Source organism: Bradyrhizobium sp. CCBAU 53338 (genome assembly GCF_015291665.1).
Taxonomy (GTDB): domain Bacteria; phylum Pseudomonadota; class Alphaproteobacteria; order Rhizobiales; family Xanthobacteraceae; genus Bradyrhizobium.
In genome coordinates, this window is sequence record NZ_CP030048.1 from 2,893,912 (window position 1) to 3,114,843 (window position 220,932).

Sequence of the window (220,932 nt, forward strand, 5' to 3'; positions counted from 1 at the left end):
CAGCCAATCTCAGCTAGCGAGGCTCCGATGGACAAGAACTACGTCGACATTACCAAAAGCATCTCAGCCAACCTGAGGAAGCTGCGCAACGACATTCCTGACACGATGAAGGGATTTTCCGCACTTGCTCAGGCCGCCACGCGCGACGGTGCGCTCGACAAGAAGACCAAGGAACTGATTGCGCTCGCGCTCGGCGTCGCCGCGCATTGCGACGGCTGTATCGGCTTTCACGCCGAAGCGCTCGTCAAGCTCGCTGCGACGCGCGAAGAGGTCGAGGAAGCTCTTGGCATGGCGGTCTACATGGGTGGCGGCCCATCGCTGATGTATGCGGCAGATGCGATCGCGGCCTACGAGCAGTTCCAGCAGAACATGGTCGCCGCCTGACGCCGCGCAGTCGTGATCGATGCGAAATCGGATCGTGGTGCGGCGCGATGCTTCGCTAGATCGGCTCGTAGGCTTCGGAGCCGCAGATGTCGTCAGCTTCCGCGCGTCGCCGGTCGGTGATCTTTCCACTGTCGATCGTCACGATGTAGGTCTGGGTGCCCAGCGCCGAGCCGGTGGCGGAGGTGAGCTGGGCGCGGACGCAAGCCGTCCAGCCAGATCCGCGGACCTCGTGATGGGGCAAGGCCACTTGCACCTCGCGCGGATAGGAGGTGTTGAGGAAGACCACATCGATCTGCTCGCGGACCACGCGCTTGACGTCGGGCGGCGGTTCAGGAGGTTGTTGCTCTCCCTCCTTGATGCGCATGAAGTCGGGCACCGGTGCACGGCTGTCGGCAAAGCCGCACGCGCCGAGCGCGAGCGTGCATGCAAGCAGCGCCACCTGAGCAACAATCCGCAACATTCGTGAAGGTCCCCCGCAGGCCGACAGATATGCGCGAATTCGGCGGGACGAAGCCCTGCCCGATCAACAATTGCTGAAGCGGTGGAACCGCTGCATTTGCCAGTACGGGATGGCAGGCTGGTTTGGACCCAAGTGAAGGGATGGCGGACAACAAGCCCAAGACGAGAGAGCCTACGAGGCTGCGCTCGAGCGCATTCCGGACCCAACCCCTGGAGCGGCGCGCGTCCCACGGAGCCGGCTATGGGAAACCGAAATAGAGCGAGGCAGATGGTGATGGACCGGCTCCAATATCCGGTCGGCTTCCTGCTGCTGGTCGTGCGGCCCTGCAGCGTCTGAGAGACCCGCGGCGGCGATCCCATCGTATCACGCGATCATAGTCATGTTGTGGATGCGATGCGAATGGACATTCACATCACGCGCGCTAGTGCACGAAAGCCAGGCCGATGCGCCTTTCGCTGCGCCAAACTGCGCGGCAATTCCGCACGAAATTGTCGCACGCGATCGAAAGTGTGAACGATTGCGGCAATGTGACCAATGTGTCGAGGTCTATCGCCGCGCCGCTTTCCGACATGTTTCGTACGGTGCACGCGATTCCGCTATTTTCAAAGGTGATCGTGCCGCCCTTGAAAACCCGATGACGCTGCGCCGTTCGCTTCTCGATCATCCGCGTTAATCCACAATGATGATTGTGAAATAGTGCATAGAAATTGCGTTGATCTAAACTCAATACTGGCGCTCCTTGCACAGCGCTTCATACTTCGTTTACGACGTTGAGGCGGCAAGTCACTGCGCCGAGTTTTACCCCAAGCCTTTCCTTTGTGGCGTTACGCGCCGATGGAGATTCCGATGAAGACCACGCTCTCGATCCTGTTCGCCGCAGCGTTCTCGCTGTCGTCGATGCCCGCCCACGCCGTCAAGTGGGACCTCTCGACCATGTCCTGCAAGCAGTTCCTCGATAGCGGCGAGGACAACATCGCGGTCGTGCTGACCTGGATGGACGGCTGGTACAAGGGCGACGAGGACAACGCGATCATCGACACCGAAGTGTTCATCGAGAACGCCAAGAAGTTCGGTGCTTATTGCGGAAAGAATCCGACCGTCAGCGTCGTCACCGCGGCCGACGAAATTCTCGGCAAGTAGTCTTTTCGACAAGTCATCTCGAAGCGGCCGGATGAAGCGCGATTGCAGCCGCGCTTCGTTCGATGCGAACGTGATCGAGAGCCGCGGTGCGCTTTGCGCTCCCGCGGCTCTCCTCGTTTCGGATCATGTTCAGCCCGGCAGCATGGCGAACGCGCTCGACACCATCGCAATCTGCTTGTTGTCGGCGGCCGAGAGCAGGGTGACGCGGCCAAAACTCATGGTGCGTCCGAGCCGCACCACGCGTGCATCCGCCAGCACGTCCGACGCGGAGACCGCGCGCATGAAATGCGTGGTCTGGTCCACCGTCGTCATCGGACGATAGCCTCTGTTGGCGGCGAGATTCGCGATCACCATTGCGGTGTCGGCCAGCGCCATCAGCGCCTGACCGCAGACCACGCCGCCGTTGCGGCACAGCCGCTCCGAGAACGGCATGCGGAGCAGCGCGCCCGGCTGCCAGTCCGGCGTCTCGGGAGGAGGGATGTGCTCGATGCGCTCGACGGAGAGGTTGAGATCCTCGATCCAGGGCGCGAAGACCTCGCCGAGTATCCGTCTGGCCTCAGTGATTCCGAACTCGGCGTCTGGCTGCGATGGCATTGCCGTCGTTTCCTCCTCTTGTTGCCGGATGTTTCGCTCATTCTGCCCGCTTGGGCGCGGCAAAGTCACGGGGGCCGTTGGCTTGAAAATGCCCGACTTCGCCCGATATGATGCCGGGCCTGGGGGCGGGTGGACGATGTTGCGTCGATGTGTCCTGTTATTTTGCCTGGCCGCGCTCGGTCTGGCGCTGAACGGCTGCACCAAGTGCGGGCCGATCTGGGACGACTGGCTCCATGGGCCGAAATCGTGCAGATCGGATCGGCTCTAGCGGATTGAGGCGCCTCGCGCTGAAAAGGACCAACAGGGCGCGGTGTCCGCCCTCTCTATTGATGCTCAAGGAGTGAAGTAATGAAGGTTTTCCGTATGGCGGCGGTGCTGGTGCTGGTGGCTGGACCAGCCTTCGCGCAGGATTCGCCCCATATCAATCTGATGGCGGATGGTCCGGCGAAGACCGAAGACGAAAAGGCCGCCGACGCCGCACGTGACAAGGCCTACAAGGAGACGCTGAAGAAGATTCCGGACGCCAAGGCGTCCAGCGATCCCTGGGGAGGCATGCGCGCCGAGCCGCCGAAGCAGCCGGCGCCGAAGGCCGCTGCTGCCACCAGCACGCACAAGAAGCCCAAGGCCGGCACGGCCTCCAATTGACCGCGCTCCCGGCAGGCGAATGAGGCTTCGGCGGGACTCCCCTTCGCCGGGACCCGATCCTACATTCCTTCATGGTGTTGCGTTGTGGAGGGCAGGACATGGCGGATCGCCCGCGGGACCTCGCCGAGCGGATGGCGCGCCGGCGCAAGCGGGCCGTCGCGGCGGACAGCAAGGCCAGTGATGGCTATCTGCGCGAGAGCTTCACCCTGCCGCGCGCCGCGGCACGGGCACGAGCGCAGGCTTTCTTCGCGCGCTATCCCAAGGCCGGCTATATGAGCGAAGTCGAGACCTGGCGCGAGCTGCCGGGCGGCGACATCGAATTCACAATGCGCCGGCTGCCCAGCGCCGACTAGCCCGCTCGCTAGGCCCTGATCGCTCAGGCCGTCCTGCGACCGATGGCCTTCAGCTCCCGATCGATGCGCAGCTGCACGCGACGGATCGCCAGCAGGTCGATCTTCGTCTCGGTCTTGCCTGTCTTGGTCTTGTCGCCGATCCGGAACTGCCACTGCCAGACACCCGGGATCGCCGTCTTTGCAACCGTGAACTCCACGCCCCTGTGATTCATGGTCACCTCCACGATTCACCTTGCCATGTCGGGTAACATGGGCATCGTAATATTCCGACGACAAGGAAAAATTGCCGTTAAGTCGAGGATAATTCATCGGAATTGAGCAAGCGCGCGCAGTTCGAAACAAGCGAAATCGGATTCCGAAAGATGGGGCCGATGGATGGGTCTTTCGCGTGAATGGAACCTGTGAGGCGGTGGCTGGCGATTAGGTCAGGAACTCTGTTCTTGGCCGGAGAACCACGGAGTTCCCTGCCGACACCAACGGCGATTCCATCGCGATTGCTGTCGCGGGCTTCATGATTGTGCGGAACCATCGTCGTGAGAGATGTCGACCGCGCGACCATTCGCAGCAAATGAGCACGTGCATTGCTTTTCCACTTTTGCGTGCGCCTCGACTGTGATCTGGTGAGGGGTGACGAAGGCGGGGTTGGTCATCGCGCAAGAGGACCAAGAGGACGACGTGAACTGGCTCAGACATCTCGCGCAGCGATGGAGCACACGACGTTTCCCGCTGGTCTGTCCGCAATGCGGGCGGCCAGCGTCTTCTCTTCTCTACAGGCGCGGACGCTTCATGCTGGGTGACGAGAAGCTCGTCTGCGAGCAGTGCGGCACGACCAGCGTCGTCACCTTCTGGCGCTTCGAAGGCCTGGCGTGTCACGGCGAGCGCGGCGATTCCGGCAAGCCCGAGCGCTTGGCGGATTCACGGCACTGACGCCTGCGATCCACGCGTTCTCGCGCCGCCTGGCGGCAATGCCGTCGCAAGAAAAAAGCCCCGCCAGGGGAGAGCCGGGCGGGGCAGAAGGTTATTGGAGGCTGAGGTGCTGGGCTGCAACACCATAGCTCCATGACCGTAGCCCGCTCAGCTTACGAGAGCCTGACAGAGCGGATCGGAGGTGGATCCGCCCCCCGCATCGATTCCGGGAGTCGGCAGCAACAAGCCGATCTGGCCGCCGGGAACAGAAGACCCCGCTCGGGGTCGAGCGAGGTCGACTGGGTATGGAGACCCGGTGTTGGTCCACCGGGCAAGCCGAGGCTAGAGCATTCGGCTGACGGGCGCCTTACGCAGGCTCATGCGTGGCTCGCGGACGCGTTGAGGGCCGCTGTGACGTCCCAATTCAGACATCCGGCTGCACAACTTCAGACACATCCGTTGGCGACACTTTGCGGGCACGGCGAAGCCATGGGGGATACGTGGCGCGCCGACAGCGGGGTGGCATCATGGACAAGGTAGAGCGGTCATTCGCCGCCGCGACGGCGGCTGGCTTCGTGGTGTTGGTGATCGGCATCGTGCTGCTGGCGCTGATGTAGCGAGGCTCAGGCGGCCCGCGCCGCCAAAGCCGACGAAAACAACCCCATGCACAGTAGCCGGCAGCCTGTTTCGGCTGGCGTTTCCCCTGGCGCACCTTGATCTCGTCCGGCGGCAGGCGGAGATCGGCGGCGCGCTCGGCGCGGTCCCTCTTGCGGAACTCGCTTTCCCTGCGCTCGAACTTCACCGTCTCCTCGAGCGCCGCCTCGATCAGGAACTGCGCCTGACGGCATCGTGCAGCGTGTCTTCCGTCATGATCCGATTCCCCATTGCGGCGCCCCCGTTCCCCCAGGGAATTAGGACGCTCTGCATTGAGCTAGATCAGTGGCGCTTCATCGATCGCGCGATAGTTTTCCAAGCCCGGGGCTGGTTATGCGATTTCAGTATTGCTTATTGCAACCCGGGAGGGCCTCGGCCGTCTCATCGCGGCCGGGGCCTTTCGCCGCCAACTGCGGCGGCCCTACCATCCGAATGAATAGCGGATGTGGCGCAGCATCCCAAAGGCTGCGTCGGTGTAGGCGCCATATGCATAGTGCCGGTCCGCCGCGACGAGGCTGCCGAGTGCAATCACGATGGCGAAAAAGACCTTAGGCACAATGCCGAAGAGCATCCGACCGTTTGGTTGCGAAATTCTAAATAGGACACTCCGAATTTCTTCTTAGGACACCAAGGGTGGAATACGGACGGTACCCAAATTCTGGTGCTCTCCCACAGTTTCAAGTTAGGACACTGGAACGAATGCTCGCCTTGCGAGTTTGCTGCCGGTGGTCTCCCTCATCGGGGTCACATGAACCAGCGCAAGGCCCCAATCTCGCCAGCCCCGGATTGGGGCCTTTTGGTTACAGAAAGCAAAAACGCCGCCCGCTTAAAACCAGCGCAGGCGGCGGCCTTTCCAGCCCCGGGAGGGAGATTGTAAAATCCCGATCCTGTGTGTCTGTGCAGGGCGCCCAAAGGTTCAACGCGACACCCGCAGAGGCGGATTAGGACGCTCCAAAAGTCACACAAAAAGCCCGCCTAGGGGCGGGCTTCATTCCGAGGTGGCCTTATCTGAGTACGAGCGCCCCAAGGAACATTCCGGTCCACACTCCGCCACCGCAGATGCCTGCTACCAGCGGCCGACAAAGCGTTGTGATTAGCTGGGTGGGAGAGAAGGGCGTGAGCGAATCTTCGATTGCGATAAAGGATGATCGTCTAGAGCTAGCTGCGCTCCTGTACGATCAAGCTGGCGTGCAAAAGGTGATTGATCGCCTAGCGGCAATGAAGTCGCTTCTCCCGGAGAAAGCGCCAGAGCCTAAAAAGGAAGAGGCCGCCAACTGAGGCGGCCCTAGTGCATGAAGATAGCAATGGCAGACAGGATCACCGGCACAGAACCGGCCGTGATCACAAACGCCTTGTACCAAAGATCATTGCCCATAAGGACAGTATCTTCCGGTAGCGGGCTGCCGTCTATGCAACTTGTGCCAGTTTATGGGCCCCAACTGAGGCGCCCTTACCGGATCATGAGCATGGCGGTGCTGGCAATAAGAGTGCCGAGGCCCACTACCGTGATCGCGAGGGCCAACATACCCAATCTGTCCAATTTGTTTGCCGCCACCCTCAGTTACCTTTCGCATGTGGAGACGGCTTAAGTATCAAAGTGAACACTTGTTCCTAATTGGCGAACTAGGACCTGCAAAATTCAACTTAGGACACTTGGGGTCAAATACGGACAGCACCCGCCTACCGCAAAGAACATATTGCGAACAAAGAACAGATGGTGTACATTGGTTTTATCGACGAGCCGCCCGCCCAACCGTTTGTCCCACACGCGAATCCTCGCCATAAGGAGCACGACCCAATGTCCGCCACTGCCCTGCGTATCGTCGAAGGATCTTCCATGGACAAGAGTAAAGCTCTGGCTGCCGCGCTCTCCCAGATCGAGCGCCAGTTCGGCAAGGGCTCGGTGATGAAGCTCGGCAAGAACGACCGTTCGATGGACATCGAGGCGGTCTCGTCGGGCTCGCTGGGGCTGGACATCGCGCTCGGCATCGGCGGCCTGCCCAAGGGGCGTATCGTCGAGATCTACGGGCCGGAATCGTCGGGCAAGACCACCCTGGCGCTGCATACCGTGGCGGAAGCCCAGAAGAAGGGCGGCATTTGCGCCTTCATCGACGCCGAGCACGCGCTCGACCCGGTCTATGCCCGCAAGCTCGGGGTCAACATCGACGAGCTCCTGATCTCGCAACCCGACACCGGCGAGCAGGCGCTGGAAATCTGCGACACGCTGGTGCGCTCGGGTGCGGTGGATGTGCTGGTGGTCGATTCGGTCGCGGCGCTGGTGCCGAAGGCCGAGCTCGAAGGCGAGATGGGCGATGCACTGCCGGGTCTTCAAGCGCGGTTGATGAGCCAGGCGCTGCGCAAGCTGACCGCCTCGATCAACAAGTCCAACACCATGGTGATCTTCATCAACCAGATCCGCATGAAGATCGGTGTGATGTACGGATCGCCCGAAACCACGACCGGCGGCAACGCGCTGAAGTTCTATGCCTCCGTCCGCCTCGACATCCGCCGTATCGGCGCGATCAAGGAGCGCGACGAAGTGGTCGGCAACACGACGCGTGTGAAGGTGGTGAAGAACAAGCTGGCACCGCCCTTCAAGCAGGTCGAGTTCGACATCATGTACGGCGAGGGCGTCTCCAAGATGGGCGAGATCCTCGATCTCGGCGTCAAGGCCGGCATCGTCGAGAAATCAGGCGCCTGGTTCTCCTATGACAGCCAGCGCCTCGGCCAGGGCCGCGAGAACTCGAAAGCGTTTTTGAAGTCCAACCCCGACATTACCGCCAAGATCGAGACCGCGATCCGCCAGAACTCCGGCCTGATCTCCGAGCAGATTTTGGCCGGCACGCCCGAGAGCGACGCCGACGGCGACGAGCCCGCGGACGAGTAAGCCTCGAGTACAAGTTTTCGCGAGGAGCGGGCGCTGAGGACGTTGAGTTGCCGACGTCGTCAGTGCCCGTTTCTTTTGTGTTGGAGTGATCGGGGGGTGATGAAGCGTCTGATCTTGACCGGTGTGGCCGGCGCCGATCTCGCCAAATCGAAACTGGCCGAGATCGTCGTTCTCTTCTTTTTCCGGTTCATGTGGGCCGTTGCCTTCGCCGGAGTATTTCGCAGCCTATTTCGGGGCGCAGGGGACGCTCAAGCCGGGCGATCACTGGTCGGATTGGGGTCCAAAATGGCCCTCCAAGTTCAAGGAACTTAGGAAGTTACCGTTCGCCGATTTTTGCGAGCGCCATGACGAGATTGAGCTTTGGTTCGACCCGAGTCCAGACGATCAACTGCAGCTGATCTGGCTGCTCGACCATCTCGCCTGTTACCCTGAGCTGCTTAAAAAACTCGGACTGCGCTTGGTCGCATTCGATCTGTTCGATGTGCGAGAGAAAGTCTCCGAAGCGTCCGCATCGCACATTCGTATGGTGGATGTTCAGGCCCGAGAACTCCAGACCGCTGGAATGGCTTGGCAAGCGTATCGCGCGCCGACGCCTGAAGCCTGTGCGAATGTACTTCACAGCGATCTAAGCGCCCTGTTGATGCTGCGATCGGCATGGCAACGGCTGTTGGGAGAGCTACCGTCGCCCCTGAGCGGTCTTGGTGCGAGCGAGATGCGATTTCTGGAGATGCTTGCCCGAGGGTACGCGAACACGAACGCCCTGTTTCATCTGCGTTCACTGCGGGGCACGTACGTGTTTGGCGAATTCGAACTGGGGTCGCTGCTGGAGGGGCTCGCACTCGGCCCCAAGCCGGCAGTGGCCGGTCTGGGCGACGAACTGCGTACGATCGACCCCGAGGATTTGGGAGCTCGGCACGACGATGCGATCCGTCACGCACGGTACAAGCAATCCCGCATGTCGCTCACTGATCTCGGGAAGGCGGTGCTGGCGGGAGACCAGGATTTCCTCCAGCACAACCCGATCCACCGCTGGAGGGGCGGCACGCTTCTGACCAATGAACGGCTCTGGAGGTGGGATCGCGAGAGCCGATTGTTGGTCGCGCCCTAGAGGCGCAGTCGGTGCCGTAGCTATAGAGAGGGCAAAGGCGCGCGAGCGCCGTGCCCACGATCTTTCACGTCATCCGGAGGTGGTGGGCGCGCGTCGCTATGCCCACCCTACGAGACCTCCGTCGTGGCTTACTCCGCGGCTTCCGCGTAATTGCTCACCGGCGGGCAGGAGCACACCAGGTTGCGATCGCCATAGACGTTGTCGACGCGCCCGACCGGGCACCAGTATTTGTCGGTGCGAGAGACGCCATCGGGGAAGTAGCCCTCGCTGCGGGCGTAGGCGCGCTTCCAATCGTCGTCCGCAATGTCGTGCACGGTGTGCGGGGCGTGGCGCAGCGGCGAGGCTTCGATCTTGAAGCGGCCGGCCTCGACCTCGGCGATCTCTTTCCGGATCGCGATCATGGCATCGCAGAAGCGATCCAGCTCCGCCTTGGATTCCGACTCGGTCGGTTCGATCATCAGCGTGCCGGGCACCGGGAAGCTCATGGTCGGGGCATGGAAGCCGTAATCGATCAGGCGTTTCGCGATGTCGTCGACGGTGACGCCAGATGTCGTCTTCAGCGGGCGGGGATCGACGATGCATTCATGCGCGACGCGGCCCTTCCCGTTCTTGTAGAGCACCGGAAAGTGCGGATCGAGCCTTGCCGCGATGTAATTGGCGTTGAGGATCGCGATCTCGGTGGCGCGCTTCAGGCCTTCTCCGCCCATCATCAGGATGTAGATGTAGGAGATCGTCAGGATCGAGGCCGAACCGAACGGCGCGGCCGAGACCGGGCCGACCCGCGCGTCGCCGTTGGTCGCGGGATGACCGGGGAGGAACGGCGCGAGATGCGCCTTGACGCCGATCGGGCCCATGCCGGGGCCGCCGCCGCCATGCGGGATGCAGAAGGTCTTGTGCAGGTTGAGATGGCTGACATCGGCGCCGTAATCGCCGGGCCTGCTGAGGCCGACCTGCGCGTTGAGATTGGCGCCGTCGAGATAGACCTGGCCACCATGGCCATGGACGATATCGCAGATCTCGCGGATGTGCTCCTCGAACACGCCGTGGGTCGAGGGATAGGTGATCATCACAGCGGCGAGATCGTTCGAATGCTTTTCCGCCTTGGCGCGGAGATCGTTGACGTCGACGTCGCCGTTCTTCTCGCAAGACACAACCACCACGTCCATGCCGACCATGGCGGCCGAGGCCGGGTTGGTGCCGTGGGCCGAGGAGGGGATCAGGCAGATCTTGCGGTGGCTTTCTCCACGCGCGGCGTGATAGCCGCGGATCGCGAGCAGGCCGGCATATTCGCCTTGCGCGCCCGAGTTCGGCTGCAGCGAGATCGCGTCATAGCCGGTGATGTCGCACAGCCATTTTTCCAGCCGCGCGAACAGCGCGTGATAGCCGGCGGCCTGCTCGCGCGGGGCGAACGGATGCAGGGAGCCGAATTCCGGCCAGGTCAGCGGCATCATCTCTGTCGTCGCGTTCAGCTTCATGGTGCAGGAGCCGAGCGGGATCATTGCACGGTCGAGCGCGAGGTCGCGGTCGCTGAGCTTGCGCATGTAGCGCAGCATCTCGGTTTCCGAGCGATGCGCGTGGAATACGGGATGGGTGAGGTACGCGGTGGTGCGCTTCAGCGCCTCCGGCAGCGCCTCGCGCGTGGTCGCGTCGATCTCGGCGTAGGAGAGCTGGCCGCCGAACGCACGCCAGACGGCTTCGACCGTTGCAGGTGTCGTGGTCTCGTCGAACGCGATGCGCAAGCTCGCTTCGCCGACACCGAGATTGATCTTCTCGGCGGCAGCGCGCGCGACGATCTCGGCGCGCTTGGCGCCGGCATCGACGCTGATCGTGTCGAAGAAAGTCTCCGACTGCGGCGCGAAGCCGAGCTTGCGCAGGCCCGCGGCGAGCACGGCGGTGCGGCGATGCACGGTGCGCGCGATCTGCGCCAGCCCCTCGGGGCCATGATAGGTCGCATACATCGCGGCGATCACGGCAAGCAGTACCTGCGCGGTGCAGATGTTGGAAGTCGCCTTCTCGCGGCGGATGTGCTGCTCGCGGGTCTGCAGCGCGAGGCGATAGGCCGGGGCGCCGCGCGAGTCGACGCTGAGGCCGACGATGCGGCCGGGCAGCGAGCGCTTCAGCGCATCGCGCACCGCCATATAGGCGGCGTGCGGTCCGCCATAGCCCATCGGCACGCCGAAGCGCTGCGCCGATCCGATCGCGATGTCGGCACCGAGCTCGCCGGGCGAGGCGAGCACGGTCAGCGCCAGCAGATCGGCAGCGACGATCGCGAGTGCGCCCTTGGCCTTCAGCGCCGCGATTGCAGGCCGGAGGTCGCGCACCGCGCCTGAAGAGCCGGGATATTGCAGCAACGCGCCGAGCACGTCCGTCTTGTCGAGATCGGTGAGGGGATCGCCGACGACCAGAGTCCAGCCGAGCGGCTCGGCGCGGGTGCGCATCACAGCCAGCGTCTGTGGATGCACGTCCTTGTCGACGAAGAAGGCTTGCGCCTTCACCTGCGAGTGCCGTTCGGCGAGCGCCATGGCTTCGGCCGCGGCGGTCGCCTCATCGAGCAGCGAGGCGTTGGCCACGTCGAGCCCGGTGAGATCGCAGATCATGGTCTGGAAGTTGAACAGCGCTTCCAGCCGGCCCTGGCTGATCTCGGGCTGATAGGGCGTATAGGCCGTGTACCAGGCCGGGTTCTCCAGGATGTTGCGCTGGATCACCGCCGGCAGGATCGTGCCGGAATAGCCTTGGCCGATCAGCGAGGTGAAGACCTGGTTCTGCCGCGCGAGCTCGGCCATGTGCGCGATCGCCTCGGTCTCGCTCAGCGGCTTGCCGAGATCGAGCGGTGCTGCCTGCCGGATCGAGGCGGGCAGGGTTTCCGCCATCAATGCGTCGACGCTCTTGGCGCCGACAGTCTCCAGCATGGCGGTGACATCGCGCGCCGAGGGGCCAATGTGGCGGCGAACGAAGGCGGTGGTGTCGCCATTGGATTTGCGGTGCGCGGTCATCATGGGTCCTCGCTTTAGGAGTTGCTGTCATGCCCCGCGAAGGCGGGGCATCCAGTACACGCAGCCGCTTCGGCTAGGGCCGATGGGCCGCGGCGTACTGGATCGCCCGCCTTCGCGGGCGATGACAGTGAGTATGTTGAGACGGTGCGGCTCATATCTTCATGCCGTGTGCGCCTTGTAGGCGGCTTCATCCATCAGGCCGCCAAGCTCGCTCTTGTCGGCAATCCTGATCTTGAAGAACCAGGCCGCGGCTTGCGCGTCCGAGTTCACCAGCGCGGGCTCGGCGGCGAGCGCATCGTTGGTCTCGAGCACTTCGCCCGAGATCGGTGCGTAGACGTCGGAGGCGGCCTTGACCGATTCCACGACGGCGGCAGCTTCGGCCTTCTTCAGGGTGCGGCCGACCTTGGGCAGCTCGACGAACACGACGTCGCCGAGCTGCGACTGCGCGTAATCGGTGATCCCGACGGTGGCGACTTCGCCGTCGATCGCCAGCCATTCGTGGTCGGAAGTGTACAGCGTCGTGGTCATTGTCGATCCTCAGCGTTTGTAGGTGTTTTTCACGAAGGGCATGGCGGCGACGGCGAGCGGCAGACGTTGGCCGCGCACCTCCGCAAAGAGTTTTGTGTCGAGTGCGCTCAGGCTCGTCGGCACGTAGCCCATCGCCACAGGCGCGTTCAGGCTCGGGCCGAAGCCGCCGGAGGTGACCTTTCCGATCGGCTCGCCGCCTGCGCCATCTGCAAACAGCACCGCGCCCTCGCGCACCGGGGCGCGGCCCTGGGCGAGCAGGCCGACGCGGCGGCGGGACGCGCCGTTGTCGAAATGGGCAAGGATTTTTTCGGCGCCGGGAAAGCCGCCGGCGCGGGCGCCACCGGTGCGGCGGCTCTTCTGCACCGACCATTCCAGCGCAGCCTCGACCGGCGTGGTCTCAGCGTCGATGTCGTGGCCGTAGAGGCAGAGCCCGGCTTCCAGTCGCAGGCTGTCACGGGCCCCAAGGCCGATCGGCATCACATCGGGGTTTTCCAGCAGCGTCTTGGCGAGACGCTCGGCGTCGCTGGCTGGCACCGAAATCTCGAATCCATCCTCGCCGGTGTAGCCCGAGCGCGAGACGAAACAGGCGAGGCCGGCAACATTGTGCGGGCCGGCATCCATGAACTTCATGGACGGTGCCTCTGCACACAATTTCGCCAACGCGGCTTCCGCCTTCGGGCCCTGCAACGCGATCAGCGCGCGGTCCGCGAGCGAATCGATGATGCAGGCATCGGAGAGATTGGCGCGCAGATGCGCCTCGTCCGTAGCCTTGCAGGCGGCGTTGACCACCAGGAACAGATGATCGCCGAAATTGGCGACCATGAGATCGTCGAGAATGCCGCCATCGGCGTTGGTGAACTGGGCGTAGCGCTGCCGTCCCGGCGCGATCGCCACGATGTCCTGCGGGACCAGTCGCTCCAGTGCGCGGGCGGCGTCCTCGACCTTGCCGGATTTCGGCCGGAGCGCGATCTGGCCCATATGGGAGACGTCGAACAGGCCGGCGGAGCTGCGGGTTTGGAGGTGCTCTTTGAGGACCCCGGCGGGGTACTGCACGGGCATGTCATAGCCGGCGAACGGCACCATCTTGCCGCCGAGCGACAAATGAAGGTCGTGAAGGGGGGTACGTTTCAGGGAGTCTTCGTCGTCGCGCGCAAGCATTACGGGGCCCTCGGCGGTTCCCCAGGGACGATTCCCCGGAGGCAACCAGTCGAAGCCCCATCTGTCGCTGTGCCTGAGAGTATTATCCCGTCGGCGGACGCTGGTCCGGGCCAACCCTTCTCAAAAGGTCTTTGCCCGTCGGCGCCTCTTTCCAGATGTCGTCAAAGCCACGCGGTCCTTTTGCCTGAGAGTTTCCGGGGCGGTTGCTCCTTCGGCGCCGGCAATGAAGCCGGTCTCTCCCGTCGTGGCCGTACGATACAGATGGGTACAGACCACAGCCCGGCCAAGCCTGTCAACGCGCGGATTGCGGCTTTCCAAAGGGATTGCGACGGGATTACGCTGATGCGGCAACCCTCTGATCTGCTTGCACAGTTTCTGGACAGCGAAGCTGGCCTTGTCTAAAAGCGCTTTGGCCCGCAGATATCAGCCCAAATCACCGGTTTGGATGGCGGATGAGCGGGTCCAAGCACACCCGATTGGATGAACATGAGCGGCGTCAACGAGATCAGGTCGACCTTTTTGAACTTCTTTGCCGAGAACGGCCACGAGATCGTGTCGTCCTCGCCATTGGTGCCGCGCAACGATCCGACGTTGATGTTCACCAATGCCGGCATGGTGCAGTTCAAGAACGTCTTCACCGGCGTCGAGAAGCGGCCCTACCAGCGCGCCACGACGTCGCAGAAATGCGTGCGTGCCGGCGGCAAGCACAACGACCTCGACAATGTCGGCTACACCGCGCGCCATCTCACCTTCTTCGAGATGCTCGGCAACTTCTCGTTCGGCGACTATTTCAAGGAGCGCGCGATCGAGCTGGCCTGGAAGCTCATCACCAAGGATTTCGGGCTGAAGAAGGACAAGCTGCTCGTCACCGTCTACCATACCGACGACGAGGCGCACGGGCTCTGGAAGAAGATCGCCGGCTTCACCGACGACCGCATCATCCGCATCCCGACGTCGGACAATTTCTGGGCGATGGGTGACACCGGCCCGTGCGGCCCGTGCTCGGAGATCTTCATCGACCGCGGCGACCATATCTGGGGCGGCCCTCCCGGCTCGCCGGAAGAGGACGGCGACCGCTTCCTCGAATTCTGGAATCTCGTGTTCATGCAATATGAGCAGGTGACGAAGGAGGAACGCGTCGACCTGCCGCGTCCCTCGATCGACACCGGCATGGGCCTCGAGCGCATGGCCTGCATCATGCAGGGCGTCGACAGCGTGTTCGAGACCGACCTGTTCCGTCATCTGATCGACGCGACGTCGTCCGCGCTCGGCAGCGGGCCGAACGAGCAGACTGTGGCCTCTTTCCGCGTCATCGCCGATCATCTGCGCTCCTCCGCCTTCCTCGTTGCGGACGGCGTGCTGCCCTCGAACGAGGGCCGCGGCTATGTGCTGCGCCGGATCATGCGCCGCGCGATGCGCCATGCGCAGCTGCTGGGCGCCAAGGAGCCGCTGATGCACCGGCTGGTCTGGGCGCTGGTCCGCGAGATGGGCCAGGCCTATCCCGACTTGATGCGCGCGGAGAATTTGATCGAGGAAACGCTGCGGCTGGAAGAGACCCGCTTCCGCAAGACTCTGTCGCGCGGCTTGGCGATCCTGGATGAGAAGAGCGCTTCCTTGAAGAAGGGCGACATGTTCGACGGCGACGTCGCCTTCACGCTGTACGACACGTATGGTTTTCCGCTGGACCTGACGCAGGACGCGCTGAAGTCGCGCGGCATCGGTGTCGACCAGGCTGCGTTCACCGACGCGATGGAGCGGCAGAAGGCCAAGGCGCGCGAGTCCTGGAAGGGCTCGGGCGAGGCGGCTTCCGAGGCGATCTGGTTCCCGCTGCGCGAGAAGCTCGGGGCCACCGAATTTCTGGGCTACGAGACCGAGAGCGCCGAAGGCGTGGTCTCGGCGCTGGTGAAGGATGGCGCGGAAGTGGCCGGCCTCAAGGCCGGCGATACCGGCGCGCTTCTGCTGAACCAGACGCCGTTCTATGCGGAATCAGGCGGCCAGGTCGGTGACACCGGCGTGTTGACGGGCGAGGGCGGCATCAGGTTCCGCGTCACCGACACGCAGAAGAAGCTCGGCGATTTCTTCGTGCATGTCGGCACCGTCGAGAGCGGCGAGCTGAAGGTCGGAACTGCACTGCAGCTCGAGGTCGATCATTCCAGGCGCTCGTCGATCCGCGCGCATCACTCCGCGACGCATCTCATTCACGAGGCGCTGCGCCAGGTGCTCGGCGACCACATCGCCCAGCGCGGCTCGATGGTGGCGCCGGACCGGCTGCGCTTCGACTTCGTGCATCCGAAGCCGATCACGGCGGAGGAACTCGCCCGCGTCGAGGACATCGCCAACGACGTGGTGCTGGAGAACGACGAGGTCATGACCCGCGTCATGGGCGTGGACGAGGCCCGCGAGGCCGGGGCGCGCGCGCTGTTCGGCGAGAAATACGGCGATGAGGTTCGCGTCGTCTCGATGGGCAAGACCGCGCGCGAGCGCGGCGTCAATGCGCTCGGCTGGTCGGTCGAGCTCTGTGGCGGCACCCATGTGCGGCGCACCGGCGATATCGGCCTGATCACGCTGACCGGCGAGAGCGCGGTCGCCTCCGGCGTCCGCCGCATCGAGGCGCTCACTGGAAATTACGCGCGCAAGCACGCCAACGACACCATGGCGCTGGCGAAAACCGCGGCGAGCGAGCTTCGCACCTCGCTGGACGACGTCCCGGCGCGCATCACGGCGCTGATGGAGGAGCGCAAGAAGCTCGAGCGCGAGCTCTCCGACGCCCGCAAGAAGCTCGCGATGGGCGGCGGTGCGTCCGCCGGGAACAACGCAGCCTCCGGCGTGCGCGAGGTCGGCGGCGTCAAGCTGATGGCGCGCGCGGTCCAGGGCATCGAGATGAAGGATCTCAAGAGCCTCGCCGACGAGGCCAAGAAGCAGATCGGCTCCGGCGTGGTCGCGATCGTCGGCGTCACCGAAGACGGCAAGGCCGGAATCGTGGTCGGCGTCACCGCCGATCTCACCGCGCGCTTCAACGCCGTGAATTTGGTGCGCGTCGCATCCGAAGCGCTCGGCGGCAAGGGCGGCGGTGGTCGGCCCGACATGGCGCAGGCCGGCGGCCCCGACGGCGCCAAGGCGACCGACGCGCTGGCGGCGATCGAAAAAGCCATCCTCGAACAAAAAGCGGCAGGCGCGTAAATCGCCATGCGCCTCGTTCCGCGAGGAATTGGGCTTCGCGATCCCGACTTGAGGGATCGCCTCTACGAATTGCTGGAGCACGATCCGCTGGCCTACTCGGTCGGATCGCGCTTCATTCGGATCATCATTGGCGTCATCGTGCTCGACGTTGCCGCGATGATCCTCGCGTCGGTGCCGCAACTCGATGCGCAATTCGACGCGCTGTTCTCCGGCATCACCATCCTCTGCGTCATCGTGTTCGCGCTGGAATATGCCGCGCGGCTCTGGACCGTGGCGGGCCACACGCCGCGCAACGGCTCGCCGCTCGCCGACCGGCTCGGCTATGCGTTCTCGGCGCTCGGCATCATCGACCTCATGGCGTTCCTGCCCGCCGCGATCGTCCTGATGATGGGCCGGCACGCGACGCTGGCCGCGCTCGGCGTGCTGCCGTTCTTCAAGCTGATCCGCTACTCGCCGGCGATGCGCTCGCTGCTCGCCGCCGTGCACGCCGAGCGGAGGGCGCTGATCGGCTGCGTCGTCATCCTGATCGGCGCGGTGCTCACCTTCGCCTCGCTGCTCTACGCCATCGAGCGCGACGTGCAGCCGGACAAGCTCGGCACCATCCCGCAGGCGATGTGGTGGGCGATCGTGACGCTCGGCACCGTCGGCTATGGCGACGTCGTGCCGGTGACGCCGCTCGGCAAGTTCGTCTCGGTGTTCGCGATCATCAGCGGTTTCGCCATGATCGCGCTGCCGGTGGCGATCATCTCGAGCGCCTTTGCCGAAGAGGTGAGGCGGCGGGATTTCGTCGTCACCTGGGGCATGCTGGCGCGGGTGCCGCTGTTCTCGCATCTGTCGGCGGGCGAAATCGCCGACATCATGCGGCTGCTGCGCGCGCGCACGATCGAGCAGGGCGAGATCCTCGTGCGCCGGGGCGATGCGGCCTCGTCGATGTATTTCATCACCGCCGGCGAGGTCGAGATCGCGCTGCCGAGCCAGCATGTGCGGCTCGGTGACGGTACCTTCTTCGGCGAGATCGCACTGCTGCACAAGACCAAGCGCAGCGGCACGGTGACCGCGACGCGCAAGACGCGGCTGCTGCTGCTCGACGCCCAGGACTTTCACGCCCTGATCGCGCGCATGCCGATGCTCGCCGCGCACGTTCAGGAGACGGCGCGCGCACGGCTGGAAGAGACCGGCGATCTCGCGGCGGCAGAGCTGGCGCAGGCCGAGCGCGAGGGCACCGACCGCTGAGCGCTCAGCCTTTCTTCAGGACGACATACTCGGCCGAGTAGGGCGCGCTCTTGAACTCGCCCGCCTGCTTCAGCCAGGGGATGTCGGCAGCCGTTGCGCCCGGTGCACGACATGGTCGCATCTGTCCGCAACGGCTCTCAAAAGCAACGGGCCGCGCTTCGGCGCGGCCCGTGATGATGTCTGGCCCAGTCGGGCGAAAATGCAGATGGCAGCTTAAGCTGCCATCGCCTTCACGAGGTTGTCAGCGACCTTGTCGAGGAAGCCGGTGGTCGACAGCCAGCGCTGGTCGGCGCCGACCAGGAGCGCGAGGTCCTTGGTCATGTAGCCTTCCTCGACCGTGTCGACGCAGACCTTCTCCAGCGTCGAGGCGAACTTCGCCAGCTCGGCGTTGTTGTCGAGCTTGGCGCGGTGGGCGAGGCCACGGGTCCAGGCGAAGATCGACGCGATCGAGTTGGTCGAGGTCTCCTTGCCCTTCTGGTGCTCGCGGTAGTGACGGGTCACCGTGCCGTGGGCAGCTTCCGCTTCGACGGTCTTGCCGTCGGGCGTGAGCAGGACCGAGGTCATCAGGCCGAGCGAGCCGTAGCCCTGCGCGACCGTGTCCGACTGCACGTCTCCATCGTAGTTCTTGCAGGCCCAGACATAGCCGCCCGACCATTTCAGCGCCGAGGCGACCATGTCGTCGATCAGACGGTGCTCGTAGGTCAGGCCCTTGGCGTCGAACTCCTTCTTGAACTCGGCGTCGAAGATCTCCTGGAAGATGTCCTTGAAGCGGCCGTCATAGACCTTGAGGATCGTGTTCTTGGTCGAGAGATAGACCGGATAGTTGCGCAGCAGGCCGTAGTTGAAGGAAGCGCGGGCGAAGTCGATGATGGAATCGTCGAGATTGTACATCTCCATGGCGACGCCGGCGCCCGGAGCCTTGAACACTTCCTTCTCGATGACGGTGCCGTCCTCGCCGACGAACTTCAGCGAGAGGGTGCCCTTGCCCGGGAACTTGATGTCGGTGGCGCGGTACTGGTCGCCATAGGCGTGGCGGCCGATGATGATCGGCTTGGTCCAGCCGGGAACCAGGCGCGGCACGTTCTTGCAGATGATCGGCTCGCGGAAGATGCAGCCGCCGAGAATGTTGCGGATGGTGCCGTTCGGCGACTTCCACATCTGCTTGAGGTTGAACTCCTTCACCCGGGCCTCGTCCGGGGTGATGGTGGCGCACTTGACGCCGACGCCGACCTTCTTGATCGCCTCGGCGGCGTCGACGGTCACCTGATCGTTGGTGTGGTCGCGGTACTCCATGCCCAGGTCGAAATACTGCAGCTCGACATCCAGGAACGGGTTGATCAGCTTGTCCTTGATGTACTGCCAGATGATCCGGGTCATCTCGTCGCCATCGAGCTCGACGACGGGATTGGATACCTTGATTTTTGCCATGATCGGTGCAGCCCTCTTGGGATCGGCGCTAGAGGCGCCAAAGTGAATATCCGCCGCCTCTTAGCACCGGACCGTGGCGGGCGAAAGCCAAGTGATTATGCACTTTTAGCTCACCCAGCTTCCACAGATGGGGGGCGCTGCCGGCCACCGTGGCAGGGACCGGGTTCAGGTATCGGGCGAGATTCAAAAGCTGAATCCAAGTCGTTATTTCCCTTGAGAATTTCGTCAGGACAGGCAAACGACTGGCGGACACGGCAGCCCGGTCGGCGGCCGGCCTTGAATCAATTCCTGAAGAGTGCCCCGCCAAGGCCTTGGACGACCAGAGTGAAAGCGAAACGAGATGTCGGGGACTGACAAGAGCAAGGCAGGCCTGTCGCTGGACGGTCCCATCGTGATCCTGGTCGAGCCGCAGCTCGGGGAAAACATCGGCATGGCCGCGCGCGCCATGGGCAATTTTGCGCTTGGCGCCCTGCGCATCGTCAATCCGCGCGACGGCTGGCCGAACATTGCCGCCCAGCGGGCGGCGGCCGGCGCCGACCACATTCTGGAAAAGGTCGAGCTGTTCGACACGGTGGCGCAGGCGGTCGCCGACCTCGACCTGCTGTTCGCCACCACCGCGCGGCCCCACGACCAGGCCAAGCCCGTGGTCGGGCCGGAGGCGGCAGCAGCCGAGATCTCGGGGCACGTTGCGACCGGCGGCAAGGCCGGCATCCTGTTCGGCCGCGAGCGCTGGGGCCTGACCAACGAGGAGGTCGGGCTTTCCAACCGTATCATCACCTTCCCGGTCAATCCGGGCTTTGCCTCGCTCAACCTCGCCCAGGCGGTGCTGCTGGTCGGCTACGAATGGTTCAAGCATGCAACCTCGGGCGAGCTGCCGCACGGCATGCCTGAGCGATCCGAGCGGGCCTCGCAGCACCAGATGCAGGCCTTCTTCGACAATCTCGTGCGCGAGCTCGACCGGGTCGAATTCCTGCGCCCGGCGGAGAAGCGCGACACCATGCTGGTGAACCTGCGCAACATCTTCAGCCGGATGGAGCCGACCAAGCAGGACATGCACACGCTCCACGGCGTGGTGATGGCGATCGCGGAAGGGCGCAAGGGACCGGCCAAAGGCGGTGTGCTCGACGGCGAGCAGGCCACGCGCCTGCGCGCGCTCTTGGCCGAGCATGGGCAGGCCGGCGGCGCGCCGGACAGCGGCTCGACCGTGCGCGGCCTCGCGCGCCTGCTCCGCCGCAATCCGACCGATGCCGAACGCCTGCTCTGGCAGGCGCTGACCCGCGACCGTCGCTTCGCAGGTGGGTTCAAGCGTCAGACCCCGGTCGGCCGCCACATCCCCGATTTCGTCTCGTTCCCACACCGGATCGCGATCGAGCTGGTCAATCCGGGCGAAGGCGACACCATCGCCGCTGATCGCGCGTCGCGGCGAGCGTGGCTCGAGGCGCGCGACTATCGCGTGCTGGAGATCCGTGCGGCGGATGTGGAGCGGGATCTGGAGGCGGAGCTGGTGCGCCTGCAGGAGATGGTGGAGCGGGGCGCGTAGGTCGTCTCGCACGAAGCCGTAGCCTCATTTATTGGCACGTTTCGTGCCTCCCAAAGCGGCAGGCCCGTCACATGCCTGACCGAGGGAGACCCTGACATGAAACGCGAAGACCTCACCGAAAAGCTGCTCGACATCAAGCGCGAGAAGGGCTGGAGCTGGAAACACGTCTGCGAAAAAATCGGCGGCTATTCCGAGGTGCTGATCGTCGGGGCGATCCTCGGCCAGATGAAGCTGACGAAGCCGCAAGCGGCCAACGCCGCTGAGCTGTTCGGCCTTTCGAAGGCCGAGACCACGATGCTGAACGAGACGCCGATGCGCGGCATGCCGATGCCGCCGACCGATCCTTTGATCTACCGGTTCTACGAACTGGTGATGGTCAATGGTCCGGCCTGGAAGGCGCTGATCGAGGAAGAGTACGGCGACGGTATCATGTCGGCGATCGATTTCGACATGGTGATGGAGCGCCTGCCGAATCCGAAGGGCGACCGCGTCAAGATCACGATGTCAGGCAAATTCCTGCCGTACAAATATTACGGCGCCAGCGGCAACGTCCCGGACTACGGCTTCAAGGAAGAGTGAGGCGAACGGCGAATTGCGAGTAGCGGATGGGAAAGTTTGCATTCGCTACTCGCTACCCACCGTTGACCAGCTAGAGAATGGCGCCCGGCGTGTACTTGGCCGCTTCAGGCTTTGCCTTCGCCAGCGCGTCGACCTGCTCGGCGAAGTAATCGACCTGCGCGCCGGCATCGCCGGAATTGGCGCGGCCGTGCTCGAGCACTTGGTTCAGCTCGGCTTCGCTGAGACCGAGACGCTGATCGGCGGCGAGACGCTTCAGTAGGTCGTTCTGCACGATCTTGCCGGTGCGGAGGTCCCTGATGGCAGCGACCGCATGCTCCTTGATCGCCTCATGCGCGCCTTCGCGGCCCGCGCCCTTCTTCACCGCCTCCATCATCACCGTGGTGGTGAGCAGGAAGGGCAAATAGCGGTTGAGTTCGGTTGCGACGACGGCGTCGAAGATTTCCATCTGGTCGAGCACGGACAGCAGGGTTTCGAGCAGGCCGTCCATGGCGAGGAAGGCGTCGGGCAGCATGACGCGGCGAACGACCGAGCAGGAGACGTCGCCCTCGTTCCACTGGTCGCCGGCGAGCCCTGCGGCCATCGCGAGATAGCCCTTCAACACGACATGCAGGCCGTTGATGCGCTCGCACGAGCGGCTGTTCATCTTGTGCGGCATCGCGGACGAGCCGACCTGGCCCTTGGCAAAACCTTCGCTGGCAAGCTCATGGCCCGCCATCAGGCGCAGCGTCTTGGCGAAATTGCCGGGACCGCTGGCAAGCTCGGTCAGCACGCTGACCGCGCGGAAGTCGAGGCTGCGCGGATAGACCTGGCCGACCGCATCGAAGCTCTTGGGCAGGCCGAGGTGGACGAGAATGCGCTGTTCGAGCGCGCGGGCCTTGCCGGCATCGCCGTTGAACAAGGTGATCTGGTCGAGCCTCGTGCCGACCGCGCCCTTCAGGCCGCGCGCGGGATAGGTGTCGAGCACGTTGACCAGGCTCTGGTGCGACACCAGCATCTCCTCGCCGAACATGGCGATGCGCTTGCCGAGCGTCGTGACCTGCGCGGCGACGTTGTGCGTGCGCGCCGTGAACGGCATGTCGCGGAGCTGCTTGGCGTGCCTGGCAAAGCGAATGAGCGCGGCGATGCTCTTGGTCTCGATGAGCTGGAGCCCGCGGTAGACCTGCAATTGCTCCACGTTCTCGGTGAGGTCGCGGCTGGTCATGCCCTTGTGCAGGTGCTCGTGACCGGCGAGATCGCAAAACTCCTCGATCCGCGCCTTGACGTCGTGACGGGTGATGCGCTCGCGCCGCATGATGGAGTCGAGGTCGACCTGGTCTTTCACGCGCTCATAAGCCTCGATCACGCCATCGGGCACGGGAATGCCGAGATCGCGCTGGCCCTTCAGCACGGCGATCCAGTAGTCGCGTTCGAGGCGGACCTTGCCTTCGCCGCTCCAGATGGCGCGCATGGCGGGCGAGGCGTAGCGTTGGGCGAGGACGTTGGAGATGTGATCCTGAGACATGCCGCCCATTTGGCACTGCGCGGGGCCGGCTGCAAGTCCAACAGGGCGGGCGGCGGGTCTGCCTTCCACGGCCGCCCGCCGCCCGTCGTCAAGCCTATTTTCCGGCCTTCACCTCGGCGGCCGCGACCGCGATCAGCTCGCTCATCTTGGCCCGAATCGCCTGTTCGGTGATGGCGATGTTTTTGGCGATGAGATCGGCCATGACCTTGCGCAGGACATCGCCGTCGCCGGCCTCCTCGAAGTCGGCCGCGACCACCTCCTTGGCGTAGGCCGTGGCGGCATCGCCCGACATCCCGAGCTTCTCGGCCGCCCACAGCCCCAGCAGGCGGTTGCGACGGGCTTCCGCCCTGAATTTCTGCTCCTCGTCGAGGGCAAACTTCTTTTCAAACCCTTCTTCGCGCTTGTTGAATTCGCTCATGCGTCTTCCGATTCCTTGAGGTCTCTGGACGTGGCGGTCCTCGTTGCGAAGACCCCCGCGCATGCCTAGATAAGGGGCATGATCGGCCGAACAACGAGCCGTAAAGCCGCAGGCAAGGTGGTATAAGTCAGCGTCGGATGGGCCGGATCGATTGTGCTGGGACAGCCAATCGGATAGGTTGCCTGAAGGCTTGGTTCCCGTTCTGTTTCCTTGCGTTCCAGACGGGGTCCGTGCCGTTCACGGCAGCTCCGCTGTGGGTCGTAACCTGGTAACCGGAGCACACCAAATACATGGATTTCAACAAAACACGGTACATCCCAATGAGCCGTCGGCGTCGCATTTATGAAGGCAAGGCAAAGGTTCTCTACGAAGGTCCGGAGCCCGGTACCCTGATCCAGCACTTCAAGGATGACGCCACCGCGTTCAATGCCAAAAAGCATCAGGTGATCGAGGGCAAGGGTGTCCTCAACAACCGGATCTCGGAGTACCTGTTTCAGCACCTCAACGACATCGGGGTGCCGACCCACTTCATCCGCCGCCTCAACATGCGCGAGCAGTTGATTCGCGAGGTCGAGATCGTGCCGCTCGAGGTGGTCGTGCGGAACGTCGCCGCCGGCTCGCTGTCGCAGCGCCTCGGTATCGAGGAGGGCACGCAGCTGCCCCGTTCGATCATCGAGTTCTACTACAAGAACGACCAGCTCAACGACCCCATGGTGTCGGAAGAGCACATCACCGCGTTCGGCTGGGCCACGCCCCAGGAGATCGACGACATCATGGCGCTCGCCATCCGCGTCAACGACTTCCTGACCGGCCTCTTCCTCGGCATCGGTATCCGCCTCGTCGACTTCAAGATGGAGTGCGGCCGGCTGTTCGAGAACGAGATGATGCGGATCATCGTCGCCGACGAGATCTCGCCGGACAGCTGCCGTCTGTGGGACATCAAGTCGAACGAGAAGCTCGACAAGGATCGTTTCCGCCGGGATCTCGGCGGCCTGCTCGAGGCCTACACGGAAGTCGCCAAGCGCCTCGGCATCCTCATGGAGAACGAGCGTCCGCAGGGCACGGGTCCCGTGCTGGTGAAAAGCTGAAGAGGAAGATGACGTGAAGGCACGTGTCACCGTTACCCTGAAGACCGGCATCCTCGATCCGCAGGGCAAGGCCATCGAAGGCGCGCTGAAATCGCTCGGCGTCGACGGCGTGGCCAGCGTGCGGCAGGGCAAGGTGTTCGACATCGAGCTCGCCGGCGCCGACAAGGCCAAGGCCGAAGCCGCGCTGAAGGACGCCGCCGACAAGCTGCTCGCCAATACCGTGATCGAGAACTATCGGGTCGAGCTGCTCTGATGAAAGCCGCCATCCTCGTCTTCCCCGGCATCAACCGCGAACGCGACATGGCGCGTGCGCTCAGGCTCATCTCGGGCCATGAGCCCGCTATGGTGTGGCATGCCGAGACGTCGCTGCCTGCCGGCACCGATCTCGTCGTCGTGCCCGGCGGCTTCTCCTACGGCGATTACCTGCGCTGTGGTGCGATTGCGGCGCGGGCGCCGGTGATGGATGCGGTGCGCGACTATGCGGCCAAGGGCGGCCTCGTGCTCGGCGTCTGCAACGGCTTCCAGATCCTCTGCGAGTCCGGCCTGCTGCCGGGCGTGCTGATGCGCAACGCGCGGCTGAAGTTCATCTGCAAGGACGTGCATCTGCGCGTCGAGCGTTCCGACACGCCGTTCACCCGCGGCTACAATGCCGGCCAGGTGATCCGCGTGCCGGTCGCCCATGGCGAGGGCAATTACGAGGCGGATGAAGAAACCATCAAGCGGCTCGAAGGCGAGGGGCGCGTGCTCTACCGCTACTGCTCGGCCGAGGGCGTGGTCGACGAGGCCAACAACATCAACGGCGCGGCGCATTCCATTGCCGGCATCGTCAACGACAAGGGCAACGTGCTCGGCATGATGCCGCATCCGGAAAACCACGTCGAAGACATCATGGGCTGCACCGACGGCCGCGGCCTGTTCGCGGGCCTCACCGCGCATCTCGACCGGGCAGCGTAAGCCGCTTCAGCCGCTCTGCCGGCACCGTCATGGCGGCAACGCCCGCCATGACCAGCAGCAGGCCCAGCGCCAAGTTCGACGGCACGCTTTCGCCGAGCAGCAGCACCGACAGCGCGACGCCGATCGGGATGCGCAAGTACCCTTGCGCATTCGTGGTCAACGTGCCGAGCCGGCCGAGGCACATGTAGAACAGCATCAGACCGAGCGCGCTGGAGACGATGCCCATCACGACGGTGGCAACGATCGCCTGGAACGTCGGATGCAGCGTCCAGGGCTGGTCGATGATCAGCGAGGGCGGCAGCAACACGAGACCGCCGAACAGCAGCGAGCCGGCCGCGACCACCATCGGGTCGTAATCGGAGAGCCTGAGGCCGAAGATCGTGGCGCAGGCAAAGGAGATGGTGGCGAGCAGGATCGCGATCTCCGCGATGATGTCGCTGCCGAAGCCGTGCAGCGCATCCAGGCCGATGATGGCGATGGTGCCGGCAAGACCGAGGATCGCGCCCACGAGCTTGAGCAGCGTCGCCGGCTCGTGCCGCGTGATCAGCGAGGTGATCAGGAAGGCGAAGATCGGCGTGGTCGAGGCCAACACCACGGTGTTGGACGCCGGCACGTATTGCTGCGACCAGGTGATGACCAGAAACGGAAATGTCGAGTTGATGAGCTGCTGGGTCGCGAACAGCTTCCAGGCTTTCGCGTCGGTCGGGACCTTGACGTCGCGCATCCAGAGGATCGCGAACAGGAAGGCGGCCGCGATCAGCGAGCGCACCGAGATGAAGGTGATGGGCGGTATCGTGGGAAGCGCGAGCTTGGCCAGCGGGTAGGTCGAGCTCCAGCAGCAGGCGAGCGCCACCAGCAGCGCGTAGTCGCGCCAGTTGCGCGCGCCGGTGGCGGTGTTGGCTGCTGGTGACGACGATCCGGCGGCCACTGCGTGGCTTGACGATGTGCTCTGCACCTTGTTGTTACTCCCCGGCGCGAACGCGCTTCGCGCAAGTCTGGGCGAGGGGGCGTGAAAAAGGAAGGTGCCGAGCTATGCGTTTGCCTGCAGTGCCGGCTTCCGCCTCACCCGCTTGATCGTCCCGGAGAACGTGAACAGCGGCCGGCCGGCCGAGGTGAGCTTGCCGCGCAGGAAGATCAGCGAGCCTCCGGCGCGCGAGACGTCGCCGGTGCATTCGACCAGTTCGCCCTCACGTGCCGCGTCGAGGAAATCGCAGGCGAAATTGGTGGTCACGGCCGGGCCGTCCAGCTCGTGGGTAGCGATCGCGAACAGGCAATAATCGGCGAAGGCCATGAAGCAGCCGCCATGGACGTTTTTGGCGCCGTTGAGGTGCTTTTTCTCGACCCGGAAGGCGCAGCGGACGCTGCCGTCGTCCTCGATCTTGTGCCAGAACGGGCCGATATGGCTCTCAAAGCTGTCGCGAATCCAGGTCCGCCAGCCCGTGAACTCGCCCTCGGTGGCGACATGTAGGTCGGGGCGGCGGGTGGAGGGGACTTTGGTCAATTCGTGCAAGGAAATGGGCCTTCAATTACGGGTCTTTAGCCCTTAAATCCGATCCGTCAGCGCCTTGCAATTCCCGTTCCCGCCGCCCCACCTTGCAAAACGTGGGACAGCGGGAAAATGCGCCATAAAGGGCTTTTCGTGAGCCCTCGATCTTCCTAAGAACGGCCAAACGCCCGCCGAAAGCCCCTGAAGCCATGAAGAACGAACCTAAGATCACCCCCGAACTGGTTGCCGCCCACGGGCTCAAGCCCGACGAATACGAGCGCATCCTGAAGCTGATCGGGCGGGAGCCGACCTTCACCGAGCTCGGCATCTTCTCGGCAATGTGGAACGAGCACTGCTCGTACAAATCCTCGCGCATCCATCTGAAGGGCTTGCCGACCAAGGCGCCCTGGGTGATCCAGGGCCCCGGCGAGAATGCCGGCGTGATCGACATCGGCGGCGGCCAGGCCGTGGTCTTCAAGATGGAGAGCCACAACCACCCGAGCTATATCGAGCCCTACCAGGGCGCGACGACAGGCGTCGGCGGCATCCTGCGCGACGTCTTCACCATGGGCGCGCGCCCCATTGCCTGCCTCAACGCCCTGAGCTTCGGCGCGCCCGAGCATGCCAAAACGAGACATCTCGTCTCCGGCGTCGTCGCGGGCGTCGGCGGCTACGGCAACTCCTTCGGCGTGCCGACGGTCGGCGGCCAGGTGCGCTTCCACACCCGCTATGACGGCAACATCCTCGTCAACGCGATGGCGGTGGGCCTCGCCGATGCCGACAAGATCTTCTATGCCGCCGCCTCCGGCGTGAACATGCCGATCGTTTACCTCGGCTCCAAGACCGGCCGCGACGGCATCCACGGCGCCTCGATGGCGTCGGCCGAGTTCGACGACAAGTCCGAGGAGAAGCGCCCGACCGTGCAGGTCGGCGATCCTTTCGCCGAGAAGCTGCTGCTCGAGGCCTGCCTCGAGATCATGGAGAAGGGCTGCGTCATCGCGATCCAGGACATGGGGGCGGCGGGGCTCACGTGTTCGGCGGTCGAGATGGGCGCCAAGGGCGATCTCGGCGTCGACCTCGATCTCGACGCCGTGCCGACCCGCGAGATGGGCATGAGCGCCTATGAGATGATGCTCTCGGAAAGCCAGGAGCGCATGCTCATGGTGCTCAAGCCCGAGAAGGAACAGGAAGCCGAGGCGATCTTCAGGAAGTGGGGCCTCGACTTTGCGGTCGTCGGCCACACCACGCCGAGCAAGCGGTTCGTGGTCAAGCATGGCGGCGACGTCATGGCCGATCTGCCGATCAAGGAGCTCGGCGACGAGGCGCCGCTCTATGACCGCCCGCATGTTCCCTCCGCCGCGCTGCCGATCGTGCATGCGCGCGAGGTGCCGGCGCCGATGGCGCTGGGTGCCGCGCTGGAGAGGCTGATCGGCACGCCCGACATGTGCTCCAAGCGCTGGGTCTGGGAGCAGTACGACCACGTCATCCTCGGCAACACCATGCAGCGCCCCGGCGGCGATGCCGCCGTCGTGCGCGTGCAGGACGGGCCGAAGGGACTGGCGCTCACCGTCGACGTGACGCCGCGCTATTGCGAGGCCGATCCGTTCGAAGGCGGCAAGCAGGCCGTGGCGGAAGCCTGGCGCAACATCACCGCGGTCGGCGGCAAGCCGCTCGCGATCACCGACAATCTCAACTTCGGCAATCCTGAGCGGCCCGAGATCATGGGCCAGTTCGTCGGCTGCCTGAAGGGTATTTCGGAAGCCTGCCGCTCGCTCGACTTCCCGGTCGTCTCCGGCAACGTCTCGCTCTACAACGAGACCAACGGCCGCGCGATCCTTCCCACACCCTCGATCGGCGGTGTCGGACTGCTCGACGATTTCACCAAGTCCGCCTCGCTCGCCTTCAAGGCGGAGGGCGAAGCGATCCTCTTGGTCGGCGAAACGCATGGCTGGCTCGGCCAGTCCGTCTATCTTCGCGACATCTGCGGTCGCGAGGAGGGCGCGCCGCCGCCGGTCGATCTCGCCGCCGAGAAGCGCAACGGCGATTGCGTGCGCGGCATGATTCATGCGGGCACTGCGACCGCGGTGCACGACCTCTCGGACGGTGGCCTCCTGATCGCGCTTGCCGAGATGGCGATGGCGAGCGGCATCGGCGCGAGGCTGCTCGCGGCGCCGACATCGCTGGTCGCGCAGGCCTATTGGTTCGGCGAGGACCAGGCGCGCTATCTCGTCACCGTGCCGGAAGCCGAAGCCGGACGCGTGCTCGCCAAGATGCGCGGCTGCGAGGTGCCATGCGTGCGGATCGGTACCACCGGCGGCGATGCGGTCGTGATCGCGGGCGAGGCGCCCGTGTCGATCGATGCTCTGCGGACCTCGCACGAGCGCTGGCTGCCGGAGTATATGGGCGGGAAGGCGGCGTAAGCCGCCTTCACAAACTCACAGTATCTTCGTTGCCCCGGGGATCTGGCGCAGAGCGCGCGTCAGCGCCCAGCTGAACGCGACTGTCAGCAGGAATCCAATCGTCACCTTGACGAGCGCTGGCAGCTCATAGTCGAACAGCCAGTATTGCAGCCAAAGCGCGATCGGGTAGTGCACCAGAAACATGCCATAGGCGTCCGCCTGCATCGGATCGAGCAGCCTGGCCGAGCCCGATTGCTTGAACCGCTGGAAGAAGGCCAGGATCAGAAACATGATGGCCACGCTGAAGACAGCGAAGCAGACGGCATAGAGCCCCTCATACCAGTTCGGCAGCGGCGACGGGTTTCCCAGTATCTCGCGCTTGATGAAGATCAGCACCCAGAGCAGGCAATACGGAACGATCGTCAGGACCATCCAGTCCCAGCTGACCCTCGCCATGCGGCCGTCAGCCGCGAGCAGTCCGCGGTCGATATTCGCGACGCCGATGCCGGCTCCGAAAAAGAAGTAGCTCGCATAGAGCATCACGCGCCCGTGCTGCACCGAGAACGGCCCGAACTCGAACCAGTTGCTTGGCCCGAAATACATCAGCCCGGGAACATAGAACGCTGCGGTGACGGCAAGCATGACCGCGAAGAACTCCGCGGGCCGGCGGCGACCGTGCAGCGAGAGGCGATTGATCGGATCGAGCAGGTTGGGCGACAGCCGGTGCAGGATGCAGGCAATCACGTCGAAGACGAGCAGGACCCAGAGAAACCAGATCGGCCCGCTCGGCCACGGGCCCTTCGTGACCATATTCCACCAGTATTCCGAGAAGCCGATCTCGGGGTTTTGCCGGAGCGAGATGGCGTAATAGGCGAGGGGAATGATCGTGAATGCGCAGATCACGAACGGCAGTCCAAGCCGCAGCAGGCGATCGACCAAATAGCTCCGCGCTCCCTTGCGGGCGATGCCTGACCACGCAAACAAGCCCGACAGGAAGAAGAACATCGCCATGAAGAAGCTGTCGGTGGCGAGCACGAGCATGTCGAAGCCGAAGAAGGACTTCGGGTCGGTGTGACCGAAATAGGTATAGGGGATGACGGCATGGTGCAGCAGTACCACCAGCGTCAGGAAGGTCCGGGCGCGATCGAGCGACATGTTGCGCGTCTTGCTTTTCGGCGCAGCATGCGCTTCGGCGCCAATCGTCGCTGATTGTGAGATCGTACTCATGGTTGCCCCGATTGCGTCTCTGTCGCTGCACGACTCTGCCGCCGGGAACCGGATTCAGCAAGGGCCGTTTCGGCCATTCGTCGCTGCCGGCCGGTATCCTGAGGAACCAGTTCCGTGCGGCGAAGTTAGCGTTCACGAACTGGTTGAGGACTGCCCGCCATAGGCGGCACTGATGCGTCGGAGCTGGCGATGACTATCCTGAAATGGGCGCTGATCTTCCTGTTGATCTCGATCGTGGCCGGTGTGCTCGGCTTCACCGGCATCTCGGCCGCCTCCGCCGATGTCGCCCGCTTCCTGTTCTACGTCTTCGTCGTGATCTTCCTGGTGCTGCTCGTTCTCGGGCTCACGATATTCAGGGCGTAGCCAGACGCCGGGGACTATCCCACTTCCTCGATCTTCACCTTGTCCGGGTAGAAGGCGAGATGACCTGATATCTCCGTCATCGCGGGGAAGGGCGTCTCGTAGGTCCAGATGGCGTTGTCGAGCGTCTTGCCGTCGGCCTTGATGCTGTAATAGCTGGCGTCGCCCTTGTAAGGGCAGTGGGTGGTGCGAGCGGTGCGCTCCAGCAGCGCCATATTCGCGTCCTCCCGCGGCAGATATTGCACCGCCGGATATCTGGCCTCTTTCAGCGTCAGCGCCTTGGTGCTCTCGGCAATCACGATATCGCCCGCCGTCACGCGGACGCGGCGGGGATTTTGGGTGATGGTGATGGGATGGTCGGGGCCCGGAAGCTTCATGGTTTCACGCCTTTTCGATCAAACTGCCGCGCGCGGCACTTTGTCGTGCCTTTGTCCTGATGGGATCAGGGATATAGTGCCTGAAGGCGTGACGTAGAAGGCCGTTCACGCTAAGTTTGGCCTCGCCGGCAAGGGGACCCCCGGCAAGCGATTCGAGGCCGAGGCCGAAAGCCGACACAAGGAGCAAGACCCGAATGCCCATGGACGCCCACGATATCGAGGCGATGATCAAGGCAGCGATCCCCGATGCCGAGGTGACCATCCGTGACCTCGCCGGCGATGGCGACCACTATGCTGCGACCGTGATCTCGGAATCCTTCCGCGGCAAATCCCGCGTCCAGCAGCACCAGATCGTCTATCGGTCCCTCCAGGGCCAGATGGGCGGCGTGCTGCATGCGCTGGCGCTGCAAACCGGCGTACCAAGTCCTTGAACAGGTTGCACCTGACCTGATCGCGCGCAGGGGACGCTGATGGCTGCGGACAATCCGCGCGGCGCGATGTTTCGCGTCATCGTGCCGAACCAGCCCAGCCGCGTCACCAATGCCGAGCTGTTCTTCGACCTCGTCTTCGTCTTCGCCGTCACCCAGATCTCGCACACGCTGCTGCACCACTTCACGCCGCTCGGGGCGGTCGAAGTCACGCTGCTGTTCCTGGCGGTGTGGTGGGTGTGGGTCTACACCGCCTGGGTCACCAACTGGCTCAATCCCGAGCTGACGCCGGTCCGCATCCTGATCTTCCTGATGATGCTGGGCGGCCTCGTGCTGTCGACCACGATCCCTGCTGCCTTCGACGGCCGCGGCCTGTGGTTTGCGATCGCCTATGCGGCCATGCAGGTCGGACGCACCGCGTTCTGGCTGTTCGCGACCCCGCACCATCGCACCGCCGTGAGGCACAACGCGATCCGCATCCTGGTCTGGCTCTGCGGCTCCGCGATCTTCTGGATCCTCGGCGGTCTCGCCCATGGCGAGGAGAGGCTGTGGTTCTGGATCGTCGCCCTCGCGATCGAATATGTCTCGCCCGCGGTGCGCTTCTGGGTGCCGAAGTTGGGTTTCTCGTCGGTCGAGGCCTGGGCCGTCGAGGGCGGCCACATGGCCGAGCGCTGCGCCGGCTTCATCATCATCGCGCTGGGCGAGGCCGTCGTCGTCAACGGCGCGACCTTTGCCGAACTGGACTGGACCGCGGACAACATCCTGGCCTTCGTCGCGGCCCTGGTCGGCAGTATCGCGATGTGGTGGGTCTATTTCCACAAGGGCGCCGAGGCCGGCTCCGAGCGGATCTCGAAATCGGCTGAATCCGGCCGTCTGGCGCGGCTCGCCTACACCTACCTGCACATGCCGATCGTCGCCGGCATCATCCTGACCGCGGTCTCGGACGAGCTGGTGCTGAAGCACCCCTCGGGACATTCCGACGTCCGCACCATCGTCAGCACGATCGGCGGTCCCATGGTGTTCCTGGTCGGCACCATCCTGTTCAAGCACTCGATCCGCGGCTTCCTCCAGCTTTCCCACGGCATCGGAATCATCCTGCTGCTGGCGCTGTGGTGGTTCGCCGCCGATCTCTCGCCACTCTGGCTGTCGGTTGCCACGAGCGTGATCATGATCGTCGTCGCGGTGTGGGAATCGGTGTCGCTGGGATCGAAGCGGCAGGAGGCCGAGGAGCGTTGAGGCGCCGGAGCGATTACTCCGCCGCCTCCAGCGCGTGCACCGAGAACATCTTGGCTGCGTCCGTCCAGCTCTCGCGCACGCGCCAGCCGGCGCCTTGCGCCAGCGCGGCGAAGCGCTCGAGGCTGTATTTGTAGCTGTTCTCGGTGTGGATACTCTCGCCGGGCCGGAACGAGAAGCTGGTGCCGAGCAGGCGCACGGTCTGGCTCTTCCGGCTGATCAGGTGCATCTCGATTCGGTGACGGTCGTGATTGTAGATCGCGCCATGGGTGAAGGCGGAGAGGTCGAAATTGCCGCCGAGCTCGCGGTTGATCCGCACAAGCACATTGAGGTTGAACCGCGCGGTGACGCCGGCCGCGTCATTGTAGGCGGCGTGGAGCAGGCGCTCCTCTTTCTCGAGGTCGGCGCCGACGATCATCTGCGCGCCGTTGCCCAGGATCTGGCGGGCACTCTTGAGGAAGGCCTGTGCCTCGTGCGGCTCGAAATTGCCGATGGTCGAGCCCGGGAAGAAGCCGACCTTGGGCATCGATGCGACCGCTTTCGGCAGTTCGAACGGCGTGGTGAAGTCGGCGGCCACCGGATAGATGCCGAGCGACGGGAAATCGCGTTTCAGGCCATTGGCCTGCGCTTGCAGGAAGTCACCGGAGATGTCGACCGGGACATAGGCCGCGAACTTGGACTGGTTCAGCAGCAGGCGGACCTTCGTGGTCGCGCCGGCGCCGAACTCGACCAGTGCGGCGTTCTCGGGAATGATTTTTGCGATCTCGCTGCCGCGCTCCCTCAGGATCGCGAGCTCGGTGCGCGTCGGATAGTATTCCGGAAGGCGCGTGATCGCTTCGAACAATTCCGATCCGGTCGCGTCATAGAAATATTTCGGCGACAGTTTTTTCGGCTGCTGCGAGAGGTCCTCGATCGCCTCGCGGGCGAAGGCAGTGGTCTGCTCGTCGGGGAGATGGGCTTCGGCCAAAGCGCTGGCGTGCACATTCATGATACTCTCCTGAACGCGCTGTCCGGCGCGTATTTGTCGTCGGATGAGACTTCAAGGACTTCAGAGGTAGTCAGCCAGCCGCAACCCGGTGAATTGCCAGCGGTGGTGCGGATAGAAGAAGTTGCGATATGTGACGCGGCTGTGACCCTCAGGCGTCGCCAGCGAGGAGCCGCGCAGCACCAGCTGGTTGACCATGAACTTGCCATTGTACTCGCCGAGCGCGCCTTCGACGGCGCGGTAGCCGGGGTAGGGGGAATACGACGACCGCGTCCACTGCCAGACGATGCCGAAAGCGTCGTTGAGCTGCTTGGTGCGGGCCGCGACTTCCCATTCCATTTCGGTCGGCAGATGCTTTCCGGACCAGCGCGCGAATGCATCGGCCTCGTAATAGCTGACGTGACAGACCGGCGCGTCAGGATCGACCGGCTCGAGGCCGGCCAGCGTCATCACCTGCCATCCGCCATCAACCTCGCGCCAATGCCCCGGCGCCTGCCAGTCTTCCTTGCTGGCCGCGGCGAAGCCGTCCATCAGCCACAGCGTCGCACGCCGGTAGCCGCCGTCGCGCATGAAGGCGAGCCATTCGCCATTGGTGACGAGATTGCGCGCGACCTTCACGGGGCTGACGAGCGCGCGGTGTGCCGGCTTCTCGTTGTCGAAATGAAAGGTGTCGTCGACATGACCGACGGTGTGGATGCCTTCGTTGAGCGTCAGCCAGTCATCGCCCGAGCGCGTGGCGGGTGGAAAGCGCCAGTCCGCATCGTAAGCGGGATAGACCGGACTCTGCGCGAAGGCGTGCAGGATGTCGGTGAACATCAATTCCTGATGCTGCTGCTCGTGGTTCAGCCCGACCTCGACGAGTGGCGCCACCTCACGGAGCTTGTCCTCGCCGGCCTCGCGAAAGAATTTGACGACCGCCGCATCGACATAGTTGCGATAGGCGCCGACCTCGTCGGCGCTGGGCCGGGTGATGTCACCGCGATGATTGCGGGCATGGCGGGGGCCTGCGCTGACGTAATAGGAATTGAACAGGAAGGCGAAGTCGGGGTGGAAAGGCCGGTAGCCTGGGACGTGCTCGCCGAGCAGAAACTGTTCCCAGAACCAGGTGGTATGGGCCCGGTGCCATTTCGCCGGGCTCGCGTCCGGCATGGACTGAATCTGCTGGTCCTCGGGAGAGAGCGGCGCGGCCCGGCGCTCGGTCTCGGTGCGGACGGCGAGAAAACTGCTCTCCAGCCCCTGCGCGAGACCGGCTGGGGCGGCCGATTGTGACGAAAGCGGCGGACTGGCCGTAGCGGAGGCTTGTTTCGTCACGTTTTTCTCCAGACAGGACAAGAGAACGTTGTTGGCGTGCCCCGGTTCCAAAACCAAGGTTCGTCCTAGATAGGCGCTCCGTTACGGTATGAAAGTCCTCCCCGGCGATGATATTCGTGCCATCATGCAATGGTGACGAGGCCGCCCAGGCCCGATGTCCAGGGGCCGTTCGCCGCCATTTTACTTTGGATGCACAACGGTTTGGGCTACATATATAGGTAGGTATCGGGTTAGATCGGCTGAGCCGGCCCGAGGAAAATGTTGAGGGCTCGAGCCCCAGAAGGACACGGATATGAGCATCGCGGAATTCATCGACAACGAAGTGAAGTCGAACGACGTGGTTCTGTTCATGAAGGGTACGCCGCAATTTCCGCAGTGCGGTTTCTCCGGCCAGGTCGTCCAGATCCTCGACCACGTCGGCGTCGGCTACAAGGGCCTCAACGTGCTCGAATCTGCCGAACTGCGCAACGGCATCAAGGAATATTCGAACTGGCCGACCATCCCCCAGCTCTACGTGAAGGGTGAGTTCATCGGCGGCTGCGACATCGTCCGGGAGATGTTCCAGGCCGGCGAATTGCAGCAGCTCTTCTCCGAGAAGGGCGTCGTCGTCGCGGCCTGATCCGTGGCGGTGCTGACGCGCCGGATCGGCGGCGCGGAGCTCGACGTCATCATTGCTGACATCACCACGCTGAGCGTTGATGCCATCGTCAACGCCGCCAATTCATCGCTTCTTGGTGGAGGCGGCGTCGATGGTGCGATCCACGACGCTGCCGGTCCCGAGCTGCTTGCCGAATGTCGGACGCTCGGTGGATGCCCGACCGGTGATGCCAGGATCACCAAGGGTTACCGTTTGCCCGCGCGCCATGTGATCCACGCTGTTGGCCCCGTCTGGCATGGCGGCAGCCGTGGTGAGGCCGAGGCGCTCGGTTCCTGCTATCGCCGCGCGCTCGAGCTCTCCCAGGCCAATGAGCTGACCTCGCTGGCATTCTCCGCGATCTCGACTGGCGTGTATCGCTTCCCGGCGGATCAGGCCGCCAGGGTTGCGGTCCATACGACCATCGAGGCCCTGCCGACGGCTCCCTCGGTCAACCGTGTCATATTTTGCTGTTTCTCTGAGGCGAGCGCCGCCCTTCACACCGACGTTTTGGCGCGATACGGCAGCCCTTGTGCCTGACAGCGCGCTCATTACACTCCGCCAGCCATGTTCCGGGGAGGGGATATGATTTTAAGTATTGGACTACGAGCGTTGGTTTGCGGTGCCCTTGTCTCGTTTGGCGCGATGTCGATCGCGCACGCGGAGGGCACCTACGAGATTCCGGCCGGGGCGCATTTCAATCAGGAGAAGCTCGGCAAGATCAGCGAGTTCTTCAAGAACGAGGTTGCGACCGGCAAGATCGCCGGCGCGACCGTGCTGATCAAGCAGCACGGCAAGCCGGTCTATCACGAGGCCTTCGGCGTGCAGGACGTGGTCAGCAAGGCTCCCATCACCGACAAGACGATCTTCCGCCTGTTCTCGATGAGCAAGGCGATCACCTCGGTGGTCGCGATGAAAATGCTCGAGGACGGCAAGTTCAAGTTGGATGATCCCGTCTCCAAGTACATCCCGTCCTTCGCCAATGTGAAGGTCGGCGTCGAGAAGAAGGCCGAAGACGGCACCAAGACGCTCGAGCTGGTGCCGCCGAACCGGCCGATGACGGTGAAGGATCTGATGACCCACACCTCGGGCATCACCTACGGCTTCTATGGCGACAGCCTGGTTCGCCAAGCCTATCGCGCCGCCAACATCTATGCCGGCGATTTCGACCTTGCCGAGTTCGCCGAGCGCATCGCAAAGCTGCCGCTGCACAATCAGCCGGGGGCGCTCTGGCAATACGGCCATTCCACCGACATCCTGGCGCGCGTGATGGAAGTCGCGGGAGGCAAGTCGCTGCTCGATATCGAGCGGGACTTGCTGCTCGGGCCGCTCGGCATGGTCGATACCGGCTTCCTGGTCACAGACCCCGCGAAGCAGAAGCTGCTGGCCCAGCCGGTGCCGAACGACAGTGATTTCCGGGTTGGCCGTATCAACGATCCGACGGTCGTCAAGAAGATCCAGTTCGCAAGCGGCGGCATGGTGACGACCATGGCCGATTACGAGCGCTTCGCGCAGATGCTGCTCAACGGCGGCTCTTTCGACGGCAAGACCATTCTCAAGCCCGAGACGTTCAAGCTGATGACGACCGACCAGATCGGCCCGGGCTCCGGCGTTGAACGCGACTATTTCTACTTCCCCGGCGACGGCTTCGGTTTCGGCCTTGGCCTCGCGATCCGCACCGATCCCGGCAACGCAAAGCCGCCGCCGCCCGGCGATCTCGGGGAATTGAAGTGGGACGGTGCATCCGGCTGCTATTTCGTGATCGATCCCAAGCAGGACATGTTCTTTGTGCTACTGGAGCAGACTCCGAGCGAGCGGCAGCGCATCCAGCGGACACTGAAGCAACTGGTCTATGAAGCCATGGAGAACTGATATGCGCGAGCGCCGCGGGCTGGTCGCGGCGCTCGTCCTTTTGTTCGGCGTCGTTGGTGCACAAGCGGGCTCCGAGGGCCGCGCGCACAGTTTCACGCCGGAGGGCCTCGCCAAAGTCTCCGACTACGTCAGGAACGAGATCGCGACCGGCAAGATTCCGGGTGCGATCCTCTTGCTCCAGCAGCACGGCAAGCCGGTCTATAACGAGAATTTCGGCGTCCGCGACGTCGCGACAGAGATATCGATGAGCGCCGACACGATCTTCCGGCTCTATTCGATGTCGAAGCCGGTCACTTCTGTTCTGGCGATGATGCTGGTCGAGGAGGGCAGGCTCGCGATCAGCGATCCCGTCTCGAAGTACATCCCGGCCTTTGCCGACATGAAGGTTGGCGTCGAGAAGAGGGCCGAGGACAACAGGATCTCGCTGGAGCTGGAGCCGCTCAAACGTCCGGTGACGATCGAGGATCTGATGCGCCAGACCGCCGGACTCCCCTACGGCTACTATGGCGGGGACCTGGTGAACAAGCTCTATGCCGACGCCGGTCTGTTCGACAACAAGGCTTTGACCAATGCGGAGCTGGTCGCGAAGATCACAACGCTGCCGCTCGCCGAGCAGCCCGGCACGATCTGGGACTACGGCCTCTCTTTCGACGTGCTCGGTCGCATCATCGAGGTGATATCGGGGAAATCGCTGTTCGAGTTCGCGAAGGAGCGCCTGTTCGATCCACTCGGGATGAAGGACACGGCGTTCTACGTCGCCGATCCCGCCAAGTGGCCGCGTATCGCCGAGCCGATGCCGGAGGATCGCGTGCTCAGCCCGATGGCGAAGGTTCGCGATATCAGGAAACCGCTGCGATGGGAGTCCGGCGGCGGCGGCCTGGTCGGCACCGTCGGCGACTATGCGCACTTCTCGCAGATGCTGCTCAACGGCGGCAGTTACGAAGGCCGACGCTACCTCAAGCCGGAAACCATCGCCTTGATGGCGTCGGATCACGTCGGTCCCGAAACCCACGTCGAGCGCGACAAGAACTTTTATCCGGGCGAGACCAGCGGCTACGGCCTCGGCTTTGCCGTGCGCACGTCGGTGCGGCCGGGCACGTCGCGGCCGCTTGGCGAATATCGCTGGGACGGCGTCGGCGGCACCTTTTTCTTCATCGATCCCGAAGACGATCTGTTCGGAATCTTCATGGTGCAGACACCGTCGCAGCGCGGCCGGATTCAACTCGGGCTGAAGACGCTGATCTATCAGGCGATGGCGCGGTAGACTCTCGTTTCGACGCGTTTTTACGCCCCGCGCACGATCTCTCTGACATATCCGATCGTTTCCTCGACCTGGTTCGCATTGACGTCGAGATGGGTGCAGGCGCGGATGCGGCCGTCCATCATCGCGAGCGTCACGCCGCGCTGGCGGAGTGCTGCAACCATCTTGTCGCCGGTGATGCCGGCGCCATCGGGTTTGAAGAACACGAGGTTGGTCTCGGGCTCCTGCACCTCGATGCCAGCGATCTGCGACAGGCCGCGCGCGAGCGCGCGCGCGTTGGCGTGGTCGTCGGCAAGGCGCTCGACGTGATGGTCGAGCGCATAGATGCAGGCGGCCGCGCAGATGCCGGCCTGCCGCATCGAGCCGCCGAGGCGCTGCTTCCACTGCCAGACCGCGTCGATGAAGGCGCGCGTGCCGGCAAGCACGCCGCCGATCGGCGCGCCCAGGCCCTTGGAGAAGTCGATCCAGGCCGAATCCCATCCCGCCGTCATGTCGCGCGGGGAAATGCCGCTTGCCACAGTGGCGTTCAGCAGGCGTGCGCCGTCCATGTGGGTGACGAGGCCGTGTTGTTTGGCGATCGCGACGATCTCGTCGAGCGCGGCCTTCTTCCAGATCGTGCCGCCGCCGATATTGGCGGTCTGCTCGACGCTGACGACCGTCTGCGGCGGCTGATAGCGCGTGCGCGGATGCAGAGCTTTCCGGAACGTCTCCGGCGTGAACTGGCCGTCGGGGCCCTCGAGCTGCGTGACCTGGAAGCCGCCGATCGCAGCGTGCGCGCCGCCTTCGCGGGCGATGATGTGCGCGGTCTCGTGCGCGAGGATCTCGTCGCCGGGGCGGCAATGCACCAGCGTCGCGGTGACGTTGCACATCGTGCCCGAAGGCATGTAGACCGCGGCTTCCTTGCCCATCAGCTCGGCGACGCGTTCGCACAGCGCATTCACGGTCGGATCGTCGCCGACCTGCTCGTCACCCACTTCGGCCCGCGCCATCGCCTCGCGCATCGCAGGCGTCGGCTTGGTCTGCGTGTCCGAGAGCAGATTGATGCGCACCGGCGGCGCCTTGGGGTCAACAGGGGGAGGGGTGTAGAGCATTCGTCGGCTCCTCAAAGCAGTGCGGCCACTGAATTGTGGCTCTTAAACAAAAAGGCCCCGGCGAACCGGGGCCTTTCGATATTCAGATCTTAGCGCGAATAGAATTCGACGACCAGATGGGGCTCCATCTGCACCGGGAACGGCACGTCGGAGAGGCCGGGGATGCGCACATATTTTGCGGTCATCTTGCCATGGTCGACTTCGAGATAGTCGGGGGTGTCGCGCTCGGGAAGCTGGCTGGCTTCGAGAACGTGGGCGAGCTGCCTGGAGGCTTCCTTGACCTCGACGACGTCGCCGACCTTGATCTGGTAGCTCGAGATGTTGACCTTGCGGCCGTTCACCTTGATGTGGCCGTGGTTGATGAACTGGCGGGCGGCGAAGATCGTCGAGACGAACTTGGCGCGGTACACGACCGCGTCGAGACGACGCTCGAGGAGGCCGATCAGGTTCTCGCCGGTGTCACCCTTGAGGCGGCTCGCCTCGACGTAGATGCCGTGGAACTGACGCTCGCTGATATTGGCGTAGTAGCCCTTCAGCTTCTGCTTGGCGCGCAGCTGCACGCCGAAGTCCGAGAGCTTGCCCTTGCGGCGCTGGCCGTGCTGGCCGGGGCCGTATTCGCGGCGGTTCACGGGGCTCTTCGGGCGGCCCCAGATGTTCTGGCCCATACGGCGATCGATCTTGTACTTCGCCTCACTGCGCTTGGTCATCGCGTCCTCTTCGGTTGCATGGTTTGAGGAAACGCGCCCTCCTGTGTGACGGGATGATCCCGGCACCGACAGGTCCGATCCCCAAAGCTTAAGAGAGTGGACCACGGGTCGCGAAACGCTTCGCGGGCCGAAATCGGCCCGCGAGCAAGCGGCTTTTAGGGGAGTTTGGGGTTCGCTGTCAATGCGAATGGCCTCGGAATCAGCTCCCGACCGCCCGGATCGGCTTGGGGCTGGCAGCGCGCAATTCGGCAGCAATTTCAGTGTTCAGGACCTGTTCCAGCCGGGTCAGGACCCGGGCGATGGGGGCCGCGTCCGTGACCCGGTGGTCCCAGCGGATCACGACATGGATGGTCTGGTCGCCCTCGACCACCCCATAGCTGACGATGAACGGACCTGGCGTAATGGGATGGAGCTCACCGCCGCCGTAGGCGGCCACCGAGCTCACCGCGAAGCTGCCGAACCAGTTGCCGCGCTGCCGGCCGAAATTCAGCCCTACGGCCCAGGACAGGCGCCGCAGCGCCAGCGGCAGGCGGGTCACCCGCATGATCTTGCGGAACATCGGGACGTCGTCGATCGGCGCCGTCTTGGCGCGGCGGATTTCGCTGTCGACCGCGGACAGCGCCATGGCCTCGGGGGCCGCGATTCGCTGCGGCATCACGCATTCCTCACCGTCCTCGACCCGGGCAATGGCGACCGACGCGACGCTATGGGGGAGTTCGTAGAGCATCGGCCAGGGCCATTTGGCGTAGACGGTGCGCAGGACCGGCTCTTCCCGGGCTACCAGGGCAAAGGCCTTGACGAACATCGCCGCCCAGCCGGCCGGTGCCATCACACCTGCACGAACCTCCAGCAGGGGGCGGATATTGAGCGAACGGGACAACGAAACGAACGGAACGTCCATCGACGCACGCATCAGGTCGCAAATCAGGCGGCGAGGCATCGAAATGGTCTTTGGCGTCCCGCGCATCGCTCTTTCGGTTCCAGCAGATGAAAATATGTGCAGCGAACGGCCTCCCGCTCGCCGCTTCCTCTAGCACGAACCAACCCGGTTGGGCGCGGCAATCGGTCCGTTCAGCGCTTGATCCCGTCGAACGCCGCCATGATGCCGCGCTGGAACAGCGACCAGTCGAAGCCGAGCGCGATCGCGCGGTAGCCGCGGTCGATCAGCTGGTTGGCCTGGTCGGCGGTTCGTGCGACGCCGCCGATCGGCACGCCGCTTCTGAGGATGCCGGCCTCGGCGCGCGCGATCAGCTCCTGCAATTCCGGATCGTCCATCTGGCCGCGCTTGTTGATGGAGGTGGCGAGATCGCCGGGACCGATGACGGCAACGTCGATGCCCGGCGTCGCCATGATCTCGTCGATGCGGTTGACGGCGTCGACATGCTCGATGGTGACCATGCAGATCATCTCGTCGTCGGCCGACGCCATGTAGTCCGGCATCGACTGGCCCCAGCGGAACGGGGCGTGGAAGGGGCCCCAGAGCCGGTCGCCGCGCGGCGGATAGCGCACGCTGCGTACCGCCTTCTCGGCGTCGTCGCGATTGGTGATCATCGGGAAGTTGATGCCGAAGGCGCCGATATCCATCGGTGCCTTGGCAAGCCACGGCTCGTTCGCCGCGATCCGCACCAGGGGCGTGCACGGCGTCCCTGTCGTCGCCGCGATCATCGCATGGGCTTCGGTGAGCCCGATCGGCCCGTGCTCGAGATCGACGATGATCCAGTCGAGCGAGCGCGCCATGATCTGCACCATCTGCACGCTCGGGATCGTTGCGATCGCACCGAAGGCGGGACGGCCCTCGCTCCACACCTGGCGGAGACGATTGAGCGGCTTTGCGGAGACCGGCATGAGAACGAACCTGCGAAGATGGCGACGGCGGAGCCTAGCAGCGCGCCGCCGGGGCGCAAGATCAGGCGACGGCGCGCCCGCCGAAGAACGGCGTCAGCGTGGCGTTGAGGCCGTGCACGCGTTTCGATGTGAAAATCATCTCGGCGCCGGACTGCGTGATGCCGCTGACGCCCGGGCCGAGCAGATCGGAGACGCGACGGGCGATCGCTGGTGCCGGATCAATCCATTCGACGGGCCAGGGCGCGAGCTTTTCCATCCGGTCCAGCAAGAGCGGATAATGTGTGCAGGCAAGCACCACCGTGTCGGTGCGCGCGCTCGCGTCTTCGGCGTCGCCGACGAAGCAGGGGGCGAGCTCGGCGAGGATGTCGCCATCGCTGATTGGATGGCCACTGAGCTCGCGCTCGGCAAGCGCGGCCAGCTCGGGCGAGCCGACCAGCGTGACCTCGCATCCCAGCGCGAAATCGCGGATCAGCGCCTTGGTGTATTCGCGCTTCACCGTGCCCTTGGTGCCGAGCACGGAGACGCGGCGTGTCTTCGAGCGGGCGCAGGCCGGCTTGATCGCCGGCACCGTGCCGACGAAGGGCACGGAATAAGCGGCACGCAAATGCGATAGGACCAGGGTGGACGCCGTATTGCAGGCGATGACGACGAGATCAGGATCATGGGTGCCGATCAGATCCCCCATCAGCGGCACGACGCGGGCGATGATCTCGTCCTCGCTGTGATGGCCATAGGGGAAGAAGGCGTCGTCGGCGACGTAGGTATAATGCGCGTCGGGGCGCGCGGCCACGACCTCACGCAGCACGGTGAGGCCGCCAAGGCCGGAATCAAATACCAGGATCGTCGGGGAATTGCTCACGTCGCTACCCTAGCCCGTCATGGTTACCATTCGGTTTTTGGGGCGGTTTTGCGGCCGAGGCGGCCTGAGCCCGGTTTGGAACGATTCAATTTCGTGTTTGCCCCCCGTTCCCGCTATCAGCCGTGCTGCGCTGCGGTTGGGACATCCGCAAATTTTCGGGAGCTGACATGATCAGAAACACGACGGCCGGTTGGGGGAGCATCGCGCGGTGGTTTCACTGGGGCCTGGCGCTGGCGATCATCGGCATGATCGGCTTCGGCTGGTGGATGAATCATATCCCGGCGCGTGCCGACAGGTTCTTCTACCGCTCGATCCACGCCGACATCGGCTATGTGATCCTGCTGCTTACGATGCTGCGCCTGGCCTGGCGCGCCATCAACCCGACGCCGGCGCCGCCGGCCGAGTCCCTGCGCTGGCAGAAGATCGCGGCACGCGTCAGCCACGGCGCGCTCTACCTCGTGGTGATCCTGGTCGCGATGATGGGCTGGGCGCATTCGGGCGCGCGTGCGACCAGCTACTCGGACTTCTTCGGCCTGTTTCACGTGCCGCAATTCACCTCTCCGGACAAGGCGGCGGCGGACGCCTTTGAGGACCGCCACATCTTCCTCGCCTATGTGCTGCTGGCGTTGATTGCGATCCACGTCGTCGCGGCCCTCTGGCACCACTTCATCCGCCGCGACCGCGTCGTGGCGCGGATGGTGACGGACGAGGTGGGGTAGGCAGTCCGGATTGCTTCGCTGCGTTCGCAATGACAGCGTATGATGCGGCGTCGCGGCTCATCCAATTTGCGGCCGCAAGGGAGACGCCCATGCTCACCGTGCACCATCTCGGCAAATCGCAGTCCGAACGCATCGTCTGGCTGTGCGAGGAGCTCGGGATCCCCTACGAGCTGAAGCGCTACGCGCGCGATTCCGTCACCATGCTGGCGCCGCCCGACTACAAGGCGCTGCATCCGATCGGAGCTGCGCCCGTCATCACCGACGGCGATCTCCTGCTCGCCGAATCCGGCGCCATTGTCGACTACATCATCGCCGAATACGGCGATGGCCGCCTCGTGCTCCGCGTCGATGATCCCGACTTCGCGCAATTCCTGTACTGGTTTCACTTCGCCAACGGCACCTTGCAGGCCGGCATGGGCCGCTTGATGCTGTTGAACCGGCTCAAGCTCACCGAGGACAATCCGATGCTGGTCGCGACCAAAGCGCGGATCGACCGCGCATTCGATCTCGTCGATGCGCGCGTGCGCGACGCCGAATATCTGGCGGGCAGCAGCTTCACCACGGCCGACATCATGACCGTCTTCACGCTCACCACGATGCGCTACTTCCAGCCCTACGATCTTTCGCGCTGCCCGAACGTGGTCAGATATCTCGGCCGCGTCAGTGCGCGTCCGGCCTACCGGCGTGCGATGGAGAAGGGCGATCCTGAAATGACGCTGCTGCTCAGCTGAGCTGCGTTCAGGCGATCTTGTTCGTGGTCGCGGCCCGCGCCGCGGCCAGCTGCTTCTGCAGGCGATCGATGTTCTGCAGGAGGCGCTGGCTGGTCAGCACCAGGAAATAATAGCCGAACTGCGGATCCTGGAAGTAGATCTCGAGCAGGCGGTCATAGGTGATCGTCAGCACCTGGCCGTCTTCGACGCATTCGATCGTTCCGGTGCGCCGGTTGTCCGGCGTGAGAAAGCCGAGCTCGCCCATCAGCGCGCCGGGCCCGATCTCGACGCCGATCTCCTTGACCAGGAACTTGCCGGTCACCGTGAGCAGCATCTCCTTGGCCGGATCGCCGAGCTTGAACAGCGTGTCACCGTGGCGATATTTGCGCTCGGTCATGAACGGCTTCAGCCATTCGATCGACATGTCGCCTTCGGCCGCATGCCGCGCTTTCTTGACCAGCTTGAGCATCTGCCGCAGGCGCAGTGCGTTGATCGGAAGCATCAGCAGATAGAGCAGGAACGTCGAGACGTTGGCGGAGAGTGCTCCGAAGATGGCGAAGAATGCGCAGCCGATCATGTTGGCGACGCGCAGGGGCACCATTGTCCGCATCAGGAGGGTGGCGACGAAGAAGCCGGCGCCGATCGTGGCGAACAAATTGGCCAGCGTGATGTTGTGGACGAAGATCTCGAGCAGCCGGTTGAAGATTGCGTCCCAGGTGACGTTGTTGGGATCGAGGCCCATCTGGACCAGGACTTTCGCGATCCTGAGATTATCCGTGGCCGCATCGAGAATGCGGTCGAGGATCGAGGAAATGTCTGCGCTGCCGGACGGCATGGTACGAACCTCGCGTAAGGCCTTCAGAGCTGGTCGGTATCCGCGGCACGTATAGCCGAAATCGAATGACGACCGCTTGAAATGAAGCCTTCGGTCGCCCTGCCGCAAGGGACAAATTTTAGCCTGATCGGCCGTTTCGGCAATTGCCCGTTGGTTGCGTGCATGATCCCGGCGCGCCCGTGATTCGGGCCGGCGCCGCTAGGCCGAGCCCGGCGTCAGGGGCGGGCGGTCGGCACTAACAGGCGGCCCGGCAAGCCCTAAGGCTTGGCGCCGGGCTGGACGACCTGCTGCTCGACGAGTGTCAGGTGCCCGGGCAGGGCGCCTGCGCGCAGCAGCATGGCCACGCTGTTGGCCTCCTCGAGGGTAAAGTTGCCTGATATCTGCACCGAGCCGGCGGTGATGGGCTCGCGGATCACGGGCGCGGAGATCACTTTGTCGTCGAGCACGATGGCCAGGGCTTGGCCGACATTTTCTTCGGTGAGGTGGGCGAAGCGCCGCGCACCGCGCCCGTTGAAGCGGAACTGGGCGACCGGATCCTTGGTGCCGCTAGCAAAGCCGGGCGCCGCGTAGCTGATGTCGTTGCCGTCGAGCGCGCTGTCCTTCGAACTCTCCTTGGTGACCAGATAGGGCCGCTTGTCCTTGAAGCCGAGCAGCACTTCAGAGCCCTCCGGCGGCGTGCCGGATTGCGCCTGCTCTGCGGACATCGAGGCATCGATTTGGCGGAAGCTGACCTTGACCTTCCGGGCGAAGATCGCGGTGATACGTTCGGGGTCGGTCACTCCCGGCAGGAAGATGCGGATACGGTCAGTCCCGTCAGGGACGACGCTGACGAGCTTGATGCCGGCATCCTTGAGGCGCTGTTCGATCATCGCGATGGAATCTTCGACCAGTTCGTTCAGCCGCGCCCTGGAAGCGGCATCGGTCGGCGCGAGCCGGACCGCTCCGTCACCGCCGTCGGTCACGGCAACTGCATGCGACGGCAATCCCTCCGCGGCAGAGGCGAGCTTGCGCGCCAGTTGGTCGCGTCCCTTGGCGTCCGCGATCTTGGCGCGCATCTTGTCGAACTGGTCCTCTGCGCGCGCGGCGTGTGGCAAGACGACCGTCGCTGCCGAGATCACCGATGTCATGGCGAAGGCGAGGATCAGCCGTGTGGCGCGGTCCCGCAGGGGCGTGGTCATGATCACCTCAAGTCTTGCGGCAGGACGCTGGCAGACGAGTCCAATGCCTGTTCTTGGTCCCCGGATCGGGCGGGGAGGTTCAAAAGCCTCTCAGGCGAGGTTTATCGCCGCAGCCGGCAGGCAATGGACGAACGCCAAATCATCCATCATTGTGCTCCCGCTCGATCGGCCATTCGGTCGAGACCCCGCCGAACCAAATGTCAAAAGACAGGCGGCGAGGGACTGGATTTGAGGGAGGACGGAATTCCATGACGGGCATCCACGCGCTCGATCGGTTCATCGGCAACGACTATCCGGAGCTTTTGACGGACGAGGAAGTCCGGGCCTTCGAGCAGGTCCCCTATGCTGAAAGGGTTGCGGCCGAGAGTACCTATGATGCCATCAGGCTCGGCGCCGCGCGAAATCCCGACGGCGCGGCGATCCAGTTTCTGCAAAACGCCGATCCCTCTGACACGCCGCTTGTCGTCACCTACCGCGACTTCATCGCGCGCGTCACGCAGGCCGCCAATATGTTTCACGCGCTGGGCGCGGAGAAGGGCGACGTCATCTCCTTCATGTTGCCGCTGCTGACCGATGCCTTCGTGACGCTGTTCGGCGCCGAGGCGGCCGGCATCGCCAATCCCGTCAACCCGCTGCTGGAGCCGCACCAGATCGCGGAAATCCTGGAAGCGGCGAACACGAAGATCCTGGTGGCGCTTGGGCCGATGCCGGGGACCGATATCTGGCAGAAGGTCGAGCAGATCCGCCCCTCACTCAAGCACCTCAAGGCAATCGTGCAGGTGGCCGGTGGCGGCGATCCTGCCAACGGGATTTTCGCGTTCAACGATCTGATCAATCAGCAACCGGCTGACCGGCTTGTCAGCGGGCGCAAGATTCTCGGCAGCGACATCGCTGCCTATTTCCATACCGGCGGCACCACCGGCACGCCAAAGCTGGTGCGGCATACCCATGCCAACCAAGTCTATCAGGCCTGGGCGCTCAACCTGCTGCTGAAGGCGAAGCCCGGCGCGAACATGCTGTTCGGCATGCCGCTGTTTCACGTCGGCGGCTCGCTGACGCAAGTGCTGCTGACGCTGTCTGCCGGCGGCTCGCTGGTCGTGCTGTCGCCGAGCGGCTGGCGCAATCCGAACGCCGTGAAGAACATCTGGGGCCTGGTCGAACGCTTCAAGGTCGAGGCGCTGTCGAGCGTGCCGACGGTGCTCGCCGCAGCGCTCGCGGTGCCGCCGGGAAATGCTGACATCTCCAGCCTGAAATATGCCGCCGGCGGCGGTTCGGCCATTCCCGTTGCCGTGGGATCCGCGATCCAGGAGAAGCTCAAGCTGCCGGTGGTCGAGGTCTACGGCATGACCGAGACGTCGAGCGTCCACACGCTCGCCTATCCGTCGCGACCGATCCGGCTCGGCTCGGTGGGGCTGCCCATGCCTTACGCGCGCGTGCGCATCGTGCAACTCGACGCCGATGGCAATCTCATCCACGACTGCAAGCCCGACGAGATCGGCGTCGTCATCATGGCCGGCCCCGGCGTGTTCGGCGGCTATCTCAACGAAGCCCACAACAAGGGCGCCTTCGTCGATAAGGTGTGGGTCAATTCCGGCGACCTCGGCCGGTTGGACGCCGACGGTTATCTCTGGATCACCGGCCGCGCCAAGGATCTCGTGATCCGCGGCGGTCACAACATCGATCCGGCACCGATCGAGGAGATCATGTTCCGCCATCCCGCCGTCGGCTTTGCCGCGGTGGTGGGCCAGCCCGATGCTTACGCCGGCGAATTGCCGGTGGGTTACGTGCAGCTCAAGCCCGGCGCGACGGTCGAGCCCGGCGAGCTCGAGACGTGGGTGCGTGAGCGTACGCCGGAGCGTGCGGCGGTGCCGGTGCAGGTCATTCCGATCGACCCGATGCCGGTCACCGGCGTCGGCAAGGTGTTCAAGCCGCAGCTGCGCTGGGACGCGGCGCAGCGCGTGTTCACCAAGGTGCTGACGCCGCTCAGCGAGCGCGGCATCGACTGCAAGGTGAAGGTCGGTGCCCACGGCAGCCACGGTTCGATCGCGACCGTCACGCTGGCTGGGCTGCCGCCGGACCAGCGTGAGCCCGTTGCCAACGAGGTGCACACGCTGCTCGCGCCGTTCGTGATGCGGCACGAGGTGGTCCAGGCCTAGCGTCGCAGGGTGGGTTACGCCCCAGAGCCAACCCACCCAATGATCGTTTTAGGCCGGCATCGCCGTCTCGATCAGGCGCACCCAGAACGAGGCGCCGTGGCCGAGGATGTTGTCGTTGAAGACGTAGGCCGGGTGGTGACATGCTGGACTGTCGCCCATGCCGACCAGCACCATCGCGCCGGGGCGCGCCTCCAGCATGAACGAGAAATCCTCCGCGCCCATCATCGGGATGATGCGGTCGTTGACGCGCTCGGAACCGACGATGTCGCGGGCAACGTCGGCGGCGACGCCGGCTTCGCGCGCGTGATTCAGGGTCACCGGATACATCCGCGAATATTTCGTCTCTGCCGAGCCGCCATAGGCACGGGCGACGCTGTCGGCGACCTCGCCGATGCGGCGCTCGACGAGATCGCGCACGTCGGGATCGAGCGTGCGCACGGTGCCGCTGAGTTCGGCGGTCTCTGGAATGATGTTGAAGGCGGTGCCGGCGTGGAATTGCGTGATCGAGATCACCGCCGATTTCAGCGGATCGATGTTGCGCGCGACGATCGATTGCAGCGCGTTGACGATCTGCGAGCCGATCAGCACGCTGTCGATGGCTTGATGCGGAGTGGCGCCGGCATGGCCGCCCTTGCCGCGGACGGTGATGCGGATGTTGTCGGAGGAGGCGAGCAGCGGGCCTGGAGTCGTGGCGAAATGCCCCTCGGGCAGGCCCGGCATGTTGTGCATGCCGTAGACCTGCTCGATGTTCCACCGTGTCATGAGGCCGTCCTCGACCATGGCCTTGCCGCCTCCGCCACCTTCCTCGGCGGGCTGGAAGATCACGACCGCGGTGCCGTCGAAATTACGCGTCTCGGCGAGGTACTTTGCGGCGCCCAACAGCATCGCGGTGTGGCCGTCATGGCCGCAGGCGTGCATCTTGCCCGGGATCTTCGAGGCATAGGGCACGTCGGCGGTTTCCATGATGGGCAGCGCGTCCATGTCGGCGCGCAGGCCGATCGCCTTGCCGGAGGACGATTTGCGGCCGCGGATCACGCCGACGACGCCGGTGCGGCCGATGCCCGTCACCACCTCGTCGCAGCCGAACTCGCGCAGCTTGTCGGCGACGATGCCGGCGGTGCGATGGACTTCGTAGAGCAGCTCCGGATTTTCGTGGAAGTCATGGCGCCAGGCGGCCATTTCATCGGAGAGGGCGGCGATGCGGTTGACGATGGGCATGGGGCTGGTCCGTTCTTCTTCTTAGGGCGGGTTAGCGTAGCGCGGCCCAAGGGTGCGACGCCGGTCATGATGCTTTCTACGCCGTCATTTGGCAGAGGGGGAGGGCGAAACAAACGGCGCAGCAAGGTGGCGGGGGATGATCGAGTGAATGGTATCATTGTCCGCTGGGCTCGGCGAGTGACGGGGCTTCGCCAGAGCTGGCAGCGCTAGGAGTAAAAATTAACTGTCAGTCACGGGTCATTGATTAACAGATATTGAAATCTGTCAGCGAGACGTGTATATCCGTTCCCGGACGCTCCGATTGGGCGTCCCGTGGTCATTCCTCCTTGGGGAGCCCGAGATCCGAAACAAGCGTGGATCGAGGGACGTGTTTTGGAGGCGGGGACCGCGGACGAATGGAGACCTAAGAAAATGACGACCGAAATCATCAACTTCACCGGCACGATTGGGCATTGGCTCAATTTGCTGGTCGCGCGCCAGATCGCGGCGCAGGCTGCAAAACTGCCTCATTGAGGCGAGACGCTTTCCGAACCGACCGGTATGGGCGCTTCGCTAAGCATCCATCGCCGGAAAACTGGACCCTGAACGGGAACATGGTGCTGGCATGAACGAAGCCGTTGTCTTGACGCCGGAGCGGATCCTCGAAGTCACCGAGGACGTGTTGCGGCGCTACGGACTTGCCAAGGCCACAGTGGTCGACGTTGCCCGCGCGCTCGATGTGAGCCACGGCAGCGTCTATCGCCATTTCCCGAGCAAGGCTTCGCTGCGCGAGGCCGTCGCCAAACGCTGGCTCGACCGCATCGATGCGCCGCTCCTGGCGATCACCAAGGAGCAGGGACCTGCGCCCGACAGGCTCGACCGCTGGCTGCGCACGCTGTTCGCCGCCAAGCGCTCGCGCGTGCTCGACGACCCCGAAATGTTCGAGACCTATCTGACGCTGGCGCGCGAGGCCTGCGCAGCCGTCAAGTGCCACAAGGACACCATGATCGACCAGATCGCCGTGATCCTGGCCGACGGCGTCAAGCAGGGCGCGTTCGCGGCGATCGACGTCAAGGCGACGGCGCGCGCGCTGTTCGATGCCACCTGCCGCTTCCACCATCCTGCCCATGCCGATGAATGGAAAGATGCTGAGCTGCCCGCGCGCGTCGACGCGACGCTCGCGCTGTTGCTGCGCGGGTTGAAGGCTTAGCGCTCTTTTCCCTCGCCCCTTGTGGGAGAAGGAAGAAGGCGCGCTTCACTACCGCCCGAATCTAGATCTTGGTCAGCCCGCAAGTCGCGGCCAACCGCACGAGTTGCGCGTCCGTGCGCGCGCCGGTCTTGGTCTTGATCAGATAGTGATAATTCTGCACCGTCTTGACGCTGAGATTGAGATGCGTCGCGATCTGCTCGGTCGTCGCGCCCCCGGCGAACTGACGCAAAATCTCGATTTCGCGCTCGCCCAATTGATCCAGCGCCGAGCCTGCCGACAAACTGTCCTCCGCCAGCACATGCGCGATGTCATCGCTCATGGCACGTTCGCCACGCGCGACGCCGCGGATTGCGTCGACGACGGCGGTGGGCGCGTTGCTCTTGGTGACGAAGCCGGAGGCACCGGCATTGAAGGCAGCTTTCACCAGCACGGCCTCGTTATGCATGGTGAACACAAGGATGCGCGCCCGCGGATTGCGCGCACGGATGTTGCGGATCGCCTCGAGCCCGCTGGCGCCGGGCATCGAGATGTCCATGACGATAACGTCGGGGTCGTGCGCCTTGAAAGCGGAGTACGCATCCGCGGCGTTGTCGGCTTCCGCGACGACGTGGAGATCGCCCTGGCTTTCCAGCACGCGGCGGTAGCCCTGGCGGACGATCGGGTGGTCGTCGACCAGCAGCACCGAGATGCCTGTTGCTGCGACCTCGTTCACGACGGCCTCACGCAGCGAGCGGGATCGTCGCGGCGACGCTGAGGCCGCGGCTTGCGGGCAGGATCGACAGCGAGCCGCCGGCCGCCGTCACGCGCTCGCGGATGCCGGTGAGGCCGAAGCCGGCCGACCGTTCCACGCGGGCCGCATCGCCGCCGCCATCGTCCTCGACGCGAATCAGCAGTGCATCGTCCTCGCCGGCGCGGCGCTCCACGTGCAACGAGATCTCGCGCGCCGCGCCGTGGCGCAGCGCGTTGGTCAGGCATTCCTGGGCGACGCGATAGGCGGTCGTCGCGGCCGGACCGTTGATGTCGGTGAGATCCCCCTTGAGGTCGAGCTGGATCGTCGGCTGCGTCGCGTTCTGCGAGCGCCAGTTGTCGACGAGGTTGACGAGGCTCGCTTCCAGGCCGAGCTCCTCGGGCAGGGGATTGCGCAGTCGCTTCAGTGTGTCGCGGAGCGAGGCCATCAGATGGTGCGTGGCCTGCGAAATCATCCGCGCATCCTGCGCGATGCCTTTGTCCTTGTTTTGCTGCGTGCTCGCCCTCTCGATCGTGTTGGCGAAAGCGAGGATCGCCGAGAGATTTTGGCCGAATTCGTCATGCAGCTCGCGGGCGAGCGCGCGTCGCTCGTCGTCGCGGATCTCGATCAGGCGCCGCGTCAGAGTGGCGCGCTGTTCGGTGGCCTCTTCGAGCCGGCCGCCGAGCGCATCGACGGCGCCGCCGATCATGGCAAGCTCCATGGAGCGGAAGCGCGGCAGCCTTGTGCGGTACTGGCCGCGCGCCATGCGTTGCAGCGAGAGAACAATGGCGCGTGCCGGTGCCAGCGTGTGCGCGATCGCAAGCGAGGCGAGCAGTGCGATCGCTGCCGCCATCAGCAGCGCGACGTCGATCACGTTGAGGATGTACTCCCAGGCGAGCGAGATGGAGGCCGCTTGATCCGGCGTCGCAACCACTGTTCCGGCGGCTGCCGCGCGAGGGCTGACGGGCCGCACCACTTCGGCATGGCTGCCAAGGAAGGTCGGAACGATCGTCGCGAACCAGCCTGGCGGCGTCCGGCCGATCCCCTGGCTTTGACCGCAGAGCGGTCTTTCGAATGCAGTTGCCGGCTGGAACTCGACGCAGATACCGGGCGAGATGAGCTTCATCGTCTCCAGCGTGCGCCACTCCGGAACCGGAACGAGATGCTCGCGCATTCTGCTGCTGCGCAGCAACAACTCGTGCCAATACAGGCCCTGAAGCGCCAGCGCGACCCGCTGCGCGGAGGCCGCCGTCGCCCGGTCAACGCTGCGATAGGCATCGAACGTGGCCCACACGGTTGCCGCGCCGAGGCACAGCGCAACGATGAGAAGCAGACGGGCGACAAGCTGAAGCACGAGGCGCATGCGATCACCCCAAAGTTTGGTAAGCTCAGCCTAACAACGCCGTCGCGCCTTGCCAATCGCAGGGAATGGCAGGGATTGCAGCTCGGGCAAATTTCCCAAGCCGGATTGGGCATGGGTCTTTGGACCTGAAGCGGCGGCTTTGATCTAATCGGGATGGAATCGTTGCAGGCCAGTCCCTGCCAGTCAGGAGCAGCGCAGCATGAGTTCGATGACGATTGGACCGATCGCGAGCACTGCGACCGACCCATCCGAGCGCAGCGCGTTGCTGTTCTGGATGATTTTCACCGGGCTGTCGATCTTCGCCGTCGTGCTGCTGTGGCGGTTCGGCCTGATCCATCTGATGCTGACCTCGGACCGCACCTACATTTCGAGCGTGATCGCGGTGCTTTATCTCGTCACCTGCGGCCACTGCTTCCTGCGGACGCGGTCGATCGCCCGCGAAGGAGCCGCGGCGCGACGCTGCCGCGCGGTGCTGGCGGCGCCCGAGGGAAGCAAGGTGCTCGATGCGAGCGCGCCTGCGCTGCCGCGCGGGCTGGTGCGGGACCACATCGAGAGCCTCGTGACGAAAGCCGCAGCGCAGGACTACCGCCCGGTCGACCAGACGCTGCTGTTGCGGACGCTCGCCGACCGCCTGCGCGGCTCCAACGGGTTCGGCGCCTTCGTCTCCGACACGTTGATGAAGCTCGGCCTGCTCGGCACCATCATCGGCTTCATCATCATGCTGGCGCCGATCGCCGGACTGGACGCCGCCGACAAGGTTGCGATGCGCTCCTCGATGGGGCTGATGAGCGACGGAATGGCGGTCGCGATGTACACCACGTTGGCCGGCCTCGTCGGCTCCATCCTGGTCCGCATCCAGTACTACATGCTCGATGCCGCGACCCAACGGGTATTCTCCGATGCCGTGGTCCTGACCGAGACCTATGTGACGCCGGTTCTCGAACGCAAGGGCGCTGGAAATGAGGGCGCTGGAACGTCGTCATGATGGATGATTTCGGCCTCTATCCGCGCGAGGAGCCGTTCGATCCGCTGGGCGTGATGCTGTTCAAGGCGCTCCAGGTGGTCGCCTTCCTGTTCTTCCTCGCGCTGCTCGCGGTCTCGCCCGATGCCAAGGACGGCAAGATCGACTCCAAGGCGGAGTTCATGATCACGCTCGACTGGCCGGACAATCATCCTGATGATCTCGATCTGTTCGTGCAGGACCCCGCCGGCAACATCGCCTGGTATCGCCACCGCGAGGCCGGCTTCCTCACGCTCGACCGCGACGATCGCGGCGGGGCCAACGATTTCATCATGGTCAACGGCAAGAAGATCGCTTCACCGATCCGCGAGGAGATCGTCACGCTGCGCGGCATCGTCCCCGGCGAATACACCGTCAACGTCTCGCATTTCGTCGCCACGACCGGCGAGCCGGTGACCGCCAATGTGAAGGTGCAAAAGCTCAATCCGACCGCGCAGGTGATCTTCGACGACAAGTTCACGCTCGACCACACCGGCGACGAGAAGACCGCGGTGCGGTTCCGGCTCGATGCCGAGGGGAAGGTCATCGATGTGAGCCAGCGGCCGAAATCGCTGATGGAGACGTTTCGTAGCACCTGGCGCAATGGGGCCGATCTCGACCCGAGGACCGGCGTGAGCAGGAACGCGACGAGGATCCGTCGTGATTAATTTGCAGACGGTCATTCTATCGCTGTCGGTCGCCTACGCCGTGATCGGCGCACTCCTGTTGGTCGTGCTGGTCTATGCGCGGCTGCACTGGTCGCTGAAAGCGGTGGCGGTGGTCGTGACCAGCGCCTTCTATGTCGTCAGCTTCACCGAGATGCGTGGGCTGCTCGGCTGGGCCAGCAGCGACCGGCTGCCTGCGACCTTCAAGCTGCTCAAGGCGCGGATCGTGGAGCCGCATTCACTGGAGGGTGATCCCGGCTCGATCTATCTGTGGGTCGAGGAGCTCGACGAAGATCATCGCCCGAGCGGCGTTCCGCGGGCCTTCCGCGTACCCTACAACGACACCCTGGCCGACAAGACGCATGCAGCGGAGAACGAGATCGCAGCTGGCCATCCGCAAGGCGGGCGCGCGGCCGACTTTGGCGGCGGCGAGGGCAGCCTGATCGACATGGTCAGGGAATATGTGACGCCCAAGGCCATCCTCGAGACCAGCGGCGGCGATTCCTCGACCGGGGAGTTCAATGCCCCGCCGGCAGGCGCGCAAGGTACGGTATTCACTCCACTGCCGCCACCCCGGATGCCGCCCAAGGACGAGCAATAGGCCCTTCACCATTGCAGCAGTGCGGCGCTGGTCAACCGGCCCGCGCTGGCGCATCCTGTTGACCTCCCTCAAATTGGCTTTATCGGCTTTCAATAAGAATGTGAGGGTGGAGGGTGCGTGCTTCTCGCTGTTTTCTCGGATATCCACGGCAACCGGCAGGCGTTCGAGGCGTGCCTGAAGGTGGCGCGCGCGAAAGGCGCGGAGCGGTTCATCCTGCTCGGCGATTTCGTCGGCTATGGCGCCGACCCGGAATGGGTCGTGGATACCGCCATGGATCTGGTCGCCCACGGCGCCGTTGCCGTGCGCGGCAACCATGACGAAGCCGTCAACACGACCACCGAGAGCATGAACAGCGAGGCCCAAATCGCGATCGAGTGGACGCGCAGACGGCTCGACGCGGCACAGCGGCGGTTCCTGTCCGAGCTGCCGATGCTTGTGGAGGACAGCGATCGCCTGTTCGTGCATTCGGAGGCCTCGAGCCCGAAGCGCTGGCACTACGTCCGCTCGACCGCGGATGCGGCCAAGAGCCTGATCGCGACGCCTGCTCATGTCACCTTTTGCGGCCACATTCATCGCCCCGCGCTCTATTCGATGTCGGTCACCGCGAAGATGACGAGCTTCGTGCCAAAGACCGACGTTCCGGTGCAGCTCCTGCGCGGGCGGCAGTGGCTCGCGGTGCTCGGCTCGGTGGGCCAGCCCCGCGACGGCGATCCGTCGGCATCGTTCGGGCTGTTCGACACGGTCTCGTGCCAGATCACCTATTGCCGCGTGCCCTATGACATCGCGAGCGCGGCGAACAAGATCCGCGAGAACGGCCTGCCGCCCTGGCTCGCCGATCGACTGTCGCAGGGACGCTAGATGCCCAAATCCCTGGTCAAATCTGGCGCCGAGATCGACGGCTACACGATCGGCGAATGCGTCCATGCCGGCGGCATGGCGACGCTGTGGACCGTCACCCATCCCGGCATCGATGTGCCGCTTTTGATGAAGGTGCCGCGGGTATCGGAAGGCGAAGATCCCGCCGCAATCGTCTCGTTCGAGATGGAGATGATGATCCTGCCGCGGCTCGCAGGTCCGCACGTGCCGCACTGCTACGGCACCGGCGATTTCGCCCGTCAGGCCTATGCCGTGATCGAGCGCATTCCCGGTACCACGCTCTACAAGCGGCTGCCTGATCTGCCACTGCCTTACGAGGAGGCGGGCCTGCTGGTCGCGAAGATTGCAGCCGCGCTCGCCGATCTGCACCGGCAGAGCGTGATCCATCACGACATCAAGCCCAGCAGCGTCATGTTCCGTGAGAGCGGCGAGGCCGTGCTGATCGACTACGGCCTGTCCCATCACGACCATCTGCCTGATCTGCTGCAGGAGGAATTCCGCCTGCCCTACGGCACCGCGCCCTATATGGCGCCGGAGCGGCTGTTAGGGGCGCGCGACGATCCGCGCAGCGATTTGTTCTCTCTCGGCGTGCTGCTCTATTTCTTCACCACCGGCGAACGTCCCTTCGGCGAGGGCGAGACGCTGCGCGCGATGCGGCGGCGGCTGTGGCGCGATCCATATCCGCCGCGAAGCCTGCGCGCCGACTATCCGCCCTGGCTCCAGGAGGTGGTGTTGCGGTGCCTGGAGATCGAGCCGGTCTGGCGCTATCCGACCGCGGCCCAGCTCGCCTTCGATCTCGCCCATCCGAACCAGGTCAAGCTGACGGCGCGTTCGGAGCGGATGAAACGCGATCCCCTCAGTGTGGCCTGGCGGCGCCGCTTCAACCAGGATGTCAAGCCGCCGCGGGCGAAATCGGATGTCGCGGAGCAGATCGCTTCGAGCCCGATCCTCGCGGTTGCGCTCGACACGGAGGAAGGTGCGGCCGAGCTGAACGAGGCGCTGCGCGTGACGACGGAGCGCATTCTTGCCACGCTGCCGTCGGCGCGGCTGGCTTGCGTCAACGTGCTGAAGCTGAACCGCATCGCGATCGACAAGACACTGGACGAGCAGGGCTCCAACAAGCACATCGATCGTCTCGTTGCGCTCCGGCATTGGGCGACGCCCTTGAAGCTGGACGAGAGCCGGCTGTCGGTTCATGTGCTCGAGGCGGTCGATTCCGCTGCTGCGCTGCTGGAATTCGCCGAGGTCAACCAGGTCGACCATGTCATCATCGGCGCGCGGCAGAGCTCTTTCAGGCGCACGCTGCTCGGCAGCGTCTCGGCCAAGGTGGCGGCGGAGGCGACCTGCACCGTGACCGTGGTGCGGCCGCCGCGGATGGCTACGGCGAAACCAGACGCCGGCGTGGTGTGGGGTTAGGCGAGATCAGACCGCGTGGGCGGTGTGGATGGCGCCCTTGCGGCGGATCGGCCAGGTGAAGTGCGGGCCGGCTTCGCCGTGATCCGCGCTGCCGCCGAAGTACTGAATGATCTCGCGGCAGGGTTCGCAGTTGAAGAGGTTACGCGACGCCGACGCTTTGGTCATTTCCTTCAGGCAGTTCGGGCAGTGCGGTTTCATCGGTCTCGAGTCCAAGTGAGGATTTCAATGCCGGCGCGGTGACCGGAGCGGACGCTCCAGCTCGGCCGTTTCGGCGCCCGGATCGTCGCACATCTCGCCTTCGGAGCGTTCGAGCCGGCCGAAGAAATAGTCGAGGTTCGGATGCGGACGGCGCGGGATACGGCATCTGCGTTTCGGCTGACGCTTCACGAGTGCGATCTGCATGGCATCAATCCGGATAGCGATTGCGACCGATCATGCGGGTGGAACGCGCCGGGACCTTCACCGGTCCGGCCGTTGGGCCGAACACAACGAACCCACAAAAACCAATCCACAACGCCACGCCAGTCCAAACCAGGGTCGTCGTCATGATGTGCTCCTGTCAAATCAGGCAGGAATCACTAACGGTGATTTGCACGAATCAGGGAAGCCCGGAGGAGTACGGGTCGCGGTTGTATTTTTGGGCATTGCGCGTCGCAACACCCGCAAGAGCCGCAGATTTGCGGGGGCTCTTGCCGCGCCCGGAGCGTCAGATCGCTTCGCCGCGGGCCCCGAGCGCCGCGTTGCGGATCGCTGCAATATTGTTCTTGTAGGCTTCCTGCGTGCCGCCCTTGAACACCGAGGTGCCGGCGACGAAGGCATTCGCGCCGGCCGCGGCAAGCGCGCCGGCGACTTCGGGGCCGACGCCGCCGTCGACCTCGATGTCGATGGGGCGTCCCGCCGTCATCGCGCGGATGTCGCGGATCTTGCCGATCGCCGAGGGAATGAAGGCCTGGCCGCCGAAGCCGGGATTGACCGACATCACCAGCACGAGGTCGACCAGGTCGAGCACGTATTCCAGCACGCTGATCGGCGTGCCCGGATTGAGCGAGACGCCGGCCTTCCTGCCGAGCGCGCGGATCGCCTGGAGCGAGCGGTGCAGATGCGGACCTGCCTCGGCATGCACCGTGATGTGGTCGCAGCCGGCCTTGGCGAAGGCCTCGAGATAGGGGTCGCAGGGCGAGATCATCAGATGGGCGTCGAAGATTTTCTTGGTGTGCGGACGCATCGCCTTGATGACGTCGGGGCCGTAGGAGATGTTGGGCACGAAGTGACCGTCCATCACGTCGAGATGGATCCAGTCGGCGCCGGCGGCATCCACCGCGCGAACCTCTTCGCCGAGCTTGGAGAAATCCGAGGCCAGGATCGAGGGCGCGATTGCCAGGGGGCGGGGGGCGAAGGCTTGGGTCATGGCGCGGTTTCCCGGGGCGGCACAAGAGCGAATGGCCTCGCCTAACATGGGCCTCCCGGCCGGGCAATGCAGGGAGGATCAGCTTCCTGTGGGCGGAAAATTCTGCCGCCAGCGGCATGAATTGCCGATGGTCCCACGCCTCGCAACGCACGATGGATGCGGATTTCATTGAGCTTTTCGCGCTGGCACGTCGCTTGCTGGCCTCACGCCCGGAACATTGGCCGCGGCGTGCCGCATGGGTTGGAGTTGTGCAATGTTGTTTGCGCTTGGCGCCGTCTCGACTGCGCTCGATGTCATTCAATCGCTGACGAGCTCGAAATCGTCCTCGACGCAGCAGTCGGGCTCGTCGCAAGGCGCGAACAATCCATTTGCGATCGACAGCAGCAGTAGCACCACGACGAGCAATGCGGCCGCGTCGGTGAATGCGGGGTACTATCCGCAGATCTCGCCGGAGACGATGAATGCCCTGTTCGCAGCGCAAAGCCAGTCGGCGGACTCGACCAGCAGCAGCTCCACTTCGTCGAGCTCGACATCCTCGACGTCGACCAGCCGGGACAATGCGCTGAAAGATCTGTTCTCGCAGATCGACGCCGACGGCGACGGCCAGATCACTCAATCGGAATTCGAGAACGCGCTGGGCGCCGGCGGCACCAACCTCGCGCAGGCCGACGACGTGTTCTCCAAGCTCGACAGCAATTCGGACGGCAGCGTCAGCCTCGACGAGATGTCGAAGGCGCTGAAGGGCAGCGGCCATCACGGCGGCCACCACCACGCGCAGGCTGCGAGCGGCTCGGCCGATGCATCCGGCAGTGACCCTTCTTCGTCATCGTCGAGCGGCGGTTCGACCTCGACCACGACGACCGGTGCCGACGGCTCGACCACCACCACGGTCACCTATGCCGACGGCTTCAAGATGACGACGACGGTACCTGGCGCCTCCAGCTCTTCGAATGGCTCGGGCGCCGGCAATTCGCCCTATGACTGGTTTGCGCAGATGATGCAGCGCCAGGGGCAGGGATCGTCCGCTGCCGCGGCCTCTTCATCGATGTCGATGAGCGTGTAAGCGCGCACTGAGGCCTAGCCGAACCGATCCTTCCATGCGGGCTGCGCGCCCGGAAATGGCAGCGCAGTCGCGCTGTAGACGCCGCGGGCGATGGCGCGGGCGACCACGTTGGCGGCGACCATGCCGAGCTCGGTCATGCCGACGATCGGATCGATCGGCTGCGCGCAGGTGGCCGCGGCGAACAGCACGTCACCATCGGTCGGCGCATGCACCGGATAGATCGCTCGCGCAAAGCCGGTGTGCGCGATCATCGCCAGCCGCTTGGCTTGTGACTTGGTCAACACCGCGTCGGTGACGACGATACCGATCGTGGTGTTCTCGCGCTCGGTTGCGGCAGGGCCGCCCTTGATGCGCATCTTGAGCATGTCGTCGCTGAATTTGTCGGGCAATCCGCGACCGCCGAACTCGCCGCCGACTTCGAACGGCGCTGCCCAGAACCACGGGCCTTCGCCGACGGTGGCGCTGCCGACCGCGTTGACGGCGATGAGCGCCGCGACCTTGACGCCGCTGCTGGTGACAGCGGACGCCGAGCCCAGTCCGCCCTTGAACGTCGCGGTGGTGGCTCCAAAGCCGGCGCCGACGCTGCCGAGCTCGAATTCCGTCCCGGCGGCGACCGCGGCAGCATAGCCGAGATCGCGATAAGGCGCGAAGCGGCCCCATGCCTTGTCGCCGCCGTTGAGCAGGTCGAACAGGATCGCGCCCGGCACGATCGGGATCAGCGCCTCGCGCACGCGGAAGCCGCGGCCCTGCTCGGCGAGCCAGGCCTGGATGCCGCCGCCGGCCTCGATCCCGAAGGCGGAGCCGCCTGACAGCGCAATCGCGTCAATGCGTTCGACCGTGTTGGCTGGATCGAGCAGCGCGTCCTCGCGCGTACCGGGGCCGCCGCCGCGGATGTCGATCGCTGCAACCGCCGGCTGGTCGAACACGATCGCCGTCACGCCCGAGGCAAGCTTTGCGTCATGGGTATGGCCGACGCGGACGCCGGCGATATCGGTGAGGAGGTTCTTCAAGGACGACACTCCAAGCGCTGCACGGCATCAGCGATAGCGCACGCGAGCGCCGCGCTCAACTCGCCAGCGCCGTCCTGAGCATCTTGGCGAGCTCCGACTTGCGGTAGGGCTTGGCGAGCAGCAGCACACCGGAATCGAGCCGGCCATGATGGACGATGGCGTTTTCGGTGTAGCCCGAGGTGAACAGAGTCTTCAGCTCCGGTCGTCGCCGTGCCGCCTCGTCGGCGAGCTGGCGGCCGTTCATGCTGCCGGGCATGATGACGTCGGTGAAGAGCAGGTCGATGTCCTTGTCGGCATCGATGATGACGAGGGCTTCGGCGGCGTTGGCCGCCTCGAGCGCGGCATAGCCGAGGCTCTTGACCTGTGTCACGACATACTGCCGCACCAGCGCGTCGTCCTCGACGATCAAAATCTTCTCGTCGCCGCCGGCGATGGGCACGTTCTGGAGCTGTTCGTAGTCGGTCTCCTGCACGCCGGTGGACCGCGGCAGGTAGATCTTCACGCTCGTGCCGTGGCCTTCCTCGCTGTAGATCTTGATGTGTCCGCCCGACTGCTTGACGAAGCCGAACACCATGCTGAGGCCGAGGCCCGTACCCTTGCCGACCTCCTTGGTCGTGAAGAAGGGATCGAACACCCGCTCGAGCAGGTCCGCCGGAATGCCCGAGCCGGTGTCGCTGACTGCGATCATCACGTAATTGCCGGCGACGACATCAGGATTCATGCTGGCATAGCCGTCGTCGAGGAAGACGTTGCGGGTCTCCAGCACCAAGGTACCGCCGTCGGGCATGGCATCGCGCGCATTCAGCGCGAGATTGAGGATGGCGGTGGAGAGCTGGCCCGGATCGACCATCGCGGGCCAGGCATCCTCGGTGAGCTGCGGCATGATCGTGATCTGCTCGCCGAGCGTCGGGTGCAATAGCTTGCCGGCCTCGAGCACCAGGGCATTGACGTCGATCTCGCGCGGCTGAAGCGGCTGCTTGCGGGCGAAGGCGAGCAGGTGCTTGGTCAACTGCGCGCCGCGCTCGGCGGCGTCGTCGATCAGCTTGGTGATGGCGGCAAGTTCCGGCCGGTCGGCGACCGCGTCCGCCAAGATACCGATCGTGCCGGTGATGACGGTGAGCACGTTGTTGAAATCGTGGGCGACGCCGCCGGTCAACTGGCCGATGGAATCCATCTTCTGCGCCTGCCGGAACTGGGCTTCGGCAGCCTGCTTCTCGGTGAGGTCGCGACCGATGAAGAAATGGCGCTTCACCGGCTCCGACCAGTTCCCCACCCAGTTCAAGGTCACCTCGTGACCGTCGTAGTGGTAGTAGCGCGCTTCGAAGCTGCGTTTGGTACGGCCGCGTCGGGCCGTGCGCATCTCGCTCCGCGTTTTTTCGAGGTCGTCGGGGTGGATGAACTCCGTCGCGCTGTGGCCGATGAAATCTTCCGGGCTGAAGCCGAGGATGTCCTTCACGCTCGGGCTGACCTGGACGAAATTGCCGTAACCGTCGGTGACCAGGATCAGATCCTGCGAGGTCTCGAAGATGCGCTCGCGTTCCTCGATCTCGCGGCGCAGCTTCTCGCGCGATTGCTTTTCCTCGGTGATGTCATGGGCGATCTTGGATGCGCCGATGATCTCGCCATTGTCCGATCGCAGCGGCGAGACGTTCAGCATGACGTCGATCTGCCGGCCGTCCTTGCGGATGCGGACCGTCTCGTGCTGGGCGATCGACTCGTTGGTGCTGACACGGTTGAGAAGGCCCCTGGCTTCGGCCTTCCGGTCTTCAGGGACGACGAGGTAGATCGACTGGCCGACCGCCTCGGCGGCGGAATAGCCGAACAGGCGCTCTGCAGCCCGGTTCCAGCCGGTGATGAGGCCGTCGAGCGACTCCGTGATGATGGCATCGTTGGAGGACTCGACCACGGCGCCGTAGAGCGCGAGGCGTTTGCCGTAATAGTCGCGGTCGAATGCCGATTGCTCGCGCAGCCGGCCGAGGAGGCCCATCGTGCTCGCCTGGAGGCGGACGTTCTCGATCAACAGCACGGCGAGGACGAAGCTCGCGGCGCAAAGCCCGTAGAGACGGCCAACGTAGAAGCCGAGATCGTAGCGGGCGACGTTGACGATCGCCGACAGCGCAATGTCGAACAGCCAGGCGCACATCGTGACCATCAGCCAGACGTCGATCACCGTATGCGGCTTGCGAAACCACAGCGTGATCAGAGCCGCGAAGCTCAAGGACCAGACGAAGGACACCACGCCGATCATGGTGGTCGTGTAGCGACCGTCCTTCAGCAGGACCGGCAGCAGATCGTGCTGCGCGGTGACGAACCAGGCGATGGCGATCATCGCGACGATCACGCCGAGGACGGCGAGCACGATCGCGCGCGCGGTCGGTCCCTCGACCTTGTCGCCGCCGTTGCCGTCCTTCAGCCATCCGTAGGCCAGCACGAACAGCGGGAACCCGCCGTGCCAGATCATATAGAGCCAGACCGTGGTCTGGGTGCTGGCGCCGAGCAGCCCGCTCGGCGCGAAAAGGCCGGGGAAGGTGAGGGCGTGGGTCAGCGCCGCCGCCGCCGTGAACAGATAGCCGGTCGACAGCAACAGCAGCGCGCGGCTGCGCAGCACGGCAAATTGCGACAGCAGGAGAACCGCGGTGATGATGTCGCTGACGGCGAGCGCCGACTGGTAACTGGCCACGAAGGCCGGCACCTGCACCAGCGGGGTTCCCGCGAACGGGACAGCCAGCGCGAACAGGACCGCTGAGATCCCGACTATCGCCAATGCTGCAGTGCGATCGCCCTGCATGGCCGGCAAGGTCGAAAGGAATGTGCTTCGGTCGTTCCTGGCGTGCACGTTGACCTCTCGCTGGGTCGGCATGGGTAGTCCACGTGACTTCATTATCGGGTGCCCTGGCCTCCATGGTAGCCGGCTCTGGGCGCGTGTCCTGAGGGGATGTGTCTGCGACTCAACCGAGGGTTACAGCTTACTTAACTCGGACAGGATATCGGAATAGGGAATCGGTAAGGTTGGCTTTACTGGACCGATCCATACTGCCTTGGCGCACGCCGCCGTTCGGATTGACCCAATTGATGATACGAATCCGGGAGTTGTTCCCATGCCCCGTGTCCTTGTTATCGACGACCAGAAGGACGTCCGCGCCATGGTCTCGATCGTGCTCCGGGTCAACCGTTATGACGTCGTTGAAGCGGAGAGCGGTGCGGCCGGCCTGACAGCCTTCGGCGAAGACGTTTTCGACGCGGCGATTGTCGACATTTTCCTGACTGACGCCAGCGGTATCGAGGTCATGGCCGCCATTCGTGATCGGGTTCCCGGATTTCCGATCGTGGCAGTGTCAGGCATGACGGCGCTGGATTTCATGGGCGAGGCGCCGGGCCTCGACGGCGTCGTCTGTCTGCAAAAGCCGTTTCGGCCGAACGACCTGTTGCAAGCGATCCGGAAGGCGCAGCAAGCGGCGGGCGGCGAACTGTCCGCAGCCGTCTGACGGTGCCCCCGAAGGAAAAAACGCCCCGGCGAACCGGGGCGTTGACGTCGATAATGGGCGAAAGGTCGGGTGCCCAGTCTCAGGTGCCGTTGGCGTTGAGCTCGGCGTAGCCGCCCTTGGCATCCCACTTGTAGACGACATAGTCGATCTGCTTGATGTCGCCCTTGGCGTCATATTCGAGCGGACCAAGCACCGTATCCCACTTGCCGGCCTTGATCGTCGTCATGACCTTCTTGGCATCGGTGGTGCCGGCCTTCTTGACCGCCTGCGACCAGACCTGCATCGCGGCATAGGTGTAGAGCGTATAGCCTTCCGGATCGATGCCCTTGGCCTTGAAGGCCTCGACGATCTTCTTCGCGGTCGGCTTGTTGCGCGGATCTGGACCGAAGGTGAACAGCGTGCCTTCGCCGGCCGGGCCCGTGATCGATGCGTATTCCTTGTCGGCCAAGGCGTCGCCCGACATCAGGATCGTCTTCATGCCCTGGTCGCGCATCTGGCGCAGGATCAGGCCGGCTTCCTGATGATAGCCGCCGACATAGACGAGATCGATATTTTCCTTCTTCAGGCGCGAGACGATCGCGTTGAAGTCCTTGTCGCCCTTGTTGTAGGACTCGTTGAGCTTCTCGGTGACGCCGGCCTTGTTGAGCGCCTTCTTGGTCTCATCCGCCAGACCCTTGCCGTAGGTGGTCTTGTCGTTGAGAATCGCGATGTTCTTGCCCTTGAAGTTCTTGGCGATGTACTGCGCCGCAATCAGGCCCTGCTGATCGTCCCGGCCGCAGACGCGCGCCACGTTCCACAGCTTGCGCTCGGTGAACAGCGGGTTGGTCGAGGCGGGCGTGATCTGGAGGACGTTACCGTCGGCGTAAGCTTCCGAAGCCGGGATCGACGACGACGAGCAGAAATGGCCGGCGACGAACGGGATCTTCGCGCCCGCGATCTTTTCGGCGACCGAGCGGGCCTGCTTGGGATCGCAGGCGTCGTCCTCGGCATCGAGCACCAGCTTCTTGCCGGCAACGCCGCCGGCTGCATTGATGTCGGCCACCGCCAGGTCGGCGCCGTTTTTCATCTGGCGGCCGAAGGCGGATTCGGTGCCGGTCATTGGGCCCGCGACTGCGATGGTGAGGTCGTCTGCGAACGCCGCCGTTGACAGCGCAACCGACGCGCCGAATGCCAGACCGATGAGTTTAAGTGATTTCATGAGATACCTCGCGGGTGATCGCCTGTGGGAGCTGCCGGGCAAGCCCGGTTCAAACCGGCGCCATTCTTCAATGAATTTTTCGAGAAGTCACCGGCAAAATACGGGCAGTTGCAAAGATATCTCGCCGTGTTCGTCCGCACGCGAGGGCCGTCAGGCGTGCCGGCCGCCTTCGAGATAGGCGGCGCGAATCTCGGGGCGCTGCAACAACTCGGCGCCTGTTCCGGCCAGCGTGATCAGGCCATTGACCATGACGTAGCCGCGGTGGGCGAGCTTCAGTGCATGATTGGCGTTCTGCTCGACGATCAGCACGGTCAGGCCGTCCTGGCGGTTCAGGGTGCGGATCGCATCGAAGATCTGCCGGGCGATGAGGGGGGCGAGCCCCAACGAGGGTTCATCGAGCAGCAACAGGCGCGGCCGGCTCATCAGCGCGCGGCCGATCGCCAGCATCTGCTGCTCGCCACCCGACAGGGTCCCGCCGCGCTGCATGACGCGTTCCTTCAGCCGTGGGAACAGCGCGAACACGCGCTGGAGGGTGCTGTCCCGTTCCGCCTCGGTGCAGCCGGTGGCGTCGGCGCCCATCTGAAGGTTTTCCGCGACGCTCATCCGCGGGAAGACGCGGCGGCCCTCCGGCGACTGGGCGATGCGCAATTGCGCGATCTGATGGGTGGGGACCGAGGTGATGTCCTTGCCTTCGTACAGGATCTGGCCGGCGCGGGCGCGCGGCTTGCCGAAGATCGTCATCATCAGCGTCGACTTGCCGGCACCGTTGGCGCCGATCAGCGCGACGATCTCGCCCGAATTGATCTCGACGTCGACGCCCTTCAGCGCCTCGATCTTGCCGTAGGCGGCGCGCAAGCCGCGGATCGCGAGCAGGGGAGTGGAAGCCGCGGTCACGACTCGCTCTCCATCACCGCAGCGGCCTCTTCCTCGTCGGTGCCGAGATAGGCGGCAATCACCCTGGGGTCATCGCGCACCTCGCGTGGCGAGCCTTGCGCGATCTTCACGCCGTGATCCATCACGACGATGTGGTCGGAGATCTCCATCACGACCGACATGTCGTGCTCGATCAGCAGGATCGAGGTGCCCTCGGCGCGGATCGAGAGCAGCAGCTCGCTCAAGGCGGCGCTCTCGCGCGCGTTCAGGCCGGCGGCAGGCTCGTCGAGGCAGAGAAGCGCAGGGCCGGTGCACATCGCGCGGGCGATCTCGAGCCGGCGCTGATCGCCATAGGAGAGGTTGCCCGCGGCATCGTCGGCGCGGTCCAGGAGGCCGACCCGTTTCAGCCAGCGGGTCGCAAGCGCGATGGCGTCCTGTTCGGCGCTGCGATAGGAGGGCACGCCGATCAGGCCGAGGAATGTGAAGCCCGAGGCCCGCATGAGCGTGTTATGCTGTGCCACCATCAGATTTTCCAGGGGCGTCATGCCCGGAAACAGGCGGATGTTCTGGAAGGTGCGCGCGATCTTCGCCTGCTTGGAGATGCGAAAATCCTTCAGCCGCTCGATTGCAAATTGGCTGCCATTCGCATGCGTCAGGCTGATGGAGCCGGCGGTCGGCTTGTAGAAGCCGGTGATGCAGTTGAACACCGTCGTCTTGCCGGCGCCGTTCGGTCCGATCAGCGCGGTGATCTTGCCGCGTTCCGCCGTGAAGGACAGCTCCTGGACGGCGACGATGCCGCCGAAGCGCATGGTGAGCTGATCGACGCTCAGAATCCGGTCGGTGCTCATCCGTGCCCCTCCTTGACGAGATCGGAGGAGATGGCTTGTGCCTTGGTCAGATACACGGTCGGCGCGCGATGGCCGATCAGGCCGCGCGGCCGCCAGATCATGATCAGGACCATCGCCATGCCGAACACCAGCATGCGGTAGGTCTCGAGGCCGCGGAACAGCTCGAAGCCGCCGATCATGGTGAGCGCGGCGAGTGCGACGCCGAGCTGCGAGCCCATGCCGCCGAGCACGACGATGGCGAGCACCAGCGCCGATTCCTGGAAGGTGAAGGATTCCGGGCTGATGAAGCCTTGCCTTGTTGCGAAGAACGCGCCGGCGAAGCCGCCGAACAACGCGCCGGTTGCGAAAGCGGTCAGCTTTGTGGTGGTGATGTTGATGCCGAGCGCGCGGCATGCGACCTCGTCCTCGCGCAACGCCTCCCAGGCGCGACCGATCGGCAGGCGCCGCAGGCGGATCGTCACCCAGTTGGTGAGCAGCGCCAGCGCAAGGATCAGATAGAACAGGAAGACGATGCGGTGGGTCGGCGAGTAGTCGATGCCGAGCTTTGCCGCCAGCCCGTCGTCGCTGTTGTCAAGCGGGATGCCGAACAAAGTGGGGCGGGGAATATCCGAGACGCCGTTCGGCCCGCCGGTCAGATCCTGCCAGTTGATGATGACGAGCCGGATGATCTCGCCGAAGGCGAGGGTTACGATGGCGAGATAGTCGCCGCGCAGCCGCAGCACCGGAAAGCCGAGCATCACGCCCCAGAGCGCGGCCAGCATACCGGCGAGCGGCAGGCAGACCCAGAACGACCAGCCGAAATTGGTCGCGAGCAGGGCGTAGGAATAGGCCCCCACCGCATAGAAGGCGACGTAGCCGAGATCGAGGAGCCCCGCGAGCCCGACCACCACGTTCAGTCCCCAGCCCAGCATCACATAGGTGAGGACGAGGATCGCGAGGTCGAGAATGTAGCGCTGATTGTAGAAGATCACCGGCACCAACAGGGCGAAGACGAGAAGCGCAGGCGCGAGGAACCTGCCGAGATATGACATGCCGCGCTGCACCACCGGCGGCACCAGCTTCTCCGCGCCGGCCGGCCCGATCCACTGCCGCAGCAATTCAAGGACGATGGAGCCACCGAAGACGAGGCCGACGATGGAGGCGAGATCGCCCAAGCGCGTCCAGTAGATCAGCTGCCCCTCGGGGCCGGCCTCGGTGCGGATGCCGATCATCAGCGAGAACAGCACCAGCGCGACGAACGCACTGAGGAAGGCTTTTTTCAGGATGAACGGGATGTCCGTTGTGCGGCTGACATGCGTGGTTTCGGTTGAAGGGGCTGTCACGCGCTGGGCCTGTCAGACTTTTTCGACTTCGGGACGGCCGAGCAGGCCGGTCGGCATGAAGATCAGGACGATGATCAGGATCGAGAAGGCGGCGACGTCCTTGTACTCCACGGAGAAATAAGCCGACCAGAAGGTTTCGATCAGGCCGATCGCAAGACCGCCCAGTACCGCGCCGGGCAGCGACCCGATGCCGCCCAGCACGGCCGCGGTGAAGGCCTTGATGCCGGCGACGAAACCCATGTTGAAATCGACCTGGCCGTAATAGAGCAGGTACATCATGCCGGCGACCGCGGCGAGCGCCGCACCGATCACGAAGGTCATCGAGATGGTGCGATCGACGTCGACGCCGAGCAGCGCCGCCATGGTCTGGTCCTGCTCGCAGGCGCGCATGTCGCGCCCGAGCCGCGTGCGCGAGACGAGCCAGGTGAAGATCAACAGGAGCACGATCGTGGTGACCACCACCACGATCTGCATGTTGGAGAGCCGCACCACAAAACCGTCGGCACCTTCATGCAGCGTGTAGCCGCCGGTGATGATCGGGGGAACCGGCTTGACGCGGGCGCCTTGGGCGACCTGCGAATAGTTCGACAGCACGAAGGACATGCCGATCGCCGACAGCATCGGCGCAAGACGGAAGGAGTGCCGCAGCGGCCGGTAGGCGATGCGCTCGACTGTCCAGCCATAGAGTGCGGTGACCGCCATCGCGACCAGCAGAACGACCAGCAGGATCAGTGGGATCGCGGTCAGACCGAGCGAGACCAGAATGAGGAAAGAGATCAGTGCGATGAAGCCGCCGACCATGAAGATGTCGCCATGAGCGAAGTTGATCATGCCGACGATGCCGTAGACCATCGTGTAGCCGATCGCGATCAGGCCGTAGATGGAGCCGAGCACGAGGCCGTTGATGAGCTGCTGGGCGAAATAATCCATGCGCTGCCGTTACCCAAACCTGACGCGATTGAAAGGGAGGAGTTCGAGAGAGTGTGTACGTTTCTTCTCGGGCCCCGGCAGCCCTTGAGCGTTCTTCCTATTTTGTAACAGGAGGGAACTGGCGGCTGCAACTGGCCATGTCTTGTCAAAAAGGCTTGTACAGAGGTCATTTTGGTGACTGACGTCAGCTTCCGGTTCCCGCAACCGCGAGGAACCGGGATCCGCAGGGCAACCAAATCAGCCGCCGGCTGTTGTCTCGCTACTTGCGTCCAACAAGGGAGTTTCCCCCAATGACGAAGCAGCAAAACCAGAATCCGGGCCAGCAGAACCAGGGTGCCGGCCAGCAGCGCCCAAGCCAGCAACCGGGGCAGCAGCAGGGTGGCGGCCAGAAGCCCGGACAGCAGCAGCAGCACGACCCAATGCGCCAGGGCGACAAGCCCGGCCAGCAGCAGGGCGGGCGGCAGGACAACAGATTGGATTGAACGCCCAAGCGTAACGTGGACAGGCGTAACGTCGAGTGGGCCCCGCCAAGAGGCGGGGCCTTTTTCTTTGGATGAACCGCCCAGCCGGGCGATTAAGGTAAACGAAGGGTTTAAATTGCCGCCACAGTCCGATGCGAGTTAGCTCCCGGCAACGCCTTCTGTCGAAGGCGCGTAGACGAAGCGGGAAGCGGCATGTTCAGGAATTGGCGGATCGGCTCGATCAACGGCGCGGTGCTGGCGGCCTATTTCATTCCGGCCTGGACGCTGGTCGCCTTCAGCATCTTTGTGGCGCCGGTGCATGGCCTCTATGAACGGCCGAGCGTCGCGGTTGCGCTGTTCCTCAGCGATCACCTCCAGATGTCCGGCATGAGCACGGTGCGTGCCGCCTGGCTGCTGGCGCTCGGACGGCTGACCGTCGTGGCGTTCTTCGCGATCTATCTCGCGCTGCTCGCCATTCCGCGCACCCGCAAGAGCGGGGCCAGCGATGAGGCGCTCGGCATTGCGCTGGCGATCGGCAGCCTGATCTCGTTCGCGAGCATGGTGATGGCTTCGAAGGTCGGGGAGATGGCCGCACTTCGCCTGCACGCCACCGAGCTGTTGCTCCTGCTCAGCGCCGCCATCGTCTTGGTGATCGAACGGCCGGCGCCCGCGCCGAAGACCGTGGACGCTACGGAAACCGTGCCGCTAGCCTTTGACGAGGCCGAGCTCCTGCACAATCGCTGAGGCTTCCTTGACGGCGTGGTTCGCCGCGGGAACGCCGCAATAGATTGCCTGCTGCAACAGGATTTCCTTGATGTCGTCGGGGGTGAAGCCGCCCTCGGCCAGCGCCGCGCGCACATGCAGGCGGAATTCATCCCATTGTCCGAGTGCGACCATGGTGCCGATCACCAGCACCCGCCGCGTGCGCTCGTCGAAATGCGGCCGCGTCCAGATCTCGCCCCAGGCGTAGCGCGTGATCATGTCCTGGAAGTCGGTGTTGAAGGCATTGCGGTTGGCGATCGACTTGTCGACCCAGGCATTGCCCAGCACCTTGCGGCGTACGGTCATGCCGGCATCGCGGCGTTTCTGGTCGTCCATTCTATCCTCCAGTGAGTCATTCCGGGGTGCCTCGAGGAGGCGAGCCCGGAATCTCGAAGTGGCGAACTGCGGATCGAGATTCCGGGTTCTATGCTTCGCATCGCTCCGGAATGACGATGTGCGTTGTCAGCGCTGCGTCAAAAATCCCACCACCGCGTCCGTGAACGCGTGCGGCTGCTCGACGTTGGAAATGTGGGCGGCGTCGATGATGGTCATGCTGGCGCCGGGAATGTTGGAGCGGATCAATTCGCCCGCCGAGATCGGCGTCGCCACGTCGTGGCGGCCGGCGATCACCAAAGTCGGGCTCTTGATGTCAGGAAGCAGCGCGCGCTGGTCGAGCGTCGACAGCGCCTCGCAACAGGCGAGGTAACCCTCGACGGGGGTGGCGAGCAGCATCGCCTTCATCCTTGCAGTGATATCTGGCTCGCGCTCGCGGAAATCCTGGGTCAGCCAGCCGGCGATCACGCCGTCAGCGACCGCGGCGATGCCGCCTTTCTTCACGGCATCGATGCGCTCCAGCCATTTGGTCGGCTCGGCATAGTAGCAGGAGGTGTTGGCGAGGATGAGCTTGCCGAATCGTTCAGGCGCGTTGGCGCCCAGCCATTGCCCCACCATGCCGCCCATCGACAGTCCGCACCAGTGCACCTTCTCGATGTTGAGATCGTCGAGGATCGCAAGCACATCGCGGCCGAAGCGCTCCATCGTATAGGGGGCGGGCGGGACATTGGACTTGCCGTGGCCGCGGCGGTCGTAGCGAATGACGCGGAACACCTGCGTCAGCGCCTTCATCTGCGGCTCCCACATCTGAAGCGTGCAGCCGAGCGAGTTGGAGAGCATCAGGGTCGGCCCGCCGTCGCGGCCCTCGACGGAGACGTTGATCAGGCAACCGTCGGCATCGATCATGGGCATGCGGCGTCTCCGTATCTATTCGCGATCGAGGCTGCCGAGCAGCCGGTCGATCAGAGCTTGAGAGGCCCCTTGATAGGCCATCGGCTCGAACAATGCCGCAATTTTCTCCGGCGCGAGATGCGTGGTGACCTGCGAATCGGCCGAGAGCACCTCGCGCAGGTGTTTCTTCTCGGCGACCGCGCGCTTGCTCGCCGCCTCGATCAGATGATGCGCGTCGCTCTTGCCGATCTTGTCGGCGAGCGCAAAGGTGACGGCCTCCGCCATGATCAGCCCATGCGTCGCATCGAGATTGCTGCGCATGCGCGCGGCATCGACATCGAGCCCTTCGGCGATGTCGACGATGGCGGCGAGTGCGCCCGAAGTGACCAGCATCAATTGCGGCAACGTCGGCCATTCCGCGTGCCAGGGACCTGCGCTGCGCTCGTGGTCCTGCACCTGCGCAGCGAATATCGTTGCGGCAAGCTGGGGCGCCATGGTCGCGCAGCCGAGCGCGCTTGCGGCGGCGACCGGGTTGCGCTTGTGCGGCATGGTCGAGGAGCCCCCGCGGCCTTCGCCGGCGGGCTCGAACGCTTCGCCGACGTCGGTCTGCATCATCAGCGAGACGTCGCGCGCGATCTTGCCGCAGCTTCCGGCGAGGATCGCAAAGCTAGACGCGGCTTCGGCAATTCGATCGCGATGGGTGTGCCAGGGCGCCTCCGGGAGCGGCAAGTTCAGTTCCTGAGCCAGCCGTTCGGCGACCGCGAGCCCCTTGTCGCCGAGCGCTGCGAGCGTGCCGGCGGCGCCGCCGAATTGCAGCGCCAGGCCCTCGCGACGGAGCCGCCGCAGGCGGCAGCGGGCGCGGGCGAGGCCCGAGGCGTATTCAGCGGCCTTCAATCCGAACGGCATCGGCAGGGCGTGCTGCAGCCAGGTCCGGGCCACCATCGCGGTGTTGCGATGGCGCCGGGCCAGCGCAGCAAAGCCATTGATGGCGCGGCTGAGGTCGGCGTCCAGCGCATCGATTGCTGCGCGCAGGGTCAGCATGGTCGCGGTGTCGATGACGTCCTGGCTGGTCGCGCCCCAATGCACGTAGCGCGCGGCCTCGCCGTCGGCCTTGCCGACTTTGGCGGTCAGCGTCTTGACCAGGGGAATTGCGAGATTGCCAGACCGGGTCGCGGCTTCCGCCAGCGCGGCCATGTCGATGGTTTCGGCCTTGCAGGCCGCTTCGATCGGGCCCACCGCTGACGCGGGAATCACACCGGTGGCAGCCTCGGCCCGGGCCAGGGCTGCCTCGAAATCGAGCATGTTCTGCAGGATGGAGCGGTCGTCGCAGACGGCTCGCATGGCCGTACTCGACAGCATCGGCGCAAGCAGGGGGGAGAGGGCTGTGCTCATGTTGCGCGGGACCTAATCACCATGCTCCGGCTCTGCCAATCCCTGACGGGCCACACAAGACTTTTTGCAGGTGCGAATATGCATTGCACGTGACCGGGGGCTGCCCTTTCCTTTGCGGGCTCCGTGCGTTACTTGAGCAATATTATTCCTGTGTGATCCAAGTCTGACATCCCGGAGGCATCCCATGGCCATGACAATGAATGGCGAAGTCCAGCTTGCGGCGCCGCGCGAGGCCGTGTGGGAAAAACTCAACGACCCCGCGGTGCTGAAGGCCTGCATCCCCGGCTGCGAGGAATTGGAGAAGACCGACGACGGTGGTTTTCGCGCGACGGCGAAAATGAAGGTCGGCCCGGTCTCGGCGCGCTTCAAGGGTAAGGTGATGCTCAGCGATCTAGACCCACCGAACGGCTACAAGATCTCGGGCGAAGGCGAGGGCGGCGTGGCCGGCTTTGCCAAGGGCGGCGCAGCCGTGAGGCTTGCCGAGAAGGATGGCGGCACGCTGCTCTCTTACGACGTCGAGGCGCAGATCGGCGGCAAGTTGGCGCAGCTTGGACAGCGCCTGATCAACGGCACCGCCAAGAAGCTGGCCGACGAGTTTTTCGCGAATTTCGCCAAGGCGGTACAGGGCTAGAGGGTATCGCCTATTGTCATGGCGGCTTGCGTCCCGGGCAATGTTGCCCCAGCGGACAATGGCCCATATGATGGGTTGGAATAATTATAAAAAAGAACCGCTTCGACGGGACCCGTCGGGGCGCTGATAGAGAGTGCTTATGGCAAAAATCTCCCTCATCGTGAACGGCAATCCTGTTACCGGCAATGTCGACCCGCGTACGCTTCTGGTGCAGTTCCTGCGCGAGAATCTGCGGCTGACCGGCACCCATGTCGGCTGCGACACCTCGCAGTGCGGCGCCTGCGTCGTGCATCTCGACGGCAAGGCCGTGAAGTCCTGCACCACGCTGGCCGTGATGGCCGACGGCCACGAGGTCAGGACCATCGAGGGACTGGCGGCCGACGGCGCGCCGCTGCATCCGATGCAGGAAGCCTTCCGTGAGCACCATGGTCTTCAGTGCGGCTTCTGCACGCCGGGCATGATCATGACCGCGATCGACATCGTCCATCGCAAGGGCCACGAGCTCGACGACCATACGATCCGGGAAGAACTAGAAGGCAATCTCTGCCGCTGCACCGGCTACCAGAACATCGTCGCCTCGATCGCCGCCGGCGCGAAGGCGATGGCGAAATCCGATCTCGCGTAACCGCGCGCCCTCCGCGATCAGGACACCCTCATGTACGAATTCAAATACCACCGCCCCGGGACCGTGCGGCAGGCTGCCAATCTCCTGGTAAAGAACGAAGACGCCAAGGTGATTGCGGGCGGCCACACGCTGATTCCCGTCATGAAGCAGCGGCTCGCGAGCCCGCCGCATCTGGTCGACCTCTCCCATATCGAGGGATTGAACGCGATCGAGATGAAGGGCCGTTCGCTGGTGATCGGCGCCACCGCCAAGCATGCCGAGGTCGCGACCTCCGCCATCGTCGGCGAGGCTATCCCAGCGCTTGCCAATCTCGCCAGCCAGATCGGTGATCCCGCGGTGCGCCACAAGGGCACGATCGGCGGCTCGCTCGCCAACAACGATCCGACTGCGGATTATCCGGCCGCCGTGCTTGCGCTTGGCGCGACCATCGTCACCAACAAGCGGCGTCTCAAGGCGGAAGAGTTTTTCCAGGGCCTGTTCTCCACCGCGCTGGAAGCCGACGAGATCATCACCAAGGTGATGTTCCCGCTGCCGAAGAAGGCCGCCTACATCAAGTTCCGCAACCAGGCTTCGCGTTACGCGCTGGTTGGCGTCTTCGTGGCGCGGCGTCCCTCGGACGTGCGGGTCGCTGTCACCGGCGCCGGCTCGGACGGCGTGTTCCGCGTCGAGGCCTATGAGGAGGCGCTGAAGAAGCGGTTCTCGTCCAAGGTGCTCGACGGCATCGAGGTGCCGGCGGAAGGGCTGAACAGCGACATCCATGGCAGCGCCGAATACCGCGCCCATCTCATCGGCGTGCTGACGCGGCGCGCCCTCGACGCCGCCAACGCCAAGGAGTAAGTCCTCCTCACGCTCTGGCCGAATACTTGCCCGTTGTGAGGGCGTAGCGAGACTGGCTCTTTACATGACCTCAGCGACCCTGCCGGCATCGGTCGATGCGATGCTCGAACTCCTGACTTCGCGCGGCTATCTCGCCGAGCGGTCGCTGGCGACGGTGACGTATCTGTCGCTGCGCATGGGCCGGCCGCTGTTTCTCGAAGGCGAGGCCGGCGTCGGCAAGACCGAGATCGCAAAGGTGCTGTCGGCGGCGCTGGGACGGAAGCTGATCCGTCTCCAGTGCTACGAAGGCCTCGACGTCTCTTCGGCGGTCTATGAGTGGAACAGCGCGGCGCAGATGATCGCGATCCGGATGGCGGAAGCCGCCGGCGACACCGATCGCGAGCAGCTATCGAGCGACATCTTCGCCGACCGCTACATGATCAAGCGGCCGCTGCTCCAGGCGCTGGAGCCTGACGTTGCCGGTCCGCCGGTGCTGCTGATCGACGAGCTCGACCGCGCCGACGAGGCGTTCGAGGCGTACCTCCTGGAAATCCTCAGCGACTTCCAGGTGACGATCCCCGAATTCGGCACCGTGAAGGCGCCGCATCCGCCGATCGTCATCATCACCTCCAACCGCACCCGCGAAATTCACGACGCGCTGAAGCGGCGCTGTCTGTATCACTGGGTCGACTATCCCGCCGCCGAGCGCGAGCTCGCGATCGTCAAGACCCGCGTGCCCGGCATCTCCGCCAAGCTGTCGCAGCAGGTCGTCCGCTTCGTGCAGGCGCTGCGCAACCAGGACTTCTACAAATCGCCTGGCGTCGCCGAGACCATCGACTGGGCCACCGCGCTGTCCGAGCTCGACGCCCGCTCGCTGACCCCGCAAGTGGTCGGCGACACGCTGGGCGCGCTGCTCAAATACCAGGACGACATCACGCGGATGCAGGGCGACACCCTGCAGAAGGTGCTGAAGGAAGCGACGAGCGAGAATTGACGCGCGTGCGTCATAACGAACTCGTCATCCCGGGGCGTGCGTAGCGCGAGCCCGGAATCCATACTCCCGATCGTGGTTATGGATTCCGGGCTCGCCGCTTGCGCGGCGCCCCGGAATGACGGGAAGATGGGAAACCACCATGGCCATCAACCACCTCGCGCCTGACAAGACGGAGCAATTCGCCGACAACATCGTCGGCTTTGCCCGCGCGCTGCGCGCGACCGGCATGCCGGTCGGCCCGGGTGCGGTGATCGATGCCATGAACGCGCTGCAGGTAATCGACATCGGCAGCCGTGCCGACGTCTTCACCACGCTGGAGGCGATCTTCGTCAAGCGTCATGAGCATGCGCTGATCTTCAAGCAGGCCTTCAACCTGTTCTTCCGCGCCTCCGAAGAGTGGAAGCACATGCTGGATTCGGTGCCGTTGCCCGATGGCGCCAAGAAGAAGCCGCCAGCCGCCGCGCGCCGCGTGCAGGAGGCGATGTCGCAGCCGCGCATGACGGAGACGCCGCAGCACCAGGAGCAGGATCTGCGCCTGTCGGTCTCCGACAAGGAGATCCTTCAGAAGAAGGATTTCGCGCAGATGAGCGCCGCCGAAATCGCCGAGGCGCTGCGTGCCATCCAGATGATGCGGCTGCCGCAGGCGGAGCTCCTGACCCGCCGGCACCAGCCCGATCCGCGCGGCCTGCGGCTCGACATGCGCCGCACGCTGCGGGCGTCGTTGCGCACCGGCGGCGACATCATCGACATCCATCGCCTCGGGCGGATCGAGAAGCCGGCCCCGATCGTGGCGCTGCTCGACATCTCCGGCTCGATGAGCGAGTACACCCGCCTGTTCCTGCATTTCCTTCATGCCATTGGCGATGCGCGCAAGCGCGTTTCGGTGTTCCTGTTCGGCACGCGGCTGACCAATGTGACGCGCGCGTTACGCCAGCGCGATCCCGACGAGGCACTGGCGAGCTGCTCGGCGGCGGTCGAGGACTGGGCCGGCGGCACCCGCATCGCGACCTCGCTGCACAACTTCAACAAATTGTGGGCGCGCCGCGTCCTGAGCCAGGGCGCCATCGTGCTGCTGATCTCCGACGGGCTGGAGCGGGAGGCCGATTCCAAGCTCGCCTTCGAGATGGACCGGCTGCACCGCTCCTGCCGGCGGCTGATCTGGCTGAACCCGCTGCTGCGGTTCGGCGGCTTCGAGGCCAAGGCCCAGGGCATCAAAATGATGCTTCCGCACGTTGACGAATTCCGCCCCGTGCATAATTTGAGTTCGATCCAGGAGCTGATCACCACGCTCTCCCGGCCGCTGCCGCCGCATCACCGCAGCCTGATCCGCTCCGCAGCCTGAGAGGCCAAGCCATGCTCGATCGCGACGAGGACATTCTGAAGGCGGCGGAGGACTGGCAGAAGGCCGGCCGTGGCGTCGCACTGGCGACCGTCGTCGAGACCTGGGGTTCGGCCCCGCGCCCGGCGGGCTCGAGCCTGGTCATCAACGACGAGGGCACGTTTCTGGGGTCTGTCTCCGGCGGCTGCGTCGAGGGCGCCGTGGTCACCGAGGCCATGGACGTGATCGAGAGCGGCAAGCCGAAGATGCTCGAGTTCGGCGTCGCCGACGAGACCGCCTGGAATGTCGGACTGTCCTGCGGCGGGACCATCCGTGTCTTCGTCGAGAAGGTCGGCTAGCCGTGAAGCTCGCAATCCTCCACGAACTCAACGCCGAGCGTGCCGCGCGGCGGCCGGTGATTTTGGTGACGGACACCGAGAGCGGCGAGCAGCGCCTGGTAAAGGCGGCTGACTTCGCCAAGGACCCGCTGCGCGCCGAGCTGGACAAGCAGCTTCGCATGGGCAAGAGCGCCAATGTCGAGGCCGGCGGCAAGAAGCTGTTTTTCAACGTCTACGCGCCGACGGCAAAGCTCGTCATCGTCGGCGCGGTCCATATCAGCCAGGCCCTCGCGCCGCTCGCGCGCTCGCTCGGCTATGACGTCACTGTCGTCGATCCGCGCACAGCCTTTGCGAGCCCCGAGCGCTTCCCCGACATTCCGTTGGTCGCGGAGTGGCCTGATACCGCGTTGCCGCCGCTCAATGTCGACGCCTATACGGCGTTCGTCGCCGTGACGCACGATCCCAAGATCGACGATCCGGCGCTGCTGCATGCCTTCGAGCGCAACTGCTTCTATATCGGCGCGCTCGGCTCGCGAAAGACGCATGCCAAGCGCGGCGACCGGCTCCGGGCGCAGGGCGCAAAGGACTCTGACATCGCGCGCATCCACGCGCCCATCGGCCTTGCGATCGGCGCGGTCTCGCCGTCCGAGATCGCGGTGTCGATCATGGCCGAGATCACGGCGGTGCTTCGCCTGCCACCCAAAGAAAAAGAAGAAGCGGCATGAAGTTCGGCCCGGCGAGCCCGAGGGATGCGATCGGCGGGGTGACCGTCCACACCCTGCGCCAGGGGCCGCTGGTGCTGAAGAAAGGCACGACGATCGGGCCTGCCGAGGTCGAGGCGCTGGACCGTGCCGGCATCAAGGACATCGTCGTGGTGCGCATGGAGGCGGGCGACGTCTCCGAGGACGTCGCGGCCGCCAGCATTGCGCTCGCCATCGGCGGCGAGGGCATTCATGTCGAGCGCGCCTTCACCGGCCGCGCCAATCTGTTTGCCGCGCGCCCGGGCCTGCTGGTGATCGACCGCGCTGCCGTAGACCGCGTCAACAATGTCGACGAGGCCATCACCTTCGCCACCCTCTCCGCCTACAAGCCGGTGGTCGAAGGCGAGATGGTCGGCACGGTCAAGATCATCCCGTTCGGCGTTGAAGGAAATTTGCGCGATGCCGCGGTGAAGGCCGCCGGCAAGGACGTGCTGAAAATCGCGCCTTACGTGATCAAGCGCGTCGGCGTGGTCTCGACGCTGTTGCCGGGGCTTTCCTCGAAGGTGATCGACAAGACGCTGCGCGTCACTGCCGAGCGGCTCGCGCCGGCTGGCGCTACCATCATCGCCGAACGGCGGGTGCAGCACGACGAGCGCGCGCTCTCGGCTGCGATCAAGGAGCTGCTCGCACTCGGCGCCGAGCTCGTGATCGTGTTTGGCGCCTCTGCAATTGCCGACCGCCGCGATGTGATTCCGGCTGCGGTGACCGAGATCGGCGGTGAGATCGAGCATTTCGGCATGCCGGTCGATCCCGGCAATCTGTTGCTGATCGCGCGCGCCGGCAGCGTGCCGGTGCTGGGTGCGCCCGGCTGCGCGCGCTCGCCGGTCGAGAACGGGTTCGACTGGGTGCTGATGCGGCTGCTCGCCGGCATCAAGGTGACGCGCTCCGAATTGATGGGCATGGGCGTCGGCGGCCTGCTGATGGAGATCGTGACGCGGCCGCAGCCGCGAGCCAAGCCCGAGACCGAGGGTAACAGCCAGGTCGCGGCGATCGTGCTCGCGGCGGGCCGCTCGACCCGCATGGGCGGGCCGAACAAGCTGCTTGCCGAACTCGACGGCAAGAAGCTGGTGCGCATCGCGACCGAGCAGGCGCTGGCTTCGAAAGCCTCCGAGGTGATCGTCGTCACCGGTCATCAGACCGAGCTCGTCGAGCAGGCGTTGCAAGGCTTGAACGTACGCTTCGTCAAGAACCCGGATTTCGCGGGCGGCATCGCGAGCTCGGTGAAAGCAGGGATCGCGGCCGTGTCCGAAGCGTGCGACGGCGCCGTGGTTTGCCTCGGCGACATGCCGCTGATCGATGCCGGCCTGATCGACCGCCTCATCGACGGCTTTGCGCCTGATCGCGGCAACCTCATCGTCGTGCCCGTGAGCGAAGGCCGCCGCGGCAATCCCGTGCTATGGTCGCGGCGCTTCTTCAAGGAGTTGATGACCCTCGACGGCGATGTCGGCGCGCGGCACCTGATCGCCAGGCATACGGAAGCCGTCGCCGAAGTGCCCGTCGACGGCGAAGGCGCCTTCCTCGACATCGACACGCCGCAGGCGCTGGAAGCCGCACGGCGCGGATAGCACCTCGCAATCGTACCAATTTCAACCCCCCGTTCACCATCTGGAAACGACCGCCGCTTAGAGTCCTCGCCACCTGCCTTGGGGGGAGGGGTTTTTTCCATGGCTTCGAGTGTCGTCGCGCGCCGTTGCGCGATGTTTTTCTTTGGGTTGTCGGTTTGTGTCGCCGGCGCCCGTCACATCACCGCAGCGCATGCGGCCGGCGCGTTTGCCGTCGGCAAATGCGGCGCCTACGGCCAGGCCTATGATTACGGTGCCGAGCACGAAGCGCGTGCCGCTGCTCGAAAGCAGTGCAAGGGCGAATGCACGACGGTGACGATGAAGCATGCCTGCGCGGCGATGTCGGTCGACATGGCCAACCCCTGCGGCGCCTATGGCTACGCCGTGAAGCCGAAGATCTCGGCCACGCTCAATGCCGCCACGCGCGAATGCTACAAATATGGCGGCAAGGAATGCGTGATCCGCGCCTGGGCCTGCGACGCCAAAGGCTGATCAACGATTAGCGCAGCCATCCTGCGCTGGGTTGCACCAGTTTTTCCGGTTGCTCCGCCGCGTCCACCGACCAGGGCACCTTGGCCCCGGTGAATCCCGACCAGGCCTCGCGCAGGCGCGCTTCGACACCGACCATCGCGTGGGCCTGCCAGCCGGCAATGGCCGCCGCGGCCACGCTGCCGCCGGTCGCTTCCGCGCCGACATCCGCAAGCAATGACGTCGTCGTCGCGATGTCGTTGTAGATGCCAAGCTCCTGCTGGAGGTCGGCAAGCCTGCGCGAGAAGCGCTTCGCGGATTTGCGCTGCCCGCAAAGCGGAAGCAGGAAGTCGGCGACGTAGCGCAACTTCTTCGCGGCGAGGCGGACGCGGTGCCGCTCCTCCGTCGACAGCGATTTGAATCTGCGGCCGCGCTTGAGCACCTTCGCATGCTGTGCCGAGAGGATACTTCGTGCGAAGTTGATTGCGGGCTCCGCCAGTTGCGCCAGGCCGTCGGGCGCGACCTCGCTGCGCCAGCCGCGTGCTTCGATCCAGCCGCCGAGCCCGATCACGAAATACTGGCAGCGCCGGTCGGCGAGGGCGAGGCGGGCCGCGTCGTAGCAGGCCGTGCGACGTTCGTCGGCGAGCGCGCCCAATGCGTCGAAGCCGGCGACCGACGGACAGCCATCCGCGACCGTCCGCAACGTCTCCTGCCGAAACACGTCCCAGTCACGTGCGCCGGAGAGACAGCCCGCGAGCCACTTCGCCTCGGCGCGCATCAGGTTGAGCTTGTCCAGCGATACCACGGACCGCATCAGGTCGAGCGCGGACCGCAGACGCCGCAGCGCGACGCGAAGCTGATGCATCCCTTCGGGGTCGCGTCCATCCTCGGCGACGGGCAGCGACTGGAGCAGATGCAGAAGACAGGACCGCAGTATCCCGGAGAAGACTTCATCGAGCGATGTCGTGGGATCGAGACGAAGCTTTGGCGGCTTCGGTGCCTGGGGTGGCGTATCGGCCGCGAGATCGAATCCGCGCGCCGACTTGGTCCGGATCGACGGCTTCACCGGGCCATGCTCGGCGAGCCGCCGCGCCAGCTCCCAGATTGCGGACGGGCTGCCGCTCTTGAGCTCCAGCTCGATCTCGCTGACCGGCAGCGAGCGATCACCTGAAATCAGATGCCCCCGATCGAAGGCGACCTCGACCGTGCCCGAGGGCAGCTCGACGAGGCGCTGATGCCGGTGGATGTCGCTGCTGAAGACGGCTTCGACGGAGTGACGTTCGAGATCGGCACGCAATTTCTCCGGAACAAGCGTCATCGCGAGCGCGAGGTCCGGCGTCATCGACGGGACGCTCGCCTCCCACTCGCCACGGCGCAGCGGATCGTTGCCGGATTCGGCCTTCACCGTCTGCGTGAACCGCGTGCCGCTCTGGCGAACCCTGAAGCTGAAACCTTCGCGCCGGAGCGTGCGCTTGGGCGTATCGTAATACACGGCCTTGAGGTGCTTGCGCGTGCCCTTGTTGCGCGCATTCGCCGCAATGATCGGCGCATCGTTGAAATCGGCCAGACGATCTGCAGGAACGATCAGCTTGAGCTCGATCTCGATTGCGTGCGGCGCGGCTTGGCGGGAAGGTGCGGTTTCCGGTGCACGAGCTTCATCGGCGAAGAGGCTCGCCCGAACGGGATCATGGCGCGAAGACTCGATGTCAGTGTGCGCGGAGCCGTGCGTTTCAGCAGCGGCGGGAACAACGAAACTGCTGGATTTCTTTCCGTCCTCGGCGACTGGATGGCCGTTGGCCTTTGCAAGCCGCTGTACGGGGTCGAGGGCTTGCTTGATGGCGCCAGTTTCGGACATGCACGAATATGACAGTTAAGTGACGGAGCGCCGACATATACCCGACTTGGCCATCGGGGAGAAGCGCAGCCGGTCGCACCTCCATTGAAATTTCCGCGCTGTGATCGATGTGTCAATCCGGGTTACGTTTGCGTCTGCCGTCGGCGCGCTGGGAATCTCCTTTCTTTCCCGACGCTTGAATGTCTGCTGGGAGAATTCATGCAGTTCGATACCAAGATCGCCGTTGTCATTCGCAACGATCTTCAGGTGTGGCAGAAACTCAATGTCGCATCGTTCCTGACCAGCGGCGTCGCTGCAGCCTTTCCGGAATGCGTCGGAGAGGCCTATGAGGACGCTTCAAGCACGAAATATCTTGCACTGATCGGCCAGCCGATCCTGATCTATGGTGCCGACGGTCCGGCGCTGTCGCGCGCTCTCGATCGCGCACTTGCACGCAACGTCACGCCGGCGGTCTATTCCGAGGACATGTTTGCGACAACGCATGATGCCGCCAATCGCGCGGCGGTGAAGGCGGTTGCGCGCGCCGATCTCAATCTCGTCGGTATCGCGATGCGGGCCGAGCGCAAGGTGATCGACAAGATCGTCGACGGATTGAAGTTCCACAGCTGAAAGAGCCAAGGTGCTCGTTGCTCACCTCTCCCGCCTGCAAGCGGGAGAGGTGGCATACCAAACGTCTCAGCCAGACGGCATCGTCTGGAATGTCGTCAGGCTGGAATCGAGGGGATCCCAGTCATACGCGCGCACGGCGTAAGTGATCGCTTGCGGTCTGTAGCGGGCGGGCTCGTCGAGGCTCGCGGCGCGGATGGTGAAGATGTCGGGCATGGCCTTGAAGGTCATGTAGACGGCGACGCCGCACTCCGGGCAGAAGGCGCGCGTCTTCACGTTGCCGCTGTCGCCGGTCATGTCCCATGTTCTGGCGTCGCCCGTCACCGTGACGCCGGCACGCGGAAAGGTGGCGTAAGAGCCATGGCCGGTGCCGCTCTCGCGCTGGCAGTCCCGGCACTGGCAGTGGTTGGCGAACAGGGGCTCGCCGGCGATCGAATAGCGGATCGCGCCGCAGGCGCAGCCGCCGGTATAGGGCTTGTTCATCGTGATGCCTCCTCAACTGTCTCGTTGCTTTTGTTCGCCGCTGATCTCGTCGAGCTGCCGCACGACCTTCTTCCAGCCGCCGCTCATGACGGAGTAGGCACTCTCGTTCCTGGGCAGCACGAAGCCCGCATGGACCAGCTGGATTCGCGTGCCGGCTTCGACCGGGGTGAGGGACCAGGTCACGACGGTGTCGAGCGGCGCGCCGTAGCCGGTGTTGCGTTCGTCGCCGCCCTTCCACGCGTAGACCAGGCGCCGGTTCGGGACGACCTCCAGGACGCGGCAATGGATCACGCCATCCCAATGGCCACCCGGCTTGGTCTGGTAGGTAAAAGTGTTGCCTTCGACGGCCTCGAAACCGGTCGCCGGCATCAGCCAGCGCGCGATCAACTGGGCGCTGGTCAGCGCCTTCCAGATCGTCTCGGGCGCGTGAGGGAAGACGTCGTCCAGAACGATGTCTTTGGTCTCGGCATTCAACGCGGCTGCACTCACTGGTCGATCTCCTTCAAGAGGTCACGCAGGTTCTGGAAGCGCTCGCGCCAGAAGACACCGTAATGATCCATCCAGGTCACCAGCGGTTCGAGGCCTTGCGGCGCGGCGCGGTAGTAAACGTTACGGCCCTCGGCGCGTTCGGCGACGAGGCCCGCCTGCTTCAACGATTTCAGGTGCTGCGAGATCGCACCCTGCGTCACGCCGCTGCCGCGCGTCAGCTCGGCGACGCTGATCTCCTTGCTGTCGAACACGCGCTCGAACACCGCGCGGCGGGTCGGATCGGCGAGGGCGCGCATCACGGCGGTGACGGGATTGGGGGCAGCTTCGATCATGTCGATAAATTAGCAATTACTAATGCATTAGTCAATACTAATTCATTCATGCGCGGCTGCCCAATCCCGATTGACTATGACTGACTAGTCAGTCATAAATGCAAAATGACAAGGAAGCCTCCCAAGGCCGCTGCGGCCAAGGCAGCAAGCGCAAGGCCGAAAGCCGGCGAGGAAGTCGCGCCGATATCGAACCGCGCTACGCGCGCGGCGGAGCGGCGCGACGCGATCGTCGCGGCGGCGATGGAGGAGTTCATCACGCGCGGCTTTGCCGCGACACGGCTCGACGACATCGCCAAGCGTGCCGGTGTCGCGAAGGGCACGATCTACCTGCACTTCAAGGACAAGGAATCGATGTTCGAGGAGCTGGTGCGCACCGTGATCGTGCCAGTGGTGGTGAAGCTGGATGCGCTGCCGCCGCCGACGGGCTCGGTGCGCGACCTCATCGAAACTTTTGCCGGCAACTTTCTCAAAGAGGTGATCGGCACGAGGCGCGGCGATCTCGTGCGGCTGATCGTGGCGGAGGGCCCGCGCTTTCCGGCGGTCGCCGATTTCTACTATCGCGAGGTGGTCTCGCGCGGCATCGCCGGCATGCGCGCGCTGATCGAACTGGGCATTGCCCGCGGCGAGATCCACCAGAAGAATCTCGCGCGCTATCCGCAGATCCTGATCGCGCCCGCGATGATTGCGGTGATCTGGCAGAGCCTGTTTGCGCGGCATGCGCCGCTCGACGCGCAGGACATGCTGCGCGTCCATCTCGATTTGATTTTTGGCGAACGGAGGACGACATGAGGTCGTCGCAACGGATTTTTGCAATTACATTGGTCGCCGTCGTTGCAACCGCTCTTGCCGGCTGCAAGGAGAAGCGCGATCCCGGCTTCCAGGGTTGGGTCGAGGCCGACATGATCTATGTCAGCCCGGACGAGGCCGGCCGGGTCACCAAGCTGGACATTCGTGAAGGCGATGTGGTGAAGGTCGGCGAAGCCCTGTATTCCATCGACGACGATCTCCAGCTTGCCGATCTCAACCAGACCAAGGCGACGCTGGCCAATGCCCAGCAGGTGTTCGACCGCGCAGAGTCCCTGCGCAAGACCGGCTCGGGCACCCAAGCCGCGCTCGATTCCGCCGTCTCGGATCTGCGGGTCGCGCAGGCGCGGGTGGTGACCTCGGAGACCCGGCTGGCGCGGCGCAAGGGTTTTGCGCCTGTAGCCGGCACCATCCAGCAGATCTATTTCCGTGAAGGCGAGATGGTCGCGGCACAGCGGCCGGTGCTCTCGATCATGCCGCCCGGCAACATGAAGCTGCGCTTCTTCGTGCCGGAAACGGAGCTGCCGAAACTGGCGATCGGCGACGACGTGCGGGTCGCCTGCGACAATTGCGCGGCAGATCTGACGGCAAAGATCTATTTCATCGCAACGTCGGCCGAATACACCCCGCCGGTGATCTATAGCCTCGAGGAGCGCAGCAAGCTCGTCTATCTCATCCAGGCGCGGCCGTCGCGGCCAGATGCCTTGCGGGTCGGCCAGCCGATCGACGTCTATCTCACCCCCAAGAATCCCGATTTCAAGACTCCGGTGGCGGACAAGCGATGAACGCCGGCAACGACATCGCGATCGACGTCAGGGGCCTGACCAAATCGTTCGGCAGCCGCGAGGTCGTGCATGATCTGTCGATGCAGGTGAAGCGCGGCTCGATCTACGGCTTCCTCGGGCCGAACGGCTCGGGCAAGACCACGACCATCCGCATCCTCTGCGGCCTGCTTACGCCTGACAGCGGCGAGGGCACCTGCCTCGGCTACGACATCCTCAAGGATGCGGAAAAGATCAAGCGCCAGGTCGGCTACATGACCCAGCGCTTCAGCCTGTATCAGGATCTGTCGGTGCGCGAGAATCTCGAATTCGTCGCGCGGCTCTATGGCCTCACTGATGCACGCGGGGCCGCGCGCGACATGATCAAGCGGCTCGGGCTCTCGGGCCGCGAGGAGCAGCTCGCCGGCGAGCTCTCCGGCGGCTGGAAGCAACGCCTTGCGCTCGGGGCTTGCACGCTGCCCAGTCCAAAGCTGTTGCTGCTCGACGAGCCGACCGCCGGCGTCGATCCCAAGGCACGACGCGATTTCTGGAACGAGATCCATGCGCTCGCCGCCGAAGGGCTCACCGTGCTGGTCTCGACCCATTACATGGACGAAGCCGAGCGCTGCCACGAGATTGCGTATATCGCCTACGGCCATCTCCTGGCGCACGGCACTGTCGACGAGGTGATCGCGAAGTCCGCGCTCACGACCTACACCGTCACCGGCGGGTTGAATGGCCTCGCGGCCCAGCTGGCCGGTAAGCCCGGGATCGACATGGTGGCGCCGTTCGGCACCTCGCTGCACGTCTCGGGCCGCGACGTCGTGGCCCTCGAAGCCAGCATCGCGCCATGGCGCGATAAGGATGACCTGCACTGGCAGAAGTCGGCGCCGTCGCTGGAAGACGTCTTCATCGAGCTGATGGGTCGTTCCAAGGACAATTTCCAATGAGCACCATCCGGACAACCGACCCCGTAGGGGAGATCCGCGACCGCTTCGGCTTCTGGCGCCGCTCCTATGCCATGATGGCGAAGGAGTTCATTCAGCTTCGGCGGGATCGCGTCTCGTTCGCGATGATCGTGGCGATCCCGGTAATGCAGCTTCTCCTGTTCGGCTATGCCATCAACACCACGCCGCACCATTTACCGAGCGCGGTGCTGCTGCAGGAGGACTCGGATCTTGCCCGCTCGGTACTGAAGGCGTTGGAGAATACGGCCTATTTCCGCTTCGTCTACGAAGTGCACGACGTCGACGAGTTCGACAATCTGCTGAAGTCGGGCAAGGTGCTGTTCGGCGTCGAGATCCCGCGCGGCTTCGAGCGCGCAGTACGGCGCGGCGACAAGCCGGCGCTGCTGGTTGCGGCCGACGCGACCGATCCGGTGGCAGCAAGCGCCGCCCTCGGCTCGCTCGGCATGATCGTTCAGACCGCACTCGCGCACGATCTCTATATCGGCGATCCCCCGGCACTGCCGTTCGAGATCCGCGCGCATGCGCGCTACAATCCGGCGGCGGAATCTCGGCTCAACATCGTGCCGGGACTTGTCGGCACCATTCTTACCATGACGATGCTGATCTTCACGGCGCTGTCGGTGACGCGCGAGATTGAGCGCGGCACCATGGAGAGCCTCCTGTCGATGCCGATCAAGCCGGTCGAGGTGATGATCGGCAAGATCGTTCCCTACATCCTGGTCGGCTTCATCCAGGCCTTCCTGATCGTCAATATCGGAGTGTTCCTGTTCGGCGTGCCGGTGCTCGGCAGTTTGCTCCTGCTCGCGGTACTCTCGACCCTTTTCATCGCGGCAAATCTTGCGATCGGCTACACGTTCTCCACCATCGCGCAGAATCAACTGCAGGCGATACAGATGTCGTTCATGTTCTTCCTGCCAAGCATCTTGCTGTCCGGCTTCATGTTCCCGTTTGCGGGGATGCCGGCCTGGGCGCAATATCTCGGTGAATGCCTGCCGCTGACGCATTACATTCGCATCGTCCGCGCCATCATGCTGAAGGGCGCCACCATGCCGAACCTGCGGTTCGATACGCTGGCGCTGGCCGCGCTGATGCTGGTCGCCATGACCATCGCCGTGACGCGCTTCCGCCGCACGCTGGATTGAGGCACAATAGCTGATGTCACTCCGGGGCACGGCAAGCGTGAACCCGGAATCTCGAGATTCCGGGTTCGATGATGTCCCATCGCCCCGGAATGACCTGGGGGAATGATGGTCAGCTTTTTGAAAGCCCGGCGCAAAGCTGTCTTGTCGGAGGAGTTCGAGCGCGAACTGACCCGCGAAGTGCTGCGCACCGAATTGCTGCGGGTGAAGGCGCTGATCACCACCGGCTGCGTCATGACGGTCTTCCTTACCGCGATGTACCTGATCGATCCCGCCGTGGTAAACCGAGTCTGGCGCGGCACCCGGGGGCTTTCCGAGGTCTACGGCCTGCTCGTCGGCTTCATCCTGTTCGAGGTCTGGGTCCACACCCAGATCAGGAAGAACCTCAAGCTCGATCGCGATCTGCCGGTTGTCAGGCGCTATATCGGCGCGCTGATCGAGACGTCGGTGCCTACGGTGATCCTGATTCTCCAGATTCGGACCATGGGCTCGAGCCAGGCGCTCGGCTTTGCCGTGCCGCTGATCTATTTCATCTTCGTCATCCTCTCGACGCTGCGCCTCGATTTCTACCTGTCCACCTTCACCGGCTTCGTCGCAGCCGCCGAGCTGTTCGTGGTCGCGTCGATCTATGATTCCTCGGGATTCGGCGAGCCGCAGAACTATTTCCACGCAGTGCGCAGCACGATCATCCTGATATGCGGTGTGCTCGCGGGCTCCGTCGGCGCGCAGCTCCGCCGCCAGTTTTCCGCGAGCATCGCGGCCGCCACCGCACGCGATCGCGTGACGAACCTGTTCGGCCAGCATGTGTCGCCGCAGGTCGTCGAGCGGCTGATGGCGGAGGGCACGAGTGCTGCCGGCGACATCCGCCGCGTCGCGGTGATGTTCGCCGATTTCCGTGGCTTCACCGCCGGCGCGCAGTCTCGCACGCCGCAGGAGGTGGTCGACCGGCTCGACGGCGCTTTCGCGGTGCTGGTCGATATTCTCGATCGCCACGGCGGCATCGTGAACAAGTTTCTCGGCGACGGTTTTCTCGCGCTGTTCGGCGCGCCGCTGGAAGCCTCCGATGCTGCGCAGCGCGCGGTCGCCGCGGGCCGCGAGATGCTGACGGCGATGGACCGCATCAACGCAGGGACGAGCTGGCCGCTGCGGATCGGCATCGGCATTCATTTCGGCGAGGTCGTGGCGGGCAATATCGGCTCGCCCCGGCGCAAGGAATATACGGTCATCGGCGACACCGTGAATTTTGCCTCGCGGCTCGAGGCGCTCAACAAGGAGTTCGGCTCGCAGCTCCTGATCTCCGCGACCGTGCGCGAGGCGCTCGGCGACGACGGCGAGGATGCCGTGGCGCTCGGCGAGGTGGCCGTGCGCGGTTACGAGCAAAAGGTCGCGGTGTTTCAGCTGGGGTGAGGGGGCTGCTCGCGTTTGTCTGAAGACGCGTGCTGACGACTGCGGTATTTCAGTAGTGCTTGACTTCTCTCTCATGTAGTCATCTATATGACTATATGAATTCAATCCCGCGGGACGACCGCCTGCCACGCTATCAGCGCCTGCGCGACGACCTCGCCGCGCGGATCAACCGCAATGAATGGCGGCCGGGCGAGCCGATCCCGTCGGAAGCTGAGCTTGGCGCGCATTACGGCGTCGCCATCGGCACCGTGCGCAAGGCGATTGATCAACTCGTGGCGGATGCCGTGCTCGAGCGCCAGCAGGGCCGCGGCACCTTCGTGCGCCGCGCGCGCTTCAACTCCTCGCTGTTCCGTTTCTTTCGTTTCCGGTCCGAGAGCGGCGAGCGGCGCGTGCCGCAGAGCCGCATCCTCAGGCGCAAGAGCATTCCGGCGACGTCTGCCGTCGCATCGGCATTGCGTATTCCCACAGGCGAGCCCGTGATCAGCCTGTCGCGCCTGCGGTTGATCGACGACGTGCCGTTGCTGGCCGAAGAGATCTGGCTCCAGCAATCGCGCTTTGCGAAAATTCTCGAGATCGACACGGCCGAGTTCGGCGACTTGCTCTATCCGCTCTACGAGGAGCGTTGCGGGGAGGTCGTGGTCTCCGCCGAAGAAATCCTGACGGTAGAGACCGCCAACGAGATGCAGGCGCGGCTGTTGCGGCTCGAGGCTCATGCGCCGCTGATCGTGATCGAACGCCTCGCGCTCGATCTGGAGCGACGGCCGATCGAGTGGCGCCGCTCGCGCGGGCCGGCGGACCGCTTCCGCTACCACGCCGAGATCCGGTGACGGCAGCTTTCAACGACATCAAACAACAACGCGTACAGGGGTAGGAAACATGTCGAACTGGTACAGTGAGAGCTCGGCGCTGGAGCGGCGCACGTTTTGGGCGAGCTTTGGCGGCTGGGCGCTGGATGCGCTCGATGTCCAGATGTTCGGCCTCGCCATCCCCGCTTTGATAGCGGCTTTTCACATCAGCAAGGCCGATGCGGGCCTGCTCGGCTCGGTCACGCTGTTCTTCGGCGCGTTCGGTGGTTGGCTCGGCGGTGCGCTCGGCGATCGCTTCGGTCGAGTCAAGGCGCTGCAGATCACGGTAGCGACCTTCGCGCTCGCGACCTTCGCCAGTGCCTTTGCGATGAGCTACACTCAGCTCCTGTTGCTCAAGGCTGTTCAAGGTCTCGGCTTCGGCGCCGAATGGGCCTGCGGCGCGGTGCTGATGGCCGAGATCATCCGCCCCGAGCATCGCGGCAAGGCGCTCGGCACGGTGCAGAGCGCCTGGGCGGTCGGCTGGGGCGCAGCGGTGCTGCTGTCCGCGCTGGTTTTCACCTATGCTCCGGCTGATATCGCCTGGCGGATCCTGTTTGCGATCGGTCTGTTGCCGGCGCTGCTCATCATCTTCATCCGTCGCGGGCTGAAGGAGCCGCCGCGTGCGATTACGAAGGACGCAGAGGCGCCGTTCTTCGCTACGCTCGCCGGTATCTTCCATCGCGACGTGCTGCGCTCGACCTTGGTCGGTGGTCTGTTCGGCATCGGCGCCCATGGCGGCTATGCCGCACTGACGACGTTCCTGCCGACATTCTTGCGCGAAGTGCGGCATTTGTCGGTGCTGGGCTCCAGCTTCTACCTTGCCGTGATCATCGTCGCCTTCTTCTGCGGCTGTGTCGCGAGCGGGATCATCAGCGACCGCATCGGCCGGCGGGCCAATGTCGCGATGTTTGCCAGCGCCTGCATCGCGACCGTGCTGGTCTACATTTTTGCGCCGCTGACCAATGGCCAGATGCTGGTGCTGGGCTTTCCACTCGGCTTCTTTTCGGCCGGCATTCCCGCCAGCATGGCAGCGCTGTTCAGCGAGCTCTATCCGGCCGGCGTGCGCGGCACCGGCGTCGGCTTCTGCTACAATTTCGGCCGCGTCGTCTCGGCGGCGTTTCCCTTCCTGGTCGGCTTGCTCGGCGATCGCATCGGCCTCGGGCCCGCGATCGGTATCGATGCGGCGTTTGCCTATTCGCTGGTGCTGATCGCGGTGCTGCTGCTGCCCGAAACCCGCGGCAAGGTGTTCGAGCAGGCCGCGGCCACGCACGTCTGACTGGCGATGAGGAGCAGCCACCATGACGTTGCTCCAGCGCGGCCTGACGCGCCGCCAGTTTGGTGCGGCTCTCGCATCGCTCACGACGGTGGTCGCGACCACAGCCAGCAGTGAGGCGGCCTTGCCTGTGATCGACACCCATGCCCATGTCTTTCATCGCGCGCTCGAGCTCGCGCCGGGCCGGCGTTACTCGCCGGATTACGACGCGCCGCTGTCGCTCTATCTCGAGCAGCTCGACCGCAACGGCATCACCAACGGCGTGCTGGTGCAGCCGAGCTTTCTCGGCACCGACAATTCCTACCTGGTCGACTGCCTGAATCGGACCAATGGTCGTCTGCGTGGGATCGCGGTCGTCGATCCCGGCGTCTCCGCCGACGAGCTGCGCGCACTCGACAGGGGCGGCATCGTCGGCATTCGCCTCAATCTTGTCGGCCAGCCCTTGCCCGATCTCGCCTTGGCCGAATGGAAGGGATTGCTTGCAAACGTGAAGTCGATGGGCTGGCAGCTGGAGATCCAGCGCAACGCGCCCGATCTCGCCGTGTTCGTGCCGCAGCTGCTCGATCACGGCATCACGATCGTGCTCGATCACTACGCGCTGCCGGATCCGAGGCTCGGCGTTACCGATCGCGGCTTTCAGTCGGTGCTGAAGCTAGGCGCAACACGGAACGTGTGGGTCAAGATCTCGGCGCCATATCGCAACGGTCCGGCCGGCGAGCGCTTTGCAAAGGAAGCCTATCCGTTGCTGCGCAGCGCTTACGGGCTCGATCGTCTGCTCTGGGGCAGCGACTGGCCGCACACGCAGTTCGAGGCAACGCAGACTTACGCCAAGAACCGGCAGTTCCTTGATACGCTCATCGTCGACGAGCGCGATCGCGCGCAAGTGCTGGCATCGCCACTGCGTCTCTTTCGTTTCTGATACGCCGTGCTGATTGCTCCGATTGCACTCAATTTTGGGGCATGACGGGCTATGTTTTGGGCTTGTAGAGTGCTGCGCGAGGCGGCCGGCTTGCGGCCGCCATTTGCGTGAGGACCCACCATGCAGCGCCGCTATGTCACCGTCGACGTGTTCACCGACCGCGCCTTCGGCGGCAACCAGCTCGCCGTGGTGCTGGATGCCGGCGGGCTCTCGACGCAGCAGATGCAGGCGATCGCGACCGAGTTCAACTATTCCGAGACGACCTTCGTGCTGCCGCCGCGCGACGAGGCCAATGACGCCGAGGTGCGCATCTTCACGCCGGTCAGGGAGATGCCGTTCGCGGGGCATCCCAATATCGGCACCTCCTTCGTGCTGGCGAGCCTCGCGAAGGAACCGAAGCCGCGTTTGCTGTTCGAGGAGATTGCTGGGTTGGTCCCGGTCGAAATCGTGCGGGAGCAGGGAAGAGTGACCAGCACCGAGCTCACCGCGCCGCAGCCGCTGTCGCGACTGGCGGAAGTCTCGGCCGCAGACGTTGCGGCCTGCATCTCGTTGACGGCCGATGACATCAGGACCGACCATCATGCACCGCAAGTCGTCGGAGTCGGAACGCCGTTCCTGGTGGCGGAGGTGCGTTCGCGCGACGCGCTCGCGCGAGCAAGGCCGGACGCGGCCGCCTTCGGCAGGGTCTTGCCGCGCGACGACGCCCGCTCGGTGTGGTTTTACACCCGCGACGTGCCAGCGTCGGAGGCACCCGGCGAGCGGCAGGCGCGCATGTTCATGCGCGGCGCAGGCGGTCTCGCCGAGGATCCCGCAACCGGCAGCGCCACTGTCGCCGCCGCCGCGCTGTTTGCCGATCTCGATCCCATCAGGGACGGCGAACTGAAGCTTACCGTTGGCCAGGGCTTTGACATGGGCCGGCCGAGCATCCTGCAGACGCGCGTCGTGAAGCAGGCCGGCAAGATCGTCTCCGCCCATGTCGGTGGCAGCTGTGTGCGGATGATGGAGGGGACGTTCAAGCTGGCGGGAGAGGGGTAGGCTCACGTCACCGAGTGCTCTCTCCGTTCGTCGTTCCGGGCAGCGTAAAGCGCTGAGCCCGAAATCCATCGGGCAGCAGGGACAGTGGATGAATGGATTCTCAGGTGCGCAATTGCGTACCATAGCTCGCGCTACGCGCGCCCCGGATTGACAATCAAAGGAGCCAAATTCTTCACCGCCACGCCATCGCGCTCCTCGATGATCTCCGCGATCATCTGGCGGTGGCAATGGGTGTGGTCGCGCTCGTAGCAGAGCAGGCAGACGGGACCTGCCTTCTTCACCAGAGCGGCGAGTTCGTCCATCTGTTCCCGAGCCTCTGGCGTCTTCAGGTGCTTTGAGAAGATCTTTTCCAGCACGTCGTACTTGCCGCTGCGCGCGGCGAGGCGACCTTCCTTCGGCGTGCCGAGCGCGGCGAGATGGAGATAGGCGATGCCGCGCTCATCGAGGCTTGCGGCCAGCTGCTTTTTGGAAAAGCCCGGTCGCCGCGACGACGTGACTGCGCGCACGTCGACGACCAGCTTGACGCCGGCCTGCTCCAGCTCGTCCAGCACGGCCTTGGGCGGCGTCTGCTCATAGCCGATGGTGAAGAGTTCCTTCGCCTTGGCCATCGCTTCCCCTCAACTCACCCGCGCGATCAGTTCCATCGCGCCATGCGGCGCGCGCACCTTGCCTTCATGGATCACGTAAGCGAACACGTCGCGCGGTTCCTTCTTCGGCTTTGTCTTGTCGACTTTCGGCAGGTCGTCAGGTTCACCGCCCGCCGCCCACGCCTGGAAGCGCCCGGCCCAGGCGTCGAGCTGCTTCGGCGGATAGCAGGTCTTGATCTCGTCATTGCCCTTCTGCAAGCGCGCATAGACGAAATCGCCGGCGACGTCGGCGATGGCAGGATATTTGCCGTGTTCGGCAAACACGACCGGCGTTTCGAATTCGCGGATCAGCGCGATGAAATCGGGCGTGCAGAAACTGTCATGCCGCACCTCCACCACGTGGCGCAGCGCGCGGCCTTCGACCTTGCGCGGCAACAGCTCGAGGAACTTGCCGAAATCGGCGCCATCGAATTTCTTGGTCGGCGCGAACTGCCAGAGCACGGGGCCGAGATGGTCGCCGAGTTCCAGCACGCCGGAATCATAGAACCGCTTGACGGAATCGCCGGCCTCGGCCAGCACGCGCCTGTTGGTGGCGAAGCGCGGTCCCTTCACCGAGAACACAAAGCCCTCAGGCACTTCGCTCGCCCATTTGCGAAAGCTCTCCGGCTTCTGCGAGCCGTAGTAAGTGCCGTTGATCTCGATCGAGGTCAGCTTGGAAGCCGCGTAAGACAGCTCCTTCGCCTGCGTCAACTTCTCCGGATAGAATACGCCGCGCCAGGGCTCGAAGGTCCAGCCGCCGATGCCGATGTAGATGTTGCCGGATTTTTTCGTCGCGGTTTTTGCTTTGCCCACGGGAGGATCTCGCATCGTCGGGAAGGGGAGGGCTGCATCCTATTCAAACCAGAAGTGATTGGCCAGTTGTCGCATCCCGTCTAAGCTTCGCCCCGCGATCTGCGAAAAAGGAGAACAAGATGCGGATGCTGACGCTGGGAGCGGCGCTCGTCATGATGACATCTGCTGCCATGACCTGTTCTGCGAAAGCAGACGACGACAACGCGAAAGGCGCGCAGAAGCTCGCGATGCAGGGCCGCGACGACTACTGGCATTGCTTGGCGCGGGAATATTCGCGCGACTCCAATCAGGGCCTGTCGGAGCAGGAGTTCGGCCGCTCGGTTGCCGGCGCCTGTCCGTCGGAGCGGCAATATTACCGGGTGGCGCTGCTCGACTATCTCACCACGCAATATCCCAACATCGATTCCGGTGCCCATCTCGCGACCGCGAACAGGGCGGTGGAGTCGGCGCAGAAGGACATCGTGACCGCCTACCTCAAGCACCGGCCGCCGCAGAAATAGGGCCGTGAGCGGTTGCGGTCCGGCAGCCCTTCCGGCCGCGCGTTCATCCGTGGTATGAATCGATCATCTGGAACGGGAACGGGCTGGCATGGCGTCTGAGTCGGTGGGGGGGATTTTTGGTGCGATCGTCGCGGCGATCGTGCTTGCGGTCGCCGTCGTCTTCGGTCCGATCGGACAGTATGGCAAGCCCCCCAAGCCGCCCAAGGTCGAGCCGGCTCCCCCCGCCATGGCGCCCGCAGTCCCTGCGGCGCCGGCCCCACGGGGCCCGGTGATCCGGGAAGTCCCGAATCAATAATAATGGCCCGAAACAGCCGTTTGCCCCTTGCAAAGCGGCTTCCTCGTTCCCATTTAGCTGCTAACGGCGACGTTGAGCCAAAAAGCTCCGGCGCTGGGACGACCTTGGAATAGCTTGGGCTTGCGCCGGATGTACGCGCGGTCCGCCGTTCCGGGGTCGTTGGCATTTTAGGGCCGCTTTTGGGCCGCTCCCCCACAGAAAACCCGGCTTGTCAGCTCAAGAACTTGGCATCGCAGGATGCGGCGGATATACGCTGCCGTCATGAATGAAGCGATCAGACCGGACATCGACAACCAGGCTCAAGAGGGGCCGGAGCTGTCGGTCATCGTCCCGACCTTCAACGAGCGCGACAACGTCACCGTGCTGTACCGGCGGCTGGAGGCGACGCTTCCCAACGTCGCCTGGGAGGTCGTGTTCGTCGACGACAATTCCCCTGACGGCACTTGGGACGTCGTGCGCGGACTGGCGCAGAAGGACAGCCGCGTGCGCTGCATTCGCCGCATCGGCCGCCGCGGCCTGTCGGGCGCCTGCATCGAGGGCATCCTGGCCTCGAGCGCGCCCTATGCCGCCGTGATCGACGCCGACCTCCAGCATGACGAGACCCAGCTGCCGAAGATGCTGCTGCTGCTCGCAAGCGATCAGGCCGACCTCGTCGTCGGCAGCCGTTACATCGAGGGCTACAAGAGCGAAGGCTTCAACAAGCAGCGCGCCGGCGCCAGCGCGCTGGCAACCGAGGTCGCGAAGAAGATGCTCCGGGTCGAGATCGCCGATCCCATGAGCGGCTTCTTCATGGTTCGCCGCGACCGTTTCGAGCAATTGGCGCCGAAACTGTCGGTGCACGGGTTCAAGATCCTGCTCGATCTCGTCGCCACGGCGCATGGCGATTTGCGCGCGGTCGAAATTCCCTACACGTTCGGTGCCCGCCAGCACGGCGAGAGCAAGCTCGATTCCATGGTCGCGCTCGACTTCCTCGGCCTCGTGCTGGCAAAGCTGACCAACGACATCGTCTCGCTGCGCTTCATCCTGTTCGCGATGGTGGGCGGCATGGGCCTCGTTGTGCATCTCACCACGCTGTTCATCGCGCTTCAGCTGATCAAGGTGCCGTTCGCGGAGGCGCAGGCCGCCGGCGCCGTCGTCGCGATGACCACGAACTTCATCATGAACAACTTCCTCACCTATCGCGACCAGCGGCTGAAGGGCTTTGCGATCCTGCGCGGCCTGATCATGTTCTACATCGTGTGCAGCGTCGGCCTGCTCGCCAATGTCGGCGTTGCCTTCTCGGTCTACGATCAGGAGCCGATCTGGTGGCTGGCCGGCATGGCCGGCGCGATGATGGGCGTGGTGTGGAATTACGCGATGTCCGGGCTGTTCGTCTGGCGCAAGAAATAGCGCGTCAAGGATCCAGGTATGGGCGGGGCTGACGCGCGGATCGTCCGCAATACGGCGCTGGTGATCCTTGCGCTGGTCGCCTTGCGGCTGGTCGCGGCGGCCTTCACGCCAATTACCTTCGACGAAGCCTATTACTGGATGTGGTCGAAGAGCCTCGCCGGCGGCTATTACGACCACCCGCCGATGGTGGCTTACGTCATCCGTGCCGGGACCATGATCGCCGGCGACACCGAGCTCGGTGTCCGGCTGGTCTCGATCCTGCTCGCGCTGCCGATGAGTTACGCGATCTATCGCACGGCCGCGATCGTGTTTGGCGGCGCGCGGGTGGCGGCGACCAGCGCCATCCTGCTCAACGTCACCATGATGGCCTCGGTCGGCACGCTGATCGTGACGCCGGATGCGCCGCTGCTGGTGGCTTCCAGCTTCGTGCTGTTCTTCCTCGCGAAAGTGCTAGAGACCGGCCGCGGTGCCTGGTGGCTGGCCGTCGGCGCAGCCGTCGGCGCGGCACTGCTGTCAAAGTACACGGCGATGTTCTTTGGCGCCGCGATCCTGATCTGGCTCGCGGCTGTGCCGAAGCTGCGGCGCTGGTTCCTCTCGCCCTGGCCCTATCTCGGCGGTCTTGTCGCGCTGGCACTGTTCTCGCCGGTGATCCTCTGGAATGCCGATCATCATTGGGTTTCGTTCGTCAAGCAGCTCGGGCGCGCCAGGATCGAGGATTTTCGCCCGGTCTTCATCGCCGAGCTGGTCCCGACGCAGATCGCATTCGCAACGCCGCTGGTCTTCATCCTCGGCGCGATGGGCCTGCACGCACTGACCTGGCGCCGCGCCGGCGCACTGGCCTCGCGCCTGCTGATCGAAACGATGTTCTGGACCATCGTCGTGTATTTCGTCTGGCATTCGCTGCATGCCCGCGTCGAGGCGAACTGGTTCGCACCGGTCTATCCGCCCTTCGTCGTCGCGGCAGCAGCGGCCGCCAACCTCGTGCAGTGGAAACCGCGGGCGCGGCGGCTGGTCGATTTTTGCCTGCGTTGGGCTGCGCCCACCGGCATCGTGATGTTTGTCGCGCTGATCGTCCAGGCCAACACGGGCTGGCTCTCCGGCTATCGCCGCGATGCGACGGTGCGCAGTGTCGGCGTCGGCTGGCGCGAGCTTGCCGCCGGCATCGAGGCGGAACGCGTTCGCAACGGTGCGAGCTGTGTGCTCACGCCGGATTACGGCACGACGGGCTGGCTTGCCTTCTATCTGCCGCGCGGCACCTGCGTGGTGCAGCAGAACCAGCGCATCCGCTGGGTCAACATGCCCGAGCCCGATCCAAAACTGCTCGCGGGCAAGCTGCTCTACGTCGACGAACTGCGCCCCGACGGCCATCCGTTCCTGAACAACCTCTTCGCGCAGGTAACGCGTCTCGGCGAGTTGCAGCGCAAGCGCGGGCCGCTCGTGGTCGAGACCTACGGCATCGACCTGCTTGAAGGCGCCAAGGGCGACGTGCTGGACCGCTCGCCGCCGCCCGAGCTGCAGCCCTAGTCCGGCAATCCAGTCGCTTCACTGGCGAGGGATATCGCCGCTGAGGCGCAAGGGCGGATAGAAGGAAAAGCTAACGACCCGCGCCAGTCATTCCTGCACGGCTGGCGCCTGCGTTTGCGCCGGCGATCGGTTCTCGGCGGCGAGATATTGCGTACGACGGCCCGCCCACAGCCGCACGCCGACGAAGACCGCAACCGGCGGCACTGTGGCTGCGAGCGTGGTCGCGGCGTTGAGCCAGACGCCGTGCATGAACACGAACAAATTGAGCCCGGCCCAGGCGATCATCACCGCGGCAGCCCCAACGTAGCCGAGCGCGCTGCGTCGCCAGGCGAGCAGGCCCACCAGCATCATCGGCAGCAGGATCGCGGCCAGCGCATCTGCAATGTGAACCCTGCGGTCGCGCACGATGCTGTCGCCGGCGACCAAATGCGTGATCGCGGTCGAGACCACTTCGACGCCGGGCATCAGGGAATCGAACGGCGTTGCGAAGTAGTCACCGCCGCCGGCAACGGCCGCGCCGATCACCACGATCCGGTTCTCGATGGCCTTGCGGTCGAGCGTGCCGTCAAAAATGCTCTGCGCGCTCACGGTGCGGATGGTTCGGCGCGGGCCGTAATAGGTGATGGGCAGAGAAAAGTCGGTGTTGGTCGGCACCGCGTGATCGCCGAGCCCGAGATAGTCGGTTCGGATCGTCGGCGGCTGGTCGAGCGCGCGGCTTGCGACCAGCAGCGGAAACGACAGCTCGACCGTGTCGCCGGTCCGGAACAGCATCGGTACCGAGAGCGGCGGGCCGGATTGCCCGGTCGCGACATTGGCGATGCCGATATCGGCGTGCTCGGCGAAAACAGGCAACGGCAGCAGGAGGCGTTCGGCCTGGGGCAGGGTGGCGAACGGTCCGGCGCTGGCGGACGCCGCGGTCTTGCTCGGGAGAATCGCCGTGGCCGCCAGCACCATGGGACCGGTGGCGAGAGTGTGGGCCAGCGTGGCATCGCCGATCGCGGCGCTGCGATCGGCCAGCGGCAGGTCGATCGCGACGACCTTCGGCTTGAACTGCACGATGGTGTCGACGACGCGCGCGAGATCGGCGCGCGGCAGCGGATAGCTGCCGCCGCGCTTCACCACGGTGTCGTCGATCGCGACGATGGTGACGAGATCCGGCGGCCGCTGCACGCCGCGCGCGAGCGTGCGCAGGTTGGTCAGCGTCGCCTCGAACTGGTCGAGAAATTGCAGATGGCCGTTGGCGTGGGCGGTAAAAGTGCCGGCTCCCCACAAGGCAGCGAGGGCGAGGGCCGTCACGATCTGGGCGCGTCTATTCATAATCTCTGACTGCAATCTGCTCTTGGTCCGCGTCTTGTTGTGCGGCTCTCATTTGACGACTGCGGACTTGGTGATCCAGCCATGATGGTCGGGCTCTGTTGACCCAACCTCGCCATCAGCGCGTCGGCACGCGGCAGAAGGCTGATGTCGTAGCTATTTTCCGGGCCCGGCCAATTCCAGATTGGCGCGATCAACTTTCGGTCAGGGCGGACCATCCACTCTCCGCCGCGCACGCGGAGCGAGGTGGAGGTCGAGCCCGAACCCGCCAGCCTCGCGCAACGCTTTCCCGCTATCTTCCGGGTATCGAAGACCACGAAAATGACTTGGTTGATGCGTCTACAGATCCGGCCGCGGACGTTCATCGAGCATGCTGAAACGGCCGAGAATTATGGTTAACAGTGCCGCCTAAGTCCGTACTTCTGCGGGCTTTTTTCTCGAAATGGCACAGCATTAACGACTTGCCCTACAACCGCCCGAACTTAATCCGCATTTAACTAAAAGTCGCCTTAATGACGCTCCGACCCTCTGCGAGATGCTGGTTCCGGAACGTGACCAGCGGCACTTCGAAGGGGGACTGAGTGACACCGTCCTGGACGCAAGGCGAATGAGTACGAGTATCGCTGCGCAGAGTTACGCGGCACGGAAGCCGAAAAATTCTCGGAAGTCTTCCCGGAAAATGACCACCCAAAACGTGCTTGGCGCCGCCGTGGCCGGCTGCGTCTTGCTGGCCGGCTGGACCGTCTACAACAACATCTTCGCCGCCAGCGTCTATCCGACCGTCGGCACCGCCGGCTACGACGAGCCCGTGGTCAAGCGCGCCCCCAAGGTCGCGCTGCGCGAGGCAGGCGAGGCGATCAGGGAAACCTTTGCGCTGCTGCCCGACCGGCTCCAGGTTGCTGCACCGATCTCGCGCGAGATGTTCAACGAGCGCTTTGCCGCGGCAGCGACGCAGGGCGTCGAGTCGAACGCTGCGAGCGCCGCGCCTGCGACTCAGGTCGCTGAGGCCAAGGATACTGCCAAGGAAGCGCCGAAGCCGACCGTCGTCGCCAGGGTCGCGGAAGTGCTGAAGAGCCCGGTCAAGGCCGTCGAGAAGATCGCGGACGCCGCGAAGACCAAGCGCACGGAGGCGCCGGTGCAGCTCGCGTCGGCCGATCCGGCCCAGATCGTGCCGGCGCATGAAGCCAAGCCGAAGTCCTTTGCCGATCGCGCAAAGGCCGCGGTGATGTCGATCACCGGTCCGCGCCAGTCGATGGTGGAGAAGCTATGGGGCAAGCGTGAGCCCTCCGGCGGCCTGCTCGCCTACGCCTCAGCCGACGCCAGCGTGACCTCGGCGATCGCGCCCAGGGAGCAGAACCCGATGTTCGGCGGCGCGCCGCCCTATGAGCGCGACACCGCGGTGTACGACATCACCGCCAAGACGGTTTACCTCCCCGATGGCACCAAGCTGGAGGCGCATTCGGGCCTTGGTTCCAATCTCGACGATCCGCGCTCACAGCGCGTTCGCATGCGCGGCGTGACCCCGCCACACATCTACACGCTGAAGCCGCGCGAGGCACTGTTCCACGGTGTGCCGGCGCTGCGCCTGACCCCGATCGGCGGCGAGAACGCGATCTACGGCCGCGACGGCCTGCTCGCCCACACCTTCATGCTCGGCCCGAACGGCGATTCCAACGGCTGCGTGTCGTTCAAGGATTACTACGCGTTCCTCGACGCCTATCGCAACAAGGGCATCCGCAAGCTCGCGGTGCTGGCGCGGGTCGACTGAGCGCCGCCAATTCCCGATCATGCAAAAGGGCCGCTCGCTGCGGCCCTTTTTTCTTTCTTGTTTCGCGTGGGGCGTTCAGCCCGGCCAGCACTGCCCGCCGCCGTCGATGCGCAGCACCTGGCCCGAGACGAACGCGCCCATCGGACCTGCGAAAAACTCGACGACGCGCGCGACCTCGTCGACGGTCGCGATGCGGTCGAGCGTGCCGTTCTCGACCATTCGGTTCGGATCCACTGCGCGAGTGCCGAGGAAGCGGCCAGTACGGGTGTCACCGGGTGCGATGCAATTGACCGCGATGTCGTACTCGCGGAGCTGGTCGGCGAGGCATCGCGTGTAGTGGGTCACGCCGGCCTTGGACACGGCGTAGATCGAGCCCTGGGTACGCCCCTTGAAGGCGGCGACCGAGCCGAGCGTGACGATGCGCCCGCGCCGCCGCGCCATCATGCCCTTGGCGACCGCCTGGCAGGTCAGGATGGTCGAGAGCAGGTTGCGCTCCAGCACCGCGCGTACGTCGGCTTCCCCAATGTTCACCGCATCGTTCGGATCGGGCTTGCCGCCGGCAGCCGCAATGTCGCCGCCGGCATTGTGCACGAGGATGTCGATCGGGCCGAGAGCACCTTCCGCCTCGGCAATCACGCGCGAAATGTCGTCGCCCTTGGTGAGATCGCCGAGCGCGCGATGGCTGCGGACGCCGAATTGCTGGCCGATCTCGGCAGCCACCGCGGTCAGCGTGGTGCCCTCGCCATACTCCGCCGGCCCGTGCTCGCGCATACCGTGGACGGCGATGTCGGCGCCGAGTGCGGCAAGCTTTTCAGCAAAGGCGCGGCCGAGCCCGCGCCCCGCGCCTGTGACCAGCGCCACCTTGCCTGCCAATATCTTCCCAGCGTCATGCGATGTCATGATCTTGTTCCCGTTTTTGAAATGTCGGTCGCAAGATCTAGCCCAATCGCCGTCACCTCCACCAGTGACCTGTCACGCAGGGCTCACCGGCATGGTCTTGCGCAGCGCCATCTCGGTCGCGATCGCTTCCCGCACGATGGGTCGCGCCTGCATGCGTTCGAGATAGGCTGCCAGCGACGGCCATTGTGCGATGTCGACACCCGCAGGACGAAGCAGCAGCAGGGCCCAGGCGAGATGGGCATCCGCGACGGTGAAGCGACGACCAACGAGGAATTCGCGGTCCGTCAGATGTGCAGACGGTACCGACAACGTCTGCATGATCCGCGCGCGCGGCTTGGCGAGCGAGCCGTCATCCTTGTACCAGAAGGTCGGAAACAAGAACGCCTTGTGGATCTCGGTGCCGATGAAGCTCAGCCATTCCTGCAGCCGGTAGCGATCGACATCGCCAGGGGGCGGTGCAAGGCCGCGCTCGGGCTTCGCGTCGGCGATGTATTGCAACACCGCCGCGCTCTCCGTGAGGCGCTCGCCGTTCTCTAGCACCAGGACCGGCACCGCGCCCTTCGGCGAGATGCCGCGAAAATCGCCATCGTCGTCCACGAGCGTCTTCGTCCAGAGAGACACCGGATGATAGTGCGCATCCAGGCCTGCCTCCATCAGCGCGATGCGGCTCGCAAGCGAGCAGGCCATCGGCGAGAAATAGAGTTGCAGCATTGCTTTGCTCCGTTATCTCAGCGCATCGCCGCGCGCGATGATCGCGAAGCGGTCGGACAGCTCGGCGAGCGCGACCTCATGAATGGTCCGCGCATCCAGCGTGCCGCCGCAGCCGTCGGGCAGGTCGCGCGTGGCGCAGGCATCGGCATCAACAGTGGTGCGAAAGCCGAGGTCGAGCGCGGCCCGCGCCGTGGAACTGATGCACATATGCGTCATGAACCCGGCCAGCACGATGTTCTTCCTCCCGGTCGCGTCGAGACGCGCCTTGAGATCGGTGCCGGCAAAGGCGTTGGGCAGTTCCTTCTCGATCACGAGCTCGCCGGCACGGGGCGAAAGCCCGGCGACGATGGCGCCGCGGTCGGCGCTGCGATCGAACAGGCTGCCCGCCTTGCCGCGATGGGCGATATGGATGATCGGGGCGCCAGCCTCGCGCGCCGTTGCCAGCAGCGCAGCGGCCCGCGCGATCGCGGGCCTGGCGTCGGGCAAGGCGAGGGGGCCCGCGAGATATTCGTTCTGGATGTCGATCAGCACCAGCGCGGCGTCGGCAAGACGCGGCGGGTTGAGGTCGGCGCCGGCGAGCTGGAGCAGGGTCTTTGCGGCGGTCATGGTCTTGGTAATCCTTGAGGACGAATGGCCGGGCCAGCATAGCGCCGGGGCTGCCTGCCGATATGCAGGGAAATTGCAGCGGGTGGCTGCGATATTGCAGGGTTATGGCAAGCGATGTAGCCTCGCCCCATGAACTGGGACGACCTCCGCATCATCGCCGCCGTCAGGGACGAGGGCACCTATGCCGGCGCCAGTGCGCGGCTGCGCATCGACGAGACCACGGTCGGGCGCCGGCTGTCGCGCATCGAGCGCGCGCTCGGCCTTCGCCTGTTCGAGGCCGCCGATGGCGTCCGCAGGCCGACACGCCAATGCGAAGCGGTGCTGGCGCATGTCGAGGCGATGGCGGCGCATGCCGCCGAGATCGGCCGCCTCAGTGAGAGCCTGGAAGGTCCGGTGGGACGCCTGCGCATCGCCTCCACCAACACGGTCGCCGAGGCGGTGCTGTCGCCGCGCGCGAGCGACTTCCTGCGCGCCAATCCCGGCCTGACGCTGCAATTTCTCACCTCGAGCGAGAACGTGAAGTTCTCGCGCTGGGAGGCCGATCTCGCCATTCGCCTGCGCAAGCCCGACAAGGGCGACTTTGCGATCTCGAAGCTGGGCGACATCGAGCTCTATTATTTCGAGCCTGTTGCGACCGAGGGCGAGCCGATGCTCTGTGCCTATCCGGACGAGCTGGGTGCCATTCCCGAGATGCAATTCCTGCGCACCAGGAAAGCCCGCGCGCGCTGCGTCACCGACAACGTTCGTGTCATCCGCAATTTGATCCGCACCCATCGGGCCGCCGGCGTGTTGCCGGAGTATGTCTGCGCTGATCTGCTCGGCGATCGCCGCCTGCGCGCCACGCTGCTGCCGAGGCGCCGCGATGCCTGGCTGCTCGTGCAAAATCACCTCAAGCGCGACGCCGCAACGCGCGTGACGATCGACTGGGTGAGGGCGTGTTTCCAGGAGATGGCGCGGGAGTGACGCGATGTCTTGGTGTGCTCGGCGCATCACAGCGCGTGGCATGCGACGAAAAAAATTCGAACGACGCTCTTGCCAACGTTCCGCGCATACCTTATTAGCGCGCTCCTTCGCTAGGCCATGGGTCCGGGCTCGTTGAGATCCCGGCTGGCGCGAGCCGGTCTCCGGTTTCGTGTTCCGCCGAATGAAGACGAAAGCAGGATGTAGCTCATGGAGAGCGTCGGGCTGAACACCCGAAGGCATCGGTTCGATTCCGGTCTCTTGTCCCACAAAGGATAGCTCAGTTGGGTAGAGCAGGTGACGTTGAAATCATCGTGTCGCGGGTTCGATTCCCGCTCCAAGCGCTCCGTTTCAGCCTGAACAGCTGATACCTCTGACGAGGACCGGACGCGCGCTTCAGTCGCAGTCCGGCCGTTTTGCCGCAAGGCTTTCCGTCCGAACTTTGACACTGTGAGACCGGCTTCGTGCTGCGGTGGATACCGCTTGCGCTGATGCCGGGTGGCTCCGCACGGCCGCGCGACAGATGTCGCGCGATCGCGCGCGTGCGCCCGTCATCGTGCAAGCTCAAGCCACGGCCCGCCGATCTCTGCAGGAAGCGTCGTCCGCGTCCTCAATTCCTTTGCAAACGAAAACTGCCGTCCGGCATCCCGCCGGGCGCAACGAAGGAGGCGTGCCATGACCTGGCATTTGCTGATGTTGAACGTGACGGTGAAGGATGGCGAGCGCGCGTTGCTGACGCGCAACGGACAGCTCGTGCGCGTTCTCGCGCCCGGTCGGCATCGCCTGTTCGATCCCCTGCACGAGCTGAAGGCCGAAGTGCTCGATGTGGTCCGCACCGAGTTCTCCGCGGATCGCTACGCGGTGCTGAAGGCCGCGCGGCCCGATCTGGCCGCCGAGCTGTTCGAGGCCGTCGAGACCCGCGCCGACGAGGTCGCCATCGTCAGCCTCGACGGCCGGCCCGTGCATCTGATGACGCCCTGGCAGGTGCGCGTCTACTGGAAGGTCGCAACCCGCATCGATGTCGAGCGCATCGATGTATCGAGCGATCCCCGCGTCAACGCGCGGCATCTGACCATGATCGAGCGTAACCGCTCGACCGTGACGTCAGAGACGGTGGTCGAGAACCACGAGGCGGGTCTGCTCTACGTCGAGGGCCGGCTCGTCGAGCGGCTCGCGCCCGGCCGGCACGCCTTCTGGACCGTCGGTCGCAAGATCGAGGTGAAGCGCCTCGATCTGCGGCCCCAGGCGGTCGAGGTCACCGCGCAGGAGATGCTGACCAAGGATCGCATCGCGCTGCGTGTGACGCTGACGGCGTTCCGCCGGGTCGTCGATCCCGAGCGCACGGTCGCGACCGTGCCCGACGTGGATGCGTGGCTCTACCGGTTGGTGCAATTCGCGATCCGCGAGGCGGTCGCTGGCCGGACGCTGGACGAGGTGCTGTCTGCGAAGGCTGCGCTGGATGCGGAGCTGCGCGACTATGTGCGTGCACGCGTCGCGGTATCTGGTGTCGAGGTCACCGAGCTCGGCGTCAAGGACGTGATCCTGCCCGGCGAAATCCGGGAACTGGTGAACAAGGTGGTGGAGGCGGAGCGGGTCGCGAAGGCGAACCTGATCCGCCGGCAGGAGGAGACCGCGGCGACGCGTTCTCTTCTGAACACCGCCCGGCTGATGGAGGAGAACCCCTTGCTGCTTCGGCTCAAGGAGCTGGAGTCGCTGGAGCGGCTGGTCGAGAAGGTCGGCCGCATCGATCTCCACGCCGGCAGCGGCGAGGGCCTCGATGCTCTCCTGACCCGGCTCGTGCGCCTGAAGGCGCCCGAGAGCGCATAAGCAGAAGGGCCGCCCACGGGCGGCCCTTCATCCATCCTCACAATTGTCGTCGTCTTGAACGCAGCTGCGCGCTGGCGCGACCCAAGATCATCAGACGCAACCGGATTGCGCACGCCATCGCCTGCGCCAATCTCGGCGCACAACCATGTCGGGCAGGGCAGGCGATGTCTACTCTTGAGACCACCATCCGTCCGAAGGCCCAATCCGGCGAGTGGAAGGCGATCGTCATCCTGATCCTGCTCGTGCCCGTGCTGTGGTCGCCGCTGATCCTGTTTCGCTTCGTGCTGTTTCAACCGTTCAATATTCCGTCCAGTTCGATGGCCCCGACGCTGGTCGTCGGTGACTACGTCTTCGCCGCCAAATTTGCCTATGGCTATGGCCGCTATTCGATTCCCTTCGCACCGTCGTTCATCTCCGGCCGTTTCCGTGCCGCCGATCCCGCCTATGGTGACATCGTCGTCTTCACGACGCCGAAGGACACCACGGTCGACTATATCAAGCGCGTCGTCGGGCTTCCCGGCGACCGCATCCAGATGCGCCAGGGGCAGCTTGTCCTCAACGACATCCCGGTGGCGCGCGTCGCGCTGAAGGAGACGTTCGCCGGCTCCGCCTGCGGCGGCGAGGTCGGTGCCAAGGTCAAGCGCTGGCGCGAGACGCTGCCGAACGGAGTGAGCTACGTCACCTACGACTGCATCGACGGCGGATTTCTCGACGACACGCCGGTCTACACCGTGCCCCCTGGCCACTTCTTCGCGCTCGGCGACAACAGGGACAACTCGACCGACAGCCGTATGATGTCGGCGATGGGCTTCATCCCGATGGACAATCTCGTCGGCAAGGTGACGCGAATCTTCTGGTCGCTCGATTCCGAAGGCGAGCTCCGTGCGGAGCGGCTGGGGAAGGCGGGATGAGAGTGTGCCCCCAAGCAAAAACCCCGGCATCGCTGCCGGGGTTTCGCATTTCGTATCTTGCCTGAATGGCCGGACTTAGAAGTCCATGCCGCCCATGCCGCCGCCCGGGGGCATCGCGGGACCGGCGCCGCCCTTCTTGGGCAGCTCGGCGACCATGGCTTCCGTGGTGATCAGGAGCGCGGCAACCGAAGCTGCGTTCTGGATCGCGGTACGGACCACCTTGGTCGGGTCGATGATGCCCTTCTTGACGAGGTCGGCATATTCGCCGGTCTGGGAGTCGAAGCCGTAATTGTAGGCTTTGTTCTCCAGGATCTTGCCGACGATCACCGAGCCGTCTTCACCGGCGTTGATCGCGATCTGGCGAGCGGGGGCCGACAGCGCCTTGCGCACGATCTCGACGCCGGTCTTCTGGTCGTCGTTCTTGGTGCGCAGGCCCTTGAGCTGCTCGGAGGCACGGAGCAGGGCGACGCCGCCGCCCGGGACGATGCCTTCCTCGACGGCCGCGCGGGTCGCATGCATCGCGTCATCAACGCGATCCTTGCGCTCCTTCACCTCGACCTCGGTCGCGCCGCCGACGCGGATCACCGCGACGCCGCCAGCGAGCTTGGCCAGACGCTCCTGGAGCTTCTCGCGGTCGTAGTCCGAGGTGGTCTCCTCGATCTGCGCCTTGATCTGGGCCACGCGCGCCTCGATGTCGGCCTTCTTGCCGGCGCCGTTGACGATCGTGGTGTTCTCCTTGTCGATCATCACCTTCTTGGCGCGACCGAGCATGTTGAGCGTGACGTTCTCGAGCTTGATGCCGAGATCTTCCGAGATCGCCTGGCCGCCGGTCAGGATCGCGATGTCCTGCAGCATGGCCTTGCGGCGATCGCCGAAGCCCGGAGCCTTGACGGCCGCGACCTTCAGGCCGCCGCGCAGACGGTTCACGACCAGGGTCGCGAGCGCCTCGCCTTCGACGTCCTCGGCGACGATGACCAGCGGCTTGCCGGTCTGCACCACGGCCTCGAGCAGCGGGAGCAGCTCGTTCAGCGAGGAGAGCTTCTTCTCGTTGATGAGGATGTAGGCGTCGTCCATCTCAACGCGCATCTTGTCGGCGTTGGTGACGAAGTAGGGCGAGATGTAGCCGCGGTCGAACTGCATGCCCTCGACGACGTCGAGTTCGGTCTCGAGCGACTTGGCTTCCTCGACGGTGATGACACCCTCGTTGCCGACCTTCTTCATGGCGTCGGAGAGGAACTTGCCGATCTCCTGGTCGCCGTTCGCCGAGATGGTGCCGACCTGGGCGATCTCGTCGTTCGAGGTGACCTTCTTGGAGTTCTTCTGCAGGTCCGCAACCACGGCCTCGACCGCAAGGTCGATACCGCGCTTGAGGTCCATCGGGTTCATGCCGGCGGCAACCGACTTGGCGCCTTCCTTCACGATCGCCTGGGCGAGCACGGTCGCGGTGGTGGTGCCGTCGCCGGCCGCGTCGGCGGACTTCGAGGCGACTTCGCGCACCATCTGCGCGCCCATGTTCTCGAACTTGTCGTCGAGCTCGATCTCCTTGGCGACGGTGACGCCGTCCTTGGTGATGCGGGGAGCGCCGAACGACTTGTCGAGCACGACGTTGCGGCCCTTCGGACCGAGCGTGACCTTCACCGCGTTGGCGAGAACGTCGACGCCGCGCAGCATCTTGTCGCGCGCTTCAACCGAGAATTTGACTTCTTTGGCTGCCATCTGGATTTTTCCTTGAGGTGTATGACTGGAGGGAGAGAGGGGCTGTTAGGCCGCCTTCTTCTTGGAAGCGGGGACGTCGAGGACGCCCATGATGTCGCTTTCCTTCATGATCAGCAGGTCTTCGCCGTCGATCTTGACTTCGGTGCCCGACCACTTGCCGAACAGCACGCGGTCGCCAACCTTCAGGTCGATCGGAACCAGCTTGCCGGCTTCGTCGCGGCCACCCGGGCCAACGGCGACGACTTCACCCTGGGAGGGCTTTTCCTTGGCAGTGTCGGGGATGATGATGCCGCCGGCGGTCTTCTCTTCTGCGTCGATGCGCTTGACCACGACGCGGTCGTGAAGCGGACGGAATTTCATGCAGCTCTCCTAAGCATTTGCACGAGTTGATGATTTCAACGTGTTAGCAATCTGCGCCAGCGAGTGCTAGCGCAGGCGGAGCTGAAATAGGACAGGAAATTTGCGGGGGCAAGGGCTTCTAGCAGAAAAATTGGCGCTCTGAAGGCCCGCCTGCCAGAATCTCTTTACCATCGTTAACCGAATGCCGGAGGCCTCTCCGAGGCCCCTTCGGGGCCGTATTAGCACGGAGCGCGCTCTGCTGCTAAAGCATTGAATTTCAACAACTTGTTAAACTTTTAGGCTTGAGATGAATTGTCAGTTTGCGTCACATTTCTCTCATGTGAGCGCATCTCCGCCGGGTGGCTCGTAAGCTGCGTACCGGATCAAGCCACCCCAGAAATGCGCTCCTGCAAAGGAGGTTGGCATGGGACTGCGGGTTGGGGGCGTTTCCGAAGACTTCCGGAAACAGATGCTGGGCTACGGGCTGACGACGGCGCAGATCCTCTACCGGATGCCGGATCATCCCTCGCTGCTTCAGACCTACGTCTGGCAGAACTACGACATGTTTCCGAAATTCCCCGCGCTGAGCGACTTCCTCGCGTTCTGGCAGGAGAAGCTCGACGGTCCGCTGCATTCGGTGACCGTCGCGCATTCCAAGCTGATCAAGCCGGCCGAGCTGCGCGCCGTGGACGGAGTGTTCCGGCTGCATTGACGGCGAGATGCCGTAGGGCGCAGTTGCGAAGCGCAATCCGCCGCTGTCTGAAGGGCGGCGGGGTACGCCTGCGGCCAACCGCCCTACGGCTTCCGTTTCTGTGCTAGCCTCCCCCCATAACAACAGGGAGGCGGCCCATGGCCAAGAAAACAAAATCGCGTAGCGCAGCGGTAACCGCGGTGAAGAAGCGTAGCGGCACCAAGCCCGCGGCCCGATCATCAGCGCGCAAGACGGTGAAGTCGAAAGCGCGTGCGACGACAGCCAGGGTCGCGACGAAGAAGCCCGCACGCCGCAAGCAGCGCATCGCCATCAGCCATCACCGCGAGGAGGATTTCAAAGCCGACGGCCTGCGCGCCTACGCCAAGTACCGCGACCTCGGTATCGCCGCCGCGAGCGATGGCTTGGCGCAAGCTCATGTCATCCGCTTGCAAGGTCCCTGCGATCCGGCTGAAGTCTCAAAACTGCACTTCCACGACGTCGACTTCCAGATGGTCTATGTTCTGAAGGGCTGGGTGAAGACCTACATGGACGGGCAGGGCGAGACGATGATGCTGGAAGGCAGCGCCTGGACCCAGCCGCCGAAGATCAAGCACATGATCCTGGATTATTCCGACGACGTCGAACTGCTGGAAGTGATCCTGCCGGCGGAGTTCAGGACGGTCGAGTTGAAGGCGTAGAGCGCAAGTCTCTCCGCCCGTCATTCCGGGTTCGCGACTTCGTCGCGCTCCGGAATGACGGTCTGAGAGATACCTACGTCAACACCCCCACGATAGCCCCCATCAGACACGTCGTCAGCGTCCCCGACACGATCGACTTCAGACCCAGCGCGTTGATCTCGTCGCGCCGCTCCGGCGCCATCACGCCGAGCCCGCCGATCATGATGCCGAGGCTGGCGAAATTGGCGAAGCCGCACATGGCGTACAGCATGATCAGGCGCGAGCGCGGATCGAGGGTGCCAGGCGGCAACTTCGAGAAGTCGACATAGGCGACGAGCTCGTTGAGCACGGTCTTGGTGCCCATCAGGCTGCCGGCGGTGACGGCCTGGTCCCAGGGCAGCCCCATCAGCCAGCACACCGGCGCCATGATCAGTCCCAGCACGCGCTGCAGCGAGATCGCGGCGCCGCCAATATCAGGCAACAGTCCGAGCACCGCATTGGCGAGATAGACCAGCGCCACCAGCACCAGGAGCATCGCGACGATGTTGATCAGCAGCTCGATCCCGGCGCCCGTGCCTTTCACGATCGCGTCCATGGTGCCGGAGACCGCCATTTCGGGGTCCTCCAGCGCCCCGCCGGTGCGCTTGTCGGAGGTCTCGGGGATCATGATCAGGCTGACGAGGATCGCGGCCGGCGCGCCCAGCACGGAGGCGATGACGAAATGCGCGGCCGCATCGGGAATAAGAGGAGCAAGGAGCGTCGCATAGAGCACCAGCACGGTGCCGGCGATGCCGGCCATGCCGCCGGTCATCACCAGAAACAATTCGCTGCGCGACATCTGCGTCAGATACGGCCGCACGAACAGCGGCGCCTCGACCATGCCCAGGAAGATGTTCGCGGCGGTCGAGAGCCCGACTGCGCCGCCGACCCCCAACGTGCGCTCCAGCAGCCAGGCCATGCCGCGCACGATCGGCGGCAGCACGCGCCAATAGAACAGCAGCGTCGTCAGCACGCTCATGACCAGCACGATCGGCAGCGCCTGGAACGCCAGGATGAAATCGGCGCCCGGCACCTTCAGGTCGAAGGGCAGGGGGCCGCCGCCGACATAGCCGAACACGAAGGAGGAGCCGGCGCGCGAGGCCGCCGAGATGGCGCCGACCGCGTCGTTGATGGCGCCGAAGGCATGCGCCACGAACGGCACCTTCAACAGCACGATCGCGGTCGCGAAGGTGACGACGAGGCCGACCAGCGCCTGGCGCAACGAGACCGCGCGGCGATTCTCCGCGAGCGCAAACGCGATCAGCAGCAATGCGAAAACGCCGAGTGTCGATTGCAGCCGCAGCATGATGTCCCCAAACCCCCAATGATTATGGCCGCGCGTGCGTTGCAAAGGCAATGCCGGGAATATTGCTCGCCGTCCCGCTGTTGACATCCAGGTCCGTGTCGGCCACCCGGGGAGCATTACCGACGTCAGGGGCGGACCATCCGAGCGTGACCGAACAGGCGATGTCTGAGCAGCCAGTATCCGTCAGTCCGCCGGTCAGCGCCGGTGAGCTTCTCCGCGCCTTCCTGTTCTTCCTGCTCTCGCGCAGCCTGTCACGCTTTTCCAGCCAGATCGCGGCGGTGGCGATTGGCTGGCAGATCTACGACCTCACCGGCTCGGCCTTCGACCTCGGCATGGTCGGGCTCGTGCAGTTCGCGCCGACGGCACTGCTCGTCTTCGTCGCCGGGCATGCCGCGGATCGTTTCGAGCGCAAGCGTGTGGTCCAGCTCTGCCAGCTCGTGGAAGCGGCGACCGCGCTTTATCTTGCCGCGATCACCTATCTCGGCGCGGTCAGCGAAGTCCAGATCTTCATCGCGACCTTCGTGCTCGGCATTGCCGGCGCCTTCGAGAGCCCGACCACCGCGGCGCTGCTGCCGCTGATCGCACCGCAAGGATCGCTCCAGCGCGCGACGGCGGTGGCCAGCGGGGCCGGTCAGGTCGCGACCATCACCGGGCCCGCACTCGGCGGCTTTGCTTACGCGATCGCGCCGCATCTGGCCTATGCCCTGATGTTGGTGTTCTGGATAGTCGGGATGATCCTGACCGGGTTTATCCAGCCGCGCCCGCAGGCGGTCGCCAAGGAGGGGACGGACGAGGACAACATCTTCGCCGGCGTCCGCTTCATCCGCCAGAGCCCGGCGATACTCGGCACCATCTCGCTCGATCTGTTCGCGGTGCTGTTCGGCGGCGTCACCGCGCTGCTGCCGATCTATGCCCGCGACATCCTCCAGACCGGCCCGGTCGGGCTCGGCGTGCTCCGCGCCGCACCGGCGGTTGGTGCGCTCTTGATGACCACGATCCTGGCGCGCCACTCGATTGCACGGCACGTTGGCCTGCGCATGTTCCAGGCGGTGATCGTGTTCGGCATCGCCACCATCGTGTTCGCGCTGTCGTCCTGGATGTGGCTGTCGGTGCTGTCGCTCGCCGTCTTGGGCGCCGCAGACACGATCAGCGTCGTGATCCGCTTTTCGCTGGTGCAGCTCGCCACCCCCGACGAGATGCGCGGCCGCGTCGGCGCGGTCAACTTCCTCTTCATCAACGCCTCGAACCAGCTCGGCCAGTTCGAGAGCGGCGTGACGGCAGCCCTGTTCGGCGCCATGCCGGCGGCCGTGCTCGGCGGCGTCTGCACGGTCGCGGTGGCGCTGCTCTGGATGAAGCTGTTTCCCAGCCTGCGCCGGGTGGAGAGCCTGGAGTAGGGAGCCAGGCTTCGACATGGCCGATATTGCGGCGCCTGGCCAACGAATGTCAAAAGAGTATCGGTTCGGCATCTGAATCGTGGTGGCGGCAGCGTCTGCCACCCGATACGGTTTCGACCAATAGCTAGAGCTGAGCAAAATTCAGCCATCGGGGACAAGCCCAGACGTTCATAAACGGGCCGGCCCAGGAGGGAACGGATATGGAACCAGACCTGGAAGTCGTCCAGATTCGGCGCGGCGAGTCGTTCAAGGCTTGGTCGCACGGCTATCCCTTCCACACGGTCAGGTGGCACTTTCATCCGGAATACGAAATCCATCAGGTCGTGGCGACGAGCGGCCGTTATTTCGTCGGCGATTTCATCGGCCAGTTCGAGCCGGGCAATCTCGTGCTCACTGGGCCCAACTTGCCGCACAATTGGGTGAGCGACGTGCCGGCGGAAATGACGATCCCGCTGCGCGGACGCATCATCCAGTTCAGCGAAGAATTCATCGGCGACACGATGAGGTTGATGCCCGAGCTGTCGGGTCTCGCCGCGCTGCTGGAATCCTCCCGACGCGGCGTCCTCTTTGCCGGCAGCACGAGCAAGGAGCTTGTCCCGCTGATGGAGGAGATCGTGTCAGCGAAGGGCGTGCGCCGGATCGAGCTGTTCATGATGATTCTGGGGACGCTCTGCCGCGCCCGAGGCGCGCTGCCGCTCTCCAGCCCGAACTATCTGCCAGATCCGTCCGGCTACATGTCGGCGGGCATGAACAAGGCGCTCGCCTTCATCCGCGAGAACCTGACGCAGCCGTTCAGCGAAGCCGATCTCGCCGCGATCGCCGGCCAGTCGCAAAGCGCGTTTTCGCGCTCGTTCCGCCGGCACACGGGGATGTCCCTGGTGCAATACGTCAAGCGGCTCCGCATCAATCTCGCCTGCCAGATCCTGATGAGCGACGAGCACGCGTCCATCACCGACATCTGCTTCCAGGTCGGATTCAACAATCTCTCCAATTTCAACCGCCAGTTCCTGGCCGAGAAGGGCATGCCCCCTTCGCGCTTCAGGCGATTGCTGGCGGACAACATCAACGCGGCACGCGCCGCCTAACCGGGAGGAGCAAGGGAGGAGGACGATTACGGGAAGAATGACGCGGGCGCGCCGATGGCGGCCTGCGAAGGAGATCGTCTGTCCGGAAATTCCGCGTGGCTTCGGAGGGTATCGGCACTGAGCGCCGTCGTCATCCGGCTGCGGAAGCTGGGATGACGCGTCTCGAAGAGATCCACGAGCAGCACTTTAACACCCAGTTTCCGAAAGGGAAGTCCGAATGACAAAGCCCTCGCTCAAGACCATTTGCTCTGCCGCTCTCGCCCTGTCGCTACTCGGCGCAACGGCCATGTCCTCGCGTGCCGCGGAGGTGAAGGATGCGACCGTCGCCTTCCTGATGCCCGACCAGGCCTCGACGCGCTACGAACAGCACGACTATCCAGGCTTTGCCGCCGAGATGAAGAAACTCTGCGGCAGCTGCAAGGTCGTCTATCAGAATGCCAGTGCGGACGCTGCGCGCCAGCAGCAGCAATTCAACTCGGTGATCTCGCAGGGCGCCAAGGTGATCGTGCTCGATCCGGTCGACTCGGCCGCGGCCGCTTCACTGGTGAAGATGGCACAGTCCCAGGGCATCAAGGTGATCGCCTATGATCGCCCGATCCCGGACGCCAAGGCCGACTTCTACGTCTCCTTCGACAATGAAGGCATCGGCAAGGCCATCTCGGAATCGCTGGTCAAGCATCTGAAGGACGCCAAGGTCACGCCGAAGGAGGGCGAGGGTGTGCTCCAGATCAATGGATCGCCGACCGATGCCGCTGCGGGACTCATCAAGAAGGGTATCCACGCCGGCCTCGACAAGAGCGGCTATCCGATCCTCGCCGAATACGACACGCCGGACTGGGCGCCGCCCAAGGCGCAGCAATGGGCGAGCGGCCAGGTCACCCGCTTCGGCAAGAAGATCCTCGGCGTCGTCGCCGCCAATGACGGTACGGGCGGTGGCGCAATTGCCGCTCTCAAGGCCGCCGGTGTCGATCCGGTGCCTCCGGTGACCGGCAACGATGCGACGATCGCCGCGCTTCAGCTCATCATCGCCGGTGATCAGTACAATACGATCTCCAAGCCCAGCGAGATCGTTGCAGCCGCTGCGGCCCAGGCGGCGGTGGAATTCCTCTCGGGCGGCGCGCCCAAGGCGGAAACCACGCTGTATAATACGCCCTCGAAGCTGTTCATTCCGGCTGTCGTGACCGCGCAGAACCTGAAGGCGGAGATCATCGACAAGAAGATCCAGACCGCCGATCAGCTCTGCACGGGCAGATACGCCGCCGGATGCAAGAAACTCGGCATCACGCAGTAAGCGAAGCAGCATCCCGGCCGCTCAATGCGGCCGGGATGAACGAAGGGAAGGCGGACGCGGCCATGTCCACGATCTCGGATGTCGATCACCCGCAGGAGGGGCCAGGCGAACTGGTCCTGAGGCTGCGCGGCATTTCCAAGAATTTCGGTGCCGTGTCCGCCCTTGCCGACGTCGACCTCGACGTGCATGCCGGCGAGGTGGTGGCGCTCGTCGGTGACAACGGCGCCGGAAAATCCACGCTGGTGAAGATTCTGGCCGGCGTGCACCAGCCCACCTCCGGGACGATCGCCTTCGACGGCGAACATGTCATCCTGTCCGATCCGGCCACGGCGCTTGGTCTCGGCATAGCCACCGTTTTCCAGGATCTGGCACTCTGCGAGAACCTCGATGTGGTCGCCAATATCTTCCTCGGCCGCGAGCTCAATCCCGTGAGGCTCGACGAAGTGTCGATGGAGATCCGGGCCTGGACATTGCTCAACGAATTGTCGGCCCGCATTCCCAGCGTGCGCGAACCCGTTGCGTCGCTGTCGGGCGGACAGCGTCAGACCGTGGCGATCGCGCGTTCGCTGCTGACCGAGCCGAAGCTCATCCTGCTCGACGAGCCTACCGCAGCGCTCGGCGTCGCGCAGACCGCGGAGGTGCTCGACCTGATCGAGCGCGTGCGCGCCCGCGGCCTCGGAGTCATCGTGATCAGTCACAACATGGAGGACGTGCGCGCCGTCGCCGACCGGATCGTGGTGCTGCGCCTCGGCCGCAACAACGGCGAGTTCGGACCTGACGTCTCCAACCAGGATCTCGTCACCGCCATCACGGGGGCCGACGAGAACTCGGTCTCACGGCGCGCGAGCCGACGCGGCGCGCAGTCGTCGCGGGAGGTGCCGATATGACCGACGATACGCAACAGGTTTCGACGGCGCGGTTGCTGGACCGTCGCGACGAGCGCGTCGCGCATGCGGACACGCTCGGCGGCACGATCGGCGCCTTCGTCGACCGCGTGCGGTCGGGCGACCTCGGCTCTCTGCCGGTGGTGGTCGGCCTGCTGATCATCTGCACCGCATTCCAGAGCCTCAACCCGGTCTTCCTGGCGCCGGACAATCTGGTCAATCTGCTGTTCGATTGCTCGACCGTGGGCGTCATCTCGCTCGGCATCGTTTGTATCCTGATGGTCGGCGAGATCGACCTCTCGGTCGGCTCGGTGAGCGGGTTCTCTTCGGCGCTGGTCGGCGTGCTCTGGGTCAATCAGGATTGGCCCGTAGCGTTGGCTATCGTCACGGCGCTGGTGCTGGGCGCCGCGATCGGCGCCCTCTATGCTTTCTTGTTCAATCGCCTCGGCATGCCCAGCTTCGTCTCGACGTTGTCAGGCCTGCTGGCGTGGCTCGGCCTGCAACTCTATCTGCTCGGCTCGACCGGCTCGATCAACCTTCCTTACGGATCGCCGCTGGTCAATTTCGGCCAGATGCTGGTCATGCCGCCGATCGTGTCCTATGCGCTCGCGGCGCTCGCCGGCGTGGTCGTATTCGCGACGGGCTACCGCATGGCTGCGCGCAGGCGAGCGGCGGGACTGTCTGCAAGTTCGCTCGGTCGCCTTCTGCTGAAAGGCGCGCTTGTTGTCATCGTGCTCGAATTCGTCGTCTACTATCTCAATCTCGCGCGGGGCGTTCCGTGGATGTTCGGCCTGTTCGTCGGCTTGTGCGCGGTCATGAACTACGCGCTGAAGCGGACCAAATGGGGCCGCTCGATGAGCGCGGTCGGCGGCAATCGCGAGGCCGCCCGTCGTGCCGGCATCAACGTTCGCCGCATCCATGCAAGCGCCTTCATGCTGTGCTCCACGCTGGCCGCCGCCGGCGGTATCCTTGCCGCCGCGCGGCTTGCATCGTCCAGCCAGCAGGCCGGGACGGGAGACGTGAACCTCAACGCCATCGCAGCCGCGGTCATCGGCGGCACCAGCCTGTTTGGTGGCCGCGGCAGCGCCTATTCCGCGCTGCTCGGCATCATCGTCATCCAGTCGATCGCCAGCGGCCTCACGCTGCTCGATCTCTCTTCGTCGCTTCGGTACATGATCACGGGCGCCGTGCTTGCCGTTGCGGTCATCGTCGACTCGCTGGCGCGACGCTCGCGTGTCTCCCATGGCCGCGCCTAGAGCGTTTTCAAGCGAAGTGGATACCGGTTCGCGTCAAGAAAACGCGTCAAAACAAAATCTAGAGCCCCGTTTCCATCGAAACGGAAAGGGCTCTAGACAACTCCAACAAGGGGACCGACCGTGGGCCAGGAACTTGCAGGAAAAGTTGCCGCGATCACCGGCGCCGCCTCGGGCATCGGTCTCGAATGCGCCAGGACGATGATCGGAGCCGGCGCGCGCGTCGTGCTGGTCGACCGGGCGGAGGATGCTCTGAAAAGCGTCTGTTCCGATCTTGGCGACAACGCGATCCCGCTGCGTATCGACCTGACTGACGCTGCTGATATCGCCGGTATGATGCCGAAGGTGCTGGAACGGGCAGGGCGGCTCGACATCTTCCATGCCAACGCCGGAACCTATGTCGGCGGCGAGGTGCTTGGCGGCGATCCCGACGCCTGGGACCGCATGCTCAACCTCAACGTCAACGCGCTGTTCCGCTCCATCCACGCGGTGCTGCCCCACATGGTCGAGCGCAAGAGCGGTGACATCATCGTCACCAGCTCGATCGCCGGTCTCGTCCCCGTCGTCTGGGAGCCGATCTACACCGCCTCGAAACATGCCGTGCAGGCTTTTGTCCATACCGTGCGGCGGCAGGTCGCCAAATACGGCCTGCGCGTCGGCGCCGTGGCGCCCGGCCCGGTCGTGACCGCGCTCATCAGCGACTGGCCGAAGGAGAAGCTCGAGGCGGAAATGGCGGCGGGTGGACTGATCCAGCCGACCGAAGTCGCACAGGCGGTGCTCTTCATGTTGACCCGTCCGCGAAACGTCACGATCCGCGACCTCGTGATCCTGCCGCAGAGCAACGATCTGTAACGCTTCATCGTGAAGGGATCCGCGGGTGGTCAGTCATTTTCTCGGCATCGACGTCGGCACGGGCAGCGCAAGAGCCGGCGTCTTCGATCGCTCCGGCAGGCTTGTCGCCACTGACAAGGCCGACATCACGCTTTGGCGCGAAGCCGGCGACATCGTCGAGCAGTCGAGCGAGGACATCTGGCGTGCCGTATGCCGCAGCGTGCGCGGCGCGGTCGGAAAGGCCGGCATCGCGCCTGACAGCATTGCCGGCATCGGCTTTGATGCCACCTGCTCCCTGGTGGTGCTGGGCAGCGGCGGCGCGCCGCTTGCCGTCGGTCCGTCCGGTGATCCCTCCCGCAATATCATCGTATGGATGGACCACCGCGCCGTCGATCAGGCCCGTCGGATCAACCGCACCGGCGCAAGAGTTCTCGACTATGTCGGCGGAACGATCTCGCCCGAGATGGAGACGCCGAAACTGCTGTGGCTTGCCGAGAACATGCCGCGCAGCTTTGCGGACGCCTGGCAGTTCATGGACCTGACCGATTTCCTCACCTGGCGCGCCACGGGGAGCCTTGCTCGCTCCGCCTGCACCGTCACGTGCAAGTGGACCTATCTGGGCCACGAAGATCGCTGGGATGCCGGCTTCTTTCGCTCGGTCGGTCTCGGCACGCTGGCCGACGAGCAGTTTCGCCGGATCGGCACCGAGATCGTGCCCGGCGGCACACGCCTGGCTGCCGGCCTGACGGCGGAGGCCGCGACCGACCTTGGCCTGAAGTCGGGCACGCCGGTTGCGGCTGGCCTCATCGACGCGCATGCCGGCGGTGTCGGCACGGTCGGGGCGCGCGGAACTGCCGGGACGGCGCTCACGCGCATGGCCTACGTGTTCGGAACGTCTGCCTGCACCATGTCGACAACGACGGAGCCGACGTTCGTTTCCGGCGTTTGGGGGCCTTATTTCTCGGCCATGGTGCCGGGGCTTTGGCTCAACGAGGGCGGACAGTCAGTCGCTGGTGCAGCCATCGACCATCTCATACAGATGCATCCCCATTCCGCACAGGCGACACAGGCGGCACGCCTGGATCAGCGGACGCTCGCCGACTGGCTCGCCTCCCAGGTGGACGCGCGCGGCGGTGCGGAGATGATCAGGGAACTGGTCGGCGAGCTTCATGTCGTGCCCGAATTCCTCGGCAACCGCGCGCCCTTCGCCGATCCCGATGCGCGTGCGCTGATCGCCGGGCTGGATATGCGCGCGGACCTGGAGAGCTTGCTCGCCCTCTATCTCGCCGGCCTGTGCGGCCTTGGCTACGGCGCGCGGCAGATCGTGCGCGCCCAGCAGGACAAAGGCATCGCCATCGACACGATCGTCGTCAGCGGTGGCGCGGCCCAGAGCCGCCTGGTGCGGCAGGTGCTCGCCGATACGACCGGCTTGACGGTTGCGGCCTCGGTATCTCCGGAGCCGGTGTTGCTCGGCTCGGCGATGCTTGGATCAGTGGCTTCCGGCGATCATGCCAATGTCGGCCAGGCGATGGAGGCGATGTCGGTGCTGGGAGAAATACATCCACCCCGCACGGCCCTGGCAACCTGGAACGACAAGCGCTTTGCGGCCTTCGAGGCCCTGCAGCAGGTCGGCCGATCGATCCGAAGCCAGCCTTAGCGATTGTAGAAGCAGAACAGGGGTTTGGTCGACGTCACCCCGGTTGCCGAAAACAGATTGCAACCCCACGCATTCTACTGTGCATGGGGTTGGTTTCACAATTTTCGGTCAGCCGCGTCCGACGAACGGCATCTTGCTGGCCATGACAGTCATGGTCAGCACGTTGGCATCGAGCGGCAGGCCGGCCATGTAGGCGACGGCATCGCCGACCGCCTTCGCGTCCATGCGCGGCTCGTGCTTGGTGGTGCCGTCGGGCTGCAGCACGCCGGGGCCGTTGACCATGCGGTCGGTCATCGGGGTCGCGGCATTGCCGATGTCGACCTGGCCGACCGCGATGTCGTACATGCGCCCGTCGAGATTGCTCGCCTTGGTGAGGCCGGTGATGGCGTGCTTGGTCGAGGTGTAGGCCGCCGAGAACGGCCGCGGCGCATGCGCCGAGATCGAGCCGTTGTTGATGATGCGCCCGCCGCGCGGGCTCTGGTCCTTCATGATGCGGAAGGCGTGCTGCGTGCACAGGAACGGGCCGGTGAGGTTGGTGTTCACCACCGCCTGCCACTGCTCGAGGCTGAGGTCCTCGAAGTTGACGGCGGGTGCGCCCATGCCGGCATTGTTGAAGAGCACGTCGAGGCGGCCGTAGGTCGCCTTCACCTTGTCGAACAGCGCGGCGATGGAGTCCGGCTTGGTCATGTCGGCGGTGACGCACAGGCTCTTGCCCGCGGGGCCGAGCTTCGCGGTCTCCTCGAGCATGTCGAGGCGGCGGCCGACCAGCACAACGGTGAAGCCGATGTTCATCAGCGCCAGCGACGCGGCGCGCCCGACACCGGTGCCGGCGCCCGTCACCAATGCGATCTTTTTTGCTTCACTCATCGTTTCCTGCCTTTTCTTCGGTTGTCAGGTTTTGGGTTCTTTTTCGTTCTTGTAGGGCGGCCGCGGAATGTTCTGGTGCGCGGCGCGGAGCGCCGCCGACCAGCGCGAACGCAGATCGTGGAAATAGGGCTCGCCCGCCTCGATGCGATGGTTGAGATCGGCCTCGCACGCATCGCTCCGCACCACCAGCACGTCGATCGGCAGGCCGACGCCGAGATTCGAGCGCATCGTCGAGTCCATCGAGATCAGGCCGGTCTTCAGCGCCTCGTACAACTCGACGTCGTAGTGCATGGCGCGGTCGAGCACCGGCTTGCCGTATTTGTGCTCGCCGATCTGAAGGTACGGCGTGTCCGTGGTGCACTCGATGAAATTGCCGGCGGTGTAGACCATGAACAGGCGCATGCGCGCGCCCTTGATCTGGCCGCCGAACAGGAAGGAGACGTCGAAGGACACGTCCTCGGATTTCAGCGCGGGGCCTTCGGTCGCATGCACCGCCCGGATCGCACGGCCGATGCGCTGGGCGGCCTGGAACATGGTCGGCGCGTTCATCAGCGTTTCGATCTCGCCCGTGTTGGGGTCCTCCAGCCCCTCGGTCAGGGTGGAGAGCACCGACTGGCTGATGGCGAGGTTGCCGGCACTGGCGATCGCCATGATGCGGTCGCCGGGCTTGGAGAAGATATGCAGCTTGCGGAAGGTCGAGACGTTGTCGAGGCCGGCATTGGTGCGGGTGTCGGCGATCATCACCAGACCGTCCCGAACCAGGATTCCGCAGCAATAGGTCATTTCCAGTCCCCGAACGCGTTTGCGCGAAATTACTAGCCAATTTCGGGGAGGCATGAAACCCCCGATTCCTCGGGGGAGGTCGGACGATTAGCTCTGTCGCTGCGACTGCGATTGCGACTGACCGCCGCGCCCGGCCTGCTCGACCTTGACCGCGACCGTCAGCGTTTCCGCGCCGCCGCCGTAGCGGGTGCCGCGCACCGGTGCCGCACCGAGATAGTCGAGCCCGATCGCGACGCGAACATGGGCGTCGGTGGTGCAGATGCTGTTGGCGGGATCGAAGCCGACCCAGCCGAGATCGGGGACGTAGGCCTCCGCCCAGGCGTGCCCGGCATCCTGGTGCACGGTGCCGTCGGAGCGCAGGAAGTGACCGGAGACGAAGCGTGCCGGCACGCCGCCGGTGCGGGCGCAAGCGATGAAGATATGCGCGTAGTCCTGACAGACGCCGCGCTTGAGCGTGAACGCCTCCGCCGCCGAGGTGCCGCTGTTGGTCGGGTCCTCGTCAAAGGTCATGTGATCGCCGATTTGCGACATCAGCGTGTGCAGGAAGCCGAGCATGTCGCTCTCGGCCTCACTGCGCAACTGGCGCGCGACCGCCATCATGGCGGGATTGACAGTCGTGAGGTCGGTCGTGCGCAGGAACATGTCGGCAGGAAAGCGCTCGTCGGCGCCGCGCAGCACGCCGCCGGTGTCATGGGTCTCGATCAGGCCTTCTGCCGTGATCCTGATATCGCTGACAGGCCCGCAGGACAGCACATGGGTGACGTTGCCGAACGCGTCCTCGTGCATGTCGAGCTTGGTGTCGGTCGAGACGTCGATCTGCCATTCCGCCACATATTGCCCGTCATGGCTGCACGGCGTCATGCGCAGGATCTGGATCACGCTCGTCGCCGCCGGCTCGTAGCGATAGCTCGTGGTGTGCTGGATTCGCAGGCGCATGGTGCTTTGATTCCGTCAGTCCGGGTTCGCGCGGCGCGCGACCCGGAGTGACTGCGTGTATCAGATCAAATACTGCTTCGTGATGATTTCGCCCAGCCTGGAATTGTCTGCGATGAACTCCTGAATGAATTCATGCACGCCGTGCTGGAAAATGTCGTTCATGTTGCTGTGTTCCAGCCGGTTGCGGATGCCGCGGGCGTGGCGCTGGGCCGGGCCCTGGCGGCCGTAGGCGACGCCGATCTGGTCGAGGTTGCGCACGAGATTGTCGTAGCAGCTTGCGAGCGAGCGCGGCAGCGTGCCGTTGAGGATCAGCAGGTCCGCGACCAGCCACGGCTTCAGCGTCTCCCGATAGACCCAGTGATAGGCCGTCAGCGCCGACACCGAGCGCAGGATCGAGCTCCACTGATAGAAGTCGAGCGGACCGCCGACATGCTCCTCTTCGGGCAGCAGCACGTGATACTTCACGTCGAGAATGCGTGCGGTGTTGTCGGCGCGCTCCAGATGCAGGCCGAGGCGGGAGAACCAATAGGCGTCGTTGCGCAGCATGGTCCGGTAGGCCGAACCGTCGAAACGCAGGGAGGTTTCCTGCACGAACCGCAGGAATTTTGCGAGGTCCTCGCGCGTCGAGGTGCCCTTGCTCCAGACCTCCTGCAGCTCGATCCAGGCCGAGTTGATGGTGTCCCACATCTCGCTGGTCAGCGCCGTGCGCACCGAGCGCGAGTTCAGCCGCGCCGCCTCGATGCAGTTCCTGATCGAGGACGGGTTGTCGGCCGAGAACGAGAGGTAGTCGACGACGTTGTGCTCGTTGGCTTCCTCGTGGGTCTGATAGAAGCTTTCCGCGACGCCGGCGGTGAGCAGCGCGGAGTCCCATTCGTTGGTCTTGCCGATATAGGCGGCGGGAAGCGCGGTGACGCGCAAGGTCGCATCGATGGTGCGTGCGAGATACTCGGCCCGTTCGACGTAGCGGGCGAGCCAGTAGAGGTTTTCGGCGGTACGCGACAGCATCTGACTACTCGTCCAAAATCCAGGTGTCTTTGGTGCCGCCGCCCTGGCTCGAATTCACCACGAGCGAACCTTCCTTCAGCGCCACGCGCGTCAGCCCGCCCGGCACGATCGTCGTGCTCTTGCTGCCGGTCAGCACGAAGGGGCGAAGATCGACGTGGCGCGGCGCAAGGCCGGACGCCGTGCAGGTCGGGCAGGTCGAGAGCGCCAGCGTCGGCTGGGCGATGAAGCCTTCCGGCTCGCGCTTGAGCTTCTCGCGGAAGGCTTCGATGGTCGCCTTCGTTGCGGCTGGGCCGATCAGCATGCCGTAGCCGCCGGAGCCGTGCACTTCCTTCACGACGAGCTCGCCGAGATTGTCCAGTACGTAAGCCAGATCCTTCGGCTCGCGACAACGCCAGGTCGGCACGTTCTTCAGGATCGGCTCCTCGCCGAGATAGAACTTCACGATGTCGGGCATGTAGGAGTAGATCGCCTTGTCGTCGGCGATGCCGGTGCCGACCGCGTTGGCGAGCGTGATGTTGCCGGCCGCATAGGCCGACATCAGTCCGGGCACGCCGAGCACGGAGTCGGGTCGGAAGGTGAGGGGATCGATGAAATCGTCGTCGACGCGGCGATAGATCACGTCGACCCGCTTCAGGCCTTCCGTCGTCCGCATGAACACTTCGTTGTTCTTGACGACGAGGTCGCGGCCTTCGACGAGCTCGACGCCGAGCTTGTCGGCGAGGAAGGAGTGCTCGTAATAGGCCGAGTTGTAGACGCCGGGCGTGAGCAGGGCGACCGTCGGCTCGCCCGAAGCGCTATGCGGTGCGACCGAGCGGAGCGCGGCGAGCAGCTCGTCCGGATAGCGCTCGACGGGCGCCACTCTGTGGCGGGCGAACAGATCCGGAAACAACCGCATCATGATCTCGCGGTTTTCCAGCATGTAGGATACGCCGGACGGTGTCCGCGCATTGTCCTCCAGCACGATGAAGTCTTCGGCATCGACACGGACGATGTCGATGCCGGCGATGTGCACGTAGACGTCGTGCGGCACCTGCTGGCCGTTCATCTCGGGCCGGAACACCGGATTCTGGAAGATCAGATCGTCGGGCACGATTTCGGCGCGGAGGATTTCTCGGCCATGATAGATGTCGCGCAGGAACATGTTCAGCGCCTTCACGCGCTGCTTCAGCCCCTTTTCAAGCAACATCCATTCCTTGCCGGACATGATCCGCGGGATCACGTCGAACGGGATCAGGCGCTCGGTGGATTCGGAGTCGCCATAGACTGCGAAGGTGATGCCGATGCGGCGGAATAGGAGCTCGGCCTCCTGGCGGCGATACTCGAGCGCCTCGGGAGGCGTCTCCTTGAGCCAGCGTGCCAGCTCCTGATAGGCGGGGCGAAGGTCCCCCCCTGGAATATTCATTTCATCAAACGCGACTGCCATAGATCCCGACTTTGTCTCCGCTCGGCGTTGCGCCAATGGTCAGGTCGGTGAGGTCAGGTGCAGACCGCAACGTCCTGAGGCCATGCGGCAAGAGTGCATGACTTTGAGGAGGTAGCAAGGGCCGGGCCAGCGCGATAAGCAGGGAGAGAGGGCATTTGCCTGATATGGTCGGCAACGTGCCTGAAAAAATGGCTGAGGACTGCTTATTTCGGCAGCAAAACCGCGTGACTTCAACGCGTTACCTCGGCAAAGTCGGGACCAGAGGTGAGGGACTTAAGGTATGAGCGAGATCGTCACGGCGGGCATTCTGGTCATCGGGGATGAAATCCTGTCCGGCCGGACCAAGGACAAGAATATCGGCTTCATCGCCGAATACCTGACCAATATCGGTATCGATTTGAAGGAAGTCCGGGTCGTCTCCGACGACGAGCCGGACATCATCGCCGCGTTGGATGCACTGCGGCATCGCTACACCTATGTTTTCACCACCGGCGGCATCGGGCCGACCCATGACGACATCACCGCCGACAGCGTCGCCAAGGCGTTCGGCGTCGGCATCGATCACCATCCGGAGGTGGTCGCCCGTTTCAGGGAACGTTGGAGCGAGCAGGACCTCAACGAGGCGCGTTTGCGCATGGCCCGCATCCCCGATGGTGCCGAGCTGATCCAGAGCGCGACCATCCTCGCGCCCGGCTTCAAGATCGGCAATGTCATCGTCATGGCCGGCGTGCCCTCGATCATGCAGGCGATGATGGACATCGTCTCGCCCAAGCTCAAATCGGGCGTGCGCATGCTCTCCGAATCGGTCCGCGCCAATGCGCGGGAGGGCGATATCGGTAGCCCCTTGCGGGCGATCGCCGCCGCCCACCCCGACACCATCATCGGCAGCTACCCCTTCATGGACGAGGAGCAGAAGCCGAACACCAACCTCGTGGTGCGCTCGCGCGATGCGGTTAAGCTCGCATCCGCGATGGCGGCGGTGAAGGAAATGCTGGCGGGATTGAACATCACCCGCTAGCAACCTAGCTGCCGGCAGACGAAGCAGGAGACGACGATGGCTGGAGAAGCACCGGAATTGAGCGCGCAGGAGCGGGCTGGCAGGCCCTTTCCGGTGTCGTGGGATCAGTTCCACCGGGACTGCCGGGCGCTGACCTGGCGGCTCAACGAGGTCGGCCCGTTCCACGCGGTGATCGCGATCACCCGCGGCGGCCTGGTGCCGGCCGCGATCGTGGCGCGTGAGCTCGGCGTGCGCGTGATCGACACGGTCTGCATCGCTAGCTACGACCACGACAAGCAGGGCGAGCTGCAGGTTCTGAAGGGTATTTCCGAACAGGCAATGAAGCTCGGCGGCGGCACCGGCAAGGGGCTGTTGATCGTCGACGATCTCGTCGACACCGGCAAGACCGGCAAGCTGGTGCGCGAAATGCTGCCCGATGCGCATTTCGCCACCGTCTACGCCAAGCCGAAGGGCCGTCCGCTGGTCGACACGTTCATCACCGAGGTCTCGCAGGACACCTGGATCTTCTTTCCCTGGGACACCGCGCTGTCCTACCACCCGCCGCTGCGCGACGGCGCGGCGTAACTATCGTCGCTTCGCTAGCAATCAGCGGTGGAGGCGGCCATGCCCCTGCAAAACCGCGTTACCCCGACCGGCGAGATCATCTCGACGCCACATCGCGGAATGTTCACCGGCAATCGCGGCATCATCCACGATCCCGCGACGAAAACGCTGTTGAGGAAGCGCTGGTCGTCGCCGGCCTGGCTCACCTGCACCTGCGAATTCCGCGGCCGCCGCCGCGAGGTGATGGCGCAGCGAAGCTGGACCGAGCTGTTCTTTTTGGATGAGGCCACGGCCCTCGCCGCCGGCCATCGCCCCTGCTTCTACTGTCGCCGCGACGATGCCAATTGCTTCCGCGCCGCCTGGGAGAAGGGCAACCGCGTGCAGGACGTCCGCATGCACGACATCGACACGGTGCTGCACCACGAACGACTCGACCGCGGCAAGAAACGCCTGCACGCGCTGCTGATGCCGCTCGACCAGTTGCCCGACGGCGCGATGGTTCAACAGGGCGAGGCGAGCTACCTCGTCACACAGGGCAGGGCGTTGCTGTGGTCGCCGGCGGGGTATATTGCGGCGGAGCAGCTACCCGGCGACGCAACTTTGCTCACGCCGCCGTCGACACTCCGCGCACTGCATGCCGGCTATCAAGCCGTACTGCATCCGTCCGCGCAGCCCTAGAGTCGAAGCCCCGCCGTCACCCCAGCTTCTCGCGCGCCAGCGCGGCGCCCGCGCCGAGTGCCATCAGCTTGGCTTCTGCGATCTCGCGCCGCATCGGCGCCATGCCGCAATTGGTCGTGGCGATGATATTGCTCTTGGGCACGAATTTCGAGACAGCATCGATCACCTTGACGACGTCCTCGGCGGTCTCGACCGTGTCGCTGGCGACGTCGATGACGCCGGCCTGCACGATCTTGTTCTTCAAGAGCGCGAGCAGATCGAGCGGCACCTTCGAATTGCGGCACTCGATCGCGACCTGCTGGATCGGGCTGGCGTCGATCGCCGGGAAAATCTGTTCGTACTGCCGCCATTGCGCGCCGAGCGTCTCCTTCCAGTCGGTGTTGGCCTTGATGCCGTAACCGTAGCAGATGTGCACGGCGGTGGTGCAGGTGAGGCCTTGCGCCGCGCGCTCCAGCGCCCTGATGCCCCAGTCGTTGACCTCGTCCATGTAGACGTTGAAGGCGGGTTCGTCGAACTGCACGAGATCGACACCGTCGGCCTGAAGGGCCTTGGCTTCTTCATTGAGTAGCTCGGCGAAAGCGAAGGCCATCTTGACGCGGTCGCCATAGTAACGATCCGCGATCGTGTCGATGATGGTCATCGGGCCAGGCAGAGTGAATTTCAGCTTCTTCTTGGTGTGCGTGCGCGCCACGCGCGCCTCAAAGTCGTGAACGCGCCCCTTGAGCCGGAGCGGTGCGACCACCTGCGGCACCATCGCCTTGTAGCGATCCTTGCGGATGCCCATCTCGACCTTGTGGGCGAAGTCGATGCCTTCGATCTTCTCCAGAAAACCGTGAACGAAATGCTGGCGGGCCTGCTCGCCCTCGGTGACGATGTCGATGCCGGCGTCTTCCTGGATCTTCAGCCAGATCAGCGTCGCATCGCGCTTGGCGCGTAGCAGCTCGTCACCTCCAGACTTCCAGGGCGCCCAGAGCATGTTGGGCTCGGCCAGCCATTCCGGCTTGGGCAAGGAGCCGGCGATCGTCGTTGGAAACAGCATGGGTCCCTCCCGGCGGGTTGTCGTTGCGCCACTGTCTGCCATGTCTTAACGTCGAGGTACAGAACAACAAAAGTCGCTCGCTATTCCAGCGGCGATGACAGGGAAGGTGATGATCGATCTCCACTACGCGCCGACGCCGAACGGCTGGAAAATCTCGATCATGCTGGAGGAACTCGGGCTTCCCTATCAGGTGAAGCCCGTCAACATCCGCGCCGGCGAGCAGTTCAACCCCGAATTCCTGGCGATCTCGCCCAACAACCGCATTCCGGCGATCGTCGATCACGAGCCTGCCGATGGCGGCGCACCGTTCCCGGTGTTCGAGACTGGCGCGATCCTGATCTATCTGGCGGAAAAGGCCGGCCGCTTCCTCCCCAGCGATCTGCGTGGCCGCTCCACCACCATCCAGTGGGTGATGTGGCAGATGGCGGGACTCGGGCCGATGCTCGGCCAGCACGGCCATTTTGCGCTCTACGCGGCCGAGAAAATTCCCTACGCGATCGAGCGCTACCGCGACGAGGCGGCGCGGCTCTATGGCGTGCTCGACCGGCAGCTCGCCAGGACCGGCGCCTATGTCGCCGGCGACTATTCCATCGCCGACATCGCCTGCTTCCCCTGGGCCATGACCCACAAGGCGCAGGGCTTTACACTCGACGACTATCCCAACGTGAAGCGCTGGTACGCCGAGGTGCGTGCAAGGCCGCAGGTGCAGGCGGGACTCGCGATCGGAAAATTCGTGAAAGAGCCGTTCGACGAGGAATCACGCAAGATCATGTTCGGCCAGCGTGCGAAGGAGTTGTTGGAAAAGAAGTGACGGCCACCGCTCTCTCCTCGTCATTGCGAGGAGCCCTTGCGACGAAGCAATCCAGAATCCTTCCGCGGCGGCAGTCTGGATTGCTTCGCTTCGTTCGCAACGACGGTAGACAGACCGTACCGAATACATGCAAAGGAAAGCACCATGATCGAATTCTTCTTCGACTGTTCCAGTCCCTGGACCTATCTCGCCTTCCACAACATTCAGCCGCTGGCGAAGGAACTCGGAGCGGAGATCGTCTGGCGGCCGATCCTGGTCGGCGGCATTTTCAACACGGTCAATCCGAGCGTCTATGCGCAGCGGGAGAAACCAGTGCCGCTGAAGGCACGCTACATGAAAAAGGATCTGCAGGATTGGGCGCGCTCGGCGGGCCTGTCGATCAAGATGCCGCCGACGGTGTTCCCGGTGAACAGCGTCAAGGCGATGCGCGGCTGCATCTGGCTCGGCAAAGACATGGTGCCGTTCGCGACATCGGTATTCGAAGCCTATTGGGGCGACGACAAGGACATTTCGCAGGATGTGGTGCTGGCCGAGATCTGCAAGAAGGTCGGCATCGACGAGCAAAAATTGTTCGCCGGCATCTCGGAGCAGCCGATCAAGGATCAGCTCAAGGCCAACACGGAAGAGGTCGTCGTGCGCGGCGGGTTCGGCTCGCCGACGATCTTCGTGAACAAGACCGATATGTATTTCGGCAATGACCGCCTGCCGCTGATCCGCGAGGCGCTGCTGCGCAGCAAGGCGAGCGCGGCCTGATGGTGCGCGCCGTCGTCTGTCGTGCGCTCGGCGCACCCGAAAGCTTGCGGCTGGAAGAATTTCCCTCGCGCACCCTGAGGCCGGGCGAGGTACGGGTTGCGATCCGCGCTGCCGGCCTCAACTTCCCTGACGTGCTGATGGCCGCCGGCGAATATCAGCTCAAGCCCGAACTGCCGTTCACGCCTGGCATGGAAGCTGCCGGCGACGTCACGGAAGTCGGTGCAGAGGCAAGGGGCGTTTCCGTCGGCGACAAAGTCATCGTCAAGATGCGCCACGGCGCCTTCACCGACGAAGCTGTGGTGACGCCGTCGCAGCTTACGCCGATGCCGTCGACATTCGACTATGCGGAGGCCGCGACTTATCTCGCCGGGCACGGCACCGCCTATCACGCGCTGATCGATCGCGGCCGGGTCGAGCCCGGCGAGGTGCTGCTGGTGCATGGCGCCGGCGGCGGTGTCGGGTTGGCCGCTGTCGAGATCGGCAAGATGCTCGGTGCGACCGTAATCGCGACGGCGTCGAGCGACGAAAAGCTGGCGATCGCCAAATCGCGCGGTGCCGACCATCTCGTGCGCTACGACCGGGAGCCGTTTCGCGATGCCGTCAAGCGCATCACCGACGGCCGCGGCGCCGACGTGGTGTTCGATCCCGTCGGCGGCGAGGTGTTCGAGAATTCGATGCGCTGCATCGCCTGGGGCGCGCGGCTGCTGGTGATCGGCTTTACCGGCGGCATCGGCTCGGCCAGGACCAATCTGTTGCTGATCAAGGGCGCCAGCGTGCTCGGCGTGCGCGCAGGCGAAGCGGTGCGGAAAAACCCCAAGCTCGGCGAGATCAGGCTGAAGGCGCTGCTGCAATGGGCAGAGGAGGGCAAGCTGCGCCCCAGCATCTCGCACCGCCTGCCGCTGGAGGATTACGCGAAGGCGATGCGGCTGCTGCTCGACCGCAAGGCGATCGGGCGCGTGGCGCTGGTGATGGATTGACTTCTATCGTCGTCATTCCGGGGCGCCCGTAGGGCGAACCCGGAATCTCGAGATCCCGCGTTCGATGCTTCGCACCGCCCCGGGATGACGCTTGGCGTCACTTGTACTCCCGCTCCGTCCACCACGGGAAATAGTCCGGCATGTCGCTGGACACCTTGTTCTTGAACTGCGCCGGTCGCTTCTCCAGGAACGACACCACGCCTTCCTTCACATCCTCGGAGCGGCCGCGGGCGTAGATGCCGCGGCTGTCGACCTTGTGGGCTTCCATGGGATCGTCGGCACCCATCATGCGCCACATCATCTGGCGGATCAGCGCGACCGACACCGGCGCGGTCTTGGCCGCGAACTCCTTGGCGAGGGCGCGCGCGGTCGGTAGCAGGTCATCAGGCGCCACGACCTTGCTGACGAGGCGGCCGGCGAGGGCTTCCTGGGCCGGGAAGACGCGGCCGGAATAGCACCATTCCAGCGCCTGCGAGATGCCGACGATGCGCGGCAGGAACCAGCTCGAGGCCGCCTCCGGCACGATGCCGCGCTGGGAGAACACGAAGCCGAAGCGAGCGGCATCCGAAGCAATGCGGATGTCCATCGCGAGCTGCATGGTGACGCCGATGCCGACGGCCGGGCCGTTCACCGCAGCGATGACCGGCTTCAGACATTTGAAGATGCGCAAGGTCACCTGACCGCCGCCATCGCGTACCTGCGGATCGCTGTAATCGACCTTGCCGTCGGCGAAGCGTTTGACGGGCCCGCGCCGTGCGTCGCGATCAAAGGTGTCGGCACCCGAGGAGAGATCGGCACCCGCGCAAAAACCGCGGCCGGCGCCGGTGACGATGATGGCGCGGACGTTGTCGTCCTTGTCGGCGGCGTCGAACGCGTCGATCAGCTCGGCCTGCATCTGCGCGTTGAAGGCGTTGAGCTTGTCGGGCCGGTTCAGCGTGATGGTGAGGATCTGCTCGGCGACCTCGTATTTGATCGTCTCATACGCCATGGTGGTTTCCTTCCTTCTTGAGCGCAGTCTTGTAAGACGTCATGCATGCACGTCGACGTCCGTCTTGCGCGGACTGGGCATGTCTTCCTCTCCTGAGTAAGCAAACGACAACGGCCGGAGCAAGCCCCGGCCACGTCGCGGTCTGACGGTATTGGCGTCAGTGAGCTGGAGGCTTCGGCCAGGGGTTCTGTGCGCCGCGCAGGCCCTCGAAGGCCTTGGCCATGCCGAGCACGCCGATATCGTCGAAGCGGCGGCCGACGATCTGGACGCCGATCGGAAAACCCGTGGCGTCGAAGCCGCCATTAATGGATACGGCAGGGTTCTCCGACATATTCCACGGCACGGTATAGCAGATGTGCTCGAACGGCCTCATCGGATCGTTGGTGGGCGAGGCCCAGTCTGCGGCGTAGTTCACGTTCGGCGCGGTCGGAGAGATCACATAGTCGAGCTCGCAGAACAGCTTTGACGCAGCCGCGCGGATCGCCATGGTCTGGTTGAAGCCGCGGATGACGTCGACGCCCGACAGCTTTGCGCCGGATGCACCCCATTTGAAGATATAGGGCAGCACCTTTGCCTGTTCGGCCGGCGTCAGCTTCGACAGATCGTCCCACATCCGCGCCCGCCAGAAATTGTCGAGGCCGTCGAGCATCTCGCGCGTCAGGATGCCGTCGACCTCGGTGACGACGCTGCCTGCGGATTCGAATGCCTTCGCGGCCTTCACCGCGACCTCGCGGACCGGTTTTTCCGCCGGCAGTCCGACGCCGGCATCGAGCATCAGGCCGATCCGCAATTTGCGCGAGGACTTGTCCAATCCCTTCCAGTTCAGCGGCTCGGCGGGCAGGCTCATGCCGTCGCGGCGGTCGGGCTTTGCGATCACGCTCATCATCAGCGCGCAATCATCGACCGTGCGGGTCATGGGACCCGCGACGCGGCCGACATAAGTGGGATCGATCGGCACGCGGCCGAAGCTCGGCTTCAGGCCGACGAGGCCACACCAGCCCGCGGGCAGGCGCACCGAGCCACCGATATCGGTGCCGAGATGCAGCGGACCGTAACCGGCCGCCGCCGCAGCTCCCGCACCGGCGCTGGAGCCGCCGGGGTTCTTGGAGAGGTCCCAGGGATTGCGCGCGAGCGCGTGGAACGATGAGAGCCCCGAGGACAGCATGCCGTAATCGGGCATGGTCGTCTTGGCGAAGATGATGCTGCCTGCCTCACGCAGCCGCGCGGCTGGTGGCGCGTCCTTCTCGGCGGGTACGAGCTTGACGCTCGCAGCCCCCAGCGGCACGGGCACGCCCTTGGTCGCGATGTTGTCCTTCACCGTCACGGGCACGCCGTCGAGCGGGCCGCAAGGCTCGCCGCCGGACCAGCGCGCGGTCGAGGCCTTTGCGGCCTCGCGCGCGCTTTGGGGATCGAACGCATAGAGCGCCTTCACATGCGGTTCCCACGCTGCGACATGCGCGAGCAAATCGTCCAGCACCTCGCTCGGCGAGAACTGTTTTGCCCGATAGCCCGCGATCAGATCGACCGCGGACAGATCGTGCAGCGAGGTGACCGCCTCCTCGACGCCCTTCCTCTGCATTGCTAGCCCACCGGCATACGCGTTTCGATGATCCGGGCGAACATGCTGGCGCCGATCGGCAGGATCTTGTCGTCGAGCACGAAGCCGGGATTGTGGACAGGCACCGAGCCGTCATGGCCGACCCAGAAATAGGCGCCGGGAATGGTCTCCAGCATGTCGGCGAAATCCTCGCTGCCCATCTTCGGCTGGGTGCGGGTGATCACCTTGGCGGGATCGACGATCGTGCGGGCGACGTCCTCGACCACCTTGGACTGCTCGACCTGGTTGACCAGCACGTTGAAGGTGTCGCGGATGTCGACGTCGATCACGCACTGGTAGGCGCTTGCGATGCCGGCGCAGATCGTGCGGATGCGTTCGCTGACCAGGGTGCGGACTTCCTTCGAGAAGGTTCGGATGGTGCCGCACAGATGCGCGTCGCCGGGAATGACGTTGTAGGCGGAGCCCGCATGGATCTGGGTGATCGACACGACGGCGGCCTGGAGCGGCTCGACATTGCGGCTGACGATGGTCTGGATCGCTTGCGCCAGCGTGGTTGCGATGATCACCGCGTCCTTGGAGCGCTCGGGCATCGCGCCATGGGCACCATAGCCGGTGATGCGGAGGTCGAAGAAATCGGCGCTGGCCATGGCCGGGCCGGGCAGGATCGCGATTTCGCCGTGGCTGAGGTCGGGCGCGTTATGCAGGCCGTAGAGCTCGTCGCACGGAAACTTCTCGAACAGGCCGTCCCTGATCATCGCACGTGCGCCGCCGAGGCCTTCCTCGGCCGGCTGGAAGATCAGGTGCACGGTGCCGTCGAAATTCCTGGTCTCGGCGAGGTAGCGTGCGGTGCCGAGCAGCATGGTGGTGTGGCCGTCATGGCCGCAGCCGTGGAAGCGGCCGGGGATTTTCGAGCTCCATTTCAGATTGGTGTTCTCTTCCATCGGCAGCGCGTCCATGTCGGCGCGCAGGCCGATACGCTTGCCGCCCGAACCCTTGCCCTTGATGACGCCGATCACGCCGGTGCCGCCGAGGCCGCGATGCACCTCGATGCCCCAGCTCGCCAGCTTGTCGGCGACGATGCCTGACGTGCGCACCTCCTCGAAGCCGATCTCGGGATGGGCGTGGAGGTCGCGGCGGATGGCGGTGAGTTCGTCGGCGAAGCCGTCGATGCGATCGATGGTGGGCATGTGTTCCTGTCCGGTTAACGTGAAGGGGGCGTGAAAACGGGGCCGTTCGGCTTGATGCGGATTCCCGGACGCAGGCGCGTCCAGGGCAGCGAGGCGGTGTCGGCCGGCATCGCGCCGGGTGCGGCGCAGATCATCAGCTGTTCCGCGATCGGCTCGAAATCGGCGCGGAAGTGCACCGAGCTCTTGTTGACCAGGATCTTCTCCTTGGTCGGCTCGATGCCGACATAGCGATACATCGCCTGGTCGGCGAGCTGCGCCTTGTGCGAGGAAACGACGACGCGGACGTCGCCGATGCGCAAGGCTGCGGAGGGGCCCATCTCCATCTCGCGGCCGCCGTAATAGGGGCCGGGCGCGACGAAGCGGCCGTCGGAGAGGCTTTCGACGACGAAGGTCTCGGTATAGGGCTCGTCGCCTGCGATCCCTGATTTGCCGCCGAGCGAGAGCGTCACGGTGGCGCCGACGCCGGCCGCATGTGCCGCTTTGGCCGACTCCGGATCGTAGATCGCGCCGGTTGCGGCGCTTGCCTTGTTGCGCACCAGCGCGCGCAGCATGCCCGTCGTGTCGGAATCGCCGCCGGCTCCGGGATTGTCCTGGGTATCGGCGATGATGATCGGCTTGCTCGCGCTTCTGGAGAGTTCCATGGCGTGGCGCACGCCATCATCGGGCGACCAGATCTTGCCGTCGAAATCGTCCTCGTGGCTTTCGATCAGCTTGACGATCGCATCCGCTGCGTGGTCGGCGTCTTCCTGCGTCTTGCCATAGGCGAACACGCTCGGACCGCAATCGCGGAAATCGGCGGCGGGGAAACCCGGCGCGAACGAGAGGGTCGGAACCGCATCGCTCTCCAATGCGGCGAGCCTTTCGTAGATGCCCTTGGTCGGAAAGTCGTTGGTGCATTGCCAGCTGATCGCGATCAGGAACGGTATCTGGCGGAACGACTTTGCAAAGCGCTGCTTCGTCTTCAGAAGCAGGGCGAGGTGCTTTGCCGATGCCCGGCCGGTCTCGGCCATGTCGACATGAGGATAGGTGCGGTAGGCGATCAGCGCGTCCGCATGTTCCATCATTGCTGATGTGACATTGGCGTGCAGGTCGAGGCTTGCGACCAGGGGAATATCGTTGCCGATGACACGGCGCACGCGCGCCAGAATCTCGCCTTCGCCGTCGTCGAGATGCTCGGTGACCATGGCGCCGTGCAGGTCGAGATAGACGGCGTCGATCGGGCCCGCGGCGGCGATGCCGTCGACCATCACCTTCACGATGCGCTCGAAAGCGTCCTTGGTCACGTGTGCCGAGGGGCTCGCACCGCAGGCAATCGTCGGGATGAGTTCCCAGCCATTGGCTTCGGCGCTGTCGACAAAGCCGGCGAGGCCGACATTGATGCGCCGCATCACCTTCAGCACGTCGGGCCCTACGGTCATCGCCGGCCAGCCGCCGCCATGCTGGAAGTCCGCAAACGTCGCCTTCGTCGGAGCGAAGGTGTTGGTCTCGTGCAGGAAGCCGCCGACGGCGATGCGTGTCATCAACTCAAGTCCCAGGCAAATGATGTGCGAGACGTTACCCGGCTTTGCAGCAAGAGCAAGCAAGGCAGACAGTCGCGCTGCGCATGGCCTCAAGCTGTTTTGGGAATACTCGCAGTGACGGGTAGACAGACCTAGGCGCTGGCCCCCACGCCCTCCGACACCGGCCGGAAATTCGCAAAGTCCCAGTTGCGTCCCGGCGCCGCATCCAGCAGCGCCCTGGTGTAGGCCTCCTGCGGATGCGTCAGCACTTCGGCCGCCCGGCCCTGCTCGACGACGCGGCCGTGCTGCATCACCACGACCTCGTCGCAGATTTGCGCGGCGACGCGTAGGTCGTGGGTGATGAACAGAATGGCGATGCCGAGCCGCTTCTGGATCTCGTCGAGCAGTTCCAGCACCTGCGCCTGCACCGAGACGTCGAGCGCAGAGACCGCTTCGTCCGCGACCAGCACGTCCGGATCGAGCGCGAGCGCGCGCGCGATGGCGATGCGCTGGCGCTGGCCGCCGGAAAACTGGTGCGGATAACGCGACACCGCGTCGGCCGGCAGGCCGACCAGCTCGAGCAGCTCGCGGGCACGCTTCATCGCGCTCGCATGCGGGACGCCGTAATTGATCGGGCCTTCCGCGATGCTCTCGCCGACGGTGATGCGCGGGTTCAGCGAACGGTAGGGATCCTGGAACACGATCTGGATCTTCTGCCGGTGCGGTTGCAGCAGGCGGCGCGAGATGTCGGAGATCTCGCGGCCGGCGAGGCGGACGCCGCCGGAGGTCGGATCGATCAGGCGCACGATGCAGCGCGCCACCGTCGACTTGCCCGAGCCGCTCTCGCCGACGATGCCGAGCGTGCGTCCCTTGCGCAGCGTCAGCGTCACCTTGTCGGCGGCGACGACCTCGCGTCCCTTGCCGAAGAACGCGCGCTCCTTGTAGACCTTGCTGAGGTCGTTGGCCTCGAGCACGACGGGCTCGTGGCTCTCCTCGCGCGGCGGCCGCGGCACTAGGCTCGGCACGGAGGCGAGCAGGTTGCGGGTGTACTCCATCGTGGGATTGCGCAGCACGGTCTCGAGCGGGCCGGTCTCCACAAGTCTGCCCTGCCGCATCACCGCGACGCGGTCGGCGATCTCGGCCACGACGCCCATGTCGTGGGTGATGAACAGCACGGCGGTGCCGTGATCGCGCTGGAGCTCGCGGATCAGCGACAGGATCTGCTTCTGCGTGGTGACGTCGAGCGCGGTGGTCGGCTCGTCCGCGATCAGCAGCTTCGGCTCCAGCACCAGCGCCATCGCGATCATGATGCGCTGGCGCTGGCCGCCGGACAGGCGATGCGGGTAGGAGGCGAAGATGCGCTCGACCTGGGGCAGGTGAACCTGCTCCATCATGTCGAGGATGCGCTTCCTGCGGGCCTTGCTGTCGAGATCGGTGTGGGCGCGCAGGACTTCGTCGATCTGGCGGCCGACCGGCACCACCGGATTGAGCGCGGTCATCGGCTCCTGGAAGATCATCGCCATCCTGGTCGCGCGCAGCTGGCGCAGGCGGCGATCGGTCGCGGTGAGAATCTCCTCGCCGACGAGCTTGACGCTGCCGCCTGATGGCACCAGCGTGCCCTTTGGCAGCAGGCCCATCGTGGTGAGCGAGGTCACCGACTTGCCGGAGCCGCTTTCGCCGACGAGGCACAGCGTCTCGCCCTCGCGCACCTGGATCGAGATGCCGTCGATGATCTTCGCTCCGTTCGGCTTCTTGCCGACGGAGACGACGAGATTGTTGATGTCGAGAACGATGTCTTTGGTCATCACGTGATCGCTCATCACTTGCCCTCGCGCTGCTTCATGCGGGGATCGAGGGCGTCGCGGGCGGCGTCGCCGATCAGGTTGATGCTGAGGATGGCGATCGAGAGCAGCAGGCCCGGCCAGAAGATCAGCGTCGGCTTGAGCTGGAAGTACTGGCGGCCCTCGGCCATGATGTTGCCCCAGGTCGGCGTCTCCGGCGAGATGCCGGCGCCGAGGAAGGAGAGGATGGCCTCGGTGAGGATCGCGGACGCGCAGACATAGGTGCCCTGGACGATCAGCGGCGCGATCGTGTTCGGCATCAGATGCCGCCACATGATCTTCGGCAGCGACGATCCGACCGAGATAGCGGCTTCCACATAGGGTTCCTCGCGCGCGGACAGCACGACCGAGCGCACCAGCCGCGCAACGCGCGGGATTTCAGGAATGGTGATCGCGACCATGACGGTCCAGATGCTGGCGCCGGACAGCGACACCACGGCGATCGCGAGCAGAATGCTCGGCATCGCCATCAGGCCGTCCATGACGCGCATCAGCACGGAATCGACCAGCTTGAAGAAGCCGGAGACGAGGCCGATGGCGAGGCCGATGGCGATCGACAGGATCGCCGAGCCGATGCCGATCAGCAGCGAGATGCGCCCGCCATAGATGACGCGCGACAACAGGTCACGGCCATAGGCGTCGGTGCCGAGCAGGAATTGTGCCGAGGCCGGCTTCAGCCGCTGCGATGGCGCGAGCTGGATCGGATCATGCGGCGCGATCAGCGGCGCCAGGATCGAGACCGCCACGATCAGCGCCAGCAGGATGGTGGCGACCGCGATGATCGGCGTCGAGGTGAGGAATCCGAGCTTCGGCCGCAGCGGCGAGGTGATCGGAATGGAGGACTGGGGAAGGCTGTCGACGGTCATTGTTGTTCGTGTCCTTGCCTCAGTACCGGATTCGCGGATCGAGCAGCGTGTAGGCGACGTCGATCAGGAGATTGACGACGACGTAGATCAGCGAGGTCAGCAGGATCATCGCCTGGATCACCGGATAGTCGCGCGCCAGCACCGCGTCCACGGTGAGGCGGCCGATGCCGGGGATGTTGAACACGCTCTCGGTGACGACCACGCCGGAGATCAGCAGCGCAAAGCCGGTGCCGATCACGGTGATCACGGGCACGGCGGCGTTGCGCAGCGCGTGCCGCATCATCACCGCGACCTCGTTGATGCCCTTGGCGCGCGCGGTCCGCACGTAGTCTTCGCCGAGCACGTCGAGCATCGCCGCGCGGGTCATGCGCGCGATCAGCGCGATGTAGATGAAGGAGAGCGCGCAGGTCGGCAGGATGATGCGCTCGAAGAAGGGGCCGAAGCCGGCCGAGATGCTCTTGAAGCCCTGCACCGGCACCCAGCGCAGGTCGATGGCGAAGACCTGGATCAGGACGTAGCCGACCACGAACACCGGCACCGAGAAGCCGAGCACGGAGAGTCCCATCACGAATCGGTCGATCCAGGTGCCGTGCTTCCAGGCCGCGATGACGCCGAGCGGCACGGCGACGATGACGGCGAGGATGATGGTCGACAGCGCGATCGAGATCGACGGCTCGACGCGCTGGCCGATCATTTTCATGACCGGGAGATTGGAGATCAGCGAGGTCCCGAGGTCGCCGTGCAGCAGCTTGTTCACCCAGGTGATGAACTGCACGATCAACGGCTCGTTGAGGCCGAGCGAGGTGCGGATGCGCTCCAGACGCTCCGGCGTCGCGTTGTCGCCGGCGAGGATCGCGGCGGGATCGCCAGGTGTCAGCCGCAGCAGCAGGAACACGAACAGCGCGACGACGCCCATCACGGGCACCGCGGCCAGAACGCGGCGAATGAGATAACCTAGCATGCACCTATCTCCGGCTGCGGAATTGAGGGGGCCGAGAGGCGCCCGTGGATTCGGTCGTGTCTATCATGCGCGCCTGTCACTCGGGCTGGAAGAGACGGCCGGAGAGCCGTTCTCTCGGGGCAAATTGTGTGCCAAGGGCAGGGCGGTCGCAAGGGCCGCCCCGCAGTGATTTGCGACCACTCAGGATGCACGACGAAGCTCTTGCTCAACCGCAAGTGAGGGGGCCGATGGCGGTGCGTTGAGCCCGCGCCAGCCGTCGATGGTTCCCGCAATCATCTGCGCGGTTGCGGCCGACAGGGTCCAGCCGAGATGGCCGTGGCCGGTGTTGAAGAACACGCCCGGCATCCGGCCCGCACGCACCACCGGCATCATGTTCGGCATCATCGGTCGCAAGCCAGCCCAGGGCACGACGCGCGAGGTCTCCACATCAGGGAAATTGCTGCGCACCCAGTCGATCAGCGGCTGCACGCGATCGGCGCGGATGTCGCGGTTGAAGTCGTTGAACTCGGCGGTGCCGGCGACACGAAAGCGATCGGCGCCGAGCCGGCTGGTGACGATCTTGGCGGCTTCGTCGAGCAGGCTGACGGTCGGCGTCGCGTCGCGGCTTTCGGCGGAGTCGAGCTGCACCGTGATCGAATAGCCCTTCACCGGATAGACGTTGACGCGCTCGTCGAGCATCGCCGCAAAGTGACGGCTGGCAACACCGGCACAGACCACGACGCCGTCCCCCTTCAGCATGCCGCGCGCAGAAGCGGCAGCGTCGCTTGCCGAGAGATCGGCCCAACCGATGACAAAGCCGCCGCCGGCTTGCGCGATGGAATCGATGTTGGCTTCGTGGATGAAGGTCGCGCCGCGACGCTTGCAGGCCTCCGCAAGGCCGCGCGTGAATTTGTGGATATCGCCGGTCGCGTCCGACGGCGTGTAGAAACCGCCGTAATACTCCTTGCGCAAGGTCGGCTCGATCGTGCGAATTTCTTCCGTTGTCACAGGGCGGCGATCGAGGCCGCCCTCCTGCAGCAGCGCGTTGACTTGCAGGCCGGATTCAAAGCCCTTCTTGTCGTGATAAATGTGGAGGATGCCGCGGCGCTCGAGATCGAAGTCGATGCCTTCGCGCGTCGCGATCTCGAACAGGTGCTTGCGGGCTTCGATGGCGAGCCGCGTGGTCAGAATCGTGTTCGCACGGTAGTTGCCGATTGCGGCGACGAACTCGCTCATCCACGAATATTTGTGCCAGTTCGGCCGCGGGTTCATCAGCAGCGGCGCATCGCGCCGGAACATCCAGCGCAGGCCCTTGAGGATCGTCGCGGTGCTGTTCCACACTTCGGCATTGCTGGCAGAGAGCTGTCCGCCGTTCGCGAACGAGGTCTCCATCGCGGCATAACGGTGCTTGTCTAGCACCGTCACCTCAAAGCCGCGTTCGAGCAGGGCATAGGCGGTCGTTACGCCGGTGATGCCGGCGCCGATGATGGCGATATGAGTCATGATGAGTTAGGGGCTCCCGTGAGTTAGAGATGGCTGACCGCCGGCCCGAAAGCCGTTGGCGGCGCCCCATCTGTCACGGTTACCTGAGAGCTTGATCCGATGCGGACCTCGGAAGGTCGACCTCGGACTATCCCCTTCGGTGGACGTCACGATAGTCAAATCGTGCCGCCTCTCTCCAGATCGTCCTGACGATACAGTCCTTTTGCCTGAGAGTTTCCGGGGCGGTTGCTCCGTCGGCGCCGCAACGAAAGCTGATGCCTTCGTTGCGATCTCTCCCGCATCGTCGCGTGGACCATCGAGCAGTACGATGCGCCTCATTTTTAGACAAGGCTAAATTTCATCCGCGACTGCAAACGCATTGTGCAGTGCGAGGTTGATGGATCGAGTCATTCCGGGGGCGCGCGGCGCAACCCGGAATCCCGAGATGGACCATCCCGGCATGACCGAATTGCTACTCAAGTGTCGCCAGCAGTCCCGCCATCAGGCGACCGCGCTCGACCAGGCTGTCGACCTCGATGAATTCCTCGAGCGTGTGGCCATTGCCGCCGCGCACGCCGAGGCCGTCGAGCGTCGGGATGCCCATCGCGCCGGTGAAGTTGCCGTCGGAGCCGCCGCCCGAGCTTGCATGCGGTAATTCCGCGCCGAGAGATTTGGCGATGCCGCGTGCCTTTTCATACAGCGCCATGGTGCCGGCATCCGGCTCCCACACCGGCCGCGTCACGCCGCGCGTCACCTTGAAGATGACGTCGTTGGTGGTGCCCGAGAGTGCCAGCATGCGTTCGACGCCGCGGTCGAGATCGGCCTGGCGCTTGGCCATCGAGAGCGCTTCGCCGGTCGCGGTCGTCGCGACGCAGTTGACCCACTGGCCGCCATGCACGACACCGACCGAGAAGGTGCAATCCTCCGTCGTCATCGCGTCGATCGCGAGAATTTGCCGCGCCATTTCGCGGATTGCCGAGCGTCCCGCCGACAACGTCGCGCCGGCGTGACTCGGTCGTCCCGTCGCTTCAAGATTGAAGCGCGCGATGGCGTAACGTCCGGTGGTGACGCCGTTGTCGGCGCGGCCGGGCTCGGGCACCAGCACATATTTGTTGCGGGCAGCTTCCCCTTCGATGATGTCGCGTGTCGAGGGCGTGCCGACTTCCTCGTCGGGCGTGAACAGGATGGTGATCGGCAGCGGCGTGGTGAAGGAGGCGCGCGCAAGCTGCCGGATCGCTTCCAGCGAGAGATAATTGCCGCCCTTCATGTCGTAGATGCCGGGGCCGTAGCATTTGTTGCCCTCGCGGCGCCATTTCAGCTTCTCGATGGTGCCGGTCGGGTGGACGGTATCCATGTGCCCGGCGATCAGGATGCCCGGTTCGCCCTGCTTGGGATGCGGGAAACGCGCGCGGATGACGCCGCCAAAGCCCTGACGGCCGGCGATGCGTTCGATCGTCGCACCCATGATGGCCATATCGCGCGCCGCAATATCGAGCATGCGGTTGACGGCACCGGCGTCCCAGGTCGGGCTTTCGCATTCCACCCAGGTGCGCAAGCCCTCGAGCATCGCCTCGGAATCGAAGGGAAGATTGGCTGGATTCATCTCAATGTCTCTCGAGCTTGGAAGGTGGAACGCGCATTGCATTGGCGCGGGACGGGACAAGCGGAGAATGTTGTAGAGCCAAACCGATCTTTGTGGAGCCCGTGGATGCGATGCCATGGGCTGCACCGAAACCGGATTGACGCGCTCAAGACTGTCTGCAAGTCTCGAAAGATAAAGGCATTGCATGAGGTTAGTTCGCCCAAGAAACGAACCTGATGCTCAACCAAGAACCTGCCTTTGAACAGTTTCACGTCAGGAGAAACTTATATGTCCAAGATTTCGCGCCGCAAGCTTCTCAAGATTGCGGGTGTCGCGCCGACGGCGCTTGCGTTTGCGTCCGTGTTGCCGCCGAACGCGTCGGCCGCCAGCGGCAAGACCATCACGGCTGTGATGCATTCGGACCTGCGCATCATCGATCCGGGCTTCACCACCGCCTACATCACGCGCGACCACGGCTACATGGTCTACGACACCCTGCTTTCGACCGATTCGACGTTCAAGGTTCAGCCGCAGATGGCGGACTGGAAGGTCTCCGACGACAAGCTGACCTACACCTTCACGCTGCGCGACGGACTGAAGTGGCATGACGGCGCGCCGGTGACCGGCGAGGATTGCGTCGCATCGCTGAAGCGCTGGGGCAAGAACGACGGCATGGGCCAGAAGCTCATGGACTTCACCGCCAGCATCGAGGCGCCAGACGCCAAGACGATCGTGCTGAAGCTGAAGGAGCCCTATGGGCTGGTGCTTGAATCGATCGGCAAACCGTCCTCACTGGTACCGTTCATGATGCCGAAGCGGCTCGCCGAAACGCCGGCGGGCAAGCAGATGGCCGAGCAGATCGGCTCCGGTCCCTTCAAGTTCGTGCAGAGTGAATTCCAGCCAGGCGTGAAGTCGGTCTATGCCAAGAACACCGATTACGTGCCGCGCAAGGAACCGGCGAGCTGGACCGCCGGCGGCAAGGTCGTCAAGGTTGACCGTGTCGAATGGATCACCATGCCGGACGCGCAGACGGCGGTCAACGCGCTGCAGTCGGGTGACATCGACTTCATGGAAAACCCGCCGTGGGATCTGCTTCCGGTGCTGGAAGGGAACAGCGACCTCAAGGTCGAGGTCCTGAACAAGTTCGGCTTCCAGACGCTCGGCCGCATGAACTTCCTGCTGCCGCCGTTCGACAATCCGAAGATTCGCCGCGCTGCGCTCCTGGCGATGAACCAGAAGGACGTGCTCGACGCGCTCGTCGGCAATCCCAAGTACTACAAGCTCTGCGGCGCCTATTTCGTTTGCGATACGCCCTTTGCGAGCGATGCAGGTGGCGAGACTCTGGTGAAGGGCGGCGGCATGGCAGAGGCCAAGAAGCTGCTCGCCGAGTCCGGCTACGACGGAACGCCGATCGCGATCATGGCGCCCGGCGATGTCACCACCTTGAAGGCCCAGCCGGTCGTCGCGGCGCAATTGCTCCGTGAGGCTGGCTTCAAGGTCGACCTACAGGCGACCGACTGGCAGACCGTCGTGAGCCGGCGTGCCGGCCAGAAGCCGGTGAAGGAGGGCGGTTGGAACATGTTCTTCACCAACTGGGTTGCCGCCGACGTGATGAACCCGGTCGCCAACGTATCGATCGGCGGACGGGGCAAGAACGGCGGCTGGTTCGGCTGGGCGGAAGACGCCAAGATCGAGAAGCTCAAGGACGAGTTCGTCCGCGCAGCCTCGCTCGACGATCAGAAGAAGATCGCGTCCGAGATCCAGAAGGAAGCCTATGACCAGGTGATTTACATCCCGCTCGGCCAGTATCTGGCGCCGAGCGCCTGGCGGAAGTCGCTCACCGGCGTGCTCGACGGTCCGGCGACTCCGATCTTCTGGAACGTCGACAAGTCAGAGTAAAACGGAACAAGGAAAGGGTGCTTCCGGCACCCTTCGCCCTGACATCACGCGGCGCCGCTGTAATCAGCGGCGCCGTTGTCGTTTGGCGTTCCTGTTTCGGTGAAGGCGGGAGCGGCGCCTCAGCAGTGGCTGTCGCGAACCTGCTCGAGCCCTTCGCTTGCAAAAGCCGGATTGACGGCGGCGTGCTCGGCTGAAGACGCCGATCGCTCAGCCTGCTGACGGTCCGGCTTGCGCGCTTCGTTGCGGTGCTGTGGTTCCATTGAGTCCATCTCTCGAATTGCTGCAAGACAACATGAAGACGGCTTTGAAGTTCCTCACACGATCGGGCGATGATGCGGCTTGAACAGCCGCCCCTTCTCCACGACCAGCACTATCGCGAGCGCCGCAAGCGTCGACAGGAAGAAGCCGACCGAGAACGGCAGCAGCGTGCCGTCGAAGCTCTGGCCGATCGCCGTGCCGACGACGATGCCGATCAGAGTCGTGATCGAGCCGTAGAGCGAGGAGGCGGTGCCGGCGATGTGGCCCTGCTGCTCCATCGCGAGCGCGGTGAAATTGGCGACCATCATGCCGAACGAGAACATCATCAGCGCCGACAGCACCATGAACAGGGGCAGCGGCAGCACGCCGAGGATCTCGGTCAGCAGCATCACGCCGGCCACCGCGGCATAGAGCGTCAGCGCGCCGTGCGAGATCACGCGCATGCCGAGCCGCCCCACCAGTTTCGCGTTGAGGAAGCCGGCGACGGCGGTGCCGGCCGCGATCGCGGCGAAGGCGAGGGGGAAATAATGGCCGAGATGATAGATGCCGGTGAACACCTGCTGCGCGGAGAACACGTAGGAAAATAGCGCGCCCATCACGCTGCCCGCGGCGGTCGCATAGCCGATGGTCTGGCGGTTGGTGACGGTCTGGCGGAAGGCCGAGAGCACGTCGGCAGGCGCGAGCGACCTGCGCTCCGTCTCGGGCAGCGTCTCCGGAAGCCGCCACACGCTCCAGGCCAGCGCGATGATGCCGTAGAACATCAGCACGACGAAGATGCCGCGCCAATGCGTGACCAGCAGCACCGCCTGCCCGAACGAGGGCGCAATCACGGGCACCGCGATGAAAATCATCATGGCAAGCGACATCACGCTCGCCATGCGGCGGCCGGCATAGCAGTCGCGCACGATCGAGGTTGCGATCACGCGCGTCGCCGAGGTACCGAGGCCTTGCAGCGCGCGGGCAAGCAGCAGCGTTTCGAACGAGGGCGCGGCGACCGCGAGCACGCTCGCCACGGCATAGACCGCCATGCCGCCGAGCAGCACCGGCCGGCGTCCGAACCGGTCGGACAACGGGCCCATGATGAACTGCCCTGCGCCGAAGCCGATCAGGAAGGTCGACAGCACGAGTTGGAGATGGTTGGCGTTGGGAATGCCGAAGGCCGCCCCGATGTTGGGCAGTGCCGGCAGCATCATGTCCATCGCGAGCGGATTCAGCGCCATGATGGACGCGATCACGACAACGAATTCGGGAAAACCCATGGGGCGGTGTCCGGAAGACACCCAGTCGTCGGCATTGACGTCGGACAAGCAGCTCACCTCTGATTTCAGAGGCTAAATCTAAGGCCCATGCTGCATTGCACAACCCATGTTTCGGGATGGCTGTCCGGCGGGGCCGGGGACGGACAACAAATGGTGAAGAGGCCTCGAGCCGAAAAGCCTGAGATCAGCTCGCACGACCGGCCTGCTCGACCGGGTCGAGCGCCGATGATCATGTGTTTTGCATTGTCCGCTATCGGCAATCGCCATAAGTGCGCGGCTGGCCGCTGCTTCCGCCGGTAACGGTCCGCAATTTTCCAGCGCCACATTGGACACGCATCCTTTTCGCGCTGGTGGTCTTCGCGGCATTGATTGCGCTCGGAGCGGCTGCCGTCGTCAAGGACCCTGCGTCCTTCGCGCTTGTCGCAATCGCTTGGAATGAAATCAAAGCGGTCCTCGTCTTACTGCTTCGGTTCTTTGAAGCAGTGCGCTCATAACTCGGCTCGCACTGCCGTAAGGCAGAAGCGCAGCTTCTCCGTTGTCACGACGACAAGGCCTTCCCCTTCACGATGTCTCTGCTCCCAATCTCGAGCTCGCCTCGCGCCTCGCAGTGCACTCAATTCAGTCGGGGGCGGCCAACATCGTGCGGGCGTAGATAAATCGACAAGGCATGACCTCGACGGCGTGGTCCGGCATCTTGCTGCGCAGGCCCTCTCAGCTCCGGGGCGTCATGCGTTGGTGCGGGCAGCCGGGGTCGAACCGGCACAGCTCTTGCGAGCCGAGGGATTTTAAGTCCCTTGCGTCTACCAATTTCGCCATGCCCGCTTGATCCAACGAGATCAAACACTTAAGTCCCGTCCGGCCGTCTGGAATTGGCGCTTTCGCGCCGGACAGGGGGTTCTTCCTTAAGCGAGCCGGCGGCACAAGGCAAAGCCTCAATCCCGACATCTGGCCCTGCTTTAGGCATTCTCAATTCACGGGGACTATTTTTCCGCCCATGCCTGCTTCGCTCTCCTCTTCCGTCCGCGCCTGTTGTGCGGTTGCCGCGCTGGCTGCGGCCGGCTTCGCGCTGTCCGGCTGCGCCGGCGTGAGCGAGACGATCGCCCCGGCCTTCGCCGATCCCGCCAAATACGAATTGTACGACTGCAAGCAGCTCGAGGGCGAGCGCAAGGCGCTCGCGGCGCGCACCACGGAATTGCAGAAGCTGATGGACAAGGCGGAGACCGGGACCGGCGGTGCCGTCGTGTCCGAGCTTGCCTATCGCAACGACTACGTCGCGGTCCGAGGCTCGGCGCAGATGGCGGACGACGCGTGGCGCCGCAACAGGTGCCGGGAAACGCCGCCTGACGCGACGCCGGCGCCTTCGACGCCACAGCGGCCGGACATCAAGCCGGCTCCGAAGCGCTAAGCGCGCCAGCCGTAGATCCAGTCCTGTCGCGCCAGCATGCGCTCCGGCCCGAGCGTACGGATCGCAAGATCGCGCGCGATCGCGAACGGGCCGCCGAGATGATAGATGCGACCCTGCTGCCGCGCGGTCCGCTGTACCTTCCTGACACGAGCCTGTCGCATCAGGCCGTATTGCTTGAGCGCCGCTGCGACGCCGCTTGCGTCCTCGGCGGCCTCGAGGCTCAGATGCCGGGCCAGCACGGCGGCATCCTCGATCGCCATGCCGGCGCCTTGCGCGGCGAACGGCAGCATCGCGTGCACGGCATCGCCGAGCAGCGCGATCGGGCCCTTGCTCCACGGGCAGCCTTCGGGCACGCCGAACAGCGCCCATTTGCGCCAGCTGTCGACGGCGGCCAGCATCATCCGCGCCGTCGCCGGCCAGCCCGGCGCGGCGAAGGCCTCCATCACCTCGGAAGGATCGCCCGGCGTGCTCCAGCCCGGCCTGTTCCAGGTGCCCGGCAGCACCGCCACGACATTGAGTTGCCGGCCGCCTGCGATCGGATAGGCGACGAGATGGGCGTTCGGGCCCATCCAGAGCTGCACCCGCCGCGCGGTCAGATCTTTCGGCAGCTGCGCGGCATCGAGCGTGCCGCGCCAGGCGATCAGGCCGGAGAAGCGCGGCTGCACCTCGGGGAACAGATGCTGGCGGACCGTCGACCAGATGCCGTCGGCGCCGATCAGGGCGCTGGCGAGATCGCTGCGGCGGATCGTCCCGCTGCGATGGACCACGGTCAGTCCCTTGGCATGGGCGGCGACATCCTCGAAGGTCGCGCCCAGCTTCAGGTCGATATCGGGATGGTCGGCGACCGCGCCCGATAGCGCCGATTGCAGGTCGGCACGATGCACCACCCAATAGGGGGCGCCGGCGCGCGCGGACGCAGCTTCGCCGAGCGGCATCCGCAACAGCTCGCCGCCAGCGCGCGCGCTCATGATCGAGACTGCGTCCGGGACGACGGCGCGCAGCCTGAGCCGCTCGGTAAGGCCAAGCTCGACCAGCACGCGGCTGGCGTTGGGGGAAAGTTGCAGGCCGGCGCCGACTTCCTCGAGACGCTCGGCCTTCTCAAGCACGACGATGCGAAAACCGCGCCGCGCGAGCGCAAGCGCAGCCGTCAGTCCTCCGATTCCGGCACCGGCTATGACGATCGTTCGCGGGAGGGCCACCCCTGACCCAAGGAAGCGGTCAGGCCACCTTGTCCTTCAGCACGCATTCGGGGGGGCGGGCTTCGCCAGCTTTCAGGTCGGCGGCAAAGCGGTACAGCGTCGAGCAGTACGGGCAGATGATCTCGTTGTCGTTGCCGAGGTCCAGGAACACGTGCGGATGGTCGAACGGAGGATTGGCGCCCACGCACATGAACTCTTGCGAGCCGATCTCGATGACGGGGACACCGGCATCGTTATGGAAGTGCGGGACGACATGGTCGGACATCGTAGTTCATCCTGGAGTGGCAATGGCGGCAGACACAATCAGCAGTGACGCGGCATATTATCGACGCGGCGGACCATACTGATGGGTGCAGTTGATTGCTAGCCCGGTGGAACCGAAAGGATCGCAATTGCCCCATGCTCATTTGCTCATGCAAATTCGACACAATCTTGTCGCCTCAGAGAAGCCCTTCTTTCGTCGGGGACGTTGTGTCGCAATTTTGGCATACTATGTCTGCGGACACGCGGAATTGCGACGAAAGACCAACCATCGGGCGCGAACGGCCGACGCAAAAGATTTCGCGAATGTCCAGGCTTTCAGCATGAAGTGGCTGCGAATCAGCTCAGCTTTGGCAGGAATTGCTGCATGCAGCGTTGTGCTCGCGCAGGTAGTGCCGCATGCCCGGCAGGCTGGCGCTGTCCTCGCCGCGAAGGACGATCCGGCGGCGCTGTCCGAGCTCGAGCTCGACGCGGCCCTCGCGAACAACGACCGCCTGGTCCAGGACAATATCGAGGCCGCGCTTGGTGCCGGTGACGCCGATCTCGCCGACAGCTTCGTCACGCTCGCGCGTGATCGCAACATCGCGCTGCCCGACGACCTCCTCAGCCGGGTCGGCGATGCCGTCAAAGCGGAACGTTCCACCTCGCACTTCGCCAGGCGCTTTGCCACCGGTCTCGTCACCGGCAATGCCGACGATGTCGCGAGCCTGTCGGGCACGGTCGCCGGCGATCTCTTCGTGATCGGCGACGTCAGGGACGTCGTGCGCGAGGGCAAGCATCTCGCCATGGGCGAGGATACCGATCGCCTCGTGCTCGGTCTCGCCACCGCGGGCCTCGCGGTGACGGCGGTGACCTACGTGTCCGCCGGCGGTGCCGCGCCTGTACGCGCCGGGCTGACGCTGGTGAAGGATGCCCGCAAGGTCGGACGGCTCGGCGAAGGTCTCGCCGAATGGGCCGGCCGGTCCGCGCGCGAGGTGGTGGACACGCCGATGCTGCAGAACGCGGTCGCCTCGGGCTCGGTGCTGCGGCCGGGCGCGACCGTGAATGCGATCAAGGCCGCGTTCCGCGTCGAGAAAGCGGGCGCGCTGGTGCGGCTCGGCAAGGACGTCACGCGCGTGGCCGAGAAATCAGGCACGCGCGGCGCCATGGACACGCTGCGCATCGCCGAAGGGCCCAAGGACGTCGCGCGCGCGGCGCGGCTCGCGGAAGCGCAAGGGAGCAAGACGCGCGCGATCCTGAAGCTGTTCGGCCGTGGCGCGCTGCTGCTGGTCGGCGGCGCGTTCGACCTTGCGCTGTGGCTGCTCGGTGCGGCGTTAACGCTGTTCGGCCTGCTGGCCTCGATCAAGGCGACCACCGAGCGCCTGACGCAAGGCTGGTGCGATCGCAGGCGGGCCCGGCGGCTCCGCCGGGCGCAGCTCGCGGCCGAAGCCGCTCTGGCGAATTCGACCGCCACGGCCTAAGATCAATCGTCCCCACAACATTCCCGGAACTGCTGATGCCGAGCTTTCACAACGGCGCCGTTGAAATTGCCTATCTCGACGAAGGCGAGGGCGACCCGATCATCCTGGTGCACGGCTTCGCCTCGAGCAAGAACGTGAACTGGGTCTATCCGACCTGGGTCTCGGAGCTGCGCAAGAACGGCCGCCGCGTCATTGCGCTGGACAATCGCGGCCATGGCGACAGCGCAAAGCTCTACGAGGCCGCGCAGTACTCGATCCCCACCATGGCCGGCGACGTGCTCGCGCTGATGGACCATCTCGCCATCCCGCAGGCCGACATCATGGGCTATTCGATGGGCGGGCGGATGGCCGCGTGGCTCGGCCTGAACGAGCCGCAGCGCCTGCGCTCGGCGATCCTCGGCGGCATCGGCATCGGCGGCCTGATCGAGGGCACCGGGCCCGGCGAGAACGTCGCCGAGGCGCTGGAGGCGCCCTCGCTCGACGACGTCACCGATCCCGTCGGGCGCACCTTTCGCGCCTTCGCCGATCAGACCCGTTCCGACCGCCGAGCGCTCGCCGCCTGCCTGCGCGGCACGCGCGATCTCATGACCGAGCAGGAAGCCGCGCGCATCGACGTGCCGGTGCTGATCGCGGTCGGCTCGACCGACGACGTCGCGGGCTCCGCCAGTGCGCTCGGCGCGATCATTCCCGGATCGGAAGTGCTGGATATTCCAGGCCGCGATCACATGCGCGCGGTCGGCGACAAGGTCTACAAATCGGGCGTGCTCGACTTCCTCTCACGCCGCGGCTGAGGTTTCATCCGCGGGTTCTTCGTCTCCGACCGAGCGAAATAGCGCCATCAGCACCACGAAGGTCGCGACCCACACCATGCGCGCGCCGTAACGGTCGTGCGGCCCGGAGATCACGCCGCAGATGAAGGCGTTGCCGAGCAGGGCCAGCGTCACGGTCGCGGCCAGCAGCGTCAGATCGTCGAGCCGGCGATGGGCGAGGGCGTGTCCGAGCAGCACGAGCAGCCCCAGCATCGAGAGCAGCGCCACCGGCACGTGCAGCCAGTTGACGTAGTCGAAATTGAGTCCCCAATGCTGCTGGCGCGCCGCGCGCATCGGCGCAACCTGCGCCGGGATGTAGCGCTCGATGATGCCGTAGGTGTGCGGGATCCAGACGCTGGCGCCTTCGCCGGTCGCCACGTGCAGCAATTGCTGGCCCATTGCCCGCAGCGCCGCGCCGGCCTGCCAGGCCGGATAGTCGGCGAGCGACCGCTCGACGATGGTGCCCATCTCGTCGTTCAGTCCGTGGAAGCGGCCGAGCTCGTTGAACACGCTCTTGCCCCAGAGGAATTCGTCGGCGGTCGCGGGCAATTCGTTGCGATAGGGGCAGAGCTTGAAGTTTTCGTGCGGGCAATGATCGTTGAGAAAACGCGCGACGATGCCGTCCTGCATCATGCGGCCGAAGGCAACGCCGGTGCCGCCGGGTGTCCAGGCCCATTCGCCCGACAGCGCGTGGTTGGCCGACACCAGCATCAAGCTGCCGGCGACGATCGTCAGGCTCGCCCGGGTCAATCCGGCAATCGGCAGGCGAGGCCCAAGCAACGGCCGCATCATCCAGCCGGCGGCGCAGAGCCCGAACAGCACGCCGAGCGTGGCGCTGTGGGTCGCGGCGGCAAAGGCGGTGAAGACGAACAGCGCGCCCTTCTCGAGCCCGGAGAGGCGATCGCCACCGACGATCAGCAGGAACAGCGACAGCACCGACAGTCCGGCAAAGATGTCGGTCAGCAGCATGCTGGCGAGCCACGGCAACGCCGTCGACAGGATCAGCAGCAGGCTGATGGCGACGAAGCGGAATGTCTGCATCATCGAGAGCACGCGCAGCGTCAGCTGCAATAGCCACAGCGTCGCCAGCGACTGGACCGCGAGGTTGGTCCAGAAGCCGAAACCTTCGCCATAGTGCAGATAGAGGCCGAACACGGTGGAGCGGCTGGGGACGAGATAGCCTTCGTACCAGCGCGCCAGATAGCCGCCGGTATCCCATTGCAACAGCGGATAGCCGTTCCAGAACGCGGGCGCGATCATGAGGAGGGGCAGGGTCACCGCCGCCAGCCGCAGCCAAAAGGTACCCGCGGCGCGCGTGCGCAATTGATCGGTGGTGATGCTCAAAGCTGTTCCCGTCCTCTGCCGGACCATGCCCGCAATACTGGTCGGGGCGAAATTCACCAATAGTTTGACGGAGGCCGGCTTGAATTTGGCGGGACTCTGACCATTTCAAGCCGACCTTGCCGCCTGGGGACGCCGGAAGAACCCGTTGTGTTTCAACGCGTTGGCATGCTTTCGCGGAGCAAGGCGCTGTTCACTCTCAGGCAAGCCCGTCAGGACTTTGTCGTCTACACTGTGCTATAGAACCAACAAAACCAGCCCATTCGAAAGAGCAGATTCCATGGCAGTGCATCAGGTCAATCCGGGAGGAAAGCTCGCAACGCTCGATCCGATCTGGGACCGGATCCGCGGCGAAGCCGAGGACATCGTCCACCGCGAGCCCGAGCTTGCGACCTTCATCTATTCGACGGTGCTGCATCACAGCCGCCTCGAGGATTCGGTGATCCACCGCGTCGCCGACCGGCTCGATCATTCTGCGCTCTCGGGCGACCTGGTGCGCCAGACCTATGACGAAGCGCTGCGCGACGATCCTGATTTGGGCAATGCCTTCCGCGCCGATCTCGTCGCCGTCTACGACCGCGATCCCGCGACCTCGCGCTTCATCGATCCCTTGCTCTACTTCAAGGGCTTTCATGCGATCCAGACCCATCGCCTCGCGCACTGGCTCTATCTGAAGGGCCGCAAGGACTTTGCATATTACCTGCAGAGCCGCGCCTCAGCGGTATTCCAGACCGACATCAATCCCGCCGCGCGCATCGGCCGCGGCATCTTCCTCGACCATGCCACCGGCTTCGTCTGCGGCGAGACCGCCGTCATCGAGGACGACGTCTCGATCCTGCACGGCGTCACGCTCGGCGGCACCGGCAAGGAGAACGAAGATCGTCATCCCAAAATCCGCCACGGCGTGCTGATCGGTGCCGGTGCGAAGATCCTCGGCAACATCGAGATCGGCCATTGCGCGCGCATCGCGGCCGGCTCGGTCGTGGTCAAGCCCGTGCCGCACAACGTCACGGTCGCCGGCGTGCCGGCGAAGATCGTCGGCGAGGCCGGTTGCGCCGAGCCGTCGCGCACCATGGACCAGATGATAAACGCGATGGGTCTTTGAGCGTGTGAGTAAGGGCCGGATTCTCCGGCCCTTTTCGTCCCCAAATTCTTTGGCAATTCATGCTGGCGGTTCGCCGCATCTCGTCCTAAAACGCGGCCAGCCAATTTCGATCGGAGACTTGCCGTGGACGTCAAAGAAGTCAGAAAGCTAGATGCGTATCTGAAGCGCGTGTTCGGCAATCCCAAGATCCGCGTCGTGCCGCGGCCGAAGAAGGACGATTCCGCCGAGGTCTATATCGGCGAGGAATTCATCGGCGTGTTGTTCGTCGACGACGAGGACGATGATCGCTCGTTCCAGTTCCAGATGGCGATCCTCGAGGACGATCTGGTCGATCAGGAATAATTTTCGAACGCCATCGTCGCGAGCGGAGCGGAGTCTTCGCCGTGCGCGGCGTCCTCTCGAGTCCCGGACGCACTGCGTTGCGCTCGCAATGATAGCCAGCACGTCATCGCCGCGCCGTCATCGATGTCGCCAACGTTTGAAGCTCTCCTACGAAGGCGGCGATCGCCGGATTGCGCCTCTCGCCGGTGCGAAACGCGGCGAAGATCCGCCGTGTGATGATCGGCTTGATCTCCTTGAGGCGCAGGTTGCCGATATGATCGCGCCCGCGCAGCCCCGGATTGATCGAGACCGAGCAGCCGGCCTCGACCATGGCCCGGACCACCTCGAAACTGTGGCAGCGGGCATTGACGATGGGATCGAAGCCGGCATTGCGGCAGGCGCCGACGATCACGTCCGCGTAGGTGGCTGACGTCGTGTCGAGAACCCATCGCTCTGTCGCGAGCTCGGGCAGGGTGAGGTGAGGCCGCTCGGCCAGGGGATGGTCGTGCGGCAGCAGGACATGAAGGTGGTCGTCCAGAAGATGCAGCATCTCGACCTGCGTCTCCGACAGGCTCGCCGACGTGGTGAGGTCGTCGACGACAGCGACATCCGTCTGCCAGGCGCGCAGGGCAGCGAGGCTGTCGTCGGGCTCCAGCTCCTCGAAGATCGTCGCGAGATCGGGGAAGCGCGCCGACATCGCGCGGATCGTCGGCGGAATCAGAGATGCCGCGACCGAGGGAAATGCCGAGACGCGCAGCTCGCCGGCGATCGTCTTCTTCAGCTCCGCAAGGTCGGTCTTCGCTTCCGCCAGGACGCCGATGACGCGTCCGGCATGATCAGCCAGTCGCTGTCCAGCCGGCGTCAGCCGGACGCCGCGGCCCCTGCGTTCGACCAGTTCGACGCCGGTCTCGTCCTCGAGCTGCGCGATTTGCTGCGAAACGGCCGACGGAGAGATCAGCAAGGCCTCCGCCACCGCTGCCATTGTTTTTCGCAGCGAAAGCTCACGAAGCGTGCGGAGTCGGGCGAAATCCATTCGTCAGCTCCCATAAGTGCTCAGAACTCAATCATGCATTTCTTTTAATGTATATCGCAAAATTAATTAAGTAGACCAGAATTGTTTTGCGGCAGTAGCCTCACCCCAGAGCAGTTCGGGTCCTCACAAGAGGAGCAAATCCCAGGCCCGACTGAGATGCGTTGGACGACAACAGGAGAGGGGTTCTCGGATGGCTCATTCAAAATTTCTGGTCGCTGCGCTTGCCGCAGCATCGCTGTGGGCGAGCGGTGCATCCGCCTCCGTCCTCGACAACGTCAAGCAGCGCGGCACGCTGAACTGCGGCACCGACAACACGGCGCCGGGCTTCGGCTACCTCAACACCAAGACCGGCAAGATCGAAGGCCTGGATGCCGATTTCTGCCGCGCCATGGCCGCGGCCGTTCTCGGCGATGCCAGCAAGGTCAACTTCGTCATCGTCACCGACAAGAGCCGCTTCAACGCCCTGCAGACCGGGCAGGCCGACGTCGTCTTTGCCCACACGACCATCAAGCCGGTTCGCGAATCCGCGATCGGCGTCGATTTCCTGCCGATCAATTTCTACGACGGCACCGGCATGATGGTGAAGTCGGCGTCCGGTGTGAAATCCGTCGCGGAGCTCGACGGGGCGACGATCTGCACGACGCAGGGCTCCGGCACCGAAGCCACGCTCGCCGCCTTCGTTCGCCAGCGCGGCTTCAAGACCACCAAGGTGCTCACCTTCGAGAACCTCGAGAAGCTGTTTGGTGCGCTCCAGAGCGATCGCTGCAACGCGATGTCGACTGACAAATCCGCGCTCGCGGCCTGGCGCGGCAACTCGGGCAAGCCGGACGATTACACGATCCTGCCGGAGACCCTGAACAAATCGCCGTTCGCAGGCTTCGTGATCGCCAACGATTCCAAATGGCGCAATGCCCTGCGATGGGCGACCTTCGCGCTGTTCCAGGCGGAAGAGTGGGGCATCACGACAGCCAATCTGTCCGACAGGATGAAGGACGAGAGCGCCTTCGTGCAGAAATTCCTTGGCGTGAAGGACGGCTTCGGCAAGGATTTCGGCGTCGCCGACGATTTCGTCGCCAGCATGATCAAGTCAGTCGGCAATTACGGCGAGATCTACGATCGCAATCTCGGACCCAAGACGCCGTATTTCATCGATCGTGCCGGCACGCCCAACGCGATGTGGACCAAGGGTGGTGCCGAATATTCGCCTCCGTGGAACTGAGCCACATGATCATCGGCGAGCCGGCAGGCTCGCCTCGATCTCGGGAGGGCAGCGTGAGCACAGAGATCGCCGAATATCACAGCATCCCGCCGGCGCGTCGTGGCCTGCTGATTGCGTCCAAATGGCTGGTGCAGGCGGCGATCGTCATCGTGGTGGCGGGGCTGGTCATCTGGCTCGGTCTCGCCGTTCGCGAGGCGCTCGCTCGCAAGGGCATCCAGTTCTCGTTCGGCTATCTCGGCCATGGCGCGAACTTCTCGCTCAGCGAAGGCGTCGTCCCGTCGTTCGTGGGCGGCTGGCCGGTGCTGGAGTCCTTCTCGCCATCGCATAGCAATCTGCAAGCGCTGTTTGCCGGTCTTTGGAATTCGCTCAAGGTCGCACTCTCGGCGATCGTCCTCTGCACGATGTTCGGCACGCTGGTCGGCATCGGCCGCCTGTCGACGAACTGGCTGGTGCGCAATCTCTGCTTTGGGCTGGTCGAAGCCGTCCGCAACACGCCGTTGCTGATTCAGATCGTGTTCTGGTACTTCGCGGTGGTCCTGAGGTTTCCCCCCGCGAATGCCGCCTCGAACTGGTTCGGCGGCCTGCTGGCCAGTCGGTCGGGCGTGTTCCTTCCCGGCCTTGCGATCTCCGAGCGCGCCGGCGCTGCGTCCTGGGGATTGCTCGCGGCCGCCTTCGCCCTGCTTGTCGCCTGCGTCGTTCTGGGCGGATCGCGTCCGCGGTTGATCCTGCTGGCGGCAGCGATCTCGGCCCTGATTGCAGCCGCCTTGGTCGGCTTTCCCCTCGGCCTCGACCTTCCGGTCGCGACGCGCTTTGGCGCGCGCGGAGGCTTCTCCATTTCGCCCGAGATGACGGCGCTCCTCGTTGCGATCGTCGTCAACAGTTCGGCCTATGTCGCCGAGATCGTCCGTGGTGCGATCGAGGCGCTGCCGAAGGGGCAGTGGGAAGCCTCTGCCTCGCTCGGCCTGTCGCGTTCCCACACGCTGCGCGACATCATCCTTCCGCAGGTGTTTCGCATCGTGCTCCCGTCGCTCGCCAACCGCTACATCAGCCTGACCAAGGACACCTCGCTCGGGATCGCAATCGGCTTCCCTGACCTGTTCAACGTCTACGGCACCGTCTCGAACCAGACCGGGCGAAACCTCGAAGGCGTCGTGATCGTGATGCTGACATATCTCGCGCTGAGCTGGATCATCAGCGCCTGTGTCAACGGCATCAACGCGCGCGTCAACGGACGGAGGGCGCGATGAGCACGCTGGCGCTGCGGTGGGTCCACCGCAATCTCTTCGCAAAACCGTTCGATGCCGCGCTGTCGCTGGTCATCATCCCGCTGCTGGCCTGGGCGGCCTATGCCTTCGCTCATTGGGCACTGATCGACGCGCATTGGCAGGTCGTCGGCGGCAGCTTCAAGGTGCTGATGACCGGCATCTATCCCGCTGATCAGCTGTGGCGGGCATGGGTCTCGGTCGCGATCCTCTGCGCGATGTTCGGCGCTGGCCTCGGCCTTTCACTCCGCCCGGGGCGCACTGCGCTCGCATCGGTTGGCTTGGTCGGGATCCTGATCGCGGCGGCGGTGGCAGCCGCAATCGACCTGCATTCCGGCATGCTGACGGCCGCCAGCGCTGTGATCGGTATCGCGGCATGGATCGGCGCCTATCGTCCGGCTGCGAACCAGCGCATCGTGATGTCGGGGCTTCTCGCCGGCGTCGTCGCGATCTTCGTCGTGCTCTCGCCGCCGGGCTTCGAGGTCTGGGGTGGCCTGCTGCTCAGCGTCGTCCTGACGATCGCGGTCTCGATCCTGACCTTGCCGTTCGGAATCCTGCTCGCGCTCGGCCGGCAAAGCCGCATCGCGAGCCTGCGCGTGATCTCGACCGCCTATATCGAGACGATGCGCTCGGTGCCGCTGATCCTCGTGGTTTACTGGATCTGGATCATCGTGCCGCTGCTGGCACCGGATACCTCCGTTCCGGGGCTGCTGCGCGGCATGGCCGGTTTCGCGCTCTTCTTCGCGGCCTATGTCGCCGAATACGTTCGCAGCGGACTTCAGGCCGTTCCCAGGGGGCAGATCGAGGCGGCGCGCTCGCTCGCCATGAGCAGCTGGACGCTCAACGTCGACATCGTCCTGCCGCAGGCGCTGCGCGTCGTCGTTCCTTCGCTAGTCGGACAGATCCTCGACATCTTCAACGGCGCGACGCTGGTCTTCATCATCGGCCTGACCGACTTCCTGCGCGCCGGCCAGATGATCCTCGCCGATCCGCAGAACAGCAGCCGGACCTACGAGATCTACGTCTTCCTGTTCGCCGTCTATCTCGCCATCGGCGGGGCGATCACCTACGCCTCGCGCCGCTTAGAGGCCCATCTCGCAAGGGGATCACGATGAACGCCATCCAGATTCCGGAAACCGCCGCGTCGCGCGAAGTCATCGTGAGCATCGGCCGGCTCAACAAATCGTTCGGCGCGTTCCATGTCCTGAAGGATGTCGATCTCGACGTCGGGCGCGGCGAAGTCGTGGTCATCATCGGTGCCAGCGGCTCCGGCAAGTCGACATTGATCCGCTGCGTCAACGGTCTGGAGATGTACCAGAGCGGTCGGCTGACGGTCGACGGTTTCAGCATGCCGACGGAAGCCGATCGCGCGATCGGCGGCGAGAAGGAGCTGGCGAGAATCCGCAAGGGCGTCGGCATGGTGTTCCAGCAATTCAATCTGTTCCCGCATATGAGCGCGCTGGACAACGTCGCGATAGCGCCGATCCGCGTGCGCGGCCGCAAGCCTGACGAGGCGAGGACGCACGCGTTGCGTCTGCTCGAGCGGGTCGGCTTGCGCGACCACGCCCACAAGCTTCCGGCCCAGCTCTCCGGCGGCCAGCAGCAGCGGGTCGCAATTGCGCGGTCGCTGGCGATGGAGCCGCATATCATGCTGTTCGACGAGCCGACTTCGGCGCTCGACCCCGAGATGGTCGGCGAGGTGCTCGACGTCATGCGCGAGCTCGCACGCGAGGGCATGACCATGATGATCGTGACCCACGAGATGGGTTTCGCGCGCGAGGTCGCCGACCGCGTCGTCTACATCGATCACGGCCGCATCCTGGAGATCGGCACGCCGGTCGAGATCTTCGACCGACCGACGCATGAACGAACCAAAACCTTTCTGTCGCGCGTGCTGCGTCACTGACGTAGCGCCGCCCCGAGCACGCGCGGACCACGCGCATTCCGATCACCTGGAAAGAGGATCACCCATGTCACTTTCGACGGCCGCTCAAGCCCATTCAGACGATGCCAACTGGCCCCATCTCTTCGGCGCGGATGCCCATCAGATCGGTGCCGACGTCGTCGCGCTGATCGACCAGGATCGGAAGAGGGAGACGTCGTCCCTCAACATGATCGCGTCGGCATCCTACGCGCCGCTTGGCCTGCGACAGATCGAGGGGACGCATCTCGTCAACCGGGCGCCGATGGGCCTGCCGGGCCGTCGCAGCGTCGCCAATTGCGAAGAGCTCGATGCGATCGAGAACCTCGCCATCGACAGGGCGAAGGCGATCTTCGGCGCCGAATACGTCAACGTGCAGGCGTTGTCCTCGACCATCGCCAATGTCGCGGTGCTGCGCGCGATCCTGCCGGCCGAAGGCGCGCGGCTGCTGACCTTCGACGAGCTCGCCGGTGGCCATGTCAGTCACGGCGCCATGCGTCATATTACTGGCGCGAACCGCTCGGTGGCCTCGTTCGGCGTCACCGGCACCGGCGCAATCGACCTGGATCAGGCCCGCGAACTCGCGCGCAGGACGCGGCCACATGTACTGCTCGCCGGCCCGTCTTCGTATCCGCGCGAGATCGACTTCGCGGGATTGAAGACCATTGCCGACGAGGTCGATGCGCTGCTCTTCACCGACATTGCCCATGTCGCGGGGCTGATCGCCGCGGGCCTCCATGCCAATCCCGTTCCGTTCTCCGACGTGTCCACGACCTCGACGCAGAAGACGCTCTGCGGACCGCGTAACGGCGCCTTCGTCTTCGCCAGGGAGCGTTTCGGCGCAGCCATCGACGCGGCCGTCTATCCTGGTCTGCAGGGCCCGGCCGCCTCGAACATGATCGCGGCGCGGGCGGTGCAGATGGAGATGATCACCCGACCGGCATTCGCACAGCTCATGCGCGATGTCGTCGCGAATGCAAAGGCGTTCGGTGCGGGCCTGCAGGAAGGCGGCATCGAGCTCTACACCGGCGGCACGGACTCGCACATGATCATGGCTTACACCGGCGAGAGCTGGACGCAGCCGGAGCTGGTCGCGGGGCTCGGCGCCCACGGGATCGTCGGCAACGCGATGCGTGCGCCGGGGCCATCAGGCGAACCACGCACCGCTTTCCGGTTTGGCAGCATCGCGCTGACGATCCGCGGTTTCGATACGGCCGAGGCCATGAGACTTGGCCGCGAGGTCGCGGAGATCCTGCGCGCCGGACCGGAGGCTCCGGTCAATGCGGCGCGGCTTCGCAGGCTCAAGGAGCTGGCTGCGACCCATCCCGTTCCGTCCTTTGTCGATTGACGCGAGCGCATTCGACGAGAACGCCAGGAGCCATTCATCATGCACTACGACGTTGCCGCAATCCGCCGCCAGTTCCCCGTGACGGAGCGCATGCTCTATCTCGATTCCGCCCATCAGACGCCGCTTGCCACCAGCGTTCGCGAAGCGCTGCTTGGGTTCTATCGCGAAGGACTCGAGACGGCGGGGCCAAAGCCCGTCTGGCTCGACCGGATCGAGCAGGTCCGTGCCCGAGTGGCGAAGCTCTTCAACGCAGCGCCGGCCGAGATCGCCTTCACCAAGAACACCTCCGAGGGCATGAACATTGCCGCGAATGCGTTGCCGCTGACGGCGGGCGACAATGTGCTCCTCGTCGAGGGTGATCACCCCAACAACGCCTATGCGTTCCTCAATCTGCGTCGCAAGGGCGTGGAGGTGCGTTTCGTGCCGATGAATGGCGAAACGGCACGCGCCGAGATGTTCGCGCCCTACATCGATGCCCGCACGCGCGCGATCTCGCTCTCGCATGTCACCTTCCACGCAGGACATCGTTTCGACATCGACGGTATCGGCGCGCTCTGCGCCGAGCGGCGGCTCTATTTCGTCATCGACGCGATGCAGTCGACCGGTGTCATTCCGCTCGATGCCGGAGCCAGCGGAGCAAGTCTGATCGGTTCGGGTTGCCACAAGGGCCTCCTGGTGCCGCAGGGTCTCGGCATCCTCTATTGCCGGCAGGGTCTGGACGAACTGCAGCCGGCCTATCTCGCGATGTCGAGCCTGGCGCATCCGCCGGGTGACTACATCGCGCGCGCCGACAACATGATGCCGAAGGCGGGGGCCGGTCGGTTCGAGATCGGCAACCTCAATCTGCCCGATATCCATGCGCTGGACGCTTCGCTGACGCTCATCGAGAGCGTCGGATTGTCAGCCATCGAGGCGCACCTCTACGATCTCGGCGACCGCCTGATAGAGCGCATCGACGATCTCGGTGTCCGTCTCGTCGGACCGCGCAACCGCGCCGATCGCTCGCCGCACATCTACGTGCTGGACTTGCCGGCGGACGCGTGGGCGGAATATCTGGCAAGCCGGCAGGTGCGCGTGTCGCCGGAGCGCGACGGAATCCGCATTTCCTTTGGCCTGTTCAACACGGCCGAGGACGTCGACCGGTTCGCTGGAATCCTCGCCGAGAGCGGCAATTTGCCGGCGCGCGCTGGCGCAGCCGCCTGAGCGTCGAGCGGCGTCGGCGGGATCATGCGACGATGCCATCATGCTCCTGTTTTGCCCGACGGAGCAAGCTCGATTTCGAAAAACGCGAAATTTTTAAGATTGCGACGCCATGACAGGCCCGTGGCTACTGTGCATGGGGTTGTTTTCGACCTTTCGTCGCGGCCGGTCTCAGCTGTGGGGCCCGCGCAGCTGCGCTGTCAGTTTGTCCATCGCATCCGCAACGCCGCGCCATTGCGACAGCCAGCTGCGCGGAAAGCGGTAGGTGAGGTCGGCGCCGCCGACGCGGCGCTCGGACAGGCACATGCCGGGCGTGGCTGCATCGCGCGTGCAGCGCGCCGTCAGCGCCGGCGAGCTTGCGGAATACAGATCCTCGCTGCCGTAGGGCGTGTCGCTGCGGAACGGGCGCATCGTCAATCCGTCGTCCGGCGTCGTCGCGGCCTGGTCGAGATAGCGCGGATAGATCGTCGCGGTGCGCTGCTCCGGCGAGAGCGCATCGTGATGCGCCGCGATCGAGAGGAAGATGCGGTCGATCGGCTGCATCGCGGTGTCCACGGTTTCGGCGGTCACATGCGTCGGCCCGTTCGGTGCTTGCAGCGAGGGATAGAGGAAATCGAGATCGATGCGCTCCTGTGGACCGGAGTGCCGCTGGATCTTCATCCGGATCGCCTGAAGCGGCAGGTTGAACAGCGTGCCGCCGACGCTCACGGGCAGCTTGTCCGGTATATCCGATCCGCCGGCGGTCCAGGTCGGCCACAGCAGATAGGCAACCAGCGCGACCGCGCTCGCCGCGAACACGCCGGTGAGCGCGATCGGGACGAGATGTGTCCGGATACGCGTTCTGGAAGGACGAGGGGAGGTTGCCGAAAACACCGTCATGACGTCGCGCACATGGACCCGGGGTCGGCCGGTGGCCGACGAATCACCGGCGAATATGCCATGCGGCGGCGAATTCGCGGAGGGTTCCCGGCTACCGGGAACGGCAGGGAGCCCTGCGCGGGCCGGGCGGCGCCGTTAACCTTCGCTTAAGGATAATGTAGCGTTAACCGGCGCTATTTGTCACAGGAAGGGTCCTCGCGTTGCGTATGGGCGGACCGTTCCGATGACACCTGAAGCTCTCAATACCTTCTTCTCGATCTGCATCGGCTTCGCGCTCGCGGGCGCGCTCGCGAACGGATACCAGGCGCTGTCGCAGCGGCCCGCAGGTTTCGGGCTGCTGCAGGAGGGCGTCGCACCGCGCACATTTGCAGCGGTTCCGTTCCTGGTGTTCGCAGCGCCCTTCATCATCATGCGCAACACGCTGCGCGGCATGCGGCTGGAGAGCCGCCGCTTCGAATTCGTCATGATGGCGACCGTCATCGCCGGCTTCTGGAGCATGATGAGCGGCACCTTCTTCCTGATGACGCTGCGCGCGGCGGGCGTGCTGACCTGACGCCTTGCAGGGCTGCGTGGCAGCCCTTTGCCAGCTCGCTCCCGTTTCGCTATGCCACTCCCAGCGTGACAGGAGACCTCGATGGCGATCTACGAGCTCGACGGGCAGGGGCCCGATCTTCCGGCGGACGGCAATTACTTCATCGCGGAAACCGCGACCGTGATCGGCCGCGTGCGCCTGAAGCCGGGCGCGAGCGTCTGGTTCGGCGCGGTGCTGCGCGGCGACAACGAGTGGATCGAGATCGGCGAGGGCGCCAACGTGCAGGACGGCTCGACCTGCCACACCGACCTCGGCTTCCCGCTGGTGATCGGGAAGAACTGCACCGTCGGCCACAACGTCATCCTGCACGGCTGCACCGTCGAGGAGGGCGCGCTGATCGGCATGGGCTCGATCGTGATGAACGGCGCGAAGATCGGCCGCAACAGCATCGTCGGGGCCGGCTCCGTCATCACCGAGGGCAAGGAGTTTCCCGAGCGCTCGCTGATCATCGGCTCGCCCGCGCGCGTGATCCGCACGCTCGACGATGCGCAAGTCCAGAAGATGGGAAGCGCGGCGCGGTTCTACGTCGCCAACGGCCCGCGCTTCAAGAAGGGCCTGAAGCGGATCGGCTGACCTCGACCCGCGCGCTCGCGCGGAAGTGAGCCGCCGCGCCTGTCATCGATGATCGGGTGACATTAGCTTTGCCGTGTTTTGAAGCGTGGAGCGTTTCCGCGCGGAGGGTGAGTTGATGCTACGCAAGATGATCATGGCCGCACTGGCCATCGCGACGGTGAGCCTGTTGGCGCCGCAGGCGGCCGAGGCGAGGGGCGGCCATATGGGCGGCGGCTGGAGCCATGGCGGTGGTGGCTGGGGGCACGGCGGCTGGGGCCATGGCTGGCATGGCGGCGGGTTCTGGCCGGGTGTCGCCATCGGCGCCGGTATCGCGGGCGCCGGCTATTACGGCGCGTATGGCTACGGCTACCCGTACTATGGCGACCCCTATTATTACGGCGTCGGCTACGAGGACTATGGCGCGCAGTGCTACCCGGTGCGGCAACGGGTCATGACGCGGTGGGGCTGGCGCGTCCGTCGCGTTCAGGTCTGCGAGTAAAGGGCTGCGAGAAGTGCGGGGCGCTCACCGAGGCATCCAGATACCGGGACATTAAAAAACAAGGCCGTTGACGCAGTATACCGTCAACGACCTTGCCAGCCCCGGATATTGAAATCGGCTCACGCCATCCGGTATGCGCAAGCATGGCGCGGAATCATACGGGCAAATGTGATCCATTTCACAAGTGGTGAAAATAAAGGGCGGCGGCCCCGGATCCAATTAGCTGCGTGGGCGTTTGCGGGCGCTGGCGTGGCGGTGGCGCGCCGGTTTCCTCGGGGTAACTGAGGACGTATCGGCCTCGTTGGCGCGGGCGCTGGCGAAGGATTGCCGCAACCCGTCGATGGATTCGTTCAGACCGGCGACCTGTTCCGACAGGCGCTTGGTGTCGGCCTGCTGCGAGGCGAGCAGCCGCTTCATGGTCAAAAGCTGGTCTTGCACGACCTGGAGCTGGTCGATCGATTCCTGCTGGGTCGCCTCCAGCCCCTTGGTCTTCTCGACGAGTTGCTCAGAGGCTTGCGCCGCGCGGACCTGAAGCTGCCGCGACGCGACCACCCTGTCGGTCTCCGGCGCAGCACCGGTATAGGCCCGCCAGATTGCGATCGACGTGACGCCAACGATCAGCAGCAGCAGCGCGACGGCGGTCAGTGCGATCGGCTGGGCACCGAGACGCAGGAGGGAATTGGACGGTGCATCCTCTGCGAGATCGATCATCGCTGACAAAACCCAATTGAAACTTGGTTCATGGCGAAGAGCGGCAGCACGAAGCGGCCGCGGGGCATCCCGAAAGTGTTACTGTTCGGCAACAATTGGGACAAAAAGGTGGCCGCCGGCGGAAAAAGCGCAATTGACCCAAGGCGAAAGGCCCGGACCTTCCAAGGCAACGCCTCAAGATAATCCCCGCCAGGCCGAAATCGGATCGCGCGCGAAGACGAGCGCTCAGGGCTGAAACGGCGCGAACGGACCAGAATAGGTCTTCGCCCGCGGCGGCGCGTAGGGGCCGAGCCGGGAGGTCGAGAGCCCGAGCCGCACCAGTCCTTCGGCCAGCGTCACCGCAGCTGCGACGCCATCGACCACGGGCAGGCCGTGAGCGGCGGCGAGCTCGGCGGCAAGATCGGCCATGCCGGCGCAGCCGAGCACGATGGCCTCGGCGCGGTCGTCGCGGATTGCGGCCGCGATTTCCGCGGAGATTTTTCCAATGCCGTCTGCGTTGCGCTCTTCGAGCGCAAGCACGGGGACCTCGGCCGCGCGGACGCGGGCGCAGCGCTCGGCGAGGCCGTATTTCCTGAGATTATGCTCGATCGGCACGATGGAGACACTGAGCGTCGTCACCACGGCAAAGCGCGCGGCGATCAGGCTCGCGACGTGAAAGCCGGCTTCGCCGATCCCGATGACCGGCGCTTTCGCCGCGGCCCGCGCCGCATCCAACCCGGTGTCGTCGAAGCAGGCGATGACGTGCGCATCCGCGCCGTCGCGGTCGGCCTCACGGATGCAGCCGAGCATGCCGGGAACGGCGAAGGCCTCGTCGTAAAATCCCTCGATCGAGACCGGGCCCATCGCGGGCTCGCGCGCGTCGATCACGGTGTCGGGCCGCGCGATCGCGCGCGCGGCGGCGGCGATCTTCGCCGTCATCGACGCTGTGGTGTTGGGATTGACGACGTGAAGTCGCATCGCTGTCAGACAAGCCCTTTGCCGGCGTCCGACCCCTTGGCCGCCTGCCGCTTGTTGAGCATGTGGATGGTGCCGAGTGCAAGCGTGATCACCGCGAAGGAGACCGCGGAGATGATGGTGCCGAGCGCATAGATGTCAGGGTTCGTCACGGTCGTGGTGAGGCCCTGGAGATCGAGCGGCAACGTGTTCACCGCGCCGATCGCCTGGCTGGAGCGCGCGAGCTCGTCCCAGGACAGCGTGAAGCCGAACAGGCCGATGCCGATCACCGACGGCAGGATGATCGGCAGCACGACATGACGGAAGGCCTGCCACGGCGTCGCGCCGAGATCGCGTGCGGCTTCCTCGAGCCTGGGATCGAAGCGATTGAAGATCGCGAACATGATCAGGAGGCCGAAGGGCAGCGTCCAGGTCAGATGCGCGCCCAGCCCGGAGGTGAGCAGGCCCATCGAGGTCTCGAAATTCTCGTTCCAGTGCGCCTTGATCAGGTCGTCGATGATGCGGAATTCGAGCGAGATCCCGAGCGAGGTGATGATCGAGGGCACGATGAGGCTCGCGATCGCGGAATAGAACAGGATGCTTTGCGCCCTAAATTTCCTGCGGAAGGCCATGCCCGCGGCGACCGACAGCACGACGGTGATGGCCATCACGATGACGCCGAGCAGCAGCGAGCGACGGAAGGACGCGCCGAGATCGATGATGCCGGTGCCCTGGAACAGTTTCGCCAGCCAGTAGGTCGAGACGCCGTTCATCGGGAAGGTGAGGCCGCCTTGCGGCCCCTGGAACGACAGCACGTAGATCGCGATCATCGGGCCGTAGAGAAACAGCACGTAGGCCGCGAAGAAGATCGCGAGGACGTAGAAGCTGCGCGGGCGTCCTTCCTTCATCGTTCACAGCTCCTTCTTGATGTCGACGATGCGCGACATCATGGTGATGATCAGGAACGTGATGACGAGCAGGATCACGGCATTGGCGGCCGCGGCCGGGAATTGCAGCGCGTTCACCCGCGTCTCGATGATCTTGCCGGCGGCTGCGATCTGCTGGCCGCCCATCACGCCGATGGTGATGAAGTCGCCCATCACGATGGTGATGACGAAGATCGAGCCGATCACGATGCCGGGTTTGGCGAGCGGAATAATGACGTTGAGCAGCGTCTGCAAGCCGGTGGCGCCGGCGTCATAGGCGGCTTCGATCAGCGACTTGTCGATGCGGATCATCGAATTGAAGATCGGCACCACCATGAAGAAGGTGAAGAGGTGCACCAGCGCCAGCACCACGGAGAATTCGGAGAACAGCAGCCATTCCACCGGCTGGTTGACCAGTCCGATCTTCATCAGGCCCGAATTCACCAGGCCATTGCGGCCGAGCAGCGGGATCCAGGCGATCATGCGGATGACGTTGGAGGTCCAGAACGGGATCGTGCAGAGCAGCGACAGTCCCATCTGCCAGGTCTTGGACTTGACGTGGAAGGCGAGAAAATAGGCGACCCAGAAACCGATGAAGAGCGTGATCGCCCAGACCAGGAAGCACAGCTTCAGCGTCTTCAGATAGGTCTTGGCGATCGTGCAGAGATCGGGAAGCTGCGCGATGCAGCCTTCGAAGGTGTCGGTGTAGCCGCGGCCCGAAAAGGCCGGCAGCAATTGATATTCGTTGTAATCCCAGAACGAGACGATGACGACGAAGACGAGTGGGATCAGGAAGAAGGCGAGAAACACCAGCATCATCGGCCCGGCCTGAAGCCAGGAGATGAAGGAGGGCGACAGGCGCGCCGCTTTCGCGGGGCGCGCCTTGTCCGATCCCCGGACAAGGTCCGGGGATGCCTGTTGCAGGATGTCTTCCGACGTATCCATCACGCGGCGATGAACTCGTTCCACTTGCGGACCATGTAGTCGTTCTCGTCCATCACGGCGTTCCAGCACGCGACCGCGCCCATGCGGTCCTCGTAGGAGCCGCCGTCACGCACGGCCCCGGCCTTCTCCAGCAGCGAACCGTCGGGCGCCTTGATGTCCTTCTCGGCCGGCTTGCCCTCCATCCAGTAGGCCCACTCGTAGGGCTCCATGTTCGCCTTCGCGGTGGAGAGCACGGCCGAGTAGTAACCTTGGCGGTTGAGGTAGGCGCCGGCATAGCCGGACAGGAACCAGTTGACGAACTCGTAGGCCCAATCGAGCTTCGGACCCGACACGCCCTTGGAGACGCAGAAGCCGGAGGCCCAGGAGCGGTAGCCTTCCTTCAGCGGCTGGAAGGTGCAGGCGATGCCCATCGAACGCACCTTCGTCACCGCCGGCGACCACATCGACTGGATGACGGTCTCACCCGAGGCCATCAGGTTGACGCTCTCGTTGAAGTCCTTCCAGAACGCGCGGAACTGGCCGGCCTTCTTCGCTTCCGTCATCACCTTCATGGTGAGATCGATCTCTTCCTTGGTCATGTTGCCCTTGTCGGCATATTTGTACTTGCCGGTGGCTTCCACGACCATCGCGGCATCCATGATGCCGATCGAGGGAATGTTGAGGATCGAGGCCTTGCCCTTGAACTCGGGGTTGAGCAGCTCGGACCACGAGTTGATCGGGCGCTTGATGAGATCGGGGCGGATACCGAGCGTGTCGGCGTTGTACACGGTCGGGATCAGCGTGACGAACTCGGTCGCCGTCTTGGAGAAAGTCTTGGAGTCCTTGCCTTCGAGATAGAGCACCTTCCAGGGCGCGGTGCCCTGGCTGCCGATCTTCTTGCCGCCGGGCGTCTCGCCCTTGGTGAAGACGGGCGTGATGTTGTCGAATTCCTTGATCTTCTTGGCGTCGAGGGCAAGGATGTTGCCCGACGGCACCAGCTTCTTCAGCGAGAAATATTCGGTATCCAGCACGTCGAAGGAGTTCGGCTGGGTCATCACGCGCTTGGTGACGTCGTCGGTGGTCGCGGTGATGTATTCGATCTTGATGCCGGTGTCCTTCAGGCACTGCTTGGAGATGTCGTCGCCCTCGTTCACGGCGGTGCCGAGATAGCGCAACACCTTCGGCTCGGCCGACATCACGTAGGGAAAGCCCGTGATGGCGCCGGAGCCGGCGGCGAGGCCCGCGAGGCCTGCGGTGCTCTTCAGTAGCGTGCGGCGGCTGACACCGGTCTTTTTGGTCGTCTCGGTCATTTCAGTCACTCCTCTGTGTTGCGCATTTTCTGTGATGACGGCGCTATTGCAGACGTTGCGCCTTGGCGGGATCCCAGGTCGCCAGCACGCGATCGCCCGGACGGAACGGGTTGACGTCGAAGATGGCTTCGGGAACGTGGGAGAACAGGGCGGTGCCGTCGTCGAGCGTGAGCGACACGGAAACATAGGAGCCCTGGTACTCGGTCTGGGTCAGCAGCGCCGGCGCGCCGAACGCACCGTCGGTGACCGGCTTGATGCCGAGCTGATCGGCGCGCACGGCGATGAGGTTGCCGGCGTCGCTGAGGACGTTGTGGCCACCGATGAAGCGTGCCACGAACTCGGTGCGGGGATGGTGGAAGATGTCGCGGGCCGTGCCCTGCTGTTCGATCTTGCCCTGGTTCATCACCACGATGTGGTCGGCGAGCGCCATCGCCTCCTCCTGGCCATGGGTCACCTGGATGAAGCTGATGCCGAGCTCGCGCTGCAGCCGCTTCAACTCACCGCGCATCCTCACCCGCAGGAACGGATCGAGCGCGGACAGCGGTTCGTCGAGCAGGAGGATCTGCGGCTCGGTGATCAGCGCGCGGGCGAGCGCCACGCGCTGCTGCTGGCCGCCGGAAAGCTGGGCCGGAAGCCGCGCGGCGTAGGGGCTCATCGCCACCAGCTCCAGAAGTTCGCCGGCGCGCTTGTGCCTGAGGGCGCGATCGATGCCGCGCATTTTCAGGGCAAACGCGACATTGTCGAGCACGCTCAGATGCGGAAACAGAGCGTAGGACTGGAACATCATCGCGGTGCCGCGCTTGGCGGGCTCGAGGTCGGTGACGTTCTGCGCGCCCAGGATGATGTCGCCCTCACTGACCGCCTCGTGGCCGGCGATCATCCGCAAGGTCGAGGTTTTGCCGCAGCCGGACGGGCCGAGCAGGCAGCAATAGGTGCCGGCCGGGATCTTCAGGTTGACGTTGTCGACCGCCAGCGTCGTGTCATAGCGCTTGGTGACGGCAACCAGTTCGAGAGCGGCGGGAGTGGCCATGGCGTGTCCGCTGGGAGGGGCGATGTTCTGCCTCTCTCCGCAAGGTCCGTGCCAACAGCAATGAAGTTGCCGAATTCGAAAACTGTGCAGCGGAGTCAGATCGTTAGATCGAATCCCGCGCATTTGTGCGGCGCACGGGGCGGGTACGAGTGTGCACACGAAATGGGCGAAGATTGTATAAAGTTTCGCCTGTGATTGGATACAGCTCGTCGATTACCATTTGAGACCGACCGTCGCCGATCGCGCTCTCAAACCCAGCCTTTGAACCAATGGCCGCCAAATCCCGCCCAAAATCCGATGCGCCCGACGCGAGCGATCGCGTCAGCCGGATCCGGGAGGGCGTGACCGCGGCGATCCTCGAGCATCGCCTGCTGCCCGGCACCAAGCTCGGCGAGGACGAGATCGGCGAGATCTATGGCGCAAGCCGCACGCTGGTCCGCACCGCGCTCCAGCAGCTCGCACATGAGGGCATCGTCAACATCGAGAAGAACCGCGGCGCCTTCGTCGCGCGCCCGACGCCGGGCGACGCCCGCGAAGTGTTCGAGGCGCGTCGGCTGATCGAGCCGACCATCATCGACCATGCTGTCGATGCCGTCTCGCCCGTGTGGATCGATCGTCTTCAGCAGCACCTTGCCGAGGAGCGCGAGGCCGAGCTGCGCGGCGATGCGCGCGCGTCAGTCCGGCTCTCCGGCGATTTCCACCGGCTCATCGCCGAGATGAGCGGCCACTGCATCTATCTCGGTTTTCTCAAGGAGCTGATCGCGCGCTCCTCGCTGATCATCCTGCTCTATCGCCGTCACGACACGCCCGCCTGCGGCACCGATCATCATGCCGAGATCGTCACCGCGATCCGCAAGCGCGACAAGCAGGCTGCGCGCGCGCAGATGCTGTCGCATCTGGACGAGATCGAGGCCGAGCTGTTTCTGAAGGATCCCGCCGCTGACGAGCTGCGGCTCGCCGACGTGCTCGGCGCGTGACGCCGGCGATCGCTGCTTCCAAAAAAGTTGCGGCCAGCCATTGGGGGATGGCTGGCCGCGCGCGAACCGGTCTGGGACGGGGAGGGGTGGGGATGTGACCGGGTCGCGTAACTCGTTCGTTTGTCTTTACTGATCTCTGGCGCTGGCGGTGGAGACCGCCGGCTTGGTATCGCCGAGCGAGACCCAGACGTTGGGATCGCTCTGCGACTGGCGCTTGACGAAGCGGTAGCCGGTCTCCGTCCAGGCAACGACGCTCTCGTTCTGATTGTCGAGAACGAACTCGCCCTTGTCGGTCTTCACTGTCAGCACCGCGTGTCCTTCGCCCTTCTTGTCCCGCACGACGGTGATGAGCAGGGCCTCCCGCGGCCAACCGGCGTCCATCAGCATCTTGCGCTTCAACAGCACGTAGTCTTCACAGTCGCCGTAACCGTCGGTCGGCAGCGACCACTTCTCGATGACGCCCCAGTGCTCCTGGTCGGTCAAAGGCTTGACGGTCTCGTTGACCCAGCGATTGACCTTGACGAGGTCGCGCCACGCCGTCTGCGACATCACGATGTCGCGCGGCTGAGACGGTCCGCCCTGACACTGAGCGGCATTCTCCGCACAAAACTCGACCCAGCCGATCGGCGCACGCGTGGTGTCGCCGAGGCTCGCGTAGAGCAGACGGCTTTCGCCGGCCTGCGCCGCCGCGCCAATCCCGAAGAGCATGGCGGCGAGCGCCAGTGCCTTCCCCTGTCCCCTGAAGTCCAACATTGCGGCCCCCGTTTCTTGTTGGGACCACATTTCGCACGGAGCTTTTGAGTTGCCGCTAAGTCGACCAAGTCAAGTCGAGACGAATGAAAGTAAAACGCGCAGCGAATTCGATCTATACTTGAATAGATTTCGACTAAAATTTGAGACAACTGCAATTGATTCAAATTGTAGGGATTAACGCGGAAACGCTGGCGGAACCGGTGTTTCGATCCGCAAGTGGCCCGCGTGTTAACCCGCGCGAAGCCGCAGCGAAACGCGAAAAAGGCGGCGTCCGCATCGCGGAGGCCGCCTTCAAACCTGGAAAAACAGGGGTTTTGGCGCTGATGCGCTTTACCGCGCGGTAACGCTCTCTTCGAGAGTCTCGATCGGCTGCTCGTGCATGAACTCCAGCGCGAAGCCGTCTTCGAGGTTTCGGACCACGCGGCCCTGGACCCGGCCGAGCAGAACGGTCGATTTGAGCGGCGGGCGGTTCTCCGCGGCGATGGCGGCGCCCGACAGCGACAGGTCGATGATGCGACAGGTCATCTTGGTGCCGTCCTCGAGCGTCAGCACCGCGATCGGGTTGCGCGGCACGATACGGTCGTGGCGCCGGTCTTCCGGCAGGTTGAGGATGTCGCGGTTGGCGAGCCAGGTCAGCTGGGCCGCCAGCTTGTCGCGCTTGCGAGGCGTCGCCCCGACCGTCATGGCGAAACCGTTGTCGATGATCCGGGTGATCTTGCCCTCGACCCGGCCGATATGGTCGAGATAGGCGACCACGCGGTCGCCGACATTGCCGATGCCGGGAGCGAGCAAGGCAAGCCCGCCGGGCGACATGTTGATCACCTGGCAGGGGAATTCACGGCGATCCGGCAGCATGTATCGGCCGAGCAGGTGGACCTTCACCCGCTGGAAACGCCGACGTTCCTCGGCGGCCGGAAGAAATTTTTTGTTCGCCAACGCCATTTTCACTACCCGACCCCCCGCCCGGGCGGAGTCCGGCACGACCCTAAGGTGCATAGGGTTAATGCCGCGTTATGATCTGGCGCGTTGACTACGGACCGGCGCAATGCGTTCAAAAACCCAAATCAGGGGTGGGCAGGCCAATACGGTAAGGGCGCCAAGGTCGAGCGCGACTGCGGCGGTGCCCGCCGATTTGGCGAGTCGGCCGGCGATCGCAGGCCCCAACATCATCGCGGCATAGAACAGAGTGTAGAACACGCCCATTCCAATTGCCCTGGTCTCCGGGGCGAGTACGCGGGCGGCGAGGCTCATGATCGGGCCGGCCGGGAAGCCCCCGATCAGGCCGATCAGGACAAGGGTCAAGAATACGGCATCGGACCGGGTCAGCCAGGCCAGCAGGGCCGCCACCGCGATGCTGGCCGCGATTGTCACGACAAGGGGCCTGCCGCGATCGGCCAGATACCCGCCCAAGGGTACCGAGAAAACCGACAGCCACATCACGAGGCTGATCGCCGAACCTGCGGCCGCAATGCTCCAGCCGCGCTCGGCGAGGAGGGAGGGGCCGAACGAGAAGATCATGGCGAAGCCGACATTATACAGGCCCCAGATCATGCCGGCGACGATCACCGCCAGAAGTGCGAGGTGATCGAGCCGGGCTGAGCCGGCTGCGCTCGACGTTACTTCCGGGGGCGGCTGATAGAGCAAGATCAGTACGATTCCGATCGCGCTCAGCGTCCCTGTCGCTGCGAACACGGCGCCAGCGCCATAGGCGGTACCGATCGCCGGCAGCACCAGTAGAGAGATCGCAACGCCTGCCGGCCAGGAGTTGACGAAGATCGCCATCGCGGTGGCGATCTCCTTACCCGCAAACCAGTCGGTGCCCATCTTGGTGAGTTGCACCGTCAGCAGCACGCCGCCGGCGCCGGAGGTGAGCCTGCCCGCCATCTGCAAGCCCCAGATGTCGGTGGTCGCCATCACGAGGCTGCCAGCCGTCATCAGCAGCAGCGCTGTGATCGTCGTCGGCTTGTCGCCGAACGTTCGTCCGATCGCGCCGCCCGGCAGCGCCAGCACCACGCCCGGCGTGAAATAGAGTCCGATCAGGATGCCGATATCGGCGAGCCCAACGCCGAAGGTTTGTTGCAGCAGCGGCGCGACCGCCGCCACGCTCTGGAACTGGAACGCGATGGTGAGGCGAACGACGAACAGGATCGCAAGAATGGCCCAGCGATTGCGCAATGCCCGGTCTCCCCAACCCATTTATCAAAGGTGAGGTGGAGAGGGCTGAGAGTCAACCGGCCCGCTTCGCTACGTCTTTCGTGCAGCGCAATCCGGGGCGAATTCCCGCATTACGCTTCACTCCATGCGAGCTACGAACCGCGGCTTGGCACGTCCGCGCATCTCACATACGCTTTCGCCGGAGCCCGCGCCATCATTCACCACAAGACGGGCCGCGAGGAAACAGCCATGGATTCAATCCGCGTATGCACCCATGCCGGACCCGGAAGCGAGCCCGTGATCAAGACCGTGCCGTGGCCGAAGGTCGGCCGCAAGGGTGCGCTGATCAAGATCGGTGCGTGCGGGGTCTGCGGCACCGATCTGCATATTCTCAAAGGTCACTGGCCGAAGCCGCTGCCCTGGCCGTTCACGCTCGGCCACGAGATCGGTGGCGTCATCGTCGAATGCGGCGATGAGTTCACCGAGGATTTCATGAGCAAGCCGCTCAAGGTCGGATCGAAAGTGATGATCCCGCCGCTGATGCCGTGCGGGCATTGCTATTACTGCATCCATTATCCGCAGACCGCGAACAAATGCCTGACGCCCGTTTATTACGGCCGCTATCTCGGCTTCGACAAGGCGCCGCACATGTGGGGCGGCTGGGCCGAATATGTCTATGTCGATCTCGACATGCTGCCGGGCACCAAGATCTACAAATTGCCCGACGACATGTCGCTGCGCCTCGGCGCATTGTCCGAGCCGCTGACCTCCTGCATCCGCGCCTTCAATCGCGCAACGCGCGCCGGCGGCTTCACCTGGGCCGACACGGTGGTGATCCAGGGCTCCGGCCCGATCGGAATTCTCGCGGTCGCGGCGGCAAAAGAGATGGGAGCGGGGCGCGTAATCTGCGTCGGTGCGCCGGAGGAGCCGCGCCTCAAGCTCGCGCGCGAGTTCGGCGCGGAGGCGACGGTCAACATCGAGGAGCTCACATCGCCGCAGGAGCGCATCGCGCGCGCGAGAGAGATCGTCGGCGGTTTCGGAGCTGATTTGGTATTGGATTGCTCGGGCCATCCGACCGCCGGTCCCGAAGGCATCGAGATGCTGCGCGACGGCGGCACCTATGTCGAGATGGGCCAGTTCACCGACGCCGGCTCGATCGAGACCTCCTGGCACCGCATCTGCACCAAGGACCTCAACGTGCTCGGCTCCTGGGGCTTCACCGGCAATGATCTGCCGCTCGGCGTCGACATGCTCTACCGCACCCGCGACAAATATCCCTGGCTGAAGATGCAGACGATCTATCCGTTCACGGAAGAGGGCGTCTCGCAGGCCGTGAAGGACGCGATGGCGATGAAGACGGTGAAATCGACCATCGTGCCGTGGCCCGATCTGGTGGAGTGAGAGTGCGTAGCCCGGATGGAGCGGAAGCGAAGTCCGGGGCCGGCCCGCATTGCGTTTCGCTCCATGCGGGCTGCGTTCCGTGATCTCGGCCGCCGGCTGCCCCAAAAGTTCCACAGGAAATCCGCGAATGATCCGTCTGGGCGTGAAACTTAAGCCCGGGTTCCGGCTTTCAGTTCGCGTGAGAGGTATCGTGAAGCGAATTCTGAAACCCGTCACCTACATCCTCGCGGCCATCTACTTCCTGGTGGACGCGGTGTTCATGGCCGTGGCGCGGCCGATCTCGGCCTGGCTCGCGCGGCATTTCGAGTTCAAGCGACTCCGCGCCTGGATCAAATCGCTGCCGCCTTATCCGTCGCTCGCGCTGTTTTCGGTACCCGTGATCATCCTGGAGCCGATCAAGCCGGTGGCGGCGTATCTCGTCGCGACTGGTCAGTTTCTGAGCGGCATGGCGGCGTTTGTCGGCTGCGAGCTGCTCAAGCTCGTGCTGGTCGAGCGCCTGTTCCATCTCACGCGCGACAAGCTGATGCGGATTCCAGCCTTCGCCTGGGTGTACGGGAAGTTCACCGAGATGAGGGCGTGGCTCCAGGCCACCGAAGCCTGGCGCGCAATCCGCGCCTTGAGCCGCGCGGCGAAGGATTTTGTCGTGCGGGCGAGAGCGAGGTTGGCCGGCGGCTTCGGCAGGCCCGTGACATCAAGGGACTAGAGCCGCGCCTGTTAGGCGAGCTTGCGCGCGGCAGCCGTCGCCTTGTCGCCCGTGTTGGGCGTGCCCGTCGGCTCGATCAGCATCAGATGAACCTCCTCGCGCGCCACCGGGCGGTGCTCGACACCTTTGGGCACGACGTAGAGTTCGCCTGGGCCGAGCGTGACGGTGCGATCCCGCAGCTCGATGTCGAGCTTGCCCTTCAGCACGAGAAAGAAATCGTCGGTGTCCTCGTGCTTGTGCCAGGTGAATTCGCCCTTCACCTTCACCACCATCACGTCGCAATCGTTGAAGGTCGTGATCGTGCGCGGCGACCAATGATCATTGAAGGTCGCGAGCTTGTCGGCGAGCGATATGCTGTCGGCCATGGTTGATCCGTGTCCTGCTGTCTCGTGAAGCACGATTTGGGATCGAACGGCGCCCACGGCAAGGCATTGCTTCGCCGGCAGGTCTTGTCGCGCCGAATTTGCGGAATGGTCGCAAAAGCCGGACTTTCCGGCCCAAAATCCCGCCAAAGCGCCGCGCTGAGCGTCCCGGCCTTGTTCACCCTGTCGCCAATGCCATGCATCAAAGCCATGGTGATTTGGCCGCTGCTGGCGTAAAGAGCGTTCCAAATCAAGATCATCATGGGTGTGACCGGGCTTCTGCAGCGATTGCAGCGTCAGGCCCCTCGGCTTTCCGTTCCACACCCCGACCAACCAAGGTTTTCATCCCGTGTCCTTTCCGGCCCTGACCCCGCCGCTCGCCCGTGCCCTGGCTGAGCGCAATTACGAGTCTCCGACCCCGGTTCAGCTCGCCGTGCTCGGCGAGGATGCCGTCGATCGCGACCTCCTGGTGTCGGCCCAAACAGGCTCGGGCAAGACCGTCGCTTACGGCCTGGCCATGGCCAGGGACCTGCTCGACGGGGCCGAGCGGTTCGCGCAGGCCGCAGCTCCGCTGGCCCTGATCGTCGCGCCGACCCGCGAGCTTGCCTTGCAGGTCCAGCGCGAGCTCACTTGGCTCTATGAACATGCGCAGGCGCGCGTCGTCTCATGCGTTGGCGGCATGGACCCGCGTCGCGAGCAGCGTGAGCTCGCAGCAGGCGCCCATATCGTCGTCGGCACGCCCGGTCGCCTGTGCGATCATCTGCGGCGCAACCGCCTCGATATCTCGGAACTGAAGGTCGTCGTGCTCGACGAGGCCGACGAGATGCTCAATCTCGGCTTTCGCGAGGACATGGAGTTCATCCTTGAGACCACGCCGGAGACGCGTCGCACGCTGCTGTTTTCGGCGACGTTCCCGCGCGGGATCGTGGCGCTCGCCAAGCAGTATCAGCAGGATGCGTTTCGCATCGAGGTCGCGGGCGACGAGGGCGGTCACGCCGACATCGAGTACCGTGCCATCCGGGTGGCTCCCGGTGATGTCGAACATGCGGTCGTCAACGTGCTGCGCTTCTACGAGTCGCCGAGCGCGCTGGTGTTCTGCAACACGCGCGATGCCGTCAGGCATTTGCAGGCGGCGTTGCTGGAGCGCGGTTTTTCCGTCGTCGCTCTCTCAGGCGAATTGACGCAGAACGAGCGTACCCTGGCGCTCCAGTCGCTCCGGGACGGACGCGCCCGCATTTGCGTTGCGACCGACGTTGCCGCCCGCGGTATCGATCTGCCCAGCCTCGACCTCGTGATTCACGCCGACCTGCCGAACGACCCCGAGGTGATGCAGCATCGCTCGGGCCGCACCGGCCGCGCGGGCCGCAAGGGTGTCAGCGTCCTGCTGGTGCCGCCGATACGACGACGTCGTGCGGAGGTGTTGCTCAATCTGTCCGGCATCGAAGCGAATTGGGGCACGGCGCCGCAGGCGGACGAGATCCGCAAGCTCGATCATGAGCGGATGAAGGACGTGTTGTTCACCGAGGAGACGACCGCCGAGGATCTGGCGCTGGCGCAGGCCTTGCTGGCCGAGCGCTCGGCCGAAGACATTGCCGCAGCACTCGCGCGGCTCTATCGCGCGCGGCTGCCGTCGCCCGAAGACATTCTCGATCCGGGCGAGCGCAGCAGCCGGCCGCGTGACGATCGTCATCGCGACGCTCGCGCGCCGCGCGACGATGGAAAGCCGCGCGGCGAGGATCGCTCGGAGCGGCCTCGCGCCAAATCGGGGAAAAAGCACGTCATGGCGGAGCCGACCGTCTGGTTCCGGGCCGCCATCGGCCGCCGCAAGAATGCGGAGGCGCGCTGGCTGCTGCCGATGATCTGCCGCCGCGGCGGCATCGACAAGCGCGACATCGGCGCGATCAAGATCTCGGACACCACCACCGAGTTCGAGATCTCCGAACGCGTTGCGGAATCCTTTGCCGTCAAGGTCAAGCGTCCGGACAAGGAAGACAGCATCCGCATCGAGCCGATGACGGGCGCGCCGCAAGAGCAGGCGCCGGCGGAAAAGCGTTCACGCGCGCCAAGACGCGATGAAGATGAGGACGATCGCGTCAACCGCCGCAATGACGATCCCTGGAACGCGAACGCGCCAAAGCCACACGACAGGCCGCGGGGAAAGCCTGAAGGCAAGTACCAGGGCAAACCGCACGCCAAATCTGACGCCAAGCCTCACGACAGCGGCAAGTTCGGCAAGCCGGCGTTCGGGAAGAAGAACAAGAAATTCGGCAACAAATCCGGTGACGCCAAATACGCGCCGTCGGTCACGGAATGGCCGGGCGCCTCCGGAAAGAAGAATAAGAAGAAGCGTAGAGGCTGAGCGGCGAGCCGTCCGCGCAGACAGTGACGATGCCGCCGGACTGCACCGGCGACATCATCTGAAAAGTGTGAGCTCAGCGGCCGCCACCACCGCCACCGCCACCTCCACCTCCACCTCCGCCTCCGCCACCGGCGTCACGCATGGCGGAGGTATAGCGCGGGTCGATCTGCTTCATGTAGGTGGGCGACGTGTCGCGGTCGATGCGAACGATGTGGCGCCGCACGGGTGGGGACTCCTGGGGGATGATGACGCCGCAGCTTGCGAAGAAATCAATGTCGCAGCGGTAGGAGCGGAACTGCACCGCATTGGCACTGGTTGCGGTGAACGCGGTCGTTGCGACCAATGCGATCAAGGCCACTCTGGGCAATGTGAGTTTCATGGACATTCTCCAGCCTCGGTTCGGCGAGACCGGAACGGCTCGCTCACTGCTTCGACGGCGGCTGATCGAAACCAGTTCGAGGGTGGGCTTCACGCCCGCGTGAGACGATGCGCGGGGGGAGCGGCTATCCGGCAAGCTCGCGCAGCATGTAGGTCGCGCTCGTGCCGTAGGACGACAGTTTGTCGCACAGCGCCGTATCCGCTGCGACGGGGCGGAAGCCGAGACGCTCCCATAGCACGCGCGTACCGTAGACCGAGACCAGCGCAAGCGCCGCGATGCCCGATGAGCGCGCGAGTTGCTGGATCTCCGTGACATAAGCGCGCGCCGCGCCGCCACGGTGGTCGGGCAGCACGGCGACGTCGTGCACATAGAGACAGTCAGCAGCATCGGGCAATCGGTCGAGAAAATCGTCGAGCGGTGGGATGTTGTGCCGCATCCAGGGATGTGCGAGGCCGTAACCTGCGATCCCGTCGCGTACCGTGAGCACGCGGCATCCATCAGGATAAAGCCGCAACTTCTCCGCGAGTACGTCGGACCGCTCGGGGAGACCAGGATGAATCCGCGCCGCGACCGCGCAGATCGCGTCGAGGTCTCCGGCCTGTGCACGGCGCCAATGCGGCTTGCTCATCTTGCCCGTTCCATCTCTGCCACCGCAATTTATTCCGTCGTCTCGACGCGTGCAGCCAAAAATATCTTTGCGCCATTTTGAGGAATAGTGCGCGCAGTGCGGCGTCCTATCTCGTGCACGCCCATTGCATGACAGGAGACACCATGACGACTTCCTCGATCCGCCTCGCGCTGACGCTCGCAGCGTCGCTCGCGATCACGTCCGCTGCGTTCGCGGCGCCGCCGACCAAGACCGGCAAGACCGACAAGGGCACCGTGCTCACCGACGCCAAGGGCATGTCGCTCTACACGTTCGACAAGGACATGGACGGCAAGTCGGCCTGCAACGGCCCCTGTGCGACAAACTGGCCGGCACTGAAGGCCGAGGCCAGCGACGCGCCCGGCGACGGCTACACCATCATCACCCGCGACGACGGCTCCAAGCAGTGGGCCCACAAGGGCAAGCCGCTCTACACTTTTGCCAAGGACACCAAACCCGGCGACATCACCGGCGACGGTTTTCTGAACGGCGCCTGGCATCTGGCGATGCCGTAGGCGATCTCGACGACGCCCGGGACGGGCGGCGCCATGCCAGCCCGTCCTCGCATCGTGTGGGCATTACGCCGGCGGGGCCGGTATCAATCCGTAGCGTAGCATCGTCGCTTTCATCTGGACCGGATCGGGCGCGCCGGACGACAGCAGCGCGGCCATTTCCGTGAAATATTGCGGGCCCAGCACTCCGGGGCTCAAGATGCACAGGCATGTCGCCGGCCCGGTCGAACGGTTGGCAAAGCCGTGCACGATGCCGCGCTTGATGAAGACCGATTCTCCGGGGCCGAGATCGTTCTCCTTGCCGTCGACCGTCCAGGTCGAGACGCCTGAAAGCCCGTAGATCGTTTCGTCCCAGCGGTCGTGATAATGCGGGATCGGCATCCGCGCATTCGGTTGCAGCGTCATTTCGAAGATGTCGACGCTGCCGCCGGTGTCGTCCTTGCTGTGCAGGAAGCGGAGCGAAAGCGCGCCGAAGTTGATGATGTCGGACATGGTTCTTTCGTCCAGGTGAGGTGGAGCCTCGAGGGCGCGGCGCTCGCTCACGTCGAAACGAAGACTACCGCAGCCCTTCATACACCATCAGGCCGCGGGCGATCTGCAATTTGCGGATCGCGCGCGGCAGCAGTTTCTCCGGCTGGTGCAGGTAGCGCCAGGAGGTGACGGTGAACGGGCCAAGCGCTCCGCATTCGTCGTCGAACGGTGCGAGCACGCCGGTCACGGTGACAGGCGTGTGCGGGCGGGCGTTGAAGGGCAGCAGCAGCAGCTCGAGATGGGCCTTGCTGCCGTCCGCGCGCGGTGCGGTGAGGCCGGCGATGGCTCCCAGCGCCTCGTCGGCGACGATGGTCGCGATTTCCTCGATCTCGCCGCGGCTTCCGTCGGTAAACAATGCGGCAAAGCCCTGGTCCTTGAGATCGCAGCCGGCGAGGGCGCAGACGCGGGTTCCGGCGACGCGGAACGGGAAGCCGAGTTTTGGCTCGCAGGAGAGGACGAAGATGTCGCCCAGCAGCTCGCGCACGGCGGCCGGGTCGATATCGGACCGGTCAGGGGCCCGCGCATTGCCGCGCTTCTTGTCCCAATACGCGAAGAATGCGCGGCTCGATGGATGTTTCATGACTGACGCTCGCCCCTCGGTGCGACCTCGTGGGACAAACCTGTCCCGCTTCAGTGCACCTCAGATCCCTGTGTTGTTGTGCAGGAGGGGAATTGCAGCGTCCATGCCGCGGGGGCGATTTCGGCGCCTCGGGCGCTGCCTTTGCGTTGTTAACGTTAAATTAACTATGCGCTTTCGCTCAGCATCGCGCCTGCTAGGGTGATCGCGGTCGCAAGCCTCGCCGCTTTTCCCAGGTTCTCGGCGTGGCCTGTACACGGGCGTCAAACAGTTTGGTCACCGGCCGCGGGGAGGGGTGGGGATTTCCCTTGTTCCTCCGCAGTGCCGGAAAGGCCGACACGGACAGGCAGGGCTTTCCAGGGCCCTGCCTTTTCCTTTTGTGCACTTGCGCAAGGCCGGCAAAGGCGACTATCTGCAACGCTGTTGCTTCGATCGCGCCTGAAAGCGAAACCGCCTTGGATTCCCCGCCACAACCCCCGTCGGACCAGCCGGTCGTCGTCGAAGAGGCCCCGCGCGAGCCGATCCTGACCTTGCCGTGGCCGCTGACCGCCTATGTCGTCCTCCTGGCGGTGATCCATCTGCGAGTGCTGCTCCCGCCGGAGCTGGAGAACTGGACCATCGACGTGTTCGGCTTCATCCCGAAACGGTACGATTCCTCGCTGGTCAATTTGCAGTTCGAGGGCGGCGCCGGGGCCAAGGTCTGGACCTTCGTCACCTATTCGCTGCTGCACGCCAATCTCGCCCATCTCGCCTTCAACGTGCTGTGGCTGCTGCCGTTCGGCAGCGCGCTGGCGCGGCGCTTCGGCGCGCTGCGCTTTTTCGTCTTCCTGGCCGTGACGGCGGCGGCCGGCGCGCTCGCCCATCTCGTCACCCACGAGCATGCGGTGGTGCCGATGATCGGCGCTTCGGCCTCGGTATCGGGTGCGATGGCGGCGGCGATCCGGTTCGCCTTCGCGCGCGGCAGCTTCCTGTCGTTCAGCCGTTCGGACGCCGATTCCGCCGCGAAAGTTCCGGCGCTGCCGCTGTTGCAGGCGCTGCGCGACCGGCGGATCGTCGGCTTCCTGGCGGTGTGGTTCGTCCTCAACGTCATCTTCGGTGTCGGCGCGATCGGCGTCGACGGCGACAGTGCGGGCGTTGCCTGGGAGGCGCATATCGGCGGCTTCTTCGCTGGCCTGTTGCTGTTCGCGCTGTTCGATCCTGTGCCGCGCGTGCGAAACGATGATGCTGCGGATGCGTCATCACAGGACATTTCAAGCGGTATTTAAGCGGCGCTTGCGGCGCGGCCCGAATTCATCCATCATTTGCGCGAAGAATGTTCCGAAGCGACAAGCCCGTAGAGGCTTTGCTTCGCAAAGCGCCTGAACGTGAAACCGGCGCCGAAACTGTTAGTTGAAGACTCGCGAACAAGTCCGAACCGCGCAAAGCGGACGGGTCGGATTCAGGGAGGCGACAATGACGGTACGTTCCATTCTCAATACCAAGGGGCACCAGATCATGAGCGTCGAGCCCGACGCGAAGCTGGCTGCCGCGGTCAAGCTGCTCGGCGAAAAGAAGATCGGCGCGGTGCTGGTGATGAACCAGAGCCGGCTCGAAGGCATCCTGTCCGAGCGCGACATCGTGCGTGTGCTGGGCGAGCGCGGTGCAGGCGTGCTGGAAGAGCCGGTCTCTCAGGTCATGACCCGCAAGGTGGTGAGCTGCAAGGAGACCGACACGGTCGCCGAGCTGATGGAGATGATGACAACGGGCAAGTTCCGCCATCTGCCCGTCCTCGAGAACAACAAGGTGGTCGGCCTGATCTCGATCGGCGACATCGTCAAATGGCGTGTGCGCGAATACGAATCCGAGCAGGAAGCCCTGCGCGACTACATCAAGACGGCCTGAGCCGGATTCATTCGGCCGCTTTGGGCGCCGCGTCTTCGGGCGGCGGCGCCAGCACGTCGATGGTTTCCTGGATCGACTCCAGCGCGCGCTCGGCGGCGCGCGCGCCGTGGGCGATCAACTCCTCGGCGCGGTGAAAATCGAACCAGCCGAACTGGCCGACCCGCGGCGTGATCAGGAGATCAGGCGGATCGCCGGCGAGGCGCGCGCGGGTAATGCGGTCCTGCATGATGTTGAAGGCATCGATCATCACCGAGGAGATGCCGGGGCGTCCGGCGCTGCCGAAGAACTCACGCTTGACGGTTTTCTCGGGCGAGAAGATGCGCGGAAAACGCCGCTTGGCCGGGGTCTCCTCGGCGACAGGCGCGGGCATCGCGCCGTGCGCGTGGATCGTCGTCGAATGGGTGAAGATGTCGGTCGACAGATTGACCGCAATCACGATTTCGGCGCCGAGCGCCCGCGCCGCCGACACCGGCACCGGGTTCACCAGCGCGCCGTCCACCAGCCAGCGGTCGCCGATCATCACGGGCGAGAAGATCCCGGGCAGCGCATAGGAGGCGCGCATCGCCTCGACCAGCCGGCCGCGCGTCAGCCAGATCTCGTGACCGGTGCGGATCTCGGTCGCGACCGAGGCATATTTCATCGGCAAGTCCTCGATCAGGATCTGGCCGATCGATTCCTCCAGCCGGCTTGCCAGCTTCTCGCCGCCGATCAGGCCGGAGCCGTTGAGGCGGATATCGAGATAGCCGAGGATGTTGCGCACGCCTTGCAGGCTCCGCGCCCAGTCCTCCAGCGCATCGAGCCGGTCGGCCGCGTAAGCGCCGCCGACCGCGGCGCCGATCGAGGTGCCAACCACGACATCGGGCACGATGCCATTGGCCAGCAGCGTTCTCATGATACCGATATGGGCAAAGCCACGCGCTGCGCCGCCGCCGAGTGCAAGACCCAGGACGGGGCGGCGGACACTACCGAGGCCGACCTTCTCGCCATTCGCGCCGTTCGCGCCCCGACCTCTCAAGATTTCCAGCACCGAAACTCTCCTAACGGCGGGGCCAGTCGCCGCACTTGCCAGACTAGGCACTGTCCTTGCTCGCCGCCAGAACAGAGGCCAAGCATGGTTTATACCGTTCGGGACGCAGGGGGCGGGAGTGTGGCGAAGGCCCGTTGGCCCTGAACTAATCACGCAAGCGTCAACCGGGTTCCATAGAACCGTATTCCATGGGATTTCAGAGGCTTGAATTTGCCGCGTTTTCGGTGAAAAGCAGGGGCATGATTAGCGGGGGTGACGGCATCATCGGATGGCGGCGCGGCGGCAGGCTGCTGCCGGCGCTCGTCATGGCCGCGAGCCTCCTCGGCTTGGGTCAAAACACCGCGCAAGCGCAGCTTTTCTCCGATCGTCCGCCGCCGGTGCCCCCGGCTTCGGTGCCCGATCCCGGCGGCGCCGTGAGCCTCGCACCGCCCTCGGGTCCGGGCGCGGGCCCTCCGAGCCTGCCGCCGACCCTGACCCAGCCGAATACGCCGAGCATGCCGCCGCCGGCCGTCTCGACCGTTCCGCCGTCTGCACCGCTCAATGCGGCGGTGCCGGGCCAGGGTGTGCTGTCGCTGACCGCGAGATACGGCAAGGATTCTCCGGCGATCAATGCCGGCCTGGTCTGGCGCGTATTTGCTGACCGTCCCGACGAGAACGGCACCTTCAAGCTGATCCGCGAGGACCGCAGCGCCACGCCCAGCATCGTGCTGCCGCCCGGCAACTACGTCGTGCACGTCGCCTTCGGTCTCGTCAGCGCGGTACGCACCGTCAGCCTGAAGGCCGAGACCGACCGTGAATCCTTCGTGCTGCCGGCAGGAGGCCTGCGCATCGAGGGCCGCGTCGGCACCAGCCGCATTCCGCAGAACCAGATCTCGTTCGCGATCTACAAGGGCAGCCAGTTCGAATCCGGCGAGCGTGCCTCGCTGGTCCCGAACGTGTCCGCCGGCGACGTCGTGCTGCTGCCCGAGGGCACCTACTACATCATCTCCAACTATGGCGATGCCAACTCGGTGGTGCGCTCGGACATCCGCGTCCAGGCCGGCAAGCTCACCGACGTCACCATCACCCACCGCGCGGCCGTGATCACGCTCAAGCTCGTCAGCGACAAGGGCGGCGAGGCGCTCGCCAACACCGCCTGGTCGGTGCTGACGCCCGGCGGCGACGTGATCAAGGAATCGATCGGCGCCTTCCCGCGCGTCGTGCTCTCCGAAGGCGAATACCGCGCCATCGCCAAGAACGAGGGCAAGGTCTACGAGCGCGGCTTCAACGTCGTCAACGGCGTCGACGGCGAAGTCGAAGTCGTCGCGCACTAAGCTTCACTTCCGATACCTGAGCGCCTCCACCAGCACGGCGAACGCCGGCGTCGGCTGCCGCCGGCTCGGGTAATAGAGGTGATAGCCCGCGAACGGCGCGCACCAGTCGGCGAGCACGCGGATCAGCCGGCCGTCGGCGATCTCGCGCCTCACCAGATCTTCGGGGATGTAGGCGAGGCCAAGGCCCGCGAGCACGGCATTCGTCCTGAGCAGGCCGGTGTTGAACACGAGCTGGCCGTCGACGCGCACCTTCACGACGCGGCCGCGCTTCTCGAATTCCCAGGCATAGATCCCGCCATAGGTCGGCAGGCGCAGATTGATGCAATTGTGCTCGGTGAGATCCTGCGGCTGCTTCGGTTTGTCGCGTGCGGCGAAATAGGCGGGCGCGCCGACCACGGCCATCCGCATCTCCGGCCCGATCCTGACAGCGATCATGTCTTTCGCGACCTGCTCGCCGAGGCGGACGCCGGCGTCGTAGCGTTCAGTGACGATGTCGGTGAGGCCGTAGTCGACGACGAGTTCGACCTTGATGTCAGGATAGCGCGGCAGCAGCTTGGCCAGCGCCGGCCACAGGATCGTCTGGGCCGCGTGCTCGCCCGTGGTGATGCGGACCGTGCCGGCAGGCGTCGCGCAGTGCGGTCAGCGCCGACAGCTCGGCATCGATCTCGTCGAAACGCGGTCCGATCGTGCGCAGCAGCCGTTCGCCGGCCTCGGTCGGCGCGACGCTGCGGGTGGTGCGTGTGAGGAGCCTTAAGCCGAGCCGTTCCTCCAGACCGCGCACGGTGTGGCTGAGCGCCGATTGGGAGACGCCGAGCCGGGCGGCCGCGCGGGTAAAGCTGCGCTCGCGCGCGACGGCGAGAAAGGCGAGCAGGTCGTTGGCGTTGGCGCGGGCCATTCATGAGTCCGGATCATGAGTACATGCCGATTTTATCACCTAATCGCAGGACCGCGCGCGGCTTAAGTTCGCTGCCGAACATGATTTTGAAAGGAGAACTGCGATGCAGACGCGCAAACTGGGCAAAGGTGGTCTCGAGGTTTCGGCCCTCGGCCTCGGCTGCATGGGATTGAGCTACGGCTACGGCCCCGCGACCGAGACGTCGCAGGCGATCGCGCTGATCCGGACCGCGTTCGAGCGCGGCGTGACCTTCTTCGACACCGCCGAGGCCTACGGCCCCTTCGTCAACGAGGAACTGGTCGGCGAGGCGCTGGCGCCGTTCCGCGACAGAGTGGTGATCGCCACCAAGTTCGGCTTCAGGGGCGGCAAGGTCGATGCCGGGCTCGACAGCTCGCCCGCCAACGTCAAGGCGGTCGCGGAGGCCGCCTTGCGGCGACTGAAGACCGACCGCATCGATCTATTCTATCAGCATCGCGTCGATCCCATGGTGCCGATCGAGGACACTGCGGGCGCGGTCAAGGATCTGATCGGCGAGGGCAAGGTGCTGCATTTCGGCCTGTCGGAGGCGAGCGCCGCGAGCATCCGCCGCGCCCATGCCGTGCAGCCCGTCACCGCATTGCAAAGCGAATATTCGCTGTGGTGGCGCGAGCCGGAGCAGGAGATCCTGCCTGTCCTGGAAGAGCTCGGCATCGGCTTCGTGCCGTTCAGCCCGCTCGGCAAGGGCTTTCTGACCGGCGCGATCAACGAGAGCACGCAGTTCGACAGCAGCGATTTCCGCAACATCGTGCCGCGCTTCTCATCCAGTGCACGCAAAGCCAACCAGTCGCTGGTCGATCTGCTCGGCGAGATCGCTGCATCGTGGAAGGTGACGCCGGCACAGATCGCGCTGGCTTGGCTGCTCGCGCAAAGGCCCTGGATCGTACCGATTCCCGGCACCACCAAGCTGCACCGGCTCGAGGAAAATCTCGGCGCGGCTGCGGTGGCGCTGTCGCAAGCCGATCTCGCGGCCATTGCAGCGGTGCTGGCGAGGGTCTCGGTGCAAGGCGAGCGTTATCCTGCGCATCTTCAGGCACGCGTCGGACGCTAACATTTGTTGTGTTTGTCCGGTAAGCTTTCGCTTAGCGAACATTCATGCTGTGTTTCGCTTTGAATACCGCCTGTAAGCGCTACCAAAACGCGCGGAGGGGGTGAAAAACACCGGCGGCATCGGCTTATTCCAGGCGCATTGCGACTTCGTCGTTTCAGGCGCGAGTTACGTATTTCCGATAATCATTTCATTCGCTTTCTCTCGGGCTGCGCTATATCTCGGGCATCCGTCCAATGGAGGAGGCCGGCGCAGCCTTGGTGGGCTTGCGTGACCGGCAAGGAGCAGGGACCAAGCGCGTCGGCATGTTCGAAGTGATCCTCACCAGACGCAAACGGCTTGGTTGGCGATGGCAGGTCTGCGACCAGTCCGGCAAGATCTTTGCCGACGGTTTCGAGCGCACGCGTCCTTCGGCCAAATATCATGGCGAGCGCGCACTGTTCTTCCTGTTGTCGCAGGCTTACTTGCGCAACCGCTCGGCGGCGTCCAGCGAGGATTAGCGGCGTTTCTGCGCCGTCAGATCTCGACGACCAGCTTGCCCCTGGCAGCGTGATCCCGGATCAGCGCGTAGGCGTCGTCAACGCTCTCCATCCTGAAGTGCCTGGCATCGAGCAGCGGCACCAGCTTGCCGGCTTCGGCAAGGCGCGTGGCTTCAGTCATGATCTTCCCGTGATGCGCGCGGCCTTCGCCTGACAGCAGCGGTAGCAGCGTGAACACGCCGGAATAGCTGGCGGCCCGGAACGACAGCGGTGCCAGCGCATGCGTGCCCCAGCCCAGCGCGCTCACGACATGGCCGAAGCGGCGCACAGCGGTGAAGGACGCATCGAGCACCTTGCCGCCGACGGTGTCGTAGACGATGTCGAAGCCGCGGCCGCCGGTGTGCTCGGCGACGTAAGCCTCAACCGCGGCTTCCCGGTCGATGAAGGTGGCGCCAAAGCCCTCGATCGTTGCGCGCTGCGAGGCCGATCCTGTCGCGAACACCTCCGCGCCGAAGGCACGCGCGATCTGGATCGCGACATGGCCGACACCGCCCGCGCCGCCATGGATCAACACCTTCTGGCCGGCCTTCAAGGCGGCGCGGTCGATCAGGCCTTCCCACGCCGTGATGAAGATGAGGGGCAGAGCGGCGGCCTCGCGCATGCTGAGATTGGCCGGCTTCAATGCCAGCAAGTCGGCATCGACAGCGGCGAATTCCGCCAGCGATCCCTGCACGCCGCCGACGCCGCCGGTCATGCCGTAGACTTCGTCGCCAATCCTGAAGCGCGAGACCTCGCGCCCGGTCTGCTCGACTATGCCGGCGAGATCGATGCCGGGGATTGCCGGCAGCGGATGGCGCGCATGCGCGGCAGCGCCGGCATGGATCTTGGTGTCGAGCGGATTGACGCCGCTCGCGCGCACGCGCACCAGCACCTCGCGCGGGCCGATCTCGGGTGTGGAGATGGTTGAGATGCGCAAGGGGGCGTTGTGGGTCTCCAGCACGCCGGCGCGCATTGTCGATTGCTTGGTCATGATCGTCCTGCTCCAATGTCGCCCCCTAATATGCCCATGATTTTTTGCATGGGAAGGAACAAGGATGTACGATCATCGTGCATTTTTGAATGGGCGGGATATCGGATGGAGTGGAGCGATCTGCGCATTTTCCTCGCGATTGCGCGCGAAGGCACGCTAGGTGCTGCCGCGCGAAAGATCGGCCAGACCCAGCCGACGATGGGGCGGCGGCTGCGCGCGCTCGAGCAGACGCTCGGGCAGACGCTGTTCCAGCGCACGGCGGATGGTTTTGTCCTGACCGATGAAGGCACCGCCGTGCTCGCGCATGCCGAGCGGATCGAGGACGAGGCGCTCGCGCTCCAGCGGCAGGCGACGGGCACGGAGACGCAACTCGACGGCACGTTGCGCCTGTCCTCCTCGGACTGGTTCGGCACGCTGATGCTGTCGCCGGTGATCGCGGCCTTCGGCAAGCGCCATCCCAGGGTGATCGTCGAGCTTCTGACCGACGCACGGCTCTACAGCCTGCCGCGGCGTGAAGCCGACCTCGTTTTTCGCATCAAGCCGTTTGATGAGCCCGAGGTCGTTTCCAGAAAGCTGCTCCACATTCCCTACGCGCTGTACGGCAGGAAGGGCAGCAAGCCGCCACGTGCCGGTGACGGCAGCGGCATTCGCGTCGTGACCATGAACGCCGAATTCGCCGACATGCCCGACGCCGTCTGGCTGAAGCGCACGTTGCCGAAGGCGGAGATCGGCGCGCGCAGCAACAACCGCCAGGCGCAGGCCGAACTCTGCGCCGGCGGCGGGGGCCTTGCAGTGCTGCCGCGTCCCCTCGGCGACCGCGACGGCCGCCTAGTCGCGCTCGATATCGGCGCCGCGCCACCGGGCCGCGACACCTATGTCGGCTATCACCGCGATCTCAAGCGGCTGGCACGCCTGCGCGCGCTGCTGGATCTGGTGATTGAGAAACTGGCGGGGTGATCCGGCCACAACCCCTTGCGGTGCCTGACCGGCAAAACACGCCAGCCTTGGGGCAATCCGTTTCGCCAAAAATATTCCACTTTACCGAAATTCGGAAACGGCGTATGTGTCGCGGCAACCCGGCCCTTGGAAGAGGGGCGTATCGCGATCGTCACGACGCGGGCCGGGCTGTGGTGGACGTGGGTCTCATCGGCGCGAAGGGCTTTGCAGGGCGGGCAACCGTGAGCAAGACCATCGCGCACACGACCGGTGTGATCCGCGTACGGCAAAATCGTGTGGTCCTGGCGCCCGGAGCCTGTGCGCCAAGTCCTGTGGTGATGTGCGATGTCCAACCGGGCGCGCACATCAGCCATCTGCAGGGCGACGGGGGCAATAGTGCATCGCTCCCCGGGGAGATCACGACATAAGCCGTCAAACCACTGCGCAGGGAAGGCCGGATGTTTGGCTTCACCTGTATGCCGCTGTGCAGCCTCCTGTAGCGCAACCTTCGCACAGTGGACCGCGGGTGCCAGCCGGCACCCGGTCTTCCCTGCACCCTCTTTCATTTGAGGGTGAGGCGACAACGCAAAGCTCGAGCGGACAAGCCGCGAGGATGATTATCCATGTCGAACATTGAAATAGGTCTCGTGCCCCGGACGCGGGCGCAGCAGCGCTCGCGCGTTACAGAGAGTTCGCATTTCAAGCCACTGTCATAGTCTCTAAAGCGCGCTAACCATCGTCCAACTTAAAACTGTCATAATCACTGGAGCGGAACCGGCGCTGCGTCCTTTTTACACGCCATTAAGCGCGGTTGCATTGGATGCGCCGGGAAAGTGCGTTGGGGACTGCTATGAGTGCCGCGAAGAAGATGCCGGGCAAACCGGCCACCGAAATGTTCGACGACATACCGGTGCTTCAGCGCAAATGGCGCGCCGCGTTGAAGCCGGGTGACCGGCTGCCGCGCTATGAGGACGTGATGCTCGGCAGCCTCGGGCGGCTGGCCGATCATATCGCGCTGCTCAAGGGCGACGGCACGCTCGAGCTGTCGCGCAGCGGACGCTACGTGCAGAAATGGCTCGGCGATGAGCGCTGGGACATTCCGGTCGCGGAGCTGTCGCCGGACTGCGCCACCGCGCTGTCGGAGGCCGCGGCAAACGCGCTCAGGAACGAGCGACCGCATCAGTCCAGCGCCCATTGCGTGCGCGACGGCATGGTCAGGACCTACGATGTGCTGGCGCTGCCGACCGCCTCGCGCTGGGGCGCAACGCTGGTCGGCGCTTACGTCAACGAGCGCGGCGCGCAATACAATCTGCTGGACGCGATCTTCTCGGCGACCGACGACGCGGTGGTCTCACTGGCGACGTTGCGCGATGCGAGCGGCCGGCCGTTCGATTTCCAGGTCGTGCATCACAACAAGAGCGCGGAACTGCTGCTGAATGTTGCGAGCGGCGGACTGCTGTGGCGGCAGATCGGCCAGGGCACCACGCTGCTGGCTGCGCCCGACGTCATGGAGCTCCTGCTCAAGGCCGTCTCCGGCGGCCGCGGCGAGCAGCTCGAGATCGAGCACGGTGGCCGCTACCTCCGGCTCAGCGCCACCGCATTTGCCGACGTCATCTCGCTGGCGATCTCCGATGTCACGGCGCTGAAGCGGCGCGACGCCTCGTTTCGCCTGCTGTTCGACAACAACCCGATGCCGATGTGGGTGTTCGACGCCGAGACAAAGGAGTTCTTGGGCGTCAACGACGCCGCGGTCCAGCATTACGGCTACAGCCGCGCGGCGTTCCTGCGCATGAAGCTGCACGAGATCTGGCCCGAGGACGAATGGGACAGCCACGCCGAAGCGCTCGATCGCATCGGCGAAACCTACCACTCCTCGCGCAACTGGCGGCACTTGCGCGCCGACGGCAGCGAGATCGAGGTGCTCACCTTCGGCCGCCGCGTCACCTTCGACGACCGCGACGGCTATCTGGTTGCGGTGGTCGACATCACCGAGCGGCGCAAGGCCGAGGCGCGGATCGCCCACATGGCCCATCATGACGGGCTCACCGATCTGCCCAACCGCAAATACTTCCAGGAACGCTTGAAGCAGGCGCTGGACCAGGCCGGCGGCAAGCGTGTCGGCGTGCTCTATATCGACCTCGACCTGTTCAAGAACATCAACGATTCCTTCGGGCATCCCGTGGGAGACCGCCTGCTCAAGGAGGTTGCCGAACGCCTGACCACCGCGGTCCGCGGCGCCAATCTCGCGGCAAGGCTCGGCGGCGACGAGTTCGCCGTGATCCTGGCGGCGGACGTTTCGCCGAACGAGGCCAGCGCCTGCGCGACGGTGCTGATCGACATGCTGAAGGCGCCCTATGACATCGACGGCCAGGAGATGGTGATCGGCGCCAGCATCGGCATCGCGCTGTCGCCGGGCGACGGCGTGACGTCGGAGGAGCTGATGCGCAATGCCGACATGGCGCTATATCGGGCGAAGTCCGACGGCGGCGGCGTGCATCATTTCTTCGAGCGCGAGATGGACCTCCAGGCGCAGAAGCGCCGCGACATGGAGCTCGATCTGCGCCGCGCCTTTGCCAATGGCGAGTTCGAGCTGCATTACCAGCCGCTGGTGTCGATCGCATCCGATCGCATCTCCGGCTTCGAATCGCTGTTGCGCTGGCGTCATCCCGACAAGGGCATGATCTCGCCGGCGGAGTTCATTCCTGTCGCCGAGGACATCGGCCTGATCACCCAGCTCGGCGAATGGGTGCTGCGCGAAGCCTGTGCCGAAGCGGTGAAGTGGCCCGTTGACGTCAAGGTCGCGGTCAATCTGTCGCCGGCGCAATTCCGCAGCCGCAATCTGGTTCAGGTCGTGATCTCGGCGCTGGCGCAATCCGGCCTGTCGCCGAAGCGGCTCGAGCTCGAGATCACCGAGTCGATCTTCCTCGCCGAGACCGATGCCAACCTCGCGATCCTGCATCAATTGCGCGAGCTCGGTGTCGGCATCTCCATGGATGACTTCGGCACCGGCTATTCCAGTCTCAGCTATCTGCGCAGCTTTCCGTTCGACAAGATCAAGATCGATCGCTCCTTCGTGAAGGATCTGGCGCAGCGGCCCGATTGCGGCGCGATCGTGCGCGCGATTTCCGGGCTCGGCCGTAGCCTCAACATCACCACGACCGCGGAGGGCGTCGAGACCGAGGACCAGCTCGACTGGCTGCGGGCGGAAGGCTGCAACGAGGTACAGGGATTTCTGTTCAGCGCAGCGCGGCCCGCCGCCGAAATCGCAAAGTTGCTCGCCGATTTCGGCCAGCGCACCTCACGGGCGGCTTAGCTCGGGCGGAAAGCAGCCGTAGACCAGTTCCTTGAAGGCGGGCGTGATGCGGCCGCGTTCGTTCTGGGTCTGCTCCATCAGGACGTAGACCATGTCGAGCTTGGGATCGACCCCGAAATAGGTGCCGCTGCCCGAGTCCCATTTCAATTCGCCGATCGAGCCGGCCGGCGGCGGCTTTGCATTGCCGGGATCGGTGCGCACCGCGAGGCCATAGCCATAACCGAAACCATCGCCGGGGAAATAGAAATAGTCGCGCTCGACGCCGGAGTCAGGTCCGATCTGGTCGGTCGTCATGGCTTTGAAGGCGGCCGGGCTGAGATAGCGCTTGCCGTCGAACTCGCCGCCGTTGAGCAGCATCTGCGCGAAGCGCTGATAGTCGGTGATGGTCGAGAGCAGGCCGCCGCCGCCGGATTGCCATTCCGGATGGTCGAGGCGTTCACGCTCGCCATCGAGCAGGATCTGGTCGCTCGGCAGCGGCCGCGCCATCCGCTCGAATTCGTCCGGTGTCGACAGCGCGAATTTGGTGCTGGTCATGCCGAGCGGGTCGAAGATGCGCTGCTTCAGGGCATCGTACAGCGACTGCCCGGTGATGATTTCGATGACGCTGCCGAGCACGTCGGTGGAATGACCGTAGCGCCACAGCGTCCCAGGCTGCCGCGCAAGCGGCAGCCTGGCGATGCGGTCGGCGAATTCCCGGTTGTTGAAGGGGCCCTCGAAGATATTGGCGGCCTTGTAGGCAAGCTCGACCCATCTGCCGCCGATATAATCGTAGGTGATGCCCGAGGTGTGCCGCATCAAATCCCTGATCGTCACCGGATGGATCGGCGGCACCATCTCGAGCGCCATCGAGCCGTCGGGCCTGGTGACCTCCATTCCGACCTTGGTGCCGGCGAAGAGGGGAATGTATTTCGAGACGGGATCAGTGAGCGCAAGCTTGCCCTCGTCGATCAGCATCATTGCCGCCAGGCTGGTGATCGGTTTGCTCATGGAATGGATCGCGAAGATCGTGTCCGGCGTCATCGACAGCCGCGTCCTGACGTCGCGGACGCCGAACAGCTTGAAATAAACCGGCTTGCCGTGCTGATGGATCAGCACGATCGCACCCGACAAACGGCCGGTGGTCACCTCGTTTTCGAAGAACGCGGTGATGCGTCGCAGCTTGTCGGGTGCGGGAGCAGGGACGTCGGTGGCGCGGCTCCGCGCCATCGTGCCGGCCATCATCGCCGCCCCGACCAGAAATTCACGACGCTTCATCAGGGCTTCCTCCCTCGCCGGGAACAGAGCCGCAAGACGTCGGAGGCGTCAACAGGACTTCGATTAAAAACGCGTCACGATTTCGGAAAGGACCGGTCGCGGACGATCCTCGCTCGCCTTGGTCGGCTTGCCGATGTGGACGAGGCCGGCGAGCTTTTCGTCCGCCTTGAGGCCAAGACCGTCCAGCACGTCGCGATCGAAGGAGAACCAGCCGCTCAGCCAGCAGGCGCCGTAGCCCAGCGCGGTTGCGGCCGTGACGATGTTCATGGCGCTGGCGCCCGCCGACATCTCCTGTTCCCACGCCGGCACCTTCGGATGCGGCTTGGTGAAGCTGACGATGCCGATCACCAGTGGCGCATCGGTGAGACGCTTGCGCTCGGTCTCGATGTCAGCGGCGGGCGCGCCGGGATTCTTGCGGGCAAAGACCCTGGCGATGACCTCGCCGGCGCGCTGGCGTGCATCGCCCTCGAAAACGATGAAGCGCCACGGCGCGAGCTTGCCGTGATCAGGTACGCGCGCGCCGATGGTGAGAATGGTTTCGAGCTCGGCGGGCGAGGGGCCGGGGCCGGTCATCTCGCGCGGCTTGACCGAGCGGCGGGTCTTGAGGAGTTCGATGGCGTCAGGCATTGCGATGGCCTCTTCGGCTGGTCAGCGGGCGTGCCATGCCGAGATAGGCATGCACGCCCGCAACCGAAAGCAAGTTTAGATCGATTTCAGGGATCAGACCGCGCCGCGCGCCCGCCGGACATCCGGCGGGGTCGCTTCGTCGACGAGGGCGGCGATTGCCTCCTCCGTCGTCATGACCTTCTGGCCGTCGCTGCCGAGCCGGCGGACCGAGACCGAGTGCGTCTCGGCCTCTTTCTTGCCGACCACGAGCAGCGCCGGGATCTTGGCCAGCGAGTGTTCGCGGACCTTGTAGTTGATCTTTTCGTTGCGCAGATCAATCTCGACGCGAAGTCCGGCGCGCCGGGCCTGCTCCAGCACCACCTTGGCGTATTCGTCGCCCTCCGAGGTGATGGTCGTGACCACCGCCTGTACCGGCGAGAGCCAGAGCGGGAAGTTGCCGGCATAGTGCTCGATCAGGATGCCGATGTAGCGCTCCATCGAGCCGCAGATCGCGCGGTGAACCATGACAGGCGGTTTCTTGCCGCCGTCATGGTCGATGTAGAACGCGCCGAACCGCTCCGGCAGGTTGAAGTCGACCTGCGTGGTGCCGCACTGCCAGTCGCGGCCGATGGCGTCGCGCAGCACATATTCGAACTTCGGCCCGTAGAAGGCGCCTTCGCCCGGATTGATCTCGGTCTTGATATGGTTGTTCTGCGACTGGATCTCGCGCAGCACAGTCGCCATCACGCGTTCGGCGTGATCCCACATCGCGTCCGTGCCGACGCGTTTTTCCGGCCGCGTGGAGAGTTTCACCGTGAGATCGCCGGTGAAGCCGAAATCCGCATAGGTCGACAGGATGAGATCGTTGATCTTCAGGCACTCCTCGGCGAGCTGGTCCTCGGTGCAGAAGATGTGTGCGTCGTCCTGGGTGAAGCCGCGCACGCGCATCAGGCCGTGCATGGCGCCCGACGGCTCGTAGCGATGTACCACGCCGAACTCGGCGAGGCGCAAGGGCAGGTCGCGGTAGCTCTTCAGGCCGTGCTTGAAGATCTGGACGTGACCGGGGCAGTTCATCGGCTTCAGCGCAAACCAGCGCTTGTCCTCGGCCTCGTCGCCGGCGGACTGCGCCGCGAACATGTTTTCGCGGTACCAGCCCCAATGGCCGGAGGTCTCCCACAGCACCTTGTCGAGGATCTGCGGTGCGTTGACCTCGCTGTAATCGCCGGTCAGGCGGCGGCGCATATAGGCGATCAGCTGCTGGAAGATGGTCCAGCCCTTGGGGTGCCAGAACACGACACCAGGACCTTCCTCCTGGAAGTGGAAGAGGTCGAGCTCGCGTCCGAGCTTGCGATGGTCGCGCTTCTCGGCTTCCTCGATCTGCCTGAGGTAAGCGTCGAGGTCCTCCTGCTTGGCGAAGGCCGTGCCGTAGATGCGCGTCAGCATCGGGTTGTTGCTGTCGCCGCGCCAATAGGCACCGGCCACCTTCATCAGCTTGAAGGCGCCTCCGACCTTGCCGGTCGAGGTCATGTGCGGGCCGCGGCAGAGATCGAACCAGTCGCCCTGGTAGTAGATCTTGATCGGCTCGTTGCCGGGAATGGCATCGACCAGCTCGACCTTGAAGGCCTCGCCCTTGTCGCGGAACACCTGCTTGGTCTTTTCGCGATCCCAAACCTCTTTCGTGAAGGGTTTGTCGCGCGCGATGATCTCGCGCATCTTCTTTTCGATCGCGGCAAAATCGTCCGGCGTGAACGGCTCGTTGCGGAAGAAATCGTAATAGAAGCCGTTCTCGATCACCGGGCCGATGGTCACCTGCGTGCCCGGCCACAGCGATTGCACGGCTTCCGCCAGCACGTGGGCGCAGTCGTGGCGGATCAATTCGAGCGCGCGCGGATCGTCGCGGTTGACGAGCTCGATCTTCGCGTCGGCCTCGATTGGATCGTTGAGATCGGCGAGCTCGCCGTCGAGCGCCATCGCGACCGTGCGCTTGGCCAGCGAGGGCGAGATGCCCTTGGCGATGTCGAGGCCGGTGATGCTCTTGTCATATTGGCGCTGGGCGCCGTCGGGGAAGGTGAGGGTGACTTTGGCTGCAGGGGTCACGGGCTTCAGGTTGCTGAGGGAATATTGGAAGCCGGATTCGGATTTGGGCTGTTCGGACATTGCTTTTCTCCTGAGGCTCACTCCTGCGAACGAGCGCAGGTAAGCGGGAACGAGCGATATATCAGGCGATTCGGCCTGCGCAATCCGGCATTTCCAAGAAACTGGCGCGCAAAAGCGGAGGCGACGCTCCAACTATTTGGCGCTGCACCCTTTAACTGGTCGCGGGGCTGCTCTACATGCATTTGCATGGAAAATTCGCGCGCCGACCGCCTCACGCCCACAGCCCTGATGCTTGGCAATCTCGTCACCGGCTGCTCGGTGCTGGCGCCGGCGGGGATGCTGCCTGAATTGTCGGAGGGGCTCGGCATCAGCGTGCGCACCGCCGGGCTGCTCATCACCTTCGGCGCGATCACGCTGTGCATCGGCTCGCCGGTGACGGCGTGGTTGACGAGCCGCATCGAACGGCGGCTCCTGCTGACCGCCACGCTTGCCGTGCTCGCCCTCGGCAATCTCGCTTCTGCCTTCGCGCCCGATTACGCAAGCCTCCTCGTCATCCGCCTCGTGATGCTCGCTGTCGGCGCGCTGTACACGCCGCAGGCCGCGGGCACCGCGGCGCTGATCGTGCCGGCGGAGCGGCGCGGCAGCACGATTGCCTATATCTTCCTTGGCTGGTCGCTCGCTGCCGCCGTCGGCCTTCCGCTGATCACCTTCATCGCCAGCCGCTATGGCTGGCGCGCCGCCTATGGCGAGATCGGCGCGCTCGGTTGCGTCAGCTTCCTGTTGTTGCTGGTGTGCCTGCCGGCCGGCCTGAAGGGCACGCCGGTCGACCTGAAGACGTGGCGCGAGGTCGGCCGCAGCAAGGCGATCCTGCTGTTGCTCGCGATCACGATGCTACAGATGTCCGGCCAGTTCGCGGTATTCACCTTCATGGGTCCGCTGCTCAAGAAGCTGATCGACGCAAGCCCGGACGCGATCGGACTGGTGTTCGGCATCTACGGCGTGTGCGGTTTTCTCGGCGTTGTGGTCGCGAGCCGTATCGTCGACACTTGGGGGCCATACCGGACCTCGCTGCTCTTCACGAGCCTGTTACTGGCGGGCATTGCCGGCTGGGCGCTGAGCGCAGGCACGCTTGTGCTGATGGCGGTCGGGGTTGCGATCTGGGGACTGGGATTTGCCTCGACCAATTCGATGCAGCAGGTGCGGCTGGTCGCGGCCGCACCGCCGCTTGCGCCCGCAACCGTCGCGCTCAATACGTCAGTCCTTTATATCGGCCAGGCCATCGGTTCTGCCGTCGGAGGGCTGCTGTTTGCCCGCGATCTGCTCCACAGCACAGGCTTCGTGGCGGTCGGTTTCGTCGTTCTGGCGCTGGTCCTGGTGGTTGCGAGCCGGCCCCGGCCGGCGGCCGCCGTCCCGGGTTGAAAGCCGTCTCTCCTGTGCGCAAGGCGCTTGGCAAACGGCGCGGGAGAGCGCTAGAAGGCCGGTCATGGGGACCAAAGAGGTTTGACTGAAATGAGGATGATTCTGGCGGTAGCCGCGGTGCTCTATTCAGCCTCCGCATTTGCGCAAACCGATAAGCCACCGATGGTGGGGGACAAGCCGCTGGTGCAGGTGAAGCCCAAGGGGACCAAGGCCGGCACCAAAGAAGCGGCTGCCAAGCCGGCCGCGGCGCCCAAGGGCAAGCCCCAGTCGGTCGCGGTACGGCTCCAGGCGTGCCTTGACCTCGACGACGGCACCAAGGACCGGCTCAACTGCTACGACGCGATTGTCGCGCCGACGCCGAAGCCGAAGCCGGCGAAGGCCAAGGGCTACGCCGATTGCCGTTTCTTCAAGGAAGAGGATGAGCGCTTGGCCTGCTTCAACGGTTTCGCCGAGAGCATTCCGAAGCTACCCAAAAGTTGAAGCTTGGGGCCGGCGGCCTAATCGCTGAGCCGGCTCAATACGGCCCTGAAGGCAACGCCCGGCACTTGCAGCGCGGTGCCTTCGAACTCCGCCGTGTCGCCGTCCTCGCGACCGGCGAGCGTCAGCGTGATCCGGTCGATGCCGAACAGAGCCTTGAACGACGGGTCGTCGTTGTAGCGCTCGGTCGAGATCTTGACCTTGATGCTGTCGCCTTGGCCGGTATAGGTGCCGATGAAGGCGAAGGCCGAATTGCCGCCGCGCATCTTGCCGTCAGTCACGTAGACGACGCCGCAGCCGGTCCCGTGAACGGTGTGGAAGTCGACCTTGTAGAGTCCCTGACGCACTGCCTGTCCCCGTGGAAATCCAAATTCAACTTGGCCGGCAAATTATGGTCGTGGCCAGCAGAAGCAATCCGGTGGCTGCCGGGGGTTGTCGGCCATCAACATCACATTTTGATCATGGCCTGAGAGAATTGCAGGCAACACGCCGAAATGCCGGCGTGCGCAATATCGGGATCAGCGGCTCGATGCCGAAGGGCTGGTGGCTGCGACGCGCGTCAGCGCCAGCGCCGGCGTGGCCGACATCTTCACAAGAACGTCCTTGAGCGGGTACTGCGTCCACGCGCGGTTGACGTAGTCGCGATGGGTGATGCCGTCGCCGGTTTCCACGAACACCACGCTTCCGGGACGCAAGGGTCCATCCATGTCTTCGGAGACGCTGATGCCCTTTTGCCTGAGCATGCTCATCAATTCGTGGTCGCGCCGTGCAGTGTAGTGCGTGTAGGAACTGACGAAGAAGCCGGAGCGGTGGCTCTCGATCCAGGACGCGAACTTGTCCATCTCGCCATAAACCGCATCGAGCAGCACGACGCCGCGGACGCGATCGCTGATGCCGCCGACCTCGAGGCTCCAGGCCGTCGGCAGGAAGCCGCCGCTATACCCGACGATCACGATCGGCATGTTGGCGAAGGCCCGCGCGCTGTTGGGGTCGCCGGTGAGACGGGCAAGGTGGCTCGCCGATTCCTCCATGAAGCGCTTGAGGCCGCCGGGCTGCCAGAATTTTCCGGCGCTGGAGTCTGCGGCATCGACCGCCATCTGCGGCGCGAGCAGCACGGCATTGGCGCCGGAATCGGTGATCTGCTTGGGCACCAGTTGGCGGTCGCGCACGTCGCGCTCCAGCGTCGCGCCATTGCCGTGGAAGAACACCACGATCACGCCAGGCTTGCGCACGTCGAAGTGCTCGGGGACGTGCACCAGCACGCGACTGTCGTTGTAGGTTTCGTCCTGCCAGAATACACGTCCCGAATAGCTGCGGTGGCCGCGGCGCTCGCCCTTGGAGATGTTGAGGAAGGGCGCGTCGGAGGCGGGATTGTTGCCGAAATAGGGGAAGGCCGAGGACTTCATGCTGACGAGGGTCGTTAGGTCTTCGCGCTGCGGACGCTGGTAGGGGACCTGCGGCGCGAGCGACGCGACCTTGTAGGGTGCCTGCTCGGGCTTGGGTGGTTGCTGCACGGCGCGCTTGGGCGAGAAGTCCGACATCTGCCGCTGCAGGAAACTCTCGCTCGCCGAGGGAAAGCGTTCCTTGAATTGCGGGGCGGGGAAGCGATCGTCGAACGTGTCGCCGCTTGTGACTTGCCGGCTGGCGACTTGGGGATTGGTCTTGCCAATGACCTGGACATTGGCCTGCGAGCCCGCGGCGAGCGCCGTCGGATTGGGTGACTGGCCGCATTGAACCAGCGTGAGCGAGAGGGGCACCAAGCCTGAGACAAGGGCGATCCGAAGCGCACGACCACGCGCGCCGGACGCCTTGGTCCGGTCAGCACGCATGTCTGCTTCCAATTTCGGAACGGCCCCGACCATCCACCCATGACCCCAAGTCACGAACCATCGGCAATCTTAAGACAATTGAGCCGACTGGCGTTTAGGCGACGTTAAGCGTCCGGACAAACTTCCCCACATCCGGAACGATCAAAAAAGACCACGCAATCGTGTCGCGATTGTGGGAGAGACGCGCGCATTTCCGCGGCCGACTACGGGGGTTATTGCCAAAAACGGGCATAAAAGGTGGCTCGTTACCTATTTTGCTTGCCTCATTTAACCCTTGTTAACCCTGCTTGAATTGACTGGACCAATCTGCACGATGCCTCCCACGAGGCGCCACGCCTGAGGCTCAGGGACCCAGATGACGGCATCAGATGCGGGAACTGCGCCCTGGACCGGGCGGTTGACCGGAGGCTCCGGAGTTTCCGTTCTGGTCGCAACCGCGATCGTCGTGGCCGACATGATCGGGGTGGGCGTCTTCACCAGCCTCGGCTTCCAGGTCAAGGATCTTCCCTCGGGCTTCTCGATCCTGGCGCTATGGACGGTCGGCGGCATTGTCGCGCTGTGCGGCGTGTTCTCCTATAGCGAACTGGGCGCAATGTTTCCGCGCTCGAGCGGCGAGTACAATTTCCTCGGCCGCACCTATCATCCGGCGTTCGGTTTTCTCGCCGGCTGGGTCTCGGCGACGGTGGGTTTCGCTGCACCCGTGGCGCTCGCGGCCATGGCTTTCGGCGAATATGCCAAGTCCGTCGTGCCCGAAGTGCCGCCGATCCCGCTCGCCATCGGCGTGGTGTGGCTGGTGTCGATCGTGCAACTGACCGGCGTCAGGCACTCCTCGACCTTCCAGTTGATCTCGACCATCCTCAAGGTCGTGCTGATCGTCGCTTTCCTCGTTGCGGGCTTCATCATCGGCACGCCGCAGCCGATCTCCTTTGCGCCGCAGGCGGGCGATCTCGCCCATATCGTGAGCGCGCCTTTCGCGATCGGGCTCGTCTTCGTGATGTACTCGTTCTCGGGCTGGAATGCTGCGACCTACATCATCGGCGAGATGAACACGCCGCAGCAGAGTCTGCCTCGCGCGCTGCTTGCGGGCACGCTGATCGTGCTGGTGCTGTATGTCGCGCTCAACGCGGTGTTCCTCTACGCGACGCCGATCGACGCCCTGGCCGGCCAGCTCGACGTCGCGAGCGTGGCCGGCAGTGCCATTTTCGGGTCGCTCGGCGGCCGGATCGTCGGCGCCATGATCTGCGTCGGCCTGATTTCCTCGATCAGTGCAATGATGTGGATCGGCCCGCGCGTGATGATGACGATGGGGGAAGACATCCCGGCGCTGCGCGTGTTCTCGAAGCGATCGGTGCGCGGCGCGCCGGCCTACGCCATCCTGTTCCAGCTCGCGGTCGCCAACCTGCTGCTGTTCACGCGCAGCTTCGAGGCGGTGCTCGACTTCATCCAGTTCGCGCTGTTGTTCTGTTCGTTCTTCACGGTCGCCGGCGTCATCAAGCTGCGCATCACCGATCCCGATTTGCCGAGGCCCTATCGCGCCTGGGGATACCCTTTCACGCCGCTCGTTTTCCTGCTCGTGACCGCATCCATGATGTACTACCTCTTGACCGAGCGGCCGGTGCAGTCGCTGTCGGGGATGTTCGTCATGCTTGCGGGCCTGTTGATTTATGCTGTTTTCCGCAGGCGGCCGGTCGCCGCTTCTACGTTACATGATCGCGAATAGACATGTTTCGAGCCATGAGACTTGCGGCCGTTGCTCTTGCCCTTATGGCTGCGGCCATCTCGTCCGTGCGTGCGGCCGAGGTTACCTTCGACGACACGGCGCGCTTCCTCGCGGGCATGCAGCCGTCAGCGGACTCACCGCTGCTAGCGCTCACCAAGGACCCGTCCTGGCAGCGTCACGCCAGATTCTTCGACGGCGCCTTTGCCCAGCTCGAGCAACGGCAATTGTCCAAGATCCGCGACTGGTCCGAGGTGAATCTCGCCGCGCCGCGGCCGACCATGTTCTATTTTTTCAGTGGCCCGGACTTCCTCTACGCCAACGCCTTCTATTCCAAGGCCAGCACCTATGTGCTGGGCGCGCTGGAGCCGGTCGGCGCGGTGCCTGATCCGACCAGATTGCAGCGTGGCTCGGTCAACGCCGCGCTCTACAATGTCGAGCGCTCGCTCGGCTCGATCCTGAGCTTCTCATTCTTCATCACCAAGCAGATGAAGGTCGACCTGCACTCCAACCAGGTCAACGGCACCCTGCCGATCCTCTATGTCTTCCTGGCCCGCTCGGGCAAAACCATCCGCAACGTCGAGATGGTCGCGCTCGACGACAAGGGGGGAATGCATACAGGCAACGACAATCCGGGGCCGAATGCCACGCGTGGCGTTCGCATCACCTTCGCAGGCGCCGACGGCGAGGCGCGCACGCTGTATTATTTCTCGACCGATCTCTCCAACTCGGGCGCACGCGCCGCCGGCTTCCTGAAATTCTGCCAGACGCTCGGGCCCGGCAACAGCCTGATCAAGAGCGCGTCGTACCTCCTGCACGCAGGCAACTTCACCGTGGTGCGGGACTGGCTGCTCGCCAACAGCGCGACCATCATCCAGGACGATTCCGGCATTCCGCTGGCCAACTACAATTCGCGGCAGTGGCGGTTCTTCCCGTTCGGCCGCTATCTTGGTCCGATCAACGAATTCCCCGGCCGCTACCAGGAGCGTTACGCCGAACTGTTCACGCGCGCCCAGCCGATCGATTTCGGCGTCGGCTATCGCTGGCGCATGCACGAGTCGAATTTGCTGCTGTCGGTGAAGATCCCCGGAAGCGAAACCGCGCCGGCCGAGACCACATCATCCGCGGAGCCGCCGCCGAAACCGCGGCCGAAGCGGCCGCGTCCACCCGAGCCGATCCCGCCGCCACCCGGCCGCTTCTTCTGGTTCCGCTAGCTACCAGTGCACGCTTTGACTCGGCACGATGAACGCCGTCGTGCTCGGCGGTGTTGAGAGACTTGCCGCCAGATACCAACCGGAGCCGACGACGAGAACGAGCAGCGCTATGATCGCGAGCATGTCGATGGTTCGGGGATCGTGATCCCGGGGATTGAAGCCAAGATGTGAACCAGGCCTGATGTGAAAATGAGGGCTGATTTTCCAGCGCATTGTTGTTTCCTCCCGTGGGAGCGTCATGACAACGCGAGGACAGAGTTCCGGTTCCGCTCAATGGAGCGAAGCTCAAAGCACCGCAGCGTTCCTAGGACGCATTGACGCCGCGCCAGCGCGCGTAACGCCATGGCAGATACCAGCGCGCACCTTTGGGCACGGTGAGAGGCACGTTGTCGATGCCCGAGGTGCCAAAGGGATTGCAGCGCAGCAGACGCGCGAGCGTCATCCAGCCCCCTGCCCAGAGGCCAAACCGCTCGATCGCTTCGTCGCCATACACGGAGCAGGTGGGCAGATGGCGGCAGTTGTAACCCACCAATGGCGACAGCGTATGGCGATAGAGCCAGATCAGCGCGCGACCGAATCTGCGGGGCAGCCGCAGCGCTTCGGCAACGGGAGCGGAACAGTGCTCGCAGGTTGTGTGCTTCATGTGCGCTGTGCCGACATCCTGTACGCGCCGATGCGCGGTTCCAGCGCAGGGAACAGTGCGCTGTTGTACGCGAGCCATATTTTGCCTGCTTTGAGGGAGCAGTGCAGCAAGTACCTATGGACGATCTGTATTCCCCCGGATACCATTTTTGTGACGTCCTTGTGTAGACTCATGGGAACGTCGAAACGGGGCTTGCCTGATTGCTTTTGGGGCTTGGGGAAGGAACCAGTTTGAGAGTTCTGAAGTCGCTCAACCTTCGCGGTTGGTTGCTGGTGGGAACCGCCGCTTGTGGTCTCGTGTTGGCTGGCGCCGTCGCGACTGTTGGCTCGCCGGCCAGGGCCGGCACCTCGCTTGAAGAGCGTAAGCTGCCGATGAAGTTTGGCTGGGTCGCCTGCGCACCGAACTGCCGCGGCTGGGTCAGCGCGGTCGGCATCATCACCGCTGATACTCCGAAGGATTTTGACGACTTTGCCCGCGGACGTCAGCTGGGTGGCGCTACCGTCGTGCTCGACTCCAGCGGCGGTTCCGTCAACGATGCGATCACGCTCGGTCGACGCTTCCGTAGTCTCGGCCTCCTGACCACCGTCGGCATCACGCAGCAGAACGGCGGCGGCCAAGGCGCCCGTCCGGCGGTCGCTTCGGAGGCCTATTGTGAATCCATGTGTGTGTTCCTGCTGCTGGCCGGCAAGAAGCGCTACGTCCCGGAAGCGGCCCATGTCCGCGTCCATCAGATCTGGATGGGTGACCGCGCCGACGACGCCAAGGCCGCGAGCTACAACGCGCAGGATCTGATGATCGTGGAACGCGACATCGGCCGGCTCGCCAAATACACCTTCGACATGGGCGGGGCGGGGGACCTGCTGTCGCTGGCGCTCAGCGTGCCGCCCTGGGAAGATCTGCACGAGCTCGATGCGGGCGAGCTGAAATTGACCAATCTTGTGACGACAGACCTGGTTGCCGACGTGCTGCCACACGTCGATATCACGGCGCCAGCGGTGGCGGAGCTCGCACCGAAGACGCAGGCCAGGTTCGGCGAGGAGGCGGAGCCGCAGCCTGCCAGGTCGACCAAGACGGCGGAAGCCGTGGTCCCGACCGGGAGCGTGGCAGCGCCGGGGGCTGCGCCGCAGAAGTAAGAGCTTCGGTCTCGACTTGGCCCTTACGCGGTGGCCGGCTGCTTCGCCTTGGCCTCGATCTGGCCGATTGCGTCGACCACGGCATCGAAGGTCAGGAGCGTCGAGGCGTGGCGCGCCTTGTACTCGCGGACCGGCTCGAGGAATTTGATCTCTTCCCATTTGCCTTCAGGAGGTGCGCCATTCTCCTTGAGCATCTTGCGAACGGTGTCGCGTAACTCACGGAGTTCGCTAGCAGTCGAGCCGACCACGTGACTTGCCATGATGGATGAAGAGGCCTGTCCCAAAGCGCAGGCCTTCACGTCATGTGCGAAGTCGGTGACGGTATCGCCCTCCATCTTGAGGTCGATCTTCACGGTCGAGCCGCACAATTTGGAGTGGGCGGTGGCGCTTGCGTCGGGATCCGGCAACCGCCCGAGGCGCGGAATATTCCCGGCCAACTCGATGATCCGCTTGTTATAGATGTCGTTCAGCATGTGATGGAGTCCAACACTTACCTTCCGGATCGGCCTTGGCGGGTGCCGTCCACGGTCCTATATAGGGTCGGAACTGGCGGAAAAACAGCCCGGCGGTGCGTTGGCAGTGATCCAGATCTGCGCAGCCGGCGTTGTTGCCAAGTGACCTCTTTCGCCAAATACTGTTCTCTTCAGGCGTCCGGCGGCTCGTCCGCCCCGTCTGCCGGTGACACTCCGGCCGCAAGGCCGTCGAACGGAGTAGACATGGACGCTGCCATCAAATCCATTCGCCCCAGCAAGCCCACTGACAAGCAGGTTGAGAGCCGCCCGGCGGAGCTCGATCCTGCCGAATTCCTCGCGGCCGCCGTCCGCGCCGACCAGCCGCGCCCGGCGCGCGCCGAGGCGGAAGCCGCGGTGAAAACACTTCTCGCCTATATCGGGGAGAACACCCAGCGCGAGGGCCTGCTCGACACGCCGCGCCGCGTCGTCGAGGCCTTCGACGAGCTCTATCAGGGCTATCACCAATGCCCGGCCGAGGTGCTCGACCGCACGTTCGGCGAGACCGCCGGCTATGACGACTTCGTGCTGGTCCGTGACATCGAGTTCACCTCGCAGTGCGAGCATCACATGATGCCGTTCTACGGCAAGGCGCACATCGCCTACACGCCGGTGGAACGCGTCGTCGGCCTGTCGAAGCTCGCGCGCCTGACCGATATCTTCGCCCGACGGCTCCAGACCCAGGAGCATTTGACGGCGCAGATCGCAGCCGCGATCGACGAGATCCTGAAGCCACGCGGCGTTGCCGTCCTGATCGAGGCCGAGCATACCTGTATGTCGGTGCGTGGCGTCGCCAAGCATGGCGCTTCCACCTTCACCAGCCGCTACACGGGCATGTTCCGCGACAATCCGGCGGAGCAGGCCCGTTTCCTGTCCATGGTGCGAGGCGTCACGCGCTGACCTCGCGGGTATCTGAAGCGAGGACGGCCGTGTCCGCTCACTCCCACGAGATCGAGGAAGGCCTGGCCTTCCTCCCCAAGTTCGATGCCGCTGGCCTCGTGACGGTCGTCGCGACCGACGTCGCGACCGGCGACGTGCTCATGGTCGCGCACATGAACGACGAGGCGCTGCGCAGGACCATTGCGACCGGCGAAGCCTGGTACTTCAGCCGCTCGCGCAATGCCTTGTGGCGAAAAGGTGAGACCTCAGGTCAGACCCAACGCGTGGTCGAGATTCGCACCGACTGCGACCAGGATGCGGTCTGGCTTCGCGTCGAGCAGACTGGTGCTGCCTGCCACACCGGCCGCCGATCCTGCTTCTACCGCAAGGTCGAGGCCGAGGGCGGCGGTGCGAAGCTGGTGTTTGTCGATGCCGACAGGCTGTTCGACCCGGACGCGGTCTACAGGAAATAGCCCACCCGTCATTCCGGGTTCATCGCTGTGCGATGCCCCGGAATGACAGTAGCCCGCAAATTAACCCCGCGTTAACCATAATTGTCCCACGGTGGGACGATCAGGCGCCCGAATTGCCGGCGCCGCTCACACGCCGCGCGGGCCGGTCACGCCATCATGTCGGTCGACAATTCCAGTGCATCGCAGACGACCGCAACTGAAGGTGCGCGGCGCGTCGCGGGCGCGATCAGGCAGGCGTCGAACCAGACCGGCGTCAGCTTCGAATACATGCTGACGACCGCCAAGATGGAATCGGATTTCGATCCGTCGGCTGGCGCCACCACCTCGTCCGCCCACGGGCTCTACCAGTTCATCGACCAGACCTGGCTCGGCACGGTGAAGGAGGCGGGCACCCAGCTCGGCTATGGCAACTATGCCGACGCCATCACCAGGACGTCGTCAGGCACCTACACCGTCGACGATCCCTTCATGAAGCGCTCGATCATGAAGCTGCGTGACGATCCCGAAGCCGCATCCAGCATGGCGGCTGCGCTGACGCAGTCGAACAGCTTCAAGCTCACCGGTCTGATTGGCCGCCGGCCATCCGACAGCGAGCTCTACATGGCGCATTTCATGGGCGTCGGCGGTGCGGCGAAACTGATAGCCAATGCCGAGGACAATCCGCAAGCTGTTGGCGCTCGGCTGTTTCCCAATGCCGCCTCCGCGAACCGTTCGATCTTCTACGCCAAGGACGGGCGTGCGCGCAGCGTCTCCGAAGTCTATTCAGTACTGAATGCGCGCTACGCCAGCGCCTCGAATGCAAAATCGACGCGCAGCGCGATGGCGATGTATGGCGACACCCCGTCGACCACGCAGGTTGCCGCCGCCAACGGCGTGCAGCCCGCCGCGCCAATGGTCAATGGCGCGGCCTATCTCCAGACCTTCCCGGACTCGCGTTCAGTGACGCCGGTGAGTGCAACCCCGTCAACGGCCGTTGCCGACAGCGCGCCGACTGCACCTGCGTTTCGTTCGATCTATCAGCCCGGCGATGCGACGCAGCCGGTCTCGACGACGGTACAGAAATTGTGGGGCAATAACGCTTCGCTCACGTCGGTTGCGTCGGCGACGCCCGACGTGCGGCCGCCGCAGCCGCTCGATCTCTTCAGCGACCGCAGCGGCACGTTCTCGAGCTAGCCGCGCCGCCGAGTCCGCTGGGCGATTTTCAGCTCTTAACAAATCATCAACAAAACCAGCCGGTTATGGTGAACGCTTTGTTAAGCGTCGTGGTTTATTTTGTGTTGCAGGTGACACGCCGTCACCGCCACGTTCTTCGTTGCGTAAGCCGGAAGCACCATGATTGTTCGGCAGTTCATCAATTGGATCAGGACCGCGCCCGCCGGTGAGCGGGCCGAGGCGACGCGGGCATTGGCCCGAGCCTGGCTGATCTCGGACCTTTCCCATGACGACCGCGTCGCCGCCGAAGGCGCGCTGCTGATGCTGCTCGACGATCCGTCGCCGCTGGTGCGGCAGGCGATGGCCGAGGCTTTTGCGCGCAGCGCGGATGCGCCGGCGTCGATCGTGCGGGCGCTGTCGGCGGATCAGCCGACCGTGGCGCTGCCCGTGCTCGAACACTCGCCGCTGCTGATCGACGCCGATCTCGTCGACATCGTCGCGACCGGCAATGACGAAGTGCAATGCGCGGTCGCCCGCCGCATCGCGCTGCCGGTCTCGATCTGCGCCGCCATCGCCGAGGTCGGCTGTGCGGCCGCGTCTCTCGAGCTCATTGAAAATCCCCACGCCGAGCTCGCGCCGTTCTCCTGGACGCGTATTGTCGAGCGTCACGGCCATCTCGCCGCGATCCGCGAGGCGATGCTCGTGCTGGACGACATTCCGGCCGCAACGCGTGCCGCATTGGTGGCAAAGCTGTCCGAGACGCTGGCGCAATTCGTCGTGGCGCGGAACTGGCTGAGTGCCGATCGTGCCGAGCGCATGACATCAGAGGCGCGTGACCGCTCCACCATGAACATCGCTGCGCGCTCGCGCGGCGAGGACATGCAGGGCCTGGTGAAGCATCTGCGTGTCACCGGCCAGCTCACCGCGGGCCTGATCCTGCGCGCGCTGCTGTCGAGCAATCTCGACCTGTTTGACGCCGCGCTCGCCGAGCTCGCCGACCTGCCGCTCGCGCGCGTCTCGGCGCTGCTGCACGACCGCGGCGGCAACAGCCTGCATGCGCTACTCCGTCGCGCCGGGTTGCCCGAGGCGACCTTCGCCGCGTTCCAGGTTGCGCTCGATGCCTGCCACGAGCAGGGCTTCGTCGATACCGACGACACCGCGGCCCGGCTTCGCCGGCGCATGGTCGAGCGCGTGCTCACCCATTGTGAGACCGACCGCGGCGCCACCGAGCCGCTGATGGTCCTGCTGCGTCGCTTCGCCACGGAATCCGCCCGCGAAGAGGCGAGGCTGTTCTGCGACGAGATCGTCGCGGATGACACGATTGACCCCACGTATGACGACCTGATCGCGGCGTAGTTCGAGCCGGCCCTACAAACTCCGCCATTGCGAGCGCAGCGAAGCAATCCAGGAATCTCTCCGCCGGGACAGTCTGGATTGGTTCACGTTACATCAAGCGCGGGTCGGCATTCCGCCAGTGCTAAACTCGCAATGACGAGGGGAGAGCCGAGCCTTACTCCGCCGGCACGATGCTCGGCGCGAGGATCACTTCGAGATGCTCGGGGCGGTCGCGGTTGACGTCGGCGAGATAGTCGTCGGCGACCTTGCGCAGACGGCGGCTGAGCTCGGCGGAGACGCTGATGCTGTCGAGCTTTGTGTTCTCGTGCACGATGGCGAGGATCGCGTTGATGTGGTGCGTGAACAGCTCGGCCGGCACCTTCTCGAGATCCGGCGCGTGCTCGATGACGCGACAGAGGCTCTCCGCAACTCCCGCGGCTGCCGGGAAGCCAAACGTGGCTGCGTCGCCCTTGATGTCGTGCGCGGCATGGAACAGCTCGTCGCGCCGCGCCTTGGTGAAGCCGTCGTTGCGGATGGCGACATGGGCGACCGACAGCCGGTTGACCTCGGTCGTCATCCAGGTCTTGAACTCGCCGGACAGACCGGCAAGCGCCTGCTCGGCGCGACCGATCGGGTCGTCCATGTCCTTTTCTTCGACACGGCGCAGCACCTTGCGCAGCGGATTGGGCTGCGTGATCACGTGATGCGTGGCGAAGGCCTTGACCTCGATGTCCTTTGCGCTGTTCTTCGCCATGATGCCTGCCTCGTCGTGTCAGACGTTGCGCTAGATGGAGGAGCGTGCCTTGTCGAGCAGCGAGGGCTGCTGGAGCACCTCGTGTTTTTCGCCGACGCGGCGCTCCGGACCCATATAGGCGGAGTTGGTGTTGCGGCGCCGGTCCGGGCCGAAATAGGTCTTGGTCTTGATGAAGGGCCGAGGACTGGCGACCACGTTGAGGATGCGCTGGTAGAGGCCCTTGGCCGAGATCGGCTTGGCCAGGAATTCGGTGACACCGGCATCGCGCGCGACGGTGACGCGGCGCTTCTCGGAATGGCCGGTCAGCATGATGATCGGTGCGTAGGGGTTACCCTTGGATTCTGGCTGCCGGATCATCTGCGCGAGCTCGAGCCCGTCGAAGATCGGCATCGCCCAGTCGGTGATGACGATGTCGGGCACGTAGTGGCTGTACATTTCCAGCGCGGTGGCGCCGTCCTCGGCCTCGTAGACCTCGCGCGCGCCGAACGAATGCAGCAGCGTCCGCAGGATGCGGCGCATGTGCGGATTATCGTCGCAGACGAGGAAGCGAAGCTTGTTGAAGTCGATGCGAAACATGACGCCCGGGCCAAAGCGGTCAACCTTCATTAACCATATCGTGCCGAGGGTTAACGAAGGGTTGCCGCCGCCCGCGCGGCAGGGGCTCAGTAGCCGAACTGCTCGCGCAAAATGCGCTCTTCCAGGCTGTGGCCGGGGTCGAACAGCATGCGCATCGAGATGGTCCTGTCGGACAGGATTTCGACGCGCCGGACCCTGCGCACCTCCTCGTGGTCGGCGACCGCCGCGACCGGGCGCTTGTCGTCCTCCAGCACCTCGATCACGACATAGGCGGTGTTGGGGAGCAGGGCGCCGCGCCAACGCCGCGGCCGGAATGCGCTGATCGGCGTCAGCGCCAGGAGCGCCGCGTTGATCGGCAGGATCGGGCCTTGCGCCGATAGATTGTAGGCCGTCGAGCCTGCCGGCGTCGCCACGATGATGCCGTCGGCGATCAATTCGGGCATGCGTTCGCGCTCGTCGATCAGGATCCGCAGGCGTGCGGCCTGGGAGGTCTGCCGGAACAGGTAGACCTCGTTGATGGCGTGGTGCAGGTGCACGCGGTCGTTGACGTCGGTCGCGCGCATCAGGAGCGGATTGATCTCGGATTCATGTGCAGCCTCGAGCCGTGCGCGCAGATCGTGCGTCGAGTACTCGTTCATCAGGAAGCCGACAGTGCCGCGATGCATGCCGTAGATCGGCTTGCCCGAACGCATGTGGTGGTGCAGCGTCTGGAGCATCAGCCCGTCGCCGCCAAGCGCGACAATGACGTCGGCCTCGTCAGGATCGCAATTGCCGTATTGCGAGGTGAGCTGGTGGAAGGCGGCCTCGGCCTCGCTGCTCGGGCTGGCGACAAAGGCGATCCGGTCGTATCGCGATGGCTTGGTCATGGCTTCCAGATCATGGCTTCCAGGCAGGAGCCGTTGGCTCGAGAAAGTTCCGCCGAGGTCGTCTATACGACCTGGGCCTGTATTGTCGAGGATGACTAGCTGGCAAGGCAAACGCGCCCTCCAACAAGGCTTACCAGTTGGGGTCGAAGCCGGGTTCATCGGCCCGGAAGGCCCGTCCAAGGCCTCAGATCCGCCAAACGGTCGCATTTGGCGGCTAGATCTGTGATCGAAAAACCGCGAGTGGGGCAGGGAGAACAGTCATGGTCACGAGATTGCGCATGCTGCGCGGTGCGGGGTTGGCGTTGGCGGTCGTTGCTTTCGCGCTCGCTGGCCCGGCGCGGGCGGACGAACCGCCGCAGCCGCGCAACGAGGCTGCAGCGCCCGCGGGACAGAAGGGTGGACGCGGCGGCAGTGCACAGAATGCGACGCAGGCTTCGCCATCGGCGTCCGATCGTCGTCTTCCCGGAGATTCGACCACCAGGCAGACCCTCGACCTACCGGGCCGAACGCTCCGCTTCGCGGCGACCGCCGGCTCCATCCGTGTGTTCGACGAGAAGGGCGAGCCGCTCGCCGACATCGCCGTCACGTCTTACGAGCTCGACGGCGCCGACCGCGCCACGCGCCCAGTCACGTTCCTGTTCAACGGCGGGCCCGGCGCGTCCTCGGCATGGCTCCAGTTCGGCGCGGTCGGGCCATGGCGGCTGCCGCTCGACGGCGAGGGGCTGTCGCCGTCGGCTTCGCCGGAGGTGAAGCCGAACGCGGAGACCTGGCTCGACTTCACCGATCTCGTCTTCATCGATCCTGTCGGCACCGGCTACAGCCGCGTCATCGCGAGCGGCGAGGATGCGCGGAAAAGGTTCTATTCGGTCGACGGTGACGTCAATTCGATCGCGCTCGTCATTCGCCGCTGGCTCGAGAAACACGACCGCCTGACCTCGCCGAAATATGTCACCGGCGAGAGCTATGGCGGCATCCGCGGACCGAAAGTCGTGCGGCAATTGCAGATCCAGCATGGTGTCGGCGTCAAAGGCTTGATCCTGGTGTCGCCGCTGCTGGATTTCCGCGAGTTCTCCGGCTCGAGCCTCCTGCAATATGTCGCGACCTTGCCGAGCTATGTTGCGGTGGCGCGCGAAGCCAGGGGGCCGGTCAAGCGCGCCGATCTCGCCGATGTGGAGGCCTACGCACGCGGTGAATTCCTGGCCGACCTCGTCAAGGGCGAGGCGGACAAGGAGGCCACCAATCGTCTCGCCGACAAGGTCGCCGAGCTTACCGGCATCGACCAGGCAGTGAGCCGGAGGCTCGCCGGCCGTTTCGATGTCAGCGAATTTCGCCGCGAATTCGATCGCAAGAATGGCATGGTGACCGGGCGCTATGACGGATCGGTCCGTGGTCTCGATCCCTATCCGGATTCAAGCGGCTCACGCTTCGGCGATCCCTCCGGCGATGCGCTTCAGGCACCGCTGACGAGTGCCGCCGTTGATGTGCTCACGCGAAAACTCAACTGGCGGCCGGATGGCTCCTATGAAGTCCTCAACGGCGCCGTCGAGCACAACTGGAATTTCGGCGGCGGTATCAACCCGCCGCAATCGCTGTCGGAGCTGCGCCAGATACTCGCTACCGACGCGAAGCTGAATGTGCTGGTCGCGCACGGCCTGTTCGATCTCGCCACGCCCTATTTCGGCACGAAGCGGGTGCTTGACCAGCTCCCTGCCTTCGCGACGTCGCGGGTGAAGTTCGTGGTCTATCCCGGCGGCCACATGTTCTATTCACGCGACGGCTCGCGGCAGGCTTTGCGTGGAGAGGTCGAGGCGCTGATCAGGGAATAGGCCGCCGCTTGCGTGGTGGATACCGCCGCGCGATCTCGCGTGCGACGACGCTTGCAGGCTTGATGTTGGCGCCGCCAAGCCAGATGTCGCCAACCCTGCCGCGCTTGTCGCGGAGGCGGCGTACCGGTTCGCCATGGCTGGAATAGCCGGCCGCCCAGGCGAGCTTGCCCGTGTCGCGGCCGGTGACCTCGATCTCGGCGGCATCCATGAATGGATTGTTGAACTGCGGATTGGCGACGAGCACACGGTTGCCGGCGGGTACGAGGTCAGTCGCGCCCCAGATCGTCCACCAGCGGCCGGTCCAGTCGCGCAGGCGGCGGTCGGGAGCGCCGCGCGTCTTGAAGACGCGCAGTATCTGCATTGCGCCGTCCATCCAGAAGGGTGCCGCGCCATCGATGGAGTTGCTGAGAATGCTGATCGAGAGCTCGCAGCCCGGAATGGAGCAGGTCCGGGAAATGTAACCCTGGAAGCCGCCGCCATGGCCGAACCAGTCCCAGCCGTCGGTCTTGCCGGCGTTGACGCCGAGACCGTAATAGGCCTCGAAGCTTTGCGGCACGCGCCAATGATGCCGCGTCATCTCGCGGCGGCTCGCGACCGACAGCACGCTCTTCCTGGCGTTGGGTGCGAGCTGGGCGAAGAATCGCGCGGTGTCCGCAGCGGTGGCAACGAAGCCCGCGGCTGATGCCATCGCGTGCGCCGGATTGTCACCCGGGATCACGCAGCGTTCGCCCAACGGCAGCTTGCGCGTATGGCCGCGCGCAAACGGCGCGCCCTTGGGAAGCGGCGCGTTCGGCTCGGTCTCGCGCAAGCCAGCAGGCTCGATGATCTCGCGCTTGATCCAGGCGGAGTAGGGTTCCTTCGTCACCGCTTCGATGACGAGGCCCATCAGGCCAAAGCCGTGATTGGAATATTTGAAGCGCGTGCCTGGTTCGATCGCGGTCGGCAGCTTCAACTCCGCGAGCAGCTCTTTCGCATTGAGATAGGAACGGCTGTCGATGAACTGGCCTGAGTCGGCGCCGTCGCGCGTCAGCCCGGCGCTGTGCGACAGCACCTGTGCAATCGTCGTCTCGGCGACGCGCGGATGCAGGCCGCTGACATACTGGCCGACGGGATCGTCGAGCCGGAGTTTGCGCTGCTCACGCAGCTTCATGATGCCGGCCGAGGTAAAGCTTTTCGAGTGCGAGGCGATGCGGAAGCGGTGGCGCGGGGTGAGCTTCTCGCCAGTGTCGAGATTGGCAAGCCCGAATGCCTGCTCGGCGACGACCTCGCCGCGATGGACGAAGGCGAGCAAGACGCCCGGCTGCTGGAAGGTCGTCTGCTGGAATTCAATCCAGGAGCCGATGTAGTCGATCGCGGATCGCAGCCACGGGTCCATTGCGCTACCAATTTGCCAGGGGATAGGTGCGCGAAAGCTAGCCGAGAAAGCAGAACGGGCACAACCCGGAAGGTTGTGCCCGTTCGCGTCGAACGAAGATGCGATGTCCTCAGTAGACGAGCGTCGCGCCGGTCGGCTTGTCGAGCGCGGCAGCCAGCGAGCGATACTCGGAGCTGTCGGTGCCGGCGAGCGAGGCGATCTTGTTCAGATGATACTGAGCCTGCTCGCGGTTGCCCTGCTCGAGCTGCCAGAGGCCGTAATACTGCCAGGTGCGGACGTGGTTCGGATCGTCCTTCAGCGCGATCTCGTAATAGACCTTCGACGATTGATAGTCGCCGAGCTTGCGGTAGGAGTAGCCGATCAGATTGGCGACGTCGGCCACGTCGTCACGCTTGAGCTGTTTCAGCTGGCCGATCGCGTCCGTATAGTCGTGCTTGTCATAGATCGTGGTGTAAGCGGTGCGATAGGCCGCGAGGAATTTGGGATCGCTGATGGAAGAGCTCTTCTTCTTGCCCTTCTTCGTCGAGGTATCCGACTTCGGCGGCGAGGAGGGCTCGTCACTGCCCGCGGCATAGGCGCTGGTCAGAGCCGGCCCGGCCGCCAGGGTCATGGCGACGATTCCCGGCACAAGAAGCGTTGAGAGTTTGCGCATCTAAGTTCTCCCGAATGAAACGTGGCGATCCTACACGATTGCCCAAAGACCGGAACACCCGGGCGGCAAAAACATTCCCGGCTGTTCCCGGCCCTTCGGCGCTCCCGCGACAAGATAACAAATTCGTCATCCAGATGAACGGAAGCCTGCCGGGCGCTTCAGAACGGGTTCAGCGTGCTCGATCTAGGCTCTCCCCATGATCGAAGGGTCGGCGAGAGGGCGCCGCCTCAAGATCCTTCCAAGAGGAGACCACCATGTTGAAGACCATTTCCGCAGCCTTGCTCGCAGCTTCCGTCATCGCGGCGCCGGCCTTCGCGGCCGAAGCCGGCAAGACCACCACGACCGCGCCGGTGATCAAGGCGGACCAGACCCAGAGCAAGGTGTCGACCACCGCCGCCAAACCCGACGCCAGCGTCAAGGCCGATGCGAAGACCGCCGACATCAAGTCCGGCACCAAGGTCGATACCAAGACGAAGGCAATGAACGCCAACGCCGCGATCACGCCCGGCGAGCACAAGACGGTGCGGACGCATCGCCATCACCACAAGCATCTGTCGGCCAAGAAGTCGCTGAAGACGCAGTCGGGCCTCACCAAGCCAGCGCCCACCGAGAAGCGCAGCTAACCGCTGGCCCCTGCGAGGCGGCATCCCTGGCATTGCCCCGCCGCCTCGTGCGGAGTTCAGGCCCGGCCCATCGTCACCCCTCGCGCGAAAGCGTGGGGTGCTGACGGCGGGCCGGTGCGTCGTTCGCGGAAGCGAATTCCCTTCGTGCAACCTTGGGGCTAGAACATCTCCGAAACTGACTGGCCGGAGAATTTGATTCCTTGGGGCGATTGGCGAAACGCGCGGCGATCCTGATGCTGCCTCTGGCGCTCGCGGCCTGTTTCGGCAGCGACGGTGATCGCCCATCCCTGATGGGCGGGGGGCAGGCTGGAGGGCCCCAGCCGTTTCCCGACAATTTCCGTAGCGACACGCTGGCCTTGATGCGCGCGTATCTCAACAATCCCGTCGGCGTGCGCGAGGCCAGCATGGCTGACCCTGTGTTGCGAGAGGTCGGCGGACGGCAGTTCTACGTGAGTTGTCTGCACTTCACGCCACGCGAGAGCGACGGCAGCTACAAGGGCATGCGCGAACGCGCCGCCATCTTCGTCAACGGGCGGGGCGACCGTATCGTCGACCGCACAAACGAGCTCTGCGCCGGCGCGGTTTACGTACCCTTTCCAGAACTGGAAAAGATGACGCGGTAGCGCAAAGCCCACCTTCATCGCCCGGTGCTAGGACAGGTGCCGCCGGAGCCGCTGGATCACATTTTGGCGAGCTTTGAACGGGCGGTTTTGCCTTGCGACAAATAGTTACGGCAGGTTCTGCGCGAGCGAAAAAATCGTGCGCAAGAGCCGGACGTGGCGGAACAAAATCGCGATGTTGTCGCCCCGTCACAGTAACGAACGATCAACGTTCCGGCATCGCCGCGAAGCAACCCAATTCACGCCACGTTGTTTCCTGAGTGTCGTAAATGAAAGAACGGGGATGACCATGAAGACGATTTTGCTCGGTGCAGCAACTCTGCTGGCGCTGGCCGCACCGGCGGCAGCAGCCGACATGCAGCCGCGCACCTACACCAAGGCTCCGGCCTACACGCCGCCGCAGGTGATCTACAACTGGACCGGCTTCTACATCGGTGGCCATGTCGGCGGTGCCTTCGCCGGCGACACCACCTTCCAGTCCAGTGACGCCCGTTTCCTGGGCGGCGTGCAGGGCGGCTTCGACTACCAGTTCGCGCCCAATTGGGTGGTGGGTGTCGAGGCCCAGTATTCCTGGCTGCCGACCAACAACAACGGTGTCACGTTCCCGCTGGGCACGCAGGTGACCTCCAACACCGATCAGATCGGCTCGGTCACCGGCCGCATCGGCTACACTTGGGGGCCAACGCTGCTCTACGCCAAGGGCGGTTATGCCTGGCGTAACAACAATCTCGGGGTCAACGTCGCCGGCGTGCCGCAGACCTTCACGACCACCGGCAACAGCAAGGATGGCTACACGGTCGGTGCCGGCCTCGAATACATGTTCGCGCCGAACTGGTCGGCCAAGGCCGAGTACCAGTACTATAATTTCGGCAGCACCACATTTACCTCCGCTTCCGGTCCGGGCGAGATCGTCGGTGTCCGCGGCCGGGACGACGAGCATACCGTCAAGGTCGGTGTGAACTATCGTTTCGGCTGGGGCGGTCCGGCG

Annotated in this window: 224 protein-coding genes, 3 tRNA genes, 2 pseudogenes and 3 riboswitches (2 of these 232 cut by a window edge); of the genes and pseudogenes, 122 read left to right on the top strand and 107 right to left on the bottom strand. The window is 64.6% G+C overall.

Annotated features, from left to right (window positions below; genetic code table 11):
• Together XH90_RS13325 and XH90_RS13330 are read left to right on the top strand one after the other, a co-directional pair.
• Nucleotides 1-17, top strand: the 3' end of a protein-coding gene (locus tag XH90_RS13325) for an efflux RND transporter permease subunit (RefSeq protein ID WP_194481909.1). It extends 3,208 nt beyond the left edge of the window; 17 of the gene's 3,225 nt are visible here — the last part of the coding sequence; the start codon falls outside the window, past its left edge; its stop codon occupies nt 15-17.
• A gap of 10 nt (nt 18-27) precedes the next feature.
• Complete coding sequence (locus XH90_RS13330; protein ID WP_194481910.1) at nt 28-384, top strand: carboxymuconolactone decarboxylase family protein; 357 nt, start codon at nt 28-30, stop codon at nt 382-384.
• A 55-nt stretch (nt 385-439) separates the two neighbouring features.
• Here XH90_RS13330 and XH90_RS13335 read toward each other — a convergent pair whose 3' ends face one another.
• Nucleotides 440-844 carry a hypothetical protein gene (locus XH90_RS13335; protein ID WP_194481911.1) on the bottom strand — a complete coding sequence of 135 codons (405 nt, stop codon included), beginning with the start codon at nt 842-844 and terminating at the stop codon, nt 440-442.
• A 421-nt stretch (nt 845-1,265) separates the two neighbouring features.
• Nucleotides 1,266-1,508: a PilZ domain-containing protein gene (locus XH90_RS13340; RefSeq protein WP_194481912.1), complete on the bottom strand. Its 243-nt coding sequence runs from the start codon at nt 1,506-1,508 to the stop codon at nt 1,266-1,268.
• A gap of 182 nt (nt 1,509-1,690) precedes the next feature.
• Between XH90_RS13340 and XH90_RS13345 the strand changes: the two genes are divergently transcribed.
• The gene (locus tag XH90_RS13345; RefSeq protein WP_194481913.1) at nt 1,691-1,984 is read left to right on the top strand and encodes an HdeA family protein; all 294 of its coding nucleotides are present in this window, start codon (nt 1,691-1,693) and stop codon (nt 1,982-1,984) included.
• 129 nt (nt 1,985-2,113) lie between these two features.
• On the opposite strand, the gene XH90_RS13350 is transcribed toward XH90_RS13345, so the two are convergent.
• On the bottom strand, nt 2,114-2,578 hold the full coding sequence (locus XH90_RS13350; protein WP_194481914.1) for a PaaI family thioesterase: 465 nt from the start codon (nt 2,576-2,578) through the stop codon (nt 2,114-2,116).
• 348 nt (nt 2,579-2,926) lie between these two features.
• Here XH90_RS13350 and XH90_RS13355 point away from each other — a divergent pair, with 348 nt between their 5' ends.
• Entirely contained in the window at nt 2,927-3,223 is a 297-nt protein-coding gene (locus XH90_RS13355; RefSeq protein WP_194481915.1) for a hypothetical protein, read from the top strand.
• Between the two features lie 98 nt (nt 3,224-3,321).
• Nucleotides 3,322-3,576: a hypothetical protein gene (locus XH90_RS13360; protein ID WP_194481916.1), complete on the top strand. Its 255-nt coding sequence runs from the start codon at nt 3,322-3,324 to the stop codon at nt 3,574-3,576.
• Between the two features lie 23 nt (nt 3,577-3,599).
• Here the strand turns inward: XH90_RS13360 and XH90_RS13365 are convergent, their stop codons facing one another.
• Nucleotides 3,600-3,788 (bottom strand): hypothetical protein, encoded by a 189-nt coding sequence (locus tag XH90_RS13365; protein WP_194481917.1) that lies wholly within the window; start codon nt 3,786-3,788, stop codon nt 3,600-3,602.
• A 463-nt stretch (nt 3,789-4,251) separates the two neighbouring features.
• Here XH90_RS13365 and XH90_RS13370 point away from each other — a divergent pair, with 463 nt between their 5' ends.
• A complete protein-coding gene (locus tag XH90_RS13370; RefSeq protein WP_194481918.1) occupies nt 4,252-4,503 on the top strand; it encodes a hypothetical protein in 252 nt (83 codons plus the stop codon).
• A 1,054-nt stretch (nt 4,504-5,557) separates the two neighbouring features.
• Here the strand turns inward: XH90_RS13370 and XH90_RS13375 are convergent.
• Nucleotides 5,558-5,707: a hypothetical protein gene (locus XH90_RS13375; RefSeq protein ID WP_194481919.1), complete on the bottom strand. Its 150-nt coding sequence runs from the start codon at nt 5,705-5,707 to the stop codon at nt 5,558-5,560.
• Nucleotides 5,708-6,252: 545 nt separating this feature from the next.
• On the opposite strand from XH90_RS13375, the gene XH90_RS13380 reads away from it, so the two are divergent.
• From XH90_RS13380 to XH90_RS13390, 3 genes are all read left to right on the top strand, one after another.
• A complete protein-coding gene (locus XH90_RS13380; RefSeq protein WP_194481920.1) occupies nt 6,253-6,414 on the top strand; it encodes a hypothetical protein in 162 nt (53 codons plus the stop codon).
• A gap of 520 nt (nt 6,415-6,934) precedes the next feature.
• Nucleotides 6,935-8,023, top strand: coding sequence for a recombinase RecA (recA, locus tag XH90_RS13385; RefSeq protein ID WP_194481921.1), 1,089 nt, complete (start codon nt 6,935-6,937; stop codon nt 8,021-8,023).
• A gap of 199 nt (nt 8,024-8,222) precedes the next feature.
• Entirely contained in the window at nt 8,223-9,131 is a 909-nt protein-coding gene (locus tag XH90_RS13390; RefSeq protein WP_246755803.1) for a hypothetical protein, read from the top strand.
• A gap of 128 nt (nt 9,132-9,259) precedes the next feature.
• Here XH90_RS13390 and gcvP read toward each other — a convergent pair whose 3' ends face one another.
• The 3 genes from gcvP to gcvT form a co-directional block, all read right to left on the bottom strand.
• Nucleotides 9,260-12,124, bottom strand: a complete 2,865-nt coding sequence (gene gcvP, locus XH90_RS13395; RefSeq protein ID WP_194482679.1) for an aminomethyl-transferring glycine dehydrogenase — start codon at nt 12,122-12,124, stop codon at nt 9,260-9,262.
• 159 nt (nt 12,125-12,283) lie between these two features.
• On the bottom strand, nt 12,284-12,652 hold the full coding sequence (gene gcvH / locus XH90_RS13400; RefSeq protein ID WP_194481922.1) for a glycine cleavage system protein GcvH: 369 nt from the start codon (nt 12,650-12,652) through the stop codon (nt 12,284-12,286).
• 9 nt (nt 12,653-12,661) lie between these two features.
• Nucleotides 12,662-13,810: a glycine cleavage system aminomethyltransferase GcvT gene (gene gcvT, locus XH90_RS13405; RefSeq protein WP_194481923.1), complete on the bottom strand. Its 1,149-nt coding sequence runs from the start codon at nt 13,808-13,810 to the stop codon at nt 12,662-12,664.
• A 163-nt stretch (nt 13,811-13,973) separates the two neighbouring features.
• A riboswitch (glycine riboswitch) is annotated at nt 13,974-14,062 on the bottom strand.
• A 234-nt stretch (nt 14,063-14,296) separates the two neighbouring features.
• Here gcvT and alaS point away from each other — a divergent pair.
• Both alaS and XH90_RS13415 read left to right on the top strand, forming a co-directional pair.
• Nucleotides 14,297-16,990 (top strand): alanine--tRNA ligase, encoded by a 2,694-nt coding sequence (gene alaS / locus XH90_RS13410; RefSeq protein ID WP_194481924.1) that lies wholly within the window; start codon nt 14,297-14,299, stop codon nt 16,988-16,990.
• A gap of 6 nt (nt 16,991-16,996) precedes the next feature.
• On the top strand, nt 16,997-18,223 hold the full coding sequence (locus tag XH90_RS13415; RefSeq protein ID WP_194481925.1) for a cyclic nucleotide-gated ion channel: 1,227 nt from the start codon (nt 16,997-16,999) through the stop codon (nt 18,221-18,223).
• Nucleotides 18,224-18,436: 213 nt separating this feature from the next.
• On the opposite strand, the gene XH90_RS13420 is transcribed toward XH90_RS13415, so the two are convergent.
• Nucleotides 18,437-19,651, bottom strand: a complete 1,215-nt coding sequence (locus tag XH90_RS13420) for an NADP-dependent isocitrate dehydrogenase (RefSeq protein WP_194481926.1) — start codon at nt 19,649-19,651, stop codon at nt 18,437-18,439.
• 340 nt (nt 19,652-19,991) lie between these two features.
• Here XH90_RS13420 and XH90_RS13425 point away from each other — a divergent pair, with 340 nt between their 5' ends.
• The gene (locus XH90_RS13425) at nt 19,992-21,191 is read left to right on the top strand and encodes a TrmJ/YjtD family RNA methyltransferase (RefSeq protein ID WP_194481927.1); all 1,200 of its coding nucleotides are present in this window, start codon (nt 19,992-19,994) and stop codon (nt 21,189-21,191) included.
• 96 nt (nt 21,192-21,287) lie between these two features.
• Entirely contained in the window at nt 21,288-21,770 is a 483-nt protein-coding gene (gene cynS, locus XH90_RS13430; RefSeq protein ID WP_194481928.1) for a cyanase, read from the top strand.
• Nucleotides 21,771-21,840: 70 nt separating this feature from the next.
• On the opposite strand, the gene purB is transcribed toward cynS, so the two are convergent.
• Both purB and XH90_RS13440 read right to left on the bottom strand, forming a co-directional pair.
• Nucleotides 21,841-23,271 (bottom strand): adenylosuccinate lyase, encoded by a 1,431-nt coding sequence (gene purB, locus XH90_RS13435; protein ID WP_194482680.1) that lies wholly within the window; start codon nt 23,269-23,271, stop codon nt 21,841-21,843.
• Between the two features lie 94 nt (nt 23,272-23,365).
• Nucleotides 23,366-23,689, bottom strand: a complete 324-nt coding sequence (locus XH90_RS13440; protein ID WP_194481929.1) for a DUF1476 domain-containing protein — start codon at nt 23,687-23,689, stop codon at nt 23,366-23,368.
• A 320-nt stretch (nt 23,690-24,009) separates the two neighbouring features.
• Here XH90_RS13440 and purC point away from each other — a divergent pair, with 320 nt between their 5' ends.
• The 3 genes from purC to purQ are packed head-to-tail and all read left to right on the top strand — an operon-like array spanning nt 24,010 to nt 25,731.
• The gene (gene purC, locus XH90_RS13445; protein ID WP_172782948.1) at nt 24,010-24,777 is read left to right on the top strand and encodes a phosphoribosylaminoimidazolesuccinocarboxamide synthase; all 768 of its coding nucleotides are present in this window, start codon (nt 24,010-24,012) and stop codon (nt 24,775-24,777) included.
• A gap of 13 nt (nt 24,778-24,790) precedes the next feature.
• Nucleotides 24,791-25,030 carry a phosphoribosylformylglycinamidine synthase subunit PurS gene (gene purS, locus XH90_RS13450; protein ID WP_015685059.1) on the top strand — a complete coding sequence of 80 codons (240 nt, stop codon included), beginning with the start codon at nt 24,791-24,793 and terminating at the stop codon, nt 25,028-25,030.
• Nucleotides 25,030-25,731 (top strand): phosphoribosylformylglycinamidine synthase subunit PurQ, encoded by a 702-nt coding sequence (purQ, locus tag XH90_RS13455; RefSeq protein ID WP_194481930.1) that lies wholly within the window; start codon nt 25,030-25,032, stop codon nt 25,729-25,731. Before purS ends, purQ begins: the two co-directional genes overlap by 1 nt.
• On the opposite strand, the gene XH90_RS13460 is transcribed toward purQ, so the two are convergent.
• Nucleotides 25,703-26,686: a DMT family transporter gene (locus XH90_RS13460; protein WP_194481931.1), complete on the bottom strand. Its 984-nt coding sequence runs from the start codon at nt 26,684-26,686 to the stop codon at nt 25,703-25,705. The genes purQ and XH90_RS13460 overlap by 29 nt on opposite strands.
• A 75-nt stretch (nt 26,687-26,761) precedes the next feature.
• Nucleotides 26,762-27,241: a PaaI family thioesterase gene (locus XH90_RS13465; protein ID WP_194481932.1), complete on the bottom strand. Its 480-nt coding sequence runs from the start codon at nt 27,239-27,241 to the stop codon at nt 26,762-26,764.
• 185 nt (nt 27,242-27,426) lie between these two features.
• Between XH90_RS13465 and purL the strand changes: the two genes are divergently transcribed.
• Entirely contained in the window at nt 27,427-29,637 is a 2,211-nt protein-coding gene (gene purL, locus XH90_RS13470) for a phosphoribosylformylglycinamidine synthase subunit PurL (protein ID WP_194481933.1), read from the top strand.
• 15 nt (nt 29,638-29,652) lie between these two features.
• On the opposite strand, the gene XH90_RS13475 is transcribed toward purL, so the two are convergent.
• Nucleotides 29,653-30,843, bottom strand: a complete 1,191-nt coding sequence (locus XH90_RS13475; protein WP_194481934.1) for an acyltransferase — start codon at nt 30,841-30,843, stop codon at nt 29,653-29,655.
• 189 nt (nt 30,844-31,032) lie between these two features.
• Here XH90_RS13475 and XH90_RS13480 point away from each other — a divergent pair, with 189 nt between their 5' ends.
• On the top strand, nt 31,033-31,206 hold the full coding sequence (locus XH90_RS13480; RefSeq protein ID WP_027525383.1) for a DUF1328 domain-containing protein: 174 nt from the start codon (nt 31,033-31,035) through the stop codon (nt 31,204-31,206).
• 14 nt (nt 31,207-31,220) lie between these two features.
• Here the strand turns inward: XH90_RS13480 and XH90_RS13485 are convergent, their stop codons facing one another.
• Nucleotides 31,221-31,580 (bottom strand): DUF427 domain-containing protein, encoded by a 360-nt coding sequence (locus tag XH90_RS13485; protein WP_194481935.1) that lies wholly within the window; start codon nt 31,578-31,580, stop codon nt 31,221-31,223.
• Between the two features lie 194 nt (nt 31,581-31,774).
• Here XH90_RS13485 and XH90_RS13490 point away from each other — a divergent pair, with 194 nt between their 5' ends.
• Nucleotides 31,775-32,011, top strand: coding sequence for a BolA family protein (locus XH90_RS13490; protein ID WP_092228036.1), 237 nt, complete (start codon nt 31,775-31,777; stop codon nt 32,009-32,011).
• 39 nt (nt 32,012-32,050) lie between these two features.
• Nucleotides 32,051-33,244, top strand: coding sequence for a low temperature requirement protein A (locus XH90_RS13495; RefSeq protein ID WP_194481936.1), 1,194 nt, complete (start codon nt 32,051-32,053; stop codon nt 33,242-33,244).
• A gap of 13 nt (nt 33,245-33,257) precedes the next feature.
• Here the strand turns inward: XH90_RS13495 and egtD are convergent, their stop codons facing one another.
• Nucleotides 33,258-34,229 (bottom strand): L-histidine N(alpha)-methyltransferase, encoded by a 972-nt coding sequence (gene egtD / locus XH90_RS13500; RefSeq protein ID WP_194481937.1) that lies wholly within the window; start codon nt 34,227-34,229, stop codon nt 33,258-33,260.
• A 60-nt stretch (nt 34,230-34,289) separates the two neighbouring features.
• A complete protein-coding gene (gene egtB / locus XH90_RS13505) occupies nt 34,290-35,588 on the bottom strand; it encodes an ergothioneine biosynthesis protein EgtB (protein WP_194482681.1) in 1,299 nt (432 codons plus the stop codon).
• A 241-nt stretch (nt 35,589-35,829) separates the two neighbouring features.
• Between egtB and grxD the strand changes: the two genes are divergently transcribed.
• The 4 genes from grxD to XH90_RS13525 are packed head-to-tail and all read left to right on the top strand — an operon-like array spanning nt 35,830 to nt 39,307.
• On the top strand, nt 35,830-36,156 hold the full coding sequence (gene grxD / locus XH90_RS13510) for a Grx4 family monothiol glutaredoxin (RefSeq protein WP_128926634.1): 327 nt from the start codon (nt 35,830-35,832) through the stop codon (nt 36,154-36,156).
• 3 nt (nt 36,157-36,159) lie between these two features.
• Nucleotides 36,160-36,711 (top strand): O-acetyl-ADP-ribose deacetylase, encoded by a 552-nt coding sequence (locus tag XH90_RS13515; RefSeq protein WP_194481938.1) that lies wholly within the window; start codon nt 36,160-36,162, stop codon nt 36,709-36,711.
• Nucleotides 36,712-36,756: 45 nt separating this feature from the next.
• Nucleotides 36,757-38,043 (top strand): serine hydrolase, encoded by a 1,287-nt coding sequence (locus tag XH90_RS13520; RefSeq protein WP_194481939.1) that lies wholly within the window; start codon nt 36,757-36,759, stop codon nt 38,041-38,043.
• Nucleotide 38,044: 1 nt separating this feature from the next.
• Nucleotides 38,045-39,307, top strand: coding sequence for a serine hydrolase (locus XH90_RS13525; RefSeq protein ID WP_194481940.1), 1,263 nt, complete (start codon nt 38,045-38,047; stop codon nt 39,305-39,307).
• 20 nt (nt 39,308-39,327) lie between these two features.
• Here the strand turns inward: XH90_RS13525 and XH90_RS13530 are convergent, their stop codons facing one another.
• The 5 genes from XH90_RS13530 to murI all read right to left on the bottom strand — a co-directional run bounded on the left by XH90_RS13530 (nt 39,328) and on the right by murI (nt 43,806).
• Nucleotides 39,328-40,395, bottom strand: a complete 1,068-nt coding sequence (locus XH90_RS13530; protein ID WP_194481941.1) for a low specificity L-threonine aldolase — start codon at nt 40,393-40,395, stop codon at nt 39,328-39,330.
• An 89-nt stretch (nt 40,396-40,484) separates the two neighbouring features.
• Nucleotides 40,485-41,102 carry a 30S ribosomal protein S4 gene (gene rpsD / locus XH90_RS13535; RefSeq protein WP_194481942.1) on the bottom strand — a complete coding sequence of 206 codons (618 nt, stop codon included), beginning with the start codon at nt 41,100-41,102 and terminating at the stop codon, nt 40,485-40,487.
• Nucleotides 41,103-41,301: 199 nt separating this feature from the next.
• Complete coding sequence (locus XH90_RS13540; protein ID WP_194481943.1) at nt 41,302-42,069, bottom strand: acyltransferase; 768 nt, start codon at nt 42,067-42,069, stop codon at nt 41,302-41,304.
• 104 nt (nt 42,070-42,173) lie between these two features.
• A complete protein-coding gene (locus tag XH90_RS13545) occupies nt 42,174-42,947 on the bottom strand; it encodes an HpcH/HpaI aldolase/citrate lyase family protein (protein WP_194481944.1) in 774 nt (257 codons plus the stop codon).
• A 61-nt stretch (nt 42,948-43,008) separates the two neighbouring features.
• Nucleotides 43,009-43,806 (bottom strand): glutamate racemase, encoded by a 798-nt coding sequence (gene murI, locus XH90_RS13550; protein ID WP_194481945.1) that lies wholly within the window; start codon nt 43,804-43,806, stop codon nt 43,009-43,011.
• 167 nt (nt 43,807-43,973) lie between these two features.
• Here murI and XH90_RS13555 point away from each other — a divergent pair, with 167 nt between their 5' ends.
• Both XH90_RS13555 and XH90_RS13560 read left to right on the top strand, forming a co-directional pair.
• Nucleotides 43,974-44,525: a cytochrome b gene (locus XH90_RS13555; protein WP_194481946.1), complete on the top strand. Its 552-nt coding sequence runs from the start codon at nt 43,974-43,976 to the stop codon at nt 44,523-44,525.
• Nucleotides 44,526-44,614: 89 nt separating this feature from the next.
• Entirely contained in the window at nt 44,615-45,256 is a 642-nt protein-coding gene (locus tag XH90_RS13560; RefSeq protein ID WP_194481947.1) for a glutathione S-transferase family protein, read from the top strand.
• A 7-nt stretch (nt 45,257-45,263) separates the two neighbouring features.
• Here XH90_RS13560 and XH90_RS13565 read toward each other — a convergent pair whose 3' ends face one another.
• Entirely contained in the window at nt 45,264-46,070 is an 807-nt protein-coding gene (locus tag XH90_RS13565) for a Crp/Fnr family transcriptional regulator (protein WP_194481948.1), read from the bottom strand.
• Between the two features lie 257 nt (nt 46,071-46,327).
• Nucleotides 46,328-47,248 (bottom strand): preprotein translocase subunit SecD, encoded by a 921-nt coding sequence (locus XH90_RS13570; RefSeq protein ID WP_194481949.1) that lies wholly within the window; start codon nt 47,246-47,248, stop codon nt 46,328-46,330.
• A gap of 248 nt (nt 47,249-47,496) precedes the next feature.
• Here XH90_RS13570 and XH90_RS13575 point away from each other — a divergent pair, with 248 nt between their 5' ends.
• Nucleotides 47,497-49,404: an acyl-CoA synthetase gene (locus XH90_RS13575; RefSeq protein WP_194481950.1), complete on the top strand. Its 1,908-nt coding sequence runs from the start codon at nt 47,497-47,499 to the stop codon at nt 49,402-49,404.
• A gap of 48 nt (nt 49,405-49,452) precedes the next feature.
• Here XH90_RS13575 and XH90_RS13580 read toward each other — a convergent pair whose 3' ends face one another.
• The gene (locus XH90_RS13580) at nt 49,453-50,622 is read right to left on the bottom strand and encodes a M20 aminoacylase family protein (RefSeq protein WP_194481951.1); all 1,170 of its coding nucleotides are present in this window, start codon (nt 50,620-50,622) and stop codon (nt 49,453-49,455) included.
• A 604-nt stretch (nt 50,623-51,226) separates the two neighbouring features.
• Between XH90_RS13580 and XH90_RS13585 the strand changes: the two genes are divergently transcribed.
• Complete coding sequence (locus XH90_RS13585; RefSeq protein WP_194481952.1) at nt 51,227-51,811, top strand: TetR family transcriptional regulator; 585 nt, start codon at nt 51,227-51,229, stop codon at nt 51,809-51,811.
• Nucleotides 51,812-51,872: 61 nt separating this feature from the next.
• Here the strand turns inward: XH90_RS13585 and XH90_RS13590 are convergent, their stop codons facing one another.
• Nucleotides 51,873-52,523, bottom strand: coding sequence for a response regulator transcription factor (locus XH90_RS13590; protein WP_194481953.1), 651 nt, complete (start codon nt 52,521-52,523; stop codon nt 51,873-51,875).
• 7 nt (nt 52,524-52,530) lie between these two features.
• Nucleotides 52,531-53,901: a sensor histidine kinase gene (locus tag XH90_RS13595; protein ID WP_194481954.1), complete on the bottom strand. Its 1,371-nt coding sequence runs from the start codon at nt 53,899-53,901 to the stop codon at nt 52,531-52,533.
• Between the two features lie 199 nt (nt 53,902-54,100).
• Between XH90_RS13595 and XH90_RS13600 the strand changes: the two genes are divergently transcribed.
• The 5 genes from XH90_RS13600 to XH90_RS13620 all read left to right on the top strand — a co-directional run bounded on the left by XH90_RS13600 (nt 54,101) and on the right by XH90_RS13620 (nt 58,459).
• Nucleotides 54,101-54,886, top strand: coding sequence for a MotA/TolQ/ExbB proton channel family protein (locus XH90_RS13600; RefSeq protein WP_194481955.1), 786 nt, complete (start codon nt 54,101-54,103; stop codon nt 54,884-54,886).
• Nucleotides 54,883-55,569, top strand: coding sequence for a hypothetical protein (locus XH90_RS13605; RefSeq protein ID WP_194481956.1), 687 nt, complete (start codon nt 54,883-54,885; stop codon nt 55,567-55,569). The genes XH90_RS13600 and XH90_RS13605 overlap by 4 nt, the downstream gene beginning before the upstream one ends.
• Nucleotides 55,562-56,167, top strand: coding sequence for a hypothetical protein (locus XH90_RS13610; protein WP_194481957.1), 606 nt, complete (start codon nt 55,562-55,564; stop codon nt 56,165-56,167). Before XH90_RS13605 ends, XH90_RS13610 begins: the two co-directional genes overlap by 8 nt.
• A 117-nt stretch (nt 56,168-56,284) precedes the next feature.
• Nucleotides 56,285-57,025, top strand: a complete 741-nt coding sequence (locus XH90_RS13615; protein ID WP_194481958.1) for a metallophosphoesterase — start codon at nt 56,285-56,287, stop codon at nt 57,023-57,025.
• The gene (locus tag XH90_RS13620) at nt 57,026-58,459 is read left to right on the top strand and encodes a bifunctional serine/threonine-protein kinase/universal stress protein (RefSeq protein ID WP_194481959.1); all 1,434 of its coding nucleotides are present in this window, start codon (nt 57,026-57,028) and stop codon (nt 58,457-58,459) included.
• A gap of 6 nt (nt 58,460-58,465) precedes the next feature.
• On the opposite strand, the gene XH90_RS13625 is transcribed toward XH90_RS13620, so the two are convergent.
• The 4 genes from XH90_RS13625 to rpe all read right to left on the bottom strand — a co-directional run bounded on the left by XH90_RS13625 (nt 58,466) and on the right by rpe (nt 59,867).
• Complete coding sequence (locus XH90_RS13625; RefSeq protein WP_194481960.1) at nt 58,466-58,657, bottom strand: hypothetical protein; 192 nt, start codon at nt 58,655-58,657, stop codon at nt 58,466-58,468.
• A 24-nt stretch (nt 58,658-58,681) separates the two neighbouring features.
• On the bottom strand, nt 58,682-58,861 hold the full coding sequence (locus XH90_RS13630) for a hypothetical protein (protein WP_194481961.1): 180 nt from the start codon (nt 58,859-58,861) through the stop codon (nt 58,682-58,684).
• Between the two features lie 4 nt (nt 58,862-58,865).
• Entirely contained in the window at nt 58,866-59,006 is a 141-nt protein-coding gene (locus XH90_RS13635) for a hypothetical protein (protein WP_194481962.1), read from the bottom strand.
• A 159-nt stretch (nt 59,007-59,165) separates the two neighbouring features.
• Entirely contained in the window at nt 59,166-59,867 is a 702-nt protein-coding gene (rpe, locus tag XH90_RS13640) for a ribulose-phosphate 3-epimerase (protein ID WP_194481963.1), read from the bottom strand.
• 253 nt (nt 59,868-60,120) lie between these two features.
• Here rpe and XH90_RS13645 point away from each other — a divergent pair, with 253 nt between their 5' ends.
• On the top strand, nt 60,121-60,930 hold the full coding sequence (locus XH90_RS13645; protein WP_194481964.1) for an EF-hand domain-containing protein: 810 nt from the start codon (nt 60,121-60,123) through the stop codon (nt 60,928-60,930).
• A gap of 14 nt (nt 60,931-60,944) precedes the next feature.
• On the opposite strand, the gene XH90_RS13650 is transcribed toward XH90_RS13645, so the two are convergent.
• Both XH90_RS13650 and XH90_RS13655 read right to left on the bottom strand, forming a co-directional pair.
• On the bottom strand, nt 60,945-61,940 hold the full coding sequence (locus tag XH90_RS13650) for a P1 family peptidase (protein WP_194481965.1): 996 nt from the start codon (nt 61,938-61,940) through the stop codon (nt 60,945-60,947).
• A gap of 55 nt (nt 61,941-61,995) precedes the next feature.
• Nucleotides 61,996-64,800 (bottom strand): PAS domain S-box protein, encoded by a 2,805-nt coding sequence (locus tag XH90_RS13655; protein WP_194481966.1) that lies wholly within the window; start codon nt 64,798-64,800, stop codon nt 61,996-61,998.
• 238 nt (nt 64,801-65,038) lie between these two features.
• Between XH90_RS13655 and XH90_RS13660 the strand changes: the two genes are divergently transcribed.
• Complete coding sequence (locus XH90_RS13660) at nt 65,039-65,425, top strand: response regulator (protein WP_194482682.1); 387 nt, start codon at nt 65,039-65,041, stop codon at nt 65,423-65,425.
• Between the two features lie 79 nt (nt 65,426-65,504).
• On the opposite strand, the gene XH90_RS13665 is transcribed toward XH90_RS13660, so the two are convergent.
• From XH90_RS13665 to XH90_RS13685, 5 genes are all read right to left on the bottom strand, one after another.
• Nucleotides 65,505-66,623 carry a branched-chain amino acid ABC transporter substrate-binding protein gene (locus XH90_RS13665; protein WP_194481967.1) on the bottom strand — a complete coding sequence of 373 codons (1,119 nt, stop codon included), beginning with the start codon at nt 66,621-66,623 and terminating at the stop codon, nt 65,505-65,507.
• Nucleotides 66,624-66,773: 150 nt separating this feature from the next.
• Nucleotides 66,774-67,517, bottom strand: a complete 744-nt coding sequence (locus tag XH90_RS13670) for an ABC transporter ATP-binding protein (RefSeq protein WP_194481968.1) — start codon at nt 67,515-67,517, stop codon at nt 66,774-66,776.
• A complete protein-coding gene (locus tag XH90_RS13675) occupies nt 67,514-68,344 on the bottom strand; it encodes an ABC transporter ATP-binding protein (protein WP_194481969.1) in 831 nt (276 codons plus the stop codon). The genes XH90_RS13670 and XH90_RS13675 overlap by 4 nt, the downstream gene beginning before the upstream one ends.
• On the bottom strand, nt 68,341-69,666 hold the full coding sequence (livM, locus tag XH90_RS13680; protein WP_194481970.1) for a high-affinity branched-chain amino acid ABC transporter permease LivM: 1,326 nt from the start codon (nt 69,664-69,666) through the stop codon (nt 68,341-68,343). Before livM ends, XH90_RS13675 begins: the two co-directional genes overlap by 4 nt.
• Nucleotides 69,667-69,678: 12 nt before the next feature.
• A complete protein-coding gene (locus XH90_RS13685; RefSeq protein ID WP_194481971.1) occupies nt 69,679-70,596 on the bottom strand; it encodes a branched-chain amino acid ABC transporter permease LivH in 918 nt (305 codons plus the stop codon).
• 290 nt (nt 70,597-70,886) lie between these two features.
• Between XH90_RS13685 and XH90_RS13690 the strand changes: the two genes are divergently transcribed.
• Nucleotides 70,887-71,078 (top strand): hypothetical protein, encoded by a 192-nt coding sequence (locus tag XH90_RS13690; RefSeq protein WP_194481972.1) that lies wholly within the window; start codon nt 70,887-70,889, stop codon nt 71,076-71,078.
• A 192-nt stretch (nt 71,079-71,270) separates the two neighbouring features.
• Entirely contained in the window at nt 71,271-71,801 is a 531-nt protein-coding gene (locus tag XH90_RS13695) for a hypothetical protein (protein WP_194481973.1), read from the top strand.
• On the opposite strand, the gene XH90_RS13700 is transcribed toward XH90_RS13695, so the two are convergent.
• The 3 genes from XH90_RS13700 to XH90_RS13710 form a co-directional block, all read right to left on the bottom strand.
• Nucleotides 71,763-72,155, bottom strand: a complete 393-nt coding sequence (locus XH90_RS13700) for a carboxymuconolactone decarboxylase family protein (RefSeq protein ID WP_128950978.1) — start codon at nt 72,153-72,155, stop codon at nt 71,763-71,765. The two genes, XH90_RS13695 and XH90_RS13700, sit on opposite strands and share 39 nt — an antisense overlap.
• 126 nt (nt 72,156-72,281) lie before the next feature.
• Nucleotides 72,282-73,064 carry a 3-oxoadipate enol-lactonase gene (gene pcaD, locus XH90_RS13705; protein WP_194481974.1) on the bottom strand — a complete coding sequence of 261 codons (783 nt, stop codon included), beginning with the start codon at nt 73,062-73,064 and terminating at the stop codon, nt 72,282-72,284.
• A 15-nt stretch (nt 73,065-73,079) separates the two neighbouring features.
• Nucleotides 73,080-74,435, bottom strand: a complete 1,356-nt coding sequence (locus XH90_RS13710) for a 3-carboxy-cis,cis-muconate cycloisomerase (protein WP_194481975.1) — start codon at nt 74,433-74,435, stop codon at nt 73,080-73,082.
• 184 nt (nt 74,436-74,619) lie between these two features.
• Between XH90_RS13710 and XH90_RS13715 the strand changes: the two genes are divergently transcribed.
• The 9 genes from XH90_RS13715 to XH90_RS13755 all read left to right on the top strand — a co-directional run bounded on the left by XH90_RS13715 (nt 74,620) and on the right by XH90_RS13755 (nt 81,972).
• Entirely contained in the window at nt 74,620-75,066 is a 447-nt protein-coding gene (locus XH90_RS13715) for a carbon monoxide dehydrogenase subunit G (RefSeq protein WP_194481976.1), read from the top strand.
• A 139-nt stretch (nt 75,067-75,205) separates the two neighbouring features.
• Nucleotides 75,206-75,691 (top strand): (2Fe-2S)-binding protein, encoded by a 486-nt coding sequence (locus tag XH90_RS13720; RefSeq protein ID WP_194481977.1) that lies wholly within the window; start codon nt 75,206-75,208, stop codon nt 75,689-75,691.
• Nucleotides 75,692-75,721: 30 nt separating this feature from the next.
• Nucleotides 75,722-76,528: a xanthine dehydrogenase family protein subunit M gene (locus XH90_RS13725; protein WP_194481978.1), complete on the top strand. Its 807-nt coding sequence runs from the start codon at nt 75,722-75,724 to the stop codon at nt 76,526-76,528.
• A gap of 64 nt (nt 76,529-76,592) precedes the next feature.
• Complete coding sequence (locus XH90_RS13730; protein WP_188095444.1) at nt 76,593-77,501, top strand: MoxR family ATPase; 909 nt, start codon at nt 76,593-76,595, stop codon at nt 77,499-77,501.
• 139 nt (nt 77,502-77,640) lie between these two features.
• Entirely contained in the window at nt 77,641-78,843 is a 1,203-nt protein-coding gene (locus XH90_RS13735) for a VWA domain-containing protein (protein ID WP_194481979.1), read from the top strand.
• Between the two features lie 11 nt (nt 78,844-78,854).
• A complete protein-coding gene (locus XH90_RS13740) occupies nt 78,855-79,178 on the top strand; it encodes an XdhC family protein (protein ID WP_008564652.1) in 324 nt (107 codons plus the stop codon).
• Between the two features lie 2 nt (nt 79,179-79,180).
• Nucleotides 79,181-79,882, top strand: a complete 702-nt coding sequence (locus XH90_RS13745; protein WP_194481980.1) for an XdhC family protein — start codon at nt 79,181-79,183, stop codon at nt 79,880-79,882.
• Nucleotides 79,879-81,483: an NTP transferase domain-containing protein gene (locus tag XH90_RS13750; RefSeq protein ID WP_194481981.1), complete on the top strand. Its 1,605-nt coding sequence runs from the start codon at nt 79,879-79,881 to the stop codon at nt 81,481-81,483. Before XH90_RS13745 ends, XH90_RS13750 begins: the two co-directional genes overlap by 4 nt.
• 99 nt (nt 81,484-81,582) lie before the next feature.
• Complete coding sequence (locus XH90_RS13755; RefSeq protein ID WP_194481982.1) at nt 81,583-81,972, top strand: DUF4189 domain-containing protein; 390 nt, start codon at nt 81,583-81,585, stop codon at nt 81,970-81,972.
• Between the two features lie 7 nt (nt 81,973-81,979).
• On the opposite strand, the gene XH90_RS13760 is transcribed toward XH90_RS13755, so the two are convergent.
• Nucleotides 81,980-83,803 (bottom strand): CYTH and CHAD domain-containing protein, encoded by a 1,824-nt coding sequence (locus tag XH90_RS13760; RefSeq protein ID WP_194481983.1) that lies wholly within the window; start codon nt 83,801-83,803, stop codon nt 81,980-81,982.
• Nucleotides 83,804-84,001: 198 nt separating this feature from the next.
• Between XH90_RS13760 and XH90_RS13765 the strand changes: the two genes are divergently transcribed.
• Complete coding sequence (locus XH90_RS13765; RefSeq protein ID WP_194481984.1) at nt 84,002-84,412, top strand: DUF2000 family protein; 411 nt, start codon at nt 84,002-84,004, stop codon at nt 84,410-84,412.
• A gap of 66 nt (nt 84,413-84,478) precedes the next feature.
• Here the strand turns inward: XH90_RS13765 and XH90_RS13770 are convergent, their stop codons facing one another.
• Genes XH90_RS13770 through XH90_RS13780 form a run of 3 tightly spaced genes read right to left on the bottom strand, consistent with a single transcriptional unit; the run spans nt 84,479 to nt 85,713 of the window.
• A complete protein-coding gene (locus tag XH90_RS13770; protein ID WP_194481985.1) occupies nt 84,479-84,892 on the bottom strand; it encodes a GFA family protein in 414 nt (137 codons plus the stop codon).
• Between the two features lie 12 nt (nt 84,893-84,904).
• Complete coding sequence (locus tag XH90_RS13775; RefSeq protein ID WP_194481986.1) at nt 84,905-85,381, bottom strand: SRPBCC domain-containing protein; 477 nt, start codon at nt 85,379-85,381, stop codon at nt 84,905-84,907.
• Complete coding sequence (locus XH90_RS13780; protein WP_194481987.1) at nt 85,378-85,713, bottom strand: helix-turn-helix transcriptional regulator; 336 nt, start codon at nt 85,711-85,713, stop codon at nt 85,378-85,380. The genes XH90_RS13775 and XH90_RS13780 overlap by 4 nt, the downstream gene beginning before the upstream one ends.
• Nucleotides 85,714-85,818: 105 nt before the next feature.
• Here XH90_RS13780 and XH90_RS13785 point away from each other — a divergent pair, with 105 nt between their 5' ends.
• From XH90_RS13785 to XH90_RS13825, 9 genes are all read left to right on the top strand, one after another.
• A complete protein-coding gene (locus XH90_RS13785; RefSeq protein ID WP_194481988.1) occupies nt 85,819-86,502 on the top strand; it encodes a TetR/AcrR family transcriptional regulator in 684 nt (227 codons plus the stop codon).
• A complete protein-coding gene (locus tag XH90_RS13790) occupies nt 86,499-87,302 on the top strand; it encodes an HlyD family secretion protein (protein WP_194481989.1) in 804 nt (267 codons plus the stop codon). The genes XH90_RS13785 and XH90_RS13790 overlap by 4 nt, the downstream gene beginning before the upstream one ends.
• The gene (locus XH90_RS13795) at nt 87,299-88,228 is read left to right on the top strand and encodes an ABC transporter ATP-binding protein (protein WP_194481990.1); all 930 of its coding nucleotides are present in this window, start codon (nt 87,299-87,301) and stop codon (nt 88,226-88,228) included. Before XH90_RS13790 ends, XH90_RS13795 begins: the two co-directional genes overlap by 4 nt.
• Nucleotides 88,225-89,388 carry an ABC transporter permease gene (locus tag XH90_RS13800; protein ID WP_194481991.1) on the top strand — a complete coding sequence of 388 codons (1,164 nt, stop codon included), beginning with the start codon at nt 88,225-88,227 and terminating at the stop codon, nt 89,386-89,388. The genes XH90_RS13795 and XH90_RS13800 overlap by 4 nt, the downstream gene beginning before the upstream one ends.
• A gap of 105 nt (nt 89,389-89,493) precedes the next feature.
• Entirely contained in the window at nt 89,494-90,792 is a 1,299-nt protein-coding gene (locus tag XH90_RS13805; RefSeq protein WP_194482683.1) for an adenylate/guanylate cyclase domain-containing protein, read from the top strand.
• Between the two features lie 95 nt (nt 90,793-90,887).
• Nucleotides 90,888-91,619, top strand: a complete 732-nt coding sequence (locus tag XH90_RS13810) for a GntR family transcriptional regulator (protein WP_194481992.1) — start codon at nt 90,888-90,890, stop codon at nt 91,617-91,619.
• A gap of 49 nt (nt 91,620-91,668) precedes the next feature.
• A complete protein-coding gene (locus tag XH90_RS13815; protein ID WP_194481993.1) occupies nt 91,669-92,913 on the top strand; it encodes an MFS transporter in 1,245 nt (414 codons plus the stop codon).
• Nucleotides 92,914-92,935: 22 nt separating this feature from the next.
• Nucleotides 92,936-93,829: an amidohydrolase gene (locus XH90_RS13820; protein ID WP_194481994.1), complete on the top strand. Its 894-nt coding sequence runs from the start codon at nt 92,936-92,938 to the stop codon at nt 93,827-93,829.
• A 120-nt stretch (nt 93,830-93,949) separates the two neighbouring features.
• Nucleotides 93,950-94,864: a PhzF family phenazine biosynthesis protein gene (locus XH90_RS13825; protein WP_194481995.1), complete on the top strand. Its 915-nt coding sequence runs from the start codon at nt 93,950-93,952 to the stop codon at nt 94,862-94,864.
• A 131-nt stretch (nt 94,865-94,995) separates the two neighbouring features.
• On the opposite strand, the gene XH90_RS13830 is transcribed toward XH90_RS13825, so the two are convergent.
• Both XH90_RS13830 and XH90_RS13835 read right to left on the bottom strand, forming a co-directional pair.
• Nucleotides 94,996-95,472 (bottom strand): DUF488 family protein, encoded by a 477-nt coding sequence (locus XH90_RS13830; RefSeq protein WP_194481996.1) that lies wholly within the window; start codon nt 95,470-95,472, stop codon nt 94,996-94,998.
• A 9-nt stretch (nt 95,473-95,481) separates the two neighbouring features.
• Nucleotides 95,482-96,318 carry a DUF72 domain-containing protein gene (locus XH90_RS13835; RefSeq protein ID WP_194481997.1) on the bottom strand — a complete coding sequence of 279 codons (837 nt, stop codon included), beginning with the start codon at nt 96,316-96,318 and terminating at the stop codon, nt 95,482-95,484.
• A 104-nt stretch (nt 96,319-96,422) separates the two neighbouring features.
• Here XH90_RS13835 and XH90_RS13840 point away from each other — a divergent pair, with 104 nt between their 5' ends.
• The 4 genes from XH90_RS13840 (at nt 96,423) to XH90_RS13850 (ending at nt 100,011) form a co-directional block, all read left to right on the top strand.
• On the top strand, nt 96,423-96,803 hold the full coding sequence (locus XH90_RS13840; protein ID WP_194481998.1) for a hypothetical protein: 381 nt from the start codon (nt 96,423-96,425) through the stop codon (nt 96,801-96,803).
• 88 nt (nt 96,804-96,891) lie between these two features.
• Nucleotides 96,892-97,098 (top strand): hypothetical protein, encoded by a 207-nt coding sequence (locus tag XH90_RS38990; protein ID WP_246755806.1) that lies wholly within the window; start codon nt 96,892-96,894, stop codon nt 97,096-97,098.
• 261 nt (nt 97,099-97,359) lie between these two features.
• Nucleotides 97,360-98,487, top strand: a complete 1,128-nt coding sequence (locus tag XH90_RS13845; RefSeq protein WP_194481999.1) for a glycosyltransferase family 2 protein — start codon at nt 97,360-97,362, stop codon at nt 98,485-98,487.
• An 18-nt stretch (nt 98,488-98,505) separates the two neighbouring features.
• A complete protein-coding gene (locus XH90_RS13850; RefSeq protein ID WP_194482000.1) occupies nt 98,506-100,011 on the top strand; it encodes a glycosyltransferase family 39 protein in 1,506 nt (501 codons plus the stop codon).
• A 90-nt stretch (nt 100,012-100,101) separates the two neighbouring features.
• Here XH90_RS13850 and XH90_RS13855 read toward each other — a convergent pair.
• A pseudogene (locus XH90_RS13855) lies at nt 100,102-101,328 on the bottom strand (CHASE2 domain-containing protein); the annotation flags it as partial.
• A gap of 676 nt (nt 101,329-102,004) precedes the next feature.
• Here XH90_RS13855 and XH90_RS13860 point away from each other — a divergent pair.
• Nucleotides 102,005-103,093, top strand: coding sequence for a DUF2778 domain-containing protein (locus XH90_RS13860; RefSeq protein ID WP_194482001.1), 1,089 nt, complete (start codon nt 102,005-102,007; stop codon nt 103,091-103,093).
• A 75-nt stretch (nt 103,094-103,168) separates the two neighbouring features.
• Here the strand turns inward: XH90_RS13860 and XH90_RS13865 are convergent, their stop codons facing one another.
• From XH90_RS13865 to XH90_RS13875, 3 genes are all read right to left on the bottom strand, one after another.
• Nucleotides 103,169-103,993, bottom strand: coding sequence for an SDR family NAD(P)-dependent oxidoreductase (locus tag XH90_RS13865; protein ID WP_194482002.1), 825 nt, complete (start codon nt 103,991-103,993; stop codon nt 103,169-103,171).
• Between the two features lie 72 nt (nt 103,994-104,065).
• On the bottom strand, nt 104,066-104,704 hold the full coding sequence (locus tag XH90_RS13870; RefSeq protein WP_194482003.1) for a glutathione binding-like protein: 639 nt from the start codon (nt 104,702-104,704) through the stop codon (nt 104,066-104,068).
• 12 nt (nt 104,705-104,716) lie between these two features.
• Entirely contained in the window at nt 104,717-105,310 is a 594-nt protein-coding gene (locus tag XH90_RS13875; protein WP_194482004.1) for a cysteine hydrolase family protein, read from the bottom strand.
• 129 nt (nt 105,311-105,439) lie between these two features.
• Here XH90_RS13875 and XH90_RS13880 point away from each other — a divergent pair, with 129 nt between their 5' ends.
• The 5 genes from XH90_RS13880 (at nt 105,440) to lepB (ending at nt 109,008) form a co-directional block, all read left to right on the top strand.
• Nucleotides 105,440-106,273 (top strand): LysR family transcriptional regulator, encoded by an 834-nt coding sequence (locus XH90_RS13880; protein ID WP_194482005.1) that lies wholly within the window; start codon nt 105,440-105,442, stop codon nt 106,271-106,273.
• Between the two features lie 193 nt (nt 106,274-106,466).
• A tRNA-Phe gene (locus XH90_RS13885) sits at nt 106,467-106,539 on the top strand.
• Nucleotides 106,540-106,543: 4 nt separating this feature from the next.
• Nucleotides 106,544-106,611, top strand: a tRNA-Gln gene (locus tag XH90_RS13890).
• Between the two features lie 334 nt (nt 106,612-106,945).
• Complete coding sequence (locus XH90_RS13895; protein ID WP_194482006.1) at nt 106,946-108,097, top strand: slipin family protein; 1,152 nt, start codon at nt 106,946-106,948, stop codon at nt 108,095-108,097.
• A gap of 164 nt (nt 108,098-108,261) precedes the next feature.
• A complete protein-coding gene (lepB, locus tag XH90_RS13900) occupies nt 108,262-109,008 on the top strand; it encodes a signal peptidase I (protein ID WP_194482007.1) in 747 nt (248 codons plus the stop codon).
• 75 nt (nt 109,009-109,083) lie between these two features.
• Here the strand turns inward: lepB and groL are convergent, their stop codons facing one another.
• Entirely contained in the window at nt 109,084-110,724 is a 1,641-nt protein-coding gene (gene groL / locus XH90_RS13905; protein WP_060736470.1) for a chaperonin GroEL, read from the bottom strand.
• Nucleotides 110,725-110,769: 45 nt separating this feature from the next.
• Nucleotides 110,770-111,084, bottom strand: coding sequence for a co-chaperone GroES (gene groES, locus XH90_RS13910; RefSeq protein ID WP_128951016.1), 315 nt, complete (start codon nt 111,082-111,084; stop codon nt 110,770-110,772).
• Nucleotides 111,085-111,487: 403 nt separating this feature from the next.
• Here groES and XH90_RS13915 point away from each other — a divergent pair, with 403 nt between their 5' ends.
• Nucleotides 111,488-111,775: an usg protein gene (locus XH90_RS13915; protein ID WP_194482008.1), complete on the top strand. Its 288-nt coding sequence runs from the start codon at nt 111,488-111,490 to the stop codon at nt 111,773-111,775.
• Between the two features lie 137 nt (nt 111,776-111,912).
• Nucleotides 111,913-112,452: a cupin domain-containing protein gene (locus XH90_RS13920; protein WP_194482009.1), complete on the top strand. Its 540-nt coding sequence runs from the start codon at nt 111,913-111,915 to the stop codon at nt 112,450-112,452.
• A gap of 73 nt (nt 112,453-112,525) precedes the next feature.
• Here XH90_RS13920 and XH90_RS13925 read toward each other — a convergent pair whose 3' ends face one another.
• The gene (locus XH90_RS13925) at nt 112,526-113,776 is read right to left on the bottom strand and encodes a NupC/NupG family nucleoside CNT transporter (protein WP_194482010.1); all 1,251 of its coding nucleotides are present in this window, start codon (nt 113,774-113,776) and stop codon (nt 112,526-112,528) included.
• A 161-nt stretch (nt 113,777-113,937) separates the two neighbouring features.
• Here XH90_RS13925 and XH90_RS13930 point away from each other — a divergent pair, with 161 nt between their 5' ends.
• The 7 genes from XH90_RS13930 to XH90_RS13960 all read left to right on the top strand — a co-directional run bounded on the left by XH90_RS13930 (nt 113,938) and on the right by XH90_RS13960 (nt 122,171).
• Entirely contained in the window at nt 113,938-115,170 is a 1,233-nt protein-coding gene (locus XH90_RS13930) for an MFS transporter (protein ID WP_194482011.1), read from the top strand.
• A 200-nt stretch (nt 115,171-115,370) separates the two neighbouring features.
• The gene (locus XH90_RS13935) at nt 115,371-116,255 is read left to right on the top strand and encodes an AraC family transcriptional regulator (protein ID WP_194482012.1); all 885 of its coding nucleotides are present in this window, start codon (nt 115,371-115,373) and stop codon (nt 116,253-116,255) included.
• Nucleotides 116,256-116,472: 217 nt separating this feature from the next.
• Nucleotides 116,473-117,546: a sugar ABC transporter substrate-binding protein gene (locus XH90_RS13940; protein WP_194482013.1), complete on the top strand. Its 1,074-nt coding sequence runs from the start codon at nt 116,473-116,475 to the stop codon at nt 117,544-117,546.
• Between the two features lie 62 nt (nt 117,547-117,608).
• Complete coding sequence (locus tag XH90_RS13945) at nt 117,609-118,433, top strand: ATP-binding cassette domain-containing protein (RefSeq protein WP_194482014.1); 825 nt, start codon at nt 117,609-117,611, stop codon at nt 118,431-118,433.
• Complete coding sequence (locus XH90_RS13950) at nt 118,430-119,686, top strand: sugar ABC transporter permease (protein ID WP_194482015.1); 1,257 nt, start codon at nt 118,430-118,432, stop codon at nt 119,684-119,686. The genes XH90_RS13945 and XH90_RS13950 overlap by 4 nt, the downstream gene beginning before the upstream one ends.
• Nucleotides 119,687-119,806: 120 nt before the next feature.
• Nucleotides 119,807-120,535 carry an SDR family oxidoreductase gene (locus XH90_RS13955; RefSeq protein WP_194482016.1) on the top strand — a complete coding sequence of 243 codons (729 nt, stop codon included), beginning with the start codon at nt 119,807-119,809 and terminating at the stop codon, nt 120,533-120,535.
• Nucleotides 120,536-120,560: 25 nt separating this feature from the next.
• Nucleotides 120,561-122,171, top strand: a complete 1,611-nt coding sequence (locus tag XH90_RS13960; protein ID WP_194482017.1) for an FGGY-family carbohydrate kinase — start codon at nt 120,561-120,563, stop codon at nt 122,169-122,171.
• Nucleotides 122,172-122,279: 108 nt separating this feature from the next.
• Here XH90_RS13960 and XH90_RS13965 read toward each other — a convergent pair whose 3' ends face one another.
• The 5 genes from XH90_RS13965 to XH90_RS13985 form a co-directional block, all read right to left on the bottom strand.
• Nucleotides 122,280-123,038, bottom strand: a complete 759-nt coding sequence (locus XH90_RS13965) for an SDR family oxidoreductase (RefSeq protein ID WP_194482018.1) — start codon at nt 123,036-123,038, stop codon at nt 122,280-122,282.
• A 24-nt stretch (nt 123,039-123,062) separates the two neighbouring features.
• Entirely contained in the window at nt 123,063-123,821 is a 759-nt protein-coding gene (locus tag XH90_RS13970; RefSeq protein ID WP_194482019.1) for a proteasome-type protease, read from the bottom strand.
• 87 nt (nt 123,822-123,908) lie between these two features.
• Entirely contained in the window at nt 123,909-124,757 is an 849-nt protein-coding gene (locus tag XH90_RS13975; protein WP_194482020.1) for a transglutaminase family protein, read from the bottom strand.
• A gap of 60 nt (nt 124,758-124,817) precedes the next feature.
• A complete protein-coding gene (locus XH90_RS13980) occupies nt 124,818-125,762 on the bottom strand; it encodes an alpha-E domain-containing protein (RefSeq protein WP_128951022.1) in 945 nt (314 codons plus the stop codon).
• Nucleotides 125,763-125,766: 4 nt separating this feature from the next.
• Nucleotides 125,767-127,185: a circularly permuted type 2 ATP-grasp protein gene (locus tag XH90_RS13985; RefSeq protein WP_194482021.1), complete on the bottom strand. Its 1,419-nt coding sequence runs from the start codon at nt 127,183-127,185 to the stop codon at nt 125,767-125,769.
• Between the two features lie 280 nt (nt 127,186-127,465).
• Here XH90_RS13985 and XH90_RS13990 point away from each other — a divergent pair, with 280 nt between their 5' ends.
• Genes XH90_RS13990 through XH90_RS14000 form a run of 3 tightly spaced genes read left to right on the top strand, consistent with a single transcriptional unit; the run spans nt 127,466 to nt 129,424 of the window.
• Nucleotides 127,466-128,203, top strand: coding sequence for a molybdopterin-binding protein (locus XH90_RS13990; RefSeq protein ID WP_194482022.1), 738 nt, complete (start codon nt 127,466-127,468; stop codon nt 128,201-128,203).
• A gap of 36 nt (nt 128,204-128,239) precedes the next feature.
• On the top strand, nt 128,240-128,767 hold the full coding sequence (gpt, locus tag XH90_RS13995) for a xanthine phosphoribosyltransferase (RefSeq protein WP_194482023.1): 528 nt from the start codon (nt 128,240-128,242) through the stop codon (nt 128,765-128,767).
• A gap of 39 nt (nt 128,768-128,806) precedes the next feature.
• Nucleotides 128,807-129,424 carry a hypothetical protein gene (locus tag XH90_RS14000; RefSeq protein ID WP_194482024.1) on the top strand — a complete coding sequence of 206 codons (618 nt, stop codon included), beginning with the start codon at nt 128,807-128,809 and terminating at the stop codon, nt 129,422-129,424.
• A 16-nt stretch (nt 129,425-129,440) separates the two neighbouring features.
• Here the strand turns inward: XH90_RS14000 and XH90_RS14005 are convergent, their stop codons facing one another.
• Nucleotides 129,441-130,463 carry a methionine synthase gene (locus XH90_RS14005; RefSeq protein WP_194482025.1) on the bottom strand — a complete coding sequence of 341 codons (1,023 nt, stop codon included), beginning with the start codon at nt 130,461-130,463 and terminating at the stop codon, nt 129,441-129,443.
• 109 nt (nt 130,464-130,572) lie between these two features.
• Here XH90_RS14005 and XH90_RS14010 point away from each other — a divergent pair, with 109 nt between their 5' ends.
• The 3 genes from XH90_RS14010 to XH90_RS14020 all read left to right on the top strand — a co-directional run bounded on the left by XH90_RS14010 (nt 130,573) and on the right by XH90_RS14020 (nt 133,004).
• On the top strand, nt 130,573-131,274 hold the full coding sequence (locus tag XH90_RS14010) for a glutathione S-transferase N-terminal domain-containing protein (RefSeq protein WP_194482026.1): 702 nt from the start codon (nt 130,573-130,575) through the stop codon (nt 131,272-131,274).
• A 144-nt stretch (nt 131,275-131,418) separates the two neighbouring features.
• A complete protein-coding gene (locus XH90_RS14015; RefSeq protein WP_194482027.1) occupies nt 131,419-132,027 on the top strand; it encodes a 2-hydroxychromene-2-carboxylate isomerase in 609 nt (202 codons plus the stop codon).
• The gene (locus XH90_RS14020; protein WP_194482028.1) at nt 132,027-133,004 is read left to right on the top strand and encodes an NADPH:quinone oxidoreductase family protein; all 978 of its coding nucleotides are present in this window, start codon (nt 132,027-132,029) and stop codon (nt 133,002-133,004) included. The genes XH90_RS14015 and XH90_RS14020 overlap by 1 nt, the downstream gene beginning before the upstream one ends.
• 97 nt (nt 133,005-133,101) lie before the next feature.
• On the opposite strand, the gene XH90_RS14025 is transcribed toward XH90_RS14020, so the two are convergent.
• From XH90_RS14025 to XH90_RS14065, 9 genes are all read right to left on the bottom strand, one after another.
• On the bottom strand, nt 133,102-133,992 hold the full coding sequence (locus tag XH90_RS14025; RefSeq protein ID WP_194482029.1) for a crotonase/enoyl-CoA hydratase family protein: 891 nt from the start codon (nt 133,990-133,992) through the stop codon (nt 133,102-133,104).
• Between the two features lie 157 nt (nt 133,993-134,149).
• On the bottom strand, nt 134,150-135,571 hold the full coding sequence (locus XH90_RS14030; protein ID WP_194482030.1) for an amidase: 1,422 nt from the start codon (nt 135,569-135,571) through the stop codon (nt 134,150-134,152).
• 2 nt (nt 135,572-135,573) lie between these two features.
• A complete protein-coding gene (locus XH90_RS14035) occupies nt 135,574-136,737 on the bottom strand; it encodes a M20 aminoacylase family protein (protein WP_194482031.1) in 1,164 nt (387 codons plus the stop codon).
• A gap of 14 nt (nt 136,738-136,751) precedes the next feature.
• Nucleotides 136,752-138,257, bottom strand: coding sequence for a M81 family metallopeptidase (locus XH90_RS14040; RefSeq protein WP_194482032.1), 1,506 nt, complete (start codon nt 138,255-138,257; stop codon nt 136,752-136,754).
• A 131-nt stretch (nt 138,258-138,388) separates the two neighbouring features.
• Complete coding sequence (locus XH90_RS14045) at nt 138,389-140,056, bottom strand: ABC transporter ATP-binding protein (RefSeq protein WP_371748348.1); 1,668 nt, start codon at nt 140,054-140,056, stop codon at nt 138,389-138,391.
• Nucleotides 140,056-140,943, bottom strand: coding sequence for an ABC transporter permease (locus tag XH90_RS14050; protein ID WP_194482033.1), 888 nt, complete (start codon nt 140,941-140,943; stop codon nt 140,056-140,058). Before XH90_RS14050 ends, XH90_RS14045 begins: the two co-directional genes overlap by 1 nt.
• Before the next feature lie 19 nt (nt 140,944-140,962).
• Nucleotides 140,963-141,904, bottom strand: a complete 942-nt coding sequence (locus tag XH90_RS14055; RefSeq protein ID WP_194482034.1) for an ABC transporter permease — start codon at nt 141,902-141,904, stop codon at nt 140,963-140,965.
• A 180-nt stretch (nt 141,905-142,084) separates the two neighbouring features.
• Nucleotides 142,085-143,386, bottom strand: coding sequence for a D-amino acid dehydrogenase (locus XH90_RS14060; protein ID WP_194482035.1), 1,302 nt, complete (start codon nt 143,384-143,386; stop codon nt 142,085-142,087).
• Nucleotides 143,387-143,454: 68 nt separating this feature from the next.
• Nucleotides 143,455-143,567, bottom strand: a riboswitch (glycine riboswitch).
• A 3-nt stretch (nt 143,568-143,570) separates the two neighbouring features.
• Nucleotides 143,571-143,674: riboswitch (glycine riboswitch) on the bottom strand.
• A gap of 163 nt (nt 143,675-143,837) precedes the next feature.
• Entirely contained in the window at nt 143,838-144,968 is a 1,131-nt protein-coding gene (locus XH90_RS14065; protein WP_194482036.1) for a M20/M25/M40 family metallo-hydrolase, read from the bottom strand.
• A 267-nt stretch (nt 144,969-145,235) separates the two neighbouring features.
• Between XH90_RS14065 and XH90_RS14070 the strand changes: the two genes are divergently transcribed.
• Nucleotides 145,236-146,846, top strand: a complete 1,611-nt coding sequence (locus XH90_RS14070) for an ABC transporter substrate-binding protein (protein WP_194482037.1) — start codon at nt 145,236-145,238, stop codon at nt 146,844-146,846.
• A 119-nt stretch (nt 146,847-146,965) separates the two neighbouring features.
• Here XH90_RS14070 and XH90_RS14075 read toward each other — a convergent pair whose 3' ends face one another.
• From XH90_RS14075 to XH90_RS14085, 3 genes are all read right to left on the bottom strand, one after another.
• Nucleotides 146,966-147,106, bottom strand: a complete 141-nt coding sequence (locus tag XH90_RS14075; RefSeq protein ID WP_194482038.1) for a hypothetical protein — start codon at nt 147,104-147,106, stop codon at nt 146,966-146,968.
• A 54-nt stretch (nt 147,107-147,160) separates the two neighbouring features.
• On the bottom strand, nt 147,161-148,411 hold the full coding sequence (locus tag XH90_RS14080; RefSeq protein WP_194482039.1) for a multidrug effflux MFS transporter: 1,251 nt from the start codon (nt 148,409-148,411) through the stop codon (nt 147,161-147,163).
• Between the two features lie 685 nt (nt 148,412-149,096).
• Nucleotides 149,097-149,185 (bottom strand) — tRNA-Leu (locus tag XH90_RS14085).
• Nucleotides 149,186-149,357: 172 nt separating this feature from the next.
• Between XH90_RS14085 and XH90_RS14090 the strand changes: the two genes are divergently transcribed.
• Nucleotides 149,358-149,768, top strand: coding sequence for a twin-arginine translocation pathway signal (locus tag XH90_RS14090; RefSeq protein ID WP_194482040.1), 411 nt, complete (start codon nt 149,358-149,360; stop codon nt 149,766-149,768).
• Here the strand turns inward: XH90_RS14090 and XH90_RS14095 are convergent.
• The gene (locus tag XH90_RS14095) at nt 149,765-150,967 is read right to left on the bottom strand and encodes an FAD-dependent monooxygenase (RefSeq protein ID WP_194482041.1); all 1,203 of its coding nucleotides are present in this window, start codon (nt 150,965-150,967) and stop codon (nt 149,765-149,767) included. The two genes, XH90_RS14090 and XH90_RS14095, sit on opposite strands and share 4 nt — an antisense overlap.
• 19 nt (nt 150,968-150,986) lie before the next feature.
• On the bottom strand, nt 150,987-151,232 hold the full coding sequence (locus XH90_RS14100) for a zinc-finger domain-containing protein (RefSeq protein WP_007602543.1): 246 nt from the start codon (nt 151,230-151,232) through the stop codon (nt 150,987-150,989).
• Nucleotides 151,233-151,551: 319 nt separating this feature from the next.
• Here XH90_RS14100 and XH90_RS14105 point away from each other — a divergent pair, with 319 nt between their 5' ends.
• Both XH90_RS14105 and XH90_RS14110 read left to right on the top strand, forming a co-directional pair.
• A complete protein-coding gene (locus XH90_RS14105) occupies nt 151,552-152,688 on the top strand; it encodes a hypothetical protein (RefSeq protein WP_194482042.1) in 1,137 nt (378 codons plus the stop codon).
• Between the two features lie 35 nt (nt 152,689-152,723).
• A complete protein-coding gene (locus tag XH90_RS14110; protein ID WP_194482043.1) occupies nt 152,724-153,479 on the top strand; it encodes an alpha/beta fold hydrolase in 756 nt (251 codons plus the stop codon).
• On the opposite strand, the gene XH90_RS14115 is transcribed toward XH90_RS14110, so the two are convergent.
• The gene (locus XH90_RS14115) at nt 153,465-154,841 is read right to left on the bottom strand and encodes a hypothetical protein (protein ID WP_194482044.1); all 1,377 of its coding nucleotides are present in this window, start codon (nt 154,839-154,841) and stop codon (nt 153,465-153,467) included. The genes XH90_RS14110 and XH90_RS14115 overlap by 15 nt on opposite strands.
• A 277-nt stretch (nt 154,842-155,118) precedes the next feature.
• Between XH90_RS14115 and cysE the strand changes: the two genes are divergently transcribed.
• Nucleotides 155,119-155,943: a serine O-acetyltransferase gene (cysE, locus tag XH90_RS14120; RefSeq protein WP_092293945.1), complete on the top strand. Its 825-nt coding sequence runs from the start codon at nt 155,119-155,121 to the stop codon at nt 155,941-155,943.
• Between the two features lie 123 nt (nt 155,944-156,066).
• On the top strand, nt 156,067-156,285 hold the full coding sequence (locus XH90_RS14125) for a DUF3126 family protein (RefSeq protein ID WP_007602550.1): 219 nt from the start codon (nt 156,067-156,069) through the stop codon (nt 156,283-156,285).
• Nucleotides 156,286-156,388: 103 nt separating this feature from the next.
• On the opposite strand, the gene XH90_RS14130 is transcribed toward XH90_RS14125, so the two are convergent.
• A complete protein-coding gene (locus XH90_RS14130) occupies nt 156,389-157,297 on the bottom strand; it encodes a LysR family transcriptional regulator (protein WP_194482045.1) in 909 nt (302 codons plus the stop codon).
• Between the two features lie 190 nt (nt 157,298-157,487).
• Between XH90_RS14130 and XH90_RS14135 the strand changes: the two genes are divergently transcribed.
• The 6 genes from XH90_RS14135 to XH90_RS14160 all read left to right on the top strand — a co-directional run bounded on the left by XH90_RS14135 (nt 157,488) and on the right by XH90_RS14160 (nt 164,250).
• On the top strand, nt 157,488-158,516 hold the full coding sequence (locus XH90_RS14135; protein WP_194482046.1) for a transporter substrate-binding domain-containing protein: 1,029 nt from the start codon (nt 157,488-157,490) through the stop codon (nt 158,514-158,516).
• A 53-nt stretch (nt 158,517-158,569) separates the two neighbouring features.
• Nucleotides 158,570-159,763, top strand: a complete 1,194-nt coding sequence (locus XH90_RS14140; protein WP_194482047.1) for an ABC transporter permease subunit — start codon at nt 158,570-158,572, stop codon at nt 159,761-159,763.
• Nucleotides 159,760-160,893: an amino acid ABC transporter permease gene (locus XH90_RS14145; RefSeq protein ID WP_194482048.1), complete on the top strand. Its 1,134-nt coding sequence runs from the start codon at nt 159,760-159,762 to the stop codon at nt 160,891-160,893. The genes XH90_RS14140 and XH90_RS14145 overlap by 4 nt, the downstream gene beginning before the upstream one ends.
• On the top strand, nt 160,890-161,684 hold the full coding sequence (locus XH90_RS14150; protein WP_305853188.1) for an amino acid ABC transporter ATP-binding protein: 795 nt from the start codon (nt 160,890-160,892) through the stop codon (nt 161,682-161,684). The genes XH90_RS14145 and XH90_RS14150 overlap by 4 nt, the downstream gene beginning before the upstream one ends.
• A 64-nt stretch (nt 161,685-161,748) precedes the next feature.
• The gene (gene glyA / locus XH90_RS14155) at nt 161,749-163,047 is read left to right on the top strand and encodes a serine hydroxymethyltransferase (protein ID WP_194482049.1); all 1,299 of its coding nucleotides are present in this window, start codon (nt 161,749-161,751) and stop codon (nt 163,045-163,047) included.
• Between the two features lie 39 nt (nt 163,048-163,086).
• On the top strand, nt 163,087-164,250 hold the full coding sequence (locus tag XH90_RS14160) for an aminotransferase class V-fold PLP-dependent enzyme (protein WP_194482050.1): 1,164 nt from the start codon (nt 163,087-163,089) through the stop codon (nt 164,248-164,250).
• Nucleotides 164,251-164,418: 168 nt separating this feature from the next.
• Here XH90_RS14160 and XH90_RS14165 read toward each other — a convergent pair whose 3' ends face one another.
• Nucleotides 164,419-165,126, bottom strand: coding sequence for a hypothetical protein (locus XH90_RS14165; RefSeq protein ID WP_194482051.1), 708 nt, complete (start codon nt 165,124-165,126; stop codon nt 164,419-164,421).
• Nucleotides 165,127-165,349: 223 nt separating this feature from the next.
• On the opposite strand from XH90_RS14165, the gene XH90_RS14170 reads away from it, so the two are divergent.
• The 3 genes from XH90_RS14170 (at nt 165,350) to XH90_RS14180 (ending at nt 166,769) form a co-directional block, all read left to right on the top strand.
• Nucleotides 165,350-165,679: a hypothetical protein gene (locus XH90_RS14170; RefSeq protein WP_194482052.1), complete on the top strand. Its 330-nt coding sequence runs from the start codon at nt 165,350-165,352 to the stop codon at nt 165,677-165,679.
• Nucleotides 165,680-165,760: 81 nt separating this feature from the next.
• On the top strand, nt 165,761-166,291 hold the full coding sequence (locus XH90_RS14175; protein ID WP_194482053.1) for a gamma carbonic anhydrase family protein: 531 nt from the start codon (nt 165,761-165,763) through the stop codon (nt 166,289-166,291).
• A 115-nt stretch (nt 166,292-166,406) separates the two neighbouring features.
• On the top strand, nt 166,407-166,769 hold the full coding sequence (locus tag XH90_RS14180; protein ID WP_194482054.1) for a hypothetical protein: 363 nt from the start codon (nt 166,407-166,409) through the stop codon (nt 166,767-166,769).
• 219 nt (nt 166,770-166,988) lie between these two features.
• Here XH90_RS14180 and XH90_RS14185 read toward each other — a convergent pair whose 3' ends face one another.
• The 6 genes from XH90_RS14185 to XH90_RS14210 form a co-directional block, all read right to left on the bottom strand.
• Nucleotides 166,989-167,480: a hypothetical protein gene (locus tag XH90_RS14185; protein WP_194482055.1), complete on the bottom strand. Its 492-nt coding sequence runs from the start codon at nt 167,478-167,480 to the stop codon at nt 166,989-166,991.
• 225 nt (nt 167,481-167,705) lie between these two features.
• Nucleotides 167,706-168,437: an aspartate/glutamate racemase family protein gene (locus XH90_RS14190; protein ID WP_194482056.1), complete on the bottom strand. Its 732-nt coding sequence runs from the start codon at nt 168,435-168,437 to the stop codon at nt 167,706-167,708.
• Between the two features lie 5 nt (nt 168,438-168,442).
• Nucleotides 168,443-169,321, bottom strand: a complete 879-nt coding sequence (locus XH90_RS14195; RefSeq protein WP_194482057.1) for an ABC transporter permease — start codon at nt 169,319-169,321, stop codon at nt 168,443-168,445.
• Nucleotides 169,322-169,324: 3 nt separating this feature from the next.
• Entirely contained in the window at nt 169,325-170,284 is a 960-nt protein-coding gene (locus XH90_RS14200) for an ABC transporter permease (protein ID WP_194482686.1), read from the bottom strand.
• The gene (locus XH90_RS14205; protein WP_194482058.1) at nt 170,284-171,573 is read right to left on the bottom strand and encodes a PotD/PotF family extracellular solute-binding protein; all 1,290 of its coding nucleotides are present in this window, start codon (nt 171,571-171,573) and stop codon (nt 170,284-170,286) included. The genes XH90_RS14200 and XH90_RS14205 overlap by 1 nt, the downstream gene beginning before the upstream one ends.
• 43 nt (nt 171,574-171,616) lie before the next feature.
• Complete coding sequence (locus XH90_RS14210; RefSeq protein WP_194482059.1) at nt 171,617-172,603, bottom strand: ABC transporter ATP-binding protein; 987 nt, start codon at nt 172,601-172,603, stop codon at nt 171,617-171,619.
• Between the two features lie 269 nt (nt 172,604-172,872).
• Here XH90_RS14210 and XH90_RS14215 point away from each other — a divergent pair, with 269 nt between their 5' ends.
• Nucleotides 172,873-173,580, top strand: coding sequence for a GntR family transcriptional regulator (locus XH90_RS14215; protein WP_194482060.1), 708 nt, complete (start codon nt 172,873-172,875; stop codon nt 173,578-173,580).
• A 126-nt stretch (nt 173,581-173,706) separates the two neighbouring features.
• Here the strand turns inward: XH90_RS14215 and XH90_RS14220 are convergent, their stop codons facing one another.
• Nucleotides 173,707-174,333, bottom strand: coding sequence for a transglutaminase-like cysteine peptidase (locus XH90_RS14220; RefSeq protein ID WP_194482061.1), 627 nt, complete (start codon nt 174,331-174,333; stop codon nt 173,707-173,709).
• A gap of 140 nt (nt 174,334-174,473) precedes the next feature.
• On the opposite strand from XH90_RS14220, the gene XH90_RS14225 reads away from it, so the two are divergent.
• Nucleotides 174,474-174,677, top strand: coding sequence for a hypothetical protein (locus tag XH90_RS14225; RefSeq protein WP_194482062.1), 204 nt, complete (start codon nt 174,474-174,476; stop codon nt 174,675-174,677).
• On the opposite strand, the gene XH90_RS14230 is transcribed toward XH90_RS14225, so the two are convergent.
• On the bottom strand, nt 174,664-175,275 hold the full coding sequence (locus XH90_RS14230) for a PilZ domain-containing protein (RefSeq protein WP_057744308.1): 612 nt from the start codon (nt 175,273-175,275) through the stop codon (nt 174,664-174,666). The genes XH90_RS14225 and XH90_RS14230 overlap by 14 nt on opposite strands.
• Nucleotides 175,276-175,344: 69 nt before the next feature.
• Nucleotides 175,345-176,508 carry a CynX/NimT family MFS transporter gene (locus tag XH90_RS14235; protein WP_194482063.1) on the bottom strand — a complete coding sequence of 388 codons (1,164 nt, stop codon included), beginning with the start codon at nt 176,506-176,508 and terminating at the stop codon, nt 175,345-175,347.
• A 228-nt stretch (nt 176,509-176,736) separates the two neighbouring features.
• Between XH90_RS14235 and XH90_RS14240 the strand changes: the two genes are divergently transcribed.
• Nucleotides 176,737-177,888: a zinc-binding dehydrogenase gene (locus XH90_RS14240; protein WP_194482064.1), complete on the top strand. Its 1,152-nt coding sequence runs from the start codon at nt 176,737-176,739 to the stop codon at nt 177,886-177,888.
• Nucleotides 177,889-178,078: 190 nt separating this feature from the next.
• Nucleotides 178,079-178,591, top strand: coding sequence for a hypothetical protein (locus XH90_RS14245; protein WP_194482065.1), 513 nt, complete (start codon nt 178,079-178,081; stop codon nt 178,589-178,591).
• A gap of 11 nt (nt 178,592-178,602) precedes the next feature.
• Here the strand turns inward: XH90_RS14245 and XH90_RS14250 are convergent, their stop codons facing one another.
• Nucleotides 178,603-178,956, bottom strand: coding sequence for a cupin domain-containing protein (locus XH90_RS14250; protein ID WP_194482066.1), 354 nt, complete (start codon nt 178,954-178,956; stop codon nt 178,603-178,605).
• Nucleotides 178,957-179,302: 346 nt separating this feature from the next.
• Here XH90_RS14250 and XH90_RS14255 point away from each other — a divergent pair, with 346 nt between their 5' ends.
• The gene (locus XH90_RS14255) at nt 179,303-181,312 is read left to right on the top strand and encodes a DEAD/DEAH box helicase (protein WP_194482067.1); all 2,010 of its coding nucleotides are present in this window, start codon (nt 179,303-179,305) and stop codon (nt 181,310-181,312) included.
• Between the two features lie 73 nt (nt 181,313-181,385).
• Here the strand turns inward: XH90_RS14255 and XH90_RS14260 are convergent, their stop codons facing one another.
• Both XH90_RS14260 and XH90_RS14265 read right to left on the bottom strand, forming a co-directional pair.
• A complete protein-coding gene (locus tag XH90_RS14260) occupies nt 181,386-181,691 on the bottom strand; it encodes a hypothetical protein (protein ID WP_194482068.1) in 306 nt (101 codons plus the stop codon).
• 124 nt (nt 181,692-181,815) lie between these two features.
• Entirely contained in the window at nt 181,816-182,319 is a 504-nt protein-coding gene (locus XH90_RS14265) for a GNAT family N-acetyltransferase (protein WP_194482069.1), read from the bottom strand.
• A gap of 143 nt (nt 182,320-182,462) precedes the next feature.
• Here XH90_RS14265 and XH90_RS14270 point away from each other — a divergent pair, with 143 nt between their 5' ends.
• A complete protein-coding gene (locus XH90_RS14270; RefSeq protein ID WP_194482070.1) occupies nt 182,463-182,852 on the top strand; it encodes a hypothetical protein in 390 nt (129 codons plus the stop codon).
• A 63-nt stretch (nt 182,853-182,915) separates the two neighbouring features.
• Here the strand turns inward: XH90_RS14270 and XH90_RS14275 are convergent, their stop codons facing one another.
• Together XH90_RS14275 and XH90_RS14280 are read right to left on the bottom strand one after the other, a co-directional pair.
• Nucleotides 182,916-183,341: a cupin domain-containing protein gene (locus XH90_RS14275; RefSeq protein WP_194482071.1), complete on the bottom strand. Its 426-nt coding sequence runs from the start codon at nt 183,339-183,341 to the stop codon at nt 182,916-182,918.
• A 64-nt stretch (nt 183,342-183,405) separates the two neighbouring features.
• Nucleotides 183,406-183,960 (bottom strand): PAS domain-containing protein, encoded by a 555-nt coding sequence (locus XH90_RS14280; RefSeq protein WP_194482072.1) that lies wholly within the window; start codon nt 183,958-183,960, stop codon nt 183,406-183,408.
• A gap of 452 nt (nt 183,961-184,412) precedes the next feature.
• On the opposite strand from XH90_RS14280, the gene XH90_RS14285 reads away from it, so the two are divergent.
• Both XH90_RS14285 and XH90_RS14290 read left to right on the top strand, forming a co-directional pair.
• On the top strand, nt 184,413-185,222 hold the full coding sequence (locus tag XH90_RS14285; RefSeq protein ID WP_194482073.1) for a rhomboid family intramembrane serine protease: 810 nt from the start codon (nt 184,413-184,415) through the stop codon (nt 185,220-185,222).
• Between the two features lie 187 nt (nt 185,223-185,409).
• Nucleotides 185,410-185,838 (top strand): CBS domain-containing protein, encoded by a 429-nt coding sequence (locus XH90_RS14290; RefSeq protein WP_194482074.1) that lies wholly within the window; start codon nt 185,410-185,412, stop codon nt 185,836-185,838.
• Nucleotides 185,839-185,845: 7 nt separating this feature from the next.
• On the opposite strand, the gene XH90_RS14295 is transcribed toward XH90_RS14290, so the two are convergent.
• Nucleotides 185,846-186,865: a patatin-like phospholipase family protein gene (locus XH90_RS14295; RefSeq protein WP_194482075.1), complete on the bottom strand. Its 1,020-nt coding sequence runs from the start codon at nt 186,863-186,865 to the stop codon at nt 185,846-185,848.
• Nucleotides 186,866-187,104: 239 nt separating this feature from the next.
• Between XH90_RS14295 and XH90_RS14300 the strand changes: the two genes are divergently transcribed.
• Nucleotides 187,105-188,178 carry a hypothetical protein gene (locus XH90_RS14300; RefSeq protein WP_194482076.1) on the top strand — a complete coding sequence of 358 codons (1,074 nt, stop codon included), beginning with the start codon at nt 187,105-187,107 and terminating at the stop codon, nt 188,176-188,178.
• Nucleotides 188,179-188,181: 3 nt separating this feature from the next.
• Here the strand turns inward: XH90_RS14300 and XH90_RS14305 are convergent.
• Nucleotides 188,182-189,073 (bottom strand): annotated as a pseudogene (locus XH90_RS14305) (LysR family transcriptional regulator).
• 103 nt (nt 189,074-189,176) lie between these two features.
• Here XH90_RS14305 and XH90_RS14310 point away from each other — a divergent pair.
• The gene (locus XH90_RS14310) at nt 189,177-190,160 is read left to right on the top strand and encodes an aldo/keto reductase (RefSeq protein ID WP_194482077.1); all 984 of its coding nucleotides are present in this window, start codon (nt 189,177-189,179) and stop codon (nt 190,158-190,160) included.
• Nucleotides 190,161-190,417: 257 nt separating this feature from the next.
• Nucleotides 190,418-190,657 carry a hypothetical protein gene (locus XH90_RS14315; RefSeq protein WP_371748365.1) on the top strand — a complete coding sequence of 80 codons (240 nt, stop codon included), beginning with the start codon at nt 190,418-190,420 and terminating at the stop codon, nt 190,655-190,657.
• A gap of 16 nt (nt 190,658-190,673) precedes the next feature.
• On the opposite strand, the gene XH90_RS14320 is transcribed toward XH90_RS14315, so the two are convergent.
• On the bottom strand, nt 190,674-191,666 hold the full coding sequence (locus XH90_RS14320; protein ID WP_246755807.1) for a zinc-dependent alcohol dehydrogenase family protein: 993 nt from the start codon (nt 191,664-191,666) through the stop codon (nt 190,674-190,676).
• 105 nt (nt 191,667-191,771) lie between these two features.
• On the opposite strand from XH90_RS14320, the gene XH90_RS14325 reads away from it, so the two are divergent.
• Nucleotides 191,772-192,623 (top strand): LysR family transcriptional regulator, encoded by an 852-nt coding sequence (locus XH90_RS14325; RefSeq protein WP_194482078.1) that lies wholly within the window; start codon nt 191,772-191,774, stop codon nt 192,621-192,623.
• Nucleotides 192,624-193,452: 829 nt separating this feature from the next.
• Nucleotides 193,453-195,915: a bifunctional diguanylate cyclase/phosphodiesterase gene (locus tag XH90_RS14330; protein ID WP_194482079.1), complete on the top strand. Its 2,463-nt coding sequence runs from the start codon at nt 193,453-193,455 to the stop codon at nt 195,913-195,915.
• Here XH90_RS14330 and XH90_RS14335 read toward each other — a convergent pair.
• The 3 genes from XH90_RS14335 to thrS form a co-directional block, all read right to left on the bottom strand.
• Nucleotides 195,901-197,169: a serine hydrolase gene (locus tag XH90_RS14335; RefSeq protein ID WP_194482080.1), complete on the bottom strand. Its 1,269-nt coding sequence runs from the start codon at nt 197,167-197,169 to the stop codon at nt 195,901-195,903. The genes XH90_RS14330 and XH90_RS14335 overlap by 15 nt on opposite strands.
• Before the next feature lie 63 nt (nt 197,170-197,232).
• The gene (locus XH90_RS14340) at nt 197,233-197,796 is read right to left on the bottom strand and encodes a nitroreductase (RefSeq protein ID WP_194482081.1); all 564 of its coding nucleotides are present in this window, start codon (nt 197,794-197,796) and stop codon (nt 197,233-197,235) included.
• Between the two features lie 93 nt (nt 197,797-197,889).
• Nucleotides 197,890-199,932, bottom strand: a complete 2,043-nt coding sequence (gene thrS, locus XH90_RS14345) for a threonine--tRNA ligase (protein ID WP_194482082.1) — start codon at nt 199,930-199,932, stop codon at nt 197,890-197,892.
• A 186-nt stretch (nt 199,933-200,118) separates the two neighbouring features.
• Here thrS and XH90_RS14350 point away from each other — a divergent pair, with 186 nt between their 5' ends.
• Together XH90_RS14350 and XH90_RS14355 are read left to right on the top strand one after the other, a co-directional pair.
• Nucleotides 200,119-201,291: an MFS transporter gene (locus XH90_RS14350; protein WP_194482083.1), complete on the top strand. Its 1,173-nt coding sequence runs from the start codon at nt 200,119-200,121 to the stop codon at nt 201,289-201,291.
• Between the two features lie 90 nt (nt 201,292-201,381).
• Complete coding sequence (locus tag XH90_RS14355) at nt 201,382-201,771, top strand: hypothetical protein (RefSeq protein WP_194482084.1); 390 nt, start codon at nt 201,382-201,384, stop codon at nt 201,769-201,771.
• Nucleotides 201,772-201,788: 17 nt separating this feature from the next.
• On the opposite strand, the gene XH90_RS14360 is transcribed toward XH90_RS14355, so the two are convergent.
• Together XH90_RS14360 and XH90_RS14365 are read right to left on the bottom strand one after the other, a co-directional pair.
• Nucleotides 201,789-202,115: a GrlR family regulatory protein gene (locus tag XH90_RS14360; protein ID WP_194482085.1), complete on the bottom strand. Its 327-nt coding sequence runs from the start codon at nt 202,113-202,115 to the stop codon at nt 201,789-201,791.
• A gap of 171 nt (nt 202,116-202,286) precedes the next feature.
• Entirely contained in the window at nt 202,287-203,597 is a 1,311-nt protein-coding gene (locus XH90_RS14365) for an alpha/beta hydrolase (protein WP_194482086.1), read from the bottom strand.
• Between the two features lie 355 nt (nt 203,598-203,952).
• On the opposite strand from XH90_RS14365, the gene XH90_RS14370 reads away from it, so the two are divergent.
• Together XH90_RS14370 and XH90_RS14375 are read left to right on the top strand one after the other, a co-directional pair.
• Complete coding sequence (locus tag XH90_RS14370) at nt 203,953-205,317, top strand: APC family permease (protein WP_194482087.1); 1,365 nt, start codon at nt 203,953-203,955, stop codon at nt 205,315-205,317.
• A gap of 2 nt (nt 205,318-205,319) precedes the next feature.
• Nucleotides 205,320-206,528, top strand: coding sequence for a hypothetical protein (locus XH90_RS14375; RefSeq protein WP_194482088.1), 1,209 nt, complete (start codon nt 205,320-205,322; stop codon nt 206,526-206,528).
• On the opposite strand, the gene XH90_RS14380 is transcribed toward XH90_RS14375, so the two are convergent.
• Together XH90_RS14380 and yidD are read right to left on the bottom strand one after the other, a co-directional pair.
• Nucleotides 206,529-206,741, bottom strand: a complete 213-nt coding sequence (locus XH90_RS14380; RefSeq protein WP_194482089.1) for a hypothetical protein — start codon at nt 206,739-206,741, stop codon at nt 206,529-206,531.
• 91 nt (nt 206,742-206,832) lie between these two features.
• Nucleotides 206,833-207,171: a membrane protein insertion efficiency factor YidD gene (yidD, locus tag XH90_RS14385; protein ID WP_194482090.1), complete on the bottom strand. Its 339-nt coding sequence runs from the start codon at nt 207,169-207,171 to the stop codon at nt 206,833-206,835.
• A 230-nt stretch (nt 207,172-207,401) separates the two neighbouring features.
• Here yidD and XH90_RS14390 point away from each other — a divergent pair, with 230 nt between their 5' ends.
• Nucleotides 207,402-208,304 (top strand): hypothetical protein, encoded by a 903-nt coding sequence (locus tag XH90_RS14390; protein ID WP_194482091.1) that lies wholly within the window; start codon nt 207,402-207,404, stop codon nt 208,302-208,304.
• 23 nt (nt 208,305-208,327) lie between these two features.
• Here XH90_RS14390 and XH90_RS14395 read toward each other — a convergent pair whose 3' ends face one another.
• The gene (locus tag XH90_RS14395; protein WP_194482092.1) at nt 208,328-208,777 is read right to left on the bottom strand and encodes an iron-sulfur cluster assembly scaffold protein; all 450 of its coding nucleotides are present in this window, start codon (nt 208,775-208,777) and stop codon (nt 208,328-208,330) included.
• Between the two features lie 243 nt (nt 208,778-209,020).
• On the opposite strand from XH90_RS14395, the gene folE reads away from it, so the two are divergent.
• The 4 genes from folE (at nt 209,021) to XH90_RS14415 (ending at nt 212,673) form a co-directional block, all read left to right on the top strand.
• Nucleotides 209,021-209,713: a GTP cyclohydrolase I FolE gene (gene folE, locus XH90_RS14400; RefSeq protein WP_194482093.1), complete on the top strand. Its 693-nt coding sequence runs from the start codon at nt 209,021-209,023 to the stop codon at nt 209,711-209,713.
• 29 nt (nt 209,714-209,742) lie between these two features.
• Nucleotides 209,743-210,165, top strand: coding sequence for a phosphoribosyl-AMP cyclohydrolase (gene hisI, locus XH90_RS14405; RefSeq protein ID WP_194482094.1), 423 nt, complete (start codon nt 209,743-209,745; stop codon nt 210,163-210,165).
• 156 nt (nt 210,166-210,321) lie between these two features.
• Nucleotides 210,322-211,338, top strand: coding sequence for a lytic transglycosylase domain-containing protein (locus XH90_RS14410; RefSeq protein WP_194482095.1), 1,017 nt, complete (start codon nt 210,322-210,324; stop codon nt 211,336-211,338).
• A gap of 159 nt (nt 211,339-211,497) precedes the next feature.
• Nucleotides 211,498-212,673 (top strand): DUF2336 domain-containing protein, encoded by a 1,176-nt coding sequence (locus XH90_RS14415; RefSeq protein WP_194482096.1) that lies wholly within the window; start codon nt 211,498-211,500, stop codon nt 212,671-212,673.
• A gap of 154 nt (nt 212,674-212,827) precedes the next feature.
• Here XH90_RS14415 and XH90_RS14420 read toward each other — a convergent pair whose 3' ends face one another.
• The 3 genes from XH90_RS14420 to XH90_RS14430 form a co-directional block, all read right to left on the bottom strand.
• Nucleotides 212,828-213,406, bottom strand: a complete 579-nt coding sequence (locus tag XH90_RS14420) for an Hpt domain-containing protein (protein ID WP_194482097.1) — start codon at nt 213,404-213,406, stop codon at nt 212,828-212,830.
• Between the two features lie 30 nt (nt 213,407-213,436).
• Nucleotides 213,437-213,982, bottom strand: coding sequence for a response regulator (locus XH90_RS14425; protein WP_008133731.1), 546 nt, complete (start codon nt 213,980-213,982; stop codon nt 213,437-213,439).
• An 86-nt stretch (nt 213,983-214,068) separates the two neighbouring features.
• Entirely contained in the window at nt 214,069-214,848 is a 780-nt protein-coding gene (locus tag XH90_RS14430; RefSeq protein ID WP_194482098.1) for an NAD kinase, read from the bottom strand.
• A gap of 260 nt (nt 214,849-215,108) precedes the next feature.
• Between XH90_RS14430 and XH90_RS14435 the strand changes: the two genes are divergently transcribed.
• Nucleotides 215,109-216,674, top strand: coding sequence for a S10 family peptidase (locus XH90_RS14435; protein WP_194482099.1), 1,566 nt, complete (start codon nt 215,109-215,111; stop codon nt 216,672-216,674).
• Here the strand turns inward: XH90_RS14435 and XH90_RS14440 are convergent.
• Both XH90_RS14440 and XH90_RS14445 read right to left on the bottom strand, forming a co-directional pair.
• Nucleotides 216,664-218,049, bottom strand: a complete 1,386-nt coding sequence (locus tag XH90_RS14440) for a serine hydrolase (protein ID WP_194482100.1) — start codon at nt 218,047-218,049, stop codon at nt 216,664-216,666. The genes XH90_RS14435 and XH90_RS14440 overlap by 11 nt on opposite strands.
• 109 nt (nt 218,050-218,158) lie before the next feature.
• Nucleotides 218,159-218,701 (bottom strand): lipopolysaccharide assembly protein LapB, encoded by a 543-nt coding sequence (locus XH90_RS14445; protein WP_194482101.1) that lies wholly within the window; start codon nt 218,699-218,701, stop codon nt 218,159-218,161.
• A 254-nt stretch (nt 218,702-218,955) separates the two neighbouring features.
• Between XH90_RS14445 and XH90_RS14450 the strand changes: the two genes are divergently transcribed.
• From XH90_RS14450 to XH90_RS14460, 3 genes are all read left to right on the top strand, one after another.
• Nucleotides 218,956-219,324, top strand: coding sequence for a His-rich protein BRANT (locus XH90_RS14450; protein ID WP_194482102.1), 369 nt, complete (start codon nt 218,956-218,958; stop codon nt 219,322-219,324).
• Nucleotides 219,325-219,557: 233 nt separating this feature from the next.
• The gene (locus XH90_RS14455) at nt 219,558-219,947 is read left to right on the top strand and encodes a hypothetical protein (protein WP_246755808.1); all 390 of its coding nucleotides are present in this window, start codon (nt 219,558-219,560) and stop codon (nt 219,945-219,947) included.
• 286 nt (nt 219,948-220,233) lie between these two features.
• Nucleotides 220,234-220,932 carry the 5' portion of an outer membrane protein gene (locus tag XH90_RS14460; protein ID WP_194482104.1) on the top strand. It continues 15 nt past the right edge of the window, so 699 of the gene's 714 nt are visible here — the first part of the coding sequence; the start codon lies at nt 220,234-220,236; its stop codon lies beyond the right edge, outside the window.

Excerpts from the sequence above, each read along its gene's own strand:
- XH90_RS13330 (WP_194481910.1), top strand. The coding sequence starts at position 28 with ATGGACAAGAACTACGTCGACATTACCAAAAGCATCTCAGCCAACCTG.
- XH90_RS13335 (WP_194481911.1), bottom strand. The coding sequence starts at position 844 with ATGTTGCGGATTGTTGCTCAGGTGGCGCTGCTTGCATGCACGCTCGCG.
- XH90_RS13340 (WP_194481912.1), bottom strand. The coding sequence starts at position 1,508 with ATGATCGAGAAGCGAACGGCGCAGCGTCATCGGGTTTTCAAGGGCGGC.
- XH90_RS13345 (WP_194481913.1), top strand. The coding sequence starts at position 1,691 with ATGAAGACCACGCTCTCGATCCTGTTCGCCGCAGCGTTCTCGCTGTCG.
- XH90_RS13350 (WP_194481914.1), bottom strand. The coding sequence starts at position 2,578 with ATGCCATCGCAGCCAGACGCCGAGTTCGGAATCACTGAGGCCAGACGG.
- XH90_RS13355 (WP_194481915.1), top strand. The coding sequence starts at position 2,927 with ATGAAGGTTTTCCGTATGGCGGCGGTGCTGGTGCTGGTGGCTGGACCA.
- XH90_RS13360 (WP_194481916.1), top strand. The coding sequence starts at position 3,322 with ATGGCGGATCGCCCGCGGGACCTCGCCGAGCGGATGGCGCGCCGGCGC.
- XH90_RS13365 (WP_194481917.1), bottom strand. The coding sequence starts at position 3,788 with ATGAATCACAGGGGCGTGGAGTTCACGGTTGCAAAGACGGCGATCCCG.
- XH90_RS13375 (WP_194481919.1), bottom strand. The coding sequence starts at position 5,707 with ATGCTCTTCGGCATTGTGCCTAAGGTCTTTTTCGCCATCGTGATTGCA.
- recA (WP_194481921.1), top strand. The coding sequence starts at position 6,935 with ATGTCCGCCACTGCCCTGCGTATCGTCGAAGGATCTTCCATGGACAAG.
- gcvP (WP_194482679.1), bottom strand. The coding sequence starts at position 12,124 with ATGACCGCGCACCGCAAATCCAATGGCGACACCACCGCCTTCGTTCGC.
- gcvH (WP_194481922.1), bottom strand. The coding sequence starts at position 12,652 with ATGACCACGACGCTGTACACTTCCGACCACGAATGGCTGGCGATCGAC.
- gcvT (WP_194481923.1), bottom strand. The coding sequence starts at position 13,810 with ATGCTTGCGCGCGACGACGAAGACTCCCTGAAACGTACCCCCCTTCAC.
- alaS (WP_194481924.1), top strand. The coding sequence starts at position 14,297 with ATGAGCGGCGTCAACGAGATCAGGTCGACCTTTTTGAACTTCTTTGCC.
- XH90_RS13415 (WP_194481925.1), top strand. The coding sequence starts at position 16,997 with ATGCGCCTCGTTCCGCGAGGAATTGGGCTTCGCGATCCCGACTTGAGG.
- XH90_RS13420 (WP_194481926.1), bottom strand. The coding sequence starts at position 19,651 with ATGGCAAAAATCAAGGTATCCAATCCCGTCGTCGAGCTCGATGGCGAC.
- XH90_RS13425 (WP_194481927.1), top strand. The coding sequence starts at position 19,992 with ATGTCGGGGACTGACAAGAGCAAGGCAGGCCTGTCGCTGGACGGTCCC.
- cynS (WP_194481928.1), top strand. The coding sequence starts at position 21,288 with ATGAAACGCGAAGACCTCACCGAAAAGCTGCTCGACATCAAGCGCGAG.
- purB (WP_194482680.1), bottom strand. The coding sequence starts at position 23,271 with ATGTCTCAGGATCACATCTCCAACGTCCTCGCCCAACGCTACGCCTCG.
- XH90_RS13440 (WP_194481929.1), bottom strand. The coding sequence starts at position 23,689 with ATGAGCGAATTCAACAAGCGCGAAGAAGGGTTTGAAAAGAAGTTTGCC.
- purC (WP_172782948.1), top strand. The coding sequence starts at position 24,010 with ATGAGCCGTCGGCGTCGCATTTATGAAGGCAAGGCAAAGGTTCTCTAC.
- purQ (WP_194481930.1), top strand. The coding sequence starts at position 25,030 with ATGAAAGCCGCCATCCTCGTCTTCCCCGGCATCAACCGCGAACGCGAC.
- purL (WP_194481933.1), top strand. The coding sequence starts at position 27,427 with ATGAAGAACGAACCTAAGATCACCCCCGAACTGGTTGCCGCCCACGGG.
- XH90_RS13475 (WP_194481934.1), bottom strand. The coding sequence starts at position 30,843 with ATGAGTACGATCTCACAATCAGCGACGATTGGCGCCGAAGCGCATGCT.
- XH90_RS13480 (WP_027525383.1), top strand. The coding sequence starts at position 31,033 with ATGACTATCCTGAAATGGGCGCTGATCTTCCTGTTGATCTCGATCGTG.
- XH90_RS13485 (WP_194481935.1), bottom strand. The coding sequence starts at position 31,580 with ATGAAGCTTCCGGGCCCCGACCATCCCATCACCATCACCCAAAATCCC.
- XH90_RS13490 (WP_092228036.1), top strand. The coding sequence starts at position 31,775 with ATGCCCATGGACGCCCACGATATCGAGGCGATGATCAAGGCAGCGATC.
- XH90_RS13495 (WP_194481936.1), top strand. The coding sequence starts at position 32,051 with ATGGCTGCGGACAATCCGCGCGGCGCGATGTTTCGCGTCATCGTGCCG.
- egtD (WP_194481937.1), bottom strand. The coding sequence starts at position 34,229 with ATGAATGTGCACGCCAGCGCTTTGGCCGAAGCCCATCTCCCCGACGAG.
- grxD (WP_128926634.1), top strand. The coding sequence starts at position 35,830 with ATGAGCATCGCGGAATTCATCGACAACGAAGTGAAGTCGAACGACGTG.
- XH90_RS13520 (WP_194481939.1), top strand. The coding sequence starts at position 36,757 with ATGATTTTAAGTATTGGACTACGAGCGTTGGTTTGCGGTGCCCTTGTC.
- XH90_RS13525 (WP_194481940.1), top strand. The coding sequence starts at position 38,045 with ATGCGCGAGCGCCGCGGGCTGGTCGCGGCGCTCGTCCTTTTGTTCGGC.
- XH90_RS13530 (WP_194481941.1), bottom strand. The coding sequence starts at position 40,395 with ATGCTCTACACCCCTCCCCCTGTTGACCCCAAGGCGCCGCCGGTGCGC.
- rpsD (WP_194481942.1), bottom strand. The coding sequence starts at position 41,102 with ATGACCAAGCGCAGTGAGGCGAAGTACAAGATCGATCGCCGTATGGGC.
- XH90_RS13540 (WP_194481943.1), bottom strand. The coding sequence starts at position 42,069 with ATGCGCGGGACGCCAAAGACCATTTCGATGCCTCGCCGCCTGATTTGC.
- XH90_RS13545 (WP_194481944.1), bottom strand. The coding sequence starts at position 42,947 with ATGCCGGTCTCCGCAAAGCCGCTCAATCGTCTCCGCCAGGTGTGGAGC.
- XH90_RS13555 (WP_194481946.1), top strand. The coding sequence starts at position 43,974 with ATGATCAGAAACACGACGGCCGGTTGGGGGAGCATCGCGCGGTGGTTT.
- XH90_RS13560 (WP_194481947.1), top strand. The coding sequence starts at position 44,615 with ATGCTCACCGTGCACCATCTCGGCAAATCGCAGTCCGAACGCATCGTC.
- XH90_RS13565 (WP_194481948.1), bottom strand. The coding sequence starts at position 46,070 with ATGCCGTCCGGCAGCGCAGACATTTCCTCGATCCTCGACCGCATTCTC.
- XH90_RS13570 (WP_194481949.1), bottom strand. The coding sequence starts at position 47,248 with ATGACCACGCCCCTGCGGGACCGCGCCACACGGCTGATCCTCGCCTTC.
- XH90_RS13575 (WP_194481950.1), top strand. The coding sequence starts at position 47,497 with ATGACGGGCATCCACGCGCTCGATCGGTTCATCGGCAACGACTATCCG.
- XH90_RS13580 (WP_194481951.1), bottom strand. The coding sequence starts at position 50,622 with ATGCCCATCGTCAACCGCATCGCCGCCCTCTCCGATGAAATGGCCGCC.
- XH90_RS13585 (WP_194481952.1), top strand. The coding sequence starts at position 51,227 with ATGAACGAAGCCGTTGTCTTGACGCCGGAGCGGATCCTCGAAGTCACC.
- XH90_RS13595 (WP_194481954.1), bottom strand. The coding sequence starts at position 53,901 with ATGCGCCTCGTGCTTCAGCTTGTCGCCCGTCTGCTTCTCATCGTTGCG.
- XH90_RS13600 (WP_194481955.1), top strand. The coding sequence starts at position 54,101 with ATGAGTTCGATGACGATTGGACCGATCGCGAGCACTGCGACCGACCCA.
- XH90_RS13605 (WP_194481956.1), top strand. The coding sequence starts at position 54,883 with ATGATGGATGATTTCGGCCTCTATCCGCGCGAGGAGCCGTTCGATCCG.
- XH90_RS13620 (WP_194481959.1), top strand. The coding sequence starts at position 57,026 with ATGCCCAAATCCCTGGTCAAATCTGGCGCCGAGATCGACGGCTACACG.
- XH90_RS13625 (WP_194481960.1), bottom strand. The coding sequence starts at position 58,657 with ATGAAACCGCACTGCCCGAACTGCCTGAAGGAAATGACCAAAGCGTCG.
- XH90_RS13630 (WP_194481961.1), bottom strand. The coding sequence starts at position 58,861 with ATGCAGATCGCACTCGTGAAGCGTCAGCCGAAACGCAGATGCCGTATC.
- XH90_RS13635 (WP_194481962.1), bottom strand. The coding sequence starts at position 59,006 with ATGACGACGACCCTGGTTTGGACTGGCGTGGCGTTGTGGATTGGTTTT.
- rpe (WP_194481963.1), bottom strand. The coding sequence starts at position 59,867 with ATGACCCAAGCCTTCGCCCCCCGCCCCCTGGCAATCGCGCCCTCGATC.
- XH90_RS13645 (WP_194481964.1), top strand. The coding sequence starts at position 60,121 with ATGTTGTTTGCGCTTGGCGCCGTCTCGACTGCGCTCGATGTCATTCAA.
- XH90_RS13655 (WP_194481966.1), bottom strand. The coding sequence starts at position 64,800 with ATGCCGACCCAGCGAGAGGTCAACGTGCACGCCAGGAACGACCGAAGC.
- XH90_RS13660 (WP_194482682.1), top strand. The coding sequence starts at position 65,039 with ATGCCCCGTGTCCTTGTTATCGACGACCAGAAGGACGTCCGCGCCATG.
- XH90_RS13665 (WP_194481967.1), bottom strand. The coding sequence starts at position 66,623 with ATGAAATCACTTAAACTCATCGGTCTGGCATTCGGCGCGTCGGTTGCG.
- XH90_RS13675 (WP_194481969.1), bottom strand. The coding sequence starts at position 68,344 with ATGAGCACCGACCGGATTCTGAGCGTCGATCAGCTCACCATGCGCTTC.
- XH90_RS13685 (WP_194481971.1), bottom strand. The coding sequence starts at position 70,596 with ATGGATTATTTCGCCCAGCAGCTCATCAACGGCCTCGTGCTCGGCTCC.
- XH90_RS13690 (WP_194481972.1), top strand. The coding sequence starts at position 70,887 with ATGACGAAGCAGCAAAACCAGAATCCGGGCCAGCAGAACCAGGGTGCC.
- XH90_RS13695 (WP_194481973.1), top strand. The coding sequence starts at position 71,271 with ATGTTCAGGAATTGGCGGATCGGCTCGATCAACGGCGCGGTGCTGGCG.
- XH90_RS13700 (WP_128950978.1), bottom strand. The coding sequence starts at position 72,155 with ATGGACGACCAGAAACGCCGCGATGCCGGCATGACCGTACGCCGCAAG.
- pcaD (WP_194481974.1), bottom strand. The coding sequence starts at position 73,064 with ATGCCCATGATCGATGCCGACGGTTGCCTGATCAACGTCTCCGTCGAG.
- XH90_RS13710 (WP_194481975.1), bottom strand. The coding sequence starts at position 74,435 with ATGAGCACAGCCCTCTCCCCCCTGCTTGCGCCGATGCTGTCGAGTACG.
- XH90_RS13715 (WP_194481976.1), top strand. The coding sequence starts at position 74,620 with ATGGCCATGACAATGAATGGCGAAGTCCAGCTTGCGGCGCCGCGCGAG.
- XH90_RS13720 (WP_194481977.1), top strand. The coding sequence starts at position 75,206 with ATGGCAAAAATCTCCCTCATCGTGAACGGCAATCCTGTTACCGGCAAT.
- XH90_RS13725 (WP_194481978.1), top strand. The coding sequence starts at position 75,722 with ATGTACGAATTCAAATACCACCGCCCCGGGACCGTGCGGCAGGCTGCC.
- XH90_RS13730 (WP_188095444.1), top strand. The coding sequence starts at position 76,593 with ATGACCTCAGCGACCCTGCCGGCATCGGTCGATGCGATGCTCGAACTC.
- XH90_RS13735 (WP_194481979.1), top strand. The coding sequence starts at position 77,641 with ATGGCCATCAACCACCTCGCGCCTGACAAGACGGAGCAATTCGCCGAC.
- XH90_RS13740 (WP_008564652.1), top strand. The coding sequence starts at position 78,855 with ATGCTCGATCGCGACGAGGACATTCTGAAGGCGGCGGAGGACTGGCAG.
- XH90_RS13750 (WP_194481981.1), top strand. The coding sequence starts at position 79,879 with ATGAAGTTCGGCCCGGCGAGCCCGAGGGATGCGATCGGCGGGGTGACC.
- XH90_RS13755 (WP_194481982.1), top strand. The coding sequence starts at position 81,583 with ATGGCTTCGAGTGTCGTCGCGCGCCGTTGCGCGATGTTTTTCTTTGGG.
- XH90_RS13760 (WP_194481983.1), bottom strand. The coding sequence starts at position 83,803 with ATGTCCGAAACTGGCGCCATCAAGCAAGCCCTCGACCCCGTACAGCGG.
- XH90_RS13765 (WP_194481984.1), top strand. The coding sequence starts at position 84,002 with ATGCAGTTCGATACCAAGATCGCCGTTGTCATTCGCAACGATCTTCAG.
- XH90_RS13770 (WP_194481985.1), bottom strand. The coding sequence starts at position 84,892 with ATGAACAAGCCCTATACCGGCGGCTGCGCCTGCGGCGCGATCCGCTAT.
- XH90_RS13780 (WP_194481987.1), bottom strand. The coding sequence starts at position 85,713 with ATGATCGAAGCTGCCCCCAATCCCGTCACCGCCGTGATGCGCGCCCTC.
- XH90_RS13785 (WP_194481988.1), top strand. The coding sequence starts at position 85,819 with ATGACAAGGAAGCCTCCCAAGGCCGCTGCGGCCAAGGCAGCAAGCGCA.
- XH90_RS13790 (WP_194481989.1), top strand. The coding sequence starts at position 86,499 with ATGAGGTCGTCGCAACGGATTTTTGCAATTACATTGGTCGCCGTCGTT.
- XH90_RS13795 (WP_194481990.1), top strand. The coding sequence starts at position 87,299 with ATGAACGCCGGCAACGACATCGCGATCGACGTCAGGGGCCTGACCAAA.
- XH90_RS13800 (WP_194481991.1), top strand. The coding sequence starts at position 88,225 with ATGAGCACCATCCGGACAACCGACCCCGTAGGGGAGATCCGCGACCGC.
- XH90_RS13805 (WP_194482683.1), top strand. The coding sequence starts at position 89,494 with ATGGTCAGCTTTTTGAAAGCCCGGCGCAAAGCTGTCTTGTCGGAGGAG.
- XH90_RS13810 (WP_194481992.1), top strand. The coding sequence starts at position 90,888 with ATGAATTCAATCCCGCGGGACGACCGCCTGCCACGCTATCAGCGCCTG.
- XH90_RS13815 (WP_194481993.1), top strand. The coding sequence starts at position 91,669 with ATGTCGAACTGGTACAGTGAGAGCTCGGCGCTGGAGCGGCGCACGTTT.
- XH90_RS13820 (WP_194481994.1), top strand. The coding sequence starts at position 92,936 with ATGACGTTGCTCCAGCGCGGCCTGACGCGCCGCCAGTTTGGTGCGGCT.
- XH90_RS13825 (WP_194481995.1), top strand. The coding sequence starts at position 93,950 with ATGCAGCGCCGCTATGTCACCGTCGACGTGTTCACCGACCGCGCCTTC.
- XH90_RS13830 (WP_194481996.1), bottom strand. The coding sequence starts at position 95,472 with ATGGCCAAGGCGAAGGAACTCTTCACCATCGGCTATGAGCAGACGCCG.
- XH90_RS13835 (WP_194481997.1), bottom strand. The coding sequence starts at position 96,318 with ATGCGAGATCCTCCCGTGGGCAAAGCAAAAACCGCGACGAAAAAATCC.
- XH90_RS13840 (WP_194481998.1), top strand. The coding sequence starts at position 96,423 with ATGCGGATGCTGACGCTGGGAGCGGCGCTCGTCATGATGACATCTGCT.
- XH90_RS38990 (WP_246755806.1), top strand. The coding sequence starts at position 96,892 with ATGGCGTCTGAGTCGGTGGGGGGGATTTTTGGTGCGATCGTCGCGGCG.
- XH90_RS13845 (WP_194481999.1), top strand. The coding sequence starts at position 97,360 with ATGAATGAAGCGATCAGACCGGACATCGACAACCAGGCTCAAGAGGGG.
- XH90_RS13850 (WP_194482000.1), top strand. The coding sequence starts at position 98,506 with ATGGGCGGGGCTGACGCGCGGATCGTCCGCAATACGGCGCTGGTGATC.
- XH90_RS13860 (WP_194482001.1), top strand. The coding sequence starts at position 102,005 with ATGACCACCCAAAACGTGCTTGGCGCCGCCGTGGCCGGCTGCGTCTTG.
- XH90_RS13865 (WP_194482002.1), bottom strand. The coding sequence starts at position 103,993 with ATGACATCGCATGACGCTGGGAAGATATTGGCAGGCAAGGTGGCGCTG.
- XH90_RS13870 (WP_194482003.1), bottom strand. The coding sequence starts at position 104,704 with ATGCTGCAACTCTATTTCTCGCCGATGGCCTGCTCGCTTGCGAGCCGC.
- XH90_RS13875 (WP_194482004.1), bottom strand. The coding sequence starts at position 105,310 with ATGACCGCCGCAAAGACCCTGCTCCAGCTCGCCGGCGCCGACCTCAAC.
- XH90_RS13880 (WP_194482005.1), top strand. The coding sequence starts at position 105,440 with ATGAACTGGGACGACCTCCGCATCATCGCCGCCGTCAGGGACGAGGGC.
- XH90_RS13895 (WP_194482006.1), top strand. The coding sequence starts at position 106,946 with ATGACCTGGCATTTGCTGATGTTGAACGTGACGGTGAAGGATGGCGAG.
- lepB (WP_194482007.1), top strand. The coding sequence starts at position 108,262 with ATGTCTACTCTTGAGACCACCATCCGTCCGAAGGCCCAATCCGGCGAG.
- groL (WP_060736470.1), bottom strand. The coding sequence starts at position 110,724 with ATGGCAGCCAAAGAAGTCAAATTCTCGGTTGAAGCGCGCGACAAGATG.
- groES (WP_128951016.1), bottom strand. The coding sequence starts at position 111,084 with ATGAAATTCCGTCCGCTTCACGACCGCGTCGTGGTCAAGCGCATCGAC.
- XH90_RS13915 (WP_194482008.1), top strand. The coding sequence starts at position 111,488 with ATGGGACTGCGGGTTGGGGGCGTTTCCGAAGACTTCCGGAAACAGATG.
- XH90_RS13920 (WP_194482009.1), top strand. The coding sequence starts at position 111,913 with ATGGCCAAGAAAACAAAATCGCGTAGCGCAGCGGTAACCGCGGTGAAG.
- XH90_RS13925 (WP_194482010.1), bottom strand. The coding sequence starts at position 113,776 with ATGCTGCGGCTGCAATCGACACTCGGCGTTTTCGCATTGCTGCTGATC.
- XH90_RS13930 (WP_194482011.1), top strand. The coding sequence starts at position 113,938 with ATGTCTGAGCAGCCAGTATCCGTCAGTCCGCCGGTCAGCGCCGGTGAG.
- XH90_RS13935 (WP_194482012.1), top strand. The coding sequence starts at position 115,371 with ATGGAACCAGACCTGGAAGTCGTCCAGATTCGGCGCGGCGAGTCGTTC.
- XH90_RS13940 (WP_194482013.1), top strand. The coding sequence starts at position 116,473 with ATGACAAAGCCCTCGCTCAAGACCATTTGCTCTGCCGCTCTCGCCCTG.
- XH90_RS13945 (WP_194482014.1), top strand. The coding sequence starts at position 117,609 with ATGTCCACGATCTCGGATGTCGATCACCCGCAGGAGGGGCCAGGCGAA.
- XH90_RS13950 (WP_194482015.1), top strand. The coding sequence starts at position 118,430 with ATGACCGACGATACGCAACAGGTTTCGACGGCGCGGTTGCTGGACCGT.
- XH90_RS13965 (WP_194482018.1), bottom strand. The coding sequence starts at position 123,038 with ATGAGTGAAGCAAAAAAGATCGCATTGGTGACGGGCGCCGGCACCGGT.
- XH90_RS13970 (WP_194482019.1), bottom strand. The coding sequence starts at position 123,821 with ATGACCTATTGCTGCGGAATCCTGGTTCGGGACGGTCTGGTGATGATC.
- XH90_RS13975 (WP_194482020.1), bottom strand. The coding sequence starts at position 124,757 with ATGCGCCTGCGAATCCAGCACACCACGAGCTATCGCTACGAGCCGGCG.
- XH90_RS13980 (WP_128951022.1), bottom strand. The coding sequence starts at position 125,762 with ATGCTGTCGCGTACCGCCGAAAACCTCTACTGGCTCGCCCGCTACGTC.
- XH90_RS13985 (WP_194482021.1), bottom strand. The coding sequence starts at position 127,185 with ATGGCAGTCGCGTTTGATGAAATGAATATTCCAGGGGGGGACCTTCGC.
- XH90_RS13990 (WP_194482022.1), top strand. The coding sequence starts at position 127,466 with ATGAGCGAGATCGTCACGGCGGGCATTCTGGTCATCGGGGATGAAATC.
- gpt (WP_194482023.1), top strand. The coding sequence starts at position 128,240 with ATGGCTGGAGAAGCACCGGAATTGAGCGCGCAGGAGCGGGCTGGCAGG.
- XH90_RS14000 (WP_194482024.1), top strand. The coding sequence starts at position 128,807 with ATGCCCCTGCAAAACCGCGTTACCCCGACCGGCGAGATCATCTCGACG.
- XH90_RS14005 (WP_194482025.1), bottom strand. The coding sequence starts at position 130,463 with ATGCTGTTTCCAACGACGATCGCCGGCTCCTTGCCCAAGCCGGAATGG.
- XH90_RS14010 (WP_194482026.1), top strand. The coding sequence starts at position 130,573 with ATGATCGATCTCCACTACGCGCCGACGCCGAACGGCTGGAAAATCTCG.
- XH90_RS14015 (WP_194482027.1), top strand. The coding sequence starts at position 131,419 with ATGATCGAATTCTTCTTCGACTGTTCCAGTCCCTGGACCTATCTCGCC.
- XH90_RS14020 (WP_194482028.1), top strand. The coding sequence starts at position 132,027 with ATGGTGCGCGCCGTCGTCTGTCGTGCGCTCGGCGCACCCGAAAGCTTG.
- XH90_RS14025 (WP_194482029.1), bottom strand. The coding sequence starts at position 133,992 with ATGGCGTATGAGACGATCAAATACGAGGTCGCCGAGCAGATCCTCACC.
- XH90_RS14030 (WP_194482030.1), bottom strand. The coding sequence starts at position 135,571 with ATGCAGAGGAAGGGCGTCGAGGAGGCGGTCACCTCGCTGCACGATCTG.
- XH90_RS14035 (WP_194482031.1), bottom strand. The coding sequence starts at position 136,737 with ATGCCCACCATCGATCGCATCGACGGCTTCGCCGACGAACTCACCGCC.
- XH90_RS14040 (WP_194482032.1), bottom strand. The coding sequence starts at position 138,257 with ATGACACGCATCGCCGTCGGCGGCTTCCTGCACGAGACCAACACCTTC.
- XH90_RS14045 (WP_371748348.1), bottom strand. The coding sequence starts at position 140,056 with ATGAGCGATCACGTGATGACCAAAGACATCGTTCTCGACATCAACAAT.
- XH90_RS14050 (WP_194482033.1), bottom strand. The coding sequence starts at position 140,943 with ATGACCGTCGACAGCCTTCCCCAGTCCTCCATTCCGATCACCTCGCCG.
- XH90_RS14055 (WP_194482034.1), bottom strand. The coding sequence starts at position 141,904 with ATGCTAGGTTATCTCATTCGCCGCGTTCTGGCCGCGGTGCCCGTGATG.
- XH90_RS14060 (WP_194482035.1), bottom strand. The coding sequence starts at position 143,386 with ATGACTCATATCGCCATCATCGGCGCCGGCATCACCGGCGTAACGACC.
- XH90_RS14065 (WP_194482036.1), bottom strand. The coding sequence starts at position 144,968 with ATGAATCCAGCCAATCTTCCCTTCGATTCCGAGGCGATGCTCGAGGGC.
- XH90_RS14070 (WP_194482037.1), top strand. The coding sequence starts at position 145,236 with ATGTCCAAGATTTCGCGCCGCAAGCTTCTCAAGATTGCGGGTGTCGCG.
- XH90_RS14075 (WP_194482038.1), bottom strand. The coding sequence starts at position 147,106 with ATGGAACCACAGCACCGCAACGAAGCGCGCAAGCCGGACCGTCAGCAG.
- XH90_RS14090 (WP_194482040.1), top strand. The coding sequence starts at position 149,358 with ATGCCTGCTTCGCTCTCCTCTTCCGTCCGCGCCTGTTGTGCGGTTGCC.
- XH90_RS14100 (WP_007602543.1), bottom strand. The coding sequence starts at position 151,232 with ATGTCCGACCATGTCGTCCCGCACTTCCATAACGATGCCGGTGTCCCC.
- XH90_RS14105 (WP_194482042.1), top strand. The coding sequence starts at position 151,552 with ATGAAGTGGCTGCGAATCAGCTCAGCTTTGGCAGGAATTGCTGCATGC.
- XH90_RS14110 (WP_194482043.1), top strand. The coding sequence starts at position 152,724 with ATGCCGAGCTTTCACAACGGCGCCGTTGAAATTGCCTATCTCGACGAA.
- cysE (WP_092293945.1), top strand. The coding sequence starts at position 155,119 with ATGGCAGTGCATCAGGTCAATCCGGGAGGAAAGCTCGCAACGCTCGAT.
- XH90_RS14130 (WP_194482045.1), bottom strand. The coding sequence starts at position 157,297 with ATGGATTTCGCCCGACTCCGCACGCTTCGTGAGCTTTCGCTGCGAAAA.
- XH90_RS14135 (WP_194482046.1), top strand. The coding sequence starts at position 157,488 with ATGGCTCATTCAAAATTTCTGGTCGCTGCGCTTGCCGCAGCATCGCTG.
- XH90_RS14145 (WP_194482048.1), top strand. The coding sequence starts at position 159,760 with ATGAGCACGCTGGCGCTGCGGTGGGTCCACCGCAATCTCTTCGCAAAA.
- XH90_RS14150 (WP_305853188.1), top strand. The coding sequence starts at position 160,890 with ATGAACGCCATCCAGATTCCGGAAACCGCCGCGTCGCGCGAAGTCATC.
- glyA (WP_194482049.1), top strand. The coding sequence starts at position 161,749 with ATGTCACTTTCGACGGCCGCTCAAGCCCATTCAGACGATGCCAACTGG.
- XH90_RS14160 (WP_194482050.1), top strand. The coding sequence starts at position 163,087 with ATGCACTACGACGTTGCCGCAATCCGCCGCCAGTTCCCCGTGACGGAG.
- XH90_RS14165 (WP_194482051.1), bottom strand. The coding sequence starts at position 165,126 with ATGACGGTGTTTTCGGCAACCTCCCCTCGTCCTTCCAGAACGCGTATC.
- XH90_RS14170 (WP_194482052.1), top strand. The coding sequence starts at position 165,350 with ATGACACCTGAAGCTCTCAATACCTTCTTCTCGATCTGCATCGGCTTC.
- XH90_RS14175 (WP_194482053.1), top strand. The coding sequence starts at position 165,761 with ATGGCGATCTACGAGCTCGACGGGCAGGGGCCCGATCTTCCGGCGGAC.
- XH90_RS14180 (WP_194482054.1), top strand. The coding sequence starts at position 166,407 with ATGCTACGCAAGATGATCATGGCCGCACTGGCCATCGCGACGGTGAGC.
- XH90_RS14185 (WP_194482055.1), bottom strand. The coding sequence starts at position 167,480 with ATGATCGATCTCGCAGAGGATGCACCGTCCAATTCCCTCCTGCGTCTC.
- XH90_RS14190 (WP_194482056.1), bottom strand. The coding sequence starts at position 168,437 with ATGCGACTTCACGTCGTCAATCCCAACACCACAGCGTCGATGACGGCG.
- XH90_RS14195 (WP_194482057.1), bottom strand. The coding sequence starts at position 169,321 with ATGAAGGAAGGACGCCCGCGCAGCTTCTACGTCCTCGCGATCTTCTTC.
- XH90_RS14200 (WP_194482686.1), bottom strand. The coding sequence starts at position 170,284 with ATGGATACGTCGGAAGACATCCTGCAACAGGCATCCCCGGACCTTGTC.
- XH90_RS14205 (WP_194482058.1), bottom strand. The coding sequence starts at position 171,573 with ATGACCGAGACGACCAAAAAGACCGGTGTCAGCCGCCGCACGCTACTG.
- XH90_RS14210 (WP_194482059.1), bottom strand. The coding sequence starts at position 172,603 with ATGGCCACTCCCGCCGCTCTCGAACTGGTTGCCGTCACCAAGCGCTAT.
- XH90_RS14215 (WP_194482060.1), top strand. The coding sequence starts at position 172,873 with ATGGCCGCCAAATCCCGCCCAAAATCCGATGCGCCCGACGCGAGCGAT.
- XH90_RS14220 (WP_194482061.1), bottom strand. The coding sequence starts at position 174,333 with ATGTTGGACTTCAGGGGACAGGGGAAGGCACTGGCGCTCGCCGCCATG.
- XH90_RS14230 (WP_057744308.1), bottom strand. The coding sequence starts at position 175,275 with ATGGCGTTGGCGAACAAAAAATTTCTTCCGGCCGCCGAGGAACGTCGG.
- XH90_RS14240 (WP_194482064.1), top strand. The coding sequence starts at position 176,737 with ATGGATTCAATCCGCGTATGCACCCATGCCGGACCCGGAAGCGAGCCC.
- XH90_RS14250 (WP_194482066.1), bottom strand. The coding sequence starts at position 178,956 with ATGGCCGACAGCATATCGCTCGCCGACAAGCTCGCGACCTTCAATGAT.
- XH90_RS14260 (WP_194482068.1), bottom strand. The coding sequence starts at position 181,691 with ATGAAACTCACATTGCCCAGAGTGGCCTTGATCGCATTGGTCGCAACG.
- XH90_RS14265 (WP_194482069.1), bottom strand. The coding sequence starts at position 182,319 with ATGAGCAAGCCGCATTGGCGCCGTGCACAGGCCGGAGACCTCGACGCG.
- XH90_RS14270 (WP_194482070.1), top strand. The coding sequence starts at position 182,463 with ATGACGACTTCCTCGATCCGCCTCGCGCTGACGCTCGCAGCGTCGCTC.
- XH90_RS14275 (WP_194482071.1), bottom strand. The coding sequence starts at position 183,341 with ATGTCCGACATCATCAACTTCGGCGCGCTTTCGCTCCGCTTCCTGCAC.
- XH90_RS14280 (WP_194482072.1), bottom strand. The coding sequence starts at position 183,960 with ATGAAACATCCATCGAGCCGCGCATTCTTCGCGTATTGGGACAAGAAG.
- XH90_RS14290 (WP_194482074.1), top strand. The coding sequence starts at position 185,410 with ATGACGGTACGTTCCATTCTCAATACCAAGGGGCACCAGATCATGAGC.
- XH90_RS14300 (WP_194482076.1), top strand. The coding sequence starts at position 187,105 with ATGATTAGCGGGGGTGACGGCATCATCGGATGGCGGCGCGGCGGCAGG.
- XH90_RS14310 (WP_194482077.1), top strand. The coding sequence starts at position 189,177 with ATGCAGACGCGCAAACTGGGCAAAGGTGGTCTCGAGGTTTCGGCCCTC.
- XH90_RS14320 (WP_246755807.1), bottom strand. The coding sequence starts at position 191,666 with ATGACCAAGCAATCGACAATGCGCGCCGGCGTGCTGGAGACCCACAAC.
- XH90_RS14325 (WP_194482078.1), top strand. The coding sequence starts at position 191,772 with ATGGAGTGGAGCGATCTGCGCATTTTCCTCGCGATTGCGCGCGAAGGC.
- XH90_RS14330 (WP_194482079.1), top strand. The coding sequence starts at position 193,453 with ATGAGTGCCGCGAAGAAGATGCCGGGCAAACCGGCCACCGAAATGTTC.
- XH90_RS14335 (WP_194482080.1), bottom strand. The coding sequence starts at position 197,169 with ATGAAGCGTCGTGAATTTCTGGTCGGGGCGGCGATGATGGCCGGCACG.
- XH90_RS14340 (WP_194482081.1), bottom strand. The coding sequence starts at position 197,796 with ATGCCTGACGCCATCGAACTCCTCAAGACCCGCCGCTCGGTCAAGCCG.
- thrS (WP_194482082.1), bottom strand. The coding sequence starts at position 199,932 with ATGTCCGAACAGCCCAAATCCGAATCCGGCTTCCAATATTCCCTCAGC.
- XH90_RS14350 (WP_194482083.1), top strand. The coding sequence starts at position 200,119 with ATGGAAAATTCGCGCGCCGACCGCCTCACGCCCACAGCCCTGATGCTT.
- XH90_RS14355 (WP_194482084.1), top strand. The coding sequence starts at position 201,382 with ATGAGGATGATTCTGGCGGTAGCCGCGGTGCTCTATTCAGCCTCCGCA.
- XH90_RS14365 (WP_194482086.1), bottom strand. The coding sequence starts at position 203,597 with ATGCGTGCTGACCGGACCAAGGCGTCCGGCGCGCGTGGTCGTGCGCTT.
- XH90_RS14370 (WP_194482087.1), top strand. The coding sequence starts at position 203,953 with ATGACGGCATCAGATGCGGGAACTGCGCCCTGGACCGGGCGGTTGACC.
- XH90_RS14375 (WP_194482088.1), top strand. The coding sequence starts at position 205,320 with ATGTTTCGAGCCATGAGACTTGCGGCCGTTGCTCTTGCCCTTATGGCT.
- XH90_RS14380 (WP_194482089.1), bottom strand. The coding sequence starts at position 206,741 with ATGCGCTGGAAAATCAGCCCTCATTTTCACATCAGGCCTGGTTCACAT.
- yidD (WP_194482090.1), bottom strand. The coding sequence starts at position 207,171 with ATGAAGCACACAACCTGCGAGCACTGTTCCGCTCCCGTTGCCGAAGCG.
- XH90_RS14395 (WP_194482092.1), bottom strand. The coding sequence starts at position 208,777 with ATGCTGAACGACATCTATAACAAGCGGATCATCGAGTTGGCCGGGAAT.
- folE (WP_194482093.1), top strand. The coding sequence starts at position 209,021 with ATGGACGCTGCCATCAAATCCATTCGCCCCAGCAAGCCCACTGACAAG.
- XH90_RS14410 (WP_194482095.1), top strand. The coding sequence starts at position 210,322 with ATGTCGGTCGACAATTCCAGTGCATCGCAGACGACCGCAACTGAAGGT.
- XH90_RS14415 (WP_194482096.1), top strand. The coding sequence starts at position 211,498 with ATGATTGTTCGGCAGTTCATCAATTGGATCAGGACCGCGCCCGCCGGT.
- XH90_RS14420 (WP_194482097.1), bottom strand. The coding sequence starts at position 213,406 with ATGGCGAAGAACAGCGCAAAGGACATCGAGGTCAAGGCCTTCGCCACG.
- XH90_RS14425 (WP_008133731.1), bottom strand. The coding sequence starts at position 213,982 with ATGTTTCGCATCGACTTCAACAAGCTTCGCTTCCTCGTCTGCGACGAT.
- XH90_RS14430 (WP_194482098.1), bottom strand. The coding sequence starts at position 214,848 with ATGACCAAGCCATCGCGATACGACCGGATCGCCTTTGTCGCCAGCCCG.
- XH90_RS14435 (WP_194482099.1), top strand. The coding sequence starts at position 215,109 with ATGGTCACGAGATTGCGCATGCTGCGCGGTGCGGGGTTGGCGTTGGCG.
- XH90_RS14440 (WP_194482100.1), bottom strand. The coding sequence starts at position 218,049 with ATGGACCCGTGGCTGCGATCCGCGATCGACTACATCGGCTCCTGGATT.
- XH90_RS14445 (WP_194482101.1), bottom strand. The coding sequence starts at position 218,701 with ATGCGCAAACTCTCAACGCTTCTTGTGCCGGGAATCGTCGCCATGACC.
- XH90_RS14450 (WP_194482102.1), top strand. The coding sequence starts at position 218,956 with ATGTTGAAGACCATTTCCGCAGCCTTGCTCGCAGCTTCCGTCATCGCG.
- XH90_RS14455 (WP_246755808.1), top strand. The coding sequence starts at position 219,558 with ATGCTGCCTCTGGCGCTCGCGGCCTGTTTCGGCAGCGACGGTGATCGC.